208 protein-coding genes, 1 tRNA gene, 1 pseudogene and 2 riboswitches (1 of these 212 running past the window's edge) are annotated in these 226,681 nt (G+C 74.6%); of the genes and pseudogenes, 83 read left to right on the top strand and 127 right to left on the bottom strand.

Annotation, left to right across the window (positions count from 1 at the left end):
- Nucleotides 1–72, top strand: partial view of a L,D-transpeptidase family protein gene (locus BLT72_RS02420; RefSeq protein ID WP_197677174.1) — the 3' portion only. 669 nt of this gene lie to the left of the window's left edge; 72 of the gene's 741 nt are visible here — the last part of the coding sequence; its start codon lies off the left edge, out of view; its stop codon occupies nt 70–72.
- Between the two features lie 67 nt (nt 73–139).
- On the opposite strand, the gene BLT72_RS02415 is transcribed toward BLT72_RS02420, so the two are convergent.
- Both BLT72_RS02415 and BLT72_RS02410 read right to left on the bottom strand, forming a co-directional pair.
- Nucleotides 140–946 (bottom strand): hypothetical protein, encoded by an 807-nt coding sequence (locus BLT72_RS02415; protein ID WP_091409646.1) that lies wholly within the window; start codon nt 944–946, stop codon nt 140–142.
- Nucleotides 947–981: 35 nt separating this feature from the next.
- The gene (locus BLT72_RS02410; RefSeq protein ID WP_091409642.1) at nt 982–1,431 is read right to left on the bottom strand and encodes a helix-turn-helix domain-containing protein; all 450 of its coding nucleotides are present in this window, start codon (nt 1,429–1,431) and stop codon (nt 982–984) included.
- A 137-nt stretch (nt 1,432–1,568) separates the two neighbouring features.
- Between BLT72_RS02410 and BLT72_RS02405 the strand changes: the two genes are divergently transcribed.
- Complete coding sequence (locus tag BLT72_RS02405; protein WP_197677173.1) at nt 1,569–3,026, top strand: APC family permease; 1,458 nt, start codon at nt 1,569–1,571, stop codon at nt 3,024–3,026.
- Between the two features lie 141 nt (nt 3,027–3,167).
- Here the strand turns inward: BLT72_RS02405 and BLT72_RS02400 are convergent, their stop codons facing one another.
- Nucleotides 3,168–5,687 (bottom strand): glycoside hydrolase family 65 protein, encoded by a 2,520-nt coding sequence (locus BLT72_RS02400; protein ID WP_425349218.1) that lies wholly within the window; start codon nt 5,685–5,687, stop codon nt 3,168–3,170.
- A complete protein-coding gene (locus BLT72_RS02395; RefSeq protein WP_091409638.1) occupies nt 5,684–6,400 on the bottom strand; it encodes an HAD family hydrolase in 717 nt (238 codons plus the stop codon). Before BLT72_RS02395 ends, BLT72_RS02400 begins: the two co-directional genes overlap by 4 nt.
- 109 nt (nt 6,401–6,509) lie before the next feature.
- Between BLT72_RS02395 and BLT72_RS02390 the strand changes: the two genes are divergently transcribed.
- Nucleotides 6,510–7,487, top strand: a complete 978-nt coding sequence (locus BLT72_RS02390) for an asparaginase (protein ID WP_091409634.1) — start codon at nt 6,510–6,512, stop codon at nt 7,485–7,487.
- Between the two features lie 251 nt (nt 7,488–7,738).
- Here BLT72_RS02390 and BLT72_RS02385 read toward each other — a convergent pair whose 3' ends face one another.
- The 5 genes from BLT72_RS02385 to BLT72_RS02370 form a co-directional block, all read right to left on the bottom strand.
- The gene (locus tag BLT72_RS02385) at nt 7,739–8,053 is read right to left on the bottom strand and encodes a hypothetical protein (RefSeq protein WP_091409632.1); all 315 of its coding nucleotides are present in this window, start codon (nt 8,051–8,053) and stop codon (nt 7,739–7,741) included.
- Nucleotides 8,054–8,147: 94 nt separating this feature from the next.
- Nucleotides 8,148–9,110, bottom strand: coding sequence for a CAF17-like 4Fe-4S cluster assembly/insertion protein YgfZ (gene ygfZ / locus BLT72_RS02380; RefSeq protein ID WP_091409629.1), 963 nt, complete (start codon nt 9,108–9,110; stop codon nt 8,148–8,150).
- A 57-nt stretch (nt 9,111–9,167) separates the two neighbouring features.
- Nucleotides 9,168–9,623 (bottom strand): heme-binding beta-barrel domain-containing protein, encoded by a 456-nt coding sequence (locus BLT72_RS02375; protein ID WP_425349232.1) that lies wholly within the window; start codon nt 9,621–9,623, stop codon nt 9,168–9,170.
- A gap of 42 nt (nt 9,624–9,665) precedes the next feature.
- A complete protein-coding gene (locus tag BLT72_RS23250) occupies nt 9,666–9,794 on the bottom strand; it encodes a hypothetical protein (RefSeq protein WP_280949242.1) in 129 nt (42 codons plus the stop codon).
- A gap of 10 nt (nt 9,795–9,804) precedes the next feature.
- The gene (locus BLT72_RS02370) at nt 9,805–10,290 is read right to left on the bottom strand and encodes a GNAT family N-acetyltransferase (RefSeq protein ID WP_091409622.1); all 486 of its coding nucleotides are present in this window, start codon (nt 10,288–10,290) and stop codon (nt 9,805–9,807) included.
- Between the two features lie 117 nt (nt 10,291–10,407).
- On the opposite strand from BLT72_RS02370, the gene BLT72_RS02365 reads away from it, so the two are divergent.
- The gene (locus BLT72_RS02365) at nt 10,408–11,430 is read left to right on the top strand and encodes a ketopantoate reductase family protein (RefSeq protein ID WP_091409619.1); all 1,023 of its coding nucleotides are present in this window, start codon (nt 10,408–10,410) and stop codon (nt 11,428–11,430) included.
- Between the two features lie 31 nt (nt 11,431–11,461).
- Here the strand turns inward: BLT72_RS02365 and BLT72_RS02360 are convergent, their stop codons facing one another.
- Nucleotides 11,462–11,833 (bottom strand): DsrE family protein, encoded by a 372-nt coding sequence (locus BLT72_RS02360; protein ID WP_091409615.1) that lies wholly within the window; start codon nt 11,831–11,833, stop codon nt 11,462–11,464.
- A gap of 163 nt (nt 11,834–11,996) precedes the next feature.
- Here BLT72_RS02360 and BLT72_RS02355 point away from each other — a divergent pair, with 163 nt between their 5' ends.
- Both BLT72_RS02355 and BLT72_RS02350 read left to right on the top strand, forming a co-directional pair.
- Complete coding sequence (locus tag BLT72_RS02355; RefSeq protein WP_231930279.1) at nt 11,997–14,018, top strand: elongation factor G; 2,022 nt, start codon at nt 11,997–11,999, stop codon at nt 14,016–14,018.
- Entirely contained in the window at nt 14,015–14,665 is a 651-nt protein-coding gene (locus tag BLT72_RS02350; protein ID WP_091409610.1) for a hypothetical protein, read from the top strand. Before BLT72_RS02355 ends, BLT72_RS02350 begins: the two co-directional genes overlap by 4 nt.
- A gap of 52 nt (nt 14,666–14,717) precedes the next feature.
- Here the strand turns inward: BLT72_RS02350 and BLT72_RS02345 are convergent, their stop codons facing one another.
- From BLT72_RS02345 to BLT72_RS02335, 3 genes are read right to left on the bottom strand one after another with little or no spacing between them, the layout of a single operon-like run.
- The gene (locus BLT72_RS02345) at nt 14,718–15,815 is read right to left on the bottom strand and encodes a Gfo/Idh/MocA family protein (protein WP_091416496.1); all 1,098 of its coding nucleotides are present in this window, start codon (nt 15,813–15,815) and stop codon (nt 14,718–14,720) included.
- Nucleotides 15,812–16,534: a ThuA domain-containing protein gene (locus BLT72_RS02340; RefSeq protein WP_091409606.1), complete on the bottom strand. Its 723-nt coding sequence runs from the start codon at nt 16,532–16,534 to the stop codon at nt 15,812–15,814. Before BLT72_RS02340 ends, BLT72_RS02345 begins: the two co-directional genes overlap by 4 nt.
- The gene (locus BLT72_RS02335; protein WP_091409603.1) at nt 16,531–17,538 is read right to left on the bottom strand and encodes an NAD(P)/FAD-dependent oxidoreductase; all 1,008 of its coding nucleotides are present in this window, start codon (nt 17,536–17,538) and stop codon (nt 16,531–16,533) included. Before BLT72_RS02335 ends, BLT72_RS02340 begins: the two co-directional genes overlap by 4 nt.
- Before the next feature lie 99 nt (nt 17,539–17,637).
- Between BLT72_RS02335 and BLT72_RS02330 the strand changes: the two genes are divergently transcribed.
- The 5 genes from BLT72_RS02330 (at nt 17,638) to dtd (ending at nt 21,192) form a co-directional block, all read left to right on the top strand.
- Nucleotides 17,638–18,252 carry a helix-turn-helix domain-containing protein gene (locus BLT72_RS02330; RefSeq protein WP_091409600.1) on the top strand — a complete coding sequence of 205 codons (615 nt, stop codon included), beginning with the start codon at nt 17,638–17,640 and terminating at the stop codon, nt 18,250–18,252.
- Between the two features lie 68 nt (nt 18,253–18,320).
- Nucleotides 18,321–19,964: a signal peptide peptidase SppA gene (sppA, locus tag BLT72_RS02325; protein ID WP_091409598.1), complete on the top strand. Its 1,644-nt coding sequence runs from the start codon at nt 18,321–18,323 to the stop codon at nt 19,962–19,964.
- Between the two features lie 93 nt (nt 19,965–20,057).
- Complete coding sequence (locus BLT72_RS02320; RefSeq protein ID WP_197677172.1) at nt 20,058–20,357, top strand: alpha/beta fold hydrolase; 300 nt, start codon at nt 20,058–20,060, stop codon at nt 20,355–20,357.
- A gap of 37 nt (nt 20,358–20,394) precedes the next feature.
- Complete coding sequence (locus tag BLT72_RS02315) at nt 20,395–20,763, top strand: VOC family protein (RefSeq protein ID WP_091409595.1); 369 nt, start codon at nt 20,395–20,397, stop codon at nt 20,761–20,763.
- Between the two features lie 3 nt (nt 20,764–20,766).
- Complete coding sequence (gene dtd / locus BLT72_RS02310; protein WP_091409592.1) at nt 20,767–21,192, top strand: D-aminoacyl-tRNA deacylase; 426 nt, start codon at nt 20,767–20,769, stop codon at nt 21,190–21,192.
- Between the two features lie 21 nt (nt 21,193–21,213).
- Here the strand turns inward: dtd and BLT72_RS02305 are convergent, their stop codons facing one another.
- The 4 genes from BLT72_RS02305 to BLT72_RS02290 form a co-directional block, all read right to left on the bottom strand.
- Entirely contained in the window at nt 21,214–21,624 is a 411-nt protein-coding gene (locus BLT72_RS02305) for a hypothetical protein (RefSeq protein ID WP_091409587.1), read from the bottom strand.
- A 91-nt stretch (nt 21,625–21,715) separates the two neighbouring features.
- Nucleotides 21,716–22,018: a DUF1416 domain-containing protein gene (locus BLT72_RS02300; RefSeq protein ID WP_091409584.1), complete on the bottom strand. Its 303-nt coding sequence runs from the start codon at nt 22,016–22,018 to the stop codon at nt 21,716–21,718.
- Nucleotides 22,019–22,065: 47 nt separating this feature from the next.
- Nucleotides 22,066–22,914: a sulfurtransferase gene (locus tag BLT72_RS02295; protein WP_091409580.1), complete on the bottom strand. Its 849-nt coding sequence runs from the start codon at nt 22,912–22,914 to the stop codon at nt 22,066–22,068.
- A 353-nt stretch (nt 22,915–23,267) separates the two neighbouring features.
- Complete coding sequence (locus tag BLT72_RS02290) at nt 23,268–23,537, bottom strand: MoaD/ThiS family protein (RefSeq protein WP_091409577.1); 270 nt, start codon at nt 23,535–23,537, stop codon at nt 23,268–23,270.
- Between the two features lie 98 nt (nt 23,538–23,635).
- On the opposite strand from BLT72_RS02290, the gene BLT72_RS02285 reads away from it, so the two are divergent.
- Nucleotides 23,636–24,328, top strand: coding sequence for a winged helix-turn-helix transcriptional regulator (locus BLT72_RS02285; protein ID WP_091409573.1), 693 nt, complete (start codon nt 23,636–23,638; stop codon nt 24,326–24,328).
- Here BLT72_RS02285 and ppk2 read toward each other — a convergent pair.
- The 3 genes from ppk2 to BLT72_RS02270 all read right to left on the bottom strand — a co-directional run bounded on the left by ppk2 (nt 24,315) and on the right by BLT72_RS02270 (nt 26,900).
- Entirely contained in the window at nt 24,315–25,235 is a 921-nt protein-coding gene (gene ppk2 / locus BLT72_RS02280; protein WP_231930534.1) for a polyphosphate kinase 2, read from the bottom strand. The two genes, BLT72_RS02285 and ppk2, sit on opposite strands and share 14 nt — an antisense overlap.
- A 92-nt stretch (nt 25,236–25,327) precedes the next feature.
- A complete protein-coding gene (locus BLT72_RS02275) occupies nt 25,328–26,287 on the bottom strand; it encodes an aminoglycoside phosphotransferase family protein (RefSeq protein ID WP_091409570.1) in 960 nt (319 codons plus the stop codon).
- Nucleotides 26,271–26,900: a hypothetical protein gene (locus BLT72_RS02270; RefSeq protein ID WP_091409566.1), complete on the bottom strand. Its 630-nt coding sequence runs from the start codon at nt 26,898–26,900 to the stop codon at nt 26,271–26,273. The genes BLT72_RS02275 and BLT72_RS02270 overlap by 17 nt, the downstream gene beginning before the upstream one ends.
- Before the next feature lie 80 nt (nt 26,901–26,980).
- On the opposite strand from BLT72_RS02270, the gene mshD reads away from it, so the two are divergent.
- The 8 genes from mshD (at nt 26,981) to BLT72_RS02230 (ending at nt 36,736) form a co-directional block, all read left to right on the top strand.
- Nucleotides 26,981–27,886, top strand: coding sequence for a mycothiol synthase (gene mshD / locus BLT72_RS02265; RefSeq protein ID WP_091409563.1), 906 nt, complete (start codon nt 26,981–26,983; stop codon nt 27,884–27,886).
- Between the two features lie 98 nt (nt 27,887–27,984).
- The gene (locus BLT72_RS02260; RefSeq protein ID WP_091409560.1) at nt 27,985–30,135 is read left to right on the top strand and encodes an RNA degradosome polyphosphate kinase; all 2,151 of its coding nucleotides are present in this window, start codon (nt 27,985–27,987) and stop codon (nt 30,133–30,135) included.
- Between the two features lie 137 nt (nt 30,136–30,272).
- Nucleotides 30,273–31,217: an NUDIX hydrolase gene (locus tag BLT72_RS02255; protein WP_091409558.1), complete on the top strand. Its 945-nt coding sequence runs from the start codon at nt 30,273–30,275 to the stop codon at nt 31,215–31,217.
- 236 nt (nt 31,218–31,453) lie between these two features.
- Complete coding sequence (locus BLT72_RS02250) at nt 31,454–32,578, top strand: phosphate ABC transporter substrate-binding protein PstS (protein WP_091409555.1); 1,125 nt, start codon at nt 31,454–31,456, stop codon at nt 32,576–32,578.
- Nucleotides 32,579–32,681: 103 nt separating this feature from the next.
- On the top strand, nt 32,682–33,707 hold the full coding sequence (pstC, locus tag BLT72_RS02245; RefSeq protein WP_091409551.1) for a phosphate ABC transporter permease subunit PstC: 1,026 nt from the start codon (nt 32,682–32,684) through the stop codon (nt 33,705–33,707).
- Complete coding sequence (pstA, locus tag BLT72_RS02240; RefSeq protein WP_091409547.1) at nt 33,707–34,774, top strand: phosphate ABC transporter permease PstA; 1,068 nt, start codon at nt 33,707–33,709, stop codon at nt 34,772–34,774. The genes pstC and pstA overlap by 1 nt, the downstream gene beginning before the upstream one ends.
- Nucleotides 34,775–34,799: 25 nt before the next feature.
- The gene (pstB, locus tag BLT72_RS02235; RefSeq protein ID WP_091409544.1) at nt 34,800–35,579 is read left to right on the top strand and encodes a phosphate ABC transporter ATP-binding protein PstB; all 780 of its coding nucleotides are present in this window, start codon (nt 34,800–34,802) and stop codon (nt 35,577–35,579) included.
- A gap of 149 nt (nt 35,580–35,728) precedes the next feature.
- Entirely contained in the window at nt 35,729–36,736 is a 1,008-nt protein-coding gene (locus tag BLT72_RS02230; RefSeq protein WP_091409542.1) for a DUF2510 domain-containing protein, read from the top strand.
- A 24-nt stretch (nt 36,737–36,760) separates the two neighbouring features.
- Here BLT72_RS02230 and BLT72_RS02225 read toward each other — a convergent pair whose 3' ends face one another.
- The gene (locus tag BLT72_RS02225) at nt 36,761–38,086 is read right to left on the bottom strand and encodes a glycoside hydrolase family 3 N-terminal domain-containing protein (protein WP_157720247.1); all 1,326 of its coding nucleotides are present in this window, start codon (nt 38,084–38,086) and stop codon (nt 36,761–36,763) included.
- Between the two features lie 162 nt (nt 38,087–38,248).
- Here BLT72_RS02225 and BLT72_RS02215 point away from each other — a divergent pair, with 162 nt between their 5' ends.
- Together BLT72_RS02215 and BLT72_RS02210 are read left to right on the top strand one after the other, a co-directional pair.
- On the top strand, nt 38,249–38,809 hold the full coding sequence (locus BLT72_RS02215; RefSeq protein WP_197677170.1) for a biotin transporter BioY: 561 nt from the start codon (nt 38,249–38,251) through the stop codon (nt 38,807–38,809).
- A gap of 22 nt (nt 38,810–38,831) precedes the next feature.
- Nucleotides 38,832–39,290, top strand: a complete 459-nt coding sequence (locus tag BLT72_RS02210; RefSeq protein ID WP_091409531.1) for a DUF1905 domain-containing protein — start codon at nt 38,832–38,834, stop codon at nt 39,288–39,290.
- A 39-nt stretch (nt 39,291–39,329) separates the two neighbouring features.
- Here BLT72_RS02210 and BLT72_RS02205 read toward each other — a convergent pair whose 3' ends face one another.
- Complete coding sequence (locus tag BLT72_RS02205) at nt 39,330–40,700, bottom strand: mycothione reductase (RefSeq protein WP_091409528.1); 1,371 nt, start codon at nt 40,698–40,700, stop codon at nt 39,330–39,332.
- Between the two features lie 103 nt (nt 40,701–40,803).
- Between BLT72_RS02205 and BLT72_RS02200 the strand changes: the two genes are divergently transcribed.
- The 4 genes from BLT72_RS02200 (at nt 40,804) to BLT72_RS02185 (ending at nt 44,101) form a co-directional block, all read left to right on the top strand.
- Nucleotides 40,804–42,132 (top strand): ATP-binding protein, encoded by a 1,329-nt coding sequence (locus BLT72_RS02200; RefSeq protein ID WP_157720245.1) that lies wholly within the window; start codon nt 40,804–40,806, stop codon nt 42,130–42,132.
- The gene (locus BLT72_RS02195) at nt 42,119–42,835 is read left to right on the top strand and encodes a response regulator (RefSeq protein WP_091409521.1); all 717 of its coding nucleotides are present in this window, start codon (nt 42,119–42,121) and stop codon (nt 42,833–42,835) included. The genes BLT72_RS02200 and BLT72_RS02195 overlap by 14 nt, the downstream gene beginning before the upstream one ends.
- Before the next feature lie 63 nt (nt 42,836–42,898).
- A riboswitch (SAM riboswitch) is annotated at nt 42,899–43,016 on the top strand.
- 168 nt (nt 43,017–43,184) lie between these two features.
- Entirely contained in the window at nt 43,185–43,703 is a 519-nt protein-coding gene (locus tag BLT72_RS02190) for a cysteine dioxygenase (RefSeq protein WP_091409518.1), read from the top strand.
- A complete protein-coding gene (locus BLT72_RS02185) occupies nt 43,700–44,101 on the top strand; it encodes a rhodanese-like domain-containing protein (RefSeq protein ID WP_342587387.1) in 402 nt (133 codons plus the stop codon). Before BLT72_RS02190 ends, BLT72_RS02185 begins: the two co-directional genes overlap by 4 nt.
- Before the next feature lie 120 nt (nt 44,102–44,221).
- Here the strand turns inward: BLT72_RS02185 and ccsB are convergent, their stop codons facing one another.
- The 13 genes from ccsB to BLT72_RS02120 form a co-directional block, all read right to left on the bottom strand.
- Nucleotides 44,222–45,229: a c-type cytochrome biogenesis protein CcsB gene (gene ccsB / locus BLT72_RS02180; protein WP_091409512.1), complete on the bottom strand. Its 1,008-nt coding sequence runs from the start codon at nt 45,227–45,229 to the stop codon at nt 44,222–44,224.
- Between the two features lies 1 nt (nt 45,230).
- Nucleotides 45,231–46,895: a cytochrome c biogenesis protein ResB gene (gene resB / locus BLT72_RS02175; protein WP_091409509.1), complete on the bottom strand. Its 1,665-nt coding sequence runs from the start codon at nt 46,893–46,895 to the stop codon at nt 45,231–45,233.
- Nucleotides 46,895–47,608: a cytochrome c biogenesis CcdA family protein gene (locus BLT72_RS02170; RefSeq protein ID WP_091416490.1), complete on the bottom strand. Its 714-nt coding sequence runs from the start codon at nt 47,606–47,608 to the stop codon at nt 46,895–46,897. The genes resB and BLT72_RS02170 overlap by 1 nt, the downstream gene beginning before the upstream one ends.
- Before the next feature lie 47 nt (nt 47,609–47,655).
- Nucleotides 47,656–48,264: a TlpA family protein disulfide reductase gene (locus BLT72_RS02165; protein WP_091409505.1), complete on the bottom strand. Its 609-nt coding sequence runs from the start codon at nt 48,262–48,264 to the stop codon at nt 47,656–47,658.
- On the bottom strand, nt 48,264–48,938 hold the full coding sequence (locus tag BLT72_RS02160; RefSeq protein ID WP_091409502.1) for a histidine phosphatase family protein: 675 nt from the start codon (nt 48,936–48,938) through the stop codon (nt 48,264–48,266). Before BLT72_RS02160 ends, BLT72_RS02165 begins: the two co-directional genes overlap by 1 nt.
- A 4-nt stretch (nt 48,939–48,942) precedes the next feature.
- Complete coding sequence (gene hemL / locus BLT72_RS02155; protein WP_091409500.1) at nt 48,943–50,292, bottom strand: glutamate-1-semialdehyde 2,1-aminomutase; 1,350 nt, start codon at nt 50,290–50,292, stop codon at nt 48,943–48,945.
- Nucleotides 50,289–51,308: a porphobilinogen synthase gene (gene hemB / locus BLT72_RS02150; protein WP_091409497.1), complete on the bottom strand. Its 1,020-nt coding sequence runs from the start codon at nt 51,306–51,308 to the stop codon at nt 50,289–50,291. The genes hemL and hemB overlap by 4 nt, the downstream gene beginning before the upstream one ends.
- 138 nt (nt 51,309–51,446) lie before the next feature.
- Nucleotides 51,447–53,096, bottom strand: a complete 1,650-nt coding sequence (locus tag BLT72_RS02145; protein WP_091409494.1) for a bifunctional uroporphyrinogen-III C-methyltransferase/uroporphyrinogen-III synthase — start codon at nt 53,094–53,096, stop codon at nt 51,447–51,449.
- 74 nt (nt 53,097–53,170) lie between these two features.
- Nucleotides 53,171–54,193, bottom strand: coding sequence for a hydroxymethylbilane synthase (gene hemC / locus BLT72_RS02140; RefSeq protein ID WP_091409490.1), 1,023 nt, complete (start codon nt 54,191–54,193; stop codon nt 53,171–53,173).
- A complete protein-coding gene (locus BLT72_RS02135) occupies nt 54,190–55,467 on the bottom strand; it encodes a glutamyl-tRNA reductase (protein ID WP_091409488.1) in 1,278 nt (425 codons plus the stop codon). Before BLT72_RS02135 ends, hemC begins: the two co-directional genes overlap by 4 nt.
- Nucleotides 55,467–56,309 (bottom strand): redox-sensing transcriptional repressor Rex, encoded by an 843-nt coding sequence (locus BLT72_RS02130; RefSeq protein WP_342587386.1) that lies wholly within the window; start codon nt 56,307–56,309, stop codon nt 55,467–55,469. Before BLT72_RS02130 ends, BLT72_RS02135 begins: the two co-directional genes overlap by 1 nt.
- Before the next feature lie 94 nt (nt 56,310–56,403).
- Entirely contained in the window at nt 56,404–56,655 is a 252-nt protein-coding gene (locus BLT72_RS02125; protein ID WP_091409486.1) for a glutaredoxin family protein, read from the bottom strand.
- Complete coding sequence (locus BLT72_RS02120; protein ID WP_091409485.1) at nt 56,652–58,178, bottom strand: class I adenylate-forming enzyme family protein; 1,527 nt, start codon at nt 58,176–58,178, stop codon at nt 56,652–56,654. The genes BLT72_RS02125 and BLT72_RS02120 overlap by 4 nt, the downstream gene beginning before the upstream one ends.
- A gap of 71 nt (nt 58,179–58,249) precedes the next feature.
- Between BLT72_RS02120 and BLT72_RS02115 the strand changes: the two genes are divergently transcribed.
- Nucleotides 58,250–59,155, top strand: a complete 906-nt coding sequence (locus tag BLT72_RS02115; protein WP_091409484.1) for an HAD family hydrolase — start codon at nt 58,250–58,252, stop codon at nt 59,153–59,155.
- A 36-nt stretch (nt 59,156–59,191) separates the two neighbouring features.
- Here the strand turns inward: BLT72_RS02115 and BLT72_RS02110 are convergent, their stop codons facing one another.
- The gene (locus BLT72_RS02110) at nt 59,192–59,464 is read right to left on the bottom strand and encodes a hypothetical protein (RefSeq protein ID WP_091409482.1); all 273 of its coding nucleotides are present in this window, start codon (nt 59,462–59,464) and stop codon (nt 59,192–59,194) included.
- Between the two features lie 129 nt (nt 59,465–59,593).
- The gene (locus BLT72_RS02105; RefSeq protein ID WP_042842924.1) at nt 59,594–59,695 is read right to left on the bottom strand and encodes a 30S ribosomal protein bS22; all 102 of its coding nucleotides are present in this window, start codon (nt 59,693–59,695) and stop codon (nt 59,594–59,596) included.
- A 163-nt stretch (nt 59,696–59,858) separates the two neighbouring features.
- On the opposite strand from BLT72_RS02105, the gene BLT72_RS02100 reads away from it, so the two are divergent.
- From BLT72_RS02100 to BLT72_RS22935, 3 genes and pseudogenes are all read left to right on the top strand, one after another.
- Entirely contained in the window at nt 59,859–62,876 is a 3,018-nt protein-coding gene (locus BLT72_RS02100) for a glycoside hydrolase family 2 TIM barrel-domain containing protein (RefSeq protein WP_197677169.1), read from the top strand.
- Between the two features lie 119 nt (nt 62,877–62,995).
- Nucleotides 62,996–63,142: pseudogene (locus BLT72_RS23445) on the top strand (type IV toxin-antitoxin system AbiEi family antitoxin domain-containing protein); the annotation flags it as partial.
- Nucleotides 63,143–63,464: 322 nt separating this feature from the next.
- Nucleotides 63,465–63,950: a hypothetical protein gene (locus tag BLT72_RS22935; RefSeq protein ID WP_231930277.1), complete on the top strand. Its 486-nt coding sequence runs from the start codon at nt 63,465–63,467 to the stop codon at nt 63,948–63,950.
- A 38-nt stretch (nt 63,951–63,988) separates the two neighbouring features.
- Here BLT72_RS22935 and BLT72_RS02090 read toward each other — a convergent pair whose 3' ends face one another.
- The 4 genes from BLT72_RS02090 to BLT72_RS02075 form a co-directional block, all read right to left on the bottom strand.
- Nucleotides 63,989–64,219: a helix-turn-helix domain-containing protein gene (locus BLT72_RS02090; RefSeq protein WP_091409474.1), complete on the bottom strand. Its 231-nt coding sequence runs from the start codon at nt 64,217–64,219 to the stop codon at nt 63,989–63,991.
- Between the two features lie 182 nt (nt 64,220–64,401).
- On the bottom strand, nt 64,402–65,544 hold the full coding sequence (locus tag BLT72_RS02085) for an acetoin utilization protein AcuC (protein ID WP_231930276.1): 1,143 nt from the start codon (nt 65,542–65,544) through the stop codon (nt 64,402–64,404).
- Nucleotides 65,541–66,416: a pyrroline-5-carboxylate reductase gene (proC, locus tag BLT72_RS02080; RefSeq protein WP_280949241.1), complete on the bottom strand. Its 876-nt coding sequence runs from the start codon at nt 66,414–66,416 to the stop codon at nt 65,541–65,543. Before proC ends, BLT72_RS02085 begins: the two co-directional genes overlap by 4 nt.
- A 5-nt stretch (nt 66,417–66,421) precedes the next feature.
- Nucleotides 66,422–67,465, bottom strand: coding sequence for an aspartate-semialdehyde dehydrogenase (locus tag BLT72_RS02075; RefSeq protein ID WP_091409471.1), 1,044 nt, complete (start codon nt 67,463–67,465; stop codon nt 66,422–66,424).
- Between the two features lie 177 nt (nt 67,466–67,642).
- Here BLT72_RS02075 and BLT72_RS02070 point away from each other — a divergent pair, with 177 nt between their 5' ends.
- Both BLT72_RS02070 and BLT72_RS02065 read left to right on the top strand, forming a co-directional pair.
- Nucleotides 67,643–68,389 carry a CPBP family intramembrane glutamic endopeptidase gene (locus BLT72_RS02070; RefSeq protein ID WP_091416478.1) on the top strand — a complete coding sequence of 249 codons (747 nt, stop codon included), beginning with the start codon at nt 67,643–67,645 and terminating at the stop codon, nt 68,387–68,389.
- On the top strand, nt 68,386–69,024 hold the full coding sequence (locus BLT72_RS02065; RefSeq protein WP_091409468.1) for an alpha/beta fold hydrolase: 639 nt from the start codon (nt 68,386–68,388) through the stop codon (nt 69,022–69,024). The genes BLT72_RS02070 and BLT72_RS02065 overlap by 4 nt, the downstream gene beginning before the upstream one ends.
- Here the strand turns inward: BLT72_RS02065 and BLT72_RS02060 are convergent.
- Entirely contained in the window at nt 69,021–69,905 is an 885-nt protein-coding gene (locus BLT72_RS02060; protein ID WP_231930274.1) for a sugar phosphate isomerase/epimerase family protein, read from the bottom strand. The genes BLT72_RS02065 and BLT72_RS02060 overlap by 4 nt on opposite strands.
- Before the next feature lie 111 nt (nt 69,906–70,016).
- Here BLT72_RS02060 and BLT72_RS02055 point away from each other — a divergent pair, with 111 nt between their 5' ends.
- Nucleotides 70,017–70,802, top strand: coding sequence for a DUF3109 family protein (locus tag BLT72_RS02055; protein WP_091409465.1), 786 nt, complete (start codon nt 70,017–70,019; stop codon nt 70,800–70,802).
- A gap of 29 nt (nt 70,803–70,831) precedes the next feature.
- The gene (locus BLT72_RS02050; protein ID WP_091409462.1) at nt 70,832–71,467 is read left to right on the top strand and encodes a VOC family protein; all 636 of its coding nucleotides are present in this window, start codon (nt 70,832–70,834) and stop codon (nt 71,465–71,467) included.
- Here the strand turns inward: BLT72_RS02050 and BLT72_RS02045 are convergent.
- The 3 genes from BLT72_RS02045 to BLT72_RS02035 are packed head-to-tail and all read right to left on the bottom strand — an operon-like array spanning nt 71,464 to nt 72,700.
- The gene (locus tag BLT72_RS02045) at nt 71,464–71,904 is read right to left on the bottom strand and encodes a DUF6069 family protein (RefSeq protein WP_197677168.1); all 441 of its coding nucleotides are present in this window, start codon (nt 71,902–71,904) and stop codon (nt 71,464–71,466) included. The genes BLT72_RS02050 and BLT72_RS02045 overlap by 4 nt on opposite strands.
- Nucleotides 71,901–72,368, bottom strand: coding sequence for an SRPBCC family protein (locus tag BLT72_RS02040; RefSeq protein ID WP_091409459.1), 468 nt, complete (start codon nt 72,366–72,368; stop codon nt 71,901–71,903). Before BLT72_RS02040 ends, BLT72_RS02045 begins: the two co-directional genes overlap by 4 nt.
- On the bottom strand, nt 72,365–72,700 hold the full coding sequence (locus tag BLT72_RS02035; RefSeq protein ID WP_091416468.1) for an ArsR/SmtB family transcription factor: 336 nt from the start codon (nt 72,698–72,700) through the stop codon (nt 72,365–72,367). The genes BLT72_RS02040 and BLT72_RS02035 overlap by 4 nt, the downstream gene beginning before the upstream one ends.
- Before the next feature lie 116 nt (nt 72,701–72,816).
- Between BLT72_RS02035 and BLT72_RS02030 the strand changes: the two genes are divergently transcribed.
- From BLT72_RS02030 to disA, 3 genes are read left to right on the top strand one after another with little or no spacing between them, the layout of a single operon-like run.
- Nucleotides 72,817–73,899, top strand: coding sequence for a histidinol-phosphate transaminase (locus tag BLT72_RS02030; protein WP_197677167.1), 1,083 nt, complete (start codon nt 72,817–72,819; stop codon nt 73,897–73,899).
- 56 nt (nt 73,900–73,955) lie between these two features.
- Nucleotides 73,956–75,374, top strand: a complete 1,419-nt coding sequence (gene radA, locus BLT72_RS02025) for a DNA repair protein RadA (RefSeq protein ID WP_091409453.1) — start codon at nt 73,956–73,958, stop codon at nt 75,372–75,374.
- A gap of 46 nt (nt 75,375–75,420) precedes the next feature.
- Nucleotides 75,421–76,485, top strand: coding sequence for a DNA integrity scanning diadenylate cyclase DisA (disA, locus tag BLT72_RS02020; RefSeq protein ID WP_091409450.1), 1,065 nt, complete (start codon nt 75,421–75,423; stop codon nt 76,483–76,485).
- Between the two features lie 78 nt (nt 76,486–76,563).
- On the opposite strand, the gene BLT72_RS22030 is transcribed toward disA, so the two are convergent.
- Nucleotides 76,564–77,316 (bottom strand): hypothetical protein, encoded by a 753-nt coding sequence (locus BLT72_RS22030; RefSeq protein ID WP_157720241.1) that lies wholly within the window; start codon nt 77,314–77,316, stop codon nt 76,564–76,566.
- A gap of 82 nt (nt 77,317–77,398) precedes the next feature.
- Here BLT72_RS22030 and BLT72_RS02005 point away from each other — a divergent pair, with 82 nt between their 5' ends.
- Nucleotides 77,399–78,292, top strand: a complete 894-nt coding sequence (locus BLT72_RS02005) for an HhH-GPD family protein (protein ID WP_231930273.1) — start codon at nt 77,399–77,401, stop codon at nt 78,290–78,292.
- A gap of 1 nt (nt 78,293) precedes the next feature.
- Here the strand turns inward: BLT72_RS02005 and BLT72_RS02000 are convergent, their stop codons facing one another.
- From BLT72_RS02000 to BLT72_RS22455, 5 genes are all read right to left on the bottom strand, one after another.
- Nucleotides 78,294–79,190 (bottom strand): EamA family transporter, encoded by an 897-nt coding sequence (locus BLT72_RS02000; RefSeq protein ID WP_231930272.1) that lies wholly within the window; start codon nt 79,188–79,190, stop codon nt 78,294–78,296.
- Between the two features lie 191 nt (nt 79,191–79,381).
- Nucleotides 79,382–81,922 (bottom strand): ATP-dependent Clp protease ATP-binding subunit, encoded by a 2,541-nt coding sequence (locus BLT72_RS01995; RefSeq protein ID WP_091409442.1) that lies wholly within the window; start codon nt 81,920–81,922, stop codon nt 79,382–79,384.
- A 289-nt stretch (nt 81,923–82,211) separates the two neighbouring features.
- A complete protein-coding gene (locus BLT72_RS01990) occupies nt 82,212–82,556 on the bottom strand; it encodes a histone-like nucleoid-structuring protein Lsr2 (protein ID WP_091409440.1) in 345 nt (114 codons plus the stop codon).
- A 64-nt stretch (nt 82,557–82,620) separates the two neighbouring features.
- A complete protein-coding gene (gene nadC, locus BLT72_RS22460) occupies nt 82,621–83,586 on the bottom strand; it encodes a carboxylating nicotinate-nucleotide diphosphorylase (RefSeq protein ID WP_172826008.1) in 966 nt (321 codons plus the stop codon).
- Nucleotides 83,583–85,310, bottom strand: coding sequence for an L-aspartate oxidase (locus tag BLT72_RS22455; protein WP_172826007.1), 1,728 nt, complete (start codon nt 85,308–85,310; stop codon nt 83,583–83,585). Before BLT72_RS22455 ends, nadC begins: the two co-directional genes overlap by 4 nt.
- Nucleotides 85,311–85,317: 7 nt before the next feature.
- On the opposite strand from BLT72_RS22455, the gene BLT72_RS01980 reads away from it, so the two are divergent.
- Both BLT72_RS01980 and BLT72_RS01975 read left to right on the top strand, forming a co-directional pair.
- Nucleotides 85,318–86,283 carry an SAM-dependent methyltransferase gene (locus BLT72_RS01980; RefSeq protein WP_157720239.1) on the top strand — a complete coding sequence of 322 codons (966 nt, stop codon included), beginning with the start codon at nt 85,318–85,320 and terminating at the stop codon, nt 86,281–86,283.
- Between the two features lie 4 nt (nt 86,284–86,287).
- Nucleotides 86,288–87,445: an NADH-quinone oxidoreductase subunit D-related protein gene (locus BLT72_RS01975; protein WP_091409434.1), complete on the top strand. Its 1,158-nt coding sequence runs from the start codon at nt 86,288–86,290 to the stop codon at nt 87,443–87,445.
- 118 nt (nt 87,446–87,563) lie between these two features.
- Here the strand turns inward: BLT72_RS01975 and BLT72_RS01970 are convergent, their stop codons facing one another.
- The 11 genes from BLT72_RS01970 to dacB form a co-directional block, all read right to left on the bottom strand.
- Complete coding sequence (locus BLT72_RS01970) at nt 87,564–88,247, bottom strand: hypothetical protein (RefSeq protein ID WP_091409431.1); 684 nt, start codon at nt 88,245–88,247, stop codon at nt 87,564–87,566.
- 104 nt (nt 88,248–88,351) lie between these two features.
- A complete protein-coding gene (locus BLT72_RS01965; RefSeq protein WP_091409428.1) occupies nt 88,352–88,846 on the bottom strand; it encodes a DUF3180 domain-containing protein in 495 nt (164 codons plus the stop codon).
- A gap of 6 nt (nt 88,847–88,852) precedes the next feature.
- Entirely contained in the window at nt 88,853–89,419 is a 567-nt protein-coding gene (gene folK, locus BLT72_RS01960; RefSeq protein ID WP_091409423.1) for a 2-amino-4-hydroxy-6-hydroxymethyldihydropteridine diphosphokinase, read from the bottom strand.
- On the bottom strand, nt 89,416–89,808 hold the full coding sequence (gene folB / locus BLT72_RS01955) for a dihydroneopterin aldolase (RefSeq protein WP_091409420.1): 393 nt from the start codon (nt 89,806–89,808) through the stop codon (nt 89,416–89,418). Before folB ends, folK begins: the two co-directional genes overlap by 4 nt.
- 65 nt (nt 89,809–89,873) lie before the next feature.
- Nucleotides 89,874–90,677, bottom strand: a complete 804-nt coding sequence (folP, locus tag BLT72_RS01950; protein WP_091416455.1) for a dihydropteroate synthase — start codon at nt 90,675–90,677, stop codon at nt 89,874–89,876.
- A 95-nt stretch (nt 90,678–90,772) separates the two neighbouring features.
- Nucleotides 90,773–91,351 (bottom strand): GTP cyclohydrolase I FolE, encoded by a 579-nt coding sequence (gene folE / locus BLT72_RS01945; RefSeq protein ID WP_091416451.1) that lies wholly within the window; start codon nt 91,349–91,351, stop codon nt 90,773–90,775.
- A 103-nt stretch (nt 91,352–91,454) separates the two neighbouring features.
- Complete coding sequence (gene ftsH / locus BLT72_RS01940) at nt 91,455–93,566, bottom strand: ATP-dependent zinc metalloprotease FtsH (RefSeq protein WP_091409416.1); 2,112 nt, start codon at nt 93,564–93,566, stop codon at nt 91,455–91,457.
- Between the two features lie 417 nt (nt 93,567–93,983).
- Complete coding sequence (gene hpt / locus BLT72_RS01935; protein ID WP_091409413.1) at nt 93,984–94,535, bottom strand: hypoxanthine phosphoribosyltransferase; 552 nt, start codon at nt 94,533–94,535, stop codon at nt 93,984–93,986.
- Nucleotides 94,528–95,490 carry a tRNA lysidine(34) synthetase TilS gene (gene tilS, locus BLT72_RS01930; protein ID WP_091409409.1) on the bottom strand — a complete coding sequence of 321 codons (963 nt, stop codon included), beginning with the start codon at nt 95,488–95,490 and terminating at the stop codon, nt 94,528–94,530. The genes hpt and tilS overlap by 8 nt, the downstream gene beginning before the upstream one ends.
- A gap of 13 nt (nt 95,491–95,503) precedes the next feature.
- Nucleotides 95,504–96,565: a zinc-dependent metalloprotease gene (locus tag BLT72_RS01925; protein ID WP_091409406.1), complete on the bottom strand. Its 1,062-nt coding sequence runs from the start codon at nt 96,563–96,565 to the stop codon at nt 95,504–95,506.
- Between the two features lie 52 nt (nt 96,566–96,617).
- The gene (dacB, locus tag BLT72_RS01920) at nt 96,618–98,057 is read right to left on the bottom strand and encodes a D-alanyl-D-alanine carboxypeptidase/D-alanyl-D-alanine endopeptidase (RefSeq protein WP_091409403.1); all 1,440 of its coding nucleotides are present in this window, start codon (nt 98,055–98,057) and stop codon (nt 96,618–96,620) included.
- Between the two features lie 132 nt (nt 98,058–98,189).
- On the opposite strand from dacB, the gene BLT72_RS01915 reads away from it, so the two are divergent.
- Nucleotides 98,190–98,678, top strand: coding sequence for an inorganic diphosphatase (locus BLT72_RS01915; protein WP_091416447.1), 489 nt, complete (start codon nt 98,190–98,192; stop codon nt 98,676–98,678).
- A 179-nt stretch (nt 98,679–98,857) separates the two neighbouring features.
- On the opposite strand, the gene BLT72_RS01910 is transcribed toward BLT72_RS01915, so the two are convergent.
- The gene (locus BLT72_RS01910; protein WP_091409399.1) at nt 98,858–99,235 is read right to left on the bottom strand and encodes a VOC family protein; all 378 of its coding nucleotides are present in this window, start codon (nt 99,233–99,235) and stop codon (nt 98,858–98,860) included.
- Nucleotides 99,236–99,386: 151 nt separating this feature from the next.
- Between BLT72_RS01910 and BLT72_RS01905 the strand changes: the two genes are divergently transcribed.
- Nucleotides 99,387–100,355, top strand: coding sequence for a sulfotransferase family protein (locus BLT72_RS01905; RefSeq protein WP_091409396.1), 969 nt, complete (start codon nt 99,387–99,389; stop codon nt 100,353–100,355).
- Nucleotides 100,356–100,364: 9 nt separating this feature from the next.
- Here BLT72_RS01905 and BLT72_RS01900 read toward each other — a convergent pair whose 3' ends face one another.
- Genes BLT72_RS01900 through BLT72_RS01885 form a run of 4 tightly spaced genes read right to left on the bottom strand, consistent with a single transcriptional unit; the run spans nt 100,365 to nt 102,975 of the window.
- Nucleotides 100,365–101,261 (bottom strand): glycoside hydrolase family protein, encoded by an 897-nt coding sequence (locus BLT72_RS01900; protein WP_091409392.1) that lies wholly within the window; start codon nt 101,259–101,261, stop codon nt 100,365–100,367.
- Nucleotides 101,262–101,308: 47 nt separating this feature from the next.
- Nucleotides 101,309–102,154 carry an alpha/beta fold hydrolase gene (locus BLT72_RS01895; protein ID WP_091409388.1) on the bottom strand — a complete coding sequence of 282 codons (846 nt, stop codon included), beginning with the start codon at nt 102,152–102,154 and terminating at the stop codon, nt 101,309–101,311.
- 21 nt (nt 102,155–102,175) lie between these two features.
- Nucleotides 102,176–102,559: a fluoride efflux transporter FluC gene (locus BLT72_RS01890; RefSeq protein ID WP_091409384.1), complete on the bottom strand. Its 384-nt coding sequence runs from the start codon at nt 102,557–102,559 to the stop codon at nt 102,176–102,178.
- Entirely contained in the window at nt 102,556–102,975 is a 420-nt protein-coding gene (locus BLT72_RS01885) for a CrcB family protein (RefSeq protein WP_091409381.1), read from the bottom strand. The genes BLT72_RS01890 and BLT72_RS01885 overlap by 4 nt, the downstream gene beginning before the upstream one ends.
- 110 nt (nt 102,976–103,085) lie before the next feature.
- On the opposite strand from BLT72_RS01885, the gene BLT72_RS01880 reads away from it, so the two are divergent.
- Nucleotides 103,086–104,093: a TRM11 family SAM-dependent methyltransferase gene (locus BLT72_RS01880; RefSeq protein ID WP_091409377.1), complete on the top strand. Its 1,008-nt coding sequence runs from the start codon at nt 103,086–103,088 to the stop codon at nt 104,091–104,093.
- Between the two features lie 91 nt (nt 104,094–104,184).
- Nucleotides 104,185–104,778, top strand: a complete 594-nt coding sequence (locus BLT72_RS01875; protein WP_091409374.1) for a dihydrofolate reductase family protein — start codon at nt 104,185–104,187, stop codon at nt 104,776–104,778.
- 5 nt (nt 104,779–104,783) lie between these two features.
- On the opposite strand, the gene ggt is transcribed toward BLT72_RS01875, so the two are convergent.
- Both ggt and BLT72_RS01865 read right to left on the bottom strand, forming a co-directional pair.
- On the bottom strand, nt 104,784–106,676 hold the full coding sequence (gene ggt / locus BLT72_RS01870) for a gamma-glutamyltransferase (RefSeq protein WP_091409371.1): 1,893 nt from the start codon (nt 106,674–106,676) through the stop codon (nt 104,784–104,786).
- 93 nt (nt 106,677–106,769) lie between these two features.
- A complete protein-coding gene (locus BLT72_RS01865) occupies nt 106,770–107,762 on the bottom strand; it encodes an acetylxylan esterase (protein WP_091409368.1) in 993 nt (330 codons plus the stop codon).
- A gap of 59 nt (nt 107,763–107,821) precedes the next feature.
- Between BLT72_RS01865 and BLT72_RS01860 the strand changes: the two genes are divergently transcribed.
- From BLT72_RS01860 to BLT72_RS01850, 3 genes are all read left to right on the top strand, one after another.
- Nucleotides 107,822–108,340, top strand: coding sequence for a SixA phosphatase family protein (locus BLT72_RS01860; protein ID WP_091409365.1), 519 nt, complete (start codon nt 107,822–107,824; stop codon nt 108,338–108,340).
- 153 nt (nt 108,341–108,493) lie between these two features.
- A complete protein-coding gene (locus BLT72_RS01855; protein ID WP_157720237.1) occupies nt 108,494–109,369 on the top strand; it encodes a glycerophosphodiester phosphodiesterase in 876 nt (291 codons plus the stop codon).
- Between the two features lie 628 nt (nt 109,370–109,997).
- The gene (locus tag BLT72_RS01850) at nt 109,998–111,353 is read left to right on the top strand and encodes a sugar transferase (RefSeq protein WP_197677166.1); all 1,356 of its coding nucleotides are present in this window, start codon (nt 109,998–110,000) and stop codon (nt 111,351–111,353) included.
- A 30-nt stretch (nt 111,354–111,383) separates the two neighbouring features.
- Here the strand turns inward: BLT72_RS01850 and BLT72_RS01845 are convergent, their stop codons facing one another.
- Nucleotides 111,384–111,635, bottom strand: a complete 252-nt coding sequence (locus BLT72_RS01845) for a hypothetical protein (RefSeq protein WP_091409359.1) — start codon at nt 111,633–111,635, stop codon at nt 111,384–111,386.
- Between the two features lie 52 nt (nt 111,636–111,687).
- Here BLT72_RS01845 and BLT72_RS01840 point away from each other — a divergent pair, with 52 nt between their 5' ends.
- The 7 genes from BLT72_RS01840 to BLT72_RS01800 all read left to right on the top strand — a co-directional run bounded on the left by BLT72_RS01840 (nt 111,688) and on the right by BLT72_RS01800 (nt 122,539).
- Nucleotides 111,688–112,116, top strand: a complete 429-nt coding sequence (locus BLT72_RS01840) for a hypothetical protein (protein WP_091409355.1) — start codon at nt 111,688–111,690, stop codon at nt 112,114–112,116.
- Between the two features lie 64 nt (nt 112,117–112,180).
- Nucleotides 112,181–115,039, top strand: coding sequence for a PKD domain-containing protein (locus BLT72_RS01835; RefSeq protein WP_091409351.1), 2,859 nt, complete (start codon nt 112,181–112,183; stop codon nt 115,037–115,039).
- Nucleotides 115,040–115,192: 153 nt separating this feature from the next.
- On the top strand, nt 115,193–116,296 hold the full coding sequence (locus tag BLT72_RS01830) for a polysaccharide pyruvyl transferase family protein (protein ID WP_091409347.1): 1,104 nt from the start codon (nt 115,193–115,195) through the stop codon (nt 116,294–116,296).
- On the top strand, nt 116,296–117,546 hold the full coding sequence (locus BLT72_RS01825) for a Coenzyme F420 hydrogenase/dehydrogenase, beta subunit C-terminal domain (RefSeq protein ID WP_091409344.1): 1,251 nt from the start codon (nt 116,296–116,298) through the stop codon (nt 117,544–117,546). The genes BLT72_RS01830 and BLT72_RS01825 overlap by 1 nt, the downstream gene beginning before the upstream one ends.
- The gene (locus tag BLT72_RS01820) at nt 117,543–119,084 is read left to right on the top strand and encodes a lipopolysaccharide biosynthesis protein (RefSeq protein WP_091409341.1); all 1,542 of its coding nucleotides are present in this window, start codon (nt 117,543–117,545) and stop codon (nt 119,082–119,084) included. The genes BLT72_RS01825 and BLT72_RS01820 overlap by 4 nt, the downstream gene beginning before the upstream one ends.
- A complete protein-coding gene (locus tag BLT72_RS22645; RefSeq protein ID WP_197677165.1) occupies nt 119,081–121,021 on the top strand; it encodes a glycosyltransferase in 1,941 nt (646 codons plus the stop codon). Before BLT72_RS01820 ends, BLT72_RS22645 begins: the two co-directional genes overlap by 4 nt.
- Nucleotides 121,022–121,228: 207 nt before the next feature.
- Nucleotides 121,229–122,539: a hypothetical protein gene (locus BLT72_RS01800; RefSeq protein ID WP_091409336.1), complete on the top strand. Its 1,311-nt coding sequence runs from the start codon at nt 121,229–121,231 to the stop codon at nt 122,537–122,539.
- A gap of 1 nt (nt 122,540) precedes the next feature.
- Here the strand turns inward: BLT72_RS01800 and BLT72_RS22930 are convergent, their stop codons facing one another.
- Entirely contained in the window at nt 122,541–123,077 is a 537-nt protein-coding gene (locus BLT72_RS22930; protein WP_231930271.1) for an acyltransferase, read from the bottom strand.
- A 169-nt stretch (nt 123,078–123,246) separates the two neighbouring features.
- Between BLT72_RS22930 and BLT72_RS01790 the strand changes: the two genes are divergently transcribed.
- Nucleotides 123,247–124,383: an acyltransferase family protein gene (locus BLT72_RS01790; protein ID WP_197677164.1), complete on the top strand. Its 1,137-nt coding sequence runs from the start codon at nt 123,247–123,249 to the stop codon at nt 124,381–124,383.
- 91 nt (nt 124,384–124,474) lie between these two features.
- Here the strand turns inward: BLT72_RS01790 and BLT72_RS01785 are convergent, their stop codons facing one another.
- The 5 genes from BLT72_RS01785 to BLT72_RS01765 all read right to left on the bottom strand — a co-directional run bounded on the left by BLT72_RS01785 (nt 124,475) and on the right by BLT72_RS01765 (nt 135,978).
- Entirely contained in the window at nt 124,475–126,967 is a 2,493-nt protein-coding gene (locus BLT72_RS01785) for a right-handed parallel beta-helix repeat-containing protein (RefSeq protein WP_091409328.1), read from the bottom strand.
- A gap of 275 nt (nt 126,968–127,242) precedes the next feature.
- Nucleotides 127,243–128,496 carry a hypothetical protein gene (locus tag BLT72_RS01780; RefSeq protein ID WP_091409325.1) on the bottom strand — a complete coding sequence of 418 codons (1,254 nt, stop codon included), beginning with the start codon at nt 128,494–128,496 and terminating at the stop codon, nt 127,243–127,245.
- Nucleotides 128,497–128,523: 27 nt separating this feature from the next.
- Nucleotides 128,524–129,135 (bottom strand): hypothetical protein, encoded by a 612-nt coding sequence (locus BLT72_RS01775; RefSeq protein WP_091409323.1) that lies wholly within the window; start codon nt 129,133–129,135, stop codon nt 128,524–128,526.
- A gap of 95 nt (nt 129,136–129,230) precedes the next feature.
- Nucleotides 129,231–134,876 (bottom strand): PKD domain-containing protein, encoded by a 5,646-nt coding sequence (locus BLT72_RS01770; RefSeq protein WP_172826006.1) that lies wholly within the window; start codon nt 134,874–134,876, stop codon nt 129,231–129,233.
- A 160-nt stretch (nt 134,877–135,036) separates the two neighbouring features.
- Nucleotides 135,037–135,978 (bottom strand): glycosyltransferase family 2 protein, encoded by a 942-nt coding sequence (locus BLT72_RS01765; RefSeq protein ID WP_091409320.1) that lies wholly within the window; start codon nt 135,976–135,978, stop codon nt 135,037–135,039.
- Nucleotides 135,979–136,225: 247 nt separating this feature from the next.
- Here BLT72_RS01765 and BLT72_RS01760 point away from each other — a divergent pair, with 247 nt between their 5' ends.
- Nucleotides 136,226–137,656, top strand: coding sequence for a tyrosine-protein kinase domain-containing protein (locus BLT72_RS01760; RefSeq protein WP_172826005.1), 1,431 nt, complete (start codon nt 136,226–136,228; stop codon nt 137,654–137,656).
- 182 nt (nt 137,657–137,838) lie between these two features.
- Here the strand turns inward: BLT72_RS01760 and BLT72_RS01755 are convergent, their stop codons facing one another.
- Nucleotides 137,839–140,412 carry a right-handed parallel beta-helix repeat-containing protein gene (locus tag BLT72_RS01755; protein ID WP_091409313.1) on the bottom strand — a complete coding sequence of 858 codons (2,574 nt, stop codon included), beginning with the start codon at nt 140,410–140,412 and terminating at the stop codon, nt 137,839–137,841.
- Between the two features lie 242 nt (nt 140,413–140,654).
- Here BLT72_RS01755 and BLT72_RS01750 point away from each other — a divergent pair, with 242 nt between their 5' ends.
- Entirely contained in the window at nt 140,655–141,401 is a 747-nt protein-coding gene (locus BLT72_RS01750; RefSeq protein ID WP_091409310.1) for a hypothetical protein, read from the top strand.
- A 37-nt stretch (nt 141,402–141,438) separates the two neighbouring features.
- Here BLT72_RS01750 and BLT72_RS01745 read toward each other — a convergent pair whose 3' ends face one another.
- The 7 genes from BLT72_RS01745 to BLT72_RS01715 all read right to left on the bottom strand — a co-directional run bounded on the left by BLT72_RS01745 (nt 141,439) and on the right by BLT72_RS01715 (nt 147,649).
- Complete coding sequence (locus BLT72_RS01745) at nt 141,439–141,858, bottom strand: FAD synthase family protein (protein ID WP_091409307.1); 420 nt, start codon at nt 141,856–141,858, stop codon at nt 141,439–141,441.
- Complete coding sequence (locus BLT72_RS01740; RefSeq protein WP_091409303.1) at nt 141,855–142,625, bottom strand: CDP-alcohol phosphatidyltransferase family protein; 771 nt, start codon at nt 142,623–142,625, stop codon at nt 141,855–141,857. The genes BLT72_RS01745 and BLT72_RS01740 overlap by 4 nt, the downstream gene beginning before the upstream one ends.
- Complete coding sequence (locus BLT72_RS01735; protein ID WP_091409300.1) at nt 142,622–143,014, bottom strand: hypothetical protein; 393 nt, start codon at nt 143,012–143,014, stop codon at nt 142,622–142,624. Before BLT72_RS01735 ends, BLT72_RS01740 begins: the two co-directional genes overlap by 4 nt.
- Before the next feature lie 156 nt (nt 143,015–143,170).
- The gene (locus tag BLT72_RS01730) at nt 143,171–144,064 is read right to left on the bottom strand and encodes a hypothetical protein (RefSeq protein ID WP_197677163.1); all 894 of its coding nucleotides are present in this window, start codon (nt 144,062–144,064) and stop codon (nt 143,171–143,173) included.
- On the bottom strand, nt 144,061–145,221 hold the full coding sequence (locus tag BLT72_RS01725) for a Gfo/Idh/MocA family protein (protein WP_091409296.1): 1,161 nt from the start codon (nt 145,219–145,221) through the stop codon (nt 144,061–144,063). The genes BLT72_RS01730 and BLT72_RS01725 overlap by 4 nt, the downstream gene beginning before the upstream one ends.
- On the bottom strand, nt 145,218–146,495 hold the full coding sequence (locus tag BLT72_RS01720; protein WP_231930270.1) for a DUF1972 domain-containing protein: 1,278 nt from the start codon (nt 146,493–146,495) through the stop codon (nt 145,218–145,220). Before BLT72_RS01720 ends, BLT72_RS01725 begins: the two co-directional genes overlap by 4 nt.
- Nucleotides 146,492–147,649 carry a glycosyltransferase family 4 protein gene (locus BLT72_RS01715; protein WP_091409292.1) on the bottom strand — a complete coding sequence of 386 codons (1,158 nt, stop codon included), beginning with the start codon at nt 147,647–147,649 and terminating at the stop codon, nt 146,492–146,494. Before BLT72_RS01715 ends, BLT72_RS01720 begins: the two co-directional genes overlap by 4 nt.
- Nucleotides 147,650–148,052: 403 nt before the next feature.
- On the opposite strand from BLT72_RS01715, the gene idi reads away from it, so the two are divergent.
- The 5 genes from idi (at nt 148,053) to BLT72_RS01690 (ending at nt 153,391) form a co-directional block, all read left to right on the top strand.
- On the top strand, nt 148,053–148,589 hold the full coding sequence (gene idi, locus BLT72_RS01710; protein ID WP_091409289.1) for an isopentenyl-diphosphate Delta-isomerase: 537 nt from the start codon (nt 148,053–148,055) through the stop codon (nt 148,587–148,589).
- 28 nt (nt 148,590–148,617) lie between these two features.
- On the top strand, nt 148,618–149,778 hold the full coding sequence (locus BLT72_RS01705; RefSeq protein ID WP_091409285.1) for a polyprenyl synthetase family protein: 1,161 nt from the start codon (nt 148,618–148,620) through the stop codon (nt 149,776–149,778).
- 79 nt (nt 149,779–149,857) lie between these two features.
- A complete protein-coding gene (crtI, locus tag BLT72_RS01700) occupies nt 149,858–151,348 on the top strand; it encodes a phytoene desaturase family protein (RefSeq protein WP_091409282.1) in 1,491 nt (496 codons plus the stop codon).
- Nucleotides 151,345–152,343: a phytoene/squalene synthase family protein gene (locus tag BLT72_RS01695; protein ID WP_231930269.1), complete on the top strand. Its 999-nt coding sequence runs from the start codon at nt 151,345–151,347 to the stop codon at nt 152,341–152,343. Before crtI ends, BLT72_RS01695 begins: the two co-directional genes overlap by 4 nt.
- A complete protein-coding gene (locus tag BLT72_RS01690) occupies nt 152,321–153,391 on the top strand; it encodes a Rieske (2Fe-2S) protein (protein WP_197677162.1) in 1,071 nt (356 codons plus the stop codon). The genes BLT72_RS01695 and BLT72_RS01690 overlap by 23 nt, the downstream gene beginning before the upstream one ends.
- A 263-nt stretch (nt 153,392–153,654) precedes the next feature.
- On the opposite strand, the gene BLT72_RS01685 is transcribed toward BLT72_RS01690, so the two are convergent.
- Both BLT72_RS01685 and BLT72_RS01680 read right to left on the bottom strand, forming a co-directional pair.
- On the bottom strand, nt 153,655–155,205 hold the full coding sequence (locus BLT72_RS01685) for an FAD-dependent oxidoreductase (RefSeq protein WP_091409278.1): 1,551 nt from the start codon (nt 155,203–155,205) through the stop codon (nt 153,655–153,657).
- Entirely contained in the window at nt 155,202–155,924 is a 723-nt protein-coding gene (locus tag BLT72_RS01680) for a class I SAM-dependent methyltransferase (protein WP_197677161.1), read from the bottom strand. Before BLT72_RS01680 ends, BLT72_RS01685 begins: the two co-directional genes overlap by 4 nt.
- Before the next feature lie 293 nt (nt 155,925–156,217).
- Here BLT72_RS01680 and BLT72_RS01675 point away from each other — a divergent pair, with 293 nt between their 5' ends.
- The gene (locus BLT72_RS01675) at nt 156,218–157,483 is read left to right on the top strand and encodes an ROK family protein (RefSeq protein ID WP_091409272.1); all 1,266 of its coding nucleotides are present in this window, start codon (nt 156,218–156,220) and stop codon (nt 157,481–157,483) included.
- A 6-nt stretch (nt 157,484–157,489) separates the two neighbouring features.
- Here BLT72_RS01675 and BLT72_RS01670 read toward each other — a convergent pair whose 3' ends face one another.
- Entirely contained in the window at nt 157,490–158,839 is a 1,350-nt protein-coding gene (locus tag BLT72_RS01670) for a glycoside hydrolase family 15 (RefSeq protein ID WP_157720233.1), read from the bottom strand.
- Between the two features lie 52 nt (nt 158,840–158,891).
- Between BLT72_RS01670 and BLT72_RS01665 the strand changes: the two genes are divergently transcribed.
- The 6 genes from BLT72_RS01665 to BLT72_RS01640 are packed head-to-tail and all read left to right on the top strand — an operon-like array spanning nt 158,892 to nt 164,202.
- On the top strand, nt 158,892–159,620 hold the full coding sequence (locus tag BLT72_RS01665) for a DUF4129 domain-containing protein (protein WP_157720231.1): 729 nt from the start codon (nt 158,892–158,894) through the stop codon (nt 159,618–159,620).
- Nucleotides 159,617–160,090 (top strand): hypothetical protein, encoded by a 474-nt coding sequence (locus tag BLT72_RS01660; protein WP_091409267.1) that lies wholly within the window; start codon nt 159,617–159,619, stop codon nt 160,088–160,090. Before BLT72_RS01665 ends, BLT72_RS01660 begins: the two co-directional genes overlap by 4 nt.
- Entirely contained in the window at nt 160,087–161,094 is a 1,008-nt protein-coding gene (locus BLT72_RS01655) for an AAA family ATPase (RefSeq protein ID WP_091409264.1), read from the top strand. The genes BLT72_RS01660 and BLT72_RS01655 overlap by 4 nt, the downstream gene beginning before the upstream one ends.
- 19 nt (nt 161,095–161,113) lie before the next feature.
- On the top strand, nt 161,114–162,508 hold the full coding sequence (locus tag BLT72_RS01650; RefSeq protein ID WP_091409262.1) for a DUF58 domain-containing protein: 1,395 nt from the start codon (nt 161,114–161,116) through the stop codon (nt 162,506–162,508).
- The gene (locus tag BLT72_RS01645; RefSeq protein WP_091409259.1) at nt 162,505–163,161 is read left to right on the top strand and encodes a hypothetical protein; all 657 of its coding nucleotides are present in this window, start codon (nt 162,505–162,507) and stop codon (nt 163,159–163,161) included. Before BLT72_RS01650 ends, BLT72_RS01645 begins: the two co-directional genes overlap by 4 nt.
- 9 nt (nt 163,162–163,170) lie before the next feature.
- Nucleotides 163,171–164,202, top strand: a complete 1,032-nt coding sequence (locus BLT72_RS01640; RefSeq protein WP_091409255.1) for an aldo/keto reductase — start codon at nt 163,171–163,173, stop codon at nt 164,200–164,202.
- Nucleotides 164,203–164,208: 6 nt separating this feature from the next.
- On the opposite strand, the gene BLT72_RS01635 is transcribed toward BLT72_RS01640, so the two are convergent.
- The 15 genes from BLT72_RS01635 to BLT72_RS01565 form a co-directional block, all read right to left on the bottom strand.
- Nucleotides 164,209–164,574: a VOC family protein gene (locus BLT72_RS01635; protein WP_091409252.1), complete on the bottom strand. Its 366-nt coding sequence runs from the start codon at nt 164,572–164,574 to the stop codon at nt 164,209–164,211.
- A gap of 144 nt (nt 164,575–164,718) precedes the next feature.
- Nucleotides 164,719–166,356 (bottom strand): hypothetical protein, encoded by a 1,638-nt coding sequence (locus BLT72_RS01630; protein WP_091409249.1) that lies wholly within the window; start codon nt 166,354–166,356, stop codon nt 164,719–164,721.
- Nucleotides 166,357–166,690: 334 nt separating this feature from the next.
- Nucleotides 166,691–167,734: an NAD(P)-dependent alcohol dehydrogenase gene (locus BLT72_RS01625; protein ID WP_091409245.1), complete on the bottom strand. Its 1,044-nt coding sequence runs from the start codon at nt 167,732–167,734 to the stop codon at nt 166,691–166,693.
- A gap of 154 nt (nt 167,735–167,888) precedes the next feature.
- Nucleotides 167,889–169,496: a hypothetical protein gene (locus BLT72_RS01620; RefSeq protein WP_091409241.1), complete on the bottom strand. Its 1,608-nt coding sequence runs from the start codon at nt 169,494–169,496 to the stop codon at nt 167,889–167,891.
- Between the two features lie 162 nt (nt 169,497–169,658).
- Complete coding sequence (locus BLT72_RS01615; RefSeq protein ID WP_091409237.1) at nt 169,659–170,615, bottom strand: glycosyltransferase family 9 protein; 957 nt, start codon at nt 170,613–170,615, stop codon at nt 169,659–169,661.
- 4 nt (nt 170,616–170,619) lie between these two features.
- Nucleotides 170,620–171,729, bottom strand: a complete 1,110-nt coding sequence (locus tag BLT72_RS01610) for a glycosyltransferase family 9 protein (protein WP_197677160.1) — start codon at nt 171,727–171,729, stop codon at nt 170,620–170,622.
- Nucleotides 171,726–172,709, bottom strand: coding sequence for a PfkB family carbohydrate kinase (locus BLT72_RS01605; protein WP_091409233.1), 984 nt, complete (start codon nt 172,707–172,709; stop codon nt 171,726–171,728). The genes BLT72_RS01610 and BLT72_RS01605 overlap by 4 nt, the downstream gene beginning before the upstream one ends.
- Nucleotides 172,706–173,764, bottom strand: coding sequence for a glycosyltransferase family 9 protein (locus tag BLT72_RS01600; RefSeq protein WP_091409230.1), 1,059 nt, complete (start codon nt 173,762–173,764; stop codon nt 172,706–172,708). The genes BLT72_RS01605 and BLT72_RS01600 overlap by 4 nt, the downstream gene beginning before the upstream one ends.
- The gene (locus tag BLT72_RS01595; protein WP_231930268.1) at nt 173,761–174,339 is read right to left on the bottom strand and encodes a D-glycero-alpha-D-manno-heptose-1,7-bisphosphate 7-phosphatase; all 579 of its coding nucleotides are present in this window, start codon (nt 174,337–174,339) and stop codon (nt 173,761–173,763) included. The genes BLT72_RS01600 and BLT72_RS01595 overlap by 4 nt, the downstream gene beginning before the upstream one ends.
- 53 nt (nt 174,340–174,392) lie before the next feature.
- Nucleotides 174,393–175,613 carry a glycosyltransferase gene (locus tag BLT72_RS01590; protein ID WP_091409224.1) on the bottom strand — a complete coding sequence of 407 codons (1,221 nt, stop codon included), beginning with the start codon at nt 175,611–175,613 and terminating at the stop codon, nt 174,393–174,395.
- Nucleotides 175,614–175,725: 112 nt separating this feature from the next.
- Nucleotides 175,726–177,828, bottom strand: coding sequence for a beta-galactosidase (locus tag BLT72_RS01585; protein WP_091409222.1), 2,103 nt, complete (start codon nt 177,826–177,828; stop codon nt 175,726–175,728).
- Between the two features lie 32 nt (nt 177,829–177,860).
- Nucleotides 177,861–178,778 carry a carbohydrate ABC transporter permease gene (locus tag BLT72_RS01580; protein WP_091409219.1) on the bottom strand — a complete coding sequence of 306 codons (918 nt, stop codon included), beginning with the start codon at nt 178,776–178,778 and terminating at the stop codon, nt 177,861–177,863.
- Nucleotides 178,775–179,707, bottom strand: a complete 933-nt coding sequence (locus BLT72_RS01575) for a carbohydrate ABC transporter permease (RefSeq protein WP_091409216.1) — start codon at nt 179,705–179,707, stop codon at nt 178,775–178,777. The genes BLT72_RS01580 and BLT72_RS01575 overlap by 4 nt, the downstream gene beginning before the upstream one ends.
- A 70-nt stretch (nt 179,708–179,777) precedes the next feature.
- Nucleotides 179,778–181,142 carry an ABC transporter substrate-binding protein gene (locus BLT72_RS01570; RefSeq protein WP_091409213.1) on the bottom strand — a complete coding sequence of 455 codons (1,365 nt, stop codon included), beginning with the start codon at nt 181,140–181,142 and terminating at the stop codon, nt 179,778–179,780.
- A 111-nt stretch (nt 181,143–181,253) separates the two neighbouring features.
- Nucleotides 181,254–182,288: a LacI family DNA-binding transcriptional regulator gene (locus tag BLT72_RS01565; RefSeq protein ID WP_197677159.1), complete on the bottom strand. Its 1,035-nt coding sequence runs from the start codon at nt 182,286–182,288 to the stop codon at nt 181,254–181,256.
- A gap of 127 nt (nt 182,289–182,415) precedes the next feature.
- Here BLT72_RS01565 and BLT72_RS01560 point away from each other — a divergent pair, with 127 nt between their 5' ends.
- Nucleotides 182,416–184,122 carry a glycoside hydrolase family 13 protein gene (locus tag BLT72_RS01560; protein WP_231930267.1) on the top strand — a complete coding sequence of 569 codons (1,707 nt, stop codon included), beginning with the start codon at nt 182,416–182,418 and terminating at the stop codon, nt 184,120–184,122.
- A 111-nt stretch (nt 184,123–184,233) separates the two neighbouring features.
- Nucleotides 184,234–185,082: a CAP domain-containing protein gene (locus BLT72_RS01555; RefSeq protein ID WP_091409209.1), complete on the top strand. Its 849-nt coding sequence runs from the start codon at nt 184,234–184,236 to the stop codon at nt 185,080–185,082.
- A 79-nt stretch (nt 185,083–185,161) separates the two neighbouring features.
- Here the strand turns inward: BLT72_RS01555 and BLT72_RS01550 are convergent, their stop codons facing one another.
- Complete coding sequence (locus tag BLT72_RS01550) at nt 185,162–186,055, bottom strand: SDR family oxidoreductase (RefSeq protein ID WP_091409205.1); 894 nt, start codon at nt 186,053–186,055, stop codon at nt 185,162–185,164.
- 41 nt (nt 186,056–186,096) lie between these two features.
- The gene (locus BLT72_RS01545) at nt 186,097–186,789 is read right to left on the bottom strand and encodes a FadR/GntR family transcriptional regulator (RefSeq protein ID WP_091409202.1); all 693 of its coding nucleotides are present in this window, start codon (nt 186,787–186,789) and stop codon (nt 186,097–186,099) included.
- A gap of 170 nt (nt 186,790–186,959) precedes the next feature.
- Between BLT72_RS01545 and BLT72_RS01540 the strand changes: the two genes are divergently transcribed.
- The 5 genes from BLT72_RS01540 (at nt 186,960) to BLT72_RS01520 (ending at nt 194,205) form a co-directional block, all read left to right on the top strand.
- Nucleotides 186,960–188,225 (top strand): aminotransferase class V-fold PLP-dependent enzyme, encoded by a 1,266-nt coding sequence (locus BLT72_RS01540; protein ID WP_091409199.1) that lies wholly within the window; start codon nt 186,960–186,962, stop codon nt 188,223–188,225.
- Nucleotides 188,222–189,544 carry an ABC transporter substrate-binding protein gene (locus tag BLT72_RS01535; protein ID WP_091409194.1) on the top strand — a complete coding sequence of 441 codons (1,323 nt, stop codon included), beginning with the start codon at nt 188,222–188,224 and terminating at the stop codon, nt 189,542–189,544. Before BLT72_RS01540 ends, BLT72_RS01535 begins: the two co-directional genes overlap by 4 nt.
- A gap of 7 nt (nt 189,545–189,551) precedes the next feature.
- Entirely contained in the window at nt 189,552–190,511 is a 960-nt protein-coding gene (locus BLT72_RS01530; protein ID WP_091409191.1) for a carbohydrate ABC transporter permease, read from the top strand.
- The gene (locus BLT72_RS01525; RefSeq protein ID WP_091409187.1) at nt 190,508–191,344 is read left to right on the top strand and encodes a carbohydrate ABC transporter permease; all 837 of its coding nucleotides are present in this window, start codon (nt 190,508–190,510) and stop codon (nt 191,342–191,344) included. Before BLT72_RS01530 ends, BLT72_RS01525 begins: the two co-directional genes overlap by 4 nt.
- A 380-nt stretch (nt 191,345–191,724) precedes the next feature.
- Nucleotides 191,725–194,205 (top strand): right-handed parallel beta-helix repeat-containing protein, encoded by a 2,481-nt coding sequence (locus BLT72_RS01520; protein ID WP_091409184.1) that lies wholly within the window; start codon nt 191,725–191,727, stop codon nt 194,203–194,205.
- Here BLT72_RS01520 and BLT72_RS01515 read toward each other — a convergent pair.
- Together BLT72_RS01515 and BLT72_RS01510 are read right to left on the bottom strand one after the other, a co-directional pair.
- Nucleotides 194,144–195,025, bottom strand: coding sequence for a GAF and ANTAR domain-containing protein (locus tag BLT72_RS01515; RefSeq protein WP_091409181.1), 882 nt, complete (start codon nt 195,023–195,025; stop codon nt 194,144–194,146). The genes BLT72_RS01520 and BLT72_RS01515 overlap by 62 nt on opposite strands.
- Before the next feature lie 118 nt (nt 195,026–195,143).
- Entirely contained in the window at nt 195,144–196,127 is a 984-nt protein-coding gene (locus BLT72_RS01510) for a helix-turn-helix transcriptional regulator (protein ID WP_091409177.1), read from the bottom strand.
- A gap of 90 nt (nt 196,128–196,217) precedes the next feature.
- Between BLT72_RS01510 and BLT72_RS01505 the strand changes: the two genes are divergently transcribed.
- A complete protein-coding gene (locus tag BLT72_RS01505) occupies nt 196,218–196,754 on the top strand; it encodes a DinB family protein (protein ID WP_091409174.1) in 537 nt (178 codons plus the stop codon).
- Between the two features lie 27 nt (nt 196,755–196,781).
- Here BLT72_RS01505 and BLT72_RS01500 read toward each other — a convergent pair whose 3' ends face one another.
- The 3 genes from BLT72_RS01500 to BLT72_RS01490 all read right to left on the bottom strand — a co-directional run bounded on the left by BLT72_RS01500 (nt 196,782) and on the right by BLT72_RS01490 (nt 198,581).
- Nucleotides 196,782–197,594, bottom strand: coding sequence for a sensor histidine kinase (locus tag BLT72_RS01500; RefSeq protein WP_091409170.1), 813 nt, complete (start codon nt 197,592–197,594; stop codon nt 196,782–196,784).
- Nucleotides 197,591–197,995, bottom strand: a complete 405-nt coding sequence (locus BLT72_RS01495) for a DUF2382 domain-containing protein (protein WP_157720229.1) — start codon at nt 197,993–197,995, stop codon at nt 197,591–197,593. Before BLT72_RS01495 ends, BLT72_RS01500 begins: the two co-directional genes overlap by 4 nt.
- Nucleotides 197,996–198,107: 112 nt before the next feature.
- Complete coding sequence (locus BLT72_RS01490; protein WP_157720227.1) at nt 198,108–198,581, bottom strand: hypothetical protein; 474 nt, start codon at nt 198,579–198,581, stop codon at nt 198,108–198,110.
- Between the two features lie 513 nt (nt 198,582–199,094).
- Between BLT72_RS01490 and BLT72_RS01480 the strand changes: the two genes are divergently transcribed.
- The 3 genes from BLT72_RS01480 (at nt 199,095) to BLT72_RS01470 (ending at nt 201,789) form a co-directional block, all read left to right on the top strand.
- Nucleotides 199,095–199,658 (top strand): SH3 domain-containing protein, encoded by a 564-nt coding sequence (locus BLT72_RS01480; RefSeq protein WP_091409156.1) that lies wholly within the window; start codon nt 199,095–199,097, stop codon nt 199,656–199,658.
- Nucleotides 199,659–199,927: 269 nt separating this feature from the next.
- Complete coding sequence (locus BLT72_RS01475; protein WP_091409151.1) at nt 199,928–200,749, top strand: nucleotidyltransferase domain-containing protein; 822 nt, start codon at nt 199,928–199,930, stop codon at nt 200,747–200,749.
- Nucleotides 200,746–201,789, top strand: a complete 1,044-nt coding sequence (locus BLT72_RS01470) for a Gfo/Idh/MocA family protein (RefSeq protein ID WP_197677158.1) — start codon at nt 200,746–200,748, stop codon at nt 201,787–201,789. The genes BLT72_RS01475 and BLT72_RS01470 overlap by 4 nt, the downstream gene beginning before the upstream one ends.
- Nucleotides 201,790–201,932: 143 nt before the next feature.
- On the opposite strand, the gene BLT72_RS01465 is transcribed toward BLT72_RS01470, so the two are convergent.
- Nucleotides 201,933–202,709, bottom strand: a complete 777-nt coding sequence (locus tag BLT72_RS01465; RefSeq protein WP_091416412.1) for a carboxymuconolactone decarboxylase family protein — start codon at nt 202,707–202,709, stop codon at nt 201,933–201,935.
- Between the two features lie 342 nt (nt 202,710–203,051).
- On the opposite strand from BLT72_RS01465, the gene BLT72_RS01460 reads away from it, so the two are divergent.
- Entirely contained in the window at nt 203,052–203,948 is an 897-nt protein-coding gene (locus BLT72_RS01460; RefSeq protein WP_197677157.1) for a M48 family metalloprotease, read from the top strand.
- Nucleotides 203,949–204,142: 194 nt separating this feature from the next.
- Here the strand turns inward: BLT72_RS01460 and BLT72_RS01455 are convergent, their stop codons facing one another.
- The 4 genes from BLT72_RS01455 to BLT72_RS01440 all read right to left on the bottom strand — a co-directional run bounded on the left by BLT72_RS01455 (nt 204,143) and on the right by BLT72_RS01440 (nt 206,648).
- A complete protein-coding gene (locus tag BLT72_RS01455; protein ID WP_157720225.1) occupies nt 204,143–204,955 on the bottom strand; it encodes an alpha/beta hydrolase in 813 nt (270 codons plus the stop codon).
- A gap of 148 nt (nt 204,956–205,103) precedes the next feature.
- Nucleotides 205,104–205,619, bottom strand: coding sequence for a cupin domain-containing protein (locus tag BLT72_RS01450; RefSeq protein ID WP_091409145.1), 516 nt, complete (start codon nt 205,617–205,619; stop codon nt 205,104–205,106).
- A 214-nt stretch (nt 205,620–205,833) separates the two neighbouring features.
- The gene (locus BLT72_RS22025; protein ID WP_157720223.1) at nt 205,834–206,274 is read right to left on the bottom strand and encodes a DMT family transporter; all 441 of its coding nucleotides are present in this window, start codon (nt 206,272–206,274) and stop codon (nt 205,834–205,836) included.
- Nucleotides 206,275–206,572: 298 nt separating this feature from the next.
- Nucleotides 206,573–206,648 (bottom strand) — tRNA-Thr (locus tag BLT72_RS01440).
- Nucleotides 206,649–206,854: 206 nt separating this feature from the next.
- Between BLT72_RS01440 and BLT72_RS01435 the strand changes: the two genes are divergently transcribed.
- Complete coding sequence (locus tag BLT72_RS01435; RefSeq protein ID WP_091409140.1) at nt 206,855–207,241, top strand: hypothetical protein; 387 nt, start codon at nt 206,855–206,857, stop codon at nt 207,239–207,241.
- Between the two features lie 3 nt (nt 207,242–207,244).
- Here the strand turns inward: BLT72_RS01435 and BLT72_RS01430 are convergent, their stop codons facing one another.
- The 12 genes from BLT72_RS01430 to BLT72_RS01375 all read right to left on the bottom strand — a co-directional run bounded on the left by BLT72_RS01430 (nt 207,245) and on the right by BLT72_RS01375 (nt 224,274).
- On the bottom strand, nt 207,245–208,828 hold the full coding sequence (locus tag BLT72_RS01430) for an alpha/beta hydrolase (protein ID WP_091409137.1): 1,584 nt from the start codon (nt 208,826–208,828) through the stop codon (nt 207,245–207,247).
- Nucleotides 208,829–208,877: 49 nt separating this feature from the next.
- On the bottom strand, nt 208,878–209,816 hold the full coding sequence (locus BLT72_RS01425) for a PSP1 domain-containing protein (protein ID WP_091409134.1): 939 nt from the start codon (nt 209,814–209,816) through the stop codon (nt 208,878–208,880).
- 168 nt (nt 209,817–209,984) lie between these two features.
- A complete protein-coding gene (locus tag BLT72_RS23245; protein ID WP_091409130.1) occupies nt 209,985–210,602 on the bottom strand; it encodes a LysM peptidoglycan-binding domain-containing protein in 618 nt (205 codons plus the stop codon).
- A gap of 28 nt (nt 210,603–210,630) precedes the next feature.
- A riboswitch (cyclic di-AMP (ydaO/yuaA leader) is annotated at nt 210,631–210,791 on the bottom strand.
- Between the two features lie 569 nt (nt 210,792–211,360).
- The gene (locus tag BLT72_RS01415; protein ID WP_172826004.1) at nt 211,361–212,530 is read right to left on the bottom strand and encodes a DNA polymerase III subunit delta'; all 1,170 of its coding nucleotides are present in this window, start codon (nt 212,528–212,530) and stop codon (nt 211,361–211,363) included.
- Between the two features lie 28 nt (nt 212,531–212,558).
- Nucleotides 212,559–213,227, bottom strand: coding sequence for a dTMP kinase (tmk, locus tag BLT72_RS01410; protein ID WP_091409127.1), 669 nt, complete (start codon nt 213,225–213,227; stop codon nt 212,559–212,561).
- Nucleotides 213,224–214,813 (bottom strand): hypothetical protein, encoded by a 1,590-nt coding sequence (locus BLT72_RS01405; protein WP_157720221.1) that lies wholly within the window; start codon nt 214,811–214,813, stop codon nt 213,224–213,226. Before BLT72_RS01405 ends, tmk begins: the two co-directional genes overlap by 4 nt.
- Nucleotides 214,814–214,873: 60 nt before the next feature.
- Nucleotides 214,874–217,657 carry a type I DNA topoisomerase gene (gene topA / locus BLT72_RS01400; protein WP_231930266.1) on the bottom strand — a complete coding sequence of 928 codons (2,784 nt, stop codon included), beginning with the start codon at nt 217,655–217,657 and terminating at the stop codon, nt 214,874–214,876.
- Between the two features lie 181 nt (nt 217,658–217,838).
- Entirely contained in the window at nt 217,839–219,326 is a 1,488-nt protein-coding gene (locus tag BLT72_RS01395) for a DUF7059 domain-containing protein (protein ID WP_091409116.1), read from the bottom strand.
- A 69-nt stretch (nt 219,327–219,395) separates the two neighbouring features.
- A complete protein-coding gene (locus BLT72_RS01390) occupies nt 219,396–220,214 on the bottom strand; it encodes an ABC transporter ATP-binding protein (protein WP_091409113.1) in 819 nt (272 codons plus the stop codon).
- Nucleotides 220,215–220,219: 5 nt separating this feature from the next.
- The gene (locus BLT72_RS01385; protein WP_197677156.1) at nt 220,220–221,278 is read right to left on the bottom strand and encodes a FecCD family ABC transporter permease; all 1,059 of its coding nucleotides are present in this window, start codon (nt 221,276–221,278) and stop codon (nt 220,220–220,222) included.
- A complete protein-coding gene (locus tag BLT72_RS01380; RefSeq protein ID WP_091409110.1) occupies nt 221,275–222,327 on the bottom strand; it encodes a FecCD family ABC transporter permease in 1,053 nt (350 codons plus the stop codon). The genes BLT72_RS01385 and BLT72_RS01380 overlap by 4 nt, the downstream gene beginning before the upstream one ends.
- Before the next feature lie 51 nt (nt 222,328–222,378).
- Nucleotides 222,379–224,274, bottom strand: coding sequence for an AMP-binding protein (locus tag BLT72_RS01375; protein WP_091409107.1), 1,896 nt, complete (start codon nt 224,272–224,274; stop codon nt 222,379–222,381).
- A 77-nt stretch (nt 224,275–224,351) separates the two neighbouring features.
- On the opposite strand from BLT72_RS01375, the gene BLT72_RS01370 reads away from it, so the two are divergent.
- A complete protein-coding gene (locus tag BLT72_RS01370; protein ID WP_091409104.1) occupies nt 224,352–225,263 on the top strand; it encodes an oxygenase MpaB family protein in 912 nt (303 codons plus the stop codon).
- A 108-nt stretch (nt 225,264–225,371) separates the two neighbouring features.
- Here BLT72_RS01370 and BLT72_RS01365 read toward each other — a convergent pair whose 3' ends face one another.
- Nucleotides 225,372–226,649: a CPBP family intramembrane glutamic endopeptidase gene (locus tag BLT72_RS01365; protein ID WP_091409102.1), complete on the bottom strand. Its 1,278-nt coding sequence runs from the start codon at nt 226,647–226,649 to the stop codon at nt 225,372–225,374.
- Nucleotides 226,650–226,681: the final 32 nt, after the last annotated feature.

Raw genomic sequence — 226,681 nt, 5'->3', positions numbered from 1 at the left:
GACAAGGCCGGGATCCGGTGGGTCTTCGACCAGGTGCGCAACGGCGACCGGGTGGTCGTCTACCGCAGCTGAGGGCCATCTCGACACCGCAGGAGGCGGGCACCCCGACGGGTGCCCGCCTCCTGGCGTCAGGGGCGGGTCAGCGCTCCGCGGTGGGGTCCTGCGGGGTCGGCTCGACCACGACCTCCTCGACCAGGACGGCGTCCTGGACGTCGAGGTCCTCGACCAGCGGGGCACCCGGTGCCGGCACCGGGCTCTCGGCGACGGGCGCGGCCGGAGTGGGGACCCCGGGCTCGGCGACCGGCGGGACCGGCGTCTTCGCGGCCGTGCCGCGGATCGCCCGGCGGGCGGCCTCCAGCCGCTCCTCCAGCCGGTCGAACGCGGGGTCGATCCGGTTGACGACGTCGGACCGCACGTCGAGCAGGGCCCGCTGACCGCGCGCCGCGAGGTCGCTGTAGGTGCCGGTCGCCTGCTGCTGCAGGTCGGCGACCCGGCTCTTGGCCACCTCGGGAGCGGCCTTGACCTCTTCCTGCACGCCCTCGGCCCGGAGCCGCATCTCCTCGGCCTGCTTGGCGAGCTCGGCGCGGCGGAACCGCAGCTCCGCCAGCCGGGCGCTGGCCCAGCGCGAGGTCTCGCTGACCGTGTCGCGGAGCGCGCCGACCAGCACCTGGGTGGCGCCGGCGGCGGCGTAGAGCGCCTTGAGGTCGGACTCCCGCATGGCCGCCGTGGCGTCCGCCGCGCCGCGCCGGGCCTGCTCGGTCGCGGGCGGGACGGCGCCGACGGGGTCGCCGGCCGCGGCCGGGGCCGGCTCGTCCTGCAGCGGGACACCGTCCGGGCCGCGGCCGGGGCCGGTAGCGGCGTCGAGCGGGACCTCGACGGGCGCGGGGTCGACCCAGGTGCGGGACAGGTCCGGGTCGACGGGGGTGGGGTCGGGCGTGGTGGACATGGTGCCTCCTGGTGGGCGGTTGGGGTGCGGTCGGTTCAGGGGGTGCGGTCGGGAGCCGGACGGTGCTCGTCGGCGGGGCCGGCCGCGCCGGGGGCGGCGGCGGCCAGGTCGGCCGCGTTCCGCTCGTTCTCCTTCACGAAGGAGGTGTGGATCTCGATCAGGACGTGCTTCTGGCGCTCGGTGAGGCCGGGGTCGCCGAGCACCGCCATCTCCACGGTCGTGCTCGGGTGGTCCTCGGGGTCGAGGATGCCGGCCCGCACGTACAGGCTCTCGGCGGAGACCCGGAGGGCCTTGGAGAGCTGCTGCAGCACCTCGGCGGACGGCTTGCGCAGCCCGCGCTCGATCTGGCTCAGGTAGGGGTTGGAGATCCCGGTCTGCTCGGCGAGCTGCCGCAGCGAGAGCTCGGCCGTCCGCCGCTGGGTCGCGATGAACTCACCCAGCGTGCCCAGCTGGTCCCCGATCCGGGTCGGTCGTAAGCGGCTCACCCCTCCATGGTGCTTGCAATTGCAAGCAGATGCAAGCGCCAGCAAGCGGTGCGGGTCGTGGCCCTGCGGGCGGGCCCCGCCCTAGACTGCCGCGCAACCGCACGGCCACCCCATCCCCGGCCCGCCTGGAGGACCCCATGGTCGCGAACGCCTCGCCCACCGCCGACACCGCCACGTCCGACCAGCCCGAGCTCAAGCGGGTGATGGGGCCCAAGCTGCTGCTGCTCTTCATCATCGGCGACATCCTCGGCACCGGCATCTACGCCGTCACCGGTACGGTCGCCAAGGAGGTGGGGGGCGTCGTCTGGCTCCCGTTCCTGCTGGCCTTCGTCGTCGCGACGATCACCGCGTTCTCCTACCTGGAGCTCGTGACCAAGTACCCGCAGGCCGCCGGCGCCGCCCTGTACGCCCACAAGGCGTTCGGCATCCACTTCGTCACCTTCCTGATGGCGTTCGCGGTCACCTGCTCGGGCATCACGTCGGCGTCGACGGCGTCGCGCGCCTTCGCCGCCAACCTCGAGGCGATGGTGAACGTCGTCCGGGCCGACTGGCTGGGGCTGTCGGAGGTGTCGGTGAGCGACGGCCTGACGACCGTGCTGGCCGTGCTGTTCCTGGCCCTCGTCGGGCTGATCAACCTCCGCGGCGTGGCCGAGAGCGTCTACGCCAACATCGTGCTGACCTGCGTCGAGCTGAGCGGCCTGCTGATCGTCATCTTCATCGGGTTCTTCGCGATCACGCAGGGCAAGGCGGACCTGGGCCGGACGGTGGTGTTCGACACCCCCGAGGACAAGTCGATCTTCATCGCGGTCACCGCGGCCACCTCGCTGGCGTTCTTCGCCATGGTGGGCTTCGAGGACTCGGTCAACATGGCCGAGGAGGTGCACAACCCGGAGCAGGTGTTCCCCAAGATCATGCTCACCGGGCTGGGCATCACCGGCTTGATCTACGTCCTGGTCTCGCTGTCGGCGATCGCGATCGTGCCCTCGGGCGAGCTGGGCGAGGGCGACGCCCCCCTGCTCAAGGTGGTGACGGCCGGGGCCCCGAACCTGCCGATCGACCAGATCTTCCCGCTGATCTCCATGTTCGCGGTCGCGAACTCGGCCCTGATCAACATGCTGATGGCCAGCCGGCTGCTCTACGGGATGGCCCGGCAGCGGGTGCTGCCGCCCGGGCTGGGCCGGGTGCTGCCCGGCCGCCGGACCCCGTGGGTGGCCATCGTCTTCACCACCCTGCTGGCCTTCGGGCTGGTCACGCTGGTCGGCCGGGTCAGCGCCCTGGGCGGCACCACGGCGCTGCTGCTGCTGGCGGTCTTCACCGTCGTGAACATCTGCTGCCTGGTGCTGCGCAAGGACACCCAGAGCCATCAGCACTTCCGGGCCCCGACCGTGCTGCCGGTCCTGGGCGCGCTGCTCTGCGCCTACCTGGTCGGCCCGTGGACCGGCCGGGCGACCGAGCAGTACACGATCGCCGGCATCCTGCTCGCCATCGGCGTGGTGCTCTGGGCCCTCACCTGGGTGCTCAACCGCGCCCTCTGGGGCCGCAAGACCTACGTCAAGGACCCCGCGGCGCTCACCGGCGACGACGACGACCGCTGACCCCGCGCCCTGAGGCTGCCGAAGGGCCCGTCCCCTGAGCCTGTCGAAGGGCCCGTCCCCTGAGCCTGTCGAGGGGCCCGTCCCCTGAGCCTGTCGAAGGGCGCCCCTCGACCAGCCTCGGGGAGCAGGGTCCGTCGGAGCTCAGGCCGCGGAGCCGGCGCGCCGGCCGGCGGCCTGCGGCACGGAGGCGGTGATCAGGCTGCCGTCGGGACGCCGCTCCCCCGTCTGCAGGGTGATCTTGCCCTGGACCGAGGGGCCCTGGCCGTCGAGCGGCACGGTGACGGGCCGGCCGGCCCTGACCGTCAGCCGGCGGCCGCGCACCTTGAACTCGGCCCGCTCTCCCTCGACGACGGTGAAGCGCATGGCGTCGGCGGTGAGCTCGACCTCCAGCCGGGTGCCCTGCAGCGTGACGCGGAAGGTCAGGCCCTCCCAGGTGGCCGGGAGCCGGGGGTCGAAGGTGATGTCGCCGTCGTAGTCCCGCATCCCGCCGAAGCCGTAGACCAGCGCGTTCCAGACCCCACCGGTCGAGGCCACGTGCACCCCGTCGCTGGCGTTGCCGTGCAGGTCGGCGAGGTCGACGAACAGCGAGCTGTGGAAGTAGCGCAGCGCCAGGTCGCGGTAGCCGACCTCCGCGGCGATGATCGACTGCACCACCCCCGACAGCGTCGAGTCCCCGGTGGTGATCGGGTCGTAGTACTCGAAGTCCAGCCGCTTCTGCTCGCTGGTGAAGTGGTCGCCCTGCAGGAACAGCGCCAGCACGACGTCGGCCTGCTTGAGGACCTGGAACCGGTAGATGACCAGCGGGTGGTAGTGCAGCATGAGCGGCCGCTTGTCCTCGGGCGTCTGCCGCAGGTCCCACACCTCGCGGTCCAGGAACTGCGCGTCCTGGGGGTTGATGCCGGTCACCGGGTCGTGCGGGATGGCCATCGCCCGGGCGGCGGCGCTCCACTCCTCGACCTCGTCGGGGTGGATCTCCAGCCGCTCGACGGCGCTGTGGTGGGCCTCGGGGAGGTCTTCGCACATGTGCTTCACCAGCTCGGCGGCCTGCGCCAGGTTGTAGCGGGCCATCACGTTGGTGAAGAGGTTGTCGTTCACCACCGTCGTGTACTCGTCCGGGCCGGTGACCCCGTGGATGTGGAAGCTGCGCGCCCCGTCACCGTCCTCGCGCCAGAACCCGAGGTCGGCCCACATCCGCGCGGTCTCGACGAGGATGTCGATGCCCTCGCGCCACATGAAGTCCTCGTCCCCGCTGGCGGCGACGTACTTGCACAGCGCGTAGGAGATGTCGGCGTCGATGTGGTACTGCGCGGTGCCCGCGGCGTAGTAGGCCGAGGCCTCCTCGCCGTTGACGGTGCGCCAGGGGAACAGCGCGCCGCTCTGGGCCAGGTCGCGGGCGCGCCGGCGGGCGGCGTCCAGCATGTTGTAGCGGAAGCGCAGCGCGCTGCGGGCCATCGCCGGTGAGGTGTAGCTGAGGAACGGCAGGACGTAGATCTCGGTGTCCCAGAAGTAGTGACCGCCGTAGCCGGAGCCGGTGACGCCCTTGGCGGGCACGCCGGACTGCTCGGCCCGCGCCGTCGCCTGGGCGATCTGGAACAGGTTCCAGCGGACGGCCTGCTGCAGCGCGGGCTGGCCGTGCAGGACGACGTCGGCGCGCGCCCAGTAGGCGTCGAGCCAGCGCCGCTGCGCCTCGTACTCGGCCTCGACCCCCTCCGACAGCGTGCGGTCCAGGGTGCGGCGGGCGCGGTCGACGAGCTCGCGGACGGGGACGCCGCGGGAGGTGTGGTACGAGACCGTCTTGGTGATCTTGATCGGCTGCCCGGGCTTGGCGGCGACCCGGTAGACCATCTTGCCGGTGTCGTCGTCGGCGCTGATGTGCGCGGTGTGGGCGTTCTCGGTCTCGATGGCGTGGTCGATGCCGACGGCCAGCGTCATCCCGGAGTTGGCGCAGCGGTAGCCGAGCGCGATCCGGTTCTCGGCGCACCAGTGCAGCTGCGGCTCCAGCACGCGGGACTCGAACGCCTCCGCCTTGCGGGGGTCGGTGCCGCTGCCCATCGCCGCCGCCCGGACGTGGTACTCGTCGCGCCCGTCCTGCCGGTTGAGGGTCTGCGACGACACCACGACCGGCGCCTCCTCGTCCAGCATGGTGACCTCGATGGTCAGCACCGCCAGGTGCCGCTGGGTGAAGGAGACCATCCGGGTGGAGCTCACCCGGACCCGCTTGCCGCCGGGGGTGCGCCAGACGATGTCGCGGTGCAGCACGCCGTCGCGGAAGTCCAGGGAGCGCTCGTAGGACTCCAGGTCCGCGACCGAGAGCAGCATCGGCTCGTCGTCGACGTAGAGCTTCATGGTCTTGTTGTCGGGGACGTTGACGATGGTCTGCCCCACCCGGGCGAAGCCGAACGCCTCCTCGGCGTGCCGGATCGGCCAGGTCTCGTGGAACCCGTTGATGAAGGTGCCGTGGGCGAAGGTCTCGCGACCCTCCTCGACGTTGCCCCGCATCCCGAGGTAGCCGTTGCCGACGGCGAACAGGGTCTCGGTGACGCCGAGGTCCGCGGCGCTGTAGCGCGCCTCGGTCAGCCGCCACTCGTCGACCGGGAAGCGGATCCGGTCCAGCGGGTCGTGCGCGCGCATCGGGCTGTCCCCGCTCGACCCGTAGGTCATCGGGCCAGCTCCGCGAGGTCCTGCACGACGACGTCCGCGCCGGCGGCGGTGAGCCGCTCGGCCCCGACCCCGCGGTCGACGCCCACCACCAGCCCGAAGTGGCCGTCGCGGCCGGCCTCGACGCCGGACAGCGCGTCCTCGAACACCACCGCCCGCTCCACCGGCACGCCCAGCTGCTCGGCTGCGTGGACGTAGGTCGCGCCCGACGGCTTGCCCGGCAACCCTTCGCGTTTCGCGAGCTCCCCGTCGACGACCACCTCGAAGCGCTCGGCCAGACCGGCGGCCTCGAGCACCGCCGGGGCGTTGCGGGAGGAGGAGACGACGGCCATCGCGATCCCGCGCTCGGCCAGGAAGTCCAGCAGGACGACCGAGCCGGGGTAGGGGACGACGCCGTCGTCGGCGAGCACGGCGGTGAAGAACGCGTTCTTCCGGTTGCCCAGCCCGCACACGGTCTCGACGTCGGGGCCGTCGGACGGGTCGCCCTCGGCCAGCTGCAGGCCGCGGGACGTGAGCAGCGAGCGGACGCCGTCGTAGCGCGGCTTGCCGTCGATGTGCTCGAAGTAGTCGGCCTCGACGTAGGGCTGGTCGACGACGCCCCGCCGGGTCAGGAAGTCCACGAAGAGCTCCCGCCAGGCGCGCATGTGGACCTCCGCCGTCGGCGTCAGCACACCGTCGAGGTCGAAGAGCACCGCTCCGTAGTGGTCCCAGTTCACACGAGGAGCCTAAGTCCATCCCGACCCCTGTCCGGACAAACCCCCTCCGCACGCCTCGCGGCGGCGCCGGGTGCGAGGGCGCACCGGGGCGCCCCGTAGATTCCGGGGCATGACGCGGCCCGAGGACGACGACCCGATCCTGGTGGAGGTCGTGCGCAGCGGCTTCGTCGAGAGCGTGCACCACGGCCGGGTGGTGGTGACCGGACCGGACGGGGCCGTGCTCAGCTCGGTGGGCGCGGAGTTCGCCCCGATGTACCCCCGCAGCTCCAGCAAGCCCCTGCAGGCGGTCGGGATGCTGCGCGCCGGGCTCGACCTCGACGGCGCCCTGCTCGCCCTGGTGGCGGCGTCGCACTCGGGCGAGAGCTTCCACGTCGACGGGGTCCGGCAGATCCTGGCCGGCGCCGGCCTGGACGAGCGGGCGCTGCAGACCCCGCCCGACTGGCCGCTGGACGAGGCAGCGCGGGAAGCGGCCATCCGGGCGGGGGTCCCCCGCTCCCCGGTGTTCATGAACTGCTCGGGCAAGCACGCCGGGATGCTGGCGACGACGGTCGCGCTGGGCGCCGACGTGGCGACCTACCGCGATCCCGACCACCCGACCCAGCTGGCGGTGCTGCGCACCATCGACGACCTGGCGGGCGAGCAGGCCACCAACCTGGCCGTCGACGGCTGCGGCGCCCCGCTGTTCGCCCTGACCCTGTACGGCCTGGCCCGCGCGTTCGGCCGGCTGGCCGCGGCCGCCGACGGACCCGAACGTCGGGTCGCGGACGCGGTCCGCGCGCACCCGGAGTTCACCTCCGGCACGACGCGGGACGAGCTGGCGCTGCACCGAGCGGTCCCGGGCCTGCTGGGCAAGGCCGGCGCGGAGGCCGTCTACGCCGTCGGGCTGCCCGACGGCCGCGGCGTCGCGCTCAAGATCAGCGACGGCGGCCCGCGCGCCCGGGCCGTGCTGATGGCGGCGGTGCTGCAACGGCTCGGCTTCGACCACCCGACCCTGGACGCCCAGGTGAGCGAGCCGGTGCTGGGTCACGGCGAGCGCGTGGGCGAGGTCCGCCCGGTCCGCGAGGCCCTGGGCGCCCTCGGCGGCTGACGCCTCCCGCGCTGTCGGAGGCTGCTGCCAGACTCGGCCCGACGGCCTGCCGACCAGACCCGACCCGCCGGTCAGCAGCCTGTCCCCCACTTCACACCCCGTCGGTGCACGTCACACCCCGTGCAGAGGGTGCGCGGACCGTCCACGGGGTGTGAAGTGGGGGACCTGAGGGGGCCCGAGGGTCCGGGCCGGCCCGTCAGGCCTCCTGCTGGGCGGGGGCTGCTGCTGGACGGGGCTACCGCTGACCGGGGCTACTGCTTGACGTCGCCCTCGATGATGCTGCTGGCGCCGGCGCTGCGGAGCTCGGCGTGGTCGAGGTGCCCGCGCATCTCCTCCACCAGCTCGGCGTCCCCCCGTGGCAGTGCGGCGGTGAGGTGCTGGGCGGCGTCGGCGACGACCGCCTCGTGCACCGCCGCGGCCACCTGCTGGCGGGTCCCGGCGGGCAGGTGGCCGGGGTCGACGTGCACCTGGGCTCGCGCCCGGGCATCCTCGTCGGGCGGGGTCACGACGGCCTCGGCGACGACCGCGCCGTCCACCTCGACCTTGATCTGCTTCTGCTCGGTCACGGGACGTCCTCTGCTGGTCGGGTCGGTCGCGACGAGCATGGCAGTCGCCGACCACCCGGGTCCACACCCTGCGGGGTGGGTGGACCGGCCGGGCTCAGAGCCGGGGGCGGACGTGCAGGCCGATGTCGGGGTCGACCAGCGTCTCGGCCCGCGCGGCCACCGCGTCGACCAGCAGCTCGGCCTCCGGGTCGGTGTTCCGCTTGACCAGGGCCAGGGCGACCGGCCCCAGCTCGTGGTGCCGGGCGGACCCGCCGACGAAGCCGATGCTGCGGCCCGCCAGCTCCACCGCGGACCCCACGGTGGGCAGGGTGTCGACGCTGCCGTCGAGCAGCAGCCGGACCAGCCGGCGCGGCGGCCGACCGAGCGTGTGCACCCGGGCGACCGTCTCCTGGCCGCGGTAGCACCCCTTGTCCAGGTGGACGCCGACGCCCAGCAACCCGATCTCGTTCGGGATCGTGCGGTGGTCGGTGTCGAGGCCGATCCGCGGCACGCCCGCCTCGATCCGGCGGGCCTCGAGGGCCCAGGTGCCGGCGCGCGGGGCCAGGTCCAGCGCCTCCGCCAGCCGGTCGCGGGGGACGAAGAGCTCGCGCCCTCCGAGGGAGTCCAGGCCGCCGCGGGCCAGGAACTCCGACGGCGCGTCACCCAGCTGCCAGACGACGGCGGTGTCGGCGGTCCGGTCGGCGACCTCGACCCGCATCATGAAGCGCATCCGGTCCAGCCAGGCGACCAGCGCGGGGGCGGCGCCCGGCTCGGTGTGGGCCCAGAAGGTGGTGCCGTCGTCGACGCCGTAGAGGACGTGCTCGACGTGGCCCTGCGGGGAGAGCACCAGGGTGGTGACCCCGACCCCGGGCCGCAGGTCGGTCAGGTGCTGCGTGGTCAGCGAGTGCAGCCAACCGAGCCGGTCGGGTCCCGTGAGGGTCAGCACGCCGCGGTGCGAGAGGTCGACGACGGCCGCGCCGGTCCCGAACAGCCGCTGCTCGCGCATCGGGTCGCCGTAGTGCCAGGGCACCCCGGCGTCCAGTCCGGACTCGGCCACGATCGCAACTGGGGAGCTCATGCCCAGGTCAGCGTCGAGGGACCGGTCTTTCTTCCCGCGACCGGTCCGCGGGCGGCCTCAGCCGCGGACGAGCCGCGCCCACAGGTGCGACTGCAGCGGCAGCCCGTTGGCCGCCTTGTCCAGCGTCCAGAGCATCTCGCCCTCCACGTTGCCGTAGAGCCGCTGGCCCGCCGCGTAGTCCTCGGCCGTCGCCGTGCGCACCACGGCGTCGGTCGACAGCTCGATCTGGGCACCGTTGATCTTGCCGTACCAGATCTCGGTGTAGCCCTCGGGATGGCTCAGCACGACCTCGATGGTGCCGTCGGGCTGCGGCCGCCAGAAGCCGGTCTCCATCGAGAGGGGACGGACGGCCTTGCCGGCGTCGTCGGTCTCGAAGGTCTGGGACAGGTAGTGCAGGTAGTTGCCGCCGTTGTGGGCGAAGTCGACCTGCTGACCGAAGTCGAAGTCGTCGGTGCCGGGGTAGGTGCCCTTGCCGGAGCCCTCCCAGCGGCCGATCATCCACGCGATCGGCATGAGGTCGGGGTGCAGGTCCTGGGTGATCTCGAAGGCCACGGGTCAGCGCTCCCGGCCCCGGACGCGCACCGGCACCGGCGCAGGCCGCAGCACGAGGCCGAGCAGCACCAGGACGGCCAGCCCGAGGGCGGTCACCCCGACGAGCAGGAGGACGGCAGAGGTCGCAGACACAGCGCCCACTCTACTGACCCGCCGACGGCTGGTTCAGGTCGCGCTCCAGGACGGTGGTGGCGGTGACGTAGGTGCGCCCGCCCGCGACGGGCCAGCTCTCGACGCGGGACCCGGCCTCGCGGTAGCCGAGGCGCAGGTACAGCGCCCGGGCCCGCGGGTTGTCGTGCTCGACGGTCAGCCGGGCCGTGCCGCGGCCGCGGGCGCGCGTCCGCTTCTCGAGGGCGGCGACGAGGCGGGTGCCGAGGCCGAGCGACTGCAGGTGCTCGTGCACGGCCAGCATGGTGAGCTCGCCCGCCTGCGGGTCGGGGCGGAAGTCGACCGCCCCGGTGGCGACGAGCCGGCCGTTCTCCAGCGCGACGACCAGCACCGCCATGTCGTCGGCGTAGGTGGCCTGCAGGGCCTCGGCCATCGCCCTGACGTGCTCGGAGCCGCCGGACCAGCCCAGCTCGCCCAGGTCGGTGGGTTCGAGGTCCCGGACGCTCAACCGCAGCTTCACCGCACCCAGCCTGCCAGAGCACGACCCGCGACGGCGGGGCCCCGGGAGCGCTGGCTAGCGTGAGCCCATGCCCCGCCCCCGTCGCACCCCCGCCCCTGCCCTCCCGGTCGCCGCCCGGTGACCCGCTACGTCATCGTCGGCGCCGGCGCCATCGGCGGGGCGATCGGTGGCCGGCTGGCCCACGCCGGGCTGGACGCGGTCCTGGTCGCCCGCGGCGAGCACCTCGCGACGCTGCAGAGCACCGGGCTGCGGCTGCGCACGCCGGACGAGGACGTGACGGTGCCGGTGCACGCCGTCGGCGGCCCGGACGAGGTGGAGCTCACCCCGGACGACGTGCTGGTGGTCGCCACCAAGACCCAGCAGGCGCCGGACGCGCTGACGACCTGGGCCGACGCCCCGGTGCACGCGGACGGCCGGGTGGTAGGCACCGCCGGCGAGCGGCTGCCCGTGCTGATGGCGCTCAACGGGGTCGCGAGCGAGACCATGGCCCTGCGCTACTTCGCGCGGGTCTACGGCGTCTGCGTGTGGATGCCCGCGGTGCACCTGACGCCGGGCGAGGTGATCATCCGCGGCGGCCCGCGCTCGGGCATGCTGCACGTCGGCCGGGTGCCGGCGCAGACCGACGAGCGCGACGCCGCCCTGCTCACGCAGGTGCAGCGGGACTGGACGGCGGCGAACTACGACGTGCCGCTGCCCCCGGACGTGATGCCCTGGAAGTACCGCAAGCTGATCAGCAACCTCGGCAACATCTTCCAGGCCCTCGTCCACGGCAACGGCGACACCGGCCCGCTGACGGCGCGGGCCGACGCCGAGGCCCGGGCCGTGCTGGCCGGCGCCGGGATCGCCGTCACCAGCGACGCGGAGGAGCAGGCGGCCCGCTCGGCGGGCTTCACCATGCACGAGGTGCCCGGCGTCCCCGACGACGTCGGCGGCTCCACCTGGCAGTCGCTCACGCGCGGCACGGGCAACGTCGAGACCGACTACCTCAACGGCGAGATCGCGCTGATCGCCCACCGCACGGGGCAGGCGGCCCCGGTCAACGCGAGGCTCGCGATCCTCGCGCGGCAGGCGGCGGCGACGGGGCTGAAGCCCGGGGCGATGAGCGCCGACGAGCTGGCCGGGCGGCTGGGCCTGGACTGACCCGACGTCGGGCTCGGGGCGCGGCGGTCGCTCAGTAGACGAGCGCCTGCACGCCGTCGGCCAGCACCGCCTCGACGAAGGACGCGGCACCCGCGATGGTGGCGCCGTCCACCAGGTCCTGGGTGGTGAGGCTGCGGCGGGCGGCGCACTGGGTGCAGACCACGATCCGGCCGCCCAACCGCACCGCCTCCACGAGGTCGGTCACCGCGGCCGCGTGGGGCAGGTCGAGCGACGGCTGCCGACCCGGCACGGCGAACCAGACGGCCTCGCCGGTCAGCCAGACGGTGACGTCGGCGCCCGCGGCCAGCGCCGTCGAGGCCACCGTCCAGGCCTGGTTGGCCCGCTCGGGTGCCTCCGCACCGCAGGTCACCTTGACGACGAGGGGGCGGGGCGCGGCGTCCATGGCCGCAGTCTGCCACCCGCGGGCGCCGCCGGGCCGGTGCGGAAAACCGGTGGCCCCGCGCCCGCCGGCGTGCTTGCATCGCCCCTGCACGTCCAGCCCCGAGGAGATCCCGCCATGCGAGCAGCCCGCACGACCCAGCCGGTGACCCTCCTCCCAGACGGACGTGCCCTTGCTCCCCACTCCCGCGCGCACCCTCGCGCCGCGCACCCTGGTCATGGGCGTCGTCGCCCATGTCGACGCCGGTAAGACCAGCCTGACCGAGCGCCTGCTCGTCGCCGCCGGGGTCCTCGACCGCGCCGGCAGCGTCGACGCGGGCGACACCCAGACCGACACCATGGCCCTGGAGCGCCGCCGCGGCATCACGATCCGCTCCGCCGTCGCCACCTTCGTCGTCGACGACGTCCTGGTGAACCTGCTCGACACCCCGGGCCACGCCGACTTCATCGCCGAGGTCGAGCGGGCCCTCGCCATGCTGGACGGGGCCGTGCTCGTCGTCTCCGCCGTCGAGGGCGTGCAGGCCCAGACGGTGAAGCTGCACCGGGCCCTGCGCCGGCTCGGCCTGCCCTGCGTCGTCTTCGTCAACAAGTGCGACCGCGCCGGCGCCCGGCCCGAGGACGTCGTCGAGCGGGTCGGCCGCCGGCTCGGCGTCGACGTGCTGGCCCTGCAGGAGGTCGTCGACGCGGCCACCGCGGGGGTGGTCGTCCGGCCGCTGCCCGAGGCCGTCCTCCGCAGCCGCGCGACCGAGGTGCTCGCCGGCCACGACGACGCGGTGCTGGCCGCGTTCGTGGACGACCGGCCGCTCCCCGCCCCCGAGCTGCGTCGGCGGCTGGCCCGCGCGACCCGGGGCGGCCTCGTGCTGCCGGTGCTCTGCGGCTCGGCCATCACCGGCGCCGGCGTCGGGGAGCTGCTGGCCGCGCTGCCGGACCTGCTGCCCACCCACCGACCCTGCGCGGACGGGCCCCCGGCGGGCTCGGTGTTCAAGATCGAGCGCGGGCCGGCCGGGGAGAAGCTGACCCACCTGGTGCTCCGGCGGGGCACCGTCCGGGTGCGGGACCGGCTGGACCTCGGTCACGGGCGTGCCGAGCGCGTCACCGCCCTGGCCCTGCACAGCCCGGGCGGCGCGCAGCCGGCGGACGCGCTGCCGGCCGGCCGGATCGCCCGGGTCCGCGGGTTGGAGACGGCGCGGGTGGGCGACGTGCTCGGCCCGGTCGACCGGACGCCCATGCGGCCCGTGTTCTCCCGGCCGTCGCTGGAGGCGGTCGTCGAACCGGTCGAGCCCGCCCGGCGGGGGGACCTGCACGCCGCCCTGGCCCAGCTGGCCGAGCAGGACCCGCTGATCGAGGTGCGGCAGGACGACAGCCGCGGTGAGATCGCCGTGTCGCTCTACGGCGAGGTGCAGAAGGAGGTGCTCGGCGCCCTGCTGGCCGAGGAGTACGGCGTCGCGGTCACGTTCGGCACCTCGAGCGTGCTGTGCGTCGAACGGGTCCGCCGATCGGGCCGCGCCGTCGAGCGGATGGGCGAGGTGGGCAACCCCTTCCTGGCCACCGTCGGGCTGCGGGTGGAGCCCGCCGCGTTCGGAGCGGGGCTGGCCTTCGCGCTGGAGGTCGAGCGGGGGGCGATGCCGGCGGCCTTCTTCACCGCCGTGGAGGACGGCGTCCGCTCCGCGCTGGCCGCCGGTCCGCACGGCTGGCCGGTGCCCGACGTGAGGGTGACGATGACGCACTCCGGCTACGCGCCCCGGCAGAGCCACGCGCACCAGACGTTCGACAAGGCCATGTCGAGCACCGGGGCCGACTTCCGGTACCTGACCCCGCTGGTGCTGATGACCGCACTGCTGCGGGCGGGCTCGTGCGTCTGCGAGCCCGTGCACCGCTTCACCCTGGAGGCCCCGCGGGTCGCCCAGGGGGCGGTGCTCGGCGTGCTCGCGCAGCTGGGCGCGGTGCCGCTCGACACCGGCTACGAGGACGGGCTGGTGGTGGTGGGCGGGCACGTCCCGGCCTCCGCGGTGCACGATCTGCGGCTCCGGCTGCCCGGGCTCACCAGCGGCGAGGGGTCGTTGACCACCGGCCTGGACCACCTGCGCCCGGTGCTGGGACCGCCGCCCGAGCGGCCGCGGATCGACCACGACCCCACCGACCGGGAGACCTACCTCCGGACGGCCGCCCGGCTGGCGGGCCGGGTGTGAACCGCCCGTGGCAGCGGGCGCTGGCCGACGAGCTCACCGGCCGGCTCGGTCCGCGGGCTGCGGTCGCGGTGGCGGGCTCGGTCCGGCGGCCCGCCACCCTCGACGGCTGGAGCGACCTCGACCTGCACCTCCGGCTGGCCGACGACGCCGACCTGGCGGAGCTGGTCGCCCCGGCGGAGGTCTGGGCCCACGACCTCGCCGCGACGGCGGACGAGCAGGTCGTGCGGCTGGTGCTGCGCGACGGCCGCCGGGTGGACCTGCAGGTGCGGGGCGCCGGCCGGCTGCGCGTCGACGCCCCCGACGAGCAGGCGCAGGCGCGGTTCGTCGCCGCGATGGTGGCGGTGAAGACGGGGCGGGGCGACCGGCTGATCGCGACCCACCTGCTGCTCGGGCTGCTCCGGACCGTGCTGGTGGACGGCCTGCGGCTGCGCGACCGGGACGAGGGGACGACCGTGCACCGCACCGGCACGGCCCGCGACGCCCTGGCCACCGAGGTGGCGACGGCCGCGGCCCTGCCGCTCGAGGAGGGGCTGGCCGCCGCCCGCGCCCTGCTGGACCGCGGCTGGGCCGAGCTGCTCCCGGCTCACGTCCCCGACTGGTCCGGCCTGGACGCGCTGCTCAGCCGGGGCCGCGCACCCAGCCCATGACGAGGAGATGGTGCTGCGCCGTGCCGTGACTGCACGGCACGGCGCAGCGACGTCACCAGGAGTCGGGGGTGCTGCCCAGCGGCACGGGCTCGGGCCGGTCCACCGAGGTGGTCAGCTCGACGACGGCGTGATCCGCGCTGGAGCGGCCGACGGCGTCCATCACCTCCAGCACGTGCAGCGCCAGGTCGCCGGACGCGCGGTGCGGCCGGCCCGTCTCCAGCGCGTGCGCCAGGTCGGCCAGGCCGTAGCCCCGCCCGGCCCCGGCGTAGCCGCCCGCCACCGGCGCCGGCTGCCACGCCCCGGTCGCCGGCGCCCACAGCTCGACGGTCCCGTCGAAGTGGTTGGGGTCGGGCACGGCGAGCGTGCCCTCGGTCCCGTAGACCTCGAACAGCGGCGCCCGGGTGGCCCAGCGGTCGAACGACATCGTCAGCGTCGAGGTGACCCCGCCGCGGTGCTCGAGGACGGCGCTCGTCGTGGTGTCGGTCTCCACCGGGACCGGCGCGCCCGCCTGGGGCCCCTGGCCGACCGTCCGCGCCCGCGTCGAGCGGCGGCTGGCGCCCATCACCCGCTCGACCGGCCCCAGCAGGGTGACCAGGGCGGTCAGGTAGTACGGGCCCATGTCCAGCAGCGGGCCGCCGCCGGGCTGGTAGTAGAAGAACGGCGCCGGGTGCCAGCGCTCGTGGCCGGGCGAGCTCCAAGCGACGGCCGCGGCGTGCGGCTCGCCGACCGCGCCGTCGTCCAGCAGCCGGCGGGCGGTCTGCAGACCGGTCCCCAGCACGGTGTCCGGTGCCGACCCGACGCGCAGCCCCGCCGCCTCCGCGACGGCGAGCAGGCCGGCCCCCTCGTCAGCGGTGAGGGCCAGCGGCTTCTCGGCGTAGACGTGCTTGCCCGCCTGCAGCGCCGCCGTCCCGACCGCGACGTGCGCGGCGGGGATGGTCAGGTTGAGGACGACGTCGACGTCGTCGGCCGCCAGCAGCTCCGGCACGGAGCAGGCGGTGACGCCCTGCTCCGCGGCGACGACGGCCGCCCGGTCGGCGTCCAGGTCGGCCACGGCGCTCAGCCGCAGCCCGGGCAGTCGCGGGAACGCCGCGAAGTACTGCGCGCTGATGTGCCCGACGCCGACGACGCCGACCCGCAGCGGCGCGCTCACCGGGCGGCCCACAGCAGCCCGCGCTCGACGAGGCCGCGGACCTCGGGCTGGTCCAGCACGTCCATGCTGTGGCCCGGGGTGGCGACGAAGATGCGGCCCTTCCCCCACTGCCGCGTCCAGACCGCCGGCGAGGTGACCGGCCGGGTCCACGGGTCCCACGGCCGGACGGCCTGCGTGGTGGTGGCCAGCACGTCGACGTAGTCGTCGGTCAGCACCCAGTACTGCTCCGTGGTCAGCGACAGGGTGCCGAGCCCGGCGGTGACGGGGTGCTCGCGGCCCGCCTCCGTCAGCTCGACGGTGTAGGGGACGAAGTTGTCGCTCGCGTCCCCGAGGCGCTCCTCCAGCGCCTTGCCGGGGTGCTCGGCGAACTGCCCGCCGACCAGGTGCAGGTAGGCCGCGGAGTTCCGGTAGGAGTCCGCGATGCCGCCGTGCCAGCCGCCCAGCCCGGTACCGGCCTCGACGGCGGCCATCAGCCCGGCGAGCGCCGCCTTGCTGATCTCGCTCATGGTCACGCACTGCACCACCAGGTCGGTGGCGGCCATCCGCTCCGCGTCGGCGTACACCTCCGGGGAGTCCTCGACGGTCACGTCGAACCCCTGCTCGCGCAGGAAGGGCAGGAAGCTGTCGGAGGCCTCGACCGGCGCGTGGCCGATCCATCCGCCGCGCACGACGAGTGCGCGTCGCGAGGCGGGGGGCTGGGTGGGTGCGTCGTCGCTCACGAGCGACCAGCGTAGGCCCCCGCCCCCGCCCGACGCCGTGCGACCGCCAGCGCGGTGTCCTCCCCGACCAAGTCGGCGTTGAGGGCGGCCGCGGCCTTCAGGCCCGCCCCGGCGGCGACGACCACCTGGGCCATCGGGTCGGTGACGTTGCCGGCGACCCAGACCCCCGGCACCGACGTCGCGCCCATCGGGTCGGCGGGCACGTGGGTGCCGAGGACGTGGTCCCCCATCCGGAAGTCCTCCGCGGCGACGCCCAGGCCCGCGAGCACCGCCGACCGGGCGACGAAGCCGGGGCTGACCGCCACGACGCCCCGCGGGACCACGGCGCCCGAGACCAGCCGGACGCCGCTCAGCCGGTCGTCGGTGACCTCGAGGGCGGCCACCGGCTCGTCGACGACGTCGATCCCCCGGGCCGCCAGCTGCTCGGCCTGCTCCCCGGTCAGCGGCGGCGCCATGTGCGCGAACAGCACGACGTCGGCCGTCCACTGCCGGAACAGCAGGGCGGCGTGCACCGCGAGCGGGCCGGTGCCCAGCACGCCGATCGGTGCGTCCCGCACCTCGTAGCCGTGGCAGTACGGGCAGTGCACGACGTCACGGCCCCACCGCTCCGCGACCCCGGGCACGTCCGGCAGCACGTCGGTCAGCCCCGTGGTGACGAGGAGCCGACGGGCCGTGACGCGGCTGCCGTCCTCGAGGTCGACGGTGAAGGCGCGCCGCCCGGGGCCCGCGTCGACCGGGGCGGCAGCGCTCACCCGGCCGCTCCGCACCTCGACGCCGTACGCCGCCACCTCCGCCCGCCCCGCGGTGATCAGCGCGGCCGGCGACATCCCCTCGCTGGTCAGGTAGTTGTGCACCCCCTCGGCCGGTGCGTTGCGGGGCTCCCCCGCGTCGACCACCAGCACCCGGCGCCGGGCCCGGCCCAGGGCCAGGGCCCCGCTCAGCCCGGCGCTGCCGCCGCCCACCACCACCGCGTCGTACTGGTCCTGCCCTGCTGCCCGCTCCATGCCGCCTCCTGAGGTCCCGTGGCCCCCAGCCTGCGACGGCGGCCACCGTTTCGACAACATCTGTTGCCAGGATGGCAAGAACTGTGCTGTCCTGACCTCGTGAGCGACGACGACGGGCTGGTCCCGCAGGCGGTGCTGGACGCGGTGGGCCCCCGGCTGCGGGACCTGCGCCGGCAGCGGGGGGCGACGCTGGCCGCGCTGTCGGCGTCGACGGGGATCTCGGTCAGCACGCTGTCCCGGCTGGAGTCGGGGCAGCGCCGGCCGACGCTGGAGCTGCTGCTGCCGCTGGCCCGCGTGCACCAGGTGCCCCTGGACGACCTGGTCGGGGCGCCGGAGACCGGCGACCCCCGGGTGCACCCGCGCCCGGTGGTCCGCGCCGGCGTGACGATGGTGCCGCTGAGCCGCCGGCCCGGCGGGACCCAGGCGTACAAGATGGTCTACCCGCCACCCCGGTCGGCCCCGGCGGACCCCGAGCAGCAGACCCACGAGGGCTACGAGTGGGTCTACGTCCTGGCGGGCCGGCTGCGGCTGCGGCTCGGCGCCCACGACCTCACCCTCGAGGCCGGCGAGGTGGCGGAGTTCGACTGCCGCACCCCGCACTGGTTCGGCAACCCCGGTCCGGGCACCCTCGAGGTCCTCAGCCTGTTCGGCCCGCAGGGCGAGCGGATGCACGTCCGCGCGCGGCCGCGGCGCTCACCGCCCGCCCCCGGCTGAGGGCCCCTCAGCGCCTCTGCCGTCCACTTCTCAGCCCGCTGCCGCGGCCGCGCGCCTACCGTGGGGCCATGCCTTCGCTCCCCGGGACCCGGACGCCGCTGCTGCTCGAGCTGGACCTCACCGACCTGCCCGTCGACCCCGACCCGGGTGACCCGCTGGCCCGGCTGCGCACCCGCGGCAAGCGGCTGCTGCGGCCGACGCTCCGCGCGCTGCACGAGGCGGCGGACGACCCCCGCGTCGCGGGGCTGGTGGCCCGCGTCGGCGGCCCGCTGCCCTGGGCCGCGGCCCAGGAGCTGCGGATCGGCGTCCAGGCCTTCGCGGCCAGCGGGAAGCCGACCGTCGCCTGGGCCGAGAGCTTCGGCGAGGTCGCCGACACCGCCTCCTACGTCCTCGCCACCGCCTTCGGCACCGTGTGGCTGCAGCCGGGCGGTGGTGTCGGGCTCCTCGGCGTGGCGGCGGAGACCACCTTCCTCGGGGGTGCGCTGGCCAAGCTGGGTGTCCAGCCGGAGTTCGAGCAGCGGCACGAGTACAAGAACGCCGTCGACACCTTCACCCGGACCGGCTTCACCGAGGCGCACCGGGCCTCGCTCGAGGGGTTGACCAGCTCGCTGCTGGACGAGGCCGTGGGGCGGGTGGCCGCCGGCCGCGGGCTGGGCGAGGAGCGGGTCCGCGAGCTCGTCGACACCGGCCCGCGCACCGCCGCGGAGGCCCTCGAGGTCGGTCTCGTCGACCGGCTCGGCTACCGCGACCAGGTCTACGCCGCGCTCCGCGCCGAGGTGGGTGAGGAGGCCGAGCTGCTCTTCGCCGACCGCTGGTCGCCGCGCCGCACGCTGCCGGCCCTCCCGTGGTCCAAGCCGGGCCGGGTGGCCCTCGTCCGCGCCCACGGCGGGATCGGCAGCGGCCGCAGCCGCCGGGGACCGATGGGCCGCCAGCTGGGCAGCGACTCGGTGGCCGCCGAGCTGCGCGCCGCGCTCGCCGACGACCAGGTCAAGGCGGTCGTGCTGCACGTCGACTCCCCCGGCGGCTCGGCCGTGGCCTCGGAGACCATCTGGCGCGAGGTGTGCCGGGTGCGCGAGTCGGGCCGGACGGTCGTCGTCTCGATGGGGGCGCTCGCGGCGTCCGGCGGCTACTACATCGCCGCGCCGGCCGACGTCATCGTCGCCCTGCCCGCCACGCTGACCGGGTCCATCGGCGTCTTCGGCGGCAAGTTCGTGGTCAGCGACCTGCTGGACCGGGCCGGGCTGACCACCGGCGCCGTGCAGCAGGGCGAGCACGCCCGGATGTACTCCTCGCGCAGGCCCTTCGGCGAGCAGGAGCGGGAGCGGCTGGCCGCGACGGTCGACGCCATCTACGACGACTTCGTCGGCAAGGTCGCCGCCGGGCGGGGCCGGCCGGTCGCGGAGGTCGAGCCGCTGGCCCGGGGCCGGGTCTGGACCGGCCGCGAGGCCCGGGAGCGCGGGCTGGTCGACGAGCTGGGCGGCCTGCAGGACGCCGTCCGGATCGCCCGGGAGCGCGCCGGGCTGCCCGACGACGCCCCGGTCGGCCCGGCCGTGCACCTGCCGCCCGCGGCGCGGATCGGCCGGGCCCGCAACAGCGAGGACCCGCGCGCGGCGTCCGCGGTCACGGCCTGGCCCGGGCTCACCGACCTGACCCGGGCCCTCGGCCTGCCCGCCGGGGCCGAGCTCACGATGCCGGCCCTCCGGCTGCGCTGAGCGCTCCAGCCGTGTTCGAGGGCTTCGCCGCCGAGACGGTGGACGTCGACGGGTCCGCGGTGTTCCTGCGGCACGGGGCGCGGGCCCGCCCTCGTGCTGCTGCACGGCCACCCGCGGACCTCGGCCACCTGGCACCGGGTCGCGCCGCGGCTGGTCGAGGCCGGGTTCACCGACCGGGCCGCCGGCCGCACGGTCGACTGCCCCCTGCTGCTGCTCTGGTCGTCGCGCGACGACCTGGTCCGGCTGGTCGGCGACCCGCTGGCGGTCTGGCGGCCCTGGGCCACCGACCTGCGCGGGCACGGCCTGGACTGCGGGCACCACGTCGCCGAGGAGGCGCCCGCGGTCCTGACCGCCGCGCTCCTCGACTTCCTGCGCCCGGGGCCCGTCGGCTGAGGGCCGCGGATCGCTGGCGGGTGCCAGACTCGGGCGCATGATCGGACGCCTGCACGGGATCGTGATCGACTGCCCGGACCCCGGCGCCCTCGCGTCGTTCTACGAGGAGCTGCTCGGGATGCTGCGGGTCCAGGACGAGGGCGACTGGGTGGTCATCGGCGACGCCGCGGACCGGCCCGGCGTCGCCTTCGCCCGGATCGCGCACTTCCGGCCGCCCACCTGGCCCGACGGCGACCGTCCGCAGCACCGGCACTTCGACGTGCGCGTCGAGGACCTCGACGTGGCCCAGGAGGCGGCGCTGCGGCTCGGGGCGACCCGGCTCCCGGGCGGCGGCCCGACCTGTCGCGTGCTCGCCGACCCGGTGGGGCACCCGTTCTGCCTGGTCACCCTGCCCGCAGGGGGCTGAGCCGTGCGGCTGGTGGTGCAGCGGGCGTCGTCGGCCCGCGTCGAGGTGGACGGTGCCGTGGTGGGCGCCCTGCCCGGGCCGGGCCTGCTGGTGCTGGTGGGCGTGACCCACGCCGACACCCCGGCCGACGCCGACCGGCTGGCCGAGAAGGTCTGGACCCTGCGGATCCTCGACGGGGAGCGGTCGGCCGCCCAGGAGGAGTCCCCGCTGCTGGTGGTCAGCCAGTTCACCCTCTACGCCGACACGCGCAAGGGCCGCCGGCCGTCGTGGAGCGCGGCGGCACCGCGACCGGTCAGCGAGCCGCTGGTGGAGGCGTTCGTCGACGCGCTGCGGAGGCGGGGCGCCCACGTCGAGACCGGGGTGTTCGGCGCTGACATGCAGGTGAGCCTGACCAACGACGGTCCGGTCACGCTGGTCCTGGACTCCTGAGGGCGACCGGCCGGCGACCGGTCAGCGGGCGGTGAGGAACGCGAGCAGCAGCAGCGCGCAGCCGAGACCGCCGGCGAGCAGCGCGGCCGCCGGCCAACGCCGGGCGGCGGGCCGGGTGGTGGGTGACCACCGCACGGCCGGCGCCGGCGTGAGGACGGCCAGGCCGGAGGTCGTGGTGAGCAGCGCCCGACCGGCACCGGTGGTGGCGTCCCCCGCGGTCGCAGCCCGCGGGCTGGCGGCGGGCTGGTCCGGCCGGAACAACCAGCTGTGGTCCAGGGTGCCCTCGGGCGGGCGCAGTGCTGGCTCGAAGGCCCGCAGCCCCGAGCGACCGGTCGCCCCGCGGTAGAGCGACTCGACGGCGTCGAGCCCCGGGTCGGTCGTCGCGGCCGACCACGGGCGGCCGGGGGGCGGGGGTGCAGCAGGGGAGGACATCGCGTCAGAGACTACCGGAGCCGGCTCCCCTGCACCCCGGGAACGACGACGTCGCCGTCGTCCCGGGGCAGGGTGCACCCGACCGGGAGGGTCAGGCGGCCTCGAGCTCGACGTCCACCTCGGCCACGCTGCCCCGCGCCGCCCGGACGACCCGGTCCGTCTTCGCCCCGGGGGCCAGCGTGCGCAGCGTCCACGCGCCGTCCCCGGCGAAGAACCGGAAGTGCCCGGTGGCCGAGGTCGGGACCTCGGCGGTGAACTCGCCGTCGGCGTCGAGCAGCCGCACGTAGGCGCCGGAGACGGGGTTCCCGGACCGCAGCACGCGCCCCTGGATCACCGCTTCCTTGGTGGTGTCGATGCCGGCGACGCTGAGGCCGCCCGTGGTGGCTCCGCACATGGTGTTCTCCTCGGGATGGGTGACGCGGTGGGGTGGTGGTCGGACCGTCAGGCCTGGCCGGGCTCGTCGCCGACGGCGATGGGGACGCCGATGAGCGAGCCGTACTCGGTCCAGGAGCCGTCGTAGTTCTTGACGTTCGGCTGGCCGAGCAGCTCCTGCAGCACGAACCAGGTGTGCGAGCTGCGCTCGCCGATCCGGCAGTAGGCGATGATGTCGCCGTCGAAGTCGACGCCGGCCGCGCCGTAGAGCGTGCGCAGCTCGTCGTCGGACTTGAAGGTCCCGTCGTCGTTGGCCGCCTTGCTCCACGGGACGTTCACCGCGGTCGGGATGTGGCCGCCGCGCTGCGACTGCTCCTGCGGCAGGTGCGCCGGGGCCAGCAGCCGGCCGGCGAACTCGTCGGGGCTGCGGACGTCGACCAGGCTCTTGGTGCCGATCGCCGCCACGACCTCGTCGCGGAACGCGCGGATGTCGTTGTTGGGCGCCGAGGCGGTGTAGCTCGTCGCGGGGCGGGTGACCTTCTCGGTGCTCAGCGGCCGCGCCTCGAGCTCCCACTTCTTGCGCCCGCCGTCCATCAGCCGCACGTCGCCGTGGCCGTACAGCTTGAAGTACCAGTACGCGTAGGCCGCGAACCAGTTGTTGTTGCCGCCGTACAGCACGACCGTGTCGTCGTTGGCGATGCCGCGCTCGGACAGCAGCGCACCGAACTGGGCCTGGTCGACGAAGTCGCGGCGCACCGGGTCCTGCAGGTCGGCCTTCCAGTCCAGCTTCACGGCGCCCTCGATGTGGCCGCCGTCGTAGGCCGTGGTGTCCTCGTCGACCTCGACGAGGACCACGCCGTCGTCGCTGCCGTGCTGGGCGACCCAGTCGATGTCGACGAGTGCTTCTGACCTGCTCATGTGCTGATCACTCCTGTGTGCTGGTGCCCGGCGGTGCCGGGCGCGCTGGGGTCCACGCAGATCCGTGCGTGAGCGGGCGGGAGACGGCGGGGACGCGGGCGCGGAGAGCGCACCAGGGCAGCGAGGCGTCCTAGAGCCGGGGGGACCGACACAAGGAGGAGCGCATGCGGCCGTGGTCGACGGCCCTGCGCCGGGTGAGCACGAGGGCCCACACCTTCTTGGTGGTCACAGGCTCACGGTACGACGGCGCGTCCGGTGCACCCAAGCGAAGTCCCGCATGCTGGTACTGCTGTCCACCATGTGGATGAATACTTGAAGCGTCCACATGCTGAGCGGTCGTGCGGTGATCTCGTTCACACCCTGGGCGGGCCGGAACCGCCGGCGAAAGGGGGCAGGACCTCGACCCGGACGGGTCGGTCGAGCGGTGCGTCGAGCTCGGCGTCGCGGGCGGCCAGGCCGTCCACGAGCAGCGAGCAGGCGGCGACCACGCGGGCGAAACGGGCGTCCCGGCCGGTCCCGGCGAGCTCCAGCGCCTGCCGGACGGAGCCCGCCTCGACCACCTCCGAGACGGTGCCGGCGGCCGCCCGGGCCCCCGCCCAGTAGTGGAGGTGAACACTCGGCATTGCAGTAGTGTCGGGCATGCACCGTGGCCCTGGCCACACCGCCGGGGTTCGCCGGAGCACCACGCGTCACAGCAACCCCCTTGCCGAGGAGGCCCCGGATGGCGACCCTGCTGCTCCTCACCAACGACATGCACACGTCCTCGGAGATCCTGCCGGCGCTGGAGCTGCTCCCGCACCACGTGAAGGTCGCCCAGGCCGAGGCCACCGCACTGCTCGACGCTCCGGCCGCCGACGTCATCCTCCTCGACGCCCGCCGCGACCTCGTCGGGGCGCGCTCGTTGTGCCGGCTGATCGAGACCACCGGCAAGGAGTCGCCGCTGCTCGTCATCGCCAGCGAGGGCGGTCTGGCGGCGCTGTCCTCCGACTGGGGGTTCGACGACCTGCTGCTGGCCACCGCCGGCCCCGCCGAGGTGGACGTCCGGCTCCGGCTGGCGATGACGCCGTCCGTCGCCGCCGGCGCCGACCCGCTGATCCAGACCGGCAACATCGTCATCGACGAGGCCGGCTACTCCGCCAAGCTCAACGGCACCCAGCTGGACCTCACCTACACCGAGTTCGAGCTGCTGAAGTACCTCGCCCAGCACCCGGGCCGGGTGTTCAGCCGCCAGCAGCTGCTGAGCGACGTCTGGGGCTACGACTACTACGGCGGCACCCGCACCGTCGACGTCCACGTGCGGCGGCTGCGGGCCAAGCTGGGCCCCGAGCACGAGTCGGTCATCGGCACCGTGCGCAACGTGGGCTACCGCTTCGTCGCCCCCGTCGAGGAGCCGAACCGCGTCACCTCGGGCTGAGCGCTCCGGCCCCACCCGCCACCCGCTCCCCCAGCTCGTAGACCTCGGACGCCCGCCCGACGATCCTCGGGTCCGGCACCCCGACCACCTCGGCGTCCTTCCCGTCGTAGTCGGCCCGGTGCAGCAGGAAACGCATCGCCTCCAGCCGCGCGCGCAACTTGTCGTTGCTCTTGACCACCGTCCACGGCGCCGTGTCGGTGTCGGTCGCCGCGAACATCTCCTCCTTCGCCGCGGTGTAGGCCTCCCACTTGTCGAGCGACGCGAGGTCCATCGGCGAGAGCTTCCACTGCCGCACCGGGTCGATCTGCCGGATCAGGAACCGGGTGCTCTGCTCGCGCTTGGACACCGAGAACCACAACTTCACCAGGTCGAAGCCGTCGTCGATCAGCAGCTCCTCGAACCGGGGGGCCTGCCGCAGGAACTGCGCGTGCTCGGCGTCGGTGCAGAAGCCCATCACCCGTTCGACACCGGCGCGGGTGTACCAGGAGCGGTCGAACAGCGTGATCTCCCCGGCCGCCGGCAGGTGGTCGACGTAGCGCTGGAAGTACCACTGCCGCACCTCGCGGTCGGTCGGCTTCTCCAGCGCGACCACCCGGGCGGTGCGGGGGTTGAGGTGCTCGGTGAGCCGCTTGATCGTGCCGCCCTTGCCCGCGGCGTCGCGGCCCTCGAACGCCACGACCAGCCGACCGCCCGTCGCCTTGGTCCAGCGCTGCAGCTTGAGCAGCTCGATCTGCAGCAGCCGCTTCTCGCGCTCGTAGACCTCCGTCGACAGCCGCTCGGCGTAGGGGTAGCCCTCGCGCCAGGTGTCGACGACCGGGCCGTCGACGGCCCGCAGGACCGGGTCGTCGTCGTCGAGCTCCTCCACCGTGAAGTCCTCGGCGCCGTAGCGCTCCTTCAGCCAGAGCAGCTGCTCGCGCAGCCCCGGGCTCCACACGTCGCTCACGCCGGTGTTCTAGCGCGCCGCGGCGACCGGCGGGCGACGCCCGGGTGAACGGCCGTTCACCCGGGCCGCCGCTCCAGCACCGCCTGGGCGACGGCCCGGTGCGGCGGGGAGATGGTCACCGACCGCCCGGACGTGAGGTCCCAGCAGGCGTCCTGCAGCACCCGGACCGCGGTCCAGGCCGCCGCGCGGCCCCGGTCGAGGCCCATCACCTCGGTCATCAGGTCGAAGCGGGCCCGGACGGCGCGCGGCACGTCCCCGGTCGCGACCACGGCGTCCCACCGGTTCCAGAGGGCGGGCAGCAGCTCGAACCCCGGGTCACCCGCGAGCGGCTTCGGGTCGATCGCCCGCCAGCCGGCGCCGTCGAGGGTGGCCAGCACGTTGCTGTGGTGCAGGTCCCAGTGCAGCAGCCGGTCCCCGACCGGCTCGGTCAGCAGCTCGGCGAGCAGCCCGGCCACCCGCCCGAGCAGCGCGCGCTCCGCCGGGTCGGCCGCCAGCGCGAGCGCCTGCGGCACCGACGCGAGGGTGGCGCCGGCGACGTCGACCAGCCGGCGGAGCACCGGTGGGGCGGTCACGGCGTTGAACCGGGCCAGCAGGTCCGCGATCAGCCTCGTCGCCGTCCGGTCGTCCGGCTCGGACAGCAGGTTGCGCGCCGCGTCGAGCCGCTCGAGCAGCATCGTCCCGCTGGCCTCGTCGTGCTCGAGCAGGGCGACGGCGCCCCGGCCGGCCCAGAGCCGGAGGGCCAGCCCCTCGCCGACCGTCTCGTCGTCGACGGGTTGCACCTTGAGCGCGGCGGGGGTGCCGTCGGCCCGGCGCACGGGCAGCACCAGGGCCACCGCACCCGAGGCGGCGGGGCCGTCCGGCGTCAGCGACCAGCGGTCCAGCCAGTGCGCGGCCAGCCCGGGCAGCGCAGCGACCCAGCGGTCGCCGGCAGCGCCGAAGTAGCGCCGGTGGGAGGCGGCCAGCGCCGCCGGGACCTCGACGGCCGGGACGGGGGCCCGGTCAGCGGCGGGGGGCATCGCCGGGCTGCGGGGTGTCCCGCTCGACGATCGCCGCCGCGGCCTCCTGCCGGGCCCGTTCCCGGGCCAGCAGCCGGCGCATGTGGGCGGGCACGGTCCCGGGCGGGCCCTCGGGCCGGACGTACTGCACGGCGCCGAGGATCTGGCCGCCCAGCAGCAGCACGAGGGAGAGCGCCATCAGCGCGGCCGCCGTGGCCGACCAGCCCGCGGCCGCACAGCCCGCCATCGCGGCGAAGAGGGCGCCGACGGCGACGGGGTAGGAGGCGACGTGGGCCCACCAGGAGAAGGGGGCCAGCGTCCGCGGTCCGGTGGCGCGCTCGCCGCGCCACCAGGCCATCGCCTGGCGCCAGGCCAGCAGCTGCAGCACGCAGATGCCGAGCACCAGCACCGCGCAGACCAGCAGGAACGCCCCCCAGCCGACGCCGGACGCCGTCGCGGTGGTGAACCGGGGGAAGGTGACCAGGGCCCCGACGGCGGCCAGCACCGACGCGGCGGCGGCGGCGGTCCCGACCTGGGTGATCCGCAGGTGCGGGGTCATCCGCGCGGCGACGGCCGGCTGGCCGCTCGCCCCGTAGGCGGCGACCTGGTCGGCCTGGTACTCCTCGTCGCGCATCCACGTCCCCTCAGGCGTCGCCCGCGCCCGGGGCGGGGCGGGCCAGCACCGGCCAGCATAGATCCCCTACTGTCGGCGGTATGGCGCGCTCGGTCCGGACCACCACCCTGGAACGGCTCGACCCGGCCCACGCCGACGCGGTGCGCCGGCTGGTGGCCGACGCGGCCGTGGTCGACGGTGCGAGCGCGCTGAACGAGGCCGCGCTGCTGGCCCTCGAGCACCCCGGCGACGTGCGGCACGTGCTCGCCCTGCCCGCCGACGGCGCGGACGTGGCCGACGGTGCGCCCCTCCGCGGCTACGCCCAGCTGGAGCGCGGGCTCGGGTCCAGCACGGGGCAGCTGGTCGTGCACCCCGGGCAACGGCGCCAGGGGGTGGGGACGTCGCTGCTCCGGCAGCTGGTCGCGCAGGCGCCCAGCCGGCTGCAGGTCTGGGCGGTGGGCGACCGTCCCGCCGCGCAGGTGCTGGCGCGGCACGTGGGCCTGGTGCCCGCCCGGGAGCTGCTGGTGATGACGCGCCCGCTGGACGCGGGACTGCGCGCACCGCGCGTCCCCGACGGCGTCGAGATCCGCACCTTCGAGCCCGGCCGCGACGAGCAGGCCTGGCTGGGCGTCAACGCCCGCGCCTTCGCCTCCCACCCCGAGCAGGGCGCCATCACCGCCGACGACCTCGCCCTGCGGATGGCCGAGCCGTGGTTCGACGCGGGCGGGTTCTTCCTGGCCGAGCGGGCGGGGGTGCTGGTGGGCTTCCACTGGACCAAGCAGCACCCCGGCACGCTCGGCGAGGTGTACGTGCTGGGCGTCGACCCGGGCGCCGGCGGCCAGGGCCTCGGCGGCGCCCTGCTGGACACGGGCCTGCAGCACCTGCGGGCGGTGGGCGACACCGAGGTGGAGCTGTACGTCGAGGGGGACCACGCCGGGGCCGTCGGCCTGTACACCGGGCGTGGCTTCAGCACAGCCAGCCGTGATGTGATGTACGCCCAACCGTGAGCCCCCGGACACCCGGACCCCCCGACGTCGCGACCGCGCCGCGCTCCACCGGCGTCGCGAGGGGCCGGGCGACCGCGGGCCGCACCTCAGGAGACCGGATGGACGCAGTCGACGTGTCACCCCTCACCAGCATCCGGGGGACGGCCGGCGACCCGCTCGCGGACCCCGACGCTCCCCCGCCGCACCTGCCGCCGGACCGCTTCCTCGACCGGGAGCTGTCCTGGCTGGCCTTCAACAACCGGGTGCTGGACCTCGCGAAGGACCGTCCCCGGGTGCCGGTCCTGGAGCGGGCCAAGTTCCTGGCCATCTTCGCCAGCAACCTCGACGAGTTCTACATGGTGCGGGTGGCCGGGCTGAAGCGCCGGATCGCCGCGGGCGTCGCCGTGCCCACCGTGAGCGGGTCGATGCCCCGCGACGTGCACGCGACGATCCTCGCCCGGAGCCGCGAGCTGGTGCGGGAGCAGGCCCGGGTGTTCCAGGAGGAGGTGCGGCCCGAGCTGGCCGAGGCCGGCATCGAGATCCTCAAGTGGCACCAGCTCAACGACGACGAGCGCGACCGGATGGACGAGCTGTTCGCCGAGCGCATCTTCCCGGTCCTCACGCCGCTGGCCGTCGACCCGTCGCACCCCTTCCCCTACATCTCCGGGCTGTCGATCAACCTCGCGGTGCTGGTCCGCAACCCCGAGACCGGCGTCCGCCAGTTCGCCCGGGTGAAGGTGCCCAGCGTGCTGTCCCGCTTCCTGCCGCTCACCGAGGGCCGCTACGTCGCCCTCGAGGACGTCATCGCCCAGCACCTCGACCAGCTGTTCAGCGGCATGGAGGTCGTCCAGCACCACACCTTCCGGGTGACCCGGAACGAGGACGTCGAGGTCGAGGAGGACGACGCCGAGAACCTGCTGCTGGCGCTGGAGAAGGAGCTGCTGCGGCGCAAGGTCGGCCGTCCGCCGGTGCGGCTGGAGGTCGAGGACGACATCGACCCGAAGATGCTCGAGCTGCTGATCGGCGAGCTGGACATCGCCGAGAAGGAGGTCTTCCACGTCCCGGGGCCGCTGGACCTGCGCGGGCTGTTCGCGCTGGCCGACATCGACCGGGCCGAGCTGAAGTACCCGACCTTCCTGCCCTCCACCCACCCGCACCTGTCGGAGGTGGAGACGGCCAAGCCGGCCGACATGTTCGCCGCGCTCAAGCAGCGCGACGTGCTGCTCCACCACCCCTACGACTCCTTCGCCACCAGCGTGCAGCGGTTCATCGAGCAGGCGGCCGACGACCCCCAGGTGCTGGCGATCAAGCAGACGCTGTACCGGACCTCCGGGGACTCCCCGATCGTCGACGCGCTGATCGAGGCCGCCGAGGCCGGCAAGCAGGTGCTCTGCCTGGTGGAGATCAAGGCCCGCTTCGACGAGCAGGCCAACATCGCCTGGGCCCGCCGGCTGGAGCGGCACGGCTGCCACGTCGTCTACGGCCTGGTGGGCCTGAAGACCCACTGCAAGCTGTCGATGGTGGTCCGCGACGAGCCCGAGGGGCTGCGCCGCTACGTGCACATCGGCACCGGCAACTACAACCCCAAGACGGCCCGCACGTACGAGGACATGGGGCTGCTGACGGCCAACCCGATCATCACCGAGGACGTCGGCCGGCTGTTCAACCACCTGTCCGGGATGAGCCAGGAGACGTCCTACAAGCGGATGCTGGTCGCGCCGCACGGGATCCGTACCGGCCTCCTCGCCCGGATCGAGAGCGAGATCGACCACCAGCGCGCCGGCCGGCCGGCCGGCATCCGGATCAAGGTCAACTCCCTCGTCGACGAGGCCCTCTCCGACGCGCTCTACCGGGCGTCGCAGGCCGGGGTGCCGGTGGACCTGTGGGTGCGTGGCATCTGCACCATCCGGCCGGGCGTGCCGGGGCTGAGCGACAACATCCGCGTCCGCAGCATCCTCGGCCGCTTCCTCGAGCACAGCCGGCTGTTCTGGTTCGCCAACGGCGGCTCGCCGTCGGTGGGGATCGGCTCGGCCGACCTGATGCACCGCAACCTCGACCGCCGCGTGGAGGTCCTCGCCTCGATCACCAACCCCGCGCACGTCGCCGAGATCGGCGGGCTCTTCGACATCGCCTTCGCCAAGGGCACCGCGTCCTGGAAGCTGCAGCCCGACGGTGGCTGGACCCAGTTCACCGCCGGCGAGGACCGCGAGCCGCTGCTGGACATGCAGGAGTACCTGATCGGCGTCAAGAGCAGGCGTCGGGCGAAGTGAGCAGGGTGTGGTCGAGCGAAGTGAGCAGGGTGTGGTCGAGCGAAGTGAGCAGGGTGTGGTCGAGCGGGGTGGGATGGGCCACGTGAGCACGGCGGAGCAGGCGCGATGAGCGTCCTCGGGGGGTCCGGGGTGGCGTCGTGGTGCCGGTGAAGATGCTGGAGCGGCCGGTGGCCGCCGGCCGCACCACGAGCCGCACGCGCCCGCGTCAGCGGCCGGTCCTGGCGGCGGGCGCCCTGGTCACCCGGGAGCACCCGACCCGGGGCACCGAGGTGGTGATCGTGCACCGCAAGCGCTACGACGACTGGTCGCTGCCGAAGGGCAAGCTGGAGGCCGGGGAGTCGCTGCCGGCGTGCGCGGTCCGGGAGGTCCAGGAGGAGACCGGTGTCTCCATCCGGCTGGGCAGCCCGCTGGACCAGGTCACCTACGACCGCGGGGCAGGGCTCAAGCGCGTCGACTGGTGGTCGGGCTCGGTGGTCTCGGCGGTCGGCCGGGCCCCCGACCACGAGGTCGACGTCGTCTCCTGGCTGCCCCTGAAGGCAGCCCTCAGCCGGCTCACCTTCGAGCACGACCGCTTCCTGGTCCAGCAGCAGCTGACCCAGCCGGTCACGACGCCGCTGGTGATCGTCCGGCACGCCAAGGCGATGGACCGCAAGGACTGGTCCCGCAAGGACGCGGCCCGGCCGATCAACTCCCGCGGCCGCCGGCAGGCCCGGCTGCTGATCCCGATGCTGGCGGCCTACGGCGCCGAACGGCTGGTCAGCTCGACCTCCGCCCGCTGCATCAGCACGCTGATGCCCTACGCGCACCACCGCGAGCTGCGGGTGGAGACCTACGGCCAGCTCAGCGAGGAGGAGGGCACCTCCGACGCCAAGGGCGTCGCGCGGCTGGTCACCCGGATCCGCAACCAGGCGGCGGCCGACCACCTCCCGACGGTCATCTGCGTCCACCGGCCGGTGCTGCCGCACGTCCTCGAGGCGCTCGACATGGTGCCGACGTCGCTGGTGACGGGGGAGTTCCTCGTCGCCCACCTGACCGGGGACGGCGAGGTGCACGCCCTGGAGCGGCACCGCCCCCAGGCCTGAGGGCGTCGCGCCGGCCGGCCCGCCGGTCGATGACCTGAAGCGTCCAGCGCCGAAGACCCGGGCGCCGCCGCGTCAAGCCCCTGAGCAGGCTTCGCGCCGTTCGTTCACCCAGCGTTCACCTCGCGCGGTCCAACCGGACAACTCCGCTGCGTACGTTGCGGGTCGACGGGGGTCACGACGACGTCCCCGGACCTGAACTCACCAGTGCTCCATCATGTCCTTCCGAAAGGGGACCCGTGAAGATCTCACGCCTGAGCGTTGCTGCGTGCGCAGCAGTCGCCTCGCTCTCGCTCGGCCTCTCGGCCTGCGCGGCCAACGAGGGCGGCAGCGGCACCGAGCCGGCCGCCAGCGGGAGCGGGAGCGCCGGCACCGCCAGCCTGACCGGCACCCTCACCGGGATCGGCGCCTCGTCCGCCGCCACCGCGCAGGAGACCTGGGCCGCCGCCTTCCAGACCGCGAACCCCGACGTCACCGTCAATTACTCCCCCGACGGCTCGGGCGCCGGCCGTGACGCCTTCGCCGGTGGCGGGGCCGACTTCGCCGGCTCGGACCGCGCGCTGACCGCCGAGGAGGCCTCGGCCGCGTCGCTGAGCTCCTCGCGCTGCGCCGACGGCTCGGCCGCGATCGACCTGCCGATCTACGTCTCGCCCATCGCCGTCATCTACAAGCTCGACGGCGTCGACGACCTGAAGCTCGACGCGGAGACCCTCGCCGGCATCTTCAAGGGCGACATCAAGACCTGGGACGACGCCAAGATCAAGGCGCTGAACGAGGGCGCCACCCTGCCCAGCACCAACATCACCGCCGTGCACCGCGCGGACGACTCGGGCACCACCGAGAACTTCACCGACTACCTGCACACCGTCGCCCCGTCGGTGTGGGACGCCGAGCCCGACGGCGAGTGGGCCTACGAGGGCGGCGAGGCCGCCCCGCAGACCTCGGGTGTGGTGGACGCGGTGACCAACGGCAACGGGACGATCGGCTACGCCGACGCCTCGAAGGCCGGCGACCTGGGCGTGGCCGAGATCAAGGTCGGCGACAAGTTCCTGGCCCCGTCGGCCGAGGCCGCCGCAGCCGTCATCGACAACTCCCCGCGCGACACCGAGGGCCGCAGCGCCAGCGACATCGTCGTCAAGATCGACCGCAAGGCCGAGGGCGACGTCTACCCCGTCGTGCTGCTGTCCTACGCCATCGCCTGCGAGAAGTACGAGGACCCGGCCGTCGCCGCCAAGGTGAAGGGCTACCTCAGCTACGTCGCGTCCGCCAAGGGCCAGCAGGACGCCGTCGCGACCGCCAAGATGGCGCCGCTGTCGGAGAAGCTGTCCACCGAGGTCGAGGCCGCGGCCGCCAAGATCTCCTGATCCAGGAGATCCGCCACGGGACCGCCGACGACCACTCCTCCGGGGAGGGGTCGTCGGTGGTTCGATGTGGTCCAACAGCCACCACTTCCGTGGAGCAGGGGACATGACGCAGATCGAACCCGATCGGATCGCCGACACCCAGGTGGGCAGTGCGCCGACCTTCAGGGCGGACCCGCCCCCGGCGGAGCCGCCCCGCCGCACTGCCGCGACGACGGCCACCAAGGCCGTGAAGCGGCCCGGTGACCGGATCTTCGAGGGGCTCTCGACCGGCTCGGGCACCCTGATCCTCATCATCCTGGCCCTGGTGGCCGCCTTCCTCGTGGCGCAGGGCATCCCGGCCTTCACCAGCGCGGTGGACGACCTGCCCTTCGGGAACACCCTCCGCTACGTGCTGCCGCTCGCCTTCGGCACCGTCTGGGCCGCCTTCCTGGCGATGGTCATGGGCGTCCCGGTCGCCATCGCCATCGCCCTGTTCATCTCCCACTTCGCCCCCCGCCGGCTGGCGGCAGGGCTGGGCTACGTGATCGACCTGCTGGCCGCCGTGCCCTCGGTCGTCTACGGCCTGTGGGGCATCAGCGTGCTCGGCCCGCTGGTCCAGCCGGTCTACCTCTGGCTGACCGAGAACCTCGGCTTCATCCCGCTCTTCGCCGGCCCCGCCTCGGGCACCGGCCGGACGATCTTCACCGCCGCCCTGGTCCTCGCCGTGATGATCCTGCCGATCGTGACCGCCCTCAGCCGCGAGGTCTTCCTGCAGACCCCGCGCCTGCACGAGGAGGCCGCGCTCGCCCTCGGCGCGACGCGCTGGGAGATGATCACGATGGCGGTGCTGCCGTTCGCCCGCCCCGGGATCATCTCGGCGAGCATGCTGGGTCTCGGCCGCGCCCTGGGCGAGACGATGGCGGTCGCGCTCGTCCTCTCGCCGTCGGCCATCATCTCGTTCGCGCTGCTGCAGTCGACCAACCCCAGCACCATCGCGGCCAACATCGCCCTGTCCTTCCCCGAGGCCTACGGCCTGGGCACCAACCAGCTGATCGCCACCGGCCTCGTGCTGTTCGTGATCACCCTGGCCGTCAACAGCGTCGCGCGCGCGGTCATCAACCGGCGCAAAGAGTTCTCGGGAGCCAACTGATGAGCACCTCCGTCGCCACCCGCCCGCCGGGCCCGGTCACGCTGACCGCCGGCCGGCTGCCGCGCTGGTCCACCGGCCTGCTGCTGGCCGTGTGCCTGGTCGCCTCGCTGTCGCTCTTCGCCGCGTTCGGCTCGCTCGGCCTGATCCGCGTCCTCCTCGTGGCGGTGCTGCTCTACGTCGTCGTGTCCACGGCCCTCTCGGCCGCCGTCGAGGGCTCCCGCAAGGCCAAGGACCGGCTGGCGACCACCCTGGTCACCAGCGCCTTCGGCCTGGCGCTGCTGCCGCTGATCTCGCTCGTGGTCTCGGTGGTCGGTCGCGGGGCCGACCGGTTCGACGGCACCTTCTTCACCTACTCGATGCGCAGCGTGGTCGGCGAGGGCGGCGGCGCGGTGCACGCGATCACCGGGACCCTCTGGGTCACCGGCATCGCCACCCTGATCTCGGTCCCCATCGGCCTGCTCGCCGCCATCTACCTGGTCGAGTACGGCCGCGGTCGGCTGGCCCGCAGCATCACCTTCTTCGTCGACGTGATGACGGGCATCCCGTCGATCGTCGCGGGGCTCTTCGCCTACGCCCTGTTCGTGATCTTCTTCGGCCCGGGCACCAAGTCCGGCCTGGCCGGCGCCGTCGCCCTGAGCGTGCTGATGATCCCCGTCGTCGTCCGCTCGGTCGAGGAGCTGCTCAAGATCGTCCCGAACGAGCTCCGCGAGGCCGCCTTCGCGCTCGGGGTGCCGAAGTGGCTGACCATCACCAAGGTGGTGCTGCCGACGGCGCTGGCCGGCATCGTCACCGGCGTCATGCTCGCCATCGCCCGGGTGATCGGGGAGACGGCGCCGCTGCTGGTCGCGTCCGGCTTCACCCAGAGCCTCAACAACTCCCCGCTCGACGGTCCGATGATGACGCTGCCGGTGTTCGTCTACCGCTCCTACGTCGACCAGGGCAACCCGGCCTCGGCCTACGTCGACCGGGCCTGGGCCGGCGCCCTGACCCTGGTCATCATCGTCATGGTGCTCAACCTCGCCGGCCGCCTCATCGCCGCCCGTTTCGCTCCCAAGACCGGCCGCTGAGCCGGCGCACCCAGGAAGAACAGACATGTCGAAGCGCATCGAGGTCAAGGACCTCAACGTCTACTACGGCTCCTTCAAGGCGGTCGAGGACGTCCAGCTGACCGTCGAGCCCCGGACCGTCACCGCCTTCATCGGTCCGTCCGGGTGCGGCAAGTCGACGTTCCTCCGCACCCTCAACCGGATGCACGAGGTGATCCCCGGCGCCTACGTCGAGGGCTCGGTCCGGCTGGACGGCGACGACCTCTACGGCCCGGGCGTCGACCCGGTGCGGGTGCGGCGCCAGGTCGGGATGGTGTTCCAGCGCCCGAACCCCTTCCCCACCATGTCGATCGCGGACAACGTGCTGGCCGGGGTGCGGCTGAACAACCAGCGGATGTCCTCCGCCAAGTCGAAGGAGCTGCTGGAGACCTCGCTGCAGGGCGCGAACCTGTGGAACGAGGTGAAGGACCGGCTCGACAAGCCCGGCTCCGGCCTCTCGGGTGGTCAGCAGCAGCGGCTCTGCATCGCCCGCGCCATCGCCGTCCAGCCCGAGGTCATCCTGATGGACGAGCCGTGCTCGGCGCTCGACCCCATCTCCACGCTCGCCATCGAGGACCTGATCGGTGAGCTGAAGGAGGACTACACGGTGGTGATCGTCACCCACAACATGCAGCAGGCCGCCCGGGTGAGCGACCAGACGGCGTTCTTCAACCTCGCCGCCCAGGGCAAGCCGGGCCGGCTGGTGGAGATCGGCTCGACGGAGAAGATCTTCTCCAACCCGAACGAGAAGGCGACCGAGGACTACATCACCGGCCGCTTCGGCTGAGTTGCCCTCGCTCCGCTCGGGCGCGGACCGCGCTCCGTGTGCCTGGTTGGGGGGTCGGCAGCCACACGTCCTGAGACAGGCCTGTGGGTTGGGTGACGACCCCGTGAACGACCCTGGTCGCACCCCACCCACCGCCTAGACTCGCCGGCGTGAGCGCACAGGCAGGCTGGTACCCCGATCCCGGCGGTGGGCAGGACCTCTACCGCTACTGGGACGGGCGGGCCTGGTCCGCCGCGACCTCCCCCAACCCCAGCGCCCCGGCGCCCGCCCAGGGCCTCGTGAACGCGCCCGCTCCCGCGTCCGCCCAACCGCTCGGTGCTCAGCCGGGGACCGGCACCGGCTACGGCTCCGGCCAGGCCTACGGCGGCGGCCACACCGGCGGCTCGGGGGCCGGCCCGGGCGCCGGCTACGCGACCTCCGGGGCCGCTGGTCACGCCTACCCGCAGTACCAGCAGACGGCCCGCAAGCGCAGCCCGTTGGGCTGGTGGCTGGCCGGGGCCGCCGTCGTCGTGGTCCTGGTCGTCCTCGCCGTGGTGGCCGTGCGGGCCGCCACCGGCTCCGGCGGCGGGTTCTCCCCGATCCCCGGCGGCCAGGGCAGCCAGAACGCCTGCCCGACACCCGAGGAGAACCCGACGGCCACCCCCGACCCCGCCGACGGCCGGGTGCACGGCGGTCCCGTCTCCTACCCGCGGCTGGGTGCCCCCTGGTCGCCCCCGGAGTACGACGACCGGGTGCCCTTCGGCACCGACACCAAGGTGCAGCAGATCACCGTCGAGGCCGAGTACCAGCCCAGGTCGAGCTGGGTCGCCTCGATCCTGGTCGCCGAGCTGCAGGCCGGGGACGGCTTCTTCTCCCCCGAGCAGGGCTCGCAGGTGGTCGTGAAGTGCATCCTCGGCGCCTTCTACGGCGACGCCCCGGTGACCAGCGAGGTCAAGGTCAACCAGCAGGCCACCATCGACGGGCACGACGCCTGGGTCGTGGAGTCCCAGCTGAGCTTCGAGATCGACGGCCTCCAGACCAAGGGCGAGCTGCTGCTCGTGGCCATCGTCTCCGCCGGCGCGACCTCCGGCCTGTACTACGCCTCGATCCCCGACACCCGCCCCGAGCTGGTCCAGCCGGCCCGCGACGCGCTGGCGCAGCTGCAGGTCGACGGCTGACGGCTCCCCGGGGCGGGCGGCGGCTCAGCAGTCCGCGAGGCCCCTCCGGTCCTTGAGGGCCAGCACCCGGGCGGCGCTCTCGTCGACCCGGGTGGCGAACGCCGGGTCCGCCGCCGCGCGCTCCACCAGCGCCTGCGCCATGGTCGTCGCCTCCGTCGGGTCGCCGACGATCGCGAGGTCCCCGCCGGCCCGGACGAAGCCCACGACCCGCCGGCCGGGTGTGAAGTCCTGCACCGCCGCCGCGGCGAGGTCGTCGGAGATGACCACCCCGTCGAATCCGAGGTCGCCGCGGATCATCCCGTCCACCACGGTGGCCGAGAACGCGGCCTGCCGGGCGCGGTCGATCTTGGTGTAGACGACCGAGGACACCATCACCATGTCGACGCCGGCGTCGACGGCCGCCCGGAAGCCGGCCAGGCCGGGGTCGCGACGGGTGGTCGTGGTGTCGACGACCCGGGTGGCGGTGTCGGTGTTGCCGCGCACCTTCCCGATCCCCGGGAAGTGCTTGACGGCGGTGGCGATGCCGGCCTCCCCCAGGCCGCTGGTGAAGGCGTCGACCTTCGCGGCGACCACCGACGGCGAGGAGCCGTAGCCCCGGCGCAACCCGGCGATCGGCTCGTTGACCGCCGCCAGCTCGCGCGGGACGACGTCGGCGACGGGCGCGAGGTCGGCGTTGATGCCGGCGCGGTCCAGCTGGTCGCCCCAGGTCTCGGCCTTCGACGCCAGCTCCTCGTCCGACAGCCTCGCCTGCTGCTGGGCGGACGGGATGTCGGAGAAGCCCTCGCCCGCGAGCCGCTGGACGAGCCCCCCCTCCTGGTCGGCGGCCAGCAGGACGTTGACCCGCTGCGGGCGGACCGCGGCCGCGCGGACGTCCGCGACGACGCCCTGGACGGCCTTCAACCCGGCCGTGGAGTTGCCCAGCAGGATGACGCTGCCGGCCTGCGTCCGGCCGACGGCGGCGGCCTGCTCGGCGGTCATCCCGGTCGAGGTGACCGCGACCATCAGCAGCTGCCCCACCCGCTCCTCCGGCGTCAGCCGTCGCACCAGCGCGGCGCAGCGGCCGGCCGCGTCCCCGGCGGGGGTCGCCCCGGAGGACGGCGTGCCGCTCGGCGTGGACGCCGGGCCGGCCGGACCGCCCGCACTGGCCGACGCGGACGCCGACGGCCCTCCGGCCGGGGACGACGACGGGGCTGCCGGGCTCGCGCCCGTCGGAGCGGCCGCGCTCGAGGTGCTGGGCGCGGGCGCCGCGCCGAGGACCCCGCAGGAGCCCAGCCCGACCAGCAGCGGACCGAGCACCAGCGCGGTGAGCCCGGGCCGCAGGCGGCGGCGGACGGGCATCGATGACGACATGTGAGACCTCCCGGGGCAACTGTTCCATCAACGAGCCTCCGTTGGCCGCACCGCGGGCGCGCGCCCTAAGGTGGGGCCGAAACCTGCGCCGGGTGCGACACCGCTCCCGCGCGCGCCGGCCGACGTGTGGAAGGACCGACCTAGATGTCGAGCATCACGAGCGTGAGCCCGCGGACCCTCGCGGACGTCATCCCCGGGGGGGTCGCGCGCAGCATCGCCCTCGTCGTCGGCGGGGCGGCCTTCGTCGGTCTCACCGCCCAGGTCTTCGTCCCGCTGCCGTTCAGCCCGGTCCCCCTGTCCCTGCAGACCTTCTCGGTGCTGCTGGTCGGCGCGGTCCTCGGCTCGCGGCGGGGGGTGGCCTCGATGGCCCTCTACCTGCTCGCCGGCGTGGCCGGGGTGCCGTGGTTCGCCCAGCACCAGAGCGGCTGGGCGTTCGCGTCGTTCGGCTACGTCGTCGGCTTCGTCATCGCCGCCTACCTGGTCGGCCGGCTGGCCGAGCGCGGCGCCGACCGCACCGTCCCCAGCAGCGTCGGCCTGATGGTCCTGGGGAACCTCGCCATCTACGCGGTCGGCGTGCCCGGCCTCGTGCTGATCACCGGGATGAGCCTCGAGAAGGCCCTGCTGGTGGGCGTGGTCCCGTTCCTCGTCGGCGACGCCCTCAAGATCGCCCTCGCCGCCGGCCTGCTGCCCGCCGCCTGGAAGCTGGTCGGCCAGCGCCGCTGACGGCGCCCCGGCCCCACCGACCATGGTGCGGTTCTCCGCCGAGGTCAGCTCCGCCGGGCGCGGCGGCCACGCGGTCGTCGTGCCGGCGGAGGTGACCGCCACCTTCTCCAGCCGCAAGGTGGCGGTGCTGGCCGTGCTGGGCGGCGTCGAGCACCGCTCACGGCTCGCGGTGCACGCCGGGCGCACCTACCTCGGGCTGCCCGCCGCCCTGCTGCGCCGGCTCGAGGTCCACGCGGGTGACACCGTCGACGTCGACCTCACCGAGGTGCCCGACGCGGCGCCCGAGCCCGAGCCGGCGGTGCCCGAGCCGGCCGGGCTCACCGCTCTGCTGGGCACCGAGCCCGCCGCCCGGGCCGCTTGGGCGGCGCTCACCGCCGAGCAGCACCAGGAGTACCACCGCTGGATCGCCGGGGCCGCCGACGAGCAGGCGCGCGCGGCCCGACTGGAACGGCTCCGGCACCGGCTCCTCCGCGCGGGCTGACGGCGCCCCAACCGGCCCGGGCGGCCGGCAGGACCCTGGTCAGGCCGGGAGCTTGAGCAGGGCGTTCTCCACGACCTCGGCCAGCGCCGGGTGGATCCAGTACTGGCCGCGGGCCACGGCGTGCGGGTGCTGGCCGAAGCTCATCGCCTGGATGAGCGTCTGGATCAGCGACGACGCCTCCGGGCCGATCAGGTGCGCCCCGACCAGCAGCCCCGTCCGCCGGTCCGCGACCAGCTTCACGAAGTGGTCGGTGTCCTCCATGGCCCAGCCGAAGGCCACGTCGCCGTACTGCTGCGTGACGGCGACGACGTCGAGGCCCTGCTCCCGGGCCCGGTCCTCGGTCAGCCCGACCGACGCGACCTGCGGGTCGGAGAAGACCGCGTGCGGGACGAACCGGTGGTCGGCCTCGACGAGGGCGTCAGGGTGCAGCAGGTTGTGCTGCACGACCCGGGCCTCATGGTTGGCCACGTGCTTGAGCTGGTCGGGCGACGCGACGTCGCCGAGCGCCCAGATGTGCTCGGCGGTGGTGCGCTGGTGGGCGTCGACGACGACGTAGCCGTCCTCGCCCACCGCCACCCCGGCCGCGTCGAGGGCCAGCGTGTCGCCGTTCGGCGCCCGGCCGGTGGCCACCAGCAGGACGTCGGCGGTGACCTCGGCGGCGCCGTCGGGTCCGTCGAGGCTGACGGTCACGCCGGACCCGCCGCCGGCCGGGCGGACCGCCGTGACGGCCGTCCCGGTGCGCAGGTCGACGCGGCGCCGGATCAGGTCGGTGAAGCGCTCGGAGACCTCGGCGTCCTCCCCGCGCAGCATCCGGTCGCCGCGGACGACGACGGTGACCCGGGTGCCGTAGGAGGAGAAGACGTGGGCGAACTCCGCACCGATGTAGCCCCCGCCGACGATGACCATCGAGCGGGGCAGCTCCGGCAGCCGCATCACGGTGTCAGAGGTGTGGTAGCGGACCGAGTCGAGGCCCGGGACGTCCGGGATGATCGGGCGGCTGCCCGCCGCCAGCACGAAGCGGTCCGCGGTGATCGTCTCGTCCCCCACCCGCAGCGTGTGCGGGTCGAGGAAGTGGGCGGGCTCGCGGAAGACTATGACGTTCTCGTTGGACGAGCGCCACTTCAGCCCGCCCTCGGAGATCGGGTCGATCCGGCCGAAGATGCGGTCGCGGATCTCCGCGAAGTGTACGGCGCGCAGCTCGAGGTCGACGCCGAGACGGGCCGCGTGCCCGGGGCTGGCGGCCAGGTCGGCCGGGTGCACGAACATCTTGGTGGGGATGCAGCCGACGTTCAGGCAGGTGCCGCCGAACACGCCCTTGTCGACCAGCGCGATGGAGAGGTCGGCGAACCGCTCGTCGGGGATGGAGTTGCCGGAGCCCGAGCCGATGATGACGAGGTCGAAGTGCTGCACCCCGCCATGGTGCCAGGCGGGGCCGCGTCCGCCGCCGCAGACGCCCCTCCGCTGGCGGCCGGGCCTCCTTGCCGCCGTCCGGGACGGACGGCACCATGTGCTGGTGAGCACGGGGTGGGGCAGCCAGTGGGGGCAGGGGCGGCGCGGCCGGCTCGCCTACCTGACCATGCTGCGGCGCTCCAGCACCTACAACCTGCGCGCGACCGCGGTGCGGTGCGTGGCCGTCGCGACGGTCGGTGCCGGCGCCCTGCACAGCGACCGGTGGCCGTCCGCGCTCCTGCTGTGGCTGCCCGCGGCCGTGTGCGTGGTGCTGCAGCTGGTGCAGGCCCACCACGAGCGCGCGGAGTCCCTCCCCCGCCGGTGGCCGGCGACGGCCCTGCACGCCGACCTGAGCCGCAAGAACGGCCGGCACGCCATCGCGGTGGAGACCTACGCCGAGATCGTCGGCGGGCTGCTGCTCGTCGTGCTGGCGTCCTGGGTCGCGACCGACCTGCCGCCGCTGCTGCGGCTCGTCATGCTCGCGGCCGCGGTCGGGCACTTCACCAGCACCGCCTGCGCGATCTTCACCGACCACGCCTGGTTCAACCCGGACGAGCGGGGCCGGCCCGTGTGGCACGAGATGCTGCGCTGGGTGTCCGGCCCGCTGACCGCCGGGCTGGTCAGCGTCCTGGCGCTGCCCGCCGACTGGCCGGAGAGCACCTGGCTGGCCGCCGTCGTCGTCTGCCTGACCCCGCTGCTGGTCTCGCTGCGGGTCCGCGACGCCGACCTGGCCCTCGCCCACCTCGCGCCGCTGGTCGCGGAGGAGGCCCACGCGGGCCGGGAGCTGGTGATCAGCGAGACGCACGGCGCGCTGTCGACCCACCTGCGGCTGCTCGAGCAGGAGGCCCGCGGCGTCCGGTCCAGCGCCCCGACGCTCTACGAGCTGGCCGTCAGCGCCAACGCGCGGCTGCGGGAGACGATGACACTGGCCCGGATCGGCGAGGTCAGCTCCACCACCCCGGCCAGCCTCGCCGCCTCCGTGCTCACCCTGGCCCGGGCCGTCGGGGCCGAGGTGAACGTCGACATCGACGCCGACCACCTGGGCCGCGAGGACCGCGAGCTGGCCCGGATCGTGCTCAGCGACCTCGTGGGCAACGCGGTGAACGCCGGCGCAGGGCTGATCGCGGTGCACCTGGCGCAGCGTCAGGGACTGCTCGTGATAGAAGTCGAGGACGACGCGCCGCCGATGCCCGTCGGGGTGTGGAAGAGCCCCGGGACCAGCTCGGCGCGGCTGCAGACCCGGCTGGCGGGGCTGCAGGGGTCGCTGACGTGCGAGGAGGAGGCCGGGACCAAGACGGTCCGGGCCCGGTGGGTGCCCCAGGGCGCCGCGGCCGAGAGGAGGCAGGGCGACGACCACGACGACGACGTCGGCGGGCCGGGTGCTGCTGGTTGACGACGTGCCCGGGGAACGGGCCAACTTCGAGCGCGCCTTCGGCCGCGGCCTCACCGTCGCCCCCGGGGTCGACCAGCTCAACGAGCTCCTCCGGACGGGGCACAGCTGGGAGGTCGCCTTCGTCGACTTCAACCTCAGCTCGCGCACCAGCACCGGCCTGACGGCGCTGCTCCGGCTCCACCTCGAGCGCCCGAGCACCCAGATCGTCACCTACAGCCAGTTCACCGAGAGCGGTCGGACGCTGTACGCGGCCGCCGCCCGGCACTGGTTCGGGGCCGCGGCGCTGCTGGACAAGACCCGCAACGACCCGCACACCCTCATGCACTACCTGACCGCCCTGCGGATCGGCCAGAACCCCACGCCGACGCCCTGGCAGCGCCGGCTGCAGTGGTCCCCGCTGCTGGACTCGCTGCTGGCCGACGCCTCGTGGGTGCGGATCTGGGGCGCGCTGCGCGAGGCCGCGGGCGACATGGCCCGGGTGGCCGAGCTTCTCGGCGTCGAGCCCGGCAGCCTGCGCGGCTTCAAGGACCGGGCCACCGAGGCGGCCATCCAGTTCAACGAGAAGTTCCACGACGTGCCGCACCCGGGCCGGACGCGCAACAAGAAGGGGATCCTCGCGGCCTTCGCCGCCGAGCACCGGCACTTCCTCACCGCCCCCGACCTGTCGACGGTGATGTCCCCGGGGTCCCGCCGCCGCGGCTGAGCATTCCCCATTGTGAGACAAGGGTTTGTCGGGAATGCCGTTGGCGGCCTACGCTGACGCCCAGGTCATGAGTGCCAGCTGCACGAGCCCCGGCTCGCTGGCCAGCAACCCTCCGGTACGGCGGGGTGCTCCGGGTGACGACCAGGTCGGCGACCCCCTCGGGCGTCGGCAAGCGTCCAGTCGGAGGAGTCCCCGGGTGAACCAGCACCTGCACGGGCGGTTGCACGTCGACCTGTGCCGCACCACCAGCATGGCCTGTCCCGCCGCGCCCAGCCTCGGCTGAGCGCCCGCCGCGACCCCTTCCACCCGCACGTCCGCCGGCCCTGCGCCGGATCACAGGAGACCCCGCATGTCCATCACCGCCCGTCCGCAGCCGACCCTGCCGTCGGCCCGGCTCCGCCGCCCGGTCCCGGCCCAGATCGCGCGCCGCATCGCCGACACCCCGGCCCTCTGGCGGCCGCTGGTCCGCTTCGACGCCCACAGCCGGTTCGCCACCCGGCTGCCCGCCACCGCCGACGACCACGAGGTCTGGCTGCTCACCTGGCTGCCGGGCCAGGGCACCGCGTGGCACGACCACGGCGGCAGCGCCGGAGCCTTCGCCACCGTGCAGGGCGTGCTGACCGAGCAGCACGCCACCCCGGCCCGCGACGACGAGCCCGCCAGGGTCGTGCCCGGCGCCCGCCGGCTGGTCGCCGGCGGCGTCCGCCCCTTCGGGCCGCGGCACGTCCACCAGGTCGTCAACGCCGACGCACTACCAGCCGTCAGCGTCCATGTCTACGCCCCGTCACTGACCGAGATGACGGAGTACACCCGGCACGGATCGCTGCTACATTCGTCCGGATCGCAACTGGCCGGGGTGAATTGGTGAGCGTCCTCATCCCGCCAGCCATCACGACCCGCACCGGTCGCAGGACCATCCAAGAAGTGCTGGAATCGGCCCGGGGGCGCCTCGCAAGGCTCACCCCAGCACAGGCCCGGATCCTCTGGACGGCCGGTGCGGTCGTGGTGGACATCAGGCCGGCGGCGCAGCGCGCCGCCGAGGGCGAGCTGCCCGGAGCCCTGCTGGTCGAGCGCAACGTGCTGGAGTGGCGGTTCGACCCGGCCAGCGACGCCGCCCTGCCGATCGCCTCCTACGACCTCCAGGTCATCGTGCTGTGCCAGGAGGGCTACACCTCCAGCCTCGCCGCCGCCGCGCTGCAGGACCTGGGCGTCCACCGGGCCACGGACGTCGTCGGCGGCTTCGCCGCCTGGCGCGAGCTGCTCTGAGCCGTCCGCGCGAGGCGGCCGCCGCCTGCCCCTCAGGGCGACGACACCACGCCGCACGATCAACTCCCTCCCGCACGCCCTGCAGGACGGGCGGCGCGGAGTTCGTCGTGCGGGAGCGGGTCAGACGCCGGCGTAGGAGTGCAGGCCGGACACCAGCAGGTTGATGCCGACGAAGTTGAACCAGAACGAGGCCAGGCCCAGGATCGCGATGGCGGCGGCCTTGCTGCCCCGCCAGCCGGCCGTGGAGCGGGCGTGCAGGTAGCAGGCGTAGATGACCCAGGTGACGAGCGCCCAGGTCTCCTTGGGGTCCCAGCCCCAGTAGCGGCCCCAGGCGTACTCGGCCCAGACGGCGCCGGCGGCGACGGTGAAGGTCCACAGCGGGAACGCGAAGGCGTGGAAGCGGTAGGTCAGCAGGTCGATCCGCCGGGCGGTGGGCAGCAGCGCCAGGTACCCGCGGACGGTGCCGCGGTCCTCGGCCCGCTTCTTCACCAGGTAGAGGATCGACATCAGGCCGCCGACGTTGAAGGCGGCGCCGGAGATGGCCGCCGCGACGATGTGGATGACGAACCAGACCGAGTGCAGCGCGGGGACCAGCGGGGCCACGGCCACGTAGAAGACGGTGACGGCCAGGCCGTTCGCGACGGCGGCCAGCAGCGTCAGCGGCAACCCGAGCCAGCGGATGCCGGCCTTCCACACCATCAGCAGGTAGGCGGCCACGACGAAGACCATGGCCGTCGTCGTGAACTCGAACATGTTGCCCCACGGCGCCCGGCCGGCGGCCACCCCGCGGGCCAGCACGCCCACCAGGCTGAGCAGGAAGCCGACCACCGTGAGGCTGACGCCGATCCGGCCGAACTGCTCGACGCGCTGCCGGCTGCCCGGCGCCTCGTCGGCGGGGTCGTCGGCCACCGCGTCGGCGGCACCGGTCCCCGCCGGGGCCTCGACGCCCCCGAAGACGGTCTCGCCCCGCGCGCCGACCCCCACCAGCTCGCCGCGGGTCCGGGTGGACGCGCCGGCCGGGGCCACGCCGCGGGCCGAGGCCCACTCGGCGGCGTGGGCGAACATCGCCAGCATGTAGACCACGACGGACGTGACCAGCGCGATGCTGGAGAGCTGCTCAGGGTTCATCTCACTGCTTCCTCAGGGGTGGTGCTGCTGGAGAGGGTTCGCGGTCCGGGGCGTCGGGGGATGCGTCCGCGCCGCCCGGCGGGGCACCGCCGAGGGTCTCGGCGAGCTCGTCGACGTCCTCGGTCAGCCCGCCGCGGGCGTCGGCGCGGTCCAGGCCGCCGACCTCGAGCAGCCGGCCGCCGTCGGGGCCGTCCACCACCCGCACCCAGACGCGGCGCGGCCGGATGAACAGCGAGAAGCACAGGCCGAGGACGGCGAAGGCGATGGCCAGCAGGGAGATCGGCACCCCGGGGGAGTCGCCGACCTGCAGCTTCACCCAGCGCTGCCAGCCGTCCATGGTGATCGTGCCGCGGCCGTCCGGCAGCTCGACGGTGGCGCCCTCCTGCAACGCGATCCGGAACGGCGCGCCGTCGGCGTCGACCATCTCGGTCATCCCGGTGGTGTCGAGGGAGTAGACGTTCTCGGGCTCCCCCGTCTCCACCTTGGGCGGGCCTGACCAGCCGTTGATGAACAGCGCCGGGTTGAGCGCGTCCGGGAAGCCCGACGTCGGGGCACTGCCGTTCGTGGTCACCGCCGTCGGCAGGAAGAAGCCCTCGAAGGCCAGCCGCTCGGGCCGGGCGTCGGGGGCCTTGATCGCGCCCGCGGAGGTGAACTGGCCGTCCTGGGGCAGGAAGGGCACCGGGCCGGAGAACGCGACGTCGCCGTTGCCGTCGCGGATGGTCACCTCCGGCGCGTAGCCGTGGCCGACCAGGTGCACCGTCGTGCCGCCGATCTGCAGGGGCTTGTTGACCTCGAGCGTCTCGGCGTGCGGCGCCTGGCCCGGCGCGTCGGTGACCTCCACCTGCGCGCGGAACAGCCGGGCGGCACCGCGCTGCACCGGGCCGGTCTCGAAGGCGACGTCGAAGCTCTTGACCACCACGCTGAACGGCTGCAGGTCGGACTCGTCGAACTGCGCGCCGGCCTGCAGGTCGTCGTACTGGGTGAGGTTGTTGGCGAACCCCTGGCCGACGATGACGACGCTGGTGCCCCGGAACCCGTAGAGGCTGGCCAGGGCGACGCCGAGCAGCACGAACAGCAGGCTGATGTGGAAGACGAGGTTGCCGGCCTCCCGCAGGTAGCCGCGCTCGGCGGCGACCGAGCCGTCGTCGCGCACGTCGACCCGGTAGCGGCGACGACGGAGCTCGGTCGCGGCGCGGTCCAGCACGCCGGCGTCGTCGGTGACCTCGGTGCGGGCGTAGGCGGGCAGCCGGGCCAGGTTCCGCGGCGTGCGCGGCGGCCGGGCCCGCAGCGCGCGGGCGTAGACCCCCACCCGCGGCACGATGCAGCCGACCAGGGACACGAACAGCAGCAGGTAGATGGCCGAGAACCAGGCGGAGGTGAAGACGTTGAACAGCCCCACCCGCTCGTACAGCGGGCCCAGCGTCGGGTTGTCGCGGATGAAGTCGGCGACCCGGACCGGGGAGACCGCCCGCTGCGGGACCAGCGAGCCGGGGATGGCCGCCAGGGCCAGCGCGAAGAGCAGCACCAGCGCCGTCCGCATGGACGTCAGCTGGGTCCAGACGAAGCGGGCGCCACCGCGCCAGCCCAGCCGGGGAGCGCCGCCCGGGCTGTCCGGCGGCGGCGGGTCGGCGGCGGCCGCGGGCTCGCGGACCTGGGTGTCGGTCATCAGATCACCGGGACGAAGGAGGCGAAGGTCTGGCGGAGGTCGGCCGTCAGGGTGGTCCACAGGCCCGTCACCAGCAGCACGCCGACGACGACCATGGCGATCCCGCCGACCCGCAGCAGGGTGAGCTGGTGGCGGCGCAGGAACCCGACGGCACGCGCCATCCGGGTGTAGACGAGGCCGGCGACGACGAACGGGACGCCGAGGCCGAGGGCGAAGACGAAGGCCAGCAGGCCGCCGCGCAGGGCCGTCGCCTCGGAGAAGGCCAGGCTGTAGACGACGCCCAGGGTCGGCCCGATGCAGGGCGTCCAGCCCAGCGCGAACACGACGCCCAGCAGCGGAGCGGCGGCGACGCCGGCGGCGGGCAGCCGGGAGAGGCGCAGCTCGCGGCGGCCCAGCTTCAGCACGCCGGCGAAGACCAGGCCGAGGGCGATCGTGACGACGCCCAGCACCCGGCTGATCAGCTCCGCGTGGGTGAGGAGGGCGGCGCCGAGGCTGCCGACCAGGGTGCCGGTGGCCACGAACACGGCGGCGATGCCGAGCACGAACAGCGACGTCCCCGCCAGCATCCGACCGCGCCGGGCGGTGCCACCGAGCACCTCGGCGGCCCCCAGCCCGGTGGCGTAGGAGAGGTAGCCGGGCAGCAGCGGCACGACGCACGGCGAGAAGAACGAGACGAGCCCGGCCAGCAGGGCGACGGGGACGGCGAGCACCATGGAGCCGCCGACGGCGGCCTCGGCCCAGCCGGCCAGGTCCAGCGGGGTCACTCCGCCGCCACCTCGTCGATCATGGTGACCAGCGTGAGCTCGGAGATCTCGCCGAGGACCCGCGCCGCGAGGCGGCCCTCCTTGTCGATGATCAGCGTCGAGGGGATGGCCGAGGGCGGCAGCGTCCCGGCGAAGACCAGCAGCGCCTTGCCGTCGGGGTCGTAGATGCTCGGGTAGCCGATGCCGAAGGCCCGGACGAAGGCACGCGCCTGCGCCGGGTCGTTGTCGCGGGTGGTGATCCCCAGGAACTGGGCGCGACCCGCCGTCTTCGCGCTGGCCTTCGCCAGGGCGGGGGCCTCGGCCCGGCAGGGGGCGCACCAGGAGCCCCAGACGTTGACGACGACGACCTCGCCCCGGTAGTCCTCGGTCGAGAGCGGCTCGTCGTCCAGCGAGGTGCCGCTGACGACCGGCAGCACGGTCCGGTCGGCCGGGGCGATCTGGGTCAGGTTGCGCCGCACCCCGACGTAGCCCTCCTGCCCGGCGCTCCGGGTGCCCTCGTCCGCGCCGGTCGCCGAGCACCCGGCGAGCACGACGAGCAGCACCGCGGCCACGGCGGCGCGCAGCAGAGCGGCCGGGGCGGCGTGCGGGCGACGAGGGCTGGGCACTAGGAGCCTGCGACGAACTTCTTCGGCACGGGGGCCGAGTACAGCGCGGCGGCGGGCTCGCGGTAGGCGACGGCGCTGACGCGGCCGTCGACGAGGGTCACCGAGGTGATGCTGGCCAGGCGGCACTCGCGGCGCCGCGGGTCGTGGAACAGCCGCCGGCCCTCGGCGTCGCAGCGGGCCATCCAGATCGGCAGCTGGTGGGAGACGATGACCGCCTCGTGCCCCGCCGCGGCCGCGGCCGCGTCCCGGACCGCCAGCCGCATCCGGGCGACGATCTCGCGGTACGGCTCGCCCCAGGTGGGCCGCAGGGCGTTGCGGAACAGCCACCACGTCTTCGGGTTGCGGGCCAGGGCGCTCGCGGTGACCTTGAGCCCCTGCAGCTGGTTGTCGGCCTCGACGACCCGGTCGTCGGTGGTGACCGGCAGCCCGAGGGCCTCGGCGAGGGGCTCGATGGTCTCCTGGGCGCGCTCCAGCGGGGAGCAGCGCAGGTGGACGACGTCGCGGGAGCGCAGGTCCTCGGCGACCAGGCCGGCCATCGCGCGGCCGAGCTCGGACAGGTGGTAGTCGGGCAGCCGTCCGTAGAGCAGTCCGGCGGGGTTGTGCACCTCGCCGTGGCGGACCAGGTGGACGACGGCCCGGGTGCCGGCGGGGGACGCGGGGGGAGACGTGGTCACTGGCTCATCCTCTCCCGCCCGCGGCCGCCGCCGCGGCAGCCGCGGCCCGCGGCAGGGCGTCGACGACCCGGTCCAGGGCGGCGTCGTCGTGCGCGGCGGAGAGGAACCAGCCCTCGTACGCGCTGGGCGGCAGGTAGACGCCGGCGTCGAGCATGGCGTGGAAGAAGGCCGCGTAGGCCGCCGTGTCCTGGGTCGCCGCGGTGGCGTAGTCGGGGACGGCGGTCACGCCCTCGGGCACGAAGAAGACGCTGAACAAGTTCCCGGCGGCCTGGATGACGTGCGGGACGCCCGCGGTCGCCAGCGCCGTGGCCACCTCGGCCTGCAGCCGCGCCGAGGCCCGGTCGACGTGCGCGTAGACGGCGTCGGTGGCGAGCCGGAGCGTCGTCAGGCCCGCCGTGCTGGCCACCGGGTTCCCGGACAGCGTGCCGGCCTGGTAGACCCCGCCGACCGGGGCGAGGCTCTGCATCAGCTCGGCGCGGCCGCCGAACGCGGCGGCCGGGAAGCCGCCGCCCATCACCTTGCCGAAGGTCATCAGGTCCGGGACGACGCCGTCCAGGCCGTACTGCCCGGAGCGGTCGATCCGGAAGCCGGTCATCACCTCGTCGGACACGAACAGGGCGCCGTGCTGGTGGCACAGGTCGGCGAGGAACCGGTTGAAGCCGACGCCGTCCTCGACGCCTGGCGGGACGACGCCCATGTTGCCGGCGGCGGCCTCGGTGAAGAGGCAGGCGATCTGGTCGCCGTAGGTCGCGAAGGCCTCGCGGACGGCGGCCCGGTCGTTGTAGGGCAGCACGATCGTGTCGGCGGTGGTCGCCTCGGTCACACCGGGCGAGCCCGGGATCGCCAACGTGGCGACGCCCGAGCCTGCGGCGGCCAGCAGGGCGTCGACGTGACCGTGGTAGCAGCCGGCGAACTTCACCACCTTGTCGCGGCCGGTGATGCCGCGGGCCAGCCGCAGCACCGACATCGTCGCCTCGGTGCCGGAGTTGACCAGCCGGACCTGCTCGACGGGCGTGCGGTCGATGATCTCGGCGGCCAGCTCGACCTCAGCCGTCGTCGGGGCGCCGTAGGAGGTGCCGCGGGACGCCGCCTCGGCGACGGCCCCGATCACCTCGGGGTGCGCGTGCCCCAGCAGCATCGGACCCCAGGAGCAGATCAGGTCGACGAGCTCGTTGCCGTCGACGTCGTAGAGGTAGGGGCCCTTCGCCGACGCGATGAACCGCGGCGTGCCGCCGACGGACAGGAACGCGCGGACGGGGGAGTTCACCCCGCCGGGGGTGACCTGCTGGGCGCGCGCGAACGCGGCGGCCGAGCGGGTGTCGGTGGAGGTGTCCGGCCGTGAGGTCGTGGTCATCGGTGGGTCCCCTGGTGGTAGCGCTCGGCCCACTCCTGAGCCCAGTACGTGAGCACGATGTCGGCTCCGGCTCGGCGGATGGAGGTGAGGGTCTCGGCGATGGCGGGCTCGCGGTTGATCCAGCCGTGGGCCGCGGCGGCCTCGACCATGGCGTACTCGCCGGAGATGTTGTAGGCCGCGACGGGCACGTCGACCGCCTCGGCGACCGCCCGGATGACGTCCAGGTAGGCCAGGGCCGGCTTCACCATGACGATGTCGGCCCCCTCGGCCAGGTCGAGGGCCACCTCGCGCAGCGCCTCGCGGACGTTGCCGCCGTCCTGCTGGTAGGTCTTGCGGTCGCCCTGCAACGACGAGCCGACGGCCTCACGGAAGGGGCTGTAGAAGGCGGAGGCGAACTTGGCGGCGTAGGCGAGCACGGTGGTGTCCAGCCACCCGGCGGCGTCGAGGGCCTCGCGGATGGCGCCCACCTGGCCGTCCATCATGCCGCTGGGCGCGACGACGTGGGCGCCGGACTCGGCGTGCAGCACCGCCATCTGCGCGTAGATCTCCACGGTGGCGTCGTTGTCGACCGCCCCCGAGGGGGTCAGCACCCCGCAGTGGCCGTGGTCGGTGAACTCGTCCAGGCAGACGTCGGTCATCACCAGCAGGTCGTCACCGACCTCGCTGCGCACCGCGGTGATGGCCCGGGTCAGGATGCCGTCCGGGTCCACGGCACCGCTGCCCTGCGCGTCCTTGTGGGCGGGGACGCCGAACAGCATCACGCCCGCCAGCCCGGCCTGGGCCGCGGCGACGGCCGCCTTCCGCAGCGTGTCCATGCTGTGCTGGACCACGCCGGGCATGGAGCTGATCGGCCGCGGCTCGGCGAGGCCCTCGGCGACGAACACGGGGAGCACCAGCTGCCGGGGTGCCACCGCCGTCTCCGCCACCATCGCCCGCATCACCGGACTGGTCCGGAGCCGCCGAGGACGGTGTCGGATGGCTCGCTCCGCTCGCTGCGGATCGCGCTCCTGGCCCATGTCTTCCTCCTTCGCTCGCGGGACGAAAAGCGTGTCCCGCTCGCTCAGTCGTCCAGACATGGGCGCGCGATCCGGCGTGGGATACCTCGCTGGGGTCAGTCTTCGTCGCCCACCAAACCTAGCGCCCGCCTCCGGGAATCACACCCGCCGACGGGGTGACGTGCGCCTCTGCGACGGCTTGAGCACGGGCTCGCCCTCGGCCAGGAAGGCGTCGCGCCGCTCGGCGGCGAAGGCGGCCAGCGCGTCGGCCAGGTCGACCACCGACGGCTTGCCCGCGACGACGTCGACCCGCAGGCCGTGCTCCTCGCAGGTCTTCGCCGTGGCCGGGCCGATGACCGCGATCACCGTCGCGGGGTGCGGCTTGCCGGCGATGCCCACCAGGTTGCGGACGGTCGAGGAGGAGGTGAAGACGACGGCGTCGAACTTGCCGGTCTTGATCGCCTCGCGGACCGGGGCCGGCGGCGGGGTGGCCCGGACGGTCCGGTAGGCGGTGACGTCCTCGACCTCCCAGCCGAGCCCGGTCAGGCCGGCGGTGAGCGTCTCGGTGGCGATGTCGGCGCGGGGCAGGAACACCCGGTTGATCGGGTCCAGCACCTCGTCGAAGGGCGGGAACTCCGCGGCCAGGCCGGCGGCGGACTGCTCACCCTGCGGCACCAGGTCGGGTTCGATGCCCCAGCCACGGAGCGCCTGCGCGGTGACCGAGCCGACGGCCGCGACCTTGAGCCCGGAGAACGCCCGGGCGTCGAGGCCGTACTCCTCGAACTTCTCGCGGACGGCCTTGACGGCGTTCACCGAGGTGAAGGCGACCCACTCGTAGCGGCCCTCGACCAGACCGCGGACGGCCTTGTCCATCTGCAGCGGGCTCCGGGGCGGCTCGACGGAGATCGTCGGCACCTCCTCGCTGTGCGCGCCGTAGGTCCGGAGCCGCGCCACCATCGGGGCGGCCTGGTCCTTGGTGCGGGGCACCAGCACCTTCCAGCCGAACAGGGGCTTGGTCTCGTACCAGCTGAGCTCGCGGCGCTGCTCGGCGGCCGCGCCCATGATCACGTGCAGCGGGTCGTTGGCCGGGGCCTTGATCGACTCCACCGCCAGCACCAGCTCGTCGAGCGTGCTGGGCAGGGTGATCTGCTCCGTGCTGCCGCCGTGCAGGGTGACGACGACGTGGTCGCCGCCGGGCCGGCCGGAAGCCTTGGCCGCGTCCACCAGGGAGCCGACCATCGAGACCAGCGTGCTGCAGACGACGGTGGCGGCCCCGCCCCACTGGGAGGTGTTGGCCTTGCTGAACTTGCCGTCGGTGACCGCGGCGAACTGCACGCCGCCGGAGTGGATGAGGTCGATGCCGGCGTACTCGGGCACGGCCGTCAGGCTGGAGACGCCCGGCACGACCTCGAAGTCGATGCCGCCCTTGACGCAGGCCGCGGCCTCGTCGGCGACGGCGTTGTCCAGGAAGGGGTCACCGGTGACCAGGCGGACCACCCGGGAGCCGGCGGAGGCGTGCTTGAGCACGAACTTGGCCCGCACCGAGGGCGACAGCGGTCGCCCGGTCTCGGTCGTGCCCAGGATGGAGACGTCGGCCTCCTCGGCCACCTTGACGGCCGGGTGGGCCAGGATCTCGGTCTGCCGCTCGGTGTCCAGGATGACGGCGCTGGCGTCCGCGAGCGCGGCGATGGCGCCCAGGGTGAGCAGGTCGGGATCACCCGGGCCCGTGCCGACGAAGATGACGCGGCCGCGGGCCGCGGGGGCGGCGGTGGAGGAGGTGCCGGGGTGCTGCACCGAAGATGTGCTCACGGACGTCTCGCGTTCTGTTGTCCTGGGCCGCCAGGGTGACGGGCGGGTGGAGTAGGTGGAGCGGGGCAGATCGGTCAGGGGAACTGCAGAGTGGCCAGTACCCCACTGGCATGTTTCGTCCCGAAATCTGCAGGATCTTCTGCAAACCCTTCGACCTCGAGACGAAGCGGAGGACCACTCCCGGCAGGTGTCTCCACACTGCTCAGTAACGTTCTCCCAATTACCGCGCTCAGAGTCAAATCGTGACTTGTACCACGGACGGACTTGACAACGGCGCGGGCACCCACCGGGGCCGTGCAGCCGGCCTCGAGCCGACCGAGGAAGGCGCGCTCCGTCAGCGCCTCGGCGTGGCTCACGGCGTGGTCCAGCGCCCGGACGTGCTCCTTGAGCTCCTCGTCGAGGGTGTGCGCGACCTCCAGCGCCAGGGCGCCCTGCCCCGGCGCGGGCAGCATCAGCGCGAGCGGCAGGACCTCGGCCGGCAGGTCCTTCACCACCGCCGCGCTGGCACCGGGGCCCGGAGGCTGCTCAGCCCCGTCGGTGGTCCCGGGCTGCAGGTAGCCCAGCCGGCGCAGACCGGCCGCGGCGAGCAGCACTGCGTCGACCTGACCGCTGCGGACCAGGCCCAGCCGGGTGTCGACGTTGCCGCGGACGGGGACGACGACGACCCGGCGGCCCTCCTTCTCCGCCCAGTCCTGCAGCTGGATCGCCCGCCGCGGGGCGCCGGTGCCGACGCGCGCGCCGTCGTCGAGGTCGGCCAGCCGGCGGCCGACCAGGACGTCCCGGGTGTCCTCGCGCTCCGGCACGGCCACCACCTCCAGGTCCGGGTCCGGCGCGGTGGGCAGGTCCTTGAGGGAGTGCACCGCCACGTCGATCTCGCCGTGCCGCAGGGCGTCGCGGACCGCCCCCGCGAAGACCCCGGTGCCGCCGATCTCGGTGAGCGCCCGCTGGTCGACGTCGCCCCGGGTGGTGACCCCGACGAAGCTGGAGGGCACGCCGCGCGCGGCCAGCAGCCCGGCGACCAGCTCCACCTGGGCCCGGGCGAGCGGGGAGGTGCGGGCGCCCAGCCGCAGCACGCGGGAGCCGGTCGCCGAGGTCACGCGGACGGGACCTCGGCCGACATCACGGCCGCCACGCTCTGCGGGTCCAGGGCGAACAGCTCGCGCAGCGCGGCGGCGTAGTCCACGGCGTCCGGGTCGGTGGAGAGCTCCTGCACCCGGACGGTCGGCTGGTGCAGCAGCTTGTCGACGACCCGGCGGACGGTCCGCTGGACCTCGTCCCGCTCCCGCTCGCCGAGCGTCGGCAGCCGGCTGCTGAGCCGCGACATCTCCCCCGCCACCACCTCCGAGGCCATCGAGCGCAGGGCGACGACGGTGGGGGCGACCTGCGCGGCGCGGCGCAGCCCGAGGAAGTCGCGGACCTCCGCGCGCACCAGCGCGCGGGCCTCCGCCACCTCGCTGGAGCCGGTGTCGTCGTCGCGGCCCGCCACCAGCCGGTCCAGGTTGACCAGGCTGATCCCGAGGGTGTGCACGTCCTCGGAGACGTCCGGCGGCAGCGCGAGGTCGACGACGCCGGTGACCGGGGTGCCGGCGAGCTGGCCGGCCCCGATGGTCATCGAGCGGGCGCCGGTGCAGGTGACGAGCACGTCGGTGTCGGCGAGGGCAGCGTCCAGCTGGTCCAGCGGGACGGCGCGGCCGCCGACCGACTCGGCCAGCCGCTCGGCCTTGACCAGGGTCCGGTTGGCGCAGCTGACCTGGGCCCCGGCCGCCGCGGCGGTGCGGGCGGCGAGCCCGGCCATCTGGCCGGCCCCGACGACGAGCACCCGGCGACCCTCGAGGCTGCCCCGCTCGGTGGCCAGCAGGTCGTAGGCGGCGGTGACCAGGGAGCGTCCGGCGGAGCCGATGCCGGTCTCGGTCTGCACCCGCTTGCCCACGCGGAGCGCCTGCTGGAAGAGGGAGTTGAGCACCGTGCCGACGGTGCCGGCGTCCTGGCAGACGCTGAGCGCGGTGCGCACCTGGCCGAGGATCTGGCTCTCCCCCACCACGACCGAGTCCAGCCCGGCGGCCACCGAGAAGGTGTGGGCGACGGCACCCTCGTCGAAGAAGACCGCGCACAGCGTGCGCAGCTCCGTGACGCTGAGCCCGGCCAGCGCGGCGAGCGCGGCGACGGCGTCGTCGAGGCCGCCGTGGAAGCGCGAGACCGAGGCGTAGAGCTCGGTGCGGTTGCAGGTGGACAGCACCACCGCCTCGTCGACGTGGTCCGACGCCACCAGCTGCTCGGCGAGCTGCGCCGTCGCCGTGGCACCCATGGCCAGCCGCGACAGCATGCCGACGCTCGTGGAGCGGTGCGACACGCTCACCACCAGAATGCTCATCAGTCCTCACCTTCGAGATGGCCGTGCGTGGGCACGAGGACGGGTGCCGGGGGCAGCCCGGCGGGCGCCCCGTCGATGATGCCCGGAGCGACGACCGGGTCGTCGCGCGTCCCGGCGGGCTCCTCCACCCGTCGGTGCTCGTGGTAGGCGAGGATCTGCAGCTCCTGCCCCAGGTCCACCTTCCGCACGTGGACGCCGTCGGGCACGGCCAGGACGACCGGGGCGAAGTTGAGGATGCTGGTCACGCCGTGGCCGACCAGCCGGTCCGTGACCTCCTGCGCGGCCTCGGACGGGGTCGCGACCACCCCGATCACCGCGCCGGTCGCGGCGAGGAGGTCCTCGAGGTCGCGGAGGTCGGTGATGGCGAGGCCGTGGAGGGTCTGGCCCACCAGGGCCGGGTCGGGGTCGACCAGGCCGACCACCCGGAAGCCGCGGGAGCGGAAGCCGGAGTAGTTGGCCAGCGCGGTGCCGAGGTTGCCCAGGCCGACGATGACCACCGGCCACTCCTCGGCCTCACCGAGCTCGCGGGCGATCTGGAACCGGAGGTAGGCGACGTCGTAGCCGACCCCGCGGATGCCGTACGAGCCGAGGTGGGAGAGGTCCTTGCGCAGCTGGGCGGGGCCGACGCCGGCCGCCTCGGCCAGGGCACCGCTGCTGACGGTGTCGGTGCCGCTGCCGGACAGCTGGGCGAGGGCCCGGAGGTAGACCGGCAGCCGGGCGACGGTGGCCCGGGGGATGCCCTTCGTCGCGGTCGTCGGCTCAGCCCCGACGTCAGCGGCGGCCTCCGCGGGGGTCGGGTGTGCGTCGTCACGAGCCTCACGCAAGGTCTCGGCGGAAGACACACCTCTCCTGGTCTGTGGGGCCGTGCTGCCGGGGCGGCAGCGGTCGGATCGGACCAACTCTAGGAGTCGCGACCGGGCCGCACAAACGAATCGGCTAGGTCGAGCCGGCCAGCGCCGCGCGCAGCCGGGCGGGGTCCACGGCCCAGAAGTCGTGCTGCGCCCCGTCCACGAACGTCACCGGCACCTCGTCGGTGTAGCGCCGCAGCAGCTCGGCGTCGGTGGTGATGTCCTGGGTCGACCAGCCGGTCCCCGTCTCGGCGCACACCCGGGAGACGACCTCGACCGCCTGCTCGCAGAGGTGGCAGCCGGGGCGGGTCAGCACCAGCACCCGCTCGTCCGCGCTCATCGCTGCTCCTGCTCGGCTCGTGTCATCTCTCTCAACATCCCCTTCCGGATCTTCCCTGTGGCGCCCCGCGGCAGCGCGTCCACGACGTGCACGGCCGAGGGCCGCTTGAAGCGTGCGAGCCGCTGACGGCAGTGGGCCTCGACGCGGTCGGCCGACAGCGCCCTGCCCTCGACGAAGGCGACCACCTGCTCCCCCGTGCGCGGGTCGGGGCGCCCCACCACGGCGACGGCCTCGACCTCGGCCAGCTCCGCGATCACCTGCTCCACCTCCGCCGGGTAGACGTTGAAGCCGTTGACGACGACCAGCTCGCGCGCCCGGTCGACCAGCACCAGCTCGCCCGCGTCGAGGTACCCGATGTCCCCGGTGGGGAACCAGCCGTCGGCGTCGGGGCCGTCCGACCCGTCGGGCCAGTAGCCGGAGAAGAGGTTGGCGCCCCGGACGGCGATCTCCGCGGGCTCCCCGGGCTCGCGGCCGTCGCCGATCCGCACCTCGACGCCGGGCAGCGGTGGCCCGACGTGGCCGGGTCCGGACCCCGTGCCGCCGAAGGTGGCGGTGACGCCGGGCGCGGCCTCGGTGAGCCCGTAGCCGCGCTCGACCGGCAGCCCGGTCCGGGCGGTGAAGGCGGCGGCCAGCTCCTCGGGCAGCGGCGCCGCCCCCGCGACGACCGTCCGCAGCCGGCCCAGCCCGGCGTCCAGGTCGGGCTCCGCGAGCAGCCGGTGCAGGGTCGGCGGCGCCAGCGGCAGGTTGGTGACCCCCTCGTCGCGGACCAGGGCGCCGATGCCCTCGGGGTAGCCGTCGACCACCACGAGCCGCGCCCCGGAGCCGACCCAGCTGCCCAGCACCGCGTTCAGCCCGAACACGTGGAACAGCGGCAGGGTCGCCAGCACGACGTCGTCGGGTGTGAGCACGCCGAGCCGTCCGACGTGCTCGACGTGGGCCAGCAGCGCCCGGTGGGTCAGCATCGCCGCCTTGGGGCGCCCGGAGGTGCCGGCGGTGTAGAGCAGGACCGCCAGGCTCTCGGCGTCGGGCGGGGAGGTCAGCAGGGCGGCGTCGGCGGCCAGCGCGGCCAGCCCGTCCTCGGTCAGCGGCAGCGTGGTGACGCCCGCCGGTCCTGGTCCCCGGGCGCTCAGCAGCACGCGGGCCCCGGAGTCGGCGAGGACGACGGCGGTCTCGTCGGCGGTGGACTGCGGGTCGAGCGGCACGACGACCACCCCGGCCCGGAGCGCGGCCAGGTGGGCGACGACCCAGGCGGCCGAGCCGGGCCCCAGCAGTGCCAGCCGCTGGCCGGCGAGGAGCCCCTGCGCCGTCAGCCCCGCGGCGACGGCGCTGACCCGGGCGTCGAGGGCGGCCCAGCTGAGGGTCCGGCGCGGCCCCGGCCCCGCGGGCGGGCCGGGCTCGACGAGCGCGGTGGCGTCCGGGCGCTCGGCGGCGCGGGCCGCGACCAGGTCCGCGAGGTTCGAGCAGGCCGCGACCGGCCCCGGCGCGACCGCAGCCGGCGGGCCGGACGCCTGCTCGCTCTGCACGCGCCGAGTCTGGCACAGCGACCCGGCTCGACCGCGGCTGAACACCGGTGGGGCGGAGCTAGGGTGGCGGGATGAGCGATGCTGACGGCTCGGCCCCGGCGTCGGGGACCGGTCGTGGGCTCGAGGTCCACGACGAGGACGTCCGCCCGCTGCCCGGTGTCGGTGCCTCGGCCATCGAGGTCGCGCCGCTGAGCACCGAGGGCGACCCGCAGGCTGCCGCCTTCTTCGACCTCGACAACACCATGATCAAGGGCGCGTCGATGTTCCACCTCGCCAAGGGCCTGTACCGGCACGGGTTCTTCGGCAGCCGGGTGATCGCCAAGGCCGTCTGGCTGCAGGTGTGGTTCCGCGTCGTGGGCCGGGAGAACCCGACCCACATCGAGGACGCGCGGGCGGTGTCGCTCTCCTTCATCGAGGGCCACACCGTGACCGAGCTCGAGGAGATCGGCCAGGAGACCTACGACGACGCCATCCATCCCCGGATCTGGCCGGGCACGCGGGCGCTCGCCCAGAAGCACCTCGACGCCGGGCAGCAGGCCTGGCTGGTCACCGCGGCCCCGATCGAGGTCGCGGGGATCATCGCCGCCCGCCTGGGCCTGCACGGTGCGCTGGGCAGCACCGCCGAGCACGTCGACGGCGTCTACACCGGCCGGCTGCGCGGCGAGCTGCTGCACGGGGCGGCCAAGGCCGACGCCGTCCGTGCCCTGGCCGAGGCGGAGGGCCTGGACCTGACCCGCTGCGCCGCCTACTCCGACTCCTCCAACGACCTCCCGATGCTGTCCCTGGTCGGCCACCCCACTGTCATCAACCCGGACAAGCGGCTGCGCCGGCACGCCCTGGAGCAGGGTTGGCCGGTCCGCGACTTCCGCCGCGGGCGCAGGGCCGCCCGCGCCGGGCTGCTCGGGGCCGGGGCCGCGGGCGGCGCGACGGGAGCCTTCGCCGTCGGCGTCGTGCTGCGGCGGATGCTGCGCCGCTGAGCTCGGCGCGGGCTCCCAGCGCGGGCGCGCGGCGGCTCAGCGCCCGCGGGTGATGACCGCGGCGGCGCCGACGTAGACGAGGTAGGACAGCAGCCCCAGCACGGCGAGCTTGGCGCCCTGGTCGGGCCGGTCGGTGATGACCACGGTGACCGCGACGGCGAGCGCGAGCACCCCGAGGACGGCGGCGCCGGCGTCGAGCAGGCTGCGGAGGTCGGGGCGGCCGGGCGCGACGCGGCGCGGGGTGCGGCGGACGACGAGGGCGGTGAAGGCGGCCGTCGCGGCCACCACCAGCACGAGGGCCCAGGTCATGGGTGCCGCCTCGATCGCGGTCCCGCGCGAAGCCCGGTGGTGGGGCGGGAGCGGTCGACGCGGGCCGTCGGGCCACGGGAGACCCCCGTGACCAGGACGACCCGCGTCATCGCGCTGCCGGACCCGGACCTACTTGCCGGCGCGGCGGCGCTGGATGCGGGTGCGCTTGAGCAGCTTGCGGTGCTTCTTCTTCGCCATCCGCTTGCGGCGCTTCTTGATGACCGAACCCATGAACAACCTCTCGACTACCGAGACGCCGTCGGCCTCGGGCTGCTACGAACACGTCCGGTCGACCGCCGGACAACCCTGGCAGACTACCCGGCGCGCCCGACCCGGCGCCAACCGGCGACCGTGGCCACCCCCGCACCGGGCGCGGACGGTAGCGTCGGCGAGCGTGGCGAACCATGTCGAGGACTTCAGCACCGGATCCGGATCCCGCAGCACGCCCCGCGCGTGGCTGCCCACCGACGCCCCCTCGCTGGGCCTGGACGGGGAGTGGCAGTTCCGGCTGCACGCCAGTCACCGCGGGCTGGCGGAGCCGCCCGCGAGCGACGGCGACTGGGGCACCGTGACCGTGCCGTCGCACTGGGTGCTCGGGCCCGACGGGGTGCCCACCAGCGCCGAGCGCGGCCGGCCGATCTACACCAACGTGCAGTACCCGTTCCCCGTGGACCCGCCCTTCGTGCCCGACGAGAACCCGACCGCCGACCACCGCCGCACCTTCGACCACCCGGGGTGGGACGTCGAGCGGGTGCTGCTCCGCTTCGACGGCGTCGAGTCCGTCTACCAGGTGTGGCTGAACGGCGCCGAGGTGGGCGTGGGCAAGGGCAGCCGGCTCGTCCAGGAGTTCGACGTCACCGCGGCCCTGCGCCTCGGCGAGAACGAGCTCGTCGTGCGCGTCTCCCAGTGGTCCTCGGCCAGCTACCTGGAGGACCAGGACCAGTGGTGGCTGCCCGGCATCTTCCGCAGCGTCACCCTGCTGGGGCGGCCCGCCGGCGCGCTGGACGACGTCTGGCTGCAGCCCGGGCTGGTCGCCGACGACGAGGGCGTGGGGTTCCGCGGCACGCTGCGGCCGGTGCTGCAGGCGGCGCCGACCGCCTACCCGGTCACGGTCCGGGTGCCGGAGCTGGGCGTCGAGCAGACCTTCCCCGACGCCGCCGCCCTGGCGGAGGTGGCCGTGGGCGAGGTGGAGCCCTGGACGGCGGAGACGCCGCGGCTCTACACCGTCGAGGTCGCCTCGACCGGGGAGACCGTCACCGTCCGGGTCGGCTTCCGCGAGGTCCGCGTCGTCGGTGACCGCTTCCTGGTCAACGGGGAGCCGGTGACGTTCCGCGGGGTCAACCGGCACGAGACCCACCCCGTCCGCGGCCGCGTCTTCGACGAGGCCCACGCCCGCGCCGACATGGTCACCATGAAGCGGGCCAACGTCAACGCGATCCGGACCAGCCACTACCCGCCGCACCCGCGCGTCCTCGACCTGGCCGACGAGCTGGGCTTCTGGGTCGTCGACGAGTGCGACCTGGAGACCCACGGCTTCGAGTTCCAGGGCTGGCAGGACAACCCGAGCGACGACCCGCGCTGGACCGCGTCCTACCTGGACCGGATCGAGCGGACCGTCGAGCGCGACAAGAACCACCCCTGCGTCGTCCTGTGGTCGCTGGGCAACGAGGCGGGCACCGGCCGCAACCTGGCCGCCATGGCGCAGTGGGTGCACCGCCGCGACCCCGGCCGCCCCGTGCACTACGAGGGCGACTACACCGGCCAGTACACCGACGTGTACTCGCGGATGTACCCGGCGCTCGTCGAGGTGGAGGCGATCGGCAGCGGTGTCGGACCCGTCCGGCACACGGGTCCCGCCGAGGGCGCGCGGGTGCGCTCGATGCCCTTCCTGATGTGCGAGTACGTGCACGCGATGGGCAACGGCCCGGGCGCCATCGCCGACTACGACACGCTGACCGAGCGCTACCCGCGGCTGCACGGCGGCTTCGTCTGGGAGTGGCGCGACCACGGCCTGGCGACCCGCGCGGCCGACGGCACCCCCTTCCACGGGTACGGGGGCGACTTCGGGGAGGTCGTGCACGACGGCAACTTCGTGATGGACGGCATGCTGCTGCCCGACGACACCCCGACGCCGTCGGTCGCCGAGTTCGCGGCCGTGCACACGCCCGTCGTGCTGACGCTCGCCGGCCGGGCGCTGGAGGTCCGCAACCGCTACCACACCGCCGACACCGCGCACCTGCGCCTGGTGGCCGCGGTCGTCTCCGGGACCGACGGCACGCTGAGCGCGGAGACCGAGCTGGACGTGCCGGTGCTGGCGCCCGGGGCCTCGGCCACCGTCCTGCTGCCCGACGCGCTGGTCGAGGGCGCCGACGGCGGCTGGTGGGACGTCCGGGTCGAGCTGGCCGCCGACCAGCCGTGGGCGCCGGCGGGCCACGTCCTCGGCCGGGCGCAGGCGGCCCGGCCCGTGCAGACCCCCGCCGCCGCCGTCCTGCCGCGGCCGGCCGCCGCGCCGCCGCTGGTCACCGCGGGCGACCCGCTGACGCTGGGTCCCGCCACGTTCGACGCGCGGACCGGCCGGCTCACGGGGCTGCACGGGCTGGCCCTGGACGGCCCGCGGCTGGAGCTGTGGCGGGCGCCGACCGACAACGACCGCGGCGCCAGCTTCGGTTCCTACGAGACCGCCCGGCCCGAGGACACCCCGTACGGCACCGGCGAGCCGGGGCCGTCCTCGGAGCAGCGCTGGCGGGCCCGGGGTCTCGACCGGCTGGTGCACCGGCTGCTCGAGCTCCGCGCCGGTCCCGACGCGGTGGTCAGCGCCGTCCGCGTCGGCACCGCGAACAGCGGGCTGTCCGTCGAGGTGCGGACGCGGTGGGAGCTGGTCGACGGCGGTCTCGGCTGCTTCGTCGACGTCGTCCCCTCCGTCGGCTGGGACTGCACCTGGCCGCGCGTCGGCGTCCGGTTCGACCTGCCGGCCGGCGTCGAGCGGGCGGACTGGTTCGGCACCGGTCCGGCCGAGTCGTACCCCGACAGCCTCGCCGCCGCCCGCACCGGCCGGTTCTCGGCCGGCCTCGACGAGCTGTCCGTGCCCTACTCGCGGCCGCAGGAGACGGGCCACCGGTCCGGGCTGCGGCGCCTCGAGCTGCGCGGGTCCGACGGCGCCGTCCTGCGGCTCCGGACCGCACCCGACACCGCCGGTCGGCGGCCCGGCTTCACGCTGAGCCGGCACACGCCCCAGCAGGTCGACCGGGCCCGCCACCCCTACGAGCTGCCGTCGAGCGACCGGACGTACCTGTTCCTCGACGCTGCCGTGCACGGCGTCGGCAGCCGGGCCTGCGGCCCCGACGTGCTCCCCGAGCACGCCCTGTGGCCCGGCGCGCACCAGCTCACGCTGGTCTTCGAGGACCCCGCCTGACGGCGTGGTGACTTCGGGGTCGAGCACGACCCCGAAGTCACCACAGGAACCCGAGCAGTCGCGTCCCCAGGGAGCCACGGCGGTGTTCGGTAGGTGCCGCACATCCTGGGAGTGCCGGCATGCACCCACGGACGCGGATCTCCGACGACCTCCTGCAGCTCGCCGGCCTCCAGGAGGGTGTCGTCACCCTCGAGCAGGCGACCGCCCTGGGGGTCACCCCGACCGTGGTCAAGCGGCTCTGCGCCCAGGGGACCTGGCAGCGGCTCGGGCGCGGTCTCCTCCTCGTGGGTCCCGCCGCACCGCCGTGGCGCGCCTGGGCGTGGGCGGGCGTGCTCGCCGCCGGAGACCGTGCTCGGCTCGGGCCGGAGGCCTCGGGGCACCTCTGGGGGGTGCGGCCCGAGGCGCCCGAGCTCGTGGACGTCCTCGGCCCGATCTCGGGCCGACCGACGACCAGCAGTCCCTGCACCTTCCATCGTGAGCGGCCGGGTGTCCGCTCCGGACGCTCGTCGGGGCACCACCCCGGCTACCCGCGGTCGACACCCTGCTGGACCTGTGCGCCGTCCGACGACCGGGCGAGGTCGTCGACTCGTGACCCGGGCTGCTCGACTGCGGGTGGCGCGACCCGAGGAGCTCCTCGGCGCTCTGGACCGTTGCAAGCTCCCCTCCTGCCGTCAACGCCTCACGGACCTGCTGCAGGACGTCGCCGAGGGCCTCGAGTCACCGCTGGAACTGGCCCACCTGCGCGACGTCGAGCGGGCCCACGGCCTCCCGAAGGGCCGGCGCAACCAGTACCGGGGCGGGCTTCGTCACCGCAGCGACGTCGGCTACGACGCCTACGGGGTCCTCGTCGAACTCGACGGACGGCTGGGCCACGCTGACGACGGCGGGCGGTTCAGGGACTTCCGCCGGGACGACGACTTCGCGGTGCGCTCGCTGGTCACGCTGCGCTACGGCTGGCACGACGTGAGTGATCTCCCCTGCGACATCGCGCAGCAGGTCGGCACGGTCATCACGGCCCGGGGCTGGACCGAGGTGGTGCAGCGCTGCCGGCGGTGCCGCCGGGTGGTGTGGTGAGTCCGGGTTCGACGACGACCCCGCACTCCTCACGACTCCTAGCCGGTCTCGAAGAAGGCGTCGCGGAGGTAGGCGTGCACGGCCTTCTCGGGGACCCGGAAGCTGCGACCGAAGCGGACGGCCTCGAGGTCGCCGTTGTGGATGAGCCGGTACACCGACATCTTGGACACGCGCATCAGGGCCGCGACCTCGGCCACGGTGAGGAAGCGCACCCCCGTGAGGTCGCCTCCGATCGGGGTGACTCCCCCGGGCTGGGACTCGTTCGTCATGCCACACCCATCTCTGTCGGCCCGCCTCGCGCAGCGCGCGGTGCCGGGTACTGCAGTGAGGCTAGTGGTTGGAGGGGCGTCAGCGATAGTACGAGTTTCGACTCACAGGACGACACGCCGCGTCAATAGTTGACCGTGCTCGAATCGAGACGCACACTTCGCGCTCACCGGTCTCCGAGGGGTCAGAGACCGGGGTCAAGACCCAGCTCGGGGTACACGGCCCGGCGGGTGGCGAGGATGGCCTGGTCGACCCGGCTCTCGGGGTTGATGCCGTCCTCGAACGACGTCCAGGCGGCGTCCGCGCCGTCGGACATGGAGGTGGGCGCCCACGGCCCGATCGCGTCGCGCCAGGCCTGCGGCGTCGGGGTCGCGGGCGGCACCGGCTCCCCGCTGACGATGGCCAGCAGGTGCGTCCAGGCCCGGGGGACGACGTGCAGCAGCGCGTAGCCGCCCCCGCCGGTGGACACCCAGCGTCCCTCGCAGTGCTGGTCCGCGAGCTCGGCGAGCGCCAGGTAGGAGGCGCGCTGCCCGTCGAGGGACAGGTCCAGGTCGGCCAGCGGGTCGTGCTCGTGGGAGTCGCAGCCGTGCTGGGTCACCAGGACGGTCGGCTTGAACGCCGCCAGCACGTCCGGGACGACGGCGTGGAAGGCCCGCAGCCAGCCGGCGTCCGTGGTGCCCGGGGGCAGGGCGACGTTCACCGCGGTGCCCTCGGCGCCCGGCCCGCCGATCTCGTCGGGGAACCCGGTGCCCGGGAACAGGCAGGCGGGCGTCTCGTGCAGGCTGACGGTGAGCACGCGCGGGTCGTCGTAGAAGATCGCCTGCACGCCGTCGCCGTGGTGGACGTCGACGTCGACGTAGGCCACCCGCTCGCAGCCCGCGTCGAGCAGCCAGCGGATGGCCACCGCGATGTCGTTGTAGACGCAGAACCCGCTCGTCGCGCGCGGCATGGCGTGGTGCAGCCCGCCGCTGATGTTGCTGGCCCGGAGGGCCTCGCCCGACCAGACGCTGCGGGCGGCCTCGACGCTGGCCGACGTGACCAGGGCCGCGATGTCGTGCATGCCCTCGAAGACCGGGTTGTCGCTGGTCCCCAGGCCGAACTCCGCGTCCGGCACCCCGCGCTGGACCGCCGCGATGTAGGCCGGGTCGTGCACCTTGGCCAGCAGCTCGAGGTCGACGGGCGGCGGCGGGACGACGTCGAGGCGGTCCAGCACGCCCAGCTGGCGGGCCAGCTCGACGGTGTTGCGGACCCGGCCCGGCGCCATCGGGTGGTCGCTGCCGAAGTCGTAGCGGCTGAGGTCCTCGGAGTGGACCAGCCGGCCCCTCACGGCCGGGTCCCGGGCTGCCGGGCGGCCTCGGCCAGGTCCCGGCTGCGGTCGCGGGCGGCCTCGATCGCGCTGAGGAACGCGGCCCGCACCTTGTGGTCCTCCAGCTGGCGGACGGCGGCGGCCGTGGTGCCGCCCGGGGAGGTGACCCGCTCGCGGAGCACGGTCGGGTGCTCCCCGGTCTCGCGCAGCAGCTTCGCCGAGCCGAGCATCGTCTGCACCACCAGCTCCGTGGCGGTGTCACGGGGCAGGCCGAGGTGCACCCCGGCCTCGATCATCGCCTCGACGACGAAGAACAGGTAGGCCGGGCCGGAGCCGGAGATCGCGGTCACCGCGTCCTGGTACCGCTCGGGCAGGGTGACCACGCGCCCCGTGGCCGAGAGGATCTCGGTCACCCGGTCGAGGTGCTCGTCGGTGCTCGCCGAGCCGGGTGAGATGGCCGCCATCCCCTCGTCGACCTGCGCGGGGGTGTTCGGCATGACCCGGACGACGGGGGTGCCGGCCGGCAGCACCGCCTCGATGGAGGCCGTGTCGACCCCGGCCGCGAGGGACACGACGAGCGTGCCGGGCCGGAGCGCGGGCGCGATCTCGGCCAGCAGGTCGGCCATGTCCTGCGGCTTGACCACGAGGACGACGGTGTCGACGGCGGCCGCCGCCTCCCCGTTCTCGCACATGGTGATGCCGTACCGGGCGGTCAGCTCCAGCTGCCGCTGCGGCCGACGGTCGGTGGCGAGGATCCGGTCGGGCGTCCAGCCGGCCCGGACCAGGCCGGACAGCACGGTCTCCCCCATCACCCCGGCGCCGAGGATGGCGAGCCGCAGCCCGCCGCCGGGCAGTCCGACGCCGTCGTCGAGGACCGCCCCGGTGGACGTCACGGCGCTCAGGCCCGGTCCGCGACGAGCTGGTCGGCGAGCAGCTCCGCGATCTGCACGGCGTTGAGGGCGGCGCCCTTGCGGAGGTTGTCGTTGGAGATGAACAGGACCAGCCCCTTGCCGGCCGGCGCGGACTGGTCGGCCCGGATCCGGCCGACGAAGCTCGGGTCGGCGCCCGCGGCGTCGAGGGGGGTCGGCACCGCCATCAGCGCGACGCCGGGCGCCCGGCCCAGCAGCTCGGTGGCGCGCTCGGGGCTCAGGTCCTCGGCGAACTCGGCGTGCACGGCCAGCGAGTGGCCGGTGAAGACGGGCACCCGCACGCAGGTGCCGGCGACCAGCAGCTCGGGGGCGTGCAGGATCTTGCGCGACTCGTTGCGGAGCTTCTGCTCCTCGTCGGTCTCCCCGGACCCGTCGTCGACGATCGAGCCGGCCAGCGGCAGCACGTTGTAGGCGATCGGCTTGACGTAGGTCTGCGGGGCCGGGAACTCGACGGCGTCACCGCGGAAGGCGAGGCCGGCGGCGCGGTCGGCGACGGCGCGGACCTGACCGTCGAGCTCGGCGACGCCGACCCCGCCGGAGCCGGAGACGGCCTGGTAGGTCGCCACCTGCAGCCGGGTCAGCCGGGCCTCGCGGTGCAGCGGCGCCAGCACGGGCATGGCCGCCATCGTCGTGCAGTTCGGGTTCGCGATGATGCCCTTGGCCGGCCGCAGCGCGTCCTCGCCGTTGACCTCGGCGACGACCAGGGGCACGTCGGGGTCCATCCGCCAGGCCGAGGAGTTGTCGATGACGAGGGCGCCGGCGGCCACGACCTTCGGCGCCGTGGCCTTCGAGGCGGCCTTGCCGTTGGAGAACAGGGCCAGGTCGAGGCCGGAGAAGTCGGCCGTCTCGGTGTCCTCGACGACGACCTCGCGGTCCTGCCAGGTCAGGGTGCGACCGGCGGACCGGGCGGAGGCGAAGAACCTCAGCTCGGTGACCGGGAAGCCGCGCTCCGCCAGCAGGGCCCGCATCACTCCGCCGACCTGACCGGTCGCTCCGAACACACCAACGCGCATGGGCCCAGCCTAAGACCTCCCCGCGGACTCGAGGACCGACTTCCAGGCCGTGGATCTTCCCGTCCGCGGGGCCTCCAGGCCCGGGGACACGAGAAGTTCTCCCGTGCTGACCGCCTCGGGGCGCCCGGGTGGCCGGGGCAAGATGGTCCGGTGAGCGCGCAGCCCGGGGTGGCGACCATGGACCGGACCCGGATCGGCCGCGAGGTGGTGCTGGTGCTGGCGCTCTCGCTGGGCCAGTCGGCCGTCTACGCCGTCCTGCGGATCATCGAGCGGCTGACCCGGGAGGTGCCCCTCTCGGCGCAGACCTCCACCCTCAACGCGTCGACGACGCCGGACCGGCCCTGGCTGGACCTGGCCTACCAGCTGGCCAACATCGCCTTCGCCTTCGTGCCCGTGCTGCTGGTGCTGTACCTGCTCGACCTGACGCACCGGCCCGCCGGCGCCCTGATCGGCTTCGACCTGCGGCGGCCCCGCTTCGACCTCGGCGCCGGTGCGGTGCTGGCGGCGGTGATCGGCATCCCGGGCCTGGGGCTCTACCTCGGCGCGCGCGCCCTCGGCCTCAACACCGACGTCCAGGCCTCGGCCCTGGCGGGGGCCTGGTGGACGATCCCCGTCCTGGTGCTCTCGGCGTTCCAGAACGCCGCCCTCGAGGAGGTCGTGATGATCGGCTTCCTCTTCACCCGGCTCCGCCAGCTGGGCTGGCAGCCGTGGGTGGTGCTGCTGCTCAGCGCCGGGATCCGCGGCTCGTACCACCTGTACCAGGGGTTCGGCGGCTTCGTCGGCAACCTCATCATGGGGCTGGTCTTCGGGCTCGTGCACCTCCGATGGCGACGGGTGGGGCCGCTGGTCGTCGCGCACACCCTGCTCGACGTCGTCGCCTTCGTCGGCTACGCGCTGGTCGCCCCGCACGTGGGCTGGTTGTGACCGCCGCGGGCCCGGCGATCCTGCTGCTGACCAGCCCGCTGGCCCGGACGGCCGACGTCGACGGCCTGCGCGCGGCCCTGGCCCTCGTCGGCCCGGTGACCGCGCCCGGCTGGGCGATCGACCGGACGGCGCCGGACCTGCTCGCCGCCCCGGCCGCGGAGGCCGGCGCCGCGCTGGGGCGCACCAGCTCGCCGGTCGTGCTGTGCGGCGTGGGCAGCGGCGCCGTGCTGGCGCTCCGGGTGGCCGCCGAGGCCGGGGACCGGGTGGCCGGGCTGGTGCTCGCCACCGGACGCCGGCCGTCGGGACCGCGCCCGGTCCTGGTGCTGCACCGGGCGGCGGCCGACCTGCTGCCGCTCGCGGTCCTGCAGCGGCTGCACGCGCCAGAGCGGCTGCTGCTGCAGACCCTCGACCTGGTCCGGCCGCAGGACGTCCGCCCCCTCGCCGCCCGGGTCCCGCAGCCGAGCCGGGTGGCCTGGGGGCGCCGCGACCCGCTCGACCGGTGGGCGGCCGCCCGGCTCGCGGCGGCCCTGCCGGCGGGCCGTCTGGTGCCCCTCGACGACGCCGGACCCGGCTGGGTCGCGAGGTCGCCGGAGCGGCTGGCCGGGCTCGTGGCCACCCGGGCCCCGGAGCGCTAGAGGCTCTCGGTGGTCCCGCCGCCGTCGGTGGCGAAGGACGGCTGCGCGGGCGCGGCCAGGTGGAGCCGGGCGAAGGCCAGCGACTCGGCGAGGTCCTCCTCGCGGCTGGCCCGGGTCGGGTTCTTCCGCGAGTTCAGCTCCAGCACGACGTGACCCGAGAAGTTCTGCTCGGCCAGGTGCTCGAGCACCGCGCCGGCGTGCTGGTCGCCGCGGCCGGGCACCAGGTGCTCGTCCTTCACCGACCCGCTGCCGTCGGTCAGGTGGACGTGCCGCAGCCGGTCGCCCCAGGCCCGGGCCAGGTCCAGCGACTGCTGGCCGGCGGTGGAGGCGTGGGAGAAGTCGAGCGTCAGGTCGGCGTAGTCGAGCTCGGTGGGGTCCCAGCCCGGCACGTAGGCCTTGAGCTCCCCTGCCGGCGTCCGCCACGGGTACATGTTCTCGACGCAGAACAGGATGCCGGTGCTCTCGGTGAGCCGGCGGATGCCGTCGACGAAGTTCCGGGCGTACTCGCGCTGCCAGCGGAACGGCGGGTGCACGACGACCACGTCGGCGTCGAGGCGGTGCGCGGCCTCGGCCGAGCGCTCGAGCTTCGCCCACGGGTCGGTGCCCCAGACCCGCTGGGTGATCAGCAGGCAGGGCGCGTGGATGGCCAGCACCGGGATGCCGTGGTAGTCGCGGAGCTTCTCGACCGCGTCGATGTCGGCGGCGACCGGGTCGATGCCCACCATCACCTCGACGCCGTCGTAGCCGAGGCGGCGGGCCAGCTCGAAGCCGCTGGCGGTGGTCTCGGGGTAGACGGAGGAGGTGGAGAGGCCGATCTTGGCGGACGGGACCCTCACCTGCTCACCGGAGGGGCCCGCGGAGGGCTCGGCGTCGTCAGGCACGCCCCCCAGCGTAGTGCGCGCGACCGATCGCCGGGCCAGGCCCACGGGCTCGGCCCGGGGACCTCCCGGGGCCGGCTCGGGGCGCGCCGGCCGGCCCCTAGGCTGGCCACCGTGCCCGAAGTGCTGATCGGCTTCCCCCGCGCCTTCGTGGACTTCACCGACCCGGCGGACGACGACCAGGTGTTCCACTGCGACCTCACCTGGCTCACCTCGCGCTGGACCTGCATCTTCGGCCAGGGCTGCCAGGGGATCTACGCCGACCGGCCCGACGACGGCTGCTGCACCCTGGGCGCGCACTTCGCCGACGCGGACGACGAGTCCCGGGTGGCGGCGGCGGTGGGCCGGCTGACCCCGGACGTCTGGCAGCTGCACGCCCAGGGCGCGGGCGGCTGGGCCGAGCTGGAGGGCGCGGAGTCGGTGGCCGAGGGTGAGTCGCCCGGCCGCAAGACCCGGGTCGTCGACGGGGCGTGCGTCTTCCTCAACCGGCCCGGCTTCGCCGCCGGCACCGGCTGCGCCCTGCACCGGCTCGCCCTCGACGAGGGCCGGCCGATCACCGAGACCAAGCCCGACGTCTGCTGGCAGCTGCCGCTGCGGCGGCAGTACCGGGCCGTCACCCGGACCGACGACAGCACCTACACGGAGGTGTCCATCGGGGAGTACGGCCGCGACGGCTGGGGGCCGGGCGGGCACGACCTGGACTGGTACTGCACCTCCAACACCGAGGCCCACGTCGGACCGGAACCGGTCTACCGGTCGAGCCGCGACGAGCTCGTCGCCCTCATGGGTGCGCCGGCCTACGCCCTGCTCGTCACCTACTGCGAGGACTTCGACAGCCGGCGCAGCCCGTTGCTGCGGCACGCCGCCGACCCCGCGCGCCCGTCCGGGCCCGGTTCGTGATTCTGCGGGGGTGAGGCACGATGAGCCCCATGCACCTTGACCACCTGTCGTTCGCCGTCGGGCCCGAAGGGCTCGACGCGACGACGCAGCGGCTCAGCGCCCTGCTGGGGGTGCCCTTCCGCGAGGGCGGCTTCCACCCCCGGTTCGGCACCCGCAACAAGATCCTGCCGATGACCGACGGCCAGTACCTGGAGGTGGTGGAGGTCCTGGACCACCCCGCCGCCGACAAGGCCCCGTTCGGCCAGGCCGTCCGCGCCCGGTCCGAGGACGGCGGTGGCTGGCTGGGCTGGGTGGTCGCCGTCGACGACATCGCCCCCGTCGAGGAGCGGCTGGGCCGCGCCGCGGTGGAGGGTCACCGGGTGCTGGAGGACGGCACCCGGCTGGAGTGGCAGCAGCTGGGCATCAAGGGCCTGCAGTCGGACCCGCAGCTCCCCTTCTTCGTCCGCTGGCGGAGCGACCCGTCCGTGCACCCCTCGCACGGGGGCCGGGAGGTCGAGCTGCTGAAGATCGAGATCGCCGGCGACCGCGAGCGGGTCGACGACTGGCTGGGTGGCCGCTCGGACACGATCCTGCTCGACGTGGACGTCGACTGGATCGCCCCGAACGGCCAGCCCGGCCTGAGCGCGGCACTGTTCAGCACCCCGCGGGGCGAGGTGCGGATCTAGCCCGGGTCGCCGCGCAGCGCCCGCAGCGCGAGCACGCTGACCGGGACCAGCACGACGTGGCCCAGGGCCAGCGCGACCGTGCTGACCGCGTCGAGGTCGGCCGGCAGGGTCATCAGCGGGACGGTGCCCAGAGCGAGCACCGGCGCCGCCACCTGGCCGACGCCCAGCACCCGCGGCCAGCGGCGGGCCAGCAGCACCGCGAGCGCCAGCCCGACCAGCAGCGGCAGCGCCGCGAACCCGGCCACGGTCGCCGCGTCCACCCGGGTGGCCCCGGCCGGGGCGGTGAACACGAAGCTCCCGCCGGCGGCCCGGCCGAGGCCGTAGAGGGCGAGGTCCGCGGCCACCGCCACCAGCACCGCCACCGCGACGACCCCGAGGGCCGTCCGGACCGGCACGCGGCCGGGAGCCGTGACGGCGCCCGCCACGGCCGCGCTCACGGGCGCTGCGCCAGGTAGGCCTCGATCCGGTCGAAGGCCCCCACCCAGGCGTGGGTGGCGAAGAAGTCGCGGGCCTCCGGCGTCGGGAACCCGCTCTGCACCACGGTCATCAGGGTGCCGCCGTCGACCGACTCGAAGGTCACCTCGATGCGGGTGGTCAGCGTCGACCCCTCCGGGTCGGAGCCGACCGACTCGGTGACCAGGCGGTGCGGCCGGTCGATCTCCAGGAAGGTCTGGGTCTCGCGGAACAGGGTGTCGCGGTCGGGGCCCCAGACGGCGGTCTGCCGGCCGCCGACGCGGAGGTCGACCTCGATCTCGACGACCCCGGGCTCGGTGTCGAGGATGGCGAACCAGATCTTCTGCTGCTCGGCGTCGGTGTAGGCGTCGAAGACCACCTCGGGGCGGGCGGGGAGCTGTCGGCTGAGCCGGAGGGCGAGCCCCTCGTCGGTACGGGCAGTGCTCATGGCGTCGTTCCTTCCTGGAGGGTGAGGTAGGCCTCGAGGCCGTCGAGGCGACGTTCCCAGAGGCGCTGGTAGTGGCTGATCCAGGCCATCGCCTCGTCCAGCCGTTCGCCGCCGAGCCGGCACTGCCGGGTGCGGCCCACCTTGGCGGTGGTGACCAGGCCCGCGTCCTCGAGGACCTGGACGTGCTTCTTCAGACCGGTCAGCGTCATCCCGGTGGGGGCCGCCAGCTCGCCGAGGGTCGCCGGACCCTCGCCGAGCCGGGTCAGGACACCGCGGCGGGTCGGGTCGGCGAGAGCGGCGAACGCCCGGTCGAGCACCTCTGACTGAACCATGTGGTTCACCATACGACACTGAACCGTTTGGTGCAACGTCCCGTCGCCGTCGGTGCGACGTCTCGTCGTCCTGCCGCCTCGGGGTCCCACCCGGCGGTCCTGGGAGGATGGGCGCCATGCCGGTCCGCATCCGCCCTGCCGTCGCCGCCCTGCCCGCCTACAAGCCCGGCCGACCGGCGCCGACGGGCGCGGCGGGACCCGCGTACAAGCTGTCCAGCAACGAGAACCCGTACCCGCCGCTGCCCGGCGTGCTGGCCGCCACGGAGGCGGCGGTGGCCGGGATGAACCGCTACCCGGACCTGGCCAACACGGCGATGGCGGCCGCGGTCGGCGCCCGGCTCGGCGTCGCCCCGGAGTGCCTCGCCTTCGGCACCGGCTCGGTGGCGGTGCTGTACCACCTGCTGGCCGCCGTCTGCGAGCCCGGCGACGAGGTGGTCTTCGCCTGGCGGAGCTTCGAGGCGTACCCGATCGCCGTGCAGATCACCGGGGCCACCCCGGTCCCCGTGCCGCTCGGCCCGGGCGCGGTCCACGACCTGGAGGCCCTGCGCGCGGCCATCACCCCCGCGACGCGGGTGGTCATGCTCTGCACGCCGAACAACCCGACCGGGCCGGCGATCGCCCACGACGAGCTCGAGCACTTCCTGGACGCCGTGCCGGAGCACGTGCTGGTGATGGTCGACGAGGCCTACGTCGAGTTCGTCGACGACCCGGCCGCGGTCCGCGGGCTCGAGGCGCTGCAGGGCCGGCCCCAGGTCGCCGTGCTGCGGACCTTCTCCAAGGCCTACGGGCTGGCGGGCTTCCGGGTCGGCTACTGCGTCGCGGAGCCGGCGCTGGCCGCCGCGGTCCGGGCCGTCTCGCTGCCCTTCGGGATCTCGGTCGCCGCCCAGGCCGCGGTGCTCGCCAGCCTCGACGCCGAGCCGGCGCTGCGGGAGCGGGTCGACGCCCTGGTCCGGGCCCGGGCGGGACTGCGGGACGGGCTCCGCGGGCTGGGCTTCGACGTGCCCGCCGCCCAGGGCAACTTCGTCTGGCTGCCGTCCGGACCGCTCACCGCCGCCCACGGCGAGGCCTTCGCGGCCGGCGGGGTCGTCGTGCGGCCCTACGCCGCCGGGGAGCCGGGTGACGGGGTGCGGATCACCGTCGGGGAGGACGCGGCGAACGCCCGGGTCCTCGAGCTGGCGGCGGGGCTGCCCCGGCCCTGATCGGACCGCGGCGCGGCCTGGCCGGAACTGTCAGCGGGGCCGCCTACGGTGCAGCCATGGCCAAGACGACGACGCGTCCCGCGTTCAAGTGCACCGAGTGCGGGTGGACCTCCGGCAAGTGGGTCGGCCGGTGCAACGAGTGCATGACCTGGGGCAGCGTCGTCGAGGAGGGTGCGCCCAAGCTGGCCTCGGTGCGCTCGTCGATCCCGGTGGCCAAGGCCGTGCCGATCAGCCAGGTGAGCGCCGACGCGGCCGCCCGCACCCTCACCGGCGTCGGCGAGCTCGACCGCGTGCTGGGCGCCGGGGTGGTGCCGGGCGCGGTCCTGCTGCTGGCCGGGGAGCCCGGCGTCGGCAAGTCCACGCTGCTGCTGGAGGTGGCGGCCCGGTGGGCGAAGGCCGGGCGGCGCACGCTGTACGTCACCGGCGAGGAGTCCGCCGCGCAGGTCCGGCTGCGGGCCGACCGCACCGACGCCCTGGCCGAGGAGCTCTACCTCGCGGCCGAGACCGACCTGGGCACCGTGCTGGGCCACATCGAGGAGGTCGCGCCGTCCCTGATGGTGCTCGACTCGGTGCAGACGATCGGCACGGCGGAGGCCGACGGCTCGCCCGGCGGCATCACCCAGGTGCGCGAGGTGACCGGAGCCCTGGTGCGGGTGGCCAAGCGGCGCGGGATGGCGGTCATCATCGTCGGCCACGTCACCAAGGACGGGGCCATCGCCGGGCCGCGGCTGCTGGAGCACCTGGTCGACGTGGTCCTGGCGTTCGAGGGCGACCGGCACTCCGGCTTCCGGATGGTGCGGGCCACCAAGAACCGGTTCGGCCCCGCCGACGAGGTCGGCTGCTTCGAGATGGGCGAGCAGGGCATCGTCGAGGTGCCGGACCCCTCGGGGCTGTTCACCTCCCGGCACGCGGAGCCGGTGCCCGGCACCTGCGTCGCCGTGACCATGGAGGGTCGCCGGCCGCTGCTGGCCGAGCTGCAGGCGCTGGTCGCCCCGTCCCCGCTCCCCCAGGCCCGCCGGACCATGCACGGGGTCGACACCGGCCGGCTGGCCATGGTGCTCGCGGTGCTCGAGCGGCGCTGCCGCGTGAAGCTCTACGACCGGGACGTCTACGTCTCCACGGTCGGCGGCGCCAAGGTGGCCGACCCGTCCGCCGACCTGGCCGCGGCCCTGGCCATCGCCTCCGCCGCGACCGGCCACACCATCCCGCACGGCGTCGTGGCGCTGGGCGAGGTCGGGCTCGCCGGTGAGCTCCGCCGGGTGCCCGGCACCGACCGCCGGCTGGCCGAGGCGGCCCGGCTGGGGTTCACCGAGGCCGTCGTGCCGGCCGAGACGGGGCAGGCGCGGGACCGGATGCCGACCATGCGGTACGGCCTGCGGGTGCACGCCGCAGCCACGCTGCAGCAGGCCCTCGACGCCGTCGGCCTGGTCCCCCGCCGGGGGTCCGGACCGGCGCCCAGCGCGGACGTGGGCTGAGCCCGCGCCCCTAGGATGGTGCCGCAGTCGGACAGAGGTGGGGGAGATGGCGGGCGCGGACCAGCGGAGCGGTCTCTTCGAGCACCTGGCGCGGATGGCCCCCGGCACCCCGCTGCGGGACGGTTTCGAGCGGATCCTGCGCGGCCGGACCGGTGCCCTGGTGGTGCTGGGCCGCAACGACGTGACCGACGCCGTGTCGACGGGCGGGTTCGCCCTCGACGTGCCGTTCAGCCCCACGGCGCTCCGCGAGCTCGCCAAGATGGACGGCGCCATCGTGCTCGACCTGGAGTCGGACCGGATCGTCAGCGCCGGCGTCCAGCTGATGCCCGACGCCTCCATCGGCACGGTCGAGACCGGCACCCGGCACCGCACCGCCGACCGGGTGGCGCGCCAGTCGGGGCTGCCCGTCGTCTCGGTCTCGGCCTCGATGTCGACCATCTCGCTGTTCCTCGACGGCCACCGACGGGTGTTCGAGCAGTCGGACGCCATCCTGTCCCGGGCCAACCAGGCCCTCCAGACCCTGGAGCGCTACCGCGCCCGGGTCTCCGAGGTGACCGCCCGGCTGTCCTCGCTCGAGGTGCAGGATCAGGTCACGGTCTCCGACGTCGCCCTGGTCGCCCAGCGGCTGGAGATGGTCCGCCGGCTGAACGCCGAGCTGGACGGCTACGTGGTCGAGCTGGGCACCGACGGGCGGCTGCTCGCCCTCCAGCTGTACGAGCTGAGCGCCGGGCTGGACGACCTGCGCGAGCTGCTGGAGCGCGACTACCGGCCCGACGGTGACAGCGAGTTCTCCTTCGCCTCGTTGGCCCACCTGGACCTCTCGGAGCTGCTCGACCCGCTCGCCGTGGCCCGCACGCTGGGCTTCGGCGGCCAGAACCACCTGGACACCCGGGTCGCGGCCCGCGGCTACCGCCAGGTCGCGCAGATCAACCGGCTGCCCGTCGGCCTCGGCGCCCGGCTGATCGAGCACTTCGGCTCCCTGCAGGCCCTGTTCGGCGCCACCTCACCGGAGCTGCAGGCGGTCGAGGGCGTCGGCGAAAGCCGGGCCCGCACCATCCGGGACGGCCTGCTCCGGCTGGCCGACGCGGCCTACGACGACCGCGTCGACTGATCCTGGGCACCTCGGCGGACACGCGTCCACGCTCCCTGCGCTCGTCGGCAGGTCAGGAGCGCTCAGGCCCCGGAGGGCTCAGCCGCCGAGGATCATCCGGAGCTGGACGGGCTCGGCGCCGTCGAGCTGGGCGGTGGCGAAGTAGGTGCCCGGGCGCGGCACCTCCGGCCGGGTCCTGCAGTCCTGGCGGGACCGGGCCCCGTCCCAGGTCATCGTCCACACCACGGCGTCCTCGGCCCTGACCGTGGTCGAGCGCTTCTTGACGGCGGTCGAGCAGTCGTCGGTGGTCCAGATCCGGTCGGTGCCCGAGTAGATCTTCAGCTCGAAGTTCTCCGGCGTCACCGACACCACGCAGGTCGCGTCGCTGCCGTTGATGAGCGAGAGCGTGAACGTCGACTTCTGCTCCGGCTTGAGGCGCTGCTTGCCGGTCAGGGTGGCGCGCAGCTCCTTCGGCCGGCAGGCCACCGGCCCGGTCGGGGTCGGCTTCGGGCTGGGGCTCGCGCCGGCCGGCGCCCTGGCCGCCTTCGACGCCTTCGGCGCCGGGGTGGCCGCGGTGCGGGCGGACGAGGACGCGCTCGCGGTCGCGGACGGGCTGGTCGAGGGCGACGGGGACGGGGACGGGCTGGCCGAGGGCGAGGGGCTGGTCGCGGGAGGCGCGGTGACCGGCGGCGGCACCGGGTCGGCCGACACGGCGGACCCGCTGCTGGTGCTGTTCACGACCACGGCGACCACCAGGCCGACCAGCACGACGAGCGCGATGAGGAGGGCCACCCGACGCGCCCAGTACGTCTCCGCGGGCTCGGGCCCCACCGGGTGCAGCACGCTGGTCATGGCCGAAGTGTAAGCAGCGCGGACCCGGGCACCGGGCCGCCACGCCGGGCCGCCGGCCGGGGGCGCAGGTACGGTGGCGGCCGTGACCGTCGACCCCGCCACCCGGCACGCCACCGTCGTGGAGCGGGTCCTGGACTGGTACGCCGTGCACGCGCGGGACCTGCCGTGGCGCCGCCCGGAGGCCACCCCGTGGCAGGTGGTGGTCAGCGAGTTCATGCTGCAGCAGACGCCGGTCGAACGGGTCCGCGAACCCTGGCGGGTCTGGGTGGAGCGCTGGCCCAGCCCGGCGGCGCTGGCCGCCGCCCCCTCCGGCGAGGCGGTCCGGGCCTGGGGCCGGCTCGGCTACCCCCGGCGCGCGCTCCGGCTGCACCGGGCCGCGGTGGCGATCACCAAGGAGCACGACGGCCAGGTGCCGGCGGACCGGGAGACGCTGCTGCGGCTGCCCGGGATCGGCGCCTACACCGCCGCCGCGATCGCCAGCTTCGCCTTCGGCCGCCGTGAGGTGGTGCTGGACACCAACGTGCGGCGGGTGCTGGCCCGGGTGGACGGCGGCGTCGCGTTCCCGGCCGCGAGCCAGACCGTGGCCGAGGTCGCCGCCGCCACCGCCTTCGTCCCCGACGAGCCGGAGCGGGCCGCACGCTGGGCCGTCGCCGTCATGGAGCTGGGCGCCCTCGTCTGCGTCGCCCGGAGCCCCCGCTGCGACGCCTGCCCGGTGCAGGACCTCTGCGCCTGGCGGGCGGCCGGGCACCCGGCCTGGGACGGCCCGCCCCGGAAGGGCCAGAGCTACGACGGCACCGACCGGCAGTGCCGGGGAGCCCTGCTGGCGGTGCTCCGCTCCAGCGACGAGCCGGTGGCGCTGGGCGAGCTCGCGGCGGCGTGGCCGGACGAGGCGCAGCGCACCCGCTGCCTGGCCTCGCTGGTGGCCGACGGCCTGGTGGTCGCCCCGACGGCCGAGCACGTGGCCCTGCCGGGCTGAGTCAGACGGTGGCCGGACCGCTGGGCTCGCGGGCGGTCCGGGTGGAGCCGACGCTGGCCAGCACGACGCAGGCCATCGCGACCCACTGGACGGGGCTGAGGAACTCCGCCAGCAGCAGCATCGCCGCCAGGGCGGCCACCGCCGGCTCGAGGCTCATCAGGATGCCGAACACCCGCGGCGGGATCCGCCGGAGGGCCACCAGCTCCAGGCTGTAGGGGATCACCGAGCTGAGCAGCCCGACGGCCAGCCCCAGGAGCAGCACCCGCGGCTCCAGCAGGCGGGTGCCCGCCTCCAGGACGGCAGGCGGGCCGAGGGCCACCGCCCCCACCAGGCTGGCCACGACCAGACCGGAGATGCCCGGCCAGCGGCGGCCGGTCCGGGCGCTCAGCAGGATGTAGCAGGCCCAGCCGGCCGCGGCCAGCAGGGCGAACAGCACCCCCAGCGGGTCGAGCCGGGTCCGCGACAGCCCGAGCAGCCCGACGCCGAGCGCGGCGAGCAGCACCCACAGGAGGTCGCGCGGACGCCGGGAGCCCGCCACGGCCACCGCCAGCGGACCGAGGAACTCGATGGTCACGGCGATGCCCAGCGGGATCCGCGCGAAGGACTGGTAGATGGCCCAGTTCATGGTGGCGAGGCTCACGCCGAAGAGCAGGGCGACGGCCCAGTCGGCGCGACGGTGGCCGCGGAGCCGCGGCCGGACGACCAGCCAGAGGACGACGGCGGAGGTGACGAGCCGCAGCCACACCATCGCCGTCGGCGGGACCAGCGGGAACAGCTGCTTCGCGATGGCCGCGCCGAACTGCACCGAGACGATCCCCGCGACCACCAGCCAGACGGCCGGGATGCGCTCCAGGGACCAGGCGCGGGCCGAGGTGGTGGAGGGGGCGTCCGCGGTCACCGGCTCACCCTTCCACAGCGGGCCGGGTACGCCGCGTCCGTCCCGGGCGGGCGGACCAGCCGGACCGGCCCGTGGGGTGCGCACGGCCCGCGCGTCCCGGGCACCACCTCGACCGGGGTGCCCCCGGACAGCCGAACGGCCAGGCACCCACCCCGCGGGGTGGTGGCCTGGCCGTCCTCCGACGTCAGCGGTCAGTCGTTGCTGGTCGCCTCGGTGCCGTCGTTGAAGCCCTCGATGATGCCGCCGAACTCCACCGGCGGGACGTCCGGAGCTGCCGACCGGTCGATGCCCGCGAAGGTGAAGGGCTCCTCGGAGCCCGGGTCGGCGACGTCGACGACGACGATCTGCCCGGCGTGCAGCTCGGAGAACAGGATCTTCTCCGCGAGGGTGTCCTCGATGTCGCGCTGCAGCGCACGCCGCAGCGGACGCGCCCCCAGCGTCGGGTCGAACCCGCGCTGGGCGATCAGGCTCTTGGCCGCCGGCGTGAGCTCGATGCCCATGTCCCGGTCCTTCAGCCGCAGCTCGATCTGCGCCACCATCAGGTCGACGATCCGCTCGATGTCCTCCTGCGTGAGCTGGCGGAACACGACGATCTCGTCGACGCGGTTCAAGAACTCGGGGCGGAAGTGCTGCTTCAGCTCGTCCGCGACCTTGGCCTTCATCTTGTCGTACGAGCCGCCGCCGTTGCCCGCCCCGCTGAAGCCGAGGGACACGCTCTTGGCGATGTCCCGGGTCCCCAGGTTGGTGGTCATCACGATGACGGTGTTCTTGAAGTCGACCACCCGGCCCTGGGCGTCGGTCAGGCGACCTTCGTCCAGGATCTGCAGCAACGAGTTGAAGATGTCCGGGTGGGCCTTCTCGACCTCGTCGAACAGCACCACGCTGAAGGGCTTGCGGCGCACCTTCTCGGTGAGCTGACCGCCCTCCTCGTACCCGACGTAGCCGGGAGGCGAGCCGAACAGCCGCGAGGCGGTGTGCTTCTCGGAGTACTCGCTCATGTCCAGGGAGATGAGCGCGTCCTCGTCGCCGAACAGGAACTCGGTCAGCGCCTTGGTCAGCTCGGTCTTCCCGACGCCGGACGGGCCGGCGAAGATGAACGAGCCGCTGGGCCGCTTCGGGTCCTTGAGGCCGGCGCGGGTGCGACGGATGGAGCGGGAGAGCGCGCGGACGGCGTCGTGCTGGCCGATGTAGCGCTTGCCGAGCTCCTCCTCCATGTTGAGCAGGCGGGCCGACTCCTCCTCGGTGAGCTTGAACACCGGGATGCCGGTGCTGGCGGACAGCACCTCGGCGATGATCTCCTCGTCCACCTCGGCGACCACGTCGAGGTCGCCGGACTTCCACTGCGCCTCCCGCTCGGAGCGGGCGGTGAGCAGCTTCTTCTCGTCGTCGCGGAGCCCGGCGGCGCGCTCGAAGTCCTGCGCGTCGATGGCGGCCTCCTTCTCCAACCGGACGGCCGCGACCTTCTCGTCGAACTCGCGGAGGTCCGGCGGCGCCGTCATCCGACGGATCCGCAGCCGGGCGCCCGCCTCGTCGATCAGGTCGATCGCCTTGTCGGGCAGGAACCGGTCGGAGATGTAGCGGTCGGCCATCTGCGCCGCGGCCACCAGGGCCTGGTCGGTGATGGTGATCCGGTGGTGCGCCTCGTAGCGGTCGCGCAGACCGCGGAGGATGTCGATCGTGTGCGCGATCGTCGGCTCCGCGACCTGGATGGGCTGGAAGCGGCGTTCCAGCGCGGCGTCCTTCTCGACGTACTTGCGGTACTCGTCGAGGGTGGTCGCGCCGATGGTCTGCAGCTCGCCGCGGGCCAGCATCGGCTTGAGGATGCTCGCCGCGTCGATGGCGCCCTCGGCGGCCCCCGCCCCCACCAGGGTGTGGATCTCGTCGATGAACAGCACCACGTCGCCGCGGGTCTTGATCTCCTTGAGCACCTTCTTCAGGCGCTCCTCGAAGTCACCGCGGTAGCGGCTGCCGGCGACCAGGGCGCCGAGGTCGAGGGTGTAGATCTGCTTCTCGCGGAGCGTCTCGGGGACGTCGCCGCGGACGATGGCCTGCGCCAGGCCCTCGACGACGGCCGTCTTGCCGACGCCGGGCTCACCGATCAGCACCGGGTTGTTCTTGGTGCGCCGGGAGAGCACGGTCATCACGCGCTCGATCTCCTTCTCACGTCCGATGACCGGGTCCAGCTTGTTCTCCCGGGCCGCCTGGGTGAGGTTGCGACCGAACTGGTCGAGCACCATCGACGAGGACGGCGTGCCGCCCGTCTCGGGGGCGCCGGACGTCGCGGCCTCCTTGCCCTGGAAGCCGCTGAGCAGCTGCAGGACCTGGTTGCGGACGCGGTTCAGGTCGGCGCCGAGCTTGACCAGGACCTGCGCGGCGACGCCCTCGCCCTCGCGGATCAGACCGAGCAGGATGTGCTCGGTGCCGATGTAGGAGTGGTTGATCTGCAGGGCCTCGCGGAGGCTGAGCTCGAGGACCTTCTTGGCGCGCGGGGTGAAAGGAATGTGGCCGCTCGGGGACTGCTGCCCGTGACCGATGATCTCCTCGACCTTTTGGCGGACCGCCTCCAAGGAGATGCCGAGGGATTCCAGGGCCTTGGCGGCGACACCCTCACCCTCGTGGATCAGGCCGAGCAGGATGTGCTCGGTCCCGATGTAGTTGTGGTTGAGCATGCGAGCCTCTTCTTGTGCCAGCACCACGACACGACGGGCTCGGTCGGTAAACCGCTCGAACATGATGTTTGCTCCTCGCCTGCGGCGCGGCCCTCGCCCTCGTGGGAGAAGCCGGCACCGTCGCTGTTCACTGTAGTAGGCCGCACGGGCCCGAGACCCGGGGTCGAGTCTGGCACCACGGCCTCCGCCGGCGGTGACGACCACAGCCTTCGAGGGTTACAACCGCGTTCCCGCCTGCCAGATTCCGGTTTCCGCCCTCGGATCCGCGCTGCCGGCCCGTCCACGGGGCCGGCAGCGTTCGCCCAGAGCGCACAGCCCGGGCCCGTGCGGGAGCTGCGAGGAGCGTCCCGGCTCAGCTGTGGGCGCGCTCGTAGGCCTCGCGGACCTCCGAGGAGACCCGGCCGCGGCTGCTCACGTCGTGGCCGTTGGCCTGCGCCCAGGCCCGGATCTCGCTGGTGCTGCCGGCGCCGTCGGAGTCCGCCGCCTTGGCGCTCGCGCCGTTGGTGACCCGGCGGCGGCGGCCACCGGTCTTGCGGGCGTGCCCGATCCACGCCGCGAACTCGTCGCGCAGCTTCTGCGCATTCTCCGAGCTGAGGTCGATCTCGTACTCGGCCCCGTCGAGGGCGAAGGACACGGTCTCGTCGGCCTCGCCGCCGTCGTAATCGTCTTCCAGAATGATCTGCACCCTTTGCGCCATGGCTACCTCCGCTATTCGTTCGTGGTCGGACACAATGAACATAGCGCAGAACGGCCAAAACGGATCAGTTGAACTCGAGGGCGATATCGAGTATCGGAGCGGAATGCGTGATCGCCCCCACCGCGACGAAATCAACGCCCGTCGTCGCCACCGCGGCGGCGCTGGCCAGGGTGAGGCCGCCGCTCGCCTCGAAGGTCGCCCGGCCCCGGAGCTCGGCCACCACGGCGGTCATCTCGGCGATCGTCATGTTGTCCAGCAGCACGTCCTGCGCGCCGGCGGCGACGACGTCGCGGGCCTGCTGGGCCGACGTCACCTCCACCTGCACCCAGACGTCGGGGAAGGCCGCCCGGACCGCCTCGAAGGCGGGCACCACCCCGCCGGCGGCGATGACGTGGTTGTCCTTGATCAGCGCGGCGTCGGCCAGCGACATCCGGTGGTTGACCCCGCCCGCCACCCGGACGGCGTACTTCTGCAGCATCCGCAGCCCCGGCAGCGTCTTGCGGGAGTCGCGGACGCGGGTGCCCGTGCCCGCCAGGGCGTCGACCCAGGTGCGGGTCGCCGTGGCCGTGCCGGACATCAGGGTGAGCAGGTTCAGGGCGACACGCTCGGCGGTCAGCAGGGCCCGCGCACCCGCGTGCACCGTCATCACCACGTCGCCCGGCTCGACCCGGTCACCGTCGGAGGAGTGCAGGACGACCTCGAGTGGGCCGACCGGCGCGCAGACCAGGGCCAGCACGGCCGCCGCGACGTCGAGCCCCGCCACCGTGCCCGGTCGTCGGACGGTGAACGCCGCGCTCGCGGTCGCGTCGGCGGCGACCGTGGCCACCGAGGTGACGTCGACGCCGTGGCCCGTCCCCGCGGGCAGCACGCCCCGGCCGCCGAGGTCCTCGTCCAGCGCCTCGGCGATGACGGTCTCGACGGCGTCGGCGTCCAGCCCGGCCCCGACCAGGCGCTCCCGGGCCCCGGCGGGCGTGGTGACCCTCGCGAGATCGGCGGCGTCGGCGGTCCCGATGGGTCCTGCTGCGGTCACGGCTGCTCCTGGGGCGTGGGGACGTAGGCGTGGGCGAGGCCGGCGGCGGGGTCGGCGCGCACCTCGAGGTGACCCTGCCAGCCCGGGCGGCGGCCCTCGTGGTCGTCGCGCCAGTGGGCCCCGCGTGACTCCTCGCGGAGCAGCGCCGACGCGGTGACGGCGGTCGCGACGGTGAGCAGGTTGGTCGCCTCCCAGGAGGACAGCACGGGCTCGCCGGCGGGCTGGGCGGCCAGCCGGGCCAGGTCCGCCAGGCACGTGGTCAGGCCGTCGGCGTCCCGGAGACCGGCGGCGTGCCGGCTCATCGTCTGCTGCAGCGCGGGCACCACGGCGGCGCCCACGAGACCCGCGACCCGGCCGTCCACGGCGGCGGGCCGGCGCCGGGGCGGCGGGTCGGCCAGCAGCCGGGCGGCGATCCGGCGGGCGAACACCAGGCCCTCCAGGAGCGAGTTGGAGGCCAGCCGGTTGGCCCCGTGCACGCCGGAGGAGGCCACCTCGCCGCACGCGTAGAGACCGCCGAGGTTCGTCGCCCCGTCGAGGTCGGTCCGCACGCCGCCGCAGAAGTAGTGGCAGGCGGGGGCCACGGGGATGAGGTCGACGCTCGGGTCGAGGCCCAGCTGGCGGCAGCTGTTGAGGATGGTCGGGAACCGGACCCGCCAGGTCTCCTCGCCGAGCGCCCGGCCGTCGACGAAGACGTGGTCGGAGCCCTCCCGGGCCATCTCCTTCATGATCCCCTTGGCGACGACGTCGCGGGGCGCCAGCTCGGCCAGGTCGTGCTGGCCCACCATGAACCGCTCGCCGCGGCCGTTGACCAGCAGCCCGCCCTCGCCGCGCACCGCCTCGCTGACCAGCGGGAGCTGGCCGCGGGCGCCGGCACCCATGAACAGCACCGTCGGGTGGAACTGGATGAACTCGACGTCGCGCAGGACCGCCCCGGCGCGCAGGGCGGCGGCGACGCCGTCTCCGGTGGCCACCGGCGGGTTGGTGGTGACGGCGTAGATCTGGCCGATGCCCCCGGTGGCCAGCACCACGGCCCGGGCGTGCACGGCGCCGACGCCGCCGCGGCTGCCCTCGCCCATCACGTGCAGGGTGACCCCGGCGACCGCGGGCGGCTCGCCCGGAGCGGTCGCGGCGGGGATCAGGTCCAGCACCAGCGCGTGCTCCACGACCTCGATGGCCGGGTCGGCCTTGACGGCCGTCACCAGGGCCCGCTCGATCTCGGCGCCGGTGGCGTCGCCGCCGGCGTGGGCGATCCGGTTGCGGTGGTGGCCGCCCTCCCGGGTCAGCGCCAGCGCGCCGGCGGCGTCCCGGTCGAACTCGGCGCCGCGGGCGATCAGGGTGGCGACCTCGTCGGGTCCCTCGCTGACCAGCACCCGGACCGCGGCCTCGTCGCAGAGCCCGGCCCCGGCCACGAGGGTGTCCTCGACGTGCTGCTCCACCGTGTCCCCCTCGCCCTGCACCGAGGCGATCCCGCCCTGGGCCCAGGGCGTGGAGCCGGCGGCCACGACGTCCTTGGTGACCACCAGCACGGTGCCCAGCTCGCGGCACTCCAGGGCGGCGGTCAGCCCGGCGATCCCGGAGCCGACGACGACGACGTCCACCTCGTGGGTCCAGCCGGGCGGCTCCGACGCCAGTCGGCCCGGCAGGTCGGGCAGCGGGGGCAGCGCCGGGAGCCCGCCCGGCGTGCGGGCGGGCGAGGGCTGCTGGAGAGCAGCGTCGGGCACCATGGCGCCCATGCTCCCCCATCCGGGCTCCTTCTTCGACGCGTGGGTGAGCGCAGCCTCCGGCCCGGACGGCTTCTGGACGACGCAAGTGCCGTCGGCCCACTTCCGCACCGCGTCCACGCTGGGCCCCGAGCTGGCGCAGGCCGTCGCGACCCTGCTGCGGGAGCGGCCCGGGCTGCACCGCGTGCTGGAGCTGGGCGCCGGGGACGGCCGGCTGCTGACGGCGCTCCGGGCCGTGCGCCCCGGGCTCGACCTCGTCGGGGTCGACCTGCGGGGACGTCCGCCCGAGCTCGACCCGGCCGTCGGCTGGCGGACCGACCGGTGGGACGTGCGCGCCGACGTCTGGGTGGCCGGGGCGGTGCCGGCGCTGCTGGCCGACGGGGTCCCGACGCTGGTGCTGGCGGTCGAGTGGCTGGACGACCTGCCCTGCCGGCTGGCGGACCGGACCGACGGGCGGTGGTACGAGCTCGACGCCGACCGCACGCCCCTCCGGCCGCTGGCCGCGGCCGACGACGCCTGGCTGCGGCGCTGGTGGCCGGACGGCGTCCGGGTCGAGGTGGGCCGGACCCGGGACGCGGCCTGGGCGTCGGTGGTCGGCGGGCTGGCGGCGGGCGGCGGGGCGGCGCTGCTGGTCGACTACGGGCACACGGCGGGAGGCCGTCCGCGCACCGGCACGCTGGCCGCGTACCGGGACGGCCGCGCCGTCGAACCCTCGCCGGGGGCCGACCGCAACCTGACCGCGCACGTGGCCGTCGACGCCGTGGCGGCTGCGGGGGTCGCCGTCGGGGCCCGCACCGCGCTGGCGGGCCGGCAGGCCCGGGTGCTGCCCGGGCTGCTCCCCCCGGCCGACCCGGGCGCGGACCCGCTGACGGGGCTGGCGGGCCGGAGCCGGCGGCACGCGCTCACCGCACCGACCGGCTGGGGTGGTCACCACTGGCTGCTGCAGGAGGTGCCACCGCGCGCTGTGACAACCTGAGCGGGTGCACGTCCCGCTCCGCGTCCTCGTCGGCTCACCGGCGGTGGGGGTGCTGCCGGACGCCGCCACCGCACCTGCCGACGGCACCGTGGTCCTCGACCTGGGGGCCGACCACCCCAGCAGCACCGGCCTCGTCGAGCTGGACCTCTGGACCGAGGACGGTGTGGTCACGAGCGCCCGGGTGGTCGTCGGGGCCCTGCACCGCGGGGCGGAGAAGCTGTTCGAGGTCCGCGACTACCGCCAGATCGGCATGCTCGCCGACCGGCACGACTGGCAGGCCCCCTTCTTCGGCGAGCTCGGCGTCGCGCTGGTCTGCGAGCAGCTGCTCGGCCTGGAGGTGCCGGTGCGGGCCGCCTGGCTGCGGCTGCTGCTGGCCGAGCACACCCGGCTGCTGAGCCACCTCGGCTTCCTGACCGCCCTCGCCGCCCGCCTCCCGGGCGCCCCGGCGCTCGCCCCGCTGCGGGAGGCCCTGCGCGAGCAGACCCGGCGGCTGACCGGGAACCGGGTGCACCCGATGGTGGCGCGGATCGGCGGCCTCGCCGTCGACGCCGACGTGGACTGGCTGGCCGGGGAGACGGCGCTGACCGCCCGGGTGCGGGCCGCGGCGGAGCGGACCACCGCCCTGCTGGCGGCCGACCCCAGCCTCGGGAGCGGGGTGGCGCCGCTCGAAGCGGGGACCGTCGCCGCCTTCGGGCTGGGCGGGGTGCTGGCCCGGGCCAGCGGCGTCGCCCTCGACCTGCGCCGCGCACCGTCCCCGCTCCCCTACGCCGGGCTCGCCGCGCTGCTCCGTCCGGCGCCCTCGACGGCGGGCGACGCCCGCGCCCGGTGGGCGGCCCAGCTCGCCGAGGTGGTCGACGCCTGCGCGCTGGTCGACGCGTGCGCCGCCCGGCTCGCCGACCTGGACGGGCCGGTCGAGGTGCGGCTGGGCAAGATCGTCAAGCTGCCCGAGGGCGAGGGCTACCTCGCCCTCGAGGCGCCGCTCGGGGTGGCCGGCTTCTTCGTCGTCTCCCGCGGGGAGAAGACGCCGTGGCGCTTCAAGCTGCGGACGCCGTCCTTCAGCAACGCGGCGGCGCTGGAGCGGGTGCTGGTGGGCGTGCCGGTCGCGGACCTCGAGCTCGCGCTGGCCTCCGTCGGCTACGTCGTCGGGGACATCGACCGCTGAGCCCTTGCCCTTCGACAGGCTCAGGGCGCGTGGGGACAGGCTCAGGGCGCGTGCAGACAGGCTCAGGGCGCGTGGGGACAGGCTCGGGGGGTTGCGCGAGGCCCAGCCCCGTGGGCGGTCAGGCGAGGCGGCGGTCGGCCTCGTAGTTCGGCAGCACGCCGCGGATGGTCTCCAGGGTGCGGAGGTCGAGGACGAGGGAGTCCTCGCGCTCGGTCAGGGCGTCCAGCTCGTCCTGCGCCAGGGCGGGCAGCCGGTGCACCTGGGCGCCGTCCTCGTCCAGCTCGTGCACGAGCTCGGCGACCCGGGCCTCCAGGCCGGTGATCTGGACCTCCTGCTTCTGCACCGCGGTGCGCAGCGAGGTGATGGTGCGGTCGCGGTCGGCGACGGCGGTCCGCAGGGACGTCCGGTCACCCTCGAGGGCGAAGACCTCGTGCCGGAGGCCGGCGATGGTCACCCGCTGGCCGTCCACCACGGCGACGGTCTCCCGCACCCGGTCGGTCAGGGTGTCCACGACCTCCGCGTTGCGCCGGCGCTCCTCGCGGAGCTGGGCGCCGTGCCGCTGCGAGGTCTGGAGCAGCGTGCGGGCGTGCCGGCGCTCGGCGTTGAACAGCTCTCGCCAGGCGCAGACGCAGGCGACGACGGCCGCGGCCACGGCGACCGCGACGCCGACGCGGGTGGCCCAGGCCGGCCCGAAGGCCGCGGCGACCGCCACCACCGTCCCCACCACGAGCACGACCTCGGACGCCCGGCGCAGCCGGGAGGTCGGGGCGGATCGGGAGGCGGAGGCGCGCACGGAGGTCACGGCGTCACCCTAGTGGCGGAGCGGGCGGCGGCCCGGGAACGGCGCGCCCCGAACCTGCCCCGAGCCAGCCTGCCCCGAGCTCGTCGAAGGGAGGGTCCGCAGGGTCAGCGGGGGTCCGGCTCGGGGTCGTCGTCGTCGGAGTCCGGGACCTTGCAGGCCCGCTCCAGCAGCAGCCCGCCGACCATCAGGGCCAGGCCCGCGACGACGGCCACGGCCGAGCGGATGACCCGGTCGCGGGGGGTCGAGGCGTCCAGCTTGGTCACGAAGTTCAGGGCGAACCCGAGGTAGCCGCCGGCGACCAGCGCACCGGCCAGGGCGGACGCCTTGCCCAGCACGAGGAACGCGACGGCCCGCTGGGGGTCCATCCGCTCGCGGCGCACCTGGATCCGCTGGTGGGTGGTCCAGGCCAGCGCCCCGACGAGCGCCGCGAACACGACCAGCCCGATCGGCGCCGACCACGCGATGCGCGGCGGGATCAGGTCGAAGGCGTTGGCGGTGACGACGACCAGCCAGCCCACGAGTCCGCCGAACAGCGCGGCCACCACCAGGGCACGGCGGGGGGTGAGGTCGACGGACCCGCCGCCCGGTTGCTCGGCCAACCGGCCTCAGTCGCTCTCGACGCTGAGGTCGTCGCGACGGCTGACGCCGTCGGTGTCGACGGCCGCGGCCAGCTCGCCGACGGTTCCCGCGCGACCGGGCAGCGTGCCCTTGGGGTCGATCTCGGCCCACGGCACGAGCACGAACCCGCGCTCGCCCGCCAGCGGGTGCGGCAGGGTCAGGTCGGGCTGGTCGACCTCGGCCGCGCCCACGAGGATCAGGTCGACGTCGAGCGTGCGCGGGCTCCAGCGGCCGGTGCTGCGGTCCCGGCCGTAGGCGTCCTCGACGGCCTGGGCGCGCTCCAGCAGGGTGCGCGGCTCCAGCGTGGTCTCGGCGACGAGCACGATGTTGAGGAAGGCCGGGCTGTCCTCCGGCCCGCCCACGGCCGCGGTCTCGTAGACCGAGGAGACGTCGACGACGATGACGTCGGGGGTGTCGCGGAGGGCGTCGACAGCGCCCTGCAGGTTGCTGAGCCGGTCGCCCAGGTTGGAGCCGATCGAGTAGACGACCTTCCGCAGCGGCTTCATGCCGCTCAGGGTGTCGGTGTCGATCGCGTACGGGTTGGGGGAGGTCATACCTTGCTCCTTGTCAGGGTGACGGCCACGTCGGTGGCGGGTACCGGCATCGGGGCGTCGGGCTTGTGCACGGTGACCTCGACGCTCTCCACCGCGGGCCGGCGGAGGCAGGTGCGGGCGATCCGGTCGGCGAGCGCCTCGATCAGGTCCAGCGGCTCACCCGCGATGTCGGCCACGACGTCGGCGGCGAGGACGCCGTAGTCCACCGTCCGCTCCAGGTCGTCGGTCTCGGCGGCGGGGGCGAGGTCCAGCGTGCACACCACGTCGACCACGAAGCGCTGACCCTGCTCGCGCTCGAAGGCGAACACGCCGTGGTGCCCGAACCCGGCCAGGCCGCGCAGGGCGACCCGGTCGCGGGCAGGCCCGGCTGAGCGCGTGTCGTCGACCATCCCCCACCTCCTCTGGAAGGGGGCACCTTACCGCCACCGGGCAACGGGCCCGCGACCTCGAGACGTCAGGCGGACCAACGGCCCCCGAGGCGTCCGACGACGGCCACGGCGTCCCGGCCGGCGCGGACGGCGTGCACCCGCACCCCCCAGACGCCCTGCAGCGCCAGCAGCGTCGTGAGCGCGGTGGTGGCGTCCTCCCGGCCGGCCGCCGGGCGGGGGCGCCCGTCGGCGTCCGGCAGCAGGGCACCCAGGAAGGCCTTGCGGGAGACGCCGACCAGCTGCGGGACGCCGAGGCCCGCGAGGGCGTCGGGCCGGCGCAGCAGCTGCCAGTTGTGCTCGGCCGTCTTGGCGAAGCCGTACCCCACGTCGACCACCAGCCGGTCGTCGGCGATGCCGGCCGCCCGGGCGGCGTCCAGCCGGGCCCCCAGCTCGGCGACCACGTCGTCGACGACGTCGGCGTAGGCCGTCCGGTCCTGCATGACCGTCGCGTGGCCACGCCAGTGCATGCACACGTACGCGGTGTCGAGGCCAGCGACGCACGCCAGCATCTCGGGGTCGGCCAGCCCGCCGGAGACGTCGTTGACGAGCCGGGCGCCCGCGCCGACCGCGGCGGCGGCCACCTCGGCGCGCATGGTGTCCGTGCTGACCACGACGCCGGCCGCGGTCAGGGCCTCGACCACGGGGACGACCCGGCGCAGCTCCTCGCCCAGATCGGGCCGTTCGGCCCCGGGACGGGTGGACTCCCCACCGACGTCGACGAGGTCGGCGCCCTCGGCGGCCAGCGCGAGCCCGTGGGCGATGGCCGCGTCGGTGTCGAACCAGCGGCCGCCGTCGGAGAAGGAGTCGGGGGTGACGTTGAGGACGCCCATCACCAGCGTGCGGCCCGGCGCGGGCAGGCCGCGGACGACCGGGGGTGAGCTCACCACCTCACCCTAGGGCGCGGCGCCCCGCCCCCGGGCGGCGGTCAGCTGCGGATCAGGCCCATCGCCTCGGCCCGGGTGGCGGAGTTGCGCAGGTGGCCGCGGACGGCGCTGGTCACCGTCTTCGAGCCCGGCTTCCGGACGCCGCGCATGGTCATGCAGAGGTGCTCGCACTCGAAGACGACGATCACCCCGCGCGGCTGCAGGATCCGCTCCAGGGCGTCGGCCACCTGGGTGGTGAGCCGCTCCTGCACCTGCGGGCGCTTGGCGTACAGGTCGACGAGCCGGGCCAGCTTGGACAGGCCGGTGATCGTGCCGTCCTTGCTGGGGATGTAGCCGATGTGCGCGACGCCGGTGAAGGGCACCAGGTGGTGCTCGCAGCAGCTCCACACCTCGATGTCCTTGACGAGCACCAGCTCGTCGAAGCCGAGGTCGAACCGCTTGGCCAGCACCTCGTCGGGCGCCTGGTGCAGGCCGGCGAACATCTCCGCGTAGGCCCGGGCGACCCGGTCCGGGGTCTCGCGGAGGCCGTCGCGGTCCGGGTCCTCGCCGATCCCGATGAGGATCTCGCGCACCGCGGCGGAGACCCGGGCGTGGTCGAACGGGGCGATCGACTGCGGCACGGTGGCCGGCGCCTCCGCCGGGGAGACGCCGCGCTGACCGACGCCGTCGACGTCGACGATCCGGTCCGCGCTCACCGCCGCCGTCCCGTCGTGGAGCCGCCCGTCACCGGAAGTCGGGTCCGCGCGGCGGCTGGCCGTCTCCGATGGCGCCCTGCGGGGGCAGCGTGCCGGCCCCGTGGTGCTGGCCCGGCAGCTGCGGCGGGACGCCCTGGTGCCCGGGCGGGAGCGGAGCCCCGCCCGGCGGGAGCTCGGCGCCCGGACCGGTCGAGCCGGGCAGCTGGCCGTTCGGGGCGTGCCCGTTGCCGTTGACCGAGGCCGGCGGCATGACCGGCGGCACCGACGAGGGCACCCGGTTGTCCGACCCGGTCCAGGCGGGCCGCTTCGGCCAGAGCCGCAGCGACTGGAAGACCTCCGCCACCTCGGCCCGGTCCAGCGTCTCGCGCTCGAACAGGGCCCGGACCAGGTCGTCGAGGACGTCCCGGTTGGCGGTCAGGATGTCGAAGGCCTCCTGGTGGGCGTTGCCGATCAGCTTCGAGACCTCCTCGTCGACGATCGCGGCGACGTCCTCGGAGTACTCCCGGCCGTGACCCATGTCGCGGCCGAGGAAGGGCTCGGACTCCCCCGACCCCAGCTTGACCGCGCCCAGGCGGTCGGTCATGCCGTACTGCGTGACCATGGCGCGGGCCACGTTGGTGGCCTTCTCGATGTCGTTGCTGGCCCCGGTGGTCGGGTCGTGGAACACCAGCTCCTCCGCCGCCCGGCCGCCCATCATGTACGCCAGCTGGTCGAGCAGCTCGGCCCGGGTGTTGGAGTACTTGTCGTTCTCCGGCAGCACCATCGTGTAGCCGAGGGCCCGGCCGCGGGGCAGGATCGTCACCTTCTGCACGGGGTCGGTGCCCGGCAGCGCCGCGGCGACGAGGGCGTGGCCGCCCTCGTGGTAGGCCGTGACCAGCTTCTCCTTCTCGTTCATCAGCCGGCTGCGCTTCTGCGGCCCGGCGATGACGCGGTCGATCGCCTCGTCCATGTACTCGTTGGAGATCACCCGGGCGTTCTGCCGGGCGGTCAGCAGGGCCGCCTCGTTGAGCACGTTGGCCAGGTCGGCGCCGGTGAAGCCGGGGGTCCGGCGGGCCACGGCCGCGAGGTCGACGTCGGGCGCGACGGGCTTGCCCTCGGAGTGCACCTTGAGGATCGCCAGGCGACCCTTCATGTCGGGCGCCTCGACGGCGATCTGGCGGTCGAAGCGGCCGGGCCGCAGCAGGGCCGGGTCCAGCACGTCGGGCCGGTTGGTGGCCGCGATGAGGATCACGCCGCCGCGGACGTCGAAGCCGTCCATCTCCACCAGCAGCTGGTTCAGCGTCTGCTCGCGCTCGTCGTGCCCGCCGCCCATGCCGGCGCCGCGGTGCCGGCCGACGGCGTCGATCTCGTCGATGAAGACGATGGCCGGCGCGTTCTCCTTGGCCTGCTCGAACAGGTCGCGGACGCGGCTGGCGCCGACGCCGACGAACATCTCGACGAAGTCGGAGCCGGAGATGGAGAAGAACGGGACCCCGGCCTCACCGGCGACCGCGCGGGCCAGCAGCGTCTTGCCGGTGCCGGGCGGGCCGTAGAGCAGCACGCCCTTGGGGATCTTCGCGCCGACGGCCTGGAACTTGGCCGGCTCGGCGAGGAACTCCTTGATCTCCTCGAGCTCCTCGATCGCCTCCTCGCAGCCGGCGACGTCGCCGAAGGTGGTCTTCGGGGTGTCCTTGTTCGCCACCTTGGCCTTGGACTTGCCGAACTGCATGACGCGGCTGCCGCCGCCCTGGACGGAGTTGAGGAGGAAGAAGAAGAGGACACCGATGATGATGAACGGGATCAGCGTGCCCAGCAGTGAGGAGAAGAACCCGGGCGTCGGGTTGTCGCCGTCCCAGCTGCTCAGCGTCTGGTCGTCGACCCGCTGGTTCAGCCGGTCGATCAGCTGCTGGCTCTGGTCGCCGACCCAGATCGCCTCGTACTTGGTCGACGCGTCGACCGTGACGCGGATCTGCTGCTCCCCGTCGATCAGCTCCACCTTCTCGAGCTTGTCGTTGCCGTTGATGATCGACACGACCTGCGAGGTCGGCACGGTCTGGAAGCCCCCGTTGAGCCGCCCGCTGAAGTCCACCAGCACGCCGATGGCGAGCACGGCGAGCAGGATCCAGATCAGGGGCCCGCGGAAGATGCGCTTGAAGTTCATGACCTGCCTAGGAGTGTGGGAGCACAGACGCGCCCTCTAGCGGCCAAGGCTAGCGTCGAGCGCAATCTGTCGCCGCTCGCGCCCGGCCGACCCTCGAGACGCTGGCTTCCTCCTCGCCCGGAGCCGACGAAGAACGTGTCGACTCCGGCCTCGTCGTCCAGACAGCGTCCGGGCCGTCCTTGCCGACGCTCGCGCGTGCCCCGGCGAGCGTCGCCGCGACCGGGCGCAACGTGTCGCCGCTCGCGCCCGGCCGACCCTCAAGACGCTGTCTTCCTCCTCGCCCGGAGCCGACGAAGAACGTGTCGACTCCGGCCTCGTCGTCCAGACAGCGTCCGGGCCGTCCTTGCCGACGCTCGCGCGTGCCCCGGCGAGCGTCGCCGCGACCGGGCGCAACTTGTCGCCGCTCGCGCCCGGCACTTACGAGTACACGTGCGGGCTGAGCGTGCCGACCGAGGTGAGGTTGCGGTAGTGCCCGTCGTAGTCGAGGCCGTAGCCGACCACGAACTCGTTGGGGATGTCGAAGCCGACGTAGGCGACCTCGACGGCGTTCTGCGCGGCCTCGGGCTTGCGGAAGGCGGTCATCACCTTGAGGCTCGCGGGGTTGCGCGAGCGCAGGTTGCTGATCAGGTAGGAGAGCGTGAGGCCGGTGTCGATGATGTCCTCGACCACCAGCACGTGGACGCCGGTGATGTCGGTGCTGAGGTCCTTGAGGATCCGCACGACGCCCGAGGACTGGGTGCCGGAGCCGTAGGAGGAGACGGCCATCCAGTCCATCCGGCAGTGGATCCTCAGCGCCCGGGACAGGTCGGCCATCACCATCACGGCGCCGTTGAGCACCCCCACCAGCAACAGGTCCTGATCGGCGTAGTCCTCGTCGATCTGGGCGGCCAGCTCCCGCATCCGCGCCGCGACCTCCTCCTTGCTGTAGAGCACGCGGGTGAGGTCGCCGGGGAGCTGGGTGTCATCCACGGCCGACAGCCTGCCACAGCAGCCGACCCTCGCGGCGCGCCACCGTCCCGCCCCGGAGGTCCACCCCGCGCTGCCCGTGCCAGGCCGTGACGAGCGCGTCGACGCCCTGCACGTGCTCGGCGCCGACGTCCTCCGCGCCGCGGCCCGCCAGCCAGCGGCGCAGCACCCGGCTGCGCAGCGCAGCCGGCAGGACGGCCAGACCGGCGCAGTCGAGGGTGTCGGTGCCGGGGTCGGCCTCGGCGGCCAGCGCGTCGAGCAGGTCGGCGTCGTCGCGGGCCAGCCGGGCCGTGCGGGCCAGGGCGGCGCCCACCCCGGGGCCGAGCGCCTCCTCCAGCACGGGCAGCACCTGCCGGCGGACGCGGACCCGGGCGAAGCGGGAGTCGACGTTGTGCGGGTCGGACCAGGGCACGAGTCCCAGCTCGGCGCAGGCCTGCTCCGTCGTGGTCCGCGGCAGGTCCAGCAGGGGCCGCAGCAGTCCGCCGGTGCGGACCGCCATCCCGGCCAGCGAGCGCGGGCCGGACCCGCGGGCCAGCCCCAGCAGCACGCTCTCGGCCTGGTCGTCGCGGGTGTGGCCGAGCAGGACGGTCGCGGGCGGCGCCCCGGCCGCGGCGGACCGGAGCGCGGCGTGGCGGGCGTCGCGGGCCGCGGCCTCGGGGCCGCCCCGGGTGCCCACCGTGACCGCGACGACGGCGACGTCGGGCAGTCCGAGGCCGCGCACCGCGTGCGCCGCCCGGGCCGCGACCGCGTCGGACCCGTCCTGCAGCCGGTGGTCCACCACGACGGCGGCACAGGGCAGGCCGCGCCGCTCCGCGACGTGCCGGGCCGCCGCGGCGAGGGCGAGCGAGTCGGCTCCGCCGGAGCAGGCCACCAGCAGCCGGGCGTCGGCGGGGGTCAGCGCAGCGTCGACCGCCTGGACGACGGCGAGCGTCGCCGGGCCGAGCGCGCGACGGGCCACCGGGTCGGCCGGCTCAGGAGACGCTGGGGACCCGCGCCAGCCACAGCGTCGGGTCGGCGATCTCCTCGCGGCTCGGCAGCGTGTTCGGTGAGGTCCAGACGCGGTTGAAGCCGGTCATCCCGACGGCGTCGATGACCGCGCGGCAGAACCGGGCGCCGTCGCGGTACTGCCGCATCTTGGCGTCCAGGCCCAGCAGCCGGCGGACGACCTTGTCGAAGCCCTGGCCCTCCCGACGGTTGGTGAAGCGGCGGCGGATGGTGGCGACGCTCGGCACCACCGACGGACCGACGCTGTCCATCACCACGTCGGCGTGGCCCTCCAGCAACGACATCACGGCGGTGATCCGGTCGACCGTCTCGCGCTGCGCGCGGGTCTGCACCAGGTCGACGATCGACAGCTCCTCCCCCGTCCGCAGGGCCGCGGCGACCCGCTTGGCGCCGTCGCCGAGCATCTGCAGCACCGCACCGGCGTCCAGCTCGGTGGAGCCGACGATCTCGGCGACCTGGGCGTTCAGGTGGTCGCGCAGCCAGGGCACGGCGGTGAACTGGACGCGGTGCGTCTCCTCGTGCAGGCAGACCCACAACCGGAAGTCCGCGGGGTCGACGTCGAGCTCGCGCTCCACGGACACGATGTTCGGGGCGACCAGCAGCAGCCGCCCGCCCGGCTCGCCGGGCGCGCCGGGGAAGAAGGGGTCGAACTGGCCCAGCACCTTCGGGGCCAGGTAGCTGAGCAGGGCGCCCAGCTCGGCCCCGGTGACCCGGCTCCCGACGGCGGCCATCCCCGGGCTGGCGCCGAGCTTCTCCGCCGACCGCGCCTCCAGCGGCGCGAGGACCTGGCGGAACCCGTCGACGTTGGCCTGGATCCACCCCGGTCGGTCCACCACCAGCACCGGCGCGGTGGCACTGGGGACCGGCAGCCCGGTCACCTCCACGACGTAGGCCTCGGCGCGGACGGCGCTGGCCCGCAGCTGGGCCACGGCCTGCTCGGCGCCGCGGAGGCTGATCTCGGGTCCCGGCTTGACCAGCCTGCGGGCCGTGCTCGCCGCGACCGTCCAGTCGACCATGGAGGTTGTCATGCAGCGAGGGTATTCCGCCGCTCCCCGCCCGGGTCGCGGTGCAGGGCGGGTCTCAGCACCCGCAGCGGCTGAGGGCGGCGCTCACCCGGTCGAGCCACACCTTGGCGGCGAAGTCGTCCGTCGCGTCGTTGACCAGGAACGCGTAGGCCAGCTGGGTGCCGTCCGCGGTCCGCAGGTAGCCCGCCAGCGCGTGCACACCGGTCAGGGTCCCGGTCTTGCCGCGCACGAGGCCGCGGCCGGCGCGGCTCGCCTCGTCGCCGTAGCGGTTCCGCAGGCTGCCCTCGACGCCGGCGACGGGCAGCCCGGTCAGCACGGGGCGCAGCTCCGGGTGCGCCGGGTCGGCCGCCAGCCGCAGCAGGTCGACGAGCGCCTCGGCCGGCACCCGCGTCTCCCGGGCCAGCCCGCTGCCGTCCTGCAGGCGCGCGTCGTCGGGCCACAGGCCGAGCCGGTCCAGCGTGCGGCGGACCGCGCGGGTGCCCTCGGCCGAGCTGCCGTCGGCGTGGGCGGCCAGGGCGACGTGGCGGAGCAGCACCTCGGCGGCGTCGTTGTCGCTGGCCAGCAGCAGCCGCTCGACGACCTGCTCCAGCGGCAGCGAGGTGGCCCGCGCCAGCGGCCTGGCGGAGGCCGGCGCCTCGGCCTTCGCCGTGCGCGTCACCTCGACGCCCTTCTTCTCCAGCGCTGCGGCGAAGGCCTCCGCCGCGTCCCGGGCCGGGTCGGGCACCCGCGGTCCGGGCGAGACGCCGGCCGTGCGGCCCTCGTCCACCCAGAGCGCCGAGACGGGCGTGACCTGGTCGGCGTAGCCGGCGGGCCAGCGCGGGTTCCAGGCCGGTCCGGAGAACAGCGAGGCGTCGTAGCCGAGGGCCACCTCCGTGCGGCCCGCCTTCCGCAGGGCTTTCGCCGTGGTCGCGGCGAGCGCGGCGAGCGAGGCGGACGCCGGTTCCCCCGCCTCCGGTGCTCGGCTCGCGAGGTAGGGGTCACCGCCCCCGACGAGGACGACCTTCCCGGCCCCCGCGCGCACCACCTCGGTGGTGAAGACGTGCTCCGGCCCGAGCAGCGACAGGGCCGCCGTCGAGGTCAGCAGCTTGGTGGTCGACGCCGGGATGGCCGGCGAGGCGGCCCGGTGGGCGTAGAGGACCTCGCCGGTCGCGAGGTCGGCGACCTGGGCCGAGAAGCGGCCGCCCATCGCGGCGTCGTCGACGGCGGCGACCCGGGCGGCGACCTGGCGGGCCGACGGCACGCGCGTCTCGGTCGCGGCCGGCAGCACCGGTCGGGGCAGCCCGTCGGCCGCCGCCGTGGCGGACGGCGTCCCGGTGGCGGCCGGGGAGTCGAAGGTGCCGGGGCTGACAGTCGAGGCGCCGCCGTCGCTCCACAGCCCGGTCGCGCGCAGGCCGCTCCCGGCCGCGCTGGCGAAGAAGCCGCTGACCAGGCCGAGGATCACGCCGACCACCGCGAGCATGGCCACCAGGGCCACGGCGAACCGCCTGGGACCCATCGGACGGCACGCTCCCTTGACGCTAGGCTCACGCTTGGCTGGCCGCACCCCCTGCTCCCGCGACGCAGCCCATCCTAAGGAGGATCTGTGACCGCACCCAACGCCGAGCACCAGGCGACCCCGCTCAGTGGCATGGAGTTCGACGTCCTGGTCGAGATCCCCAAGGGCCAGAAGAACAAGTACGAGGTCGACCACGCGACGGGCCGCATCCGCCTCGACCGCACCCTGTTCACCTCGACCGCCTACCCGGCGGACTACGGCTTCATCGAGGGCACGCTCGGCCAGGACGGCGACCCCCTCGACGCGCTCGTGCTGGTCTCCGAGCCGACCTTCCCCGGCTGCCTCATCAAGTGCCGGGCGATCGCCATGTTCCGGATGACCGACGAGGCCGGCGGCGACGACAAGGTGCTCTGCGTCCCCGCCTCCGACCACCGGCGCGACCACCTGCGCGACATCACCGACGTCCGCGAGTACCTGCTGCTCGAGATCGAGCACTTCTTCACCGTCTACAAGGACCTCGAGCCCGGCAAGTCCGTCGAGGGTGCCACCTGGACCGGGCGCTCCGAGGCCGAGGCCGAGGTCGAGGCCAGCTTCGCGAGGGCGAAGGAGCAGAACTACTGATCTTCGCTCCGCTCAGATGCGGACGGGGCTCTGAGTTGTCTGTGCTCGCTCCGCCCGGACGCGGACGGGCCTCCTGACCCCGTCCGGTGTCGGTCGAGTGATCGGGGCCGGCCCACCGTGGTCGCGACGTGAGTGGGCGCCGGTCCGCCGTCCTCGCTAGCGGTGGTCAGATCCTGCTGTCACTCCACTGCACGGGAGCGGGTGGCGAACTCGTCGCTCTCCGGGGGCAGCACGCAGAGCAGCAGGCCGGCCGGGTCGGCCACGACGACGAGGCCGTCGCCGCGGCAGACCTCCGTGCCGCCGAGGCGGACCAGGCGGGCGACCTCGGCGTCGACGTCGTCGCTCTCCAGGTCGAGGTGGTAGCGGGCCGGGGTGGTGCCGACGTCCTGGACGGCGACGTGCGGGAGGGCGGCCGCGTCGTCGAGCGAGGTGAACTCACCGGCGTCGCCGACCACCCGGGGCGAGGCGGCCAGGGCCTCGGCCCAGAAGCGGCGGGACGCGTCCAGGGCGGCGGACGGGACGTCGACGATGACCTCGCGCAGCAGGATCCGGTGCATGGACGCCGACCCTAGCGGCGTTGTCGGTCCTCGCTCCGCTCGGACGCGGACGGGGCTCCTGGCCCCCGACGCTGGCCGGGCCGGCCGCGCCGTGACCGATGGTGGTGGGCTCGTCGGCCCTCTCCGTGCTCGCTCTCCTACAATTCCCGGCATGAGCACTCGGGAACCCCGTCCGGACGCGCTGCTGGTCGGCGCGCCGAAGGCCGGGACCAGCGCCCTGCACGCCGCCCTCCGGGCTCACCCCCAGATCTGGGCCTCGCCGGTCAAGGAGCCCAAGTTCTACCTGTGCGGCGAGGCGCCGCCGCCGGCCTACCGCGGTCCCGGTGACGCCCACAGCCAGCAGGAGTGGGTGTGGCGCCGGCGGAACTACGAGGCGCTGTTCGCCGACGCGCCGCCGGCCAGCGTCCGGCTGGAGAGCACACCCTTCTACCTCTACTCCCCCGACGCCCGGCGGCGGATCGCCGAGGAGCTGCCGGACGCCAAGCTGGTCGTCGTCGTCCGCGACCCCGTCGACCGCGCCTACTCCAACTGGACCCACCTCTGGGCCGACGGGCTGGAGCCCGAGGCCGACTTCGTCCGGGCCTGGCGGGACGAGGACCGTCGGGTCGACGCGGGCTGGGCGCCGTTCTGGCACTACCGCCGGATGGGCCGCTACGGGGAGCAGCTCGCCGACCTCTTCAGCCGGGTCGAGCGCGAGCGCGTGCTGGTGCTCCGCTACCGGGAGCTGGTGTCCGAGCCGGTCGCCACGCTGGACCGGGTGAGCCGCTTCCTCGGCGTTGACGCGGGCTGCGTCGGCACCGTGCCGCCCGACAACTCCCGCGGCTTCGTCGAGGACGGGCCGCGCACCCGGGCCCTGGCCCTGGCGGTGCGCGCCGGGGCGGCGGCCGGGGCTTTCGCGCCGCCCCAGGTCTGGCGGCGGGCCAGCCGCCCGCTGGTCGCGGCGTTGCAGCGGGGCGGCCCCTCCCGGCGGCCGCGGCTCACCCCGGAGCAGCGGGGTGCGCTGCTGGCCGACGTGGCCGACGACGTGGACGTGCTCGAGGAGGTCCTCGGGGAGTCGTTCGCCGACTGGCGCTCGGGCGCGGGCCGCGGCTCCTTCTCCGAGCGGACCGGGACCGCCTGAGTCAGCCGCTCAACGCCGGCTGAGCGAGGTCATCAGGTCGTGGGACCCGTCGGCCCGGGCCGCCTCGAAGTAGAACCGGTGCCCGCCGTCCGGGAGGGCGACGACGCTGGCGTAGCGCAGGGCGCCGTCGCTCTCCGGCGACTCCGCGACGGGGCCGTCGCCCAGCGGCACCAGGATCCCGTCCTGCTCGCGGGCGACCCCGGTCCGCTCGAACCAGTTCGCGGCCGCGCTGTCCCGGCCGTCGTAGAGCACGGTGAGCGGCTGCTCGGTCAGGACGGCGGTGACCCGGGCGCCGCGGGAGTCCCAGGTGGCCGGCCGGCCGCGCAGCACGGGTCCGCGGTCCGTCCAGGTCAGCCCGTCGTCACTGGTCGCGTAGCGGGTCACCATCCGGTCCTCGTGACCGGCCTCGGCCAGCGGGTGGCAGCACACCCACATCCGCCAGCCGCGCTCGTCCACCACGACCACCGGGTCCTTGACCCCCCACGACTCGTCGCCGGGCAGCACGCGGTGGCGGACGCCCGCCGCGAGGTCCTCGGGCCGGTCGGCGTCCAGCGCCTCGATCCACCAGTGCTTCGACCCGGGGGTGGCGCAGCTGAGGTAGAGCCGCCAGCCGCCGTCCGGCCGGCGCAGCAGCACCGGCCGCTCGAACGACGCGGCGCCGAAGGCGTCCCGGTGCACCTCGGCGACCGGGGTGAACGCCACCCCGTCGTCGGAGCGGGCCACGACGACGCTGACGCCGCGTCCCTCGTCCAGCGGGCGGCGGACCCGGTAGGCCAGCCAGAACACCCCGTCCTCCAGCACGGCGGTGGCGGCGCCCGCCCAGTTGCCGGGGCCGGTCGCCGGCGCGGGGACGACCACCGCGGCCTCGTCGTAGCGCGGCAGGTCCTCCTCGATCGAGGTGCTCATGGGGGCGAGCGTAAGCGGGCCGGGCCCGCCCGCCCCGCCGCGCCCGCTCAGCGGTCCGACGGGTGCGCGGCGAGGTGCTCGAGCAGCAGGGCGGCCAGCTCGGCCGGCCGCTCCTCCGGCACCCAGTGCGAGACGCCGGCCAGCACGACGAACCGGTAGGGCCCGTCGACGAAGGCCGCGGTGCCCTCGGCCGCCCGTCGGCCCAGGGCGACGTCGCGGTCGCTCCACACGTAGAGGGTGGGCACCCGGGTCCGCCCCGCGCGGAGGTTGCCCGGCAGCCGCAGCGCCCGGTACCAGTTCACGGTCCCGGTGGCCGCCGCCGGGTCGGCGAGCAGCCGGACCGACGGCTCCGGGTCGGGCAGCCCGCTGCGGGTCAGCAGCCGCCGGACGACGTCCCCGCCGCGGGCCCGGAACACCCGCTCGGCCAGTCCGGGCACCTGGAAGGCGGCCATGTACCAGGAGCGGAGCGCCTGGGTGCCGCGCAGGGCGCGCGCCAGCGCGGCCGGGTGCGGCACGGAGACGGCGGTGAAGGAGGCCACCCGGTCGGCGTGCCGACCGGCCAGCGTCCAGCCGACGGCCGCCCCCCAGTCGTGCCCCACCAGGTGGAAGCGGTCCGCGCCGGCGGCGTCGGCGAGCGCCAGCACGTCGCCCGCCAGCCGGGCCGTGGCGTAGGAGGCCACGTCCGACGGCCGGGCGCCCGGGGAGTAGCCGCGCTGGTCGGGAGCGAGCACGCGGTGGCCCGCGGCGACGAGCGGTGGGATGACGCCCGACCAGCAGGCGGAGGTCTGCGGGAAGCCGTGCAGGGCGACCACGACCGGACCGTCCAGCGGGCCCTCGTCACGGACGTCGAAGGTGAGGTTCCCGGAGGTGAACGAGGTCAGCCGTGAGGTCATGGGCGCCAGTCTGGCGGTCACTCAGCCGGCCAGGGCCAGGCCGGCGGCCAGGCCGGACCCGGCGAGCAGCACACCGGCCACCAGCTGTCCGGCGCCGTGCAGGACGGCCGCCCCGGTGCGGCGCTGCAGGGCGAGCCGCACGGTCTCGACGGCGGCGGTGGAGAAGGTCGTGAAGCCGCCCAGGAACCCGGTGCCCACGACCACCCGGGCCGTCGGCGGCAGCAGCCCGCCCGCGGCCAGCCCGGTGAGCAGCCCGAGCAGCAGGGAGCCGCTGAGGTTCACCAGCGCCGTGCCCCGGGGCAGGCCGTCGCCGAGCCGGCGCCGCACCTCGCCGTCGAGCACCAGGCGGGCGGCCGCGCCGGCGCCGCCGGCCAGCGCCACGACGACGAGCAGGGCGGGCGTCACCGCGCCGCCCGCCCGAGCCCGCCGCAGCGCAGCCCCAGCAGGGCGGCGGCGAGGCCGAGGACGAGGGTGCCGCCGCCGTAGAGGGCCGCCGCGCCCGCCCGGCCGTCGGCGGCCAGCCCGGCCGTGTCCACCGCGAGCGCGCTGTAGGTGGTGAAGCCGCCGAGCACCCCGGTGCCCAGCAGCAGCCGGAGGTCGCGGCGGCGGCCGTCGTCCCGGCCGGCGTGCTGCAGCCGCTGCAGCAGCAGCCCCAGCAGGAAGGCCCCGACGACGTTGACGACCAGCACCGTGACGGGCACCCCGGACCGCGGCGGGACGGCGGCGGCGGCCAGGGCGCGCACCGCGGTGCCGGCCGCGCCCCCGACGAACACGAGGCCGACGCTCCGGGGCCGCAGGTGCACGGGCCGGGTCGTCGTCACGCGGTCACGCTAGCCGCCGGCCGATCACTAGAGTGGTCGCCCATGCGGTACGCGGTGACAGGGGTGGGGCACGTGGCGGAGGACGACCGGACCGGGACGGTGGTGGCCTCGTGAGCGGGCACCTCCTGCTGCTGTCGCCGTCAGCCAACCGTGTCTACGCCGGCGCGGCCGACGCCCTGGTGGCCGCCGAGCTGCGCATCCTGCTGGGTGCGGAGGACCCGGGGCTGGTCCAGCCGGTCGAGGTGGCCGGCGTCGACTACCTGGCCGTGGCGCTCGACGACCTGGACGAGCGGACCTCCGACGTCCTGGGCCGGCTGTCGGCGGCCTTCGCCGTGTACCGCCGCGAGGGCGAGCTGCTGCGGCCGGTGCCGCTGGTCCGGCCGGACCGCTTCGACGACGACCTCGTCACCATCCCCAAGTACCCGGGCAAGACGAACGAGCAGTTCACCCGGCTGCTGACCAACGTGACGCTGGCCTCGGTCGTCCGGCCGGCCGACGGCGTCCGGGCCGTCCTCGACCCGATGTGCGGCCGCGGGACCACGCTGAGCACCGCGCTGATCCTCGGCCACGACGCCGCCGGGGTGGAGTCCGACCTCAAGGCGGTCGAGGCGTACACCGCCTTCCTCAAGACCTACCTGCGGCGCAAGCGCCTCAAGCACACCATCGACATGACCCCGGTGCGGCGCGAGGGCAAGAGCCTGGGCCGCCGCCTCGACCTCGCCGTCACCCCCGACGCGGGCGGACGGACCCAGAACCTGTCCGTCTTCTCCGGTGACACCCGGCAGTCGGCGGCCCTGTACGGCAAGCGGCGGTTCGACGCGGTGGTCACCGACGCGCCGTACGGGATCGTGCACGGCAGCCAGCCGCTGTCCGGCAAGCGCGACCGTTCCGCCGCCGCCCTGCTGGGTGAGGCCCTCGGGGTGTGGGCCGGGCAGCTCAAGGTCGGCGGCGCGCTCGGGCTGTCCTGGAACACCTACGGGCTGACCCGCGAGCGGCTCTCCGCGCTGGCGACCGAGGCCGGGCTGCGCCCGCTGGAGTCCGGCCCCTACCTGGAGTTCGGGCACCGCGTCGACGCCTCCATCCACCGCGACGTCTTCGTCGCGGTCAAGGACGCCTGAGCCCGGCCGCGCGAGTTCCGCGGGTCCCCCCGACGAGTTCCGACCCCGGCCCGGGTCGGACGGGCGTGGACATCGAAGCCGTGGAGGACGCATGAGGAGCTTGGTCGCCGTCGAGAACGTCTCGCTGGACGGGGTGATGCAGGCGCCCGGCCGGCCCGACGAGGACACCCGCGGCGGGTTCGCGCACGGCGGCTGGGCCTCCGCGGCGCTGGCCGCCGACCCGGCCGCCGCCCAGGCCTCGACGGGGGGCCTGGCCGCCACGACCGGCCTCGTCCTCGGTCGGCGCACCTACCTGGACCTGCTGGGCCACTGGACCAGCACCCCCGAGCCCAACCCGTTCGCCGAGGTGCTGCTGCGGACCCCGAAGCACGTGGCGTCGAGCACGCTGGCGGACCCGCTGCCCTACCCGGCCACCACCCTGCTGGGCCCCGACCCGGTCGCGGGCGTGCGCCGGCTCAAGGCCGACGGCGAGGGCGACCTCGTCCTGCTCGGCAGCGGGCAGCTGGTGCGCGCGCTCGCCGCGGCCGACCTCGTCGACCGCTACGTGCTGACCGTGGTCCCCGTCGTGCTCGGCCTCGGCGCCCGGTTGTTCGACGGCCGGTACACCGAGCTGGAGGTGGAGCGCACGGTCGCCACCCCGACGGGCATCGTCGTCGGCACCTACGCGGTCCGTCGCCCGGGCTGAGCCCCTCAACGGCTGCGCGGTCGCACCACCCCCGCGTCCCCGCCGCCCCGGCGGACCGGCTCCGCGACCGCCTGCACGCGACCCCGCGGGAAGAACTCGAGCGCCGTCACGGCCCCGATCTCGGCCGCACTGGTCCCCGCGGCGCCGCTGGGCGTGAACGTGTACCCGACGGCGCTGAGGGCGGGGCCGTAGCGGTCGATGAAGGCCTGCTCGGCGCTGACCGTCGCGTTGTTGCGGTGACTGGCCCGCGGCGCCGCCACCGCCTCGGGCAGGGTCAGCCCCAGGTCGACGCGGTTGACCAGCGTCTGCAGCACGGTGGTGATGATCGTCGAACCGCCGGGCGAGCCGAGAGCCAGCACGGGCCGGCCGCGCCGGGTGACGATGGTGGGCGCCATCGAGCTGCGGGGGCGCTTGCCGGGCTCGATCCGGTTGGGGTCGTCCGGGTCGTAGGCGGTGGTGAAGTCGGTCAGCTCGTTGTTGAGCAGGAAGCCGCGGCCGGGCACGACGATGCCCGAGCCGCCCGTCTGCTCGATGGTCAGGGTGTAGGAGACCACGTCGCCCCACCGGTCCGCGGTGACCAGGTGGGTCGTCGAGGTGCCCGCGCCCTCGGCGCCGGCGGGCGGCGCGGTCCGGCAGCCGCGGGCGTCCAGGTCACCGGGCGGGGTCGGGGTGGGCAGGGCGCGCACCGGGTCGACCAGGCAGGCCCGGGTGCGGGCGAACCGCCGGCTCAGCAGCGTCCGCGTCGGCACGTCCACGAACGCCGGGTCGCCCACGTAGGCGGTCCGGTCGGCGAACGCCAGGGCCGAGGCGTCGAGGTAGTGGTGCAGGACCTGCTCGTCGTCCATCCCGGCCAGCCGCTGGGTGCCGAGGATGTTCAGGGCCTCCCCGACGGTGGTGCCGCCGCTGGAGGAGGGCGCCATCCCCCAGACGTCGAGCCCGCGGTAGCGCACCCTGGTCGGGGCCTGCCGCAGCACCCGGTAGCGGGCGAGGTCGGCGCGGGCCAGGGTGCCGGCAGGCACCGGCAGCGCGGCGCCGACGGCGGTCGGCGGGTCCTGCACGGTGCGGGCGATGTCGCGGCCGATCCGGCCCCGGTAGAGGACATCGGCGCCCTCGCGGCCGAGCGCCTCGTAGGTGGCGGCCAGGTCGGGGTTGCGGAAGACGGACCCGACGGCCGGGGCGTCCCCGTCCGGCAGGAAGAGATCGGCCGTCGTGCTGATGTCCCGGAACCGGGTCTGGTTCTCCACGGTCTGCCGGTGGAACGTCTCGTCGACGACGAAGCCGCGACGCGCGATCCTGACGGCGGGCCGGAGCGCCTGCCGCAGGCTCAGCGTGCCCCAGCGGTCGAGGGCCTCCTCCCAGGTGGCCGGGGTGCCCGGCACCCCGACGGAACGGCCGCTGGTCACCAGTTGCGCGAAGGTGTACGGCTTCCCCGCGTCGTCGAGGAAGGTGTCCGGCCCGGCGCCGGCCGGCGCGGTCTCGCGGCCGTCCAGCGTGGCGACCCGACGGGTGCGCGCGTCGTAGTGGACCAGGTAGCCGCCCCCGCCGACCCCGGCCGAGTACGGCTCGGTGACCCCGAGCGCCGCTGCGGTCGCCACGGCCGCGTCGACGGCGTTGCCACCCGCCCTCAGCACCCGCAGCCCGGCCTCGGTCGCCTCCGGGTCGACGCTCGCCACCGCGCCCCCGGTGCCGAAGGCGACGGCGTTCTTCTCCGTCTGCCGGGCGGCTGCCGGGGCCGGGCCGGACGCGCTCGCCGGAGCGGCCGGGGCTGCGGGGGCCGGCGCCGCGGCCGCCGGGGCCAGCCCGCCCGCGACCAGCGCGGCTCCCGTCACCGCCACGCCCAGCAGCCCCGTCCAGCCTCGCCGGCCGGGTGTCGTCGCCCTCGTCGCGCTCGTCGTCATCGCGCCCCTCCGCTCCCCGGCCGGGCGGCCGGTGTGACGGAGATTACACAAGCCCGGTGACCACGCGGGGGCCCCGGCCGGGCCGGCCGGGGGTCAGCCGGCGAAGCGCTCGGCGAACCAGTCGAGCTGCGCGGCCACCTGGTAGCCCTCGCCGCCCTCGTGGTCGTTGTAGGGGTAGACGTTGATCGACTTGTCCGCGCCGCGGTAGTGGTTGTAGGCGGCGTACACCGTCGAGGGCGGGCAGGTGGCGTCCATCAGCGCCACGGAGAACAGGGCCGGGGCGAGGGCCCGCTTGGCCAGGTTGACGCCGTCGACGTAGGAGAGGGTGCGGAACGCCGCCTCCGCGTGGTCGCGCCAGCCCGCGAGGTACTCCGCGATCTCCCGGTACGGGTGGTTGTCCGTGAGTGCGACGGCCCGGGCGAAGTGGCAGAGGAAGGGCACGTCGGGCGCGCAGCCGGCCAGCTCGACGCCGGCCAGCGGGGCCAGCCCGGCGGCCGCGATCGCGAGGCCGCCCCCCTGGCTGCCCCCGGTGACCACCACGCGGCGGGCGTCCAGCAGCGGGTGGTCCTGGGTCAGCTCGAGCAGCCGGACGGCGTCGGTGTAGACGCGACGGTAGTAGTAGGTGGACGGGTCGAGGATGCCGGAGGTCATGAAGCCGGGGGCGTGGTTGAGGCCGGCGTCGGGCGAGGCGTCGCCGGTGCTGCTGCCGCCCCCGACCCGCCAGCCCTGGCCGCGGGTGTCCATCGAGAGGTGCGCGTAGCCGGCCTGCGCCCAGATCGTGCTGCTGTGCGGGAAGCCGCGGCTGTGGGAGTAGCCGTGGTACTGCACGACGGTCGGCAGGGGGCCCGTCGCCCCGGCCGGGACGTGCAGCCAGGCCCGGACCGGCGTGCCGCCCGCACCGGCGAAGCTGACGTCGTAGGTGTCGACGAGAGCCAGCCGGTTGTCCACCGGCTCGAGGGTGGGCGCGAGGTCGAAGGCGCGGGCCTCCGCGAGAGTTCCGGTCCAGAAGTCGTCGAAGTCGTCGGGCTCGGCGACGTCGGGGCGGTAGGACTCGAGCTCGGCGAGGGGCAGGTCGAACATGGCCATGGTCGCGGAGTCTAGGACGAGGACCGCCCGGCCGCCCGGCCAGGTCGTAGCCTGCGGCGGTGACCACCACCCGCACCCTGCTGCTGCTGCGCCACGCGACCGCCGAGCCGGCCCGACCGGGGCACGCCGACGCCGACCGCCGGCTGAGCTCCCGGGGCGAGGCGGAGGCCGACGGTGTCGGCGCGTTCCTGCGCGAGCAGGGGCTGGTGGTCGACCGGGTGCTCTGCTCACCGGCCGTCCGCACCCGGCAGACGCTGGAGCGGCTGGGCCTGGACGCCCCCGTCGAGCTGGTCCCGCTGCTCTACCAGGCGGGCTCGGACGAGGTGCTGGAGCTGGTGGCCGCGGCCGACGTCGCGACCGTCCTCGTGGTCGGGCACGCGCCCGCCGTACCGGGCGTGGTCTACGACGTGGCCGACCCCGGCAGCTCGTCCCCGGCGGCCTCCGCCGCCGTCGCCGACCGCTTCCCGCCGGCCACGCTGGCCCGCCTGGAGGTGGCGGGCAGCTGGGCGGACCCCAGCTCCGCCGTCCTGGTCGAGGTCCGGCTCCCCGCCGGGGCCGACGGCCAGCATTTCGTCTGACTTCCGCGCGTCGCCGTCCGGAAATGGCGCATTCCCGCGCATTTCGGCCGGGCGGGGAAACGACCTCGGTGACACGACCGGGACCCGGACGGAAATCGCCGGTCGGCCGCCTTCCCTAGAATGGCTGTCCGATCTCCCGCCGACAGGACCTCCATGACCAGCGCCCCGACCCGTCCGCCCGGGTCCCTGTCCCGCCGCGCCCTGCTCGGCGGGCTGCTGGCGGGGGCGGCGACCGCCGCGGTCGGCTGCGCGCCGTCGCGGGGTGACGGCCCGGCCGCCACGGTGAAGGACCTGCTGGCCCAGCGCCCGTTCTACGTGGCCCACCGCGGGGGCGGCGGCAACTGGCCGGAGATGACGGCCTACGCCTACGAGCAGTCCAGCCGGCTCCCGGGGCTGCACGCCCTGGAGATCTCGGTCTGCCTCAGCGCCGACGGGGTGCTCGTCTGCAGCCACGACCCCAGCACCGCCCGGGTCACCGGCGTCGACCACGACATCGCCACGACGCCTTGGTCCACCCTGTCCGCGCTGCAGGTGAGCGCGGCCCGGACCACCGACCCGACGCAGCCCAGCAGGCCCCTGACCAGGTTCGACGATGTCGTGGACGCCTACGCCGACCGCTTCGTGCTGTTCGTCGAGCCGAAGGTCCCGGCGGCCGCGGAGCCGCTGATGGCCCGCCTCGTCGGGCTCGGCCAGCCCGAGCGGGTGGTGTGGAAGCAGTACGTCAACTCGGCCCTGTTCGAGCGGGCGAAGGGGAACGGGTTCGGCACCTGGGGCTACGTGCTGGACCAGCCGAGCCACCTGGGGGCCAACCTCGAGCGCTACGCGGCGGCGGCCCACATCGACATGCTCGGGGTCCCGCGGGAGCAGCCGGATGCCTTCGTCAGCGCCGTGACCGACGCTGCGGTCCGGAACGGGAAGCCGGCCGTGATGTGGGCCCTGACCAGCGACGAGGACCGCGCCCGCGCCCTGCGCCTCGGCTGCCAGGGCCTGATGACCTCGAACATCGCGGGCCTGCTCCCCCCGGCCTGACCACACCCGTGGTGCGCCAGAGGCAGGCGTGGCTGGTGTGGGCTCCAGGAGGCTCCCGGGGCAGAAGTGGCCCCTCTGATCCTTGTGTCGAGAGTCTCATCACGATTTCGTCTCGGTCCGACGCCCGGAAAGTTCCCTGTTGATAGCCTGCCGGAGCCCGGTTGTTCACAGTGCGTATCAGCAGACGGCGTATCAACTCCACCACGGTGGAGCAGATCGCCGGCTCGGATACCTCGTGGCTGTGGTCGGCACCGGGTTTGGGCTTGTCGGGGGGCGACAAGACGTACGGGGGACATCTGCATGGCATCACCTGAGTACTCCGCGGCGCCGAACGGCGCCGAGGACGGCCGCGCGGCCTGGGCCGGACGGGGCCGAGGGGCTGGGGGCGGAGCGCGAGCTGCGCGCCCGCGACACCGCCGAGAGCCACGACGCCCTCGCGGCCAGCACCACCCACGGATCGCACGACGTCAGCCCGGACACCGGCTCGCTGGACGTCGTCCGTCGACGCCCGGCCGACTCCGCCGGGGAGACCGCACGTCGCGACCCCCGGACCCAGGCCGCCCTGGAGCCGACCCCGGTCCACACCCCGGGTCTGGCCGCCTGGACGCGGCGCTACACCCTCGGGGTGGTGGGCTCCGACGTCCTGGTCGGGATGGCCGCCGTCCTGCTGGCCCTGCCGGTCCTCGACATCCCCTTCGGCACCGTCAAGACGGTGATCATCGTGCTGGGCGCCGCGCTGGCCTGGCCGCTGGCCATCGCGATCAGCCGCGGCTACGAGCGCAGCAACATCGGCGTCGGCGACGACGAGATGCGCGCCGTCATGCGGGCCGTCGTCTTCGCAGTCGCGGTGGGCGCGGTGCCCGCCGCCATCACCGAGAGCCTGGGCGTGGTCGCCCTCTCGGTGATCGCCGTCCCGCTCGCGGGTCTCGGCAGCATCGCCGTCCGCTTCGCGGCCCGCAAGAACCTGCACCGCCAGCAGCGGGCGGGGCGCAACGTCCGCCGGGTGATCGTGGTGGGCAGCGCCTACGCCACCGCCGACCTGACCTCGGTCCTGACCCGCGAGCCGCACGCCGGCATGAACGTCATCGGGGTCTGCGTGCCCCGCTCCGACGTCGCCCGGGCGCGCGACGCCGGCCTCGCCGTCATCGGCGACCTGGACCAGGTGCCCGAGCTGATCCACGCCTACGCCGCCGACGCGGTCGCCGTCACCGGCAGCGACGCCACCCGGCACAACTACCTCCGCGAGCTCTCCTGGGCGCTCGAGGGTGCCGGCGTCGAGCTGCTGGTGCACCCCGGCCTGGTCGAGGTCGCCGGTCCCCGGATGCACATCCGGCCCTACGTCGGCCTGCCGCTGCTGCACGTCGAGCAGCCGCACTTCACCGGCTGGCGGCGCTTCGTCAAGCGGGCCACCGACCTGGCGCTCACCGGCGCCGGCGTCCTGGTCATCTCCCCCCTCCTCGCGGCGCTGGCCCTGGCGGTCAAGCTGAACGACGGCGGCCCGGTGATCTTCCGGCAGACCCGGGTGGGCCTGGACGGCTCGACCTTCACCATGCTGAAGTTCCGCTCGATGCACGTCGACGCCGAGGCCAAGCTGGCCGAGCTGCGCGCCGGCAACCCCGACATCGGGCACATGTTCAAGATGGAGGACGACCCGCGCATCACCCGCGTCGGGAAGTTCCTCCGCAAGTTCTCCCTCGACGAGCTGCCCCAGCTGTTCAACGTGCTCTCCGGCTCCATGTCGCTGGTGGGGCCGCGCCCGCCGCTGCAGTCGGAGGTGGACGGCTACGAGGACCACGCCCGCCGCCGGCTGCTCGTCACGCCCGGCCTGACCGGCCTGTGGCAGGTCAGCGGCCGCTCGCTGCTGAGCTGGGAGGAGACGGTCCGGCTGGACCTGCGCTACGTGGAGAACTGGACGCTCACCCTCGACCTGCTCATCCTGTGGAAGACCTTCTTCGCCGTGGTCGCCCGCCGCGGCGCGTACTGAGACCTGCTCGGGGATGCTGACGGTGGGTGCTCACGGGCTGCGGCTCGCTCTGACGACGATGGCGCTCGGCTGCGCCCTCGTCGCCACCGCCTGCGGCACGCCCGACAGCCCCCCGCCCGGGGCCACCGCGCCGGCCGGCTCGCCGACGCCGTCCGCCGCCGGGACGGGGGCTCCTTCCGCCGCGCCGAGCCCCGCCACGACGGCCTCCGGCCCGCCGACCGCCAGCGGGTCCACGCCCCGGGCCACCGGCTCGCCGTCGGCGGCCCCGTCGCCCTCGGGCACCCCGTCGGCCGCTCCGGCGCCCGACCCCGAGGCCCCCGTCAGCCCGACACCCGTGGCCCGTGCCAGCCAGGCCGAGCGGCTGGCTGCCGTGCAGGGTGACCTGGACGCCGACCTGCGCTGGTCCGACGGCCTGCGGCTGGAGGTGCGGGACGTGGAGAACGCCGTGCTGGAGGCCAAGGGCCCGGGCGCGGTCAACGGCCCCGTCACCTCCTTCACCCTGCGGCTGACCAACGGCTCGGAGGTCCCGGTCGACGCCACGCAGGTGGTGGCCACGCTGACCTACGGCCGGTCCGACCGCCGGCTGGCGACCCCGGTGTACGACGACGAGGCGGCCGACTTCGGCACCCGCATCGCGCCCGGCCGGAGCGCCGACGCGCGCTACTCCTTCTCCGTGCCGCGATCGGGACGATCGGCGGTCGCCCTGACCGTCGACCTGGACGCCCGGCACGGTCTCGCGACGTTCGAAGGCGACGCCGGCTAGCCGGCTCGTGCACGACCCGCCCGTCGCCGACGACGGACGGCCATCACTCGAGGGGAATCATCTGATGGGAATCCTGCAGGGCCGCTGGTCCCGCGTGTCCAGGCTCACCGCCGGGGGGCTGGCCACGGCCGTCGTCGCCCTCGGCCTCGGCGCGGCGCCGGCGGCCACGGCGGACACCCGGCCGGTCGCGGCCACGCTGCCCACGACCGTCTCGGTCGACCCGCTGCCCACCTGGCAGCTGACAGGCGTGGTCTGGAGCCAGGTCGTCGTCGGCACCACCGTCTACGCGACCGGCGACTTCACCAAGGCCCGGCCGCCGGGCATGTGGGCGGGCGGACCGACCGAGATCAGCGTCGGCCACCTCTTCGCCTACGACATCACCACCGGTGAGCGGGTGGCCTCCTTCAACCACACCCTGAACGCGGCGGGCCTGGCCATCACGGCCTCGCCCGACGGCAAGCGCGTCTACGTGGGCGGCGACTTCACCACGGTGGACGGGCAGTCACGCCAGCACCTGGCCGCCTTCGACACCGCCACCGGGGCCCTGGCCCCCGGCTTCGCGCCCATCGCCAACGGCCAGGTCAAGGCGCTGACGGCGACGGCCAGCACCCTCTACGTCGGCGGCGCGTTCGAGAGCGCCGGTTCGGGCACGGTCGTCGCCCCCCGCAAGCGGCTCGCCGCCTTCAGCACCAGCACCAGCGCGCTGCTGTCCTGGGCGCCGAAGGCCGACGACGGCTACGTCTGGTCGCTGACCACCACCCCGGACGCCACCAAGGTCGTCATCGGTGGCCAGTTCTCGACGCTCAACAGCGCCGCCGTCTACGGTCTCGGTGCGGTGGGGGCGACCTCCGGGACCAACCTGCCCTGGGCGGCCAGCGGCACCCTCCGGGACTCCGGCAAGGGGGCGATCAACTCGCTGACGAACGACGGCACCTGGGTCTACGGCAGCGGCTTCGCCTTCGGCGCCGGCGGCCTGTTCGAGGGCAGCTTCTCCCTCAACCCGGCCAACGGCGCGATCCGCTGGATGGTCGACTGCCTGGGCGACACCTACGACGTGGAGCCGGTCGGCGACGTCACGTACACGGTCAGCCACACCCACGACTGCCGCTCGATCGGCGGCTTCGGCGACACCAGCCCGCGGACCCGCTGGCAGCCGGCCGGCGCCTTCACCACCGCGCCGACCGGGCTCAACAACGGGCCCAACGCCTACGGCTGGAACTACAAGGGCCGGCCCGCGCCGACCATGCTGCACTGGTACCCCGAGCTGGGCATCGGCACCGCGAGCCAGCAGTACCAGGCGGCCTGGAACGTCGTCAGCGGCGGGCGCTACATCGCCCTCGGCGGCGAGTTCCCCACGGTCAACGGCAAGGCCCAGCAGGGCCTGACCCGCTACGCGCTGCCCGACACGGCGCCCGGCGTCGCCCCGAACAAGGTGGGCCCGCAGTACCTCGGCACGGTGCCGGTCCGCAGCGCCCCGCCGGCCACCACCGCCTCCGTGCCCGCAGCCGGCACCGTCCGCGTCACCTACGGCGCGGCCTGGGACAAGGACAACCAGCGCCTGACCTACCAGCTGTACCGCGACCGCGGCACGGCGGCCGAGGCCCTGGTGGACACCCGGACGGTGGACAGCAACTTCTGGACGCTGCCGGCGCAGACCGTCGACGACCGGACCGCCCCGGCGGGCAGCCACACCTACCAGGTGCGGGTCACCGACCCGTTCGGCAACGAGCTGCTCAGCCCGGTCTCGAACAGCGTCTCGGCCAGCGGCAACGCCGCCCCGACCGCGTCCTTCACCAGCACCGCCACCGGGCTGACGGTCAGCGTCGACGGCGGCGGCTCGACCGACGCCGACGGCACCGTCGCCTCCTACGCCTGGACCTTCGGCGACGGCTCCACCGCGACCGGCCGCACCGCCAGCCGCACCTACGCGGCCGCGGGCACCTACAGCGTCAGGCTGACGGTGACCGACAACCAGGGCGCCACCGGCACCACCACCCGGTCGGTGACCGTGGCGTCGGCCCCGCCGGCGAACGCCGCCCCGACGGCGGCCTTCACCAGCACCGCCACCGGGCTGACGGTCAGCGTCGACGGCGGCGGCTCGACCGACAGCGACGGCACCGTCGCCTCCTACGCCTGGACCTTCGGCGACGGCTCCACCGCGACCGGCCGCACGGCCAGCCGCACCTACGCCGCCGCGGGCACCTACAGCGTCAAGCTGACGGTGACCGACGACCAGGGCGCGACCGGCACCGTGACGAAGCAGCTGACCGTGGCGGCGCCGCCGGCCAACGACGTGCTGGCCGCCGACACGTTCGAGCGCACCTCGGCCTCCGGCTGGGGCAGCGCGGAGACGGGCGGCGCCTGGACCTACAGCGGCAGCACCACCCTGTTCACGGTCGGCGCCGGCCAGGGCGTCATCAAGATGGCGGCCGCCGGCTCGGGCCCGACCGCCCGGCTGCCGATCTCCTCCACCGACACCGACCTGCAGCTGACCTTCGCGTTCGACAAGGCGCCGACCGGCGGCGGCCAGTACACCCGGGCGATCGTCCGCGGTGACCAGACGAACGGCTACCACGCCAAGATCTGGGTCCAGGCCAGCGGCACGATGGTGGTCTACCTGAACCGCAACGAGGCCGGTACCGAGACCAGCCTGGCCAGCAAGGTGCTGCCCGGGACCTTCGTGGCGGGGCAGGACTACGCGGTGCGCATCCAGGCCTGGGGCAGCGGCACGACCAACCTGCGGACCAAGGTCTGGGCCGCCGGCACCACCGAGCCGACGGCGTGGGCCGCCACCGCGACGGACACCACGGCGAGCCTGCAGGCGCCGGCCGGTGTGGCCGTCCGGGCCTACCTGTCGGGCACCTCGACGGCCCCGGTCAGCCTCTCCGTGAGCGAGCTCACGGCTCGGCGGACGGGGAACTGACGGGCACCTGACCGGCACGACGACGGGCGGCGCACCGGGGCGCCGCCCGCTGGCCTCGGGGGCCACGAGCGCACCACCGGGCACTGACGTGTGTGACACGACCGTCTCATCCGGCCCGTACAGTGATGCGCCTACCAGCAAGGACGGGCAGTGATGAGAGTTTTGGTCATCTGGGCCGACGACCGGTCCCCAAACCTCGGGGTGAGAGTTCTCGGTGCGGGCACGGAGGCGCTGACGCGACGCGTCTGGCCGGACGCCGAGTTCGTGTTCTACAACTACGGCGCCCGGACGGCGCCGGTCCGGCTCGGCTCGGTGGCCGAGGTCGCCAAGGAGGCGGTGCTGCGCCAGCGGGGCCTCGCGGACTGGTTCCGCGGGTTCGACCTGGTGATGGACACCCGCGCCGGTGACTCCTTCGCCGACATCTACGGCCTCAAGCGGCTCTCCGCGATGTGCGCGACGACCGAGTTCGCCGCGCGCGTCGGCGTGCCCGTCGTGCTGAGCCCGCAGACGATCGGGCCGTTCGGCTCCCGCCGGGCGCGGGCCCTCGCGCAGCGCTCCCTGCGCACCGCGTCGGTGGTGATGGCCCGCGACAGCATCAGCGCGCAGGCGTCGGCCGACCTCGGGCGCCCGGTGGACGTCCTGACGACCGACGTCGTGTTCGCCCTCGACGTGCCCGAGCCGACGACGCGTCGCGACGTCGTCCTCAACGTCTCCGGGCTGCTGTGGCAGCCGGGCCCGCACGTCGACGCCGCCGCCTACCGGCGCACCGTCACCGACGTGCACGACCGGCTGGTGGCCGCGGGGCGGACCGTCAGCCTGCTCGCCCACGTGCTGCCCTCGGACAACCCCGACGACGACGTGCCGGCCGTCGAGGAGTTCCGGGACGCGCACGCGCCCACCGCCGAGGTGCTCGTCCCCATGTCGCTGACCGACATCCGCACCATGCTGGCCGGGGCCGAGCTGGTCATCGGCTCCCGCATGCACGCCTGCCTGAACGCCCTCTCGGTCGGCACCCCGGCGATCCCGCTGGCCTACTCGCGCAAGTTCGCCCCGCTGATGGCCGACCTGGGCTGGGAGCACGTCGTCGACCTGCGCACCTCCGCCGACGAGGCGCCCGCCGTGGTGGCGGAGATCGCCGCCCGGGACGACCTGCGGGCGCAGGTCGTGGCCGTCCGGGAGCGGGCCGCGAGCACGCTCGCGCTGGCCACCGGGGCCCTGGCCGGCCGGGTCGACGCGGTGGCGGCGGGGCGGCGCTGATGGTCGCGGCCACCGCCGAGGCGCTGGACCGCGCCGTCAGCCGGGTCGTGGACACCGCGAACTGCTCGGGCTGCGGGGCCTGCACGCTGCTGGACCCGGGTCTGGAGATGGCCCTGTCGGCCGACGGCTACGCCCGTCCGGTGCGCAGCGCGCGCGAACCGGCGCCGGAGCCCGGGGCCGACGCCACGTTCGACCGGATCTGCCCGGGCCGCCGCGTCGTCTCCCCGCGGCCGGCCGGGGCCACCGTGCACCCGACGCTCGGCCCGGTCGTCAGCGGCTGGGAGGCCTGGGCCGCCGACCCGGAGATCCGGCACCGCGGCAGCAGCGGCGGGACGCTGACCGCTCTGGTCGCCTGGCTCACCGAGAACGGCGAGCAGGCCTCCTTCACCGGCGCCCGGGCCGCCGCGGCCGAGCCCCGGCGGACCGTGTCGGTCACCATCACCAGCCGCGCGGAGGCGCTGGCCTCCGCCGGGTCGCGCTACGCCCCGGTGGCCTCGGTCGCCGCCCCGGGGGCGCTCGCCCCCGGCACCGGGCTGGTCGGGAAGCCCTGCGAGATCTCCGCCGCCCGGGCCCTGCTGGACGGCGCCCCCGCCGACGCCGGGTCGCCGCCGCTGCTGCTCTCCTTCTTCTGCGCCGGCACCCCGAGCCAGCACGCCACGGACGCCCTGGTCGCCCAGCTGGGGGTGCCCGCGGGCGCCCCGCTCCGTGACCTCTGGTACCGCGGTCGGGGCTGGCCCGGCCACTTCACCGCCGAGGCCGAGGACGGCAGCACCGTCCGCACCACCTACGACGAGTCGTGGGGCCAGCACCTCGGCAAGACGACCCAGTGGCGCTGCAAGATCTGCCCCGACGGGGTGGGTGAGAGCAGCGACATCACCGCCGCCGACTTCTGGCACACCGACGCCCGGGGCTACCCCGTGTTCGCCGAGGGCGACGGCTGCAGCGCCGTGCTCGCCCGCACCCCGCGCGGGCACGAGGTCCTGCAGCGCGCCTTCGCCGCGGGGGTGCTGGTCGGCCGGTCGCTGGACCTCGACGCCCTCGCCGACGTCCAGCCGCTGCAGGTCTCCCGGCGGAGCACGCTGCTGGGGCGGCTCGCCGGTGCCCGGCTCGCCGGCCGACCGGTCCCCCGCTACCGCGGCTTCGGGCTGGCCCGGCTCGCCCTGGCCGACTGGCGCGAGACGGCCCGCACGGCCAAGGGCAGCTTCCGCCGCGTCCAGCGCGCCCGCAGCACCCCCGGGGCGGGCCGATGAGCACCGACCCGTCGCTCACGCAGCCGCCGCTCGACGAGGCCGAGGCCGAGGCCGCCGCCGAGCGGGCCGCCGCCCAGGCCCAGCGCGGCACCCTCGGCCGCACCGCCGCCCGGGGCGCCCTGATCACGGTCGGGGGGCAGGGCGTCAAGATCCTGCTGCAGGTGGTCGGCGTCGTCGTCCTCGCCCGGCTGCTGACGCCGGGCGACTACGGCCTGGTGGCGATGGTGACCGCGATCATCGGCGTCGCCGAGATCTTCCGGGACTTCGGGCTGTCCTCGGCGGCCGTGCAGGCCAAGACGCTGTCGCGTGCCCAGCGCGACAACCTGTTCTGGATCAACACCGGCGCGGGCCTGGCCTTCACGGTGCTGGTCTTCTTCACCGCCCCACTGGTCGCCGCGGTCTACGGCCACGAGGAGCTCGTCGGCCTCACCCACGTGCTCGCCTTCGTCTTCGTGCTGAACGGGATGGGTACCCAGTACCGGGCCGACCTGAACCGGCGCCTGCGCTTCACCACGCTGGCCGTCGTGGACGTCGCGGCCCCCGCGATCTCGCTGGTGGTCGCCATCGTGGCCGCCGTCCAGGGCGCCGGCTACTGGGCCCTCGCCGTGCAGCAGCTGACCATGGCCGTGGTGCTGCTGGTCGGCAACGCCGTGACCGCGCGGTGGATCCCCCGCCTGCCCCGCCGGGCGCCGATGCGGGACCTCTTCCGGTTCGGCTGGCAGCTCGCGGGTTCGCTGTTCGTCGGCTACCTGGGCAACAACATCGACTCCCTCACCATCGGCACCCGCTTCGGCTCGGAGGCCCTGGGCCTGTACAACCGGGCGTTCCAGCTGCTGATGACCCCGCTGGGTCAGCTCCGAGCGCCCACCACGAAGGTCGCCCTGCCCGTGCTCTCCCGGCTGCGCGACGACCGGGCGGCCTCGAACGCCTACATCCAGCGCGGCCAGTCCGCCCTGGGGCTGACCCTGGTGGCCGGGCTGGGGGTGGTCATCGGCGCCGCCGGACCGATCACGTCGATCTTCCTGGGCCGGCAGTGGCTGTCGGTCGAGCCGATCCTGCGGCTGCTGGCGGTGGCCGGGGTGTTCCAGAGCCTCGCCTACGTCGGGCTGTGGATCTACCTGTCGCACGGGCTCACCAAGGAGCTGCTGCAGTACACGATGATCACGGTGACGATCAAGATCGCCTGCATCCTGGTCGGCAGCACCTGGGGCGTGACCGGGGTCGCCTGGGGCTACGCGCTGGCCCCCGCGCTGGCCTGGCCGCTGTCGTTCTGGTGGCTGTCCCGCAAGGCGCCGGTGGACGTGGGTCCGCTGTTCGTCGGGGCGGGCCGGATCCTGGTCCTGACCGCGTTCCTCGCGGCCGGTGCCTTCGGGGCCTGCGAGCTGACCGCGCAGTGGGGCCGCTGGGTGCAGCTGCCGGTCGCCGTCGCCGCCGCCGGCGTCGTCTACGCGCTGGCGTTCCTGCTGGTGCCGATGTTCCGCCGCGACATCACCGGGGTGCTCCAGATCGTCCGCAAGGGGACGGGGAAGAACCGGTGAGCGGCCCCCTCCCCCGCTGCGCGGCCGTCGTCGTCAACTACGGCTCGTCGGCGCTGCTGGCGACCAACCTCACGGCCGTCGCCGCGGCGTCGCCCGACCTGGACGTCGTGGTGGTCGACAACTTCACCTCCGCGGCCGAGCTCGCCGCCGTCCGCACGCTCTGCGCCGCGCGTGGCTGGCTGCTGGTCGCCAGCCCGACCAACGTCGGCTTCGGCTCCGGGGTCAACCTCGGGGCCCGGGCGGCGCTCGACGCCGGCGCCGAGCAGCTGCTGCTGCTCAACCCGGACGCGCGCCTGGACGGCTCGGCCCTGGAGCGGCTGCAGCGCGTCGTCGCCGCCGACCCGATGGTGATGGTCGGGCCGGTGGTGCGGACGGTCGACGGCCGGGTCTGGTCCGACGGCACCGACCTCTACCTCGACCGCGGCAGCATGCGGGCCACCCGCAAGCGCCCGACCGACCCGGAGCCCCGGGTCGAGATGTGGCTGAGCGGGGCGTGCCTGCTGCTCAGCCGCCGGCTCTGGGACGCCGTCGGCGGCTTCGACGACCGCTACTTCCTCTACTGGGAGGACGTCGACCTGTCCCGCCGGGTCCGGGAGGCGGGCGGCTCCCTGCGGGTCGTCCGCGAGGCCGAGGCCGTCCACGACGAGGGCGGCACCCAGGGCGAGGGCGGCGGCCGGGCCAAGTCGGCCACCTACTACCGCTACAACATCCGCAACCGGCTGCTGTTCGCCGGTCAGCACCTCGACGCGGCCGACCGGCGACGCTGGGTCGCGACCGCGCTGCCCGAGGCGTACGCCATCGTGCTGCGCGGCGGCCGGCGCCAGCTGCTCACCTCGACCGCCCCGTGGACGGCGATGGTCGGGGGCACCCTGGACGGGTTGCGCCTCCTCCGCCGGGCCGCCCGGACGACCCGCACCGCGGACGCCGCCGGTCCGGTGCGGGTCCTGCAGTCCTTCCCCGACCCGCGGCCGACGACGAACCCCTACATCTGGATGCTCAAGGACTGCCTGGACGCCCACCCCGACGTCACGCTCAGCACCTTCAGCTGGCGCCGGGCGCTGACGGGTGACCACGACGTGTTCCACGCGCACTGGCCGGAGATCCTGGTCACCGGCAGCACGCCGGTGAAGAAGGCGCTCCGCCAGCTGCTCTTCGTGGCCCTGCTGCTCCGCCTCCGGCTGCGCGGGACCGCGGTGGTCCGGACGGTGCACAACCTCGAGCTGCCCTCGGGGATCAGCCGGCGCGAGACGGTGCTGCTGCGCTGGTTCCAGCGCTGGACGACGCTGCTGATCCGGATCAACACGAGCACCGAGCTGGCCGAGCGACCCCACGAGACGGTCGTGCACGGTCACTACCGGGACTGGTTCGCCGCCCACCCGCGCGCGGAGCCGGTGCCCGGCCGGCTCGCCTACTTCGGGCTCATCCGCCGCTACAAGGCGGTCGACACCCTGCTGTCCGCCTTCCGCGCGGCGACCGACCCGGGGCTGAGCCTGTTCGTCGGGGGCCGACCCTCCAGCCCGGACCTGCGGGCGGAGCTGACGGCACTGGCCGGTCCGGACCCGCGGATCAGCACGCACCTGGAGTTCCTCACCGACGCCGAGCTGGTGGCGGCAGCGTCGGCGGCGCAGCTGGTGGTGCTGCCCTACCGGGAGATGCACAACTCCGGCGGCGTGCTGGCCGCCCTCTCCCTCGACCGTCCGGTCCTGGTGCCCGACAACGAGGTGAACACGCAGCTGGCCGCGGAGGTGGGGCCGGGGTGGATCCACACCTACGCGGGCGGGCTGACCGCGGAGGACCTGACGTCGACCCTGGCCCGGCTCGCCGGGGGCCCGACGGGACGCCCCGACCTCTCCGCCCGCGACTGGTCGACGGCCGCGGACCTGCACCTGCTCGCCTACCGACGGGCCCGGGCGCTGGTCGCGGGGACCGGGTCGTGAGGGTCTGGTCGTGAGCAGGGCCGCCCGCGTGGTCGTCGGCGCGAGCCGGCCGGACCACCTAGAGTGGGCCGCGACCACCCGTCCCCGGTCCGCGACGCCCGGGGACCACCGGGCGTCCGCCGGCCCGGGCCGCCGGCGTCGGGACGCCGGACCGTTCACGAGGAGCACGCCCATGGCTGCGTCAGCCCGCACCCCGCAGACCGCCTCGTGACCGGCTCGCAGTTCGACAGCGGCCTGCAGCTGGCCGCCGCTGTCCTGGTGCTGGCGGTCGTCTTCGCCGGCCTCCGCCGCTCGCCGAAGGTCGCGGTCCTCGCGTGGCTGACGGTCATCTGCTTCGTGCCGGTGTGGGTCGGGCAGTCGGTGGTCGCCTACTTCCCGGCCTTCACGATCATCACCCTGCTGACGGCGGCCAGCCTGCTGCCGACGGTCGTCGGCATCCGCTGGTCCTACGTCGACCTCTTCTTCGTCGCCATCGGCGTGATCGCGGTGGTCGAGTACCTCCTGCGGCTGACCACCCTCAGCGCGACGTTCGACCTCGCCACCGCCTGGGCCGGCGCCTTCCTGCTCGGCCGGATCATCACCTCGGTGCTCGACGCGCGGTGGATCTACGGCGCGGTCGGGGTGTTCTTCTCGGTGGTGGCGGCGCTGGCCGTGCTGGAGTTCGCCACCGGCACCAACCTCTTCACCACCTACATCACGGCGGACAACGCCAACTACGAGGTGTGGGGCGGCCTGCAGCCGCGCGGCGGCATCCTCCGCGCCGAGGGGGCCTTCGGGCACTCCATCGCGCTGGGCAGCTCGCTGGGGGTGGCGGTCGCCCTCACCCTGGGCAGCCGGTTCCGTCCCCTGCTGAAGACGGCCATGGTCGTCCTGATGGTCTTCGGCGCGGTGGTCAGCTTCAGCCGCACCGGCATGGTGACCGCCGCCGGGTCCGTGGTGCTGGCCTGCCTGTTCCTCCGCGACTCGCTCTCCCGGGCCTACCGGGTCGGCCTGCTGCTGCTGGTCCTCGTGGCCGCCGGCCTGGTGTACACCCTGGTCCAGGACGTGTTCGTGGCCTCCGGCACCGAGGCGGAGGGCAGCGCGCTCTACCGCTCGGAGCTGCTGCAGCTGCTCACCTACATCCAGCCCTTCGGGCTGGCCGACAACTTCTCGGTCTCGACGACGTCGGAGGTCTCGATCGGGGCGTTCGGCTCCGTCGACAACGCGCTGCTGCTCTTCGGCCTGATCTTCGGCTGGGTGCCCAGCATCCTCGTCCTGCTGCTGCTGGCCTCGGCGGTCCTCTACGTGCTGCGCGGGCGGGCCACGGCCGCGACCATCGCCGTCGTCGCGCAGATCCCCGCCCTGGTCACCGTCGCCCTCATCACGCAGTACGCCGCCGTGCTGTGGTTCGCGGTCGGGCTGGCGGTCAGCACCCAGGTGCTGGCCAACGCCGAGCACCGGGCCGAGCGGGCGGCGCTGCGCCGGCCGCCCGTCCGCCGGCACCGCCCCGCCCGGGCGCTCGAGCCGGCGGCGCGCTAGCTCAGTCCGGGGCGCTGCCCCAGTCGGACACCTCGCCGACGGGCTCGGCCGGGTTGCCGGCCACGATCGTCCCCGGCGGGACGTCGCGGCGCACCACCGCGCCGGCGCCCACCACCGAGCCGCGTCCGATGGTGACGCCCTTCAGGACCAGCGAACGGGTGCCGACCAGCACCTTCGGCTCGATCACGATCGGGGCCTTGTGCTCGCGCCGGCGGCCGGACGGCGACGTCGTCCAGTGGAAGTCGGTGTCGAGCAGCTGGACCTCCCAGGAGATCCGGACGTCCGGCCCGATCGTGACCCCGGAGCCGACGTTGACCTTGGTGCGGGCGCCGATCTTGGCGCCCTTGCCGACGGTCAGGGTGGCGCCCGGGCCGACCCACAGGTGCGCACCCTTGGAGATCGTGCAGCCGCTCGCCAGCGCGTAGGTGCCGGGACCCAGCAGCTTGACGCGGGACTCGATCCGCACCCCGGGGTGGCCGCGCAGCACGCCCCGCAGGTAGCTCCAGAAGTGCCGGCGCACCATGCGCAGACGGGACACGGGCACCAGCTCCCTCACCGCGGGGCTCGGGGGCGGCCCCACTGGCTGGTCAGTCTAACGGCGGCGCCCCGCCCGGGGCCTGACCCGACCGGCGCCGGCGACCGGCGGTTATGATGCGTGCGCACCTCGACGACGAGAGCTGTCCGTCCGGCGACCAAAGGCAACGCTCGTGTCCCTCCGTGATGTGCCCGACGACCGGACGACGGCGCCGCCCGCCCCGCGCACCTTCGCCGCCGTCTTCGACCCGCGCCAGAACGCCCTGAACGCCATCCGGCTGCTGCTCGCGGTCTCGGTCATCGTCTGGCACGCCTTCCCCCTCACCGGCGGCGACATCGCGTTCGCCCCCCTGCGCCAGCTGCTCAGCCACGTGGGCGTGGACGGCTTCTTCACCATCTCGGGTTACCTCATCGTCTCCAGCTGGCTCCGCGCGCCGCAGGTCTCGACGTTCCTGCGGGCCCGCGTGCTGCGCATCTTCCCCGGGTTCTGGGCGAGCCTGCTGCTGACGGCCCTGGTGATCGCCCCGCTGGCGCTGGTCATCGGCGGGGTCGGCCTGCCCGCGGGCTACTGGCGCGACGCCGCCTCCTACGTGGGCACGAACGCCGCGCTGTGGGTGCACCAGTACGGCATCGTCGGCACCCCGGCCGGGGTGCCGTTCCCCGGGGTGTGGAACGGCTCGATGTGGACCCTGGTGTGGGAGTTCTTCTGCTACCTGGCCGTCCTCGGGCTGGGGCTGGTGGGCCTGCTGAAGCGGCGCCACACCATGGCGGTCGCCTTCGTGGTCCTCACCGTCACCACCGTGGCCACCTCCTACGGCCCGGTCGACAACTACTGGCTGACCCTGGGCTCGCGCTTCGGGCTGCCGTTCGTCGCGGGCGCCCTGCTCTACCGCTACCGCGACCGGGTCGTCGTCCGGGGCCGCTACCTGCTGCTCGCGGCCGCCGTGGTGCTGCTGTCGTGCCTGCTCCCGGACTACCGCGTCGTCGGCGCGCTGCCGCTCGCCTACCTGATGCTCGGGCTGGGCGCCCTCGGTCGGCACCCGCGCCTCCAGTTCCGCCAGGACCTGTCCTACGGCACCTACATCTACGCCTTCCCGCTGCAGCAGCTGCTGGCCGTGGTGGGGGCGGCGTCGCTGGGCGTCCCCCTCTTCGCGCTCGCCTCGCTGGCCCTGACGCTCCCGCTGGCCGCGGCGAGCTGGTTCGGCCTGGAGAAGCCGGTGCTGCGGCTCAAGCACGTCGGCCGTCCGCGCACGGTCCAGCAGGCTGCGGTCGTCGACGTCCCCGCCGGCACGCCCAGCGCGCCGCGCTGACCCTGCCCGGACGCGGACGAGCCGTGCCGGTCGGTGACCGGCACGGCTCGTGGCGTCGTGCTGTGGGCGCAGGGCCCGGGTGGGGCGGTGCTCAGCGCCAGGCGCCGAGGTGCCGCGTCCCGGCGGCCCGGCCGACCTTGGTCGCCACGGCCGCCGGCAGCGGCTGGCCCACCGTGGTGTCCCGGCTGGAGATCGCCGCGACGGCCTGGTAGCTGCCGTTCACCGGGGACGCGCCCAGGTGGTGGTAGCTGTTCCGGTCCCGGCCGGTGGCGGCCACGTAGTCGGAGAACTTCACGAAGTTCGTGGAGTAGGCCCCGGCGTTGCCCCAGACCGTGGCGAGCTTGGGGGTGCCCACCGCCTTCTGGCTGAACACGTTGCCGTTGGAGTAGGTGGCCATCTGCTCCGCGTTCAGCGCCCGGTCCCAGGACTCGACCAGGTAGATGGCCGACTTGCTCCCGGTCCCGCCGGTGAAGATGTTGTTCCCCACGGTGACGTTCGTGGTCGTCCACGGCATGGACATGTCCGGCTGGGCGCGACGGCGGTCGTGCCCGGACACCGACAGCTGGGTGATCCGCCGCTTGTCCTGCGCGATCGCCAGCCCGGAGCGGCCGTTGTTCACCAGCGTGTTGTTCCACACGCTGACGTTGTTGGTGTTCGAGATCATGATCCCGTCGTGGGCGTTGCCGGCCACGACGTTGCCGGCGATGACGGCCTTGGAGGAGATCTCGAGGACGATGCCCCAGCGGGTGCCGTTGGTGATCGTGTTGTTCGTCAGGTTGATGTCGTAGGTCGACTGGTCGGTCCAGAACTGGTTGCCGATCGTCCCCGTGATCTCGCTGTTCTTCATGGTGAAGCCACGCGTCGTGGTGACCTTGAACCCGCCGGCGCTGGGCGTCGGGTTGAAGTTCTGGTCGTTGCTGTTCCGCAGGGACAGGTTGTCGACCGTCAGGCCGTCGGCGTAGCTGGCCTGCAGGCCGATCTGCCCGCTCCCGGTGATGGTCACGTTCTTGAGGCTGGAGCCGGGCTTGAAGATGCCCACGCCCGCCGTGGCGCTGTCCCGGACCTCGACGTTCTCGAGCTTCTGGTTCGGGTAGTAGGCGGTGATGACGCCCTGCTGCGGGACCGAGGAGGCGTAGCGCCGGAAGCCGAGGCCGCGGATCGTCGTGCCGGGAGCTCGCAGCGAGATGGCCTGGCTCAGCGTGCTGGCCTGGACCGAGCGGCCTGCGGGGTTGGTGCCGAGGTAGAGCCGCTTGGCGCCGCGGTCGACGAAGAACGTGCCGGCCTTGACCTGGCTGAGCGCGCCGACCTGCTTCTGCTCGGCGCCGTCGATCCACACCTGGTCGGGGTGCGCGGCCATCGGGTGGGCCGGGTTGAGGAACGTCCAGCCGACCGCCGTGCCGTCGGGGGCGCCCTTGGTGTAGGTCGGGCTGGCGTCGAAGGAGCTGTAGCCGTCGGCCCGCCAGGCGCTGCCGGAGGCGGTGAAGCCGCTCACCTTGCTGGAGCCGTCGAACCACACGGCCTCGTTCGGGTAACTCTGGATCGTCACGGCCTTGCCGGGCGGGACGATGAAGTACTCGTGGTAGGTCCCGCCGCGGATCACGATGGTCCGGCCGCTCGACACCTTGGTGAGGGCCTTGGTCACGGTCCGGACCGGGGCGCTCTTGCTGCCCGAGGCCGAGTCGCTGCCCGAGGTGGAGACGAAGACGGCGTTGCTGGGCACCGGGTAGGCGGTGCTGCCGACGGCGGCGGCGCCGTGCTTGCCCGACGCGGCCGGCGTGGCGGTCGGCTTGGCGACGACGGGAGGTGCCGGCGGCGCGACGACGGGCGGAGCCGGCGGGGTGGCCGCGGTGCTGCCGGTGCTCAGGGCCGAGAAGGCCAGGGTCTTCCAGGTCTGCGCGGCCTGCCCGGCGCTGACGTAGCCGCTGACGCCGACGGCACCGGCGGCCGCGATGCGCGACCCGGCCTTGTCGGTGGCGCGGGCCTGCCAGTCGGGAGCGCGCGTCCCGGTGACGTAGGCCTTGCTGCGGACGACGACCGACGAGGTGCCGGCGACGTCGAGCTCGACCGTCACGCTCTGGCCGGGCGCCACGGTGCCGAGCACCTTCGACGCCAGCACGGTGGCGGCGCCGCCGGCCACGCGGACGACCTCGGTGTGCAGCTTGCGGTTGGCGTCGATCCGGGCGCGGCTGCCGTACGCGGTGCCGTTGGCCTGCCGGCGGGCCTCGGCGCTGTAGTAGACCTGGGTGCCCTTGGGCACGGTGAACGCGGCGCGGACGGTGCCGTTGGCCAGCTTGACCGCGGGCAGCGAAGCCCGGAAGGAGCGGTTCGCCCCCACGCCGGCCACGGTGGCGGCGCTGCCGGCCACCGAGCGGCTGGCTCCGCCCGTGACCGACCAGGCGCCGCCGCTGGGCGCGGCGCCCCAGCCGGAGGCGGCGGAACGGTCGAAGCCGTCCGTGGCGATGGTGGTGGCCGCGGCGGCCAGCGACGGCGCCGCCGTCAGGGCGATGCTGGCGAGCACCGTCGACGCGAGGCCGGCGACGGGCAGGGCCCATCTTCGGCGCGCGACAGTAGAGGACGATGGCATGGGGCACTCCTGCAGTCTGGGGGCGAGGGCTGAGAATTGTTGTGCGATCGTTGCGAGGAAGTGTGGCACAGCCTGCCCCAGGCCAGAAATCACGGAACGGTCTCGTTCCGGTCAACCAGAGGTCACGGAAATCGCGGCGTGACCCCTGGTCAGGGGCTTCTTGGCGGCCCCCGGACCCGGCCCCGGCACGCACCGGTCGGGCTCGGTGTTACACCTCTCCCGGTGTGATCTCGGTCACGCCCCGGCCCCGGCACGCCGTGTCGGCGCGGCCCCGACTAGGGGTTGGACTCCGCGGCGCCGTGCAGCCCCACGCCGGACCAGTGCCACAGCCAGGCCACCCAGACGACCTGACCGACGAGGCTGGCGATCACCAGCGTGACCCGGTAGGCCCTCGACCGGGACGCCATCGCCGCCGCCAGCAGCAGCGGGAAGGCCGGCAGCAGCAGCCGGGGCAGGGCGCCGTTCGGGGCGACCACCCCGAGCAGGTACAGCAGGTAGCTGGCCGTCCAGAGGTACAGCACCGGACCGAGCCGGCGGACGGTGCGGGTGGCCATCACCAGCACGAGGCCGAGGACGACGACGACGGGGGCCAGGAGGCCCAGCGGCTTGCCGAACAGCCGGATGCCGATGTTGGCCCACAGCTCGCCGGGCAGCACGGCGCTGTTGCCGTGCCAGGCGGCCTCGGTCTCGAAGTAGGCGTCCGGGTCGCCGGTGACGACCGCCATCACCGCGGGCCAGAGGAAGGTGCTCAGGCCGGTCACCACGGTGAGGACGCCCAGCCCCAGCCAGCGTCGGCGTGCGACCGGCTGCGTGCGGCGGAGCAGGAACCAGCCGACCGCGACCAGCAGCATGGTCAGCGCGAGGGGCGCGCTCGTCGGGCGGGTGAGGCTGAGCACGACCACGAGCGGGACGGCGGTCCAGTAGCGCTCGTGCACCAGGCAGAGCAGCACGCCGACGAGGAGCGCCAGGCCGAGCGACTCCGCGTAGCCGAACTGCAGCACCGGCGCGGCCGGCTGGAACGAGAACAGGGCGACGGCCATCAGGGCGGTGCCGGCGCTGGCGCGGCTGGCGAACAGCCGGTGGAGCAGCAGGCACAGGGCGAGGCTGGCCAGCAGGGAGATCAGGGGCCCCAGCACCAGCCACGAGACGCCGGTGCCCAGGTTGAGGAGCTTGGCCAGGCCGGGCAGCACCGGGTAGAAGGCCCACTGGTTCGGGTCGAGCTGCCCGGCGGTGTCGCGCGGCAGCACGCGGGGATAGCCCTCGTCGAAGATCTTGTGGTACCAGCCGGCGTCCCAGCCGTCGATGTAGTCCAGGTAGCCCGGCCGCTCGGTGGTCCACGGGTTCGGTCCCTGCATCCGGGCCACGGTCAGCACCAGCAGCAGGGTGAAGAGGCGGCCGAGGGCCCAGACCACCAGCACCTGCAGCCACCACCGCCAGGTGGTGAAGCGGCGGACGCCGGAGCCGAACGCCCCGAGCACCCGGTCCGTCAGCTGCCCGAGGGTCGTCCCGAGCCGGAGGGCGGAGTCCATGGCTGCACGCTACGGGCTGCCGCCGGGTCAGCCGGTCGGTCGCCCACGGAACACGACCAGTGGGTCACTGGGCGTCACGCCGACCTCGACGGTGACCGGGTCGCGCCGGCCCTCCGGCACGGTGAAGACGTAGACGCCTGCGACCTGCGCTCCGGCCGCGACGGCCGCGGGCAGCGGGCTGGCCGGCTCGGCCGACATCACCGACCCGGGCGCACCCTCGCTGTCGGTCAGGTTGACCACGGTCGAGCCGAGCTCGACGGCCTGGCTGGTGCCGTTCTCGATCTGCACGGTGACGGCGAGGGCCGGACCCGCCACCTCGCCCGGACCACTCGCCCTGGCGGTGATCGCCCGCACCGACGTCAGCCGGACGGCGACGTCGTCGGCGGCCTGGCCCGGGGCGTCGAGCCGCACGGCCTTGCGCTGGCGGACGGGCTGGCCGGCGACGGTGGACCCGGCGCTGCCCGGGGTGGGCGCGGGGACCGGCGTGGTCGCTGCGCTGGACGCCGGGACGGGCGGCGGCTCGGCCGGCGGGGTGCTGCTGGTGCCGCTGCCGGCCTCCGCGGTGCAGCCGCCGAGCAGGACGGCGAGCAGCAGGGCGGCGGTGGCGCGGGCCACCGGCCGGGCTGGGGTGCGGGACATGTCTGGCCTCTCTCGTTCCCCCGAGGTCAGGCGCCGATCCTCCCACCCGGTCGGGGTCCGCGGACGGGCGGCCCGCCGGGTGGGAGGAGCCCGGCTCAGCGCCGGGTGACGACCAGGTCGTCGAAGGCGAAGACCACCGGGGCGTTGGTGGTGCTGCCCGAGAGGTAGCCGGTCAGGGCCACCCCACCGGCGCTCTGCAGGCCGGCCTGGGAGCTGGTGCTGCTGATCTGGGCGGCGGCCGGCTCGGTGGCCGAGGCCTTCCAGACCTTGCCTGCGAGCGTCGTGGTGCCGCTGCCGGTCACGTCGAACCGCACCTTCAGCACGTCGCCCGCGGTGGAGGTCAGCCCCGGGACCAGGCTGTCCTTCAGCAGCGTCTCGGTGCCGCTGGCGACGACGGTGGTGCTGAGCCGCACCGTGCCGTCGGCGACCAGCCGGACCTTGAGCCGGTACTCCGAGGTGCCCTGCTTGCGGGCCGCCACGGTGACGTAGCTGCCGCCGCCGGTCGCCGCCTTGTCGGCGGACACCGTCACGGTGGTCGAGGAGTCGAGCACCGAGACGCCGTTGAGGGCGGCGAGGGGACCGGATCCGGCCTTGGCCACCGTCACCAGGCCCTTGCCCCCGGCGGTCGAGAAGGCCGTCGAGTCGGTCCACGCGCCGCCGGCGTCGGCGGTCCCCCAGCGGGTGCCGGTCCGACCGAAGGCGTCCGAGGCCACGACCGTGGTGGCGGGCGGGGCCGCGGTGACGGTGACGCTCCTGGTCAGCGAGTCGGTCAGCCCGCCGTCGTCGGTCACCGTCAGCTTGACGCTGTAGGTGCCCGCCGCCGCGTAGGTGTGGGTGTCGGTCCGACCGGTCCCGGTCGACCCGTCACCGTAGGTCCAGGTGTAGGAGGCCACGGTGCCGTCGGCGTCCGTCGAACCCGACCCGTCGACGCTGACCCTCAGGTCCGAGGTCGAGGAGCCGAAGGCCGCGGCCGGCTTGACGTTCGCCGCCGGCGGGGGCGTGGTGCCCGCCCGGGCGACCGCGTACCCGTCGAAGCGCAGGGTGACCGGGAGGTTGGTGACCGTCGAGGCCAGGTAGCCCTGGACCGCGGCGGCACCCGGCGTCTGGAGCCCGGCGACGGTGCTGGTCGCGCTGACCTGGGCGGCCGTCGGCTCGGAGGCCGTGGCCTTCCAGAGCTTCGCGGCCAGCGTCGTGGTGCCCGTGCCGGTCACGTCGAAGCGCAGCTCGTACACCTCACCCGGGGTGATGGTCAGGCCGCTGACGAGCACCTCCTTGAGGGAGGTCTCCGTCCCGGAGACCACCTGGGTGACGCCGAGCCGGACGGTGCCGTCGGACAGCACCCGCGCCTTGAGCCGGTACTCCGAGGTGCCCTGCTTGCGGGCCGCCAGGATGATCTGCAGCCCGCCGCTGTTGGCGACCTTGTCGAGCGTGAACTCCGCGGTCGTGCTGGAGTCGGTGGCGGCGACCGTGCCCAGCGTCGCCGTCGGGCCGGAGCCGGCCTTGGTCATCGCGAGCACGCCCTTGCCACCGGCGGTGGAGAAGTAGGTCGCGCCCGAGTCGGTCCAGGCCCCGCCGACGTCCGCGGTGCCCCAGCGGGAGCCCGTGCGGCCGAAGGCGTCGGCGGCGAGGACGTCGCCGGCCGGCGGCTGCGGCGCCGCGGTGACGGTGACGCTCCTGGTCAGCGAGCCGGTCAGCCCGCCGTCGTCGGTCACCGTCAGCTTGACGCTGTAGGTGCCCGCCGCCGCGTAGGTGTGGGTGTCGGTCCGACCGGTCCCGGTCGACCCGTCACCGTAGGTCCAGGCGTAGGAGGCCACGGTGCCGTCGGCGTCCGTCGAACCCGACCCGTCGACGCTGACCCTCAGGTCCGAGGTCGTCGAGCCGAACGCGGCCACGGGAGCCGCGTTGGCGGCCGGCGCGGTCACCGCGACCGGCCGGGTCACCTGGTTGGTGGCGCCGCGGTCGTCGGTGACGGTCAGGGTGACGTCGTAGCTGCCGGCCCTCGGGTAGGTGTGACTGGGCTTGACACCGGTCCCGGAGGTGCCGTCGCCGAAGGTCCAGGCGTAGCCGTCGACCGTGCCGTCGCCGTCCGTGGAGGCCGAGCCGTCGAAGCTGGCGGCCAGCGCCTGCGCGGTGGAGGTGAAGGACGCGACCGGCGCGACGTTCGCCCGCTGCACGGAGACGGGGTGGGTCACGGTGTCGCTGGCCCCCCGGTCGTCGGTGACCGTCAGGGTCACCGGGTAGGTGCCGTCGGCGGTGTAGGTGTGCGTCGGTCGGGGCAGCGCCGAGGTGTCCCCGTCGCCGAAGGACCAGGCGTAGGTCGCCACGGAGCCGTCGGCGTCGGTGCTGGTGGCGGCGTCGACGGTGCAGGCCCGCTCGTCGCAGGTGCTGGTGAAGGCGGCGACCGGGGCCTGGTTCGGCACCGGCTTGGTGACCGTGACCGGACGGGTGGTGCTGCTCTTCCGGCCCTGGTCGTCGGTGACGGTCAGGGTGACGTCGTAGCTGCCGGACGCCGCGTAGGTGTGCGAGGCCGTCGAGCCGGTTCCGGTGGTCGCGTCCCCGAAGGCCCACGCCCACGCCGTGACAGAGCCGTCCGGGTCGCTGCTGGCGGACCCGTCGAGGTAGCAGGTGGCGTCGGTGCAGGAGGAGGTGAAGGAGGCCACGGGAGCGGCGTCCACCGCCGCGCCGGAGGCGTCGTGGTGGGCCGCGACCTGCGCGGCGCTCAGCGCGTAGGGGTAGACGGCGGCCTCGTCCAGCGAGCCGGCGAAGAACGCGCTGCTGCCGCCCCAGGAGGTGTCCCCGCCCACCCGCCAGTAGCCGGTGTAGCCCTGGTTCGAGGTCTGGCCGTTGCTGCCCGCGAGCACGCCGTCGACGTAGAGCCGCATGCCGGCGGTGGCGTCCTGGGTGGCGACCATGTGGTGCCAGGCGCCGTCGTTGTAGGCCGCCGGGGTCGTCGTGGTGTTGGCCTGGCCCGTCCACACGCCGAAGGTCAGCTGGCCGCTGTTCTCCATGTAGACGTGCCGGTCGTAGTTGTTCGAGAAGCCGCTCGGCTGGTCCCCGAAGCCCATCAGCTTGCCGCCGTTGGTGGTCGTGGTCTTGAACCACACCTCCTCGGAGTAGGCCGTGGGGTTGGTGAAGGTCCGGCTGCTCGCGATCGTCCCGGTGCTGCCGTCGAACGCGGCTGCCTTGCCGGCCGTCACGGTGCTGGCCGCGCCGAGGGTGACGCCGCCGGCCAGGTTGCCCGCCGTCCGCGCCTCGCTGGCGTCGGCGACGGTGCTGCCGGTGGTCTCGTCGAGCCGCCAGAAGAACAGCGGGTCGTCGCCGTGGACCTGCCGGCCGTACGCGTCGGTCGGGGCCGCCGGGACGTCGACCGTGCGGCCGCTCTTGGTGAAGTGGTCCCGCACCTGGGTCTGGGTCAGCGCGGTCGGGTAGATCGCGACGTCGTCGATGGTCCCGGCGAAGGTGCTGCTCGAGGGCTGGGCGGGCCAGCTGCCGATGTTGTCCCCGCCGATCCGCCAGTAGCCCTGGTAGTCCTGGCCGGTGGTGGTGCCGGTGTCGATGCCGACCCGCAGGCCGTCGACGAACAGCTGCAGGCCCGAGGGCGACAGGGAGGCGACGACGTGGTGCCACTGGCCGTCGTTGTAGCTGCCCGCGCTGGTCACCGTGCGGACGCTGCCCGGGTAGACGCCGAAGGTGAGGCGTCCGCTGTTGTCCATGTAGAGGTGCCGGTCGTAGCTGCCGCTCGAGCCGGTCTGGCTGTCCCCGAAACCGAGGATCTTGCCGCCGGTCGCCGTGGTGGTGCTGAACCAGGCCTCCGCGCTGAAGGTGTTGCTGCTGTGCTCGGTGCTGCTCTGCCCCGCCACACCGGTCGCGCCGCCGTCGAACGTGGCGGCGGTGTCGGGCGAGCCCTGCACGGCCCCGGCCGCGCCGCTGGTCACGCCGGCGCCGAGCACCAGGTCGTTGCCGCCCGCCCAGTCGACGGACGAGGTCGCGCCCGCGGCCTCGTCGAGGCGCCAGTAGTGGGCCGCGCCGTCGGTCTGCACGGCCCGGGCGTACGGGCTGTCGTCGACGACGGCGGTGCCCGTGGTGATGGTGGTCGTCGCGCTCTTGGACGTGTTCCCGGTCGGGTCGGTGGCGGTGACGTAGTAGCCGTAGCCGGCGCCCGGGGTCAGGCCGGTGTCGGTGAACACCTGGGTGGGCCGGTTCCAGAACTGCGACGTGACGGTCCTGGTCAGCACCGGCGTGGCGGGCCGGTCGGTGCGGAACAGCTTGTAGGTCAGCTGCTGGTCGTCGCGGTCGAAGTTCGCCTTGAAGGAGACGCGCACCGAGGTGCCGGAGATGCCGCGCAGGCTGGGCGCGCTCTCGGCCGCCGTCGCCCGCGGGCCCTGCTTGTTCGTGGCGATCGAGGGGATCGCGAAGCGCACCAGGCCCTGCTGGCCGGTGTTGTTGACCAGCGGGAACTCCCCGCCCTGGACGACGTACTCGCTGGTGGCCTCGGTGGTCCAGCCGCCCTGCGACTGGCCCGTGTAGGAGCCGACGGAGACGTCGGGGAACCAGTTGACGATCGAGGAGGACGGCTGGCCCTGGAAGCTGTAGTAGCCCCCGGCGTTGTTGGGGCCGGTCGTCGTGGTCGCCGCGACGGTGAACGCGTTGGCCCGCATCCAGCGGCTGCGCGGGTTGGTGTCGGGGAAGCCGTTCATGTTCGAGCAGTCGTGGTGGTGGCTCACGGTGTAGACGACGCCGCCGACCGGTGAGACGTCGTAGGTGTCGCCGTGGCAGTCGGCCATGGACTTGAGGGCGCCGCTCATCGGGTCGGCGACGAACATGCCCTCGAAGTTGCCGGTGCCGCCGAACCAGTAGGCCGCGCCGTAGACGTTGGTGCCGTCGGTCTTGAGGCTGTAGATGCCGGCGGAGTTGCCGTAGTTCTGGATCGTCTGGTTGGCGGCGAACGGGTAGAGGGTGCCCGTCGTGGCGTCGAGCGAGCCCAGGCCGATGGCCGGCGAGCCGTTGAGGTTGGCGAAGATGCCGCCGACGAGCAGCCGCGTCCGGTCCGGGGTCAGCGCCATGGTGTTGACGGTGCTGTCGCTGGTCGGCGCCCAGGCGAGGGTGGCGCCGGTGGTGGGGCTGACGGCGGCCAGCCGCTGCCGGGCGACCCCGTTGACCGCGCCGAACCAGCCGCCGAGGTACACGGCGTCGTCCGAGACGGCGATCGAGAAGACGTCGGAGCTGGCGACCGGCTTGAAGGTGGGGACGAGCGACCCGTCGCTCGTGTTGAAGGCGGCCACCCGGCTGCGGCTCTGCCCGTTGACCGTCGTGAACGAGCCGACGACGTAGAGCCGCGACTTGTCCGGGGAGACGGCCATGGCGCGGATCCGGCCGTTCACCGTCGGCGCGAAGCCGGTGTTCAGCACCCCGGTGCGGATGTTGTAGGAGAGCAGGTTGCCCCGCGGCGTGAGGCTCGTGCCGGCGGCGGCGCCGGCCGGCCGCGCGTTGGCGAACTGGCCGCCCGCGTACACCGTGTCCCCGACGATGGCCTGGTCCCAGACGACGCCGTCGATCTGCACGGTCGGCAGCGCGTCGGCCGTCACGCCGGTGGTGGCGTTGCGGTCGACCACGTTGTACGCGCTCGCCGCCTCCGCCGCCGCGGCGGAGCCGGCACCTGCGGCGACCAGCGCACCCGCGAGGATGCTGGTCGAGAGCAGGGTGATGAGCGCGCGCTTGGCACGCGAAGGCGTCAACGCCATGTGGAAGTCCCCGAGCGATCGTTGCGCGGCCCACCCCCCGTGGGTCCTGTCGCAGAGGAAGACTAAGGAATTCCGCCGCCGCCCGCCGACGTCCGTTACCTGTTCGTGTCCGGTTCGTGCCCGGGCGGCCGGGCGCTGCGCTCAGCCTGTGACCGAGGTCTCAGGGCCGTCGGTACTCGGCCACGTCCCGACCGAGCGCACCGACGAGCATGCCAGCGCCCTTCGCCGCCAGCCGCCAGCCGCGGGCGCGCTGCCCGAGGTCGCCGCGCAGCCGGCCGAGGAGGGCACGGAGCAGCCCGGCGGCCACCCGGGCCACCGCCCCGACCGCGAGCCGGGCCCGCACCGGCAGCACCCGGGCGGCGAACCCGAGCTCGATGCGGCTGGCGACGGCGCCGTGGCTGAAGGCGCGCCGCAGCACCCAGCGCCGGTCCATCCGGGACGGCGGGATGTGGTCGACGACCTCGGCCTCGTCGCACCAGATGAGCCGGTGACCGGCCCGCGTCAGGCTCTGGGTGAGCAGGGTGTCCTCGCCGCCGCGCAGGCCCAGCCCCCGGTCGAAGGTGAGGCCGAGCGCGCGGAGCAGCCGGAGGTCCAGCAGCAGGTTCGCCGACGACGCCGCGGCGACCTCGGTGCCCGTGGCGTGGCGCCGGCGCCGGAAGAAGCCCCCGGCGTCGACCCACGGGTCGCTCACGCCGGCGTAGGTCGGGCTCACCCGGCCGACGACGCCGGCCGGCCGGCCCTCCGCGTGCCAGGTGCCGACCAGCCGGGCCAGCCAGCCGGGCGTCGGCTCCTCGTCGTCGTCGATGAACACCAGGGCGTCCGCGTCCCCGGCCTCGGCGACGGCGCGGGCCCGGCCCGCCGCGATGCCGGGGACCTCCTCGTGCACGTAGCGGACCCGGGGCGCGTGCGCCGCCGCGACGGGCTCGCCGCTGCGGGCCGGGTCGTTGTCCACCACCACGACGGTGGTCGACCAGGACCCGTCGGCGTCGAGCTCCTCGGCCTGGGCCACCAGCTGGGGCAGCAGGACGCCGAGCTGCTCGGCGCGGCGGAAGGTGAGGACGGCGACGACGACCTCGGCGGCCGCGGGCTGGGGGGACGTCATGGGGCTCCTTGCGGGCGGTGGCGCGACGGCCTGGCTGCGCGCTCTCGCGGGCGGCGCCCCGGCACCCGGTCCGACGCGCGGACGGCGGGCGCGCCGGAACCTGATCGATGCGCCCGGCAGGCCGGTCCGGGTGGATTACAGTATCCGACGACACCGGGGCCGGGTCCCGGGTGCTCTCGGCGTCGGCCCGTTCCCGTGCGCCGTCCCCGCGCGCACGCACACGTCGCACGAGAGGTCTTCCCCCGTCATGAGCTTCGCCTCGACCGTCCGGCTGCTGCTGCGGCACTGGATCCTGATCGGCATCATCACCCTGCTGGTCGGCGCCGGCGTCTACGCCGTCTCCACCACCCGGACCCCGCTCTACACCGCCACGGCCACCCAGTACTTCACGGTGAGCGTCGGCGACTCGGCGGCCGAGCTGGCCCAGGGTTCCAACTACGTGCAGGACCAGATGGCGTCGTTCGGCCAGCTGGCCACGTCGCCGGCCGTGCTGAACCCGGTGATCGACGACCTCGGGCTCACCATGACGGTCAAGCAGCTCGGCCGCAGCATCCGGATCACCACCCCCCGCAACACCGTGGTGATGCAGATCAACGTGGCCAACGCCGACCCGGAGACCGCGGCGGCCATCGCCAACGCCGTCGGCAGCCAGCTGGGCAACGCGGTGGACACCGTCGGGCCCAAGCTGCCCAACGGCCGCTCCCTGGTGAGCGTGCAGTCGATCCAGACGGCACTGCCGCCCACGGTCCAGTCCTCGCCCGACACGCGCCGCAACACCGCGCTCGGCCTGCTGATCGGCCTGCTGCTCGCCGCCGCCATCGTCATCGCCCGCTCCCGGATGGACACCCGGGTGCACAGCCCCGCGGCCCTCGCCGAGATCACCGACGAGCCGGTGCTGGGCACCGTGCGGCACGCCGCCAACCTCGCGAACCGCAACCTCGTGGTCCTGAACGATGCGGACAGCCGCAGCGCCGAGGACATCCGGCACCTGCGCTCGAGCATCGAGCAGCTGGCCGGCGGCCGGGCCAGCTTCGCGCTCGCCGTCACCTCCGCCGTCCGTGACGAGGGCCGGTCCACCATCGCCGCGAACCTCGCCGCCGCCCTGGGCGAGGCCGGCCGCCGCGTCGTCCTCGTCGACGGCGACCTCCGCCGCCCCCGGGTCGCCGAGATCACGGGCACCAACGGCGGCTCGGGGCTGCTCACCGTGCTCGGCGACCCGGCGTCGGTCGGGCAGTCCGTGCAGTCCGTCCGCAACGCCCACTTCGACGTGCTGACCGCCGGCGGCACCAGCACGAACCCGACCGAGGTGCTGGCGTCCCCCGCGCTCGCGGCGCTGCTCGGTGAGCTGCGCGGCCGGTACGAGTTCGTGGTGGTCGACACCCCGGCCGTCCTCGCCGTCGCCGACGTCACCGCGCTCCGCGGCCAGGTCGACGGCGCGGTGCTGGTCGCCGACGCCTCCACCGTCCGCCGCGCCCAGCTGAACCAGGCGCTGGAGACGGCCGACGTCGCCGGGTTGACGGTGCTGGGCGTCGTGCTCAACGAGGTCGCCGAGCGCGAGCTCCCCGCGACCACCGGCTACACCGGCTCCGAGGGCCGCCGGACGCGGCAGAGCGACAAGGGCGCCGCCCGCGCGGCCCGCGGCTCCACCGCCGTCAGCTGGGACGCCCCCAGCGCCTGACCAGCGAGCCCGACGTCCCGTCGTCCCCTCGGGGGCGGCGGGACGTCGTGCGTCCGCGACGGCGCGGTGCGAGGTGCTCCGACGCGACCGGACCGGTGACCGCTGACGGGCTGCCTCCCGGCCGAGGACCCGGACGCGGTCCGCCGGTGGTCCCCCGGGTGGGCCGGTGGCCGGTCGGGCGGTCAGCCCTGCCAGGCGCCGAGCCGGGGCCGCGCGGGGGCGGCTCCGGCCGCGGCGTCGGCGGCGTCCCGGTCGAGGTCGCGGGCGACCTCGGCGGCGACGTCGGCGACCTCGGACGAGACCCGCCCGTCGCGGTCCACGGCCCGGTCCCCGCCGACCAGCTGCCGGCTGGCGGCGTCCTGGTCGGTCGCCACGCGGTAGGCGGTGAAGTCGCCGTAGAGGAACGGGTTCGGCTCCGCCGACGGCCAGGTGGCGAACGTCGGGTGGGCCAGGACGGAGTCGAGGTGGTAGAGGTTGTGGTCGAACGCGACGTCGAGCTGCGCGCCGGTCCGCTTCCCCGTGTGGTCGACGACGCAGACAAGGCAGCCCTCGCCGCCGTCGGCGAACACGTTGTTGTAGACGGCCACGTCCTGGGACACCCACGGCATCCCCCCGCCGTCCGGGTGCCGCAGGTCGGTCCCCCCGGGCCCGGGCTCCTGCGGGGTCCGGCCGTCCGTGACGACCACGAGGTTGGCCTCGTCGTTGCGGGCGAAGGTGTTGTTGGCGATCTGCACCCGGTCGGTGTCGATCAGCCAGAGCCCGTGCACGCCGTTGTCGACCAGCACGTTGTCGACCACCCGGACCCGGCTGGAGATCTCGACGACCATGCCGGCCCCGGTGTTCCGCTCGGCGCGTGAGGAGACGATGTCGACGTCGTAGGAGGCGGCGTCGAACCACAGCCCGTGCCCGAGGTTGTCGGCGAACTCGCTGCCCTCGACGCGGACGTGCCGGGAGCTCGTGAGCTTCATCCCGCCGGCGGCCGGGGCCCGGTTGAACAGCTCGAGGTTGTTGTGGGTGGCCACGACGTTGCGGACGTCGAGGTGGTCGGCCTGGTGGGCGTGCAGCCCCATCAGGCCGTTGCGGGAGGCGGTGAGGTCGCGCAGGGTGACGTCGGCGGCGAACACGGACAGGCCCGTGGTGGCGTTGTCCTCGAACACCATGTCGGACAGGCTCACCCCGGTGTTGTTGACCGTCGCGGCGCCGAGCTGCCAGACCGACGTCGCGTAGCGCCGGACGCCGATCCCGCGGACGGTGTCGCCCTTGCCGACGACGGTCAGGCCCTTGGCCAGCGTGCTGGCCCGGACGCCGGCGTCGACCGGGTCGGTGCCCAGCACCAGCCGCTGCCGGCGGCTGTCGACGAAGAAGGTGCCCTCGGTGACCTCGGCCCGGGTCCGCACCTGGGTCTGCGGCTGGCCGTCGACCCAGACCTGCTCGGGGTGCGCGGCCATCGGGTGGGCCGGGTTGACGAACCGCCAGCCGGGCTCGTCCCGCTCCTCAGCTCCCCGGGTGTAGGTGGGGCTGGAGTCGAAGGTGTGGGTCCAGCGGACCTCCCAGGCGTCGCCGCGGCGCTGCCAGCCCCGCAGCGCGCTGCTGCCGTCGAGCCACACCGGCTCGCCCGGGTAGGACTGCAGGTGCACCGTGCGGTCGATGGGCAGCACGACGCTCTCGTGGTAGCTGCCGGCGCGCACCACCACGGTGCCCCCGGCCCCCACCCGGTCCACCGCGTCCTGGATGCGTCGGAACGGGGCCGCGAGGGAGCCGTCGCCGCCGGCGGCCGCGCCCCGGCTGACCACCAGGGCGCCGGCCGGCACGGGGTGTCGCGTGGAGCCGACCGGGGCCGAGCCGGTCGGCCGGTCCGCCCGGCCGTCGTCGGCGGGTTCAGCGTCCACCGTCCCGTCCTGACCGGCGGGGACGACGACGCCGCCGCGGCCGATCGAGCCGGTGCCGTCCTCCCGGCCCGGCGTCTCGGCGACCTGCTGGCGCACGTTCAGGTTGTCGAACCCGACGACCTTGTCGGCGTCGGAGCTGCCGGCGACGTAGGCCCAGAGCGCGAACGTGCCACCGGCCGCCAGCCGGGACGCGCTCGCGTCGGTGACCTCGACACCGGACGGTGCGCGGCCGCCGGACGCGACGGCGGCCCGGATCGTCACCGGCGTCACGCCGGTCACGGCGGCCGTGAAGGTCAGCCGCGCCCCGGCCTGGACGCCCGAGGCGACGACCTTCTCGTTGGCCAGGTTGAGCCGGTCCTCGGCGCTGCCGTCGAAGCGGGACAGCGAGAGGTAGACCTTCTGGTCGGGGCCGAAGCGCAGCACCGGACGGTAGTAGAAGGGCCCGTTGGTGCGCAGGTGCAGGGCGACGTACACCCCGCTGCCGCGCCGGACGGGCTCCGGGGCGATGACGTCGACGGAGGCGGTCAGGTCCTGCGGCCGCGCGCTGGTCAGCGCGGCGATGTGCCCGACGGCCGGCCGCGGCAGGGTGACCCGCCCGGTGCCCCGCTCGACGGAGAAGTCGGACGCGCTGGTCAGCTCGTAGGGGCCGCCGACGTCGGCGTCGCCCCAGCCGGTGTCCAGGCTGCGCTCGAAGGTGTCGGAGAGGACGACGCGGCCGTCACGGTAGGTGGGCTCGGCGGTGGTGCCGCCGCCCGAGGAGCGGCGGTCGACCAGGACGACGCCGAGCAGGAGCAGCAGGACCAGCGCCGCGACGACCAGGCCGACGACGGAGCCGCGCGTCCACCGCTGGTGTGCTCTCGACGACACGCGACGCGCTCTCCCCTGGTCCGCGGCAGGCTCGCACCCTCGGCGGCACCGTCCGGACGACGTTAGCAGAGCACCCTCCAGGACCCGGTGGCGTCGAGGACATCGCAAGCGAATCGAGACCTGCCCGCGGGACGGCCCGGCGGGCGCTCCGCGCGGACGGCTCCGGGCCGGGTGCCGGCCAGGGATGATGGGTCGCGGGCCGCCCGGCCCGCCCGCTCCCCCGACTCCCAGGAGACCCTCCGATGGCGGCAGACTCCCCCCGCCCGTGGCTGGTCCGGCTGGCGCTGGCCCTCGCCGCCGTCGCCGTGCTGGTGGCCGCCGTCCTGGTGGTCCGCCAGGTGCGCGCCGACCCCGCGGCGACCCCGGCCCCGACGGTGCCGACGGCCTCGGCCGGGCCGTCGGCTCCCGCCAGCCCGGCCGCCACGCCGGCGGTGTCGACGAGCCCCTCGGCCGCACCGTCCCCCTCGGCCTCCCCGTCGTCCTCGGCGCGCACGCCCACGGCGACCGCCAGCGGCCGGACCTCACCGTCCGCGACGGCGTCGGGACGGGACCAGCCGGAGCAGGACCCCGCCCCGACCTCGGCGGTCAGCACCAAGCCGCCCGTGCCGCTGGACGAGCCCGAGGAGGTCGACGAGGGCCTGACGGCGCGGGTCAGCCGGCTCGAGGCGGTGCAGGGCGAGGCGAGCGGTCCGGGGGAGGTGTCGGGTCCCGCCGTCCGCGCGACCGTCACGCTGACCAACCGGTCCCGGGAGGAGGTCGATCTCAGCAGCACCGTCGTCAACCTCTTCTACACCGCGGACCAGACGCCCGGCTCCGCGCTGAGCGGACCCGGCACGAAGGCGCTACCCACCGCGGTGCGCGCCGGCGAGAAGGCCACCGGCACGTTCGTCTTCGCCGTGCCCGAGGACGACCGCTCGGAGGTCCTCATCACGGTGGACTACTCGGTCGACACCCCGGTGGTCGCCTTCCGCGGGGCCGCGCCGCGCTGACCCGCGGCCCCTCGCCGCGAGCAGGCGGCCGGGGCCCTCAGCGCTCGGAGAGCAGCGACCGCAGCAGCGTGCTCGAGGTGTGCACCGTGTAGGGGAAGTAGTGCACCTTCACCCCGACGGTGGCCATGTCGGCCTCGAGCTTGTCGCCCTTCGCCGTGCCCCGCCAGTCGTCGCCCTTGAACAGCACGTCGAAGCGGACCCGCGACCAGACCTCGAGCTTGTCCGAGGAGAAGTCGGTGGTCACCTCGTCCACGATGTCCAGCGCCTCGACGACCTCGAGCCGCTCGGCCAGCGGCACCACGGGGTACTTCGCCTTCGCGGCGTGCAGCGCCTCGTCGGTGACGGCCCCGACGACCAGCCGGTCGCAGTGCTCGCGTGCCCGCACCAGGATGTTGAGGTGGCCGACGTGGAACATGTCCCACGCGCCGGGCACGTAGCCGACGACGGGGCCGGTCACGCGCTGACCCGGCCGGCGGGGACGTCGAGGGCCTTGACGTCGCGGAACCACTTGGGCAGCGCCAGGGCCAGGTAGCCCAGCGTCCCGAGGCCGAGCAGGGCGTAGAGCGTGGAGAAGACCAGCGGGGCGCCGAGGGCGAGGAAGACCAGGCAGAGCACGCCGTAGTCGGCGGGGATCTTCATCAGCGTCCGGAGCGGCGTCGAGCCCTCCTTCGGCGGGGCCGGCAGGTCGTGCTGCGCGCGGTGCACCCGGGCGAGGAAGTCGTTGAGCAGCATGCCGAAGAACATCACCGCGGTGACCACGGTGAAGCCGATGGGCACCAGCAGCCAGCCCAGGGCGAGGTCGAAGTGCCGGAACGCGATGACCAGCACCGCCAGGTGCAGCATCGCGTTCTTCGCGGCGTCGAACATGTGGTCCAGCCACTCGCCGGCGGGGCTGCCGCCCCCGCGCAGCCGGGCCAGCTGGCCGTCGGCGGAGTCGAGCGCGTAGCCCAGCACCAGCAGCAGGCAGACGCCCACCCCGGTCAGCCAGGTGGGCGAGCCGGCCGCGAGCCAGATGATGCCGCTGAAGGTGGCCAGCGCGCTGAGGCCGGTGACCTGGTTGGGGGTCAGCCCCACCTGGAAGGCGGCGGCGGCCAGCACCCGGCCCAGCGGCCGGTTCACGTAGAGCGAGTAGGCCGGCGCGCCCTTGGAGGTCTTCTGCGCGGCCCGCAGCTGGGCGTAGGCGGGGCCGAAGCCCCGGGCCGTCGCGGGAGCGGTGGCCGTCACGAGGCGACCGCCTCGTCGGTCACGGCGGCCTGCAGCGCGTGCCGCAGCACCTCCGAGGCGCTCTCGCGCCGGGGCGTCAGGACGACGACGTCGACGGCGTCCAGCACCGCCGGCTCGTCGGCGACCACGAAGAGGGTCGCGCCGGGCAGGTCCTCCGGCAGCTCCGGGGCCGTCTGCTCGACCACCCGGGTCACCCCGCGGAGCCGGGCCACCAGGGCCATCCGCTCGGCGACGGGCACGACCGGACGGCGGCCGTAGCGCTGCTCCACCAGGTCGTCGGAGAGGACGCCGGCCACCACCTCGTCGCAGTGGTCGGCGGCCTGGGCGACCAGGTCGAGGTCGCGGACGTTGAGGAGGTCGAAGCTGTGGGCGAGATAACCGGTCGTCATGTTCTCAGAACTCCCCGCACGGGCCGTGGCGGACGTCTTCCCCGGCACGCCCGCGTCCGGTGCCGGAAGCGTAGCGGGGAGCGACGTGGATGCCCTCGGAAAAGGTGGAAGATGAGCGCGACATCACGACCTCGTGACCCCGGTGCCCCTGACTGGTCAGCGGACCCAGTACTGGTCGACGAGGGCCTTGGTGCCCGCGATGTTGCGGCGGCTCGAGGCGCCGAAGACGATCGACTCGATGTTGGGCTGCGCGCACACCCACTCGATCGCCTCGCGGGGCTCGATGGCGCCGGAGGCGAAGACCGACATGGCGATCGCCCGGAACTCCCGCTCGGCCAGCATCCGGCGGTAGGCCTCCATGCCGCCGCTCATCCGGAAGCCGACCTTGTTGATGTTGGAGCAGACGACCGGGTTCACGATGCCCAGCCCGTCGAGCACGTCGAGCAGGGCCGGGGTGTTCATCGTGATGAACCCGGGCTCGGCGCCGTAGCGCGCCCGCACGTGGTCGTGGAAGATCAGGAACGCCTCGTTGAAGCCGAGCCCCAGCAGCAGGTCGACGACCACGTTCTGCAGGAAGATCACCGGCGTGCGCAACCCGGCGAACATCTTCATCTCGGAGTCGATGAGCAGCGTGACGATGCCCTCGATGTCCTTCGTGGCCAGCGACCGGCTGCCGCGGAGGGCGGCGTCGAGGAAGCCCTCGTCGGGCAGGAACCGCTTGATGGCTCCCAGCGGCCCGTCCTCGGTCATGGCGTTCGCGTACTTGTGGGCGTACGGCATGCACGGGTAGAAGGTCATGTCCGGGTAGCGCGCGGGGTTCGCCCGCACGTGGTCCGCGACGAGGGCGATCCGGTCGTGCGTCGTGCACATGAACGTCGTGACGCCCTCGTCGTAGGCGTCGTCGAGGACGGCCTGCACGACGTCGATGTCCTGGAACTTCATGGCCTGCGCGCGGGCCTTCTCCTCCGACATGTGGTTCACGCCGAAGAACTGGTTGTCCCCGAAGAGCAACCGGTCCATCCGGACCTGCTCGGTCGTCGTCGTGCTCATCGGCTGGACCCCACCTTCTGCAGCAGCGAACGGACCCGGGCGCGCACCGCGCCGGGCAGGGAGCCCCCCGACCGGGTGCGGCCGGCGGGGGCCGCGAGGGCGCTGGTGGTCGGCACCCGCGTCACACCGCTGGCGTCGTCGACCATGAGCTGGATGGCCCGGTCGGTCGCCGCGGCGTGCGCGAAGTTGTTGACGCCCTCGGTCTCGCCCTTGATCACCCGGGTGATGAAGGTGTCGACCTGCGCGCTGTACTCCTCGCCCCGCAGGTAGAACCAGACCTCCTCGGTCAGCTCGGTCGTGTACTTGACGTTCCAGCCGGGGACGTAGCCGTCGGGCACCTGGGCGCCGTCGCGGAGGAAGACCTGCACCTCCTGGCGGTCGGCGGAGATCCGTCCCTCGGTGCCCCACACGGACACCTTGGTGGTCATCTTGCGCTGCGACTCGTCGCTCCAGTTCACCGACAGCTGGGCGGTCACGGGCGTGCCACCCGGCGTCGCCGGGTCGAAGAAGAGGGTGCTGAACACCTCGTCGTCGGTCTCGCGGGAGAACACCGGGTTGAGCACGGAGCCCCCGGCGCGGGCGGCCTCACCCAGGTACCAGTTCACCAGGTTCAGCGGGTGCGCCGCGTAGTCGTAGAGGCTGCCGCCGCCGAGCGCCTTCTTGCTGCGCCAGGTGCTGCCCTGCGGCTTCAGCACGACGGGCCCGTAGGCCTCGGCCAGCACGTGGGTCACCCGGCCGATGGCCCCGAGGTCCAGCAGCCGCTTGACCTCGGCGAAGGCGCCGACGAAGCGGTAGTGGTAGCCGACCTGGGTGACCAGGCCCTTCTCCTCCGCCAGCGCGGTGAGGGCGGCCGAGTCGGCCGGGTCGAGGCAGAACGGCTTCTCGCAGAAGACGTTCACCCCGCGCTCCAGCGCGGTGCGGACCATCGAGGCGTGCATGCTCGACGGCGTGGAGATCACCACCGCGTCCAGCTCGGCGTCGTCGAGCATGGCGTCCATGTCGGCGTAGGTCTTCAGCCCGGTGTACTTGTTCAGCACCCCGAGCATGTAGCCGGCGGAGTCGCAGATGCCCGCGACCTCCACCTCCGGGTGCGCGTTGAACATGGACAGGTGGGAGAGGCCCATCTTGCCCAGCCCCACGACTCCGACTCTGATCACGACTGCTCGCTTCCTGTTGCCCCTGCGGTCTGGACCACCGGCATCCCTCCGGTCTCGTGCCTGTCGGTCATCCCCACGCTGACCGCCGGGACCGCGTCGTCGCCGAGGTAGGGGAGCAGCAGCTGCTCGTACTGGCCGGCCACGTGCTCCCAGGTGAACTCTGATGCGTGCCGGGCCCGGGCGGCGGCGCCGAGCCGGGCGGCGGTGCCCGGCGAGCCGACCAGCTCCTCGACGCGTGCGTCGACGTCCTCGGCCGCGCTGAAGTACAGGGCGGCGTCGCCCGCCACCCAGCGGTTGTAGGCGTTGTCGTGCGCGATCACCGGGTTGCCGGCGCCCAGGGCCTCGACCAGGGACGGGTTGGTCCCGCCGACCGTGTGCCCGTGCACGTAGCCGAGGCTGTGGAAGCGCAGGGCGGCGGTGGCGGCGGGGTCGTAGATGCCGCCGACGAACCTCACCTCCGGCCCGGCCGCGTCGACCACCGCACGGTGGTAGGCGTCGGCCTCGGGCCGGTAGTCGCCCAGCACCACGAGGTCGACGCCCCGCGGCCGGCGGGAGAAGCCCTCGACGATCTCGAGGATGGTGTTCTCGGGGATGGGCCGCGCGATCAGCGTCAGGTACTCCCCAGGGGTGAGCCCGTGGGCCGCCGGGACGTCGGTCGGCGCGTCGAGGACGGTCGGGGCGCCGTAGGTGACGGTGGTGACCTTCCGCGCCGGCGCCCGGGTGTGCAGGTAGGTCTCGATCACCGGGTGGTCGGCGACCAGGTGGTTGCCGACGAAGCAGGCGATCCGCTCGTTGGTGTAGAGGATGGCCTGGCGCAGTTTGCCCCAGCGCGCCCGCGACCACTCGATGCCGTCCATGTTGATGACGTTCGGGATCCCCAGCAGCCGCTGGACGGTGTTGAAGACGGCGGTGTTGTAGCCGAACGTCAGGCAGACGTCGCGGTGCTTCGCCGCGTGGCTGATCGACAGCCAGTCGAACTGCGACGTCCCCAGCCAGCCCTCGCGGTCGACGGGGATGAGCACCCGCTCCAGCCCGTTCCAGGTGTCCTCGCGCAGCGGGCCGGAACCGGGCACCTGGCAGTACACGACCACCCGCCAGCCCTGGTCGCGCAGGAACAGGGCGACGTTCTCCGCGGCGGTCTCGAACCCGCCGTAGCTCGCCGGCACGCCGTGGGTGCCGAGGATCCGCACCGTCTTCGGGCGGGGGGTGGCGGTGAACCGGCGGCTGCCGGGCAGCCGGTCCAGCACGCCGGCGAGGCTGGCGACGGCGCTCACCGGGCGACCTCGACGCCGGTGGTGAGCTCGCGGACGAGCGCGACCACCTCGGCGTTGTAGCGCTCGGTGGTGAAGCGGGCCAGCGCGTTGGTCCGGGCGGCGGCCGCGAGCTCACCAGCCAGGTCGGCGTCCTCGACGAGCCGCTGGATCGCGCCGGCCATGGCGTCGACGTCCTCGGCGGGCACGAGCAGGCCGGTCTCGCCGTCGGTGATGCTCTCCAGGTGGCCCAGCGCGGCGGTGGCGACGACGGGTCGCAGCGACATCTGGGCCTCGACGACGGCGTTCCCGAACGGCTCCCGCAGCGAGGGCGCGACGGCGAGGTCGGCCCGCGCCAGCGCCGGCCAGATGGGCGAGCAGTAGCCCGAGAAGGTGACGGCACCGGCGAGGTCATCCTGCGCGGCGCGCTGCTCCAGCTGCTCGACGTACCACTCGTAGCCGGGGAAGGCGGAGCCTGCCAGCTCGACCTCGAGCGCCAGGCCCCGCTGCCGGAGCCGGCCGACCGCCTCGAGCGCCAGGTGCGGCGCCTTGCGGGGGGAGAGCCGGCCGACGACGACGGCGCGCAACGGCAGGTCGCGGGCGGGGGGTGCCGGCTGGTCGGGCGGGGTGGGGACGCCGTTGTAGATCAGCCGGGCGCGCCCGGCCAGCCCGGGGTCGGCCTCCACCATCGCGGTCATGGCCGACTCGCTGATCACGATGACGGCGTGCGCCAGGCGCAGCGGCGCGACGAGCGCCCGGCGGACGAGGGCCGAGTCGGCGTTCTCGGCCTCGTGGAGGTGGCAGACGGTGGGCGTGCGCGTCAGCCGCGCGGCCAGCAGCCACCACGGGAGGGTGACGGTGTTGACGTAGACCAGGGACGGCGCCAGGGCGCGGATGAGCGCGACCAGGCGGGGCACGGCGAGGGCGGCCGAGCCGACCATGCCGGCGAAGGCGGCCGCCGACTGGTTGGCGCGGCGCAGCACCGGGAAGTCGAAGAAGTGGACCTCACCGCCGCGGGCCCGGATCCGGGGGACCAGCTCGCCGTCCCGGGGGAGGGCGACGGTCACCCGCCAGCCCTGGGCCGTCATCGCCGAGATGCTCTCCAGCATCTGCAGGTCGGAACCGTAGACGTCTGGGGACGGGTTGGCGATGAGCACACTGATGCGCTCGTCACTCATGCTGCTGGGATCCCCCTTGGCCGCTCGCCGTCCCCCGCCGACGCATGCTGAGCAGTCGAATCTCGGACACTAGGGCAATCCCTCGGCACCGGGGGACGCGCCGCGGCTCATCGTAGGGCATTTCCCCTCGCCGGCGGGAGGTCGGAAATCGCCGACCCCGCTGCGGCACGGCGTTTTTCGCCAACCGATGCACAGTCGTGACCGGATCAGCGCGGGACGGGGGCCGTGACGTCCTCCGTGGTGTGCCCGATATCACCCCTCCGTCCGCGCCGCACGCCGCTCCCCGGCGGGCTCCGCAGGGCCGGGCGGCCCCTCAGCGGCCTCGCTAGAGTGACCGGGTGGACGACGCGGGTCGGGCAGGTCACGGGGACCTCCGCAGCCGTTGCTGCGGAGGAGGAGCGCCATGACGGTGACCGAGGAGTCGGTGGTGCTGGTCAGCCCCGCCGGCGAGCCCATCGGGCAGCGCCTCAAGTCCGAGGTGCACGACGCCGAGACGCCGCTGCACCTGGCCTTCTCGCTCTACCTCTTCGACGCCGACGACCGGCTGCTGCTCACGCGGCGGGCCCTCGGCAAGCGAACCTGGCCGGGCGTGTGGACCAACACCTGCTGCGGGCACCCGGCCCCCGGCGAGGCGGTGGAGGACGCGGTCCGCCGGCGGGTCGGCGAGGAGCTCGGGCTGGTGCTCGGCGACCTCGAGTGCGTCCTGCCCGACTTCGCCTACACGGCCACCGACGCCAGCGGCGTCGTGGAGAACGAGATCTGCCCCGTCTACCGGGCGCGGACCCTGCATCCGGCCACGGACCCGCTGCCGAACCCTGCCGAGGTCATGGACTGGAAGTGGGGGGCATGGGACGACGTGGTGCGTGCGGCGGAGGCGACCCCGTTCGTCTTCAGCCCCTGGTCGGTGCTGCAGGTCGAGCGGCTGGCGGTGGCCGGATGAGCTGCGGCCGGCCGGCCGGGGTGGTCCGGTGAGCTCCCAGCTCTCGCCCGCCCAGCGCCCCGGCCGTCGTCGCGGTGCGTCCGCGGTGGTCGCCCTGCCCTCCCGGCGCGCCGGCGAGCTGAACGAGGAGTTCCTCGCCCGCGTCGACAGCCGGATGGCCGAGGTCGTCGACGACCTCGAGCGCGTCTGGACCGACGAGCTGTCCACCCCGGGCGCGGTCGTCGACATCCTCAGCGACCGCGACCTGCCCGAGCTGCTCCGGGGCCTGGTGGGCACCGGCGGCAAGCGGATCCGGCCCAGCATGTGCCTGTGGGGCTGGGTGGTGGCCGGCGGCCGGCGGGACGACCACGGGGCCGACGACGTGCTCCAGGTCGCCACCGCCCTCGAGCTGCTGCACATCTTCGCGCTCATCCACGACGACGTGATGGACGAGTCGGCCTCCCGCCGCGGCCAGCCGTCGGTGCACACCCTGGCCGCCCAGCTGCACCTGCACAGCGGCGGCCGCGGCAGTGCCGCGCGGTTCGGCGACAGCATCGCCGTGCTGGTCGGCGACCTGGCCCACGCCGAGGCCGACCACCTGGTCAGCCACCTGCCGCCCGCGCTGCGGGCGATCTGGCGGGTGCTGGTGGTCGAGCTGGTCCGCGGGCAGAGCCGCGACCTGACCGGCAGCGCCGCCGGCCGGCGCGACCTCGCGCACGCCCGGCAGGTCGCGCAGGCCAAGTCCGGCTGCTACACCGTCTGGCGGCCGCTGCAGCTGGGGGCGACCGCCGCCGGTGCGGGCCCCGGCACCCTCGACGTGCTGGCCACCTACGGCGCCGAGGTCGGCGAGGCCTTCGCGCTGCGCGACGACCTGCTCGGGGTCTGGGGCGACCCGGCCCGCACCGGCAAGCCGGCCGGCGACGACCTGCTGTCCGGCAAGCCGACGGTGATCCTCTCCCTCGCCCACGAGCTGCTCCAGGGTCCCGCCCGCGACGTGCTGGAGCGGGTCGGCACCCCGGAGCTCAGCCCGGCCGACGTCGTGTTCCTGCAGGACGCGCTCCGGGCCGGTGGCGTGGTCGACGCCGTGGAGTCACGGATCAGCGCCCACGTCCACGCCGCCGTGGCCGCGCTGGCCGCCGACGGCCTGGACCCCCAGGGCGTCGCCGGCCTCACCCAGATGGCCCACCGCATCGCCTGGCGCGACCGGTGACCGGCCGCCACCCCCGTCCCACCCCCCGCCCCGAGGAGCACCTCATCCGCACCCCCGTCCGCTCGTCCGCCTCCCGCGCATGAGCTCCGTCGTCGTGATCGGGGCCGGGCTCGCCGGCCTGTCCACCGCCTGCCACCTCTCCGGCCGCGGCCACGACGTGACCGTCGTGGAGCGCGAGGACATCCCCGGCGGCCGCAACGGGCTGCTGCACCGGGACGGCTTCACCTTCGACACCGGTCCCAGCGTGCTGACCATGCCCGACCTGATCGCGGACGTGCTCCGCGCCGCGGGCAGCGACCTGTCGGCGCTCGGCCCGCTCAAGCGGCTCGACCCGGCCTACCGCGCCGTCTACGCCGACGGCAGCACGATCATGGTCCGCGGCGACCGCGAGGCGATGCGGCAGGAGATCGCCGACACCTGCGGCAGCGTCGACGCGGCCGCCTTCGAGGGCTTCGTGGAGTGGCTGCGGAAGCTCTACGTCGTCGAGATGCCGAACTTCATCGACACCAACTTCGACTCCCCGCTGGGGCTGCTGAAGAACCCCCGCGCCGCGGCGAAGCTGCTGCAGCTGGGCGCCTTCCGGCGGCTGGGCCCGGCGGTCCGCTCCCACTTCCGCGACCCGCGGCTGCACCGGATCTTCAGCTTCCAGGCGATGTACGCGGGGCTGGCGCCGGAGAAGGCGCTCGCCCTCTACGCCGTCATCACCTACATGGACAGCATCGAGGGGGTCTACTTCCCCGAGGGCGGCATGCACGCCGTGCCACTGGCGCTGGCCCAGGCCGCGGAGAAGGCCGGGGCGCAGTTCCGCTACGGCGAGTCCGTCGAGGCCGTGCTCCGCTCCCCCACGGGCCGGGTGGCCGGGGTCCGGCTCGCCGGCGGTGAGGCCGTCCGGGCCGACGCCGTGGTCTGCACCCTCGACACCCCGGTGGCCTACGAGCATCTGCTGCCCGAGCTGACCCCGCCCCGGGCCGCGCGTCCCGGCAGGGGCGACTACTCCCCCTCCGCCGTCGTCTGGCACGTCGGCGCGCGCGGGGTCCCCGCCGCCCCCGTCGCCCACCACAACATCCACTTCGGCGAGCAGTGGGACACCGCGTTCGACGCCCTGCTGGACCGGGGTGAGCTGATGCCCGACCCGTCGCGGATGGTCACCATCGCCTCCCTCGACGCGCCCGGCGCGGCACCCGAGGGCTGCTCCTCGCTGTTCGTGCTGGAGCCCGTGCCCAACCTGTCGGGCGGCAAGATCGACTGGGCGCAGGAGGCGCCGGCGATGCGCGACCGGCTGCACGGCTTCCTCGGCGCCCACGGCTACCCCGACGACGTGGTCACCGAGGAGCTCGTCGACCCGGTCGCCTGGCAGCGCCAGGGGATGGCGGCCGGCACCCCGTTCGCGCTCGCCCACACGTTCCCGCAGACCGGCCCGTTCCGGCCGCCCAACGTCGAGAAGCGCGTTCCCGGGTTCTTCTTCGCCGGCTCGGGCACGGTGCCCGGCGTCGGGGTCCCGATGGTGCTGATCTCGGGCAAGCTGGCCGCCCAGCGGGTCAGCGACTACCTGCCGGGACCGGCACGGTGAGCCGCACCGTCCAGCCCGCCGGCCAGGCGGGCCGCGAGGCCCTGCTGCAGGAGGGCTATCGGCGGGCCGCCGGCCTCACCTGGCGCTACGGCACCACCTACTACTGGGGCGCGGCGCTGCTGCCCAAGGCCCGCCGCCGGCACGTGCACGCGGTCTACGCCCTGTGCCGGCTGGCCGACGACATCGTCGACGACCAGGCCGTCGTCGACCGCGGCGACACCGTCGCCACCGGCGCCGCGCTGGAGGCGTTCGCCGACCGCTTCCGGACCGCCGTCACCGCCGAGGAGGCCGGTGACCCGACCGGCGACGACCCGGTGATGGCCGCCGTCGCCGCCACCGTCGTCGCCTGCGGCATCGACCGCGAGTGCTTCGACCGCTTCTTCGGCGCGATGGCGATGGACCTGACCACGAGCCGCTACGAGACCTGGGACGACCTCTGCGGCTACATGGAGGGCTCCGCCGCCGTCATCGGGGAGATGATGCTGCCGGTCCTGGAGCCCACCAGCCCGATGGCGCAGGAGCCCGCCCGCGCGCTCGGGCTGGCCTTCCAGCTGACGAACTTCCTGCGCGACGTCGACGAGGACCTCGACCGCGGCCGGGTCTACGTGCCGCAGGAGGACCTGCGGCGCTTCGGCGTCGACCTCACCGCCGCCGACGGCTCCGGGCGCCGGGCGACGCCGCAGTGGCGCGCCTTCCTCGCCTTCCAGATCGCCCGCAACCGCGAGCTGTACGCGCTGGCCGACACCGGCATCGCGCTGCTGCCCGGTCGCTCGGCCCGCTGCGTCGGCGCGGCCCGCGTCCTCTACAGCCAGATCCTCGAACGCATCGAGGCCGCCGACTACGACGTCTTCAGCACCCGCGCCCGGGTGCCCACCTGGCGCAAGGCCACCACCGCGGCCCGCATCATGGTGGCGGGGCCGCCGACGCCGCCCGTCCGCACCGCTCTCCCGGGACCAGGAAGGACCGCCGACCATGTCGCTCCGTACCCCCGCTGACGCCGGCCGCCAGGCCACCGGCCAGCAGGCGGCCGAGGCCAGCCTGGTCCCCGGTCTGCCGATGCCGGCCGCGGTCCGCCAGCGCATCCCGCTCTACCGGGTGCCCCAGCCGCGCGAGGACCGGATGATCTCGACCTGGCGGCTGGCCCGCCCGCGGCGGATCGCCGCCGCGCTCGCGGTCGCCCAGGCGCAGAACTCGGGCGGCTGGTACGTCGCGGGCGCCAGCACCGACGTCGGCCGCAAGGAGTCCGTGGCGCGCACCATCGCCGGGCGCGAGGTCGTGCTGTGGCGCGACGGCGACGGCGCCCTGGTCGCCGGGCCCGGCGCCTGCCCGCACCTGGGCGCGCTGATGGACCGCTGCCCGGTGATGGACGGCACGATGTACTGCCGCTGGCACGGGCTGGCGTTCACCGACCAGCCCCAGCCCGGCTGGAGCCCCTACCGCGCGTTCGACGACGGCGTGCTGGTCTGGGTGGGCCTGCCCACGCCCGGCGAGGAGCCGACGGAGCGGCCGTCGCTGCCGCCGCGGCCGCCGCAGCTCGGCTCGGTCGCCGCCGTCATCGCCCAGCCGGGCACCTGCGAGCCCCAGGACGTCATCGCCAACCGGCTGGACCCCTGGCACGGCTCCTGGTTCCACCCGTACGCCTTCAGCCATCTCGTCGTCGACGACGAGGCCAGCGACGACCGCACGATGGTCGTCGACGTGACCTTCCGGCTGAGCCGCACCTGGGGCGTCCCGGTCCGCGCCGAGTTCACCTGCCCGGACACCCGCACCATCGTCATGCGGATCGTCGAGGGCGAGGGCACGGGCAGCGTCGTGGAGACGCACGCCACCCCGCTCGGCCTCGACGCGGAGGGCCGGCCCCGGACGATGATCACCGAGGCGACGATCGCCTACTCCGACCGTCCGGGCTTCGCCGCCGCCCGCTGGTTCTCCCCGGTGCTCAAGCCGCTGATCCGCCGGACCGCCCGCCAGCTCTGGGTGGACGACCTCGACTACGCCGAGCGGCGCTACGACCTCCGCGAGCGGGGCGAGTTCCCGGGCTGACCGCCCCGGCGTCGGCGTCCGCTCCGGCGGCGCCGCCTCACACCCGGGCGCCGCCGTGGTGCGGACGCCCTCGTGGTGCTGACGCCCTCGTCGGCGTCCCCGACCCCCGGGCCGAGCCCGGTCCCCCACTTCACACCCCTGCGGTGGTCGCTGCGCCCCTTCCACGGGGTGTGAAGCCCACCGACGGGGTGTGAAGTGGGGGACCTGGGTCGGCCCAGGTCACCCGCCGGGCAGCCGCCCGCCGGCCGACCGCGGAGGTCCGGTCAGGCCGTCCGGGTGAGGAGCCGCCGGACGCGGCCGGCGACGGGGTGGCGGGACCGCATCGGGACCGTCCAGAGGTCGTGGCCGGCGACGCCCTCGCGGGCGAGCAGGGCGTTCGCCGCCAGCCAGCCGGTGGTGGCGGCGCGCTCCATCAGCGCCACCGGGTAGTCGCAGCGGACGCCGTCGCCCGCCAGCACCACCCGCGGGTCGGGCGTCGCGACCTCGGGCCGCAGCTGCCAGGGTGCGGTGCTGGCCAGCGGGCAGTCCTGGCTGACCAGCCACTCCTGCGCCAGCACCGCCGCCCCGGCCAGCTCGGGGTAGAGCGCGTCGAGGTGGTGCCGCAGCTCGGCGCGGACGGCGGACTCGTCCCACGGGTCCTGCAGGGCGTAGGCGTGCAGCTCGACGACCGAGCCGCCCCGCTCGTCCGACCAGCGGCGGGCGCCGTCCTCGAACCGCTCGAGCAGCGAGACGTTGTCCAGCGGGCCGAAGCCGCTGGTGCCGAGGAAGGGTGAGCGCTCGACGTCGGCGCGGCGGTCGAGCCAGAGCCGCCACACGGCGAACGGCGGGGCGTTGCGGCCCGCCCCCACCCGGTCGGCGTAGTCCTCGTCGAACAGCGGCGACCCGGTGACCAGCCGCCGGGTGGTGCCCGGGTCGGTGGCCACGACGACGCCGCCGACCCGGCGCTGCTCGCCCGAGCCGAGGGTGACCTCGAGGTCGTCACCGGAGCCCGCCACGTGCTCGACGGTCGTCGAGGTCAGCACCTCGACCCCGAGGCCGTGCAGGTGACGGCCCAGCGGCGCCCACAGGCTGGTGTCGTAGTCGTCGCGCGGGACGTCGAACAGGAGCCCCTCGGCCGACCCGGTGAAGTAGGAGTGGAACATCGCCACCAGCTCCCCGGCCGCGAACTCGGTCGGGTGGGCGAAGAAGCTCCGGGCGAACACCTCGAGGGCGAGGTGCCGGGCGTCGGCCGGGAAGCGCAGCCGGTCCAGGAAGTCCGCGGCGCTCTCGCCGTCGTAGCGGGAGAAGGTGGAGGGGAAGTCGACGTCCAGCAGCTCGAGGGCCGCCGGGATGTCCACCCGGGCCAGGTCGGCCGCGGTGAAGGACGGGCTCTGCGCCACGAAGGTGGCGATGGAGAGCGGCGGGGTCCGCGGGATGCTGGCGAAGGAGTCCCGGTGCCCGTCCGCCAGCACCAGCGGGTAGTCCTCCAGGGGCACCAGCCGGTCCAGGCCCGGGTCGGAGCGGCGCAGCAGCGAGCGCAGGTTGTAGTACTGCCGGAAGAAGGCGTGGAACCCGCGGCTCATCGTGGTCGGCGGCCCACCGGCGTCCGGGTGCTCGACCGGCCAGGCCCGGACGCGTCCCCCCAGCTGGGGCTGCGCCTCCACCAGGGTGACCGGGACGCCGCGCTCGGCCAGGCCGGTGGCCGCGGCCAGCCCGGCGATGCCGCCGCCGGCCACCAGCACCGGGCGCCGGCCGTCGCTGCGCCGGCTCCCGGCGGCCGCGGGGTGCCGGACGGCCCGCGGGTCGCGGCCCGGGACCCAGCCCGCGGCGCTCACCGGTCCCCCGCCCGGCGGGCGCGGAAGGTGTGCAGGATGCCGCGCTGCCAGCCGGGCACCGTGGAGACCTCGACGTCGACGAACCCGGCCCCGTAGAGCCGGTCGACGAAGGTCTGCACCGCGTCGAAGCCGCGGACGCTGCGCCACAGGTACCGGTAGAGCCGGGTCTGCCGCGAGGTCAGCCAGCTCAGCGGGATCACCACCAGCCAGCAGACCAGCGACCAGATGAGGTCGGCGGCCCGGGAGTGGGCGACCGAGTACTCCTGCACCACCAGGACGCCGTCGGGTGCCAGCAGGTCGTGGACGTCGCGGAGCACCTCGTCGCGCTCGGTGACGTTGCGGAAGAGGTAGGCGGCGAGGACGCCGTCGACGGCTCCGGCGAGCCCGAACTCCCCGCGCCGGGCGGCCAGGTCCTGGGCCAGCCCGTGCTCGAACCGGACGCCCGCCGGCCAGCTCTTCTCCCGGGCCTCGTCGAGCATCCCGGAGGAGGCGTCGACGCCCGTCACGGCGACGGCCCGCCCGTCCTGCCGTGCCGCGGTCACCAGGGCGCGGGTCGAGGCCCCGGAGCCGCAGCCCAGGTCGACCAGCCGGAGCGGACCGGGCGTCGGGACCGCCGCCAGCAGCGCCTCGGCGGCGGTGGCGAGGTGGGCGTGGTAGCCGGGGTTGCGGGCCACCATGGTGTCGTAGCTGGGTGCCGCCTCGTCGAACGCGAGGGGCACCTCCTCGGTCGTGATCAGGGTCGTTCCTCACCTCGTCGGGCCGGCACCCGGCGGGCTCGCCAGGGTGACCCCTCCACCCGGTCCCGGCCGGGCCGCGGGGCCTCGACAACCCTAGCCGTCCGGGCCGACAGCGCCCCGGGACCCGCGGGCCCGCCGACGGCCCCGGGAACGCATTAGTACGGACGGCCGATTAAAAAGAATCTGGTCCCTGACCTGAGAGATCGTCAAGAATGCTGTAAAGAGCCTTTTGATTCCATCGTTTTGAAAGCGAATGAATGAGTTAAGATCCCGCCATGCGTCGCACCCATCCCGTCCACGCGGTGCGGCGGAGCGGAGGATCCGGGGACCTGCGACAGGGCAACCTGGCGCAGATCCTGCGCTTCGTCCGCGACCACGGCCCCAGCAGCCGGCACGACATCGCCCACGGCTGCGGCCTGGGCATCTCCACCATGACCGACCTCGTCGGCGAGCTCCGGTCCCGCGGCCTGGTCCGCGAGCTCGAGCCCGTCCGCCGACCGGGCGCCGGGCGGCCGACCAAGCCGATCGCCCTCGACGGCGACACCTGGTGCGTCCTCGGTGTCCAGCTGGACATGCTCGAGGCCTCCTTCATCTGCACCACCGTGGGCGGCCGGGAGCTGTGGCGCGAGCAGGTGCCCCTGCAGCTGCTGCACTCCGGCCCGGAGCGGGGGTTCGCGCTCTTCCACACCGCCCTCTGCGGCCAGCTGCGCCGGATCCCCGAGGACAAGTCGCTCGTCACGGTGCACATCGGCCTGCCCGGCTACGTCGGCGAGGACGGGGGGACCGTCAGCTGGTGCCCCACCCTCGACTGGGACGGGCTGCCCCTGAAGACCGCGGTCTACGACACCCTCTACAGCGCCGGCTGGGAGGACGTCACCGTCGGCATCGACCACGACGGCCACCTCGCGGCCCTCCAGGCGGTCCGGGCCGAGCTCCCCGCCCCCATGCCGCACGTCGCGGTGTACGTCGGCGGGCTGCGCGAGATCAACGGGGGCGTCGTGCTGGGCGGGGAGATCTTCCGCGGCTACGGCGGAGGCGCCGGTGACCTCGGGCACGTCCGGGTGCACCCGGACGGGCCGGCCTGCGCCTGCGGCCGTCGGGGTTGCCTGGAGTCGCTGCTGGGGCCGGAGCAGCTGCTGGCCCGCAGCGAGCTGGTCTCGGCGTCCGAGGCGACCCGGCTCACCACCTTCGAGCCGTTCCGCGCGCTGCAGATGCTCGTCGAGGCGGCCCGCACCGACCACCCGGGGGTGCTGGCGGCGCTGGAGCAGGGAGGCGCGGCCCTGGGGGTCGCCCTCGACGGCATCATCGGGACCATCAACCCGCAGGTGGTGGTGCTCGGCGGCTACCTCGGGCTGCTCCGCCGGTCGCTGCAGGACGCGCTGCAGGAGGGGATCGACGCCCGGATCGCGATCGGCCCCTTCGCCGCCACCCAGGTGGTCAGCCTCGACTCGGTGGGCGTGAACCGCGTCGTCCTGGGCGCCGCGGTGGCCGCCCGCGACGCCGTCCTGCAGGACCCGCTCAACCTGACCCAGGTGCTCTGAGGGCGCTCAGCCCTCCAGGGCGACGGCGCTGAGCACCACGGCGGCCGACGCCCAGGCCAGCGGGGCCACCGCGGCCGGCCGGCCGTCGGCCAGCACCTTCTCCGGGAGGGAGCCGGCGGCGGTCCGGTGGTCGTCGAGCCAGCGCAGCCAGGCCACCGCCGTGTCGCGGTCGCCCACCGAGGCCGCGGCCAGCGCGTAGCTGGAGGTGGACGTCGTCCAGCTGATGCCGTCGTCGCGCCAGGACCCACCGGGCGCCAGCCCCCCGGCCGGGCGGAGCATCGCCCGCGGCGCGCTCCGGTAGGCCGCGACGGCGTCGGGGTCCGGATGGGCCGCGAAGGGCGGCAGCAGGAACACCACCCCCAGGTCGACCGAGGACGCCGGCCCGCCGGGGTGGCGCGGGAAGCCGTCGTCGGCGAAGCGCGCGGAGACGGTCGCCGCCAGCCGTCCGGCCGCCGCCCCGGCCGCGTCCGCCGCCGGGTCGTCGCCCGCCAGCGCGTACAGCCGGCCGGCGGCCTCCAGCCCGGCCCGCAGCAGGGCCGCCGTGGCCAGCGTCGGCCGCCGCTCGGGCCGCTCCCAGTAGTCGGGCCCGGCCGGCGGCAGCCGCCGGCCGTCGTCGACGGCGGCCTGCGCCGCCGTCGTGGAGCGGTCCAGCAGGCCGCGGTACCGCTGCACCAGCGCGGCCCGCTCCTCCGCCGGCCCGGCGTCGGCGACCACGGCGAGCGCCCAGAGGGCCCAGCCCGTCCCGTCGAGCTGGTCGCCGCGGTCGTCGGGGACCCCCGACGCGTCGGGGGCGTACCGGGCCGCGAACACCCCGGACGGGGGCTGCACCCGCTGCAGGAAGGTGAGGACGGCCTCGGCGTCGGCCGGGTGCCCGGTGCGGGCCAGCGCGGCCGCCGCCAGCGCGGAGTCCCGCGGCCAGACGTGCCGCCAGGGCGGCGGCCAGCCGGCGACCGGGACGCCCGTGCCGAGGCCCAGGGTGCGCAGGTCCAGCAGGGCGTCGCTGACCAGCGTGCTGCCCGCCAGCTCCGGGACCGACGGGACGGTGCCCGCCGCCGACCAGGCGCGTTCGGCCCGCAGCGCGTCCGCGGTGGCCGGCGTGCCGGCCAGCACCCGGCTGCCCGGCACGAGGTCCGCGACGTCGTGGACCGGCTGCACCCGGCCGTCGGCGCCGACGCCGAGGGTCAGGGCGTCGAGGGGGATGACGCGGTCGCGGGTCGCCCGGCCGACCGCCGCCGGACCGCACAGCCCGTACACGGAGACCACCGCCAGGCCGAGGGCCACCGGTCGCGCCCACCGCTGTCCCCGGGACGGCCGGGGCCGCGGCGCCGGCCGCTCGTGCTGGGCCGCGGGCGTCATGCCCGGCAGCCTAGGCGGCTCCCGGGCGGCCGGTCCGCCCTATCCTGAGCCCGTGGCCTCCCCGGACGACGAGCGGCGACCGGGAGCCGGTGCGGCCCTGGTGCCGGCCGTCCTCGCCGTCGGCGTCCTCGTCGTGCTGGCCGCCGCCACCGCCTCGTCGTGGGGCATGACCGACCGTTTCGGCGTCTTCGGCGGGGCGCCCGAGTTCGAGCCGCGCTCCGTCCCCCCGATCCCCACCGGCTCCCCCGGCTCGCCGCCGCCGCTGCAGGACTCCGGCGCCGGGGACCTCGTGCTCCCGCTGCTCTGGGCCGGGCTGGTGCTGGGCGTCCTCGCGGCCGCCTACTGGGTCTGGCGGGTGCTGCCCCGGCCGCCGGCGAAGAGCCGGGCCACCGCCGCCACGGGCGGGCTGGTGGCGGGCGACGGCGGCCCCGACGCACCCGCCGTCCAGCAGGGCGTCCGGGAGGCCCAGGAGCTGCTGGACACCGTCGTCGACCCGACCGACGCGGTGCTCGCGGCGTGGGTCGCCCTCGAGGACGCGGCAGCCCGCTCCGGCGTCCCCCGGCGGCCGGCCGACACCCCCACCGAGCTCACCTCCCGGGTGCTCGCGGCGACCGAGGCCGACGCGGACGCCGTCACCACCCTGCTGGGGCTCTACCACCGGGCCCGCTTCTCCGCCGCCGGCGTGGGTCCGGCGGCGGTCGCCGAGGCCCGCCGCTGCCTGGGCGTGCTGAGCGCCAGCTGGTCGCGGTTCTCCGCCACCGACGCCGGGCCGCCGCCGTGACGGCGGGCGACGGCGTCCGCGCGGCCGTGCTGGCCGTCGGGGTCTTCCTGACCGCACTGGTGATCGGGCTGGACCTCGGGCACTGCCTGCTGCTCGCGCTCGCAGCCGTGGCGCTCCTGCTGCTGCGCGAGACCGCGGTGCCCGACGACGACGGCTGGCCCCCGCACGACGACGGCCGGACCGACGCCGGCGCCCGTCGCGAGGTCGACCGGCTGTCCTGGGGCCTGCACGGCTTCGAGTCCCGGGTCGACCGCCGCTCGCTCGCCCACCTGCGCGGCATCGCGGCCCGCCGGCTGCGCTGGCGCGACGTCGACCTCGACGACCCGGCCGACGCCGAGCGGGCCCGCGCCCTGCTCGGGGCGGACGCCCACGCCGCCCTGACCGCCGACCCCGCGGCCCCACCCCGCTACGACTCCTTCGCCCGCGCCGTCCTGGCGGTGGAGCAGCTGACCGAGAGGACCACCCCGTGACCCACCCGCAGACCGCTGCACCCGCCCCGACCGCCGCACCGCTGGGCGTGCCGGAGGTGGCCCGGCTGGGCCGCCAGGTGCTCGCGGAGGTGGGCACGGTCGTCGTCGGGATGGACCAGGCCCTCACCACCGCGCTGGCCGCGGTGCTGGCCGGCGGGCACGTGCTGTTCGAGGACGTCCCCGGCCTCGGCAAGACGCTGGCGGCCCGCAGCCTGGCCGGCGCGCTGGGCCTGGACTTCACCCGGCTGCAGTGCACGCCGGACCTGCTGCCGGCCGACATCACCGGCTCCTACGTCTGGGAGCCCGGCAGCGCCGCCTTCGCCTTCCGCGCCGGTCCGGTGTTCACCGGGCTGCTGCTGGCCGACGAGATCAACCGCACCGCGCCGAAGACGCAGTCGGCCCTGCTGGAGGCGATGGCCGAGCGGCAGGTCACCGTCGAGGGGCGCAGCTTCCCGCTCCCCCGGCCGTTCCACGTGATGGCCACGTCCAACCCCGTCGAGTACGAGGGCACCTACCCGCTGCCGGAGGCCCAGCTGGACCGCTTCCTGGTCCGGCTGGCCGTCGGCTACCCGAGCCCCGAGGGTGAGGCGGAGGTGCTGGGCCGCCGGCTGGCCCGCCAGCACGAGGAGACCAGCGTCCGCGCCGTGGTCGACCCGGCGACGGTGCTGGCCATGCAGGCCGGCGTCGAGCAGGTGCAGGTCGACCCCGACGTCGTCCGCTACTGCGTCGCGCTCGCCGCCGCGACCCGGCGGCACCCGTCGGTGGAGGTGGGCGCCTCGCCGCGCGGCTCGCTGGCCCTGCTGCTGGTCGCCCGGGCCCGGGCGGTCCTGGACGGCCGGGACTTCGTCACCCCCGAGGACGTCAAGCAGGTGGCCGTCGCCGCCCTGGCGCACCGGATCACGCTCAACCCGCAGACGTGGGCCAGCGGGCTCGCGGCCGCCGACGTGGTCGGGACGCTGCTGAGCACCGTGCCGGGCCCGGCGGCGACGGCGAGCGCCCGGTGAACCCGGGACGGGTCTGGTCGTGAGCGGCGGCGCGACGACCTCCGAGGCCCGGGTGGTCGACCCCGACGTCCTCCCCGCCCGGCCGCCCGTCGTCGCGGTCCCGGCGGCCGGCCTGGTCCCGGCCCCCGCGGCTGCGGCCTGGCTCGTGGGCGGGGTGCTGGTCGCCGTCGTCGGCCTGGTGGCCGGACGCCCGGAGGTCGCCGCGCTGGGCCTGCCGCTGCTGCTGGGCCTCGTGGTCGCGCGCGCCGGCTGGCCGGCCGGGGGGGCGCGGGCCCGGCTGCGCGCCGCCGACCAGACGGCGAACGCGGGGCAGCTCGAGGCCGAGCTCGTCGTCGAGGCCGCACCGGGGGCGCCGCTGCTGGGCGTCCGGGTGGACGCGCCCGGCCACCGCCCGCGGGAGGCGCTGGTGCTGGCGCGGGACCGGGTCGTCGCCGTCCGGATGCGGTCGGTGCGCACGGGCAGCCGGCCGCTGTTCCAGCTGGACGCCCGCGCCGCCGACGCGTCGGCCCTGCTGCTGGGGTCCGTCAGCTCCCAGCCCGCGGTCGTGATGACGGTGCTGCCGTCGACCCGCGCGCTGCGCGCCCTGCCGCTGCCGTTCCGGCTGCAGGGCCTGACCGGGCCGCACGGGTCGCGGCGGGCCGGCGACGGCGGCGACCTGCACGACGTGGCCCCGTTCCGCCCCGGGGACCGGCTGCGGCGCATCGACTGGCGGGTCACCGCGCGGATCAACGGCCAGGCGGCGGCCGGGGCCGGCCAGCCGGGCGCCGTCTCCGAGCTCTACGTCCGCCGCACCTTCGCCACCGCCGACGCGACGGTGATGCTCGTCGTCGACTCCCGCGACGAGGTCGGGCCGCGGGTGGACACCTGGGGTGACGCGTCCGCCGTCGACGAGGACGAGGCGACCTCGCTGGACCTGGCCCGGTTCGCCGCCGCCTCGGTCGCCCGCAGCTACCTCGAGGCCGGCGACCGGGTGGGGCTGGAGGACCTCGGCCGGCTGCGGCGGCCCAGCCCGCCCGCGGGCGGACGGCCGCACCTGCACCGGCTCACGCAGCAGCTGGCGCTGGCGCGCCCGGAGGGCGAGCCGACGCGACGGCAGCGGGTGCCGCGGCTGCCGTCGGGGGCCCTGATCGTGCTGTTCTCCACCTTCCTCGACGACGACCCGGCCCGGCTCGCGACGGCGTGGCGCGGGTCGGGGCACCGGGTCGTCGCCGTGGACACCCTGCCGCCGCTGGTGACCGCCGACCTGAGCGCCCGGCAGCGGACCGCCTTCCGGGTGGTGTCCATGGACCGGGTGGACCGGATCGCCGACCTCGCCCGCGCGGGCGTGGAGACCGTCACCTGGCAGAGCCTCGGCCCCGAGCACGACGTCGCCGCCGAGCTGGGCGTGCTCGCCCGCCGGCGGGTCCGCCGATGAGCGGGCCGCCGGGCACCGTGGTCGGCCGCTCGCGGCTCGGCCCGCTGCGGGAGCGGGTGGTCGAGCTCGCCCGTAGCACCCCCCGCGCCCTGCCGTCCCTGCGGCCGCGGCGTCGGCGCGTCCAGCTGGGGCTGGGCCCGACGCTGCCCGGCTGGCTGCTCCGCGGGCTGCTGCTGGTGCTCACCGGGGTGGCCGTCACGGCCGCCGGCGCCGGCACCACCCTGCTCTGGATCGGGCTCCTGCTCGGCCTCGGACCGGTGGTCCGGCCGCGCGGCGCCTGGCCGGTCGCCGTCGTCGGGTTCGTCGCCTTCGTGCAGCTGACCGCCGGCGACGGGGCGTGGCGGCCCGGCGCCTTCGTCGCCCTGGCCGCCAGCCACCTCCTCGTCCAGCTGGCCGCCCTGCTGGGGCCGTTCGGCTGGTCGGTGCGGGTGGAGCCCGCCGTGCTGCTCGTGCTGCTCCGCCGGTACCTGCCGGTGCAGGCCGCCACGCAGCTGGTCGCCCTCCTCGGGGCGGTGGTCGCGCAGGGGCGCGTGCAGGTCTGGTGGCTGGCGCCGCTCGCCGCGCTGGCCGTCGGGGCGCTCGTCGTGGTGCTGGCCCCGCGGCTCACCGCCCGACCCCGAGGCGCCGACGCGACGCCGCGACCCACCGTGTAGAAACGGGGCATGGACTACCGCACCCTCGGCCGCAGCGGCCTCGCCGTCTCCAACCTCTGCCTGGGCACCATGACCTTCGGCGCCGAGACCGACGAGGCCGGCTCGCACGCCCAGCTGGACCGGTTCGTCGAGGCCGGCGGCACCCTGGTCGACACCGCCGACGTCTACGGCAGCGGCACCTCGGAGGAGATCATCGGCCGCTGGTTCGCCAGCCGCCCCGCCGACGTCACCGAGCGCGTCGTGCTGGCCACCAAGGGCCGCTTCCCGATGTCGCCCGAGCCGAACGGCGCCGGGCTGACCACCCGCCACCTGACCCGGGCCCTCGACGCGTCGCTGACCCGGCTGGGCCTGGAGACCGTGGACCTGTACCAGGTGCACGCCTTCGACCCCTGGACGCCGCTGGAGGAGACGCTCCGCACCCTCGACGGCTTCATCCGCGCGGGCAAGATCGGCTACTACGGCTTCTCCAACTTCACCGGCTGGCAGCTGACCAAGGCGGTGCACCTGGCCGCCGCCCTCCACCTGGCGCCCCCGGTGACCCTGCAGCCGCAGTACAGCCTGCTGGTCCGCGAGATCGAGTGGGAGATCGTGCCCGCCGTGCAGGACGCCGGGATGGGGATGCTGCCCTGGAGCCCGCTGGGCGGCGGCTGGCTCTCCGGCAAGTACAAGCGTGACGAGCGTCCCGCGGAGGCCACCCGGCTGGGGGACAACCCGCAGCGGGGCATGGAGGCGTGGGACCGGCGCGGCACCGAGCAGACCTGGGACGTCGTCGACGCCGTGCAGTCGGTCGCGGAGGCGCGCGGGGTCTCGATGGCCGAGGTGGCCCTGGCGTGGGTGACCGACCAGCCGGGCGTCACGTCGACGATCCTGGGCGCCCGCACGCTGGAGCAGCTGGAGACCAACCTCGCCGCCGCCGACCTGCACCTGACCGGGGAGGAGACGGCCCGGCTGGCGGAGGTCTCCCGGCCGCGCGTCGCCGACTACCCCTACGGCGAGATGGGGGTCCAGCAGCGGAGCCGCAAGCTCTCCGGCGGCCGCTGATCCGGCTCAGGAGGGCGTGAGCACCGAGCAGATGTTGCCCGCCGGGTCCGCGAACCACGCGATCGGCGGGCCCCACCCGCGCTGGATGCCCCGCTCGTCGGTGCCCGCGTAGTGCTCGAAGGCGACACCGCGGGCCGCCAGCGCGTCCACCGTCGCCTCGAGGTCGTCCACCGGGAAGTTCAGCACGGTGAAGGTCGCCGGCCGGTGGTCGGGCTTGGGGTAGACGAGGACGCGGTGCCCGCCGCCGAGGTGCAGCTGCAGCATCCCGTTCTCCTCGCTGACCCGCAGCCCGAGGACGTCGGCGTAGAAGGTGCGGGCGGCGTCGACGTCGTCGGTCGAGAAGCCGCTGAACGCGGGCGAGCTCTCCAGCACAGGTCCTCCAGGTGGTCGGGCCGCACGGCGCGGGCCCTCCCCCTTCGACCACCCCCGGCGCCCCGACTCATCGGGTGCCCCGGACGACGGACGGGCCGCCGGAGCAGTGCTCCGACGGCCCGTCGTGGTCGCGGTGACCGCGGCTCAGGCGACCTTGCGGCTCACCTTCGGGCTGGTCACCCGGTTGCCGTCGCGGTCGGTGATCCGCAGCTGGTAGACGTAGGTCTTGCCCTTCTTGGCCGTCGTGTCGGCGAGGGTGACCCAGGGACGGTTCCAGAACGTCGACGAGCGGGAGAAGGTCTTCAGCGACTTGCCGTCACGCAGCACCTGGTAGGTCAGCGAGCGGTCGTCGAGGTCGTAGTTGGCGTTCCAGCCCAGCTGCAGCCCCCTGCCGTCCGCGCGTCCCCAGACCGATGGCGCGGCCTTCGCGCCCGTGACCTGCGGCCCCATGTCCCGCGGCGCCTTGTTGGCCGGCGTCGTGAACCGGGTCAGGCCCTGCTGCGGCTTCCCGTTGACCGTCGTGAACTCGCCGCCGAGGACGACGTACTTCGAGGTGCCGGCGACGCTCCACGCGCCCTGGGTGGACCCGCTGACCTTGCCGGTGTTGAGCTTCGGGAACCAGTTGTAGATGGCCGGCGCCTTGTAGCCCTTCCAGTTGCTGTAGTTGATGCCGGCCTGGGTGTTCGTGGCGACGGTGCCCTTCGCGGCCTTGCTGACCACGAGTGCGCGCTGCGGGTCGATCTCGGCGAAGCCGCCGATGTTCTTGCAGAAGTGCGCGTGGCCCACGGAGTAGACCAGGCTGCCGATCGGGGCGACGTCGTACTGGTCGCCGTGGCAGTCCTGCAGCCACTTGATGGTGCCGTCCTTGGGGCTGGCCGCGAAGACGCCCTCGAAGTTGCCGGCCTCGTAGCCGTAGGCGGTCCCGTAGACGGTGTCCTTGTCGGCGGCGAGGGACAGGATCGCCGAGGAGCCGCCGTAGTTCTTGATCTTGGTGTTGGCCTTCCACGTCCCCGGCGTGCCGACGATCGTGCTGACCGCGCCCATGCCCCGGTTGACCTTGCCCCCGAGCGTGCTGAACGACCCGCCGACGACCACCTTCTTCTTGTCCGGGGTGGGGATGAGCGCCTCCACCGAGCCGTTGGCCGACGGGTTCCACGGGGCGACCTTGCCGGTCGTGGAGTACAGCGCCGCCAGGCGCGCCCGCGGCTTCTGGCCGACCCGGGTGAACCAGCCGCCGACGTAGACCCGGATGCCGATGGTGGTGATCGCGTTGATCCGGTTGTTGAAGTTGCCGGTGAGCGGCAACAGCTTGCCGGTGGAGACGCTGAACGCCGCGAACGCCGGCCGGTTCGTCGTCCCGACCTTGGTGAAGTCACCGCCGACGTAGAGGACCTTCTTGTCCGGCGAGGTGGCCAGCGCCCGGACCTGGCCGTTGAGCTTCGGCGCAAAGGTCGTCATCTTGCCGGTGCGGATGTCGTAGGCCATCAGGTTGGAGCGCTTGACGCTCTTGGTCCCCCGCGCCGCACCGGCGGGGCGGGCGCTGGCGAACCGACCCCCGGCGAAGACCGTGTTGCCCGCGATCACCTGCTTCCAGACGATGCCGTCGATCTGGGCGGTCGGCAGCGCGTCGGCCGTCACCGCGGCCGCGGGCTTCTGCAGCACCGGCGGCACGGCCGCCGAGGCGGTCCCCGGCAGGGCGGCGCTGAGGCCGAGGGCCGCGACGGCCACCAGGGAGCCGAGGGTGCGGAGGGGCTGGGCGGGGCGGGAGGAACGTCTGAGCATGCGCATGGACCATCCGGTTTCGGGCCGAGAACGGGGATCTTCGTGCTGGGGAGGGGGAGGTTCCGGAGACTACCGGAGGGCGGCGGGAGCGCTCCGGCGTCGACGGCGGTCACCACGCCCGACCCGGCGCCCGGGTTCACCTCCGCGTAACACGACCGCCGCGACGACCCCGTGATCTGAGCGTGATCCGCCCGTGACCGACCGACCGGGCCCGGGCCGACGCGGCTGTCGGGCCTCCGGTGACGTGAGGTAGATCACAGCCAGGAAGGGCAGAAAAATGCCCCACCACCGACTCCGGTGGTGGGGCAGCTCTCGAGGACCGGGCCGGCCGGCGTCAGCCCAGCGTCGCGGTGTCGATGACGAAGCGGTAGCGGACGTCGCTGCCGACGACCCGCTCCCAGGCCTCGTTGATCTGGTCGGCGCTGATGACCTCGATCTCGGCGCCCAGGCCGTGCTCGGCGCAGAAGTCGAGCATCTCCTGGGTCTCCGGGATGCCGCCGATGCTGGAGCCGGCCAGGCTGCGGCGCCCGGGCAGCAGCGAGAAGGCCTTGACCGACATGGGGTGCTCGGGAGCACCCACCTCGACCAGGGTGCCGTCGACCGCGAGGAGGCCCATGTAGGAGTCGAGGTCGAGGTTGGCCGAGACGGTGTTGATGATGAGGTCGAAGGTGCCGCCGAGCGCCTCGAAGGTCGCGGGGTCGCTCGTCGCGTAGTAGTGGTCGGCCCCGAGGCGCAGCCCGTCCTCCTGCTTCTTCAGGGACTGGCTGAGCACCGTCACCTCGGCCCCCATCGCGTGCGCGATCTTGACGCCCATGTGGCCCAGGCCGCCGAGGCCGATGATGGCGACCTTCTGGCCCGGTCCCGCGTTCCAGTGGTTGAGCGGGGAGTAGAGGGTGATGCCCGCGCAGAGCAGCGGCGCGGCCTCGTCCAGGGCGATGCCCTCGGGGATCCGCAGCGCGAAGTCCTGGTCGACGACGATGTGGGTCGAGTACCCGCCGGCGGTCGGCTTGCCGTCGCGGCCGATGCCGCCGTAGGTGCCGATGTTGCCGTTCAGGCAGTACTGCTCCAGGCCCTTGAGGCAGGAGTCGCACTCGCGGCAGGAGTCGACGAGGCAGCCGACACCCACCCGGTCGCCAACGGTGTGCCGGTCCACGTCGGAGCCGACCTCGGCGACGACGCCGGCGATCTCGTGGCCGACGACGATGGGCCAGCCCGCGTCGCCCCACTCGCCGCGCGCGGTGTGGATGTCGGAGTGGCAGATGCCGGCGAACTTGATGTCGATGAGGATGTCGCGCGGGCCGAGGTCGCGGCGCTCGATCGTGGTGGGCTCGAGCGGCGCGGTGGCGCTCGGCGCGGCGTAGGCGTGGACGGACAGCATGGGGGTTCTCCTCGGTTCGGTGAGCCGACCGGCTCGGCGACGGCGCGGTCCAGGCGGTGTGCCCGGTGACCGCGACCCGGTCGCGTGGGGGGTCCTGCGTGCGGACGCCCGTGGGACCAGCCTAGCCGCCGGACGCCGGCCACCGGAGGTGGGCTCAGCCCAGGCGCCCGTCCACGGCCCGCATCCCCGTGCCCGCCCCCGCCTGCCGGGCGGGCGGGACGAGCGGCACCGACCCGCCGCCGCCCGGCAGGCCCAGGTGCGCCATCCCCGTGCCCGAGGTCGTGCCGTCGTCCTCGCCGGGCACGGTGACCAGCACGACGACGTGCACCGAGTCCTCGTCGTCCTCGGCCCTGGCCAGCTGGACGCCCGCCAGCGCGGACCCGAAGCCGTCGCCCCGTTCGGGGACGCCGCGGACACCGGGGGTGTCCTGCGTCCAGCCGCCGCCGAACGCCGAGAGCGGGGTGCCGTCGGTGATCCTGATCCCGGTCAGCGTCACCTGGCCGGCGTCCGCGGTCCGGCCGACGTCCTCACCCGGCGAGCCGACCACCAGGTGCAGCCGGCCGGCGTCCACCCCGAACTCCCCGGTCAGGACCGCCGCCCCGAACCGGTCGTCGCGCTCGACCACCCCGGGGACGCCGCGGGAGTCCTGGCTGACGGTCAGCGACCGCCCCTCCAGCGGGCCGACGGAGGTGTCGGAGGTGTCGAAGAGGTCGACGGCGACGTACCCGACCAGCCCGGCGTCGACGGTGCGGCCGAGGTCCTCCCCCGGCACCCCGACCGCCGCCATCAGGGCCACGTGGTCGCCGGCGGGCGTGGCCCAGCTGTCGAGGGCGGCGCCGAAGCGGTCGCCGGCCTCCGCCGTGCCGCCGGCTCCCGGCGAGTCCTGGGTGACCATCGAGAGCGGCCGGTCGCCGGCCTGGAAGGCCACGGCTCCCGCGTCCCCGCGCGTCCCGACGTCCTCGCGCGGGACGCCCACGAGCAGCAGCGGGCCGACCCCGCTGGGGGCGACCTCCAGCACCTCGCCGAACCGGTCCCCCCGCTCCGGCGTCCCGGCGCCGCGGCCGCCCTGCTGGACGACGTCGACGCGCTGGCCCGTGGGCTCCCGGCGGTCCACCCGGACCACCCGGCCGGCGTCGACGGCCCCACCGAGGTCGCGGCCGGGCACGCCGACCGCCATCCAGTCGGCCCCGTCGGCGACGACCGCGGAGCCGAACCCGGCTCCGGCCTGGGCGCCCCCGAGGCCCGGCAGCAGCGACTCGTCGAGGCTCTCCAGCGGCGACCCGAGCCCCTGCGGTGACCCGGGCAGCACGTGCACCCGGCCCGCGCCGCGGCGTCCCGCCACGTCCTCGCCCGGCGCCCCGACGACCAGCGCGGCACAGGTCCCGAGCCGGCGGACCACGACGACGGCGGCCCCGAACCGCGCCCCGGCCTGGGTGGGCAGCCCCACGTCGGCGGCCGTCACCACCGTCCGCCGGGTGGCCCCGCGCGGGTCCGACTCCCCGGGGCCGGCCAGGTCGGAGAACACGACGAGCGCGCCCGCGTCCGGCTTCCCGGGCAGGTCGAAGGACGGCAGGCCCAGCACCACGTCGGGCCCGCCGCCGTCCACGTCGGTCGGAGCCCCGGGCGAGCACGCCGTCGCCGCGCCGGCCGGGAGGACCAGCGGCCCGAGCGGCCCCAGCAGCAGCGGAGCCAGCAGCACCGCGACCAGGGCAGGTCCGCGCCGGCGCGGCCGTCCCGCCGCGACCCGGTCCTCGTCGACCACCGCGCACCCCCGTTCCCACGACGAGACCTACGCCGCCCCGGCGCCGCTGGCAAGGTGGCAGATCGCCCCAGGACCGGGCGTCGCCGCCGCGGGCGCTGAGCGGTCGCCCGGCTCCGGGTCCGGGTCCGGGTGCGACGACCCGTGGCGGTTCCTGCGGGAAGCTCAGCCGCGGCCCGCGGCCAGCAGCCGCCGCGCCTCGGCCAGCACCTCGTCGGCGGTGACCGCGAGCAGGGCGGGGTCGGGCACGGAGCCGAAGGTGTCGCCCACCCGGAGCCGTGCGTCGGTGAGCACGACGTGCGGTCCGCCGGCCGGCGGCCCCCACTCCTCCGGCGGGGCGGGACCGAAGATGACGACCGACGGGGTCCGGTAGGCCGAGGCCAGGTGCGGCACGCCGGTGTCGACCGAGACGAGCAGCGCGGCCTCGGCCACCAGCGCGGCCAGCTCGGCCAGGTCGGTCCGGCCGGCCAGCACGTCGTCGGCGGCCAGCCCGGCGAGGGCGCCGACCTCCAGGGCCCGGTCCCGCTCCCGCGCGCTGCCGGTCAGCACCACGTGCGCGCCGTCGGCGACCAGGGCTCGGGCGACGGCGGCGAACCGCTCCACCGGCCAGGCCCGGCAACCGTAGAAGGCGCCGACGTGGACGACGACCGCACCCGGGGCGGGCGAGGGGGTCGGTCCGCGCCGGAGGCCGACGTCGTCGGGGTCGGCCGGCATCTGGTGCTCGGTGACCAGCCGGGCCCAGCGGTACCGCTCCAGCACCCCGTCCTCCCAGGCCGGGCCGTCCCAGCCGGGGGCGGCGTGGCCCACCCGGTGCCGGGGCTCCAGCGCCTCGAGCACGCGACGGCTGTCCGGCCCGCCGTGCAGGTCGACGACGGTGTCCACCCGACCCGGCGGCAGGGGCAGCAGGTCATCCAGTCCCGGGGTCGGCAGCAGGGCGTCGACGCCGCCCACCAGGTCGACGACCGGGCCGAGCCAGCCGGGCACGGCGAGCACCAGCCGGTGCTCGGGGCGCGCTCGCCGGAGGGCGTGGACGGCCGGGACCGCGACCAGCAGGTCGCCCAGCTTGAGGGCGCGCAGGGCGACCAGCTCCGGTCGCCCGTCGGGCTCGCCGAGGATCTGCACGGGCTCAGTCTGGCCGCTGCGGACCGGCGAGCAGGGCCCGGGCGTCGGCCAGCACCGCCGCGACCTCCACGTCGGCGACGAAGGAGTCGTCGTGCGGGCAGCGCGGCGCCCCGACGACGGTCACGTCGACCCCGCAGACGGGGCAGCGCGTCGTCCAGGCCAGCTGCAGCCGGTGCCGGCCGCGGCTGAGCGCGCCGGCGTTGAGCGCGTTGCCGAACCAGTAGACGCCGACGGTCGGGGTGCCGAGGGCGGCGGCCACGTGCCGGGGGCCGGAGTCGTTCGCCACCACCAGCGAGGCCCGGAGCAGCAGGTCGACGAGCTCGGGCAGCGTCCCCCGGCCCGCGGTCGAGCGGACCCGGTGCGCGTGCACGGGGTCGACCGCGGCGAGCAGCTCCTCCACCAGCCCGGTCTCCGACGCGTCGCCCACGACGACGACCGCGGCCCCGTCGGCCGCCAGCGCCGACGCCACCGCGGCGAACGCGGCGGGTGGCCAGCGGCGGCGCGGGTCGGTCGCGCCCGGGTGCAGCACGACGGTGGGCGGGCCGCCCGCCGCCGCCCGGCGGACCTCCTCCTCGGCCGGCGTCAACGGCAGCCGAGGCTCCAGGTCGACGGCGGGCGCGCCGGCCAGGGCTGCCACCTCGAGGGCGCGCAGCACCTCGTGCTGGTAGTAGAGGTAGGGGACGGTGCGCTCCAGCGGCGGCGCCCCCTCGGCCCGCAGCCCGACGGTGTGCCGGGCGCCGAGGGCGAGCAGGAACGGGTTGGAGTTGCCGCCGCCGCCGTGCACCTGGACCGCGAGGTCGAACCGCCGGGACCGCATCCGCGCGAGGAACGCCGCGGTCGCGGCCGGGTCCTCCGCGCCGTCCCGGACGCCCGGCCGGGCGGGCAGCACCTCGACGTCGCTGAACGGGGAGGGCCGTCCGCGGAGCAGCGCCGCGTGGCCGGGGGTGCCCAGCAGGGTGAGCTCGGCCTCCGGGTGGGCGGCGGCCAGCGCCTCGGCGGCGGGCAGCGCGAAGACGAGGTCCCCCAGCCCGCCGCCGCGCAGCAGCGCGATCCGGCGGACGTCGGGGAAGCGTGCCGCGGGTCCGCCGACCCAGGGACGGCGCCCGTCGGTCACGACACCTCCGGGGACCAGGAGCCACCGACCCGGCGGGCCCCGCTCTCCGGCCGGGCGGACTCCAGGTCGGGCCGGGCCGGCACCCGGACCGACGCGGTGGCGGCGGCTCCCGCGGCGACGTAGGCGGCGGCCTCCATCACGGCGGCGCGGACGGCGGCGTCGGCGTCGGCCCCGGCGAGCAGGGCGGCGGTGGCGCTGGCGGCGAACTGGTCGCCGGCCCCGCAGGTGTCGGGGCGGCGGTGGCCGGTGCCGGTGGCCGGCCCGACCAGCGGGACCGCGACGGCCCCGGCTCCGGACCGGGCCAGCACCGCGCCCCGCTCGCCCTGGGTGACCGCGACGGCGTCCGCCTCCCAGTGCCGGCACAGCCAGCCGGCCGCCTCGAGCGCGTCGTCCCCGGCGCCGAAGTGCCGGGCCTCGGCGGCGTTCGGGGTGACCAGCGTGGCGCCCGGCACGGGGGCCGCACCCCGCGGGTGCGGGTCCCAGACCAGCGGCACCTCCGCGGCGACGGCGCGCAGTCGACGACGGAGCGCGGGCAGCGCCGTGAGGCCGCGGCCGTAGTCGGCCACCAGCACGGCGCCGGCCGCGCCGAGCACCGCGTGCGCCCCGCGCGGCAGCACGCCGTCGGCGGGACACCCTCCGCCGCTGTCCAGCCGGAGCATCGGCACCCCGGCGGCCCCGACCCGGGTCTTGACCACGGTGTCGCCGACCCAGCGCAGAGGCTCGACGGTGACGTGCCGGCCGAGCAGCTCCGCCAGCCGCGCCGCGGCGGGGTCCTCGGCCAGCGCCGTGACCAGCACGACCTCGACGCCGCTGCGGGCCGCCAGCAGCGCGGCCAGCCCGGCGCCGCCGGGACGCTCCCAGCGCTCCTCGAGGTCGACCACGGGCACCGGCGCGTCCGGGCACAACCGGGTCGCGCTGCCGCTCAGGTCGACGTCCAGCAGGCAGTCGCCGACGACCACCAGGGGTCCGGTGCGCCTCATGCCGGCACCTCCCTCTCGAGTCCGACGGCCGCGGCCGGGGCGGCCACCCGGGTGACGGCGGCGACGACGTCGGCCGCCGCGATGCCGGTGAGGCAGGGGTGCCCGGGGACCGGGCAGGTGCGGGCGCGGGTGCCCCGGCAGGGCGCGTCCTGGTCGCCCAGCAGGGCCACCGGCACGCCGTACGGCGCCCAGGCGGTGGCGGCCACGACGGGCGCGAAGAGCGAGACCACCGGGGTGCCCACGGCGGCGGCGAGGTGGGCGGGTCCGGTGTTGACCGCGACCACCGCCTCCGCACCCGCCAGCACGCCGGCGAGCTCGCGCAGGGACAGCCGGCCGCCGAGGTCCCGTCCGCCACCCCCCGCCGCGGTGGCGGTGAGCGCCCGGTCGCCGGGACCGCCGGTGACCACCACCCGGTGCCCGGCCGCGACCAGCGCGTCGACCAGCGCGCGGGCGTGCGCGGCGGTCGTGGCCCGCGCCGGCACGGCGGCCCCGGGGTGCAGGACGACGTAGGGCCCGGGGCCGGCGAGCGGCCGGGGGTCGGGCAGCGGTCCGGTGACGGCGAGCGCGGCCGAGCTGGCCGCCGACCCGAAGCCCGCGGCCCGGGCCAGCTGGAGAGCCCGCTCGGGCTCGGGCAGCCCGTCGGCGGGCCGGTGCCGCAGGTCCAGCAGCGAACCGGGGTAGTCCTCGCTGGCCGCCCCCACCCAGCCGACGCCGGCCATCCGCAGCAGCAGGGCCAGTGGCAGCGGCGACTGGTGGTACGACGTCAGCACGAGGGCGGCGTCGAAGGCTCCGGCGGCCAGCGTCGTGACCAGCGCCTGCACGGCCGCCGGCTCGACCGGCGGCGGGTCCAGCACCACCCAGGGGGCGGTGAACTCGACCACCGCGTCCACGCCCGGCAGCAGCTCGGCGGTCGCGCGCTGCCCGGGCGCGACGAGCAGCGTGACGGCTGCGGCCGTCTCGGCCACCGCGCGCACCGCCGGCCCGGCCAGCAGGACGTCGCCCATGCTGTCCAGCCGGGCGACCAGCACCCGTCCGCCGAGCGGCGCCGGCCTCATCGGAGCCCCGCCAGGTGCAGGCCGACGGCCTCGGCGAGGCTGCCGGCGACGGCCGCGGTCCGCCGGGCGCGCTCGACCTCCGCGCGTCGGGTCACCGGTGTCGGCACGAGCACGGCCCGGGCGCCGGCGGCCAGCCCCGCCGCCACGTCGGCCCCGATGTCGCCGACCACCAGGCACGCGGCCGGCTCCAGCCCGAGGGCGGCGGCGGCCGCCGTCACCAGGCCGGGCGCGGGCTTGCGGCAGCCGCAGCCGTCCTGCTCGCCGTGCGGGCAGACCTGCCACGTGTCGAACGGGCCCAGCAGGGTCTCGACCCGGGCGTTCACCCGGGCCAGCGCGTCGGGGCTGATGAGCCCGCGGGCGACGCCGGACTGGTTGCTGACCACCCCGATGGCGATCCCCCGCTCCCGCAGCTGGTCCAGCAGCTCGCGGGCGCCGTCGACGGGGCGCACCCCCGCGGGGTCCGCGAGGTAGGGGACGTCGTGGATCAGCGTGTTGTCCCGGTCGAAGAGCACCGCGCGCAGCCCGGGCCCCGGCGCCGGGGCGTCGCCCGGTCGCCCGCTCGCGGCTGCGTCCATCAGGTGCTCTCCGTCCTCCGGGGTGCCGGCCCGCCCCGCCGGGCCGTGGGCGCTCATCCTCGCCGGTAGGGCCGGGCGGCGCGAGGTCGCCGGTCGAGGACCGCGGTGTACACGTCGGCCGTGGCGCCGGCCACGGTCGGCCAGGTGTAGCGCTCCAGCACCCGCTGCCGTCCCGCGGCCCCCATCCGGGCCCGGCGGTCCGGGTCCGCCAGCAGGCGGCCGAGCGCGACGCTCAGCGCGGCCGGGTCCCGCGGCGGGACGAGCAGCCCGGTGACGCCCTCGACGACGCTGTCGAGCATCCCGCCGACGGCCGCCGCGACGACGGGGACGCCGCAGGCCATGGCCTCCAGCGGGACCAGGCCGAAGGGCTCGTACCAGGGGGCGCAGACCACGGCGTCGGCCGAGCGCAGCAGGGCCGGCATCGCCGCCCTCGGCACCTGGCCCACGCAGTGCAGCCGGTCGGCGACCCCCGTCCGGTCGGCCAGCTGGTGCAGCCGGTCGAGCTCGGGCTCGGGGCCCCGGCCGCCGGCGCCGCCCACCACGAGCAGCTCGGTGTCGGGCAGGCCGGCGAGGGCCTCGACGACCACGGCGAACCCCTTGCGCGGTACCGGGCGGCCGACGGTGACCACGCGGTGCCGCCGGGTCCGGGCGGGGACGGGGGTCGCGTCCTGCTCGGGGGTGAACCGGGTGGCGTCGACGCCGCAGGGCACGACGGTGGTCCGGTCGGCGGCGAGCCCCATCCGGCCGAGCTCCCGCACCTCGTCGGAGCAGGTGGCGACCACCCGGTCGGCGGCGCGCGCGACCGCGAACTCGACGGCGACCCGCTCGGGCGGGCTGGTGTCGTCGGTCCCCTGGTGGCGGCGCTTGACCGTGCCGAGGGCGTGGAAGGTCACCACCCGCGGCAGGTCCAGGGCGTCGGCGGCGCGGTCGGCGGCCCAGGCCGACATCCAGAAGTGGCCGTGCACCACGTCGGTCCGCAGGGTCGCGAGCTGCACGGTGAGGGCGTCGGCGAAGGCCGGCATGAGCGGCCAGAGCGCGTCCTTGGGGAGCGGGGCGGCCGGGCCGGCCGGGACGTGCAGGACGCGGTAGCCCGCGTCGGTGCGCACCTGCTCGGCCTGCGCCGGGTCGTCACGCCGGGTGTGCACGGTGACGTCGTGACCCTGGCGGGCGAGGGCGCCGGCGAGCGCGTCGACGTGCACGTTCTGCCCCCCGGCGTCGACGGCACCGACCACCGCCAGCGGGCTGGCGTGCTCCGAGACCAGCGCGACCCGCACCCCACCCCCTCCTCCCCGACCAGCAGTGGCGGAGCACTACCCCCTCGGGCCGTCCGCGAACCAGCGGCGTGCCCCGGCTCCGGGCGTCCGACCCGGGCGCCCTTCGTCCCCTCTAGTCGTCGGTGAGCAGCACCGCCACGTCCCACGGACCCAGCGCCAGGCCCCCGCTGAGGTCCCGGTCGGCGTGCCGCGCGTCGACGGCACCGGCGGGCGCCGCCACCTGCTGCGGCTCCCAACCCCAGTTGTGCACCACGTGCAGCCGGCGGCCGTCCCGGGTCCGGGCCTGGCTGACCGTCACCGGCTCGGGCAGCGCCCCCCAGCCGGGTCGCGGGTCGGGCACCAGCCAGGCCGCCAGGTCACGGGCCAGGGCGGGGTCGGGGACGGTCCCGACGGTGGTGATCCGGCCCTCGCCGTGCTCGGTCGTGGTCACGGCCGGGAAGCGCCCGAACTGCGGGTGGTCGTACTCCAGCAGGGTCTTGGCCCCGTCGCTCTCCAGCAGGTCCACCCAGCGGGTGGCGTGCGCGTCCGGCCCGACCGGCAGCTCACCGCCCGGGGACCGGACGTCCAGCGGGGTCCGCAGGTTGGAGAACTCCTGGAACGAGACGCCGGCGGCGTCGGCCAGCAGCGCCGGCTTCGGCTCGGTCCGGGGCCGGCCCTCCTCGTCGCCGTACCCGGTGCGGATGCCCAGCACGAGGTGGCCACCGGCCGCGGCGTAGCCGCGCAGCCAGGTCAGCAGGGCGTCGTCGGCCACCAGCAGCCCCGGCACGACGAGCACGGGCAGCTCGGCGGCGACGTCGGCCGGCGTCCGCTCCACCAGCTGCTCGTCGTGGACGACGCGGACGCCGACGCCGGCGTCGAAGGCCCCGCGGTAGAAGGCCTCGTAGATCCGGTGGAAGGCCCGCGGGTCGGTGTCCGACGGGGTCAGGACCGCGTCCCGGGCGGGGAACGGCGACTGGAAGGCGAGTCCCCACTTCGAGCGCGCGGAGTAGACCAGCCCGAGGGAGGCGTGCGGCGTCAGCCCGGTCACCGTCGGACCCAGGTCGGCCAGCTCCGCGCCCAGCGCGGCCAGCTCGCGGTAGACCCGGCCCGGCTGCTGGTCGTGCGGCAGGACGCCGATCCAGTAGGACTCGGTGCCGAAGTGGTTGGTGTGCCAGTGCCAGTACTCGACCATCTCCGCCCCGCGAGAGATCAGGCTCCAGGCCGCCTGCCGCCACTGCCCGTCCCAGGCGGGGAAGTTCGTGGCCGGGCCCCCGATCGCGCCGGCGTTGGTCTCGGTGACCAGGAAGGGCGCCTGCTTCGAGGCGTACATCCGGTCGGCGCTGGCGAACAGCGTCCAGGCCCCGCTGGTCGTCCAGCCCTGCGGGGTGTCGTGGCCCACCGGCAGCGCGAGGTCGTCCTGCATGGCGTAGTACGGGTTGCCGGCCGTGACGTCCAGCGCCCGGGTCAGGCCGACGTCGTCGACGCCGGGCCGGTCGTAGGCGATGCAGGTGGTGACGAACTGCTCCGGTGAGGCGTACTCCCGGACGATGCCCGCCTGCCAGGCGATGAACTCGGTGGTCAGCGTGGCCTGGAACGTGCGCCAGGCCAGGTCGTACTGGGGCTGGTAGTTGCCGTCGGGGCGCCACAGGTCGGCCCAGGTGGACAGCCGGTGCGACCAGTAGACGAGCCCCCAGGCCTCGTTCAGCGCCTCGACGGTGCCGTAGCGCTGCCGCAGGTCGTCGACGAAGCGCTGGAAGACGCCCTCGTTGTGGAACAGCAGCAGGCCGGGCTCGTTGTCGACCTGGAAGCCGATGACGGCGGGGTGGCCGGCGTAGCGCTCGACGATCCGGCGGACCACCCGCTCGGCGTGGAAGCGGAAGGCGGGGTGGCTGTAGTCCACCTCCTGGCGGCCGCCCCACGGCATCCGCTGCCCGGTCTGCACCTCCCCGGCGATCTCCGGGTGGCGCCGGGCCAGCCACGGCGGGACGGCGTAGGTCGGGGTGCCGAGCACGACCGCGATGCCGCGGGCGTGGGCGCCGTCCAGGACGGGCTGCAGCCAGTCGAGGTCGAAGACGCCCTCCTCCGGCTCCCAGGTGGACCAGACCGACTCCCCGACCCGGATGACGGAGAAGTTCGCCTCCACCATCAGGTCGAGGTCGGTCTCCAGCCGGGGCGAGGGCTGGTACTCGTGGTAGTACGCGGCGCCGAAGAGGACGCGGTCAGGACGCGGGGACACGGGGGTTCCTTCCGGAGCTGGGGGGTGGACCGTCATGCCTTGACGCCGCCGGCCGACAGGCCGGACTGCCAGAAGCGCTGCAGGAGCAGGAAGGCGACGACGAGCGGGATGATCGAGACGAGGGAGCCGGTGATCACCGTGGAGAACAGGGCCTGGGAGCCGGAGCCGGCGGCGGCGGAGGACTGCCACTGGGCCAGCCCCACCGTCAACGGGAACTTCTGCGGCGTGTTGAGCATGATCAGCGGCAGGAAGTAGTTGTTCCAGGTCGCGACCAGGCTGAACAGCAGCACCGTCACCGCGCCCGGCACCAGCAGCCGGAAGGCGACGGTGGCGAAGATGCGGAACTCACCGGCCCCGTCCACCCTCGCGGCCTCGAGCATCGAGCCGTCGACCGCGTCCGCGGCGTAGACCCGCATCAGGTAGACCCCGAACGGGCTGACCAGCGAGGGCAGGATGATCGCCCAGTAGGTGTCGGTCAGCTGGGCCCGGGCGAACAGCAGGTAGGTGGGGATGGCCAGCGCCGTCGTCGGGATCATCACCGCGCCGAGGATGATGGAGAACAGCGCCCGGCCGCCCGGGAAGTCGTACTTGGCGAACGCGTAGCCCGCCGCGGTGGCCAGCAGGGTGGCCCCGATGGCGCTGGTCACGGCGTAGATCACCGAGTTCAGGGCCCAGCGGGAGAAGACGCCGTCCTGGAAGGTGAAGACGCTCCGCAGGTTGTCGACGAGGTTGAAGTCGGCGAACCACAACCCGAAGGTGCTGAACAGGTCGGCGTTGGACTTGGTGGAGGCGACCGCCAGCCAGTAGAGCGGGAACAAGAAGTAGAGCAGGCAGGCCACCATGACGACGGTGAGCAGCAGGCTGGTGCGCCGCCGAGGCTCGTCCCGGGACCGGGTCGGCCGGCTCGCCGGCGCCGTCAGCGGGGTGGTGGGTGCGGCGGTGGTGGTCATGACCGGGTCTCCTTGCGCTGGTTCCAGAGCTGCACCGCGTAGGAGAGGGCCATGATCACGATGCCCAGCAGGAAGGCGATGGCGGCGGCGTAGTTCACGTCCTGGTTGACGAAGGCGAGCGTGTAGGCGTAGAGGTTCGGCGTGTAGGAGTTCCCGATCACCGTCGGCGCGACGGTGCGCAGCAGGTTGGGCTCGTTGAAGAGCTGGAACGTGCCGATCACGGAGAAGATCACGGTGAGCACCAGGGCCGGCCGCACGTGGGGGATCTTGATCGACCAGGCGATCCGCGCCTCCGACGCGCCGTCGACGCGCCCCGCCTCGTAGAGCTCGGGCGGGATCGACCGCAGCGCGGCGTAGATGATGATCATGTTGTAGCCGATGAACTCCCAGTTCACGACGTTGATGATCGAGAAGAACATGCCCGTCGACGTGAGGAACGGCGGGGCCGGCAGCCCCAGCAGCGCCGCGGTCTGGGCGAAGGGGCCGAAGTCGGGGCCGTACAGGTAGCCCCACATCAGCGCCGCGACGACGCTCGGCACCGCGTAGGGCACGAAGATGCCGAGCCGGATGACCTTGGACAGCCGGGTCATCCCGCTGTCCAGGGCCAGCGCGAAGAACAGCGAGAAGCCGAGCATGAGCGGCACCTGGACCAGCAGGAAGCCCGCCATCCGGGCCACGCTGCCGAGGAAGTTCGGGTCGGTGAGGGCCTTGGCGTAGTTCTCGAGGCCCACGAAGGAGACACCGCCCACCAGCTGGCGGCGGAAGAACGACAGGTAGCCGGCGTAGCCGAGCGGGACGATGATCATCGCGAGGAAGATCACGAAGAACGGCAGGACGAACAGGTACGCGGCGCGGTACTGCCGCTTCTTCGCCACGGTGAGCCCGTGACGCTTGCGCTGCAGGGCAGCGGGAACGGTGGCGGTGGCCATCGGATGTCCCTTCCAGGACGGGGTCGGCAGGAGGGAGGTGCCGCCGCCGCGGCGGCGGCACCCGGGGACGTCAGGCGACGGTGAAGCCCTGGTCCTTGGCGTAGCCGGCGACGGCGTCCTGCCACTTCTGCAGGCCGGCGACCAGGTCGCCCTTGTCGGCGATGGCCTTGCCGAGCGTCTCGTTGAAGTTGGTGTAGACGAAGTCCATGAACGGCAGCCAGCCGAAGTCCGGCGTGACGGTCTCGGAGATGTCCTTGAACGTCGTGTTCACCTTCTGACCACCGAAGAACGGCGACTCGAGGTCGGCCACCTCGGGGTCGTTGAGGATCGTGGTCGACGGCGGGAACAGGAACTGCTCGGTGGCCAGCTTGAGCGCCGGCTCCTTCGCCGTGTTGATCCACAGCGCCAGCTGGGCGGCGGCGATGGGGTTGGCGCTGGTCTTCAGCACGGCGTCGGTCGAGCCACCCCAGTTGCCCGAGGCGGGGGCGGACTCGTCCCACTGCGGCAGCGGCACCGCACGCCACTTGCCCGAGGTCTTCTTGGCGGTCCCCTGGAGGAAGACGGGTCCCCAGGCGGCGGTCGGCCAGCTGGCGTACTTGCCGTTGGCCAGGCCCTGGTACCAGGAGTCGGTGAAGTCGGGGTCGACCGAGAGGCTGCCCGCGGCGAGCATCTCGCCCCAGAACCCGAGGACCTTCTTGCCCGCGTCGCTGGCCAGGTCGACGGTGACGGTCTTGTCCCCGTCGTAGGCGAAGGGCCGCGCACCCGCCTGCCAGAGGTAGGCGATGATCTGGCCGGGCTGGTTGGGCGCCAGGTTGGTGAGGTAGCTCTTCGGGTTGGCCGTGCGGTAGTCCGCGGCCGCAGCGGCGAACGCGTCCCAGGTGGTCGGCACCTCGACGCCGGCGTCGGAGAGCAGGTCGTCGCGGTAGAGCAGCCCCATCGGGCCGACGTCCTGCGGCACGGCGTAGACGACCTCGCCCTTGCTCACCTGCGACCACACCCACTCGGGGTACTGGTCCTTGATGCCGGCCACGCCGTAGCCGGAGATGTCCAGCAGGTTGTCGCCCAGGGTGAAGGAGGGGATGTACTGGAACTCCATCTGGGTGACGTCGGGCGCGCCCTGGCCGGACTGGATGGCCGCGCGCAGCTTCTGGTAGTGCGGCGAGCCCTGACCCACGTTGACCAGCTGGACCTTCATCGCCGGGTACTGCTTCTCGAAGAGGTCCACCTGGTTCTGGATGTCCGGGACCCAGGTCCAGAAGGTGAGGGTCGTCGGCTTGGCCATGGCCGCGTCGATGTCGGCCTGGCTGACCTGCGGACCGGCGGACGGGGCAGCGGGGCCGTCGTCGCCGCCGCCGCTGCAGGCGCCGAAGAAGACCGCGGCGGAGGCGAGGGACATCGTGCCGAGGAAGCCGCGGCGGGAGAGGGACGTGGACATGGGCGGACCTGCCTTCGTTGGGAGGTGCTGCGGGCCGCACCGCTCGGCTGAGGGGTGCGGGGGTGGCCCGGGGACGCGGTGGCCGGCGGGCTGCTGGAGGGACGGGGGCGGTCAGGGGCGCCCGGCGGGCGGTGGCCCGCTGGAGCGTCGTGGGACGAGCAGCGGCGGCGGGTCGCCGGCCTGGTCGAGGGGCTGCTCGCCCTCGATCATGGCCACCAGGTCGTGCAGCGCGCGCTCGGTCGAGCGCGTCTGGTCCAACCGGATCGTGGTCAGGGGGATCACCTGGAACTCGGCCTCGGGCACGTCGTCCACCCCGACCACCGAGACGTCCTCCGGCACGGCGACGCCCGACTCGACCAGGGCCCGGACCACGCCCATGGCCATCGAGTCGTTGGCGACGAACAGGCCGGTGGCCCCCGTCCGGGCGAGCTCGAGCCCGAGCGCGTAGCCCGAGCGGGCGGACCAGTCGCCCTCGAGCACGAGGGAGCCGTCGTGGCCGGCGGCCTCGAGCTCGCCCTGCCAGCCCAGCCGACGCGACACCGCCGCGTCCCAGCGCTGGGGACCGGCGACGTGGGCGAGGCGGGTGTGGCCGAGGTCGAGGAGGTGCCGGGCGGCGACCCGGCCGACGTCGGCCTGGTCCTCGTCGAGGAAGGCGACGTGCCGGACGCCCGGCAGCGGCCCGACGTTGCTGACGACCGGGAGGTCGCGGAGCAGGTCGGTGTCCAGCCGGACGTCCACGGACGGGACCTCGAGGATGATGCCCTCGGCGCCCCGTCGCAGCAGGGCCTCCACGGCCCCGTGCAGGTCGTCGATCCAGGGGTCGGGCGTGGAGTTGATGGCGAGGGAGTAGCCCCGGGCGCGGACGGCGTGCTCGATCGACAGCAACCGGGTGGCGGGGCCGTAGTAGCGGGTGCCGACGGCGATGGCGCCGATGACGTGGGTGCGCTGGGTGACCAGGGCACGGGCTGCCGTGTTGGGCCGGTAGCCGAGCTCGCGGACCGCGGCCAGCACCCGCGCGCGGACGTCGGCCCGGACGTGGGGCGCGTCGTTGATCACCCGGGACACCGTCTTCTGGGAGACCCCGGCGGCGCGGGCGACGTCCATCATCACGGGCGTGCGCCCCAGCCGTTCCGGCACCGTCTCCACACGACCCCTCGCCCCTCTGACTACGCTGTCAACCGGTCTTGACTGCGTAGTCAACTGACGCCGTGCAGGATTGTCAAGGGTTCGGCAGCGGTCGAGCCCGAGCCACGAGCCGCGGGAGGGACGTCGGTTGACCGAGACCATCAGCAGGGAGGCCGGCGCCCCGGCCCGGCCGGGACCGGCGGCCGAGGACGCCTGGTGGCGGACCGCCGTCATCTACCAGGTGTTCCTGCGGAGCTTCGCCGACGGCGACGGCGACGGGGTGGGCGACCTGGCCGGACTGCGCGCCCGGCTGCCCCACCTCGCAGCCCTCGGCGTCGACGCCGTCTGGGTCAACCCCTGGTACCCCTCCCCGATGGTCGACGTCGGCTACGACGTGGCGGACTACCGCGACGTCGACCCGGTCTTCGGCACCCTCGCCGACGCGGAGGCCCTGCTCGCCGAGGCGCACGCGCTGGGGCTGCGGGTGCTGCTGGACATCGTGCCCAACCACACCTCCGACGCCCACCCGTGGTTCCAGCGGGCCCGGGCCGGCGACCCGGTCGCCCGCGGCCGCTACCTGTTCCGGGAGGGCCGCGGCGAGGACGGGTCGCTGCCCCCCAACGACTGGGAGAGCTGCTTCCGCGGACCGGCCTGGACCCGGGTCACCGAGCCCGACGGTCGTCCGGGGCCGTGGTACCTGCACCTGTTCGCCCCCGAGCAGCCCGACCTGGACTGGCGCAACCCGGAGGTCCGCGCGGAGTTCCTGGACATCCTGCGCTTCTGGTTCGACCGCGGGGTCGACGGCTTCCGCATCGACGTCGCCCACGGTCTGGTCAAGGAGGCCGGGTTGCCCGACGCGCTGGGCAGCGACCGGCGGAGCGAGGAGCACCCCGGCTGGGACCAGGACGAGGTGCACGAGGTGTACCGCGACTGGCGCCGGCTGGCCGACGGGTACGACCCGCCGCGGGTCTTCGTGGCCGAGGCCTGGGTGGCCCGGCCCGAGCGGCTGCCGCTGTACCTGCGCCCCGACGAGCTGCACACCGCCTTCGAGTTCGAGCCGTTGCACGTCACCTTCCGGGCCGGGCCGTGGCGCGCCGTCGTCGAGCAGGGACTGGCGGCGGCCGCCGTCTCCGGCGCCCCCAGCGCGTGGGTGCTGACCAACCACGACGTCGTCCGGCAGGTCACCCGCTACGGCCGCGCGCAGCCCGAGCGGCGGGCGTCGAACGAGGAGCAGCGCGCCCGGTTCGGGGTGGACCCGGTCGACCTGGAGCTGGGTCGGAGGCGGGCCCGCGCGGCGGTGCTGCTGACCATGGCGCTGCCGGGGGCCGCCTACGTCTACCTCGGCGAGGAGCTGGGGCTGCCCGAGGTAGAGGACCTGCCCGCCGCGCGCCGCCGCGACCCCATCCACGCGCGGTCCGGCGGCACGGACCCCGGCCGCGACGGCTCCCGGGTCCCGCTGCCGTGGTCGGTCGGCTCCGCGTCGGCGGGGTTCTCCCCACCCGGCGCGGCGGAGCCCTGGCTGCCGCAGCCCGCCGGCTGGGCGGAGCTGGCCGTCGAGGTGCAGGAGCAGGACCCGGGCTCCACGCTGTGGCTCTACCGGCGGCTGCTGGCCGCCCGCCGGCGCCTGCTCGTCGACGCGGGCCCGCTGCGCTGGCTGGAGAGCGGGGACGAGGACGTGCTCGCCTTCGTCCGCGGCGAGATCGCCTGCTGGGTGAACTTCGGCCCGGCGGCCGTGCCCCTGCCCGCCGGCGAGGTCGTGCTGGCCTCGGGGCCGCTGGCGGACGGTCGGCTGCCCCCGGACACCGCCGTCTGGTCGCGGACCCCTCCGGGCAGGGGCTTTCGGCCCGGGTCCTGAGCCCCTGCCCCGGGTCGGGTCCGGTCCGTACGCTGGCCGTGCCGGCCGCCCCGACGACCGGTCCGACCGCGGACCCCCTGCCGCGGTCGGACCTCAGCTGCAGGAGGACCTGTGTCCCGCTCCCCCGGCGCCCGACGCCTGACCGCCGCCCTCGTCGGCCTCGGCACGGCCGTCGGCCTGCTCGCCCTCGCTCCGGCACCGGCCTCGGCGGCCACGGTGCAGCGGGCGTCGTGCGTCGACGGCGGCGGCGTCCGCTGGGACGTGCAGGTGACGTGGGGCGCGCCGTACACCTCCGGGACGACGACGAAGGTGGCCCTCGACCGAGCGGGCTGGACGACGTCGACGAGCGGGCCGCTGCCCACCGACTCCCGCGTCCGCACCTACGACGGCGACGGCGAGCGGCTGCAGGACCTGCTCTGGTCCGGCTCCTTCGACTACCAGGACGGCGCGGCCAGCAGGGCGCGCAACCCGGTCAACCCGCCGAGCGCCCCCGGGCGGGCCAAGGTCGTGGTGAGCCTCGGCGTCGACGGCGACGGCTTCGGGAGCTGCTCGGTGACGCTCAAGCAGCCCGCGGCGACGACGGCCAGCGCGGCCGACCGGTACGAGAGCGACGTCATCGCCGCGACCAACCCGGAGCGGACCAGCCGCGGGCTGGCCGCCCTCACGGCGCAGAGCTGCCTGGACTCCTACGCCGAGAGGCAGGCCCGCGCGATGGCGGCCGAGGAGCGGATGTACCACCAGGAGCTGCGGCCGGTCCTCGAGGCCTGCGACCTCCGCACCGTCGGCGAGAACGTCGCCTACGGCTACCCGAGCGGCGCCGCCGTGACGGAGGCCTGGATGGACTCCCCCGGCCACCGCGCCAACATCCTCAACGCGCAGTTCAGGCTGATCGGCGTCGGGGCCGCCCAGAGCTCCGACGGCGTCTGGTACTCCGCGCAGGTCTTCGGCACCCTGGCCTGAGGCCCGCGGCCCGACCCTGACCAGGCCCCGCGGCCTGAGCGAAGCCCGCGGCCTGAGCCCGTCGAGGGCCCGGCGAGGCTCAGCTGACGGGGTCGCCGCCGGTGACGCCGAGCATCTCACCGGTGATGTAGCTCGACTCCTGGGAGGCGAAGAACACGTAGACCGGCGCGAGCTCGGCCGGCTGGCCGGCGCGACCCAGCGGGGCGCTCTCGCCGTGCGAGGAGGCCCGCTCGACGGGCATCGTCGCGGGGATCAGCGGCGTCCAGATCGGGCCGGGCGCGACCGCGTTGACCCGGATCCCCTTCTCGGCCAGCTGGCTGGCCAGGCCCCGGGTGAAGTTGTGGATGCCGGCCTTGGTGGTCGCGTAGTCGAGCAGCTCGGGCGAGGGGCTGACGGCCTGCACGGAGGCGGTGTTGATGATGGTCGCCCCGGCCTCGAGGTGCGGGAGCGCCTTCTGGCACAGCCAGAACAGGGCGTAGATGTTGGTCTTCATGACGCGGTCGAGCTGCTCGGTGGAGATGTCGGCGATGCCACCCGACTGCGCCATCTGGTACGCCGCGTTGTTCACGAGGATGTCGAGCCCGCCGAGCTCGGAGACCGCGGTGTCGATGATCTGCTGGCATACCTGCTCGTCGCGGATGTCGCCGGGGCAGCGGACGGCCTTGCGGCCCGCCTCCTCGATGAGCCGGACGGTCTCGTCCGCGTCGGCCTCCTCGTCGGGGAGGTAGCTGATGAGGACGTCGGCCCCCTCGCGGGCGAAGGCGATGGCCACGGCGCGGCCGATGCCGGAGTCGCCCCCGGTGATGACCGCCCGACGGCCGGTCAGCCGCTCAGAACCGCGGTAGGTGTCCTCGCCGTGGTCGGGCTGCTCGGTCATGTCCCCGCTGAGACCCGGGTGCGCGATCTGGTCGTCCATGCCCTCGGGCTGGGCGTACTGCGTGGTGGGGTCGGTCTTCGTCGTCTGATCCGTCATGGCCTCCCCTGTACCCCGACCGGCCCGATCCCAACGGCCGGTCACGCCGAGGTGGAGGGGTGCGGGTGCAGCCGGCGCAGCCACCGCTCCGTCTCGGCCACGTGCGCGGCCGCCGCCGTCTCGGCCCCGCCGGAGTCCCGGGCCGCGATCGCGGTGGCGATCGCGCGGTGGCCGTCGTCGCTCACCCGCTTGATCTCCGGCCCGGCGTCGGAGTCGAAGATCTGGTAGTTGCGGCTGCGGCTCCGGAACACCTCCAGCAGCGCGGCCAGGGTCGGGTTGCCGCCCGCCTCGGCGATCATCGAGTGGAAGCGGTGGTCGAGCTCCCCGCTCGCCTCCGCGTCGGTGCTGGCCTCGAGCTCGACCAGCAGGGCGTCCATCCGCTCGACGAGCCCGTCCGGGCGCCGGGCCGCCGCCTGGGAGGCCGCGTGCCCCTCGAGGACCCGCCGCAGCTCGTAGATCTCCAGCAGCCCCTCCAGCGGCAGCAGGCCCAGGGTCAGGCTGAGGCTGCGGACGATGTCCGCGGCCCGCAGCTGCGCGACGTAGGTGCCCGAGCCCTGCCGCACCTCCACCACGCCGAGCGCGGCGAGCATCCGGACCGCCTCGCGCAGCGAGCTGCGGGAGACCCCCAGCTCGGAGCAGAGCTCGCTCTCGATCGGGAAGCGCTGCCCGGGCTGCAGCCGGCCCGTCGCCACCATCTGGCGGAGCCCCTGGAAGGCCGTCTCGACCGCCGACATGCGCACTCCCTCCGTCGCCCCGCGGGGCCGGGGCGGCCCGGCGCCATTGTGCCCGGCCGTGCCGCCGCAGCCCGACTGTGTCTGACGAATTGACGTGATCGTCACATCTGGTGCTTCCCAGGAGTTCATTCATCAGACAGGATGAGCGCATCCCACCCCCAGGAGCATCTGTGCCCACCACGACCGACGTCGCCGCGCCGGCCCCGCTGACCGCCCCGGACGGCCACCCCGCGGCGTCGCTGTGGGCTCTGCACCCGGACCTGCGGCACCTCAACCACGGCTCGTTCGGGGCCGTGCCGCGGGCGGCGCTCGCGCACCAGGCCGAGCTGCGCCAGCAGATGGAGCTGGCGCCGGTCGCCTGGTTCCCGGGCCTGCCGCAGCGGATCGAGGGCGCCCGCCGGCTGCTCGCCCCGCGGCTGCACGTGGAGCCCGAGCGGCTGGCCCTGGTGCTCAACGCGAGCGCCGGCGCCAGCGTCGTCTACGGCAGCCTCGCCCTGCCGCGGGGCGCGGAGGTGCTGGTCACCGACCACGGCTACGGCGCCGTCACCGCCGGGGCCGCCCGCGCCGCCCGCCGCGCGGGCGGCCGGCTCGTCACCGCCGCGGTCCCGCTGGCGGCGGCGGAGGACGAGGCGTTCGAGGCCATCTGGGCCGGGGTCACCGACCGCACCGCGCTCATCGTGCTCGACCACATCACCTCCCCGACCGCCCGGCGGCTGCCCGTCGGCCGGGTCTGCGACGAGGCGCGCCGCCGCGGCATCGCCACCCTCGTCGACGGCGCGCACGCGCCCCTGCTGCTCGAGGACCCGGTGGCCGAGGCCGACGCCGACGTCTGGGTGGGCAACCTCCACAAGTACGGCTGCGCCCCGCGCGGGACGGCGGTGCTGGTGGCCCGGCCGGAGGTCGCCGACGGGCTGCACCCCCTGATCGACTCCTGGGGCGCCGGCCTGGCCTTCCCCGAGCGCTTCGACCACCAGGGCACGCTCGACCTCACCGGCTGGCTCGCCGCCCCGACCGCCCTGGAGCTGGTCGACGAGAGCTTCGGCTGGGACGCGGTGCGCCGCTACACGACGGCCCTGGCCGACTGGGCGCAGGACCTCGTCGCCACCGCCCTCGGTGAGGCGTCGGGGGTCGACTGCCACGCGCAGGTCGGGATGCCGGTGGGTCCGCTCCGGCTGGTGGGGCTGCCCGGCCGGCTCGCGACCGGGCACCTCGAGGCGAACGCGATGCGCGACCGGATGCTCGCCGAGGCCGGCATCGAGACCGCCTTCACCGCCTTCGCCGGCCGTGGTTACCTCCGGCTGTCGGCGCACGCCTACAACACCCCCGACGACTACCTCGACCTCGTCGAGCGCGCCGTCCCCCTGCTGCTCGCGTGGGCCGTCGAGGCCGCGCCCGCACCCGCCACCGTCAACCCCCAGGAAAGAAGAGAGCAGTGAACCGCAGATCGTTCCTCCTCGGCACGGCCGGCCTGGCCACCGTCTCCGTCACCGGCCTCAGCAGCTGCTCGAGCGGCGGCTCCGACGCCGGCAGCAGCGGCGGGGGCGGGGGCGGTGACGTCACCCTGCAGATGGTCGAGAGCCTGACCAACCCCGCCCGATCCAAGGTGCTGGAGAAGCTGCTGGCGGAGTTCGAGGCGGCCAACCCGGGGATCAAGGTGCAGCTGGTGTCCCCGCCGACCGAGCAGGCCGACCAGAAGATCCAGCAGATGCTGCAGGCCAGCAGCGGGGTCGACGTGCTGGAGGTCCGCGACCTCACCGTCGGGCCCTTCGCCAACAACGGCTGGCTCTACGACATGACCGCCGCCACCGAGGCCTGGTCGGGCTTCGACCAGCTCACCGAGCAGGCGCAGAAGTACAGCAAGCACAGCGACGGCAAGACGTACTTCATCCCCTACGGCTTCTACGGCCTGAGCCTGTTCTACCGGACCGACCTGGTCGCCGAGGCCGGGTTCTCCGGGCCGCCGAAGACCTGGGAGGAGCTGCTGGAGCAGGCCGCGAAGATCCAGGACCCGAGCAAGAACCGCTACGGCTACGCCTTCCGCGGCGGCAAGAACGGCAACGGCAACGTCGTGGCTGCCATCGAGGCCTACGTCGGCGACAGCATCGACCGCGAGAACGCCTTCAAGATCCAGGGCGGTCAGTCGATCTTCGCCGCGCCGGAGGCCCAGGCCGCGGTGGACACCTACTTCGAGCTGTTCCGGCGCGCGTCGCCGCCGTCGTCGGTCGCCTGGGGCTACCCCGAGATGGTCGAGGGCTTCAACAACGGCTCCACCGCCTTCCTGCTGCAGGACCCCGAGGTCATCGCCACCATCTCGGCCTCCAGCACGGTGAAGGCCGACCAGTGGAACACGGCGCCGCTGCTGACCGGCCCCTCCGGCAAGGCCTCGCAGCCGGTGGCCACCGCCGGCTGGGGGGTGGCCAAGGCCAGCAAGAACCCCGAGGCGGCGGTGAAGCTCGTGCAGTTCCTGTCCGGCGACGCCTCGACGACGTTCGCCAAGGAGAACAGCCTGGTGCCGATCCAGAAGACCGCCGGCGCGGACGCGTTCTACAAGAGCGGCCCCTGGGCCTCCTACGTGACGATGACCGAGAACCCCGACACCTACCTGACGGTGGTGCAGCCGCGCGGGGTGGCCTGGTGGACCGAGTGGTCGACCAAGGCCGACAGCGACGTCCAGAAGGTGCTCATCGACAAGCTGTCGACGGCCGACCTGCTGAAGGGCTGGGACGCCTACTGGACCGAGAAGTGGAAGGGCTGACGCGGGCGTGACCCTCCTCGACCGGGCCCCGCGGGGGAGCCGCCCGCTCGCGGCCGGCTCCCCCGCCCCGGCGGGCCGCCGCCGTCGGACCTTCACCGTGCGGCGGGGCCTCGGCCTGCTGGCGTTCCTCGCGCCCGCGCTGGTCTTCGTCGCCGTCTTCACCTACCACCCGCTGCTCAAGGGCAGCCAGATGGCGTTCCAGCGGTGGAACCTCTTCGACCTGCGCAACACCCCGTTCGTCGGGCTGGACAACTTCTCGACGCTGCTGGCGGACCCGACGTTCTGGACGGTGCTCCAGCACTCGGTGATCTGGGTGGTCGGCTCGATCGTCCCGCAGCTGCTGATCGGCTTCGGGCTGGCGCTGCTGCTGCGCCGGCGGTTCCGCTTCCGCGGCGTCTACCAGGCGCTGGTCTTCTTCCCCTGGGCCGTCTCCGGGTTCCTGATCGGGATCCTCTTCCGCTGGATGTTCAACGGCGAGTTCGGCGTGGTCAACGACCTGCTCCGCAAGGCCGGGCTGATCGACACCAACATCGCCTGGCTGGCCGACCCGCAGCTGGCCATGGTCTCGGTGATCATCGCGAACGTCTGGTACGGCGTGACCTTCTTCGCGATCATGCTCCTGGCCGCGCTGCAGTCGGTGCCCGACGAGCTGCTGGAGGCCGGCGCCCTCGACGGAGCCGGCCGGGCGCGCACGCTGTTCTTCATCGTCATCCCGTTCATCCGCACGACCCTGCTGCTGACCGTGCTGCTCCGCGTGATCTGGGTGTTCAACTTCCCGGAGATCATCTACGGCATGACCGGCGGCGGGCCGGCGGACCAGACCCACATCGTGACCAGCTGGATGATCAACTTCACCTCCCAGGGCGACTACGGTCTCGCCTCGGCCCTGGGGCTGATCGTGCTGGCGGTGCTCGTGCTGTTCGCCAGCTTCTACCTGCTGGCCCTCAAGGAGCGTGACGCCCGGTGATCGACAAGGTCTCGGCGCCGCTGCGCGCGCTGCAGGTCGCCCTGCTCGGGCTCTGGCTGGTGATCACCCTGTTCCCGCTGTACTGGATCGTGGTCACCTCGTTCAAGGACCCCGGCACGATCGCGGCGTTCCCGCTGCGCTACCTGCCGTCCCCGTGGTCGCTGGCCAACTACACGAGCCTGTTCCAGAACTCCTCGTTCGGCACCTACATGGGCAACAGCCTCCTGGTCTCGGTGGTCGCCGCCGCCGTCGCGACTCTGATCTCCCTGCTCTCGGCCTACACCCTCGCCCGCTTCGAGTTCCGGGCCAAGGGCGCGCTGCTGATGGCGTTCCTCGTGACGCAGATGATCCCGGCCTTCATCGCCCTGGGACCGCTGTACGTGCTGATGGTCGACCTGGGACTGGTGGACCGCAAGGGCGGGCTGGTGCTGCTCTACATCGCGCTCTGCATCCCCTTCTGCACGATCATGCTGCGGGGCTTCTTCGAGAACGTCCCCGACGCCCTCGAGGAGGCCGCCATGGTGGACGGCTGCTCGCGGCTCAGCGCCCTGTTCCGGGTGATCGTGCCGGTGATGACGCCGGGCATCATGGCGGCCTTCATCTTCAACTTCGTCAACTGCTGGAACGAGCTGTTCCTGTCGGTCACGCTGATGAACTCCGACAGCAACAAGACGATCCCGACGGCGCTGAACGGCTTCATCTCCAGCTTCAACATCGAGTGGGGGCCGATGGCCGCGGCGGCGGTGCTGACGATCGTCCCGACCATGGCGATGTTCGCCCTGGCGAGCCGGCTGATCGTCGAGGGACTCACCTCGGGGGCCGTCAAGGGCTGAGCCGCCGCCGAGGGCGTCCGGGCCCCGAAGACCCGGACCGGTCGTCCCACCGGCACGGGACCAAGGGCCGGGCAGCAGGGTGCTTTCTCCCCTGCTGCCCGGCCCTGCTCGCGCGCGAGGATGGAGTCATCACCGCGGGGGCAGGAACCAGCTCGACGATCGAGGAGACCCGATGACCCCCGCGCCCCGGCCGTGCCCCGCAGGCCGCCGCGGACCGTCGTCGCCCCGGTCCGGTTCCCGCCACCCGCTGCGCCCCCCGCTCCACCGCTAGCGGCGCCGACCGCACCTGGTCCCCTCCGGCGTCCCACGCCACCGGCCACCGACGGCCGCCCAGCCCGTCCCGGGCTGCCGCACGCCCCACCGCCCTCAGGAGCTCCGCCATGCCCCGCACCGCCACCCCCGCCCCCTTCCGCCGCGCCGCCCGCGTCGTCGTCACCGCCGCGCTCGCCCTCGCCGCCGGCGCCGCCCCGCTGCTGGTGCTGCCGGGCGCGGCCTGGGCCGACACCCAGCTCGTCGTCGACGGCTTCGACCGCTCCGTCGCCTCCGGCTGGGGCAAGCCCGACACCGGCAGCGCCTGGACGGGGATCTCGGGCGGCAGCGCCACCTCGGTGGGCGGCAGCGAGGGCCGGGTCAGCAAGATCCAGGGCGGCCGCAGCTTCAAGGCCTACCAGGGCGCCGTCTCGGTCCGCGACACCGTCCTGCGGGCCGAGTTCACCGTCCCGGTCAGCCGGAACTTCCAGTACTCGATCGAGGCACGCCGGCAGGCCGACGGCTCCGCCTACTCCGCGCGGGCCCGGATCGACGCCGCCGGGGTGCTGCACGTCGACCTCTACCGCACCGACGGCGCCGGCCGGCAGACGGTGCTGAAGGAGATGACGCTGGCCTCCCAGGTCCCGGTGGGCCGGCAGCTGGTGGTCAAGCTGTCCGCCACCGGCACCGACCCGGTCATCGCCCGCGCCAAGGTGTACGTGAAGGGCGCGACCGAGCCCGGCTGGCAGGTCACCGCGCTCGACCGGACGGGCGCCATCACCGGCCGCGGCCACACCGGCCTGCAGGCCTACAACGGCGCGGGCAACCCCACCGTCGACCTGACGACCCAGGCCTTCGTGGTCAGCGACGTCGCCGCCGACCTGGCGCCTGCCCACGTCGAGGGGGACACCACCGACACGGCCGCCCCGCTCGCGGTCCGGCACGGCGCCGGCCCGGTCGGCAGCGCCCGCTACCCCGTGCCGTCGGACGCCCTCTTCGTCTCCCCGACCGGCAGCGACACCAACCCGGGCACCGAGGACCAGCCGTTCCGGACCCTCGGCAAGGCCGTGACCCGGAACTGGTCGGGGCAGACCATCGTCCTGCGCGCGGGCAGCTACCACGAGTCGGTGCTGGTGGCGCCGGGCCGCGCGGCGACCATCCAGCCCTACCCGGGTGAGGCCGTCTGGTTCGACGGCACCCGCGCCGTCACCGGCTTCGCGCCCAGCGGCCGCGCCTTCGTCGCCCCGTGGGACGTCGCGCTCGACTCCAGCCCGACCTACACCAAGGGCGCGCCCGACGGCACCACGCCCGGCTGGCGCTGGATCGACCCGGAGCACCCGATGGCCGCCCACCCGGACATGGTCTGGCTGGACGGCGTCGAGCTGGAGCAGGTGGCCAGCCTGGGGCAGGTCGTGCCCGGGACGTTCTTCGTCGACCGGGGCAGCAAGAAGCTGTACCTGGGCAGCGACCCGGCCGGCAGGTCGGTGCGCTCCTCGGACCTGCAGTCGGCCTTCTCCCTGCGGGCCCCGGGCACGGTGCTGCGCGGCTTCGGCATCCGGCGCTACGCCGACTCGGTCTGGCAGCAGGGCGTGGTCACCAGCTACTTCGAGCGGATGACGCTCGACAACATGACGGTGCTCGACAGCGCCACCGGCGGGATCGGGATGTTCAAGCCGGGTTCGGTGATCCGGAACACCACCGTCGACGGCTCGGGCCAGGTGGGCATCCACGCGAACCAGGCCGACGGCCTGCTGCTCGACGACGTCTCCGTGACGGACAGCAACGACGAGCGCTTCAACCCGGCTCCCAGCGCCGGCGGGATCAAGATCACGCAGACCCGCGGGATCACCCTCCGGGACAGCGAGATCCGGCGGACCCACGGCAGCCAGTTCTGGACCGACCAGTCGGTGTTCAACGTCGACGTGGTGAACAACGAGATCATCGGCAGCACCCGCTTCGGCATCGTCCTCGAGATCTCCTCGACCGGCACCGTGGTGGACAACGTGATCGCCGACAACGCCGCGGACGGCGTCCTGGTGGCCAACACCGACAAGGTGTCCATCTGGAACAACACGATCGTCCGCAACCGCCGCGCCATCGCCTTCACGCAGGACTCCCGCCGGATCGAGCAGCTGCAGGTCTCCGGCCACGACGCGCGTCGTCCGCAGCCCGACCTCGCGATGCCGTGGGTGATCGGGAACAGCTCGGTCGGCAACAACGTGCTCGCGGCGGGCCACGACGCGACCTCGGTGCTGGCCGTCGAGAGCTATGCGCTGGTGCACGACGCCGGCAAGCTCAAGATCACGAGCAACGGCAACGTCTTCTCCCAGACCGCACTGGGCGTGCCGAACGCGACGGCGACCTGGGCGCGGCAGGGGGAGCAGCCGATGCAGTTCGTCCTGCTGGACGACTACCGGGACAGCACGGGGCAGGAGCGGACCAGCATCAACCCGCTGGCCACCACGCCGGTCGACGCCGGCTTCCGGCTCAGGGCCGGCATCGCGTCCCGGACGGCCGAGGTCGCCCAGCCGCTGCCGGCGCACGTGGCCGTCAAGGCCGGCCTGAGCTCCGGTGCGCGGACCCTCGGCGCCGCCGCGCGTCCAGCGAGCTGACCCCGGGCGGCAGCCCGTCCTGGCCGCCACCCCCGGACCGCGGCCGTGCGCCGAGGTCCAGGGGTGGCGGTGGCGTCGGGCACGAGCCGCCGGCCGGCACGAGGTCCGACGGCTCGAGCTCCAGGGCGGTGAGCCGGACGGCGACCGCGTCGAGGGTGCTCCGGTGCGCCAACGCGTACCGGCGCACCAGCGCGAGGCTCTCCCGCTGCGTCTCGCCCAGGCTGTGCATGAGCATGCCGACGGCCTTCCAGACCTCCATCCGGTCGGCCACGGACGGGCCGGCCAGCCACGCCGCCACCGGCTCGTCGGTCCACTCGGTGCTCACCAGCGGGGCGTCGAGCAGCAGCCCGCTGATCTGGTCGGCGATGGCGGTCTGCACCTCGGGCCCGCAGGCCGACGGGTCCATCCGGGCGGCGTCGCTGTACAGGTCGAGCGCCCCCATCGGCGGCTGCCCGGCCGCGCGCAGCGGCAGCGAGGCGACCGACCGGAACGGTGTCTGCCGCACCAGCTCGCGGTGGTAGGCGGGCCACCGCGCCGCGACGGTGGCCGCGTCCGCGACCAGACCCTTCCCCGCCTCGATGGCGGACAGGCACGGGCCCTCGCCCAGGGTGGTCTGCAACCGCTCGGCGCGACCGACGGCGTCGTCGCTGCCGCCCAGCGGGACGCGCAGCTCCTCCGTCAGCCCGAGGCCGGCACCGGTGACCGGCAGGACGGCGACGCAGGCCCGGGCGAGCACCGCGGGCAGCAGGTCCCGGCCGCGCTCCTCGTCGGCGAGCCCGTCCACCACCGCCGCCAGGTACCGGTCCGCCAGCCGCTGCATCGAGCTCCTCGTCTCCGGGGTCGCTCGGTGCGCCCACAGCCCTGTCGTACCCGGCCGAGCGCGCTCCGACGCATCGGCCCGGGACGGCGCCGGTGCGGAGGCGGTCATCACGGCCCCCTCAGCCGTCGCCGGACCCGGTCCCCGCGGCCCCGGCCCGGACGAAGCGGGCGCCCCACTCCTGCGCCAGGACGGCGAGCTCCGGCGGGCTGAGCACCGTGAACCCGGCCCCGACCACGCCGAGCGCGTGGAGCGGCCAGTCGAGGGCGTCGGTGTCCATGACCATCGTGCAGGTCCGGTCCGTCCGCGGCCGGATCTCCGCCCAGCGCCCGATCCGGGCCCGGACCGGCTCCGCGGGCGCCTCCACGACCACCTCGACGTGGTGCTGCTCGCCCGTCGCGGTGCCCTGCACCCGGTTGCGCACGTAGTCGGCGACGTCGTCGAAGGGCGGGGTGCGGACGGCGAAGGGGACGCCGGTGCCCCGGGCGTCGGTGATCCGGTCGATCCGCAGGGTGCGCCACGCGTGCCGGTCGAGGTCGTGGGCCACCAGGTACCAGCGCCGGCCGAGCGGGACCAGCCGGAACGGCTCGACGTGCCGTGACGACGGGGCCCCGTCGGCGGCCCGGTAGTCGAAGCGGACCCGCTCCCCGTCGCGGCAGGCCAGGGCGAGGGTCGCGAGGACCGTGTGGTCGACGGCGGTGCCGGTGCCGGTGCTCCAGGCGGCCGGGGTCGTCGAGACGCGGACGGCGTCCAGCCGGGTGCGCAGCCGGCGTGGCATCACCTGCACGACCTTGGTCAGGGCCCGCAGCGCCGCGTCGCCGCCGTCACCCCCGGCCAGCTGCGACTGGATGGCCACCGCCAGGGCCATCGCCTCGTCGTCGTCGACGACGAGCGGGGGCAGCGCCGCACCCGGTGCGAGCGCGTAGCCCCCGTCCACCCCCGGGTGGGCGTCGACCGGGTAGCCGAGCTCGCGCAGCCGCTCGACGTCGCGCCGCAGGGTCCGCGGCGAGACCTCCAGGCGGTCGGCGAGCACCGGGCCCGGCCAGTAGCGCCGGGCCTGCAGCAGGGACAGCAACCGCAGGGTGCGCGAGCTCGTGTTCGCCATGCCCTGATCCTCGTCGACATCGCGGTCAGGAACTGGCCGCGATCGCTCCTAGCGTAGGACGCACCAGACCACCGAGCCGGAGGGACCGCCATGACCGAGACCACGACCACCAGCACCCGCAGCAGTGCCGAGCGGGAGGAGCTCGTCGCCCTGCTCGAGCGGCACCGCGGGTTCTTCCTGCAGACGACGCAGGGGCTCACCGACGAGCAGGCCCGGCTGACCCCGACCGTCAGCGCCCTCAGTCTCGGCGGCCTGGTCAAGCACGTCACCGCGGTCGAGGCCGGCTGGCTCGACTTCGTCGAGCACGGGGCCCCCCAGGGCGGGCCGGACGCGGGCGAGCCGGACGAGGCGGCCTACGCGGCGTACGCCGACGGCTTCCGGCTGCTGCCCGACGAGACCCTCGCGGGGGCGCTGGAGGCGTACGCCGCCGTCGCCGCGCGCGCCGCCGAGCTGGCCCGCACCGTCGACCTGGACGCCGGCCACCCCCTGCCCCCGGCCCCCTGGTTCGCGCAGGAGTCCTGGAGCAACCGGCGGGTGCTGGTGCACGTCATCGCCGAGACGGCCCAGCACGCCGGCCACGCCGACATCCTGCGCGAGACGATCGACGGTCAGCGCACGATGGGCTGACCGGCGCCGGGCTCGGGCGTCGGGGCGTCAGCCGTCGGCGTCGGGGGCAGCGGTGAGCGTCGCGCGGAGCTGGGCGATGAGGCCGTCGATCTGGCCGGTGGCCTGGTCCCAGCGGGGTCCGGGTGCCGGCTGGCCGGCCGGCGTCCCGGCCTGCTTGCGGAGCGACTCGAGCGTGACCCCGAGGCCGAAGAGCTGCTGGATGAGGTCGTCGTGCAGCTGGTGCAGCTCGGCCTCGCGCTGCTCGTGGAACCGGAGCTGCTCCGAGCTCGCCTGACCCTGGGCCAGCCGGAGGGCGATGCTCGACTGCCGCGCGAAGTCCTGGGCCATGGCCAGGTCGAACTCGCTGAAGGCGGCCTGGCCGGCCCAGCGGCTGGCGACGATCGCGCCGCGCATGCCGCCGGGTCCGTCCAGGGGGACGGCGAGGAGCGGACCGGCCGGCTGCTCGTCGCGGGTGTCCTGGTGGTGGCAGTGGCTCGTCCCCGCCGAGCCGACGAAGCCGCGGTTCTCCTGCATCGTGCGTCCCTCGAGGGTGCCCGTCTTCGTGTAGGTCTTGCCCATCAGGTCGTCGGCGCCGGCCCCGACGGCCAGCCGGACCTCGAAGTGGCCCTCGTCGATCTTGCTCGGGCCGACGAAGGTGACGGTGCGGGCCCGGACCAACCGCGAGACGTGCTCGACGACGGCCCGGACGACCGGGACCACGGCGTCCTCGACGTGCAGCAGCTGCGCGCCGAGCTCGACCGACGCCTCCAGCCACGCCTCGCGGGTCGAGGAGGACCCGTCGGCCAGGCTCGTCACGGCGGCGCCGTCCAGCCGGGGGACGGCGGGGGCCTGGTCGATCACCGTGGGTCCTGCTCCAGGTCGACCCGCTCGCGGCGAACCACCTCGGCGACCGCCGCGCTGCCCTCGACCCGGCGGACGCGGACGACCACACGCTCGACGGGGACGACCACGGTGTGCACCTCGACCTGCTCCTCGTGCAGCACGATCTCCAGGTCGCGGTCACCCACCTGGTGGTCGGCGCCCACGCCCGGCTCGACCGGCTCCTCCTCGACCACGAGCTCCTCGCGGCGGACGGTGACCGTCCGCGTCACCTCCTCGGTGACCACGCGCTTGCGGATCCGCAGTCGGCCCACCGCCTGGGTGCGCACGCCGACCCGCAGCTGCTCCTCGGAACGGAGCACCGACGGCGACTCCCCCGTCCGGTCGAGGTCGGCAGCCGAGGCGGGTTCAGCGGTGGTCATGGGGCTCCTGGGGACGAGGCGGTGCGTTCGGGCGGTGCGCAGGACCGCGGCGGCAGGGCCGCCGGCGGTCCCGGAGGGGATCTCGGGGTGGGGTACCCGTTCGGTACCTGACTCAGCGGGTAGGCCTCCAGGCATCTCCGCCGGGTCCGGCGTCGCCCGCCGGCGAGGTGCCCGCCACGGCAGCGCCGACGGCCACGCGTGCGCAGACGCAGCCCGCGTCGCCGAGCTCCTGCTCGACGAGCCGGGCGGCGACCAGGTGCTGGACGTCCGGCGTCGGCGGCGTCACCGGCTGGAGGCGTCGCACGGCCTGGTGGGCGAGGTCGAGCTCGAGGCCGGCCCCGGACAGGGTGAGGAGGAGCAGGGTGTCCCAGGAGGTCCTCGACGCCGTCCCGACCGGCGCTGCGAGCAGCGCCGAGAGCTCTCCGCCGGGCCCCCAGCGCCGGTCGAGCTCGTCGAGCAGGGCCAGTCCCTCCTCGAACTGCCCGGCGTGCTCGGCGAAGGCGTCGATCCGAGCGGCCGCGCCGAGCGCGGTCCGTCGTGCCGAGTAGCGCGTGAGCGGCACCGCGCCCCGGCCCGTCGGGGCCACGTGTCCGTCCCGACGCCCCGGCGCGCGGCCGGGCGCCCCGAGGCCGTCGTCGGCCCGGCCCGAGCAGCTCACCAGCTCGGCCCCAGCAGGACCACCGCCAGGCTGGGTGCGCCACCGGCCCTCGCCGCACCCGCCGCCGCGAGGGCCCTCCGCCGGTGGCGACGCTCAGCCAGCTGGTCCAACGCCTCACGCGCGGGGGGACGCTGCCCGCTGATCGCCTCCCCACTGGCGTCCGGCGTCGCCGGTCGTCGATCCGGGTCCGTGTTCTCCACCGGGCGCATGCCTCACCGTCCCAAGGCCGCCTGTCCGTCCCCTGTCACGCGCCCTGTACGCGGCTGTGCGGGTCGACCCTGCCGAGCGGGCGGTGCGATCGCCGGGCAGATCGGGACGGAAGACCGCGGTGCGGGCGTCACGCAGCCACGCAGCCACGGGCGGTATCAGGGTGCCCGGGCGGGCGCTCCTGTCAGCAGTGCACTGCTCGCCCCGGGCAGCGCCGTGTCGAGAGGACCTGGCATGTACCGCAGCACCGTCAAGACCGCCCTGACCGTGACCGCCGCCGTCGCGGCCACGCTCGCCCTCCCCCTGGCCCCGGCCTCCGCAGCGCCGGTCGAGCCGTCCGCGAAGGGCGTCGTGGTGGCGAAGGGAGGGCTGATCGGGCACGTCCGCCCGAGCACCCACGCTCCCGCCAACTACACCTTCCCCAACGGGTCCGCGGTGACCCTGGACTGCAAGGTGCCCGGCCCCGTGGTCGGCGGGAACCCGCGCTGGTACCTCGTGGTCGCCGAGGGCGACGCCAACTGGGTGTCCGCCCGCTACGTGCGCAACGTCGGGCCGGCCCCGGAGCCCTGCGACCCGAGCGACGGCACCTTCTCGGCCCGGACGACCGCCGCGCTGAAGAAGCGGCTCGGTCCGACCACCGCCGACACCAGCGCCGGCACCTACGCGAAGGGGCAGAGGTTCCGGGTCCAGTGCTACACCGACTCCGGGCAGAAGTGGTACCTGACCAGCACCTCGAGGTGGGTCAGGGCGAAGTACGTCAAGACGTCGTCGGCGGTGCGGTACTGCTCGAACCTCTGACCGACCCCGGGGTGGGAGTCCGGCGCCCGACCGGTGACGTGCACGGGCCGCGCCGCCTCCGTCGTCGCCCGCGGTGAGGGTGGCGGCCCCCCGTGGCCGTCGCCTGGCGCCAGGGTGTCGATCCGGCCGGCAGCTGCGCACCGGCAGCCCCGCCCCGACCTCACCGACCCGGCCCGAGGGGCGGTGCGGAGCGCTGGGTCCGGAGAGCAGGGCGCGACACCTCCACCTCCCTCGCTCCGGGGACGGGTGACGGTGCCAGGCTGGGCGCCATGTTCAGCGTCGGTGACCGGGAGGTGCTGCGCACCCGTCTGGTCGCAGCGGCCCGCCAGGATCCGCAGGTCGACGCGGCCGCGTTGCTCGGCTCGGCGGCTCGTGGGGAGGAGGACCGCTGGTCCGACATCGACCTCGCCCTGAGGCTCACCCCGGGGGCCGACCCGGGCGAGGTCGCCGACCAGTGGGCACGGCAGCTGCGGCAGCACGAAGCGGTCGTCGACCAGCTCGACGTGCACGCCTCGGGTGCTCTGTACCGGGTGTTCCTGCTGGCCTCGACGCTGCAGGTCGACCTGTCGTTCTGGCCGCACGGCCGGCTGGTCACCGGCGGGGCGCCGGTCCGGCTGCTCTTCGGCCGGGCCGACGACACCACCACCGACCCGCGGTCGCGTCCCGACGCGATGGAGCCGCTCCGCAGCGGGTGGCTGCACGCGCTGCACGCCCGCTCGGCCCTGGCCCGCGGCCGGAGCTGGCAAGCGGTCTGGATGCTGGAGGGCCTGCGCAACCAGCTCGTCGCGCTGTACTGCCGGCGGTACGACCTGCCGACCCACGAGGGCCGCGGCGTCGACGCACTGCCCGCCGCCGTCCGGGCCGAGCTGGCCGCGACGCTGACGCCCACGACCGACCCCGCCGCCCTCCACCACACCTTCCGCGTGCTGACCGCCCTGCTGCTGGCCGAAGCCGCCCACCAGGCCCTCCCGGTCCCGGCCGGGCTCGAGGCGGCGCTCGAGGAGCTGGTCCTCAGCGCCGCCCCCCACGGAGCGCCCCCACGGCCCGCGCTCGTGCCCCGGAGCGGGCGTGGCCCTACGATGCCGCCGTGAGCGACGCCGTGGTGAGGATCGGACTCGTCGGCTACGGCTTCGGGGGGCGGTACTTCCACGCTCCGCTGATCGCCAGCGCGCCAGGCTGCGCGTTGGCCGGGGTCGTGACCCGCTCACCGGACCGGCGCGCTGAGCTGGCGCACGACCATCCCGAGGTGGCGGTGTTCGACACGGTCGACGACCTGGTCGCGGCCGGGGTGTCCGCCGTCACGGTCTGCACGCCCGCCGCGACCCACACCGCCGTGACGGAAGGGTTGCTCCGCCGCGGGCTCCCGGTCGTCTGCGACAAGCCGTTCGCGCTGGACGCGCAGGCCGCCCGGCAGACGGTGGAGCTGGCCGAGCGCGAAGGCGTGCTGGTCACCCCCTACCAGAACCGGCGTTGGGACTCCGACCTGCTGACCATCCGGCGGCTGCTGGAGGCCGGCCGCCTCGGCGAGGTCCGCCGCTTCGAGTCGGCCTTCGAACGGTGGGCGCCGGAGCCCGAGCCGCCGGCGGCCGGCGGCGGCCTGCTGCGCGACTTCGGCAGTCACCTGGTGGACCAGGCCCTGCACCTCTTCGGGCCGGTGCGCCGGGTCTACGCCGAGACGCACGCGGTGGGTCCGGAGTCGGAGGACGACGTGCTGGTGCTGCTGCAGCACACCAGCGGGGTCCGCTCCCAGGTCTCGGGGGCCTGGCGGCAGAGCGCGCCGAGGCCGCGTTTCCGGCTGAGCGGGCGTGACGCCACCTTCGTCGTCACGTCGATGGACGGACAGGAAGCCGCCCTGGTGGCCGGCCGCACCCCGGCAGGCGAGGGTGCCGCCTGGGGTCGCGAGCCGCAGACGGCCTGGGGAACCCTGCACCGCAGCACCGGCAGCGAGGCCGTGCCCAGCGAGCGCGGCCGGTGGGACCAGTTCTACGAGCAGTTCGCCGCTGCCGTCCGCGGCACGGCAGCCGTCCCCGTGGACCCGTGGGACGCCGTGGCGACGGCGACCGTGCTGGACGCGGCCCGCCGCAGCGCCGCTGAGGGGACCACCGTGGACGTGCCGCCGACGTCGCACTGAGCAGCCGGCAGCGCCCGCTGCAACCGCCAGGACAGCGCGGAGTCCGGGTCGTCGTGACGGTGGTGCCAGGCCGGCTGGTCCCGCGTCCCGCTCAGGTCCGGAGCGTGGCAGAGCCGCCCGCGACGGGCTCCCCACCGACGTCGCTAGAGGTCCTTCACCGCGCGGATGGCGGCCACGGCGCGCGGGAACCCGATGTAGGGGAAGCAGTGGACCAGCGCGGCGACCACGGCTGCCTTGGAGTTGCCGACCTGGAGGCACGCGCGACCGTGGGGTCCGAGCTGGGCCGACGTGTCGCCGAGAGCGGCCAGGCCGCACAGCACCAGCAGCTCCCGCTGGGCCAGCGTGAGTCCACCGCGGGTGTAGAAGTCGCCGAAGCAGAACTCGGTCAGGAACCGCGGCAGCGCCTCGTCGAACGGTTGCGGGAGGTCGGCCAGGTCGGCCTTGATCTCGTCGCCGTACAACGGAGCCTGCTCCGCGAGGCCTTTCGCGTAGCGGTCGGCGTCGGACACGGTGCCCTGGTCGGGCAGTGGCAGCTCGATGCCGTGATCGCGGAACACCGCGTTCATGGTGGCGACCGCGTCGAGCGTGCCCGGGAACCCGATGAAGGGCGCCAGCTGGTAGAGGGCCTCGCGGATCTCCACCGGCTGGACGCCGACCCTGAGTGCCGCGGCCGTGTGGGTCCGCAGCTGCGGCAGGGCCCGCAGGCAGGCGAGCACCGTGACCGTGATCAGCTCGCGCGAGCGGTCGTCGAGCACCCCGGTGTCGAAGACGTCCCCGAAGATGAAGCGGCGCAGGATCTCCATCAGCTCCGGGTCGCTGTCGGGCGCCCCGCTGTCGCGCGGTCCGAAGAGGCGCTCGTAGGTGGCCTCGGCGTGAGCCTGGCGTGCGGACAGGTCGGGAGGTGGCGTGCGACCGCTCATGCTGACCACTGTGGCCGATCCGTGCCGCAGCAGCCAGGTCCGCGTGCGACGCGGTGCGGACCCGGTGCCCACCCGGGCGACGTCCTGGCGGCGTCACGCGATCTGCATGATGCCGGCCAGCACCCCCTCGTCGGAGAATCGTCATGGCTCGGTGACGATGTGTCGAGCGCCACGGACCGCGGTCCCTGACCGGATCTTGATGATCGGCCCCGCGCTCGAGCGCCCGTCGGAGCCGGTGCTGGGAAGGCCTGGATCATCCGACGAACCGCACGACGGGAGCCATCGATGTCGCCCCGAGCACGGCAGCCACGACCGGAGCAGTCGCTCCGGCACCCGGCGGAGGTGCCGCTCTTCGTCGTGATGGTCGTCCTGAACATCGCCATCGTCGCGATGATTGTCAACCTCGCCCTGTTCTTGCCGTTCCTCCCGGATCGCTACCGGGACACGAGCGTCGCGACAGCCGTCCGGACCGCCTTCGTCGGTCTGCTGCTGCTCATCCCCTTGCTGATCGTGATCGGGGAGACCCAACGCGCCTCGGTGCGCGGGACCGCCGTCGAGCTGTCACCCCACCAGTTCCCGGAGCTCTACGCGACGGCCGACGAGTTCGCACGCGTGCTGGGCCTGGATCGGCGACCGGACCTCTTCCTCATGAACGGCAACGGCGCGCTGAACGCGTTTGCCGCCCAAGCCACCGGTCATGACGACGTCGTGTTGTCGAACGAGCTGTTCGTCAACCTCCACGACGGCAACCGGGAGGGCCTGCACTTCATCCTCGGGCACGAGCTGGGTCACATCCGCTTGCACCACGTGGCGCTGTGGTACCAGGTCGCGATCGCCTACTCCGGGCTCATCCCGGTGCTCGGACCCGACGTTGTCCCGGCTGCGCGAGTACTCCTGCGACCGGCACGGCGCCCACCTGTCGCCCAGCGGCGCGGCGGGTCTGGTGCTCCTGGCTTCGGGACGCCACACCGAGGACGTCGTGGACGTCGCTCACCTGCTCCGGCAGGCCACGGAGGTGCGGGGCTTCTGGGTCGGCCTCGCCCAGCTGCCGAGATCGCACCCGTTCACGGTGCGCCGGCTGGAGCGCCTGCATCAAGCAGGATTCTTCCAGCGGTCGACGTCCTGACCGGGTCGAGCCGTCCAGCCGTGGTCGGAGCCAGCGTGCCGGCGGCCCTGGTAGCCGGCTCCGAGCAGGGGGGCACCGGTCCTGGAACCGGAGGGGTGCGACGGGTGCTCTGACCCGGCGGTCGGGTGGGGCCGCCTGCGAGAATCGAACTCTCGACCTCCGCAGCACGAGTTGCGAGCGCGGCGTCCGTACCGCCACCGCCCCCGCTCGCCAGCGTCCTGCTCGAGTTGGCCAGGGCCCAGGTTGTGCACCGGCTCGGCTGCGTGCTTGGCTGCTCGACGCCCCCGAACCGAGCCGTGGTCCTCCTTCAGGAGAAGACGTGGGTCAGGCCGGACTGGAAGGCGTAGGGGACCATGGCACAGTGCGTGGTGGAGACCACCTCCTGCGTCATGACGAGGCCTTGGTAGCCGCGACCTGCGAGCCGGTCGACGAGTGGCCGTGCCTGCGCGAGCTCCTCGTCGTTGCGCCCTTCCCAGACCAGGTGCAGGCGCACAGGCAGGCTGGAGTGACGCTCGGCGAAGGCCTGCTCCTCCTGCAGGATGGCGTCGAAGCTGGCCGCCACGCACCGCTGGAAGAGCCCCGGCTCTCGGAACAGGGTGCAGAGCGCGAAGTTCGCACCCATCGAGTGGCCCAGCAAGGTGCGGTCGGCAGGATCGGCCCGGTATCGCGTCTCGACCAGGGGCAGGACTTCTTGCCGGATGAACTGCATGAAGGGGAGCCCGTTGCCGGACGGGATGCGCCGGGCGATCGGGAAATGTTCCTGCATGAAGTCCTCGCCACCCTCCTCCCGCTCGAGCACGAAGTCGCGCATCCGGAGGTGCATGACGCGGTGGTGCATCTCCGACAGGGTGCCGCTCGGCGGGTAACCGATACCGACGACGAGCGCGTCGGGGAGCTCGTTGCAGAACTCCACCCGGATGTTCATGAACCGGACCATGTCGACGACGAGACCGAAGTGGAGGTTGCCGTCGAGGACGTAGACCACGGGCCAGAGCCGATCGGGTTCATCCTCGTAACGGAGGGGCAGCGCCACCGTGATGAGGTAGTCATCGTGCGCGAGCGCCGAGCGCACGACCATCGATTCCGAGCCCGGAACGGCTGCCGGGAGCAGGTCCAGCATCGGAGGCTCCTCTCCGCGACGGACCTGCGTGTCCTGGTGCTTTCTCGAGACCGCGCTCATCGAGCGACGACACGCTGCGCACATCGGATCTGGCCGTCAGACCTCCCGGGGGAACTCGCGTTCAAGGTGGCACTGCGATCAGGAGTCACTACTCAGGGAGTGGCGTCAAGTTGTACCGCGCGATGGCGTCCGGGAGCCAGTCCGGCTGCCCGAACTGCAGCCCGTACTGGCCGGCGAGCTCGGCGATCTCGCTGACCTCGGGCTGGCTCACGCTCAACAGGAGCTCGGAGAGCTCATGGAAGAAGTTCTCGAAGCCCGCCGGGCTGATGACCTCGATCATCCGCGCCGGGACGGCACCCGCGTTCCACATCGCGTGGAGCTCGTCACGCGGCTTGGTGATGTAGCCACCGGCACCGAGCACGGCCTCACGGTCCCCGGATCGGAAGCCGATCTCCCCCTCCGTGACGATGGAGTACTCATCCTCACGGGTGTGCAAGTGCGGTCGGACGAGGGCTCCAACCGGGAACGGGTGCTCGACTATGGAAACGGCCCCGCCGGTGTCACGTCCCCACAACTTGAAGTCGACGCCGATCGAGCCCAACGTTCCCGAACTCCCCTGGCCGGGCGGCACAACGGTCAGCGGCGGCGGACCAGTCGTCGTCATGTCGGCTCACCCCTACTGCAAGCGCACGTCTCTCTTCGACACTGTCCTCGCCAGTTCCGGGCACGTCAAGGTTGCCGGTCGCGGTTGCGGTGACGCCCGTTCTCGGCTCGGGAAGACACCCCCTGCCAGAGCCGACGACGTGGCGGAGCGCGATCTGCACCGCGCTGCGACCAGGAGCGACCCTCCCGTGGTCCGCATGGGGCCTGGCCTGGCGCTAGGTGCGGGATCGCTCCTTGCTCGTTCGTCTCGTGGCGACGGCTCCTTGAAGGATGGGGCCGGCGAGCACGAGTGCGGCACCCGTCAACCCGGTGGGTGTGATCGGCTCCCGGAGCAGGGTGACTCCGAGGCGTGGTGCGGCGACAGGCTCGGCGAGCATCAGCGTCGTCACTGGTCCCGCGGGCAGCATCGCCAGACCTCGTCCGAACAGGGCGTAGGCCAGCCCGGTCGCCATGACCCCCAGATGGGCGGCTAGCGCGACGCCGGAGGGCTGGCTGAGCCAGGCAAGAGGTTGAGTGAGGAGGATGGGCACGAGCAGGATGCCGCCGAGACCGGACGCCGATCCCATGACTGTGGCACTCGCCTCGCCGCGCACGATCATGTGCTTGCTTGCGACTGTGCAGACGGCGTAGGCCGCACCGGCGGTCAGGGCGAGCAACAGGCCGACTCCACCAGCAGGATGCGTCGCCCCACGTGCTGTCAGGAGGCTCAGGCCGACGACGCCGAGGCTCGTGGCGGTGATCCAGGTTCGGGTGGGGATCTCGCGGAGAGCGGCGAGAGCGAGCAGGCCGGCGAAGACGGGACCGCTGCGATCGTCACCAGCGTTCCCAGCGCGACCGTCGTCGACCTCGGCCCGGGCGCCGATGATGGTGGCGGGGACGGATCGACCGGATGAGCCCGTCAGCGCGTTCCAGAGGTGTGAGGGGTGCGATGACCGGCTGGTCAGGTGCTTCGAGTGGGGCCGCCTGAGAGAATCGAACTCTCGACCTACGCATTACGAGTGCGTTGCTCTGCCATCTGAGCTAAGGCGGCCTGTGCGCGGGCGGCGGGCCGCTCACGCACGGTCGCCCACTATATCGACCGGGCGCCGTCACGTCGAAGCGACGAGACCGGCGCTCCACAGGGAGCCACAGCGGACGGTCAGCGGATCCCCAGGCGACGGCCAGTCTGCGCACAGGGTCGGTCCCGAGAGTGGGTCGCACACCGACCACGAGCGCCGTCAGGCGAGAGGCGAGACCATGACCGAGCAGCAGAGCCCCCACCCCGTCCCGACCCAGCCGACCACCCAGCCCGTGCGGCCCGCGGGCGCGGCCGCCGCCACCGAGGACCGCGCGACGCCTCCCGGCGGTGGCACGAAGGCGCGACGCTGGCTGGCCGGCGCCATGCTCGTCACCGTCGGGCTGGTCGCCGGCAGCGGGGCGACCTACGCCTTCACCTCCGACCCCGCGACCACCGGCACCGGCCAGAACCAGGGCCGGGGGATGCGGGGCTACGGCTTCCCCGGCGGGGGGCCGATGGGCACCGCCCCCGGCTCCGGTGACCAGGGCACCGTCCCCGGCACCACCGACCCCGGCACCACCGACCCGGGCACCGGCGCCGCGACGACCGGGGACCAGCCCACCTGACCCTCAGGCCGCGCAGCGGGAACCGTCGGCGGGCGGTGGCCCGCCGACGAGGTAGGGCAGCACCAGCCCGCGGACGCAGGCGCTCTGGTCGTAGGCCGTGTGGCCCTCGCCCTCGAGCGTGACGAGGACGCCGGACTCCAGCTGATCAGCCATCCCGACGGCGTTCTCGTACGGCGTGGCCGGGTCCCCCGTCGTCCCCAGCACCACGACGGGGGCCGCGCCGGCCCCGGTGATCCGCGGGGCCGCCGGCGCCGGGGCGACGGGCCACAGGGGGCAGATCAGGTCAGGGCCGGAGAACGGGCCGAGGACGGGCGCCTGCTCCGCCTGGAGCGCCGCCTCCCGCTCGGCGCGGGCGACGCTGGTCTCCCGGCTGTCCAGGCAGCGGACCGCCGGGAAGGCGTCGTTGATCTGGCCGTAGGTGCCGTCGGGGTTCCGGTCGTTGCCGCGGTCGGCCAGGGCCAGCAGCGCCCGGCCGTCACCACCGTCGGCCGCGGCCAGCGCCCGGAGCAGCTCCGGCCACCGCTCGCGCCCGTAGAGCGGGTTGACGACGGCCTGGACACCCTGCTGCTGGGTGAGCACCCGGCCACCGGACGTCGTCATCGGGCTCTGGTCCAGTCCCGCGAGCAGCCGGCGGACGCGGCCCAGCACCGCCGCCTGGCTGGAGCCCAGCGGTTGACCTGCGGCCGGGGACCCCGCCCAGCGGGCGAAGTGCTCCAGGGCCCGCTCGAAGCCCTCGAGCTGGCTGACCTCCTCGTCGCCCAGGTCGACCGCCCCGTCGAGCACCATCCGGCCCACCGTCGTGGGGTACAGCTGGGCGTAGAGCGCGCCGATCTGGGTGCCGTAGGAGGCGCCGAAGTAGTGCAGCTGCGGGTCGCCGACGAGCTGTCGCAGCAGCTCGAGGTCGCGGACCGTGGCCTCGGTGCTGATGTGCTCCAGCAGCGGCCCGGAGTGCTGCAGGCAGGCCTGGCCGAACGCGTAGTTCTCGGCCAGCAGCTGCCGCTCCTCAGCGGGGTCGTCGGGCGACACGTCCACGGCCAGGTAGCGGTCGAGGTCACCGGCGCCGAAGCAGCGCACCGGGGTCGACGCCCCCACCCCGCGCGGGTCCCAGCCGACGATGTCGTAGGACTCCAGGCCGTCGGCGTCGAAGTAGCCGACGTAGTTCCGGCCCGAGCCGCCCGGGCCACCCGGGTTGATGAACAGCGTGCCGCGCCGGGGCTCGGAGGTGGCCGGCCGCCTGGCCAGCGCGAGCGTGAGGGCCTGTCCGTCGGGGTCGGCGTGGTCGAGCGGGGCCAGCACCGTGGCGCACTGCAGGCCGCGGCCGCAGAGCCGCCAGGTCAGCGTCTGGGCCCGGTACCGCTCCAGCCCGCTGCCGGGCGGCGGGTCCGCGAACCCGGCCGGCGCCACGGCGGGCACCGGGGTCAGCGGGCGGCCGTCCGCCGGCAGCGACGGGGCTGTCGGCGTCACCGTGGCGGGCGCCGGCGACGAGGTGGGGGCCCGCTCCCCGCCCGGGATCGAGCAGCCGACGAGCAGCAGCAGCAGAACGGCGAGCCCGGGCACCAGGGAGCGGCGTCGACGGGCGGCGGGCATGCAGCGAGGGTACGGGCGCCCGGCAACCAGTCCCGGACCGAGCGGGGGCTCAGGCCGGCGGACCGGACCGGCGGCGCCGACGGGTCCGGGGCTTGCCGGCCGGACCGGTCTCGGCCGGGACGTCTGCCTCCGGTGCGCTGGGCTCGGGCTCCTCGGCGACGGTCCGGGTGGCGAAGACCGCCCGCGAGCCGCAGACCCCGGCGCGGGAGCAGCTGGACACCTGGCCGCTGTCCTTCATCCGGACCAGCACCGCGTCCGCCGGTACCGAGTGCCCGATGACGACCCCCTCCCCCTCGTCGGTGGTGACGGCCGAGCCGACGGCGGGCGCGGTGGCGGCGAACTCCGCGTACAGCGGGTGCTCGTACTTGAGGCAGCACATCAGCCGACCGCAGGCGCCGGAGATCTTGAGCGGGTTCGGCGGCAGGTCCTGCGCCTTGGCCATCCGCAGGCTGACGGGCTCGAAGTCCTTGAGGAACGTGGCGCAGCACAGGTCGCGGCCGCAGCTGCCCAGGCCACCCGTCAACCGGGCCGCGTCGCGACTGCCGACCTGGCGCAGGTCGATGCGGCTGCGCAGCGCCCGGGCCAGCTCCCCCACGAGGGCCCGGAAGTCGACCCGGTGCGGCGCGGTGAAGTAGAGGACCGTCAGCAGGTCGTGCTCCCCGGAGTCGACGACGTCGACCCCGACGACCTTCATCGGCAGGTCGTGCCCGCGGATCAGCTTCTTGGCCACCAGCTTGGCCTGCGCGCGCTTGCGGCGGTGGTCCGCGTCGCGCTCGAGGTGGACCTCCTCGGCGGGTCCGGCGCAGACGGGCAGACCGGAGAAGCCGTCGTCGTCGACCCACTCGGGCGCCCACACGCACTCCGCCACCTCGGGCCCGGCCTCGGTGGGCACGAGGACGTGGTCCCCGACGCGGTAGTCCCGCTCACCGGGGTCCAGGTAGTGCAGACGCCCGTAGCGCTCGAACGAGACCGCCATCACCCGAGCCATGGGCTCACCCTAGGACCCTCCGACCCGCAGGACCACCGCCGCGGGACGCGGCCGGCCCCGGCTCGCGGCACCCGGTGGTCCGGGACGGGCGGAAGCCCGGCAGATGCGGGTCTGCCGGGCTTCCTCGGGTGGGCGTTCTGGGGGGCAGGTCCCACCCGTGCCAGGTGGTCAGCGCAGGCGGAGGACCTGGCCGACCTTGATCCGGTTGGGGTTCTTCAGAGCCTTCTTGTTGAGCTTCCAGAGGCCCTTCCAGCCACCCTTGACGGCGTGCCGCTTGGCGATCTTGGCCAGGGTGTCGCCGCTCTTGACCTTGACGGTCTTGGCCTTGCTGGACGACTTCTTCGTGCTCGACGCCTTCTTGGTGCTCGACGCCTTCTTCGTGCTCGACTTCTTGGCGGTCGACTTCGCACCGGGGTTGCTCGAGGGCGTGGCGCTCTTGCTGGCCTTGCCGTTGCTCTTGCTGAGCCCGGCCTTGCGGCCGCAGGTGGGCCAGGCGCCGGGGCCCTGGCTGGCCAGCACCCGGCGGGCGATGGCGATCTGCTCAGCCTTGCTCGCCGAGTTGGCCCGCGAGGCGTACTTGCCGCCGCCGAAGCCCTTCCAGGTCCGGCTCGAGAACTGCAGGCCGCCGTAGTAGCCGTTCCCGGTGTTGATCTTCCAGTTGCCGCCGCTCTCGCAGCGGGCGACCTTGTCCCAGACCGTGCTGGCGGCCGAGGCGGGCGGGGTGGCGAGGGAGACGAGGCCGAAGGCGAGGGCCAGCGAGGCCAGCGCGCCGACGAGGCGCTTCATGAGTGTGGACGTCAACAACGTCGTCAAGACCTTTCCTGACCGACGCCTGTGAAGTTAGCTGACGGGTTCGGGCGAGTCAGGTGCCCGGCGCTCGCCGAACTGGACGGCTCGAGCGCTTCACCCCAGGGTCCCCGCGGACGGGTTCCCGAGTGGTTCCTCCACCTCCGCTGCGCCCGGGACTGTCCCGGCGAGGGGCCCGCCCAGCGAAGCTCGGCGCGACGGACCGCGTTCCGGACTGCGCCCCGAGCGCTGACCGGCCGTGCAGTTGGTCACGCTTCCAACACCGTCAGGTCACGGAGAGGTCACGAACCGGGTACACCGTACGGGTATGGATCTCTCAGACGCAACTCAGGATCCATAGCCTCGTAACGGGCGGAAAGCGCTTGCTGCTCAGCGACGGAATCCGTCGCCGCCAGCCTCGATCCGGCGGGATCGGTGACCGTCCGGCGCTCCGACCGCGCGATCCAGCCGCGGGGAGCAGCCGGGAGCGGCGGCGTCCCCGGTGTCCGCGCCGCCGGCCCCGCCCGCCGGCCCGGGTGATCACCACGCCTGCGGGTGCGCTCAGGCCGGTCGGGGCGCTGGGCCCGACCCCGTCCGGCTCCGGGCCCGACGACAAGAGCCCCGCGCCTGGGGCGCGGGGCTCTTGACGGTTCAACGGATTCAGTTGTCGGAGAGGACGCTCGGGGGTTCGTCCCCTCCGGCAACCGAGCGCCACGCTACTCCAGATCGGGGGAAAACTCGACTCGGGGAGCGCGCACTCAACCCTGCACCAGCGCGACCAACGTGGACTCGACCGCGAGCAGCGGCGCGACGTTGCCCTCGAGCGCCGTCCGGCAGGCCAGCAGGGCGTCGATCCGCCGGAGGGTCGACTCCGGCGTCGAGCGCCGGGCCAGCACGTTGACGGCCGGCTCGAGGTCGCTGTTGACGAGCGGCGCGCCGGACCGGGTCTGCACGCTCAGCACGTCGCGGTAGCAGCCGGTGAGCTCGGTGAGCGCGCGGTCGAGGGCGTCGCGCTGGTAGCGCTTGGCCCGCGCCTTCTGCTGGTCGTCGAGGTCCTTCAGCGCCGAGGCGGCCTGGCGGGGGCGCGCTCCCCGCGTCCCGAACCCGAGAGCCTCCTCCAGGGCCGACCGCTCCTTCGCGTCGAGCTCGGCGGTGGCCGCGGTCGCCTCCGCGGCGCAGGCCTCCACCAAGGTCGCCGCCGCCCGGAGGCAGGCCCCGAGGTCCCCGAGCTGGCTCGGGATCTGCAGGATCTGGCGACGGCGCTCGCGGGCGGACTCGTGCCGGGCGAGGGCGCGGGCCCGGCCGACGTGACCCTGCGCGACACGGGCCACGAAGGCCGCCAGCTCGGGCTCGACGCCGTCGCGGGTCTCCAGCAGCCGGGCCACCGCGTCGGTCGACGGGGTCTGGAGCTTGAGGCTGCGGCAGCGCGAGCGGATGGTCACCACGACGTCGTCGGCGGTCGGGGCGCAGAGCACCCAGACGGTGAGGGGCGCCGGCTCCTCGATGCTCTTGAGCAGGGCGTCCGCGCCGCGCTCGGTCACCCGGTCGGCGTCCTCCACCACGATCACCTGGTGCCGGCCCAGCGTCGGGCTCATCGCCGCCCGGCGGACCAGGTCCCGGACCTCGTCGACCCCGATCGACAGCATCTCGGTGCGCACCAGGGTGACGTCGGGGTGGGCCCCGCTGAGCGCCGTCCGGCACTGGGTGCACTCACCGCAGCCGCCGCGCGGGCACTGCAGCGCCGCCGCGAAGGCCCGGGCCGCGTTGGACCGGCCGGAGCCGGGTGGTCCGGTGAAGAGCCAGGCGTGGCTCATCGCGTGCGGGTCGCCGGCGACGGCGCGGCGGAGCGTCTCCGCGGCCCCCTCCTGGCCGACGAGGTCGGCCCAGACCCCGCGCAGGGGGGCGGCGGCCGCGGTCGGTGCGCTCACCGGGGACGCCGCGGGACGCTCAGCCGGCTCATGGCGTCAGTCTGCCCGAGACCTCCGACAGTCCTGGTGCCGTCCCGTCGTCGGTCAGCAGGGTGCTCACCCGGGCGGCGATCGCGGCGGCGAGGTCGTCGATCGTCCGCCGGGCGTCGAGCACCAGGTAGGTCGCCGGCTCGCGCGCGGCCAGCGCCAGGAACGAGGCGCGGGCCCGCTCGTGGAAGGTCTCCCCGGCCGCCTCCAACCGGTCCTTGGCCACCTTCGTGTGGACGGCGTGCCGCGGGTCGACATCGAGCAGCACGGTCAGGTCCGGACGCAGGTCCTCGGTGGCCCAGCGCGCCACCTGCTCGACCTCGGCCTCGGCCAGCACCCGGCCCGCGCCCTGGTAGGCCAGCATCGAGTCGACGTAGCGGTCGCAGACCACCACGGCCCCGCGCCGCAGGGCCGGGCGGACGACGGCGTGCAGGTGCTGCGCCTTGTCGGCGGCGTACAGCAGCGCCTCGGCCCGGGGGGCGAGGTCGCCCGTCTCCGGGTCCAGCACGAGCTGGCGGATCCTCGCCCCGAGCACCGAGTCGCCCGGCTCGAAGGTCCGGACCACCGCACGGCCGGCCGTCTCCAGCGTCGTGCACAGCCGCTCGACCTGGGTGGACTTCCCCACCCCGTCACCGCCCTCGAACACGACGAAGACGCCCCGCCGGCTCACCCGGCGTCCCCGGCGGCGGACAGCTTCCGGGTCGCGCGCGCCGCGGCGGTGAGGAAGGCCCGCCGCCCCCGTCGGGACTCCCCGGCCTGACGCTCCCAGCTCCGCCCCGCCGCGAAGGCGGCGGCCGGGTCGAGGCCGGCCACGGCGGCCAGGGCCACCGCCTCGTCGAGGGGGGCGGCGCCGACGGCGTCGAGCCGGCGCCGGGGCTTGCGCAGCCGCCGGCCGACCTCCGCGGCGCGGGCGGGCAGCACCGGTCCAGCCAGCGCGGCGAGCGCCTCGGCCCGTTGCAGCTGCCGGGCGACGTCGGCCCACGCCTGCGCCGGGCTGTCGACGTCGACGGTCTCCACGGCTGCCGCGAACGCGGCGAGGGCGGCACCCAGCAGGCCTTCGAGCTCGTCCTCGGCGGCGACGCTGCTGCGGTCACCGAGACGCGGGGCCCGGGCGGCCCCGACCAGGGCGTCGAGGAGGGCCAGGTAGCGCTCGCCCCGCAGCCGGGCCGCCAGCTTCTCCGCCGGCTCGGGGTCGGGTCCGCCCAGCCACTCCAGCTCGTCGACGAGCTCGCGGAGCCAGGCGGCGTCGACCCCGACCGCCAGCGCGTCGAGCTCCGCGGCGAGGGTCCGGACGGAGGCCCGGACGCGGACCGTGGCCGCCAGCTCCCCGCCCCGGACCGCCAGGTCGGCCTCGACCAGCTCGCGCAGCCGACGCCCCACCAGCTGCCCGAGGAACCGCTTGAACGCCATCTCCGGCAGGACCGGGCCCGCCTCCGGCACGTCGGTGGGGCCGGTGGCCGGCGCGCCGAGGCGGCTGACCAGCCGGGGGAAGCGGGCCACCGCGGCCGACCCGACGCCGGTCAGCGCGCGGTCCACCCACGCCGTCTGGTCCTCGGTCAGCCCCGCCCCGACCGGGGTGATCATCACCTCGCGGTAGCGCGCGGTGGTCAGCCCGCCCCGCCGGACGGTCACCTTGTCGTCGCGCAGCAGGGCCAGCGTCTCGCCCTCCTCGTCGCGCAGGGCGAACTCGCGGCGGTCGCAGGTCAGGGCGGCGACGGGACCCAGCGGTGCCCGGCGGCGCAGCGGCCGGGTCAGGTCGGCCAGCTCCTCCGGCAGGTCGCTGTGCCCCATCAGCTCGATCCGGTCCTTCGGCAGCAGCGGCTGCCAGTCGGGCGCGGTGAGGAACCACTCGCCGCGGCCGTCGAGGACCCGGTGGGCCAGCAGCACCCCCGAGCGGATCAGCCGGTGGTCGGGGGCGTCGAGCAGCGTGACGTCGATCGAGTAGGCGGCGTTGTGACCGGCCCGGGCCACCAGGTTGTGCAGTCCGAGGTCGGGGTTGACCAGGCGGGGGGCGACGGCGCTGTAGGGCATGTCGTACAGCCGCTGGCCGGGCGGGCGGGGCCGCCCGGTGGGCTGCGGTGCGCCGGCGTCGGAGACCGCGGCGGGCAGCACGGCGGCCACCGGCCGACGCCCACGGGATCGCCGCGCCCCGGTCCCGTCGGTCTTGCCGCCACGAGCAGTCTTGCCGCCGCGAGCGGCCTGGCGGGCGTCACCTGCCTTGTCGGCCTTCCCGCCGCCGCGCCGGCGGGGGCTCACGCGTCCGTCCTGAGCACGGGGTCAGCCTGTCACAGCGGGCGGCGGAGCGCGGCGCCCCACTCAGCGGCTGGCGTCGGCCGCCGCGGCCTTCTTCGCCGGGGCCTTCTTGGCCGGCGCCTTCTTGGCCGCGGCCTTCTTCGCCGGCGCCCCGGACGCCGCCGTCTTCTTGGCGGGCGCGCGCTTGGCCGGGGCCTTCTTCGCCGCCGTCCGCTTCTTCGGGGCCGGACCCTTCGCCCGCTTCTCCGCGAGCAGCTCCGCGGCGCGCTCGGCGGTGATCGTGGCGATCTCGTCGTCCCGCCGCAGGGTGGCGTTGACCTCGCCGTCGGTCACGTAGGCGCCGAACCGGCCGTCCTTGATCACCATGGGGGCGCCCGAGACCGGGTCCGGACCCAGCTCCTTCAGCGGCGGCTTCGCCGCGGCCCGCCCGCGCTGCTTGGGCTGGGCGTAGATGGCCAGCGCCTCGTCGAGGGTGATCCCGAAGATCTGGTCCTCACTCGTCAGCGAGCGCGAGTCGGTGCCCTTCTTCAGGTACGGACCGTAGCGGCCGTTCTGCGCGGTGATCTCGACGCCCTCGGCGTCGACGCCCACCACGCGCGGCAGGCTCATCAGCTCCAGGGCCTGCTCCAGGGTGACCGTCTCGACGCTCATCGAGGCGAAGAGGGAGCCGGTCCGCGCCTTGGCGTTCTTCGGCGCGTCCTCGGGCAGCAGCTCGGTGACGTAGGGGCCGAAGCGGCCGTTGCGGGCGACGACGGGGTTGCCCGTCTCCGGGTCCGTGCCCAGCTCGCGCTCCTCGCCCATCGGCTTCGAGAGCAGCTCGCGGGCCAGCTCGACGGTCAGCTCGTCCGGCGGCAGCTCGTCGTCGACGTTGGCGCGACGGCCCTCGGCGTCCTCGACGTAGGTGCCGTAGCGACCCACCCGGACCACGATGGCGTCGCTGTCCTCGAGGTCGCCGACGGGGAAGGTCGACAGCTGCCGGGCGTCGATGTCACCGAGCTCGGAGACCAGCTGCTGCAGGCCCTCGTGCGCCGCGGCGTCGCCGTCCTCACCGCCCGCCCCGGCCGGCGAGCCGAAGTAGAAGTCCTTGAGCACGGCCAGCCGCTGGGCGTTGCCGCCGGCGATCTGGTCGAGCGTCTGCTCCATCTCGGCGGTGAAGGCGTAGTCGACGAGGTTCGGGAAGTGCTCCTCCAGCAGCCGGGTGACGGCGAAGGCGAGCCAGGTCGGCACCAGGGCCGAGCCCTTCTTGAACACGTAGTCACGGGAGGTGATCGTGCGGATGATCGACGCGTAGGTCGACGGCCGGCCGATCTCCAGCTCCTCCAGCTTGGCCACCAGGGACGGCTCGGTGTAGCGGGCCGGCGCCCGGGTCTCGTGGCCGGACGCCGTGACGCTGTCCGGGCGCAGGCTCTGGCCCTGCGTCAGCTGCGGCAGGCGGGTCTGCGCGTCGTCGGAGGCCGAGTCGTCGTCGGAGGACTCGACGTAGGCCTTGAGGAACCCGTGGAAGGTGATCGTGCGGCCCGAGGCGGTGAAGCGGCAGGTCTCCTCGCCGGGACGGGTCGCGTCGATCCGGACGGTGATCGACTGGCCCTCGGCGTCCTTCATCTGGGAGGCGATGGTGCGCATCCAGATCAGCTCGTAGAGCCGGAACTGGTCGCCCTTCAGGTTGGTCTGCGCCGGGGTGAGGAAGGTGTCACCGGCGGGCCGGATCGCCTCGTGCGCCTCCTGCGCGTTCTTCTGCTTGCTGGCGTAGGTGCGCGGCTTGGCCGGCAGGTAGTTCGCGCCGAACAGCTGGGTGACCTGGTTGCGGGCCGCGGTGATCGCGGTCTCGGACAGCACCGAGGAGTCGGTCCGCATGTAGGTGATGAAGCCGGCCTCGTAGAGGTCCTGGGCCACCGACATGGCGCGCTGCGCCGTGAAGCCGAGCTTGCGGCCGGCCTCCTGCTGCATCGTCGTCGTCCGGAAGGGGGCGTAGGGCTTGCGGGTGTAGGGCCGGGACTCCACGCTCTGCACGGCGTAGGTCGCGCTGCGCAGCCCGGTGGCCAGCTGCTGGGCGGTGGTCTCGTCCAGGTGCGCGAGCGGCTCGCTGCCCTTGGCGACCAGCACGCCGTGGCTGTCGAAGTCGCGGCCCTGGGCGACCCGGCGCTCGCCGACGTGGGTCAGCCGGGCCGGGAAGAGCGGCGGGTCGGCGGGCGAGCCCGCGTCCAGCACGGCGTCGAGGTCCCAGTAGGAGGCGGCGCGGAAGGCGATCCGCTCGCGCTCGCGCTCCACGACCAGGCGGGTGGCGACGGACTGCACGCGGCCGGCCGACAGCCGGGGCATGACCTTCTTCCACAGCACCGGGGAGACCTCGTAGCCGTACAGCCGGTCGAGGATGCGCCGGGTCTCCTGGGCGTCGACCAGGTCGGTGTCGAGGTCGCGCGGGTTGGCCACGGCGTCGGCGATCGCCTTCGCGGTGATCTCGCGGAACACCATCCGGCGCACCGGGACCTTCGGCTTGAGCTCCTGCAGGAGGTGCCAGGCGATCGCCTCGCCCTCCCGGTCGTCGTCGGTGGCCAGGAGCAGCTCGTCGGAACCGGCGAGCGCGTCCTTGAGGGTGCGCATCGTGGCGCGCTTGTCGGGGCTCACGACGTAGATCGGCTCGAAGCCGTGCTCGACGTCGATGCCGGTGCGGGCCCACTTCTCGCCCTTGTACTTCGCCGGCACCTCGGCAGCACCCGTCGGCAGGTCGCGGACGTGCCCGCGGCTGGACTCGACGACGTAACCGTCGCCGAGGTACCCCGCGATCGTCTTCACCTTGGTGGGCGACTCCACGATCACGAGCCGCTTGCCACCTGCTCTGCCTGCCACGCTGTCCCTCTTCTCCCGGCTCCGGTCGGCCCCCGTCGGGCCGTGCTCGCCGGACATCCCTCGCACCACTGCCGCCGGCCGGTGCTGGACCGGCGACGGCGCGCTCACTCTACGACCGAAGTCCAGCCGTGCCCCGCAGCCTGCCAGGGGCCGGCCACGCCGCCGACCTGCCTCCCCAGGCTCAGCCGAGGAACCCGTCGACCACGAGACGGCGCACCGCCGGCACCACCTCGGCGGTCAGGTCGGCGGCGTCGACGCCCAGCAGCCCGGCCACGGTCGTGACGACGGTACCCAGCGGGAGGTCGCCGTCACAGGCGCCGAGCACCCCGGCCAGCGCGGTGCCGGGCTCGGTCGCCCGGCGGAACCCGCGCTGCTGCCGGAGCACCAGGTGCTGCGGGTCGGCCTCGCCCGGCACGCCGATGGTCTCCTCCACGACGTCGGCCGCCAGCACCCACCGCCGGGCCAGCAGCGCCTCGTCGCTCAGCGACCGGTCGAGCGAGACCGCGACGAGCTCACGCTCCAGGGCCGGCGCGAGCGGCTGCTCGACGGCGTAGGGCCACTCCTCCAGCCGGACCCGCGGGACGTCGTGGCCGGCCCGGTGCAGCAGCAGCCAGCCCATCCCCACGGCCTCGATGCCGAGTGCCTCGAAGTAGTCGAGCCACTCCGCGTAGCGCGGCAGGTACTCCGGCGACCCGGCCAGCCCGGCGTCGGCCAGCCACAGCTCGGCGTACTCGTGGACGTCGAGCACCTCCCGCTGCACGACGTGGGCGTCGCAGCCGGAGCCGGCGAACCAGCCGCCGAGGCGCTCGGTCCAGTCCTGGCCGCGGACGTGCGCCCAGTTGGCCAGCACCTGCAGCGTGCCGTCCTCGGCGAGGTGGCCGACGCCGTCGCGGACCACCTGCTCCACCAGCCCGTCGGAGGTCCAGCTGCCCTCGCGGTAGGCCAGCCGGTCCGCGTCGCTGCGCGGCGGCGACATCACGTAGGGCGGGTTGGTGGTGATGAGGTCGAACCGCTCCCCCGCGACGGGCTCGTACAGGCTGCCGAGCCGGAGGTCGACGTCGACGGCGTTGAGCGCCGCGGTCAGCGCGGCCAGCTCGAGCGCACGCGGGTTGAGGTCGGTGGCGGTGACCGCCTCGGCGTGCCGGGCGAGGTGCAGGCTCTGCACCCCGCAGCCGGTGCCGAGGTCGAGGGCGCGGCCGACGGGGCGGCGGAGGGTCAGCTGGGCGAGGGTGCTCGACGCCGAGGACACCCCGAGCACGAAGTCGGGACGGATGGGCCGCACGTCGGTGTCGAGGTTGGGCGAGAGGTCGGAGACCACCCAGCCGCTCGCGCCGTCGTCGCTGGCGTAGGGCCGGACGTCGACCGCCGCCCGGACCTCCTCACCGTCGCGCTCGAGGACGCCCGCCGCGGCCAGGGGTCCGACCAGCCCCGGCAGCGCGGCCTCCAGCGCCGCGCGCGGGACGGTGCGCTGCAGCAACCACAGCCGGCTGAGCACGGCCAGCGGGTCGGTGGCGTCGCCCAGCGCCCGGGCCCCGGCGACGGTGGAGTTGCGGCCCAGGGCCGCGTGCGCCGCCGTGCCCATCCGCTCGACGACGGCGTCCACCTCGTAGCGGTGGCGGACGAACGCCTCCCGCAGGGCGTCCACGTGGTCAGGGCTCAGGCTGGGCATCCCGCCATGCTCCCACTGCTCGTCGCGGGAGCCGGCCGGGCGCCGCTCGACGGGCGCAGGAAACCGGCGTCAGCCGCAGTGGTGGCGCCCGACGGGGATGACGGTCGGGGTGTGCGAGACCGGGTCGTCGATCACCCGGGCGGTGAGGCCGTACACCTCGGCGATGGTCTCGGGGGTGATGACGGCGTGCGAGGGGCCGGCGGCGACGACGTGGCCGTCCTTCAGGGCCACGAGGTGGTCGGCGTAGCGGCAGGCCAGGTTGAGGTCGTGCATCACGATGACCACCGTCGTCCCGCGCCGGCGGTTGAGGTCGGTGAGCAGGTCGAGCACCTCCACCTGGTGGGCGAGGTCCAGGTAGGTGGTGGGCTCGTCGAGCAGCAGGAGGTCGGTCTGCTGGGCCAGGGCCATGGCGATCCAGACGCGCTGCCGCTGGCCGCCGCTGAGCTCGTCGACGGGCCGCTCCGCCAGCTCGAGGGTGTCGGTCAGCACCAGCGCCTCGGTCACGGCCGCCTCGTCGGCGGCGGACCAGGAGCGGAACCAGGTCTGGTGCGGGTGCCGGCCGCGCCCCACCAGGTCGGCGACGGTGATGCCCTCGGGCGCGGTCGGGGCCTGCGGCAGCAGGCCCAGCACCTGCGCGACGGAGCGGCTGGGCATCCGGTGCAGGTCGCGGCCGTCCAGGAGCACCACGCCGGCGGCGGGGGGCAGCAGCCGGGCCATCCCGCGCAGCAGCGTCGACTTGCCGCAGCCGTTGGCCCCGATCACCACGCTGACCTGGCCGGCGGGGACCGGCAGGCTCAGGTCCTCGACGACGAGCCGGTCGCCGTAGCCGAGGCTGAGGCCCCGGGTCTCGAGCTGGTGGGTGGTGCTGGGGGCGTCGAGCAGGGTCATGGTCGTCATCCTTTGCGGGCCGAGGCCGCGTTGGTGCGCAGCAGCAGGTAGATGAGGTACGGGGCGCCGACGGCGGCGGTGAGGACGCCGACGGGGAGCTGCAGGGGCAGCAGGTGCTGACCGGCGAAGTCGGCCAGCGTGACCACGGCCGCGCCGACGAGGCCGGCGGGGACCAGTCCGGCCCCGGCGCCGCCGGTCAGCCGGCGCGAGATGGGCCCGGAGACGAAGGCGACGAAGCCGACCGGGCCGGCGACGGAGGTCGCGACCGCGGCGAGCGCGACGGCGAAGAGCATCAGCAGCAGCCGGGACCGCTCGACGCCGACGCCGAGGGCCCGCGCGGTGTCGTCGCCCAGCTGCAGCCCGCCGAGGGTGCGGCCGGCCCACAGGCTGAGCGGGACGACGACCACGACGAGCACGGCCAGCGGGCGCAGGGCCGCGGCGTCGGCCCCGTTGAGGCTGCCGGTCAGCCAGACGAGGGCGACCTGGGCGTCGTCCACCTGGGCCCGGGTCATCAGGAAGTCGACCACCGAGAGCAGGACCGCGCCCACGCCGATGCCCACCAGGACCAGCCGGGTGCCGGCGACGCCCTGCCGCCAGGCGAGCAGGTAGATGAGGAGGGTGGTCAGCAGCGCGCCGCCGAAGGCCGACGCGGCCACGACCACACCGGACAGCCCGAAGAGCAGCAGGGCCGTCACCGCGGCCGCGCTGGCGCCGGCCGTGATGCCGATGATGTCGGGGCTGGCCAGCGGGTTGCGGAGCATGGTCTGGAACACCGCCCCGGCCATCCCCAGGGCGAAGCCGACCAGCAGGCCGCTGAGCACCCGGGGCAGTCGCAGGTCGTAGATGATGAAGTCGGCGGCCCGGCTGCCGCGGCCGGTCAGCGACGCGACGACGTCGCCGAGGCCCAGCGGGAAGTCCCCCACCACGAGCGAGGCCAGGAACGCGGCCACCAGCAGGACCAGCAGCCCGGCGCAGGTGAGGACGGTGCGCCGCCGCAGGGTGCGCCGGACGGCCCGCACGGGGTCGGCCGGCAGCGCCGTCGGTGCCCCGCGGACCGCGGTCACAGCTCGCTCACGTGCCGGCGGCGGACCAGGGCGATGAACACGGGGGCGCCGATCAGGGCGGTGACGATGCCGACCTGCACCTCGCCCGGCCGGGCGATGACGCGGCCGACGACGTCGGCGCTCAGCAGCAGGCAGGGGGCCAGCAGCATCGAGTACGGGAGCGCCCAGCGGTAGTCGGGCCCGACGATCATCCGGGCGACGTGCGGGACCGTCAGCCCGACGAAGCCGATCGGCCCGCAGGCCGCGGTGGCCGAACCGCAGAGCAGCACGACGACGGCCGCGGAGACGGCCCGCGAGCGGGCCACGTGCGCGCCGAGGCCGCGGGCGACGTCGTCGCCGAGGGACAAGGTGTTGAGGACCCGGCCCAGGAACAGCGCGGCGACGCAGCCGACCAGCAGGAACGGGGCGACCTGAGCGATCACGTCGGTCCCCCGGCCGGCCAGCGCCCCCACCTGCCAGAACCGGAACTGGTCGAAGGTCGCCTGGTCGACCAGCAGGAAGGCGGTGGTGACGGCGCCGAAGGCCGCGCCGACCGCGGCCCCGGCCAGCGCGAGCTTGAGCGGGCTGGCTCCGTCCCGGCCGAGGGCCGCCACGCCGTAGACGACGACAGCGGCCGCCGCGGCGCCGGCGAAGGCGAACCAGACGTAGCCGCGCGGGCTGGTGACCCCGAGCAGCGTGATGGACAGCACCACGAACAGCGACGCCCCGGCGTTGACGCCGAGCAGCCCGGGGTCGGCGAGGGGGTTGCGGGTGACGCCCTGCATGACCGCCCCGGCCAGTCCCAGCGCGGCCCCGGCCAGCAGGCCGAGGACCGTCCGGGGCAGCCGCAGCTCGCGGATGACCAGGTGGTCGGTGCTGTCGGGGTCGTAGCGGGTCAGGGCGTCCCACACCGCTCCCGCGCCGGTCGTCCGGGTGCCGACGGCCAGGCTGAGGTAGGCGAGCAGCGCCAGCACGGCGGCGGTGAGCACCAGACCGAGCAGCCGCCGGGCGCGCGGCGGCCGGCGGGTCGGGCGCCGGCGCAGGTCGGGCCGCGCCTCCACCGTCGTCATAAGGGGAGCCTAACCTGACCTCAGCGGCCTGTCTGCCGCGCGGCGACCGGCTCAGGCTGGGTGGTCGCCCCGCAGCACCGGCCGGAGCTGCTCGACCACGCCCGCGTCCTCGACCGTGGAGGGGACGGTGCCGGGTCCGCCGTCGGCGATCTCGCGCATCGTCCGGCGCAGCAGCTTGCCCGAGCGGGTCTTGGGCAGGGCCGCGACCACGTCGACCCGGCGGAGCGAGGCGACCGGGCCGATCTCGGCCCGGACGAGGGCGACCAGCTCCTCGGCCAGCTGGGCGGGCGGGGTGTCGACGCCGTCGGTCAGCACGACGAGGGCGCGGGGCACCTGGCCCTTGAGGTCGTCGGCGACCCCGATCACGGCGCACTCGGCCACCGCGGGGTGGGAGGCCAGCACGGCCTCCATCGAGCCGGTGGAGAGCCGGTGGCCCGCCACGTTGATCACGTCGTCGGTGCGCCCCATCACGAACACGTAGCCGTCGGCGTCGAGGTGGCCGCCGTCCCCGCTGAGGTACCAGCCGGGGAACGTCTCGAGGTAGCTGCGACGGAACCGGTCGTCGTCGCCCCAGATGGTGGGCAGCGTGCCGGGCGGCAGCGGCAGCCGCAGGCACAGCGCCCCGTCCTGGTCCGCCGGCAGGACGGCGCCGTCGGGCCCCAGCGCCTGGACGTCGTAGCCGGGCACCGGCACCGACGGCGAGCCGGCCTTGAGGGGCAGCGGTGCCAGCCCCCGGGGGTTCGCCGCGATCGGCCAGCCGGTCTCGGTCTGCCACCAGTGGTCGACCACGGGCACGCCCAGCAGCTCGCCCGCCCAGTGGAAGGTGTCGGGGTCCAGCCGCTCGCCGGCCAGGAACAGGGCCTGCAGGCTCGACAGGTCGTGGCGGCGGGCCAGCGCCCCGTCGGGGTCGACCCGGCGGATGGCCCGGACCGCGGTCGGTGCCGTGAACAGCACCTTGGCACGGTGCTCGCTGACCACGCGCCAGAACGACCCGGCGTCGGGGGTGCCCACCGGCTTGCCCTCGTAGAGCACCGTCGTCGCGCCGACCAGCAGCGGCGCGTAGACGATGTAGGAGTGGCCGACCACCCAGCCCACGTCGCTGGCGGTGAACATCACGTCGCCCGGGCCGATGTCGTAGACGGCCCGCATCGAGTAGGCCAGGGCGACGGCGTGCCCGCCGTGGTCGCGGACGATGCCCTTCGGCTTCCCGGTGGTCCCGGAGGTGTAGAGGATGTAGAGCGGGTCGGTGGCCGCGAGCTCGGCGCAGCCCGCCGGCTGGAACTGGCCCGGGCGCATCAGCACCGCGAGGTCCAGCTCGCGCTCGCCGTGGAGCTCGGCCGGCGCCTCGGGGCGCTGGTGGACGACGACGTAGTCGGGCTGGTGGCGGCTCCGCTGCAGCGCGGCGTCCAGCAGCGGTTTGTACTCCACCACCCGACCGGGCTCCAGGCCGCAGGAGGAGATGAGCACGACCTTGGGTCGGGCGTCGTCGATCCGGGCGGCCAGCTCGGCGGCGGCGAACCCGCCGAACACCACCGAGTGGACGGCACCGAGGCGGGCGCAGGCCAGCATGGCGACGACGGCCTCGGGCACCATCGGCATCGAGATGACGACGCGGTCGCCCGGTCCGACCCCGAGCTCGCGGAGCCCGCCGCCGAGCTGCGCGACCTCCTGCAGCAGGTCGGCGTAGGTGTAGGTGCGCCGGGTCCCGGAGTAGGCGGAGTGGAAGATCAGCGCCGGCTCGTCGGCGCGGCCCCGGACCACGTGCCGGTCCAGTGCGTTGTAGCAGGTGTTCAGCACCCCGTCGGGGAACCAGCGACCGGCCGGCGGTGCCTCGCGGTCGAGCACCGTGCGCGGCCGGGTGAACCAGTCGACGGCCCGCGCCTGCTCCGCCCAGAAGGCCTCGGGGTCGTCCAGGCTGCGGCGGTGCTCCGTGGCGTACGCGCTCATCGGCGGCCTCCTCGTCGGGGTCGCGCCGGCCGGCGGACCGCGCCGGGCGCTTGTGGGCCCAGCGTACGATCCGCGTGATGTCTCCCCTGCCGCTGGACCCCCGACCGCTGATCGGGCGCCAGCGGGCCGGCCTGGCCCGGATGCTGCGGGACCGGGTCGGCGGCGCCGAGTTCGACGAGAGCCACGAGCGGATCTGGTTCACCGAGGGCGAGCGCTGGTTCAGCGAGAGCGACGTGATCTGGCAGGTGCACGCCGACACGTCGATGTTCATCGGCGGCATCCGCGCCCTGCTGCTGCAGTCGCTGCACCCGGTGGCCATGCAGGGCGTCAGCGAGCACTCGGGCTTCCGCGGCGACCCCTGGGGCCGGCTGCAGAACACCAGCCGCTACCTGGCCACCACCACCTACGGCACCGTCGAGGACGCCGAGCGGATCATCCGCATCGTGCAGGCCATCCACAAGCGGGTGACCGGGACGACGCCCGCCGGCCGGCCCTACGCGGCCAGCGACCCGCACCTGCTGGGCTGGGTGCACGCCGCCCAGGTGGACAGCTTCGTCGCCACCTTCCAGGCCTTCGGCCACCGGCGGCTGACCGACGCCGAGGTCGACGCGTACGTCGCCCAGTCCGGCGAGGTGGCCGGGCGCCTGGGGGTCGTCGACCCTCCGCAGACGTGGGAGGAGATCCTCGCGCTGCTGGCGTCCTACCGCCCCGAGCTGCGGAGCACTCCCGCCGCCCGGGACGTCGCCACCCTGCTGCTCCGGGACCCGCCGCTCACCGGGCCGGCCCGGCTGGGGTTCGGCGTGCTGGCGGCCGGTGCCGTCGCCACGCTGCCGCCCTGGGTGCGCAGCACGCTGCGGCTGCCGACCCTGCCGGCGACCGACCGGCTGCTCGTCCGACCGCTGGCCCGCTCGGCGGTGGTCACGCTGCGCTGGGCGCTCAGCGACACCACCGGCCTGCCGCAGCGGCCCCAGCCGGCCGCCGCCGGCTGACCGGGCGACGCCGACCCCCAGCACCACCAGGGCACCGACGCCCGTCGAGCGCGTCACGACCGCGGACGCCGCCAGCTCGGGCGTGCTGCCGCCGGGTCCGGGACCGGCTCAGCGGGGCAGGGGGCCGACCGGGACCGGCGGCCAGGCCGCGACGGGGAGGGCGGGCGGCGCCGGCGCGGCGGGGCGGGTCAGGTACGGCAGGCCGAGCTTGCCGGCCTGGCGCCAGATCAGCGCCAGCGCGAGCCCGTGCACCACCACCAGCAGCACGAACTGCAGGAAGGTGCCCTTGCTGTCCGCGCCGATGAAGACGTTGTCCCAGCCGCCGAAGACGATGACGCTGGAGAAGGCCAGGACGTTGTTGACGGCGTGCATCGCGATGGCCGCCTCGAGCCCGCCGGTGCGCCAGGTGGCCAGGCAGCCCGCGACGGCCAGGCACCCGATGCTGCCGAGGATCCAGGGGTCCGGGCTGCCGTGGGCCGCGCAGAAGGCCACGGTGGAGAGGGTGGTGGTCACCACGAGCCCGACGACGGGGCGGCGGAACCACGAGCCGACCACCTGCATGATCCAGCCGCGGAAGAAGTACTCCTCGCCGGCGGCCTGGAACGGCGTCATGACCACGACGACCACCAGCAGGAGGACCCAGTGCCCCGGCCGGGGTCCGCTCGGCTGGTCGACGAGCAGGGTGATGCCCACGTAGAGCACCCAGATCGGGACGACGACGAGCAGGCAGCGCCGCATCCAGCCCCAGCGGATCCCACCGGTCACCGAGCTGCTGAACCGGGGTCGGACGCCGTGCACGGCCCAGATGGAGAACATGACGGTGGGGATGAGGATGACCAGCGACAGGTTGATCCCGACGAAGCCCACCGGTCCCAGGGCGTCGAGCTCGGTCAGGCTCCGCAGGACGTACCCGGCCAGGTCGGGCACGCCCGTGACCAGGCCGACGACGAGCGGCGGGATGACGGTGACGACGCTCAGCCCGAGGGCGATCGCGCCGGCCAGCAGGGCGGTCAGCAGCGGCTTCCACCAGCGGTGCCGGGGCCCGCGGAGCAGCTGGGAGTACCGGACGGCCTCCAGCGGGAGCGCGGGCGGGCGGGGCGGCGGCCCCCAGGGAACGGCCGGGCCGTAGCCGGGAGGCGGGTGGCCCGGCGGCGGGTAGCCGGGGGGTTGAGCGCCGTGGAGGTGGACCGGGTACGGCTGCTGACCCGGGTACGGCTGACCGGGGAAGGGCTGAGCCGGGTACGGCGGCTGGGCCTGGTGGGCCTGCGGGGGGTGCTGGCCGCCGGGGTCCGGCGGGCCCGCGTACGGGAGCGGCGCGCGCTGGGGGCCGGGGGCGGCGGAGGGGTCGGGCTGGGCGGGGCCGGCGTCACCGTGCTGGTCGCTCATCGGAGCCAGTGTGCCACCGGCCCCGAACCGCA

Source organism: Friedmanniella luteola, from assembly GCF_900105065.1.
Taxonomy (GTDB): domain Bacteria; phylum Actinomycetota; class Actinomycetes; order Propionibacteriales; family Propionibacteriaceae; genus Microlunatus; species Microlunatus luteolus.
The sequence above is the reverse complement of the archived record's forward strand: the minus strand, read 5'-3'. Positions and strand labels throughout refer to the sequence as shown.

Excerpts from the sequence above, each read along its gene's own strand:
- BLT72_RS02415 (WP_091409646.1), bottom strand. The coding sequence starts at position 946 with ATGTCCACCACGCCCGACCCCACCCCCGTCGACCCGGACCTGTCCCGC.
- BLT72_RS02405 (WP_197677173.1), top strand. The coding sequence starts at position 1,569 with ATGGTCGCGAACGCCTCGCCCACCGCCGACACCGCCACGTCCGACCAG.
- BLT72_RS02400 (WP_425349218.1), bottom strand. The coding sequence starts at position 5,687 with ATGACCTACGGGTCGAGCGGGGACAGCCCGATGCGCGCGCACGACCCG.
- BLT72_RS02390 (WP_091409634.1), top strand. The coding sequence starts at position 6,510 with ATGACGCGGCCCGAGGACGACGACCCGATCCTGGTGGAGGTCGTGCGC.
- ygfZ (WP_091409629.1), bottom strand. The coding sequence starts at position 9,110 with ATGAGCTCCCCAGTTGCGATCGTGGCCGAGTCCGGACTGGACGCCGGG.
- BLT72_RS02375 (WP_425349232.1), bottom strand. The coding sequence starts at position 9,623 with ATGCCGATCGCGTGGATGATCGGCCGCTGGGAGGGCTCCGGCAAGGGC.
- BLT72_RS02360 (WP_091409615.1), bottom strand. The coding sequence starts at position 11,833 with ATGGACGCCGCGCCCCGCCCCCTCGTCGTCAAGGTGACCTGCGGTGCG.
- BLT72_RS02335 (WP_091409603.1), bottom strand. The coding sequence starts at position 17,538 with ATGGAGCGGGCAGCAGGGCAGGACCAGTACGACGCGGTGGTGGTGGGC.
- sppA (WP_091409598.1), top strand. The coding sequence starts at position 18,321 with ATGCCTTCGCTCCCCGGGACCCGGACGCCGCTGCTGCTCGAGCTGGAC.
- BLT72_RS02315 (WP_091409595.1), top strand. The coding sequence starts at position 20,395 with ATGATCGGACGCCTGCACGGGATCGTGATCGACTGCCCGGACCCCGGC.
- BLT72_RS02305 (WP_091409587.1), bottom strand. The coding sequence starts at position 21,624 with ATGTCCTCCCCTGCTGCACCCCCGCCCCCCGGCCGCCCGTGGTCGGCC.
- BLT72_RS02300 (WP_091409584.1), bottom strand. The coding sequence starts at position 22,018 with ATGTGCGGAGCCACCACGGGCGGCCTCAGCGTCGCCGGCATCGACACC.
- BLT72_RS02295 (WP_091409580.1), bottom strand. The coding sequence starts at position 22,914 with ATGAGCAGGTCAGAAGCACTCGTCGACATCGACTGGGTCGCCCAGCAC.
- BLT72_RS02290 (WP_091409577.1), bottom strand. The coding sequence starts at position 23,537 with ATGCCGAGTGTTCACCTCCACTACTGGGCGGGGGCCCGGGCGGCCGCC.
- BLT72_RS02285 (WP_091409573.1), top strand. The coding sequence starts at position 23,636 with ATGGCGACCCTGCTGCTCCTCACCAACGACATGCACACGTCCTCGGAG.
- BLT72_RS02275 (WP_091409570.1), bottom strand. The coding sequence starts at position 26,287 with ATGCCCCCCGCCGCTGACCGGGCCCCCGTCCCGGCCGTCGAGGTCCCG.
- BLT72_RS02270 (WP_091409566.1), bottom strand. The coding sequence starts at position 26,900 with ATGCGCGACGAGGAGTACCAGGCCGACCAGGTCGCCGCCTACGGGGCG.
- mshD (WP_091409563.1), top strand. The coding sequence starts at position 26,981 with ATGGCGCGCTCGGTCCGGACCACCACCCTGGAACGGCTCGACCCGGCC.
- BLT72_RS02260 (WP_091409560.1), top strand. The coding sequence starts at position 27,985 with ATGGACGCAGTCGACGTGTCACCCCTCACCAGCATCCGGGGGACGGCC.
- pstC (WP_091409551.1), top strand. The coding sequence starts at position 32,682 with ATGACGCAGATCGAACCCGATCGGATCGCCGACACCCAGGTGGGCAGT.
- pstA (WP_091409547.1), top strand. The coding sequence starts at position 33,707 with ATGAGCACCTCCGTCGCCACCCGCCCGCCGGGCCCGGTCACGCTGACC.
- pstB (WP_091409544.1), top strand. The coding sequence starts at position 34,800 with ATGTCGAAGCGCATCGAGGTCAAGGACCTCAACGTCTACTACGGCTCC.
- BLT72_RS02225 (WP_157720247.1), bottom strand. The coding sequence starts at position 38,086 with ATGTCGTCATCGATGCCCGTCCGCCGCCGCCTGCGGCCCGGGCTCACC.
- BLT72_RS02210 (WP_091409531.1), top strand. The coding sequence starts at position 38,832 with ATGGTGCGGTTCTCCGCCGAGGTCAGCTCCGCCGGGCGCGGCGGCCAC.
- BLT72_RS02190 (WP_091409518.1), top strand. The coding sequence starts at position 43,185 with ATGTCCATCACCGCCCGTCCGCAGCCGACCCTGCCGTCGGCCCGGCTC.
- ccsB (WP_091409512.1), bottom strand. The coding sequence starts at position 45,229 with ATGAACCCTGAGCAGCTCTCCAGCATCGCGCTGGTCACGTCCGTCGTG.
- resB (WP_091409509.1), bottom strand. The coding sequence starts at position 46,895 with ATGACCGACACCCAGGTCCGCGAGCCCGCGGCCGCCGCCGACCCGCCG.
- BLT72_RS02170 (WP_091416490.1), bottom strand. The coding sequence starts at position 47,608 with ATGGTGCTCGCCGTCCCCGTCGCCCTGCTGGCCGGGCTCGTCTCGTTC.
- hemL (WP_091409500.1), bottom strand. The coding sequence starts at position 50,292 with ATGACCACGACCTCACGGCCGGACACCTCCACCGACACCCGCTCGGCC.
- hemB (WP_091409497.1), bottom strand. The coding sequence starts at position 51,308 with ATGGGCCAGGAGCGCGATCCGCAGCGAGCGGAGCGAGCCATCCGACAC.
- BLT72_RS02135 (WP_091409488.1), bottom strand. The coding sequence starts at position 55,467 with ATGAGCATTCTGGTGGTGAGCGTGTCGCACCGCTCCACGAGCGTCGGC.
- BLT72_RS02125 (WP_091409486.1), bottom strand. The coding sequence starts at position 56,655 with ATGAGCGCGGACGAGCGGGTGCTGGTGCTGACCCGCCCCGGCTGCCAC.
- BLT72_RS02115 (WP_091409484.1), top strand. The coding sequence starts at position 58,250 with ATGAGCGATGCTGACGGCTCGGCCCCGGCGTCGGGGACCGGTCGTGGG.
- BLT72_RS02110 (WP_091409482.1), bottom strand. The coding sequence starts at position 59,464 with ATGACCTGGGCCCTCGTGCTGGTGGTGGCCGCGACGGCCGCCTTCACC.
- BLT72_RS02105 (WP_042842924.1), bottom strand. The coding sequence starts at position 59,695 with ATGGGTTCGGTCATCAAGAAGCGCCGCAAGCGGATGGCGAAGAAGAAG.
- BLT72_RS02090 (WP_091409474.1), bottom strand. The coding sequence starts at position 64,219 with ATGACGAACGAGTCCCAGCCCGGGGGAGTCACCCCGATCGGAGGCGAC.
- BLT72_RS02075 (WP_091409471.1), bottom strand. The coding sequence starts at position 67,465 with ATGCGCGTTGGTGTGTTCGGAGCGACCGGTCAGGTCGGCGGAGTGATG.
- BLT72_RS02070 (WP_091416478.1), top strand. The coding sequence starts at position 67,643 with ATGGACCGGACCCGGATCGGCCGCGAGGTGGTGCTGGTGCTGGCGCTC.
- BLT72_RS02050 (WP_091409462.1), top strand. The coding sequence starts at position 70,832 with ATGCACCTTGACCACCTGTCGTTCGCCGTCGGGCCCGAAGGGCTCGAC.
- BLT72_RS02040 (WP_091409459.1), bottom strand. The coding sequence starts at position 72,368 with ATGAGCACTGCCCGTACCGACGAGGGGCTCGCCCTCCGGCTCAGCCGA.
- BLT72_RS02035 (WP_091416468.1), bottom strand. The coding sequence starts at position 72,700 with ATGGTTCAGTCAGAGGTGCTCGACCGGGCGTTCGCCGCTCTCGCCGAC.
- BLT72_RS02030 (WP_197677167.1), top strand. The coding sequence starts at position 72,817 with ATGCCGGTCCGCATCCGCCCTGCCGTCGCCGCCCTGCCCGCCTACAAG.
- radA (WP_091409453.1), top strand. The coding sequence starts at position 73,956 with ATGGCCAAGACGACGACGCGTCCCGCGTTCAAGTGCACCGAGTGCGGG.
- disA (WP_091409450.1), top strand. The coding sequence starts at position 75,421 with ATGGCGGGCGCGGACCAGCGGAGCGGTCTCTTCGAGCACCTGGCGCGG.
- BLT72_RS22030 (WP_157720241.1), bottom strand. The coding sequence starts at position 77,316 with ATGACCAGCGTGCTGCACCCGGTGGGGCCCGAGCCCGCGGAGACGTAC.
- BLT72_RS01995 (WP_091409442.1), bottom strand. The coding sequence starts at position 81,922 with ATGTTCGAGCGGTTTACCGACCGAGCCCGTCGTGTCGTGGTGCTGGCA.
- BLT72_RS01990 (WP_091409440.1), bottom strand. The coding sequence starts at position 82,556 with ATGGCGCAAAGGGTGCAGATCATTCTGGAAGACGATTACGACGGCGGC.
- BLT72_RS22455 (WP_172826007.1), bottom strand. The coding sequence starts at position 85,310 with ATGGTGCCCGACGCTGCTCTCCAGCAGCCCTCGCCCGCCCGCACGCCG.
- BLT72_RS01980 (WP_157720239.1), top strand. The coding sequence starts at position 85,318 with ATGCTCCCCCATCCGGGCTCCTTCTTCGACGCGTGGGTGAGCGCAGCC.
- folK (WP_091409423.1), bottom strand. The coding sequence starts at position 89,419 with ATGACCTCCCCCAACCCGTACGCGATCGACACCGACACCCTGAGCGGC.
- folB (WP_091409420.1), bottom strand. The coding sequence starts at position 89,808 with ATGGTCGACGACACGCGCTCAGCCGGGCCTGCCCGCGACCGGGTCGCC.
- folP (WP_091416455.1), bottom strand. The coding sequence starts at position 90,677 with ATGGGCGTCCTCAACGTCACCCCCGACTCCTTCTCCGACGGCGGCCGC.
- ftsH (WP_091409416.1), bottom strand. The coding sequence starts at position 93,566 with ATGAACTTCAAGCGCATCTTCCGCGGGCCCCTGATCTGGATCCTGCTC.
- BLT72_RS01925 (WP_091409406.1), bottom strand. The coding sequence starts at position 96,565 with ATGACAACCTCCATGGTCGACTGGACGGTCGCGGCGAGCACGGCCCGC.
- dacB (WP_091409403.1), bottom strand. The coding sequence starts at position 98,057 with ATGGGTCCCAGGCGGTTCGCCGTGGCCCTGGTGGCCATGCTCGCGGTG.
- BLT72_RS01915 (WP_091416447.1), top strand. The coding sequence starts at position 98,190 with ATGGAGTTCGACGTCCTGGTCGAGATCCCCAAGGGCCAGAAGAACAAG.
- BLT72_RS01910 (WP_091409399.1), bottom strand. The coding sequence starts at position 99,235 with ATGCACCGGATCCTGCTGCGCGAGGTCATCGTCGACGTCCCGTCCGCC.
- BLT72_RS01905 (WP_091409396.1), top strand. The coding sequence starts at position 99,387 with ATGAGCACTCGGGAACCCCGTCCGGACGCGCTGCTGGTCGGCGCGCCG.
- BLT72_RS01900 (WP_091409392.1), bottom strand. The coding sequence starts at position 101,261 with ATGAGCACCTCGATCGAGGAGGACCTGCCGCGCTACGACGAGGCCGCG.
- BLT72_RS01895 (WP_091409388.1), bottom strand. The coding sequence starts at position 102,154 with ATGACCTCACGGCTGACCTCGTTCACCTCCGGGAACCTCACCTTCGAC.
- BLT72_RS01875 (WP_091409374.1), top strand. The coding sequence starts at position 104,185 with ATGAGGAGCTTGGTCGCCGTCGAGAACGTCTCGCTGGACGGGGTGATG.
- ggt (WP_091409371.1), bottom strand. The coding sequence starts at position 106,676 with ATGACGACGAGCGCGACGAGGGCGACGACACCCGGCCGGCGAGGCTGG.
- BLT72_RS01865 (WP_091409368.1), bottom strand. The coding sequence starts at position 107,762 with ATGGCCATGTTCGACCTGCCCCTCGCCGAGCTCGAGTCCTACCGCCCC.
- BLT72_RS01855 (WP_157720237.1), top strand. The coding sequence starts at position 108,494 with ATGACCAGCGCCCCGACCCGTCCGCCCGGGTCCCTGTCCCGCCGCGCC.
- BLT72_RS01835 (WP_091409351.1), top strand. The coding sequence starts at position 112,181 with ATGGGAATCCTGCAGGGCCGCTGGTCCCGCGTGTCCAGGCTCACCGCC.
- BLT72_RS01830 (WP_091409347.1), top strand. The coding sequence starts at position 115,193 with ATGAGAGTTTTGGTCATCTGGGCCGACGACCGGTCCCCAAACCTCGGG.
- BLT72_RS01825 (WP_091409344.1), top strand. The coding sequence starts at position 116,296 with ATGGTCGCGGCCACCGCCGAGGCGCTGGACCGCGCCGTCAGCCGGGTC.
- BLT72_RS01820 (WP_091409341.1), top strand. The coding sequence starts at position 117,543 with ATGAGCACCGACCCGTCGCTCACGCAGCCGCCGCTCGACGAGGCCGAG.
- BLT72_RS01785 (WP_091409328.1), bottom strand. The coding sequence starts at position 126,967 with ATGCCATCGTCCTCTACTGTCGCGCGCCGAAGATGGGCCCTGCCCGTC.
- BLT72_RS01780 (WP_091409325.1), bottom strand. The coding sequence starts at position 128,496 with ATGGACTCCGCCCTCCGGCTCGGGACGACCCTCGGGCAGCTGACGGAC.
- BLT72_RS01775 (WP_091409323.1), bottom strand. The coding sequence starts at position 129,135 with ATGTCCCGCACCCCAGCCCGGCCGGTGGCCCGCGCCACCGCCGCCCTG.
- BLT72_RS01770 (WP_172826006.1), bottom strand. The coding sequence starts at position 134,876 with ATGGCGTTGACGCCTTCGCGTGCCAAGCGCGCGCTCATCACCCTGCTC.
- BLT72_RS01765 (WP_091409320.1), bottom strand. The coding sequence starts at position 135,978 with ATGACGTCCCCCCAGCCCGCGGCCGCCGAGGTCGTCGTCGCCGTCCTC.
- BLT72_RS01760 (WP_172826005.1), top strand. The coding sequence starts at position 136,226 with ATGAGCTTCGCCTCGACCGTCCGGCTGCTGCTGCGGCACTGGATCCTG.
- BLT72_RS01750 (WP_091409310.1), top strand. The coding sequence starts at position 140,655 with ATGGCGGCAGACTCCCCCCGCCCGTGGCTGGTCCGGCTGGCGCTGGCC.
- BLT72_RS01735 (WP_091409300.1), bottom strand. The coding sequence starts at position 143,014 with ATGACGACCGGTTATCTCGCCCACAGCTTCGACCTCCTCAACGTCCGC.
- BLT72_RS01730 (WP_197677163.1), bottom strand. The coding sequence starts at position 144,064 with ATGAGCACGACGACGACCGAGCAGGTCCGGATGGACCGGTTGCTCTTC.
- BLT72_RS01715 (WP_091409292.1), bottom strand. The coding sequence starts at position 147,649 with ATGAGTGACGAGCGCATCAGTGTGCTCATCGCCAACCCGTCCCCAGAC.
- idi (WP_091409289.1), top strand. The coding sequence starts at position 148,053 with ATGACGGTGACCGAGGAGTCGGTGGTGCTGGTCAGCCCCGCCGGCGAG.
- crtI (WP_091409282.1), top strand. The coding sequence starts at position 149,858 with ATGAGCTCCGTCGTCGTGATCGGGGCCGGGCTCGCCGGCCTGTCCACC.
- BLT72_RS01690 (WP_197677162.1), top strand. The coding sequence starts at position 152,321 with ATGTCGCTCCGTACCCCCGCTGACGCCGGCCGCCAGGCCACCGGCCAG.
- BLT72_RS01675 (WP_091409272.1), top strand. The coding sequence starts at position 156,218 with ATGCGTCGCACCCATCCCGTCCACGCGGTGCGGCGGAGCGGAGGATCC.
- BLT72_RS01670 (WP_157720233.1), bottom strand. The coding sequence starts at position 158,839 with ATGACGCCCGCGGCCCAGCACGAGCGGCCGGCGCCGCGGCCCCGGCCG.
- BLT72_RS01645 (WP_091409259.1), top strand. The coding sequence starts at position 162,505 with ATGAGCGGGCCGCCGGGCACCGTGGTCGGCCGCTCGCGGCTCGGCCCG.
- BLT72_RS01640 (WP_091409255.1), top strand. The coding sequence starts at position 163,171 with ATGGACTACCGCACCCTCGGCCGCAGCGGCCTCGCCGTCTCCAACCTC.
- BLT72_RS01630 (WP_091409249.1), bottom strand. The coding sequence starts at position 166,356 with ATGCTCAGACGTTCCTCCCGCCCCGCCCAGCCCCTCCGCACCCTCGGC.
- BLT72_RS01625 (WP_091409245.1), bottom strand. The coding sequence starts at position 167,734 with ATGCTGTCCGTCCACGCCTACGCCGCGCCGAGCGCCACCGCGCCGCTC.
- BLT72_RS01605 (WP_091409233.1), bottom strand. The coding sequence starts at position 172,709 with ATGAGGCGCACCGGACCCCTGGTGGTCGTCGGCGACTGCCTGCTGGAC.
- BLT72_RS01600 (WP_091409230.1), bottom strand. The coding sequence starts at position 173,764 with ATGAGGCCGGCGCCGCTCGGCGGACGGGTGCTGGTCGCCCGGCTGGAC.
- BLT72_RS01595 (WP_231930268.1), bottom strand. The coding sequence starts at position 174,339 with ATGGACGCAGCCGCGAGCGGGCGACCGGGCGACGCCCCGGCGCCGGGG.
- BLT72_RS01580 (WP_091409219.1), bottom strand. The coding sequence starts at position 178,778 with ATGACCACCACCGCCGCACCCACCACCCCGCTGACGGCGCCGGCGAGC.
- BLT72_RS01575 (WP_091409216.1), bottom strand. The coding sequence starts at position 179,707 with ATGGCCACCGCCACCGTTCCCGCTGCCCTGCAGCGCAAGCGTCACGGG.
- BLT72_RS01570 (WP_091409213.1), bottom strand. The coding sequence starts at position 181,142 with ATGTCCACGTCCCTCTCCCGCCGCGGCTTCCTCGGCACGATGTCCCTC.
- BLT72_RS01550 (WP_091409205.1), bottom strand. The coding sequence starts at position 186,055 with ATGACGGATCAGACGACGAAGACCGACCCCACCACGCAGTACGCCCAG.
- BLT72_RS01545 (WP_091409202.1), bottom strand. The coding sequence starts at position 186,789 with ATGTCGGCGGTCGAGACGGCCTTCCAGGGGCTCCGCCAGATGGTGGCG.
- BLT72_RS01520 (WP_091409184.1), top strand. The coding sequence starts at position 191,725 with ATGCCCCGCACCGCCACCCCCGCCCCCTTCCGCCGCGCCGCCCGCGTC.
- BLT72_RS01515 (WP_091409181.1), bottom strand. The coding sequence starts at position 195,025 with ATGCAGCGGCTGGCGGACCGGTACCTGGCGGCGGTGGTGGACGGGCTC.
- BLT72_RS01510 (WP_091409177.1), bottom strand. The coding sequence starts at position 196,127 with ATGGCGAACACGAGCTCGCGCACCCTGCGGTTGCTGTCCCTGCTGCAG.
- BLT72_RS01505 (WP_091409174.1), top strand. The coding sequence starts at position 196,218 with ATGACCGAGACCACGACCACCAGCACCCGCAGCAGTGCCGAGCGGGAG.
- BLT72_RS01495 (WP_157720229.1), bottom strand. The coding sequence starts at position 197,995 with ATGACCACCGCTGAACCCGCCTCGGCTGCCGACCTCGACCGGACGGGG.
- BLT72_RS01480 (WP_091409156.1), top strand. The coding sequence starts at position 199,095 with ATGTACCGCAGCACCGTCAAGACCGCCCTGACCGTGACCGCCGCCGTC.
- BLT72_RS01475 (WP_091409151.1), top strand. The coding sequence starts at position 199,928 with ATGTTCAGCGTCGGTGACCGGGAGGTGCTGCGCACCCGTCTGGTCGCA.
- BLT72_RS01465 (WP_091416412.1), bottom strand. The coding sequence starts at position 202,709 with ATGAGCGGTCGCACGCCACCTCCCGACCTGTCCGCACGCCAGGCTCAC.
- BLT72_RS01455 (WP_157720225.1), bottom strand. The coding sequence starts at position 204,955 with ATGCTGGACCTGCTCCCGGCAGCCGTTCCGGGCTCGGAATCGATGGTC.
- BLT72_RS01450 (WP_091409145.1), bottom strand. The coding sequence starts at position 205,619 with ATGACGACGACTGGTCCGCCGCCGCTGACCGTTGTGCCGCCCGGCCAG.
- BLT72_RS01435 (WP_091409140.1), top strand. The coding sequence starts at position 206,855 with ATGACCGAGCAGCAGAGCCCCCACCCCGTCCCGACCCAGCCGACCACC.
- BLT72_RS01430 (WP_091409137.1), bottom strand. The coding sequence starts at position 208,828 with ATGCCCGCCGCCCGTCGACGCCGCTCCCTGGTGCCCGGGCTCGCCGTT.
- BLT72_RS01425 (WP_091409134.1), bottom strand. The coding sequence starts at position 209,816 with ATGGCTCGGGTGATGGCGGTCTCGTTCGAGCGCTACGGGCGTCTGCAC.
- BLT72_RS23245 (WP_091409130.1), bottom strand. The coding sequence starts at position 210,602 with ATGAAGCGCCTCGTCGGCGCGCTGGCCTCGCTGGCCCTCGCCTTCGGC.
- BLT72_RS01395 (WP_091409116.1), bottom strand. The coding sequence starts at position 219,326 with ATGCCCAGCCTGAGCCCTGACCACGTGGACGCCCTGCGGGAGGCGTTC.
- BLT72_RS01390 (WP_091409113.1), bottom strand. The coding sequence starts at position 220,214 with ATGACCCTGCTCGACGCCCCCAGCACCACCCACCAGCTCGAGACCCGG.
- BLT72_RS01380 (WP_091409110.1), bottom strand. The coding sequence starts at position 222,327 with ATGACGACGGTGGAGGCGCGGCCCGACCTGCGCCGGCGCCCGACCCGC.
- BLT72_RS01375 (WP_091409107.1), bottom strand. The coding sequence starts at position 224,274 with ATGAGCGCGTACGCCACGGAGCACCGCCGCAGCCTGGACGACCCCGAG.
- BLT72_RS01370 (WP_091409104.1), top strand. The coding sequence starts at position 224,352 with ATGTCTCCCCTGCCGCTGGACCCCCGACCGCTGATCGGGCGCCAGCGG.
- BLT72_RS01365 (WP_091409102.1), bottom strand. The coding sequence starts at position 226,649 with ATGAGCGACCAGCACGGTGACGCCGGCCCCGCCCAGCCCGACCCCTCC.